Source organism: Shewanella donghaensis (assembly GCF_007567505.1).
Classification (GTDB): Bacteria; Pseudomonadota; Gammaproteobacteria; order Enterobacterales; family Shewanellaceae; genus Shewanella; species Shewanella donghaensis.
Genome location: NZ_CP041783.1, coordinates 1326446 through 1557131, shown reverse-complemented (window position 1 = coordinate 1557131; position 230686 = coordinate 1326446). Strand labels below are relative to the sequence as shown.

General features: G+C 39.8%; 172 protein-coding genes, 11 tRNA genes and 1 pseudogene (1 of these 184 only partly in view). 116 read left to right on the top strand and 68 right to left on the bottom strand.

What is annotated here, in order from left to right; translation table 11 throughout:
* Positions 1-337: 337 nt before the first annotated feature.
* The 3 genes from FPK91_RS06565 to xapA all read right to left on the bottom strand — a co-directional run bounded on the left by FPK91_RS06565 (position 338) and on the right by xapA (position 3390).
* Positions 338-1210, bottom strand: coding sequence for a DMT family transporter (locus tag FPK91_RS06565; RefSeq protein ID WP_144209664.1), 873 nt, complete (start codon positions 1208-1210; stop codon positions 338-340).
* Positions 1211-1282: 72 nt separating this feature from the next.
* Positions 1283-2545: a NupC/NupG family nucleoside CNT transporter gene (locus FPK91_RS06560; RefSeq protein WP_144209661.1), complete on the bottom strand. Its 1263-nt coding sequence runs from the start codon at positions 2543-2545 to the stop codon at positions 1283-1285.
* Between the two features lie 11 nt (positions 2546-2556).
* The gene (xapA, locus tag FPK91_RS06555) at positions 2557-3390 is read right to left on the bottom strand and encodes a xanthosine phosphorylase (protein WP_144209659.1); all 834 of its coding nucleotides are present in this window, start codon (positions 3388-3390) and stop codon (positions 2557-2559) included.
* Positions 3391-3609: 219 nt separating this feature from the next.
* Between xapA and FPK91_RS06550 the strand changes: the two genes are divergently transcribed.
* Complete coding sequence (locus tag FPK91_RS06550) at positions 3610-4590, top strand: LysR family transcriptional regulator (RefSeq protein WP_227006704.1); 981 nt, start codon at positions 3610-3612, stop codon at positions 4588-4590.
* Positions 4591-4662: 72 nt separating this feature from the next.
* Here the strand turns inward: FPK91_RS06550 and FPK91_RS06545 are convergent, their stop codons facing one another.
* From FPK91_RS06545 to FPK91_RS06535, 3 genes are all read right to left on the bottom strand, one after another.
* Positions 4663-6252 carry a methyl-accepting chemotaxis protein gene (locus FPK91_RS06545; protein WP_144209655.1) on the bottom strand — a complete coding sequence of 530 codons (1590 nt, stop codon included), beginning with the start codon at positions 6250-6252 and terminating at the stop codon, positions 4663-4665.
* Positions 6253-6744: 492 nt separating this feature from the next.
* Positions 6745-7137: an ATP-binding protein gene (locus FPK91_RS06540; protein WP_144209652.1), complete on the bottom strand. Its 393-nt coding sequence runs from the start codon at positions 7135-7137 to the stop codon at positions 6745-6747.
* A 141-nt stretch (positions 7138-7278) separates the two neighbouring features.
* A complete protein-coding gene (locus FPK91_RS06535; protein ID WP_144209648.1) occupies positions 7279-8463 on the bottom strand; it encodes a SpoIIE family protein phosphatase in 1185 nt (394 codons plus the stop codon).
* A gap of 277 nt (positions 8464-8740) precedes the next feature.
* Here FPK91_RS06535 and FPK91_RS06530 point away from each other — a divergent pair, with 277 nt between their 5' ends.
* Together FPK91_RS06530 and FPK91_RS06525 are read left to right on the top strand one after the other, a co-directional pair.
* Entirely contained in the window at positions 8741-12292 is a 3552-nt protein-coding gene (locus FPK91_RS06530) for a hybrid sensor histidine kinase/response regulator (protein WP_144209645.1), read from the top strand.
* Positions 12293-12303: 11 nt separating this feature from the next.
* Positions 12304-13779 (top strand): sigma-54-dependent transcriptional regulator, encoded by a 1476-nt coding sequence (locus FPK91_RS06525; protein ID WP_144209642.1) that lies wholly within the window; start codon positions 12304-12306, stop codon positions 13777-13779.
* 127 nt (positions 13780-13906) lie between these two features.
* Here FPK91_RS06525 and FPK91_RS06520 read toward each other — a convergent pair whose 3' ends face one another.
* The 3 genes from FPK91_RS06520 to FPK91_RS06510 all read right to left on the bottom strand — a co-directional run bounded on the left by FPK91_RS06520 (position 13907) and on the right by FPK91_RS06510 (position 17367).
* Positions 13907-15367 carry a capsule assembly Wzi family protein gene (locus tag FPK91_RS06520; RefSeq protein WP_144209639.1) on the bottom strand — a complete coding sequence of 487 codons (1461 nt, stop codon included), beginning with the start codon at positions 15365-15367 and terminating at the stop codon, positions 13907-13909.
* Positions 15368-15544: 177 nt separating this feature from the next.
* On the bottom strand, positions 15545-16081 hold the full coding sequence (locus FPK91_RS06515; RefSeq protein ID WP_144209636.1) for a hypothetical protein: 537 nt from the start codon (positions 16079-16081) through the stop codon (positions 15545-15547).
* A 608-nt stretch (positions 16082-16689) separates the two neighbouring features.
* Positions 16690-17367: a LysE family translocator gene (locus FPK91_RS06510; protein ID WP_144209633.1), complete on the bottom strand. Its 678-nt coding sequence runs from the start codon at positions 17365-17367 to the stop codon at positions 16690-16692.
* 168 nt (positions 17368-17535) lie between these two features.
* Here FPK91_RS06510 and FPK91_RS06505 point away from each other — a divergent pair, with 168 nt between their 5' ends.
* Positions 17536-18108 (top strand): tRNA-uridine aminocarboxypropyltransferase, encoded by a 573-nt coding sequence (locus tag FPK91_RS06505; RefSeq protein ID WP_144209630.1) that lies wholly within the window; start codon positions 17536-17538, stop codon positions 18106-18108.
* A 57-nt stretch (positions 18109-18165) separates the two neighbouring features.
* On the opposite strand, the gene FPK91_RS06500 is transcribed toward FPK91_RS06505, so the two are convergent.
* From FPK91_RS06500 to FPK91_RS06440, 13 genes are all read right to left on the bottom strand, one after another.
* A complete protein-coding gene (locus FPK91_RS06500) occupies positions 18166-19494 on the bottom strand; it encodes an NAD(P)/FAD-dependent oxidoreductase (RefSeq protein ID WP_144209627.1) in 1329 nt (442 codons plus the stop codon).
* Positions 19495-19641: 147 nt separating this feature from the next.
* Entirely contained in the window at positions 19642-19974 is a 333-nt protein-coding gene (locus FPK91_RS06495) for a 2Fe-2S iron-sulfur cluster-binding protein (RefSeq protein ID WP_144209624.1), read from the bottom strand.
* 52 nt (positions 19975-20026) lie between these two features.
* Positions 20027-21184 (bottom strand): cytochrome P450, encoded by a 1158-nt coding sequence (locus FPK91_RS06490; RefSeq protein ID WP_144209621.1) that lies wholly within the window; start codon positions 21182-21184, stop codon positions 20027-20029.
* A gap of 347 nt (positions 21185-21531) precedes the next feature.
* Positions 21532-24165 carry a glycoside hydrolase family 3 C-terminal domain-containing protein gene (locus tag FPK91_RS06485; protein WP_227006703.1) on the bottom strand — a complete coding sequence of 878 codons (2634 nt, stop codon included), beginning with the start codon at positions 24163-24165 and terminating at the stop codon, positions 21532-21534.
* A 188-nt stretch (positions 24166-24353) separates the two neighbouring features.
* Positions 24354-25109, bottom strand: coding sequence for a DUF6445 family protein (locus FPK91_RS06480; protein ID WP_144209618.1), 756 nt, complete (start codon positions 25107-25109; stop codon positions 24354-24356).
* 47 nt (positions 25110-25156) lie between these two features.
* On the bottom strand, positions 25157-26647 hold the full coding sequence (locus FPK91_RS06475; protein ID WP_144214211.1) for a tryptophan halogenase family protein: 1491 nt from the start codon (positions 26645-26647) through the stop codon (positions 25157-25159).
* Positions 26648-26718: 71 nt separating this feature from the next.
* A complete protein-coding gene (locus FPK91_RS06470) occupies positions 26719-27675 on the bottom strand; it encodes a cupin-like domain-containing protein (protein ID WP_405127357.1) in 957 nt (318 codons plus the stop codon).
* A gap of 156 nt (positions 27676-27831) precedes the next feature.
* Positions 27832-28557, bottom strand: a complete 726-nt coding sequence (locus FPK91_RS06465; RefSeq protein WP_144209612.1) for a SapC family protein — start codon at positions 28555-28557, stop codon at positions 27832-27834.
* A 102-nt stretch (positions 28558-28659) separates the two neighbouring features.
* Positions 28660-30258: a tryptophan halogenase family protein gene (locus FPK91_RS06460; RefSeq protein WP_144209609.1), complete on the bottom strand. Its 1599-nt coding sequence runs from the start codon at positions 30256-30258 to the stop codon at positions 28660-28662.
* A gap of 216 nt (positions 30259-30474) precedes the next feature.
* Entirely contained in the window at positions 30475-33474 is a 3000-nt protein-coding gene (locus FPK91_RS06455; RefSeq protein ID WP_144209606.1) for a TonB-dependent receptor, read from the bottom strand.
* Positions 33475-34308: 834 nt separating this feature from the next.
* Positions 34309-35331: a LacI family DNA-binding transcriptional regulator gene (locus FPK91_RS06450; RefSeq protein WP_144209602.1), complete on the bottom strand. Its 1023-nt coding sequence runs from the start codon at positions 35329-35331 to the stop codon at positions 34309-34311.
* Between the two features lie 264 nt (positions 35332-35595).
* The gene (locus tag FPK91_RS06445) at positions 35596-36924 is read right to left on the bottom strand and encodes a glycoside-pentoside-hexuronide (GPH):cation symporter (RefSeq protein WP_144209599.1); all 1329 of its coding nucleotides are present in this window, start codon (positions 36922-36924) and stop codon (positions 35596-35598) included.
* A 69-nt stretch (positions 36925-36993) separates the two neighbouring features.
* Entirely contained in the window at positions 36994-38325 is a 1332-nt protein-coding gene (locus tag FPK91_RS06440; RefSeq protein ID WP_144209596.1) for a GH1 family beta-glucosidase, read from the bottom strand.
* Between the two features lie 284 nt (positions 38326-38609).
* Here FPK91_RS06440 and FPK91_RS06435 point away from each other — a divergent pair, with 284 nt between their 5' ends.
* The 6 genes from FPK91_RS06435 to FPK91_RS06410 all read left to right on the top strand — a co-directional run bounded on the left by FPK91_RS06435 (position 38610) and on the right by FPK91_RS06410 (position 50272).
* Entirely contained in the window at positions 38610-39896 is a 1287-nt protein-coding gene (locus tag FPK91_RS06435; RefSeq protein ID WP_144209593.1) for a sugar MFS transporter, read from the top strand.
* Positions 39897-39947: 51 nt separating this feature from the next.
* On the top strand, positions 39948-42626 hold the full coding sequence (locus FPK91_RS06430; RefSeq protein ID WP_144209590.1) for a glycoside hydrolase family 3 protein: 2679 nt from the start codon (positions 39948-39950) through the stop codon (positions 42624-42626).
* 177 nt (positions 42627-42803) lie between these two features.
* Positions 42804-44921, top strand: a complete 2118-nt coding sequence (locus FPK91_RS06425) for a glycoside hydrolase family 16 protein (RefSeq protein ID WP_227006702.1) — start codon at positions 42804-42806, stop codon at positions 44919-44921.
* Positions 44922-45385: 464 nt separating this feature from the next.
* Complete coding sequence (gene cysQ / locus FPK91_RS06420; RefSeq protein WP_227006751.1) at positions 45386-46144, top strand: 3'(2'),5'-bisphosphate nucleotidase CysQ; 759 nt, start codon at positions 45386-45388, stop codon at positions 46142-46144.
* A 126-nt stretch (positions 46145-46270) separates the two neighbouring features.
* Positions 46271-47176, top strand: a complete 906-nt coding sequence (gene mak / locus FPK91_RS06415; protein WP_144209587.1) for a fructokinase — start codon at positions 46271-46273, stop codon at positions 47174-47176.
* A 351-nt stretch (positions 47177-47527) separates the two neighbouring features.
* Positions 47528-50272, top strand: a complete 2745-nt coding sequence (locus FPK91_RS06410; RefSeq protein WP_227006701.1) for a TonB-dependent receptor — start codon at positions 47528-47530, stop codon at positions 50270-50272.
* A 181-nt stretch (positions 50273-50453) separates the two neighbouring features.
* Here FPK91_RS06410 and FPK91_RS06405 read toward each other — a convergent pair whose 3' ends face one another.
* Together FPK91_RS06405 and FPK91_RS06400 are read right to left on the bottom strand one after the other, a co-directional pair.
* Positions 50454-51842: a magnesium transporter gene (locus FPK91_RS06405; RefSeq protein WP_144209584.1), complete on the bottom strand. Its 1389-nt coding sequence runs from the start codon at positions 51840-51842 to the stop codon at positions 50454-50456.
* Between the two features lie 425 nt (positions 51843-52267).
* Complete coding sequence (locus tag FPK91_RS06400; RefSeq protein WP_144209581.1) at positions 52268-53128, bottom strand: PA4780 family RIO1-like protein kinase; 861 nt, start codon at positions 53126-53128, stop codon at positions 52268-52270.
* Between the two features lie 171 nt (positions 53129-53299).
* Here FPK91_RS06400 and FPK91_RS06395 point away from each other — a divergent pair, with 171 nt between their 5' ends.
* From FPK91_RS06395 to FPK91_RS06385, 3 genes are all read left to right on the top strand, one after another.
* A complete protein-coding gene (locus FPK91_RS06395; protein ID WP_144209578.1) occupies positions 53300-53665 on the top strand; it encodes a cupin domain-containing protein in 366 nt (121 codons plus the stop codon).
* Positions 53666-53854: 189 nt separating this feature from the next.
* The gene (locus FPK91_RS06390; RefSeq protein ID WP_144209575.1) at positions 53855-54679 is read left to right on the top strand and encodes a YdcF family protein; all 825 of its coding nucleotides are present in this window, start codon (positions 53855-53857) and stop codon (positions 54677-54679) included.
* On the top strand, positions 54672-55397 hold the full coding sequence (locus tag FPK91_RS06385) for a DUF2982 domain-containing protein (RefSeq protein WP_144209572.1): 726 nt from the start codon (positions 54672-54674) through the stop codon (positions 55395-55397). Before FPK91_RS06390 ends, FPK91_RS06385 begins: the two co-directional genes overlap by 8 nt.
* Before the next feature lie 124 nt (positions 55398-55521).
* Here FPK91_RS06385 and FPK91_RS06380 read toward each other — a convergent pair whose 3' ends face one another.
* Positions 55522-55962 carry a bactofilin family protein gene (locus tag FPK91_RS06380; RefSeq protein WP_144209569.1) on the bottom strand — a complete coding sequence of 147 codons (441 nt, stop codon included), beginning with the start codon at positions 55960-55962 and terminating at the stop codon, positions 55522-55524.
* Between the two features lie 180 nt (positions 55963-56142).
* A complete protein-coding gene (gene napF / locus FPK91_RS06375) occupies positions 56143-56637 on the bottom strand; it encodes a ferredoxin-type protein NapF (protein ID WP_144209566.1) in 495 nt (164 codons plus the stop codon).
* Between the two features lie 421 nt (positions 56638-57058).
* On the opposite strand from napF, the gene phhA reads away from it, so the two are divergent.
* From phhA to FPK91_RS06345, 6 genes are all read left to right on the top strand, one after another.
* Positions 57059-57856, top strand: a complete 798-nt coding sequence (gene phhA, locus FPK91_RS06370) for a phenylalanine 4-monooxygenase (protein WP_144209564.1) — start codon at positions 57059-57061, stop codon at positions 57854-57856.
* 62 nt (positions 57857-57918) lie between these two features.
* Positions 57919-58260, top strand: a complete 342-nt coding sequence (locus FPK91_RS06365; RefSeq protein WP_144209561.1) for a 4a-hydroxytetrahydrobiopterin dehydratase — start codon at positions 57919-57921, stop codon at positions 58258-58260.
* 203 nt (positions 58261-58463) lie between these two features.
* Positions 58464-60002, top strand: a complete 1539-nt coding sequence (gene tyrR / locus FPK91_RS06360) for a transcriptional regulator TyrR (protein ID WP_144209558.1) — start codon at positions 58464-58466, stop codon at positions 60000-60002.
* A gap of 363 nt (positions 60003-60365) precedes the next feature.
* Entirely contained in the window at positions 60366-61352 is a 987-nt protein-coding gene (locus tag FPK91_RS06355; protein WP_144209555.1) for a fumarylacetoacetate hydrolase family protein, read from the top strand.
* Positions 61353-61447: 95 nt separating this feature from the next.
* The gene (gene maiA, locus FPK91_RS06350) at positions 61448-62098 is read left to right on the top strand and encodes a maleylacetoacetate isomerase (RefSeq protein ID WP_144209552.1); all 651 of its coding nucleotides are present in this window, start codon (positions 61448-61450) and stop codon (positions 62096-62098) included.
* 61 nt (positions 62099-62159) lie between these two features.
* The gene (locus tag FPK91_RS06345) at positions 62160-62711 is read left to right on the top strand and encodes a nucleotidyltransferase family protein (protein ID WP_144209549.1); all 552 of its coding nucleotides are present in this window, start codon (positions 62160-62162) and stop codon (positions 62709-62711) included.
* A gap of 39 nt (positions 62712-62750) precedes the next feature.
* Here FPK91_RS06345 and FPK91_RS06340 read toward each other — a convergent pair whose 3' ends face one another.
* Both FPK91_RS06340 and FPK91_RS06335 read right to left on the bottom strand, forming a co-directional pair.
* The gene (locus FPK91_RS06340; RefSeq protein ID WP_227006700.1) at positions 62751-62996 is read right to left on the bottom strand and encodes a DUF7661 family protein; all 246 of its coding nucleotides are present in this window, start codon (positions 62994-62996) and stop codon (positions 62751-62753) included.
* Between the two features lie 45 nt (positions 62997-63041).
* Positions 63042-64115, bottom strand: a complete 1074-nt coding sequence (locus FPK91_RS06335; RefSeq protein ID WP_227006699.1) for a hypothetical protein — start codon at positions 64113-64115, stop codon at positions 63042-63044.
* Positions 64116-64546: 431 nt separating this feature from the next.
* Here FPK91_RS06335 and ompW point away from each other — a divergent pair, with 431 nt between their 5' ends.
* On the top strand, positions 64547-65194 hold the full coding sequence (gene ompW, locus FPK91_RS06330) for an outer membrane protein OmpW (RefSeq protein WP_144209546.1): 648 nt from the start codon (positions 64547-64549) through the stop codon (positions 65192-65194).
* Positions 65195-65315: 121 nt separating this feature from the next.
* Here the strand turns inward: ompW and FPK91_RS06325 are convergent, their stop codons facing one another.
* A complete protein-coding gene (locus FPK91_RS06325) occupies positions 65316-66056 on the bottom strand; it encodes an SDR family NAD(P)-dependent oxidoreductase (RefSeq protein WP_144209543.1) in 741 nt (246 codons plus the stop codon).
* A 125-nt stretch (positions 66057-66181) separates the two neighbouring features.
* Here FPK91_RS06325 and FPK91_RS06320 point away from each other — a divergent pair, with 125 nt between their 5' ends.
* The 19 genes from FPK91_RS06320 to FPK91_RS06230 all read left to right on the top strand — a co-directional run bounded on the left by FPK91_RS06320 (position 66182) and on the right by FPK91_RS06230 (position 89451).
* On the top strand, positions 66182-66595 hold the full coding sequence (locus FPK91_RS06320; protein ID WP_144209540.1) for a YbaY family lipoprotein: 414 nt from the start codon (positions 66182-66184) through the stop codon (positions 66593-66595).
* A gap of 49 nt (positions 66596-66644) precedes the next feature.
* Positions 66645-67589, top strand: coding sequence for a homoserine O-acetyltransferase MetA (metA, locus tag FPK91_RS06315; RefSeq protein ID WP_144209520.1), 945 nt, complete (start codon positions 66645-66647; stop codon positions 67587-67589).
* A 651-nt stretch (positions 67590-68240) separates the two neighbouring features.
* Complete coding sequence (locus tag FPK91_RS06310; RefSeq protein ID WP_144209517.1) at positions 68241-70238, top strand: tetratricopeptide repeat-containing diguanylate cyclase; 1998 nt, start codon at positions 68241-68243, stop codon at positions 70236-70238.
* A gap of 309 nt (positions 70239-70547) precedes the next feature.
* Positions 70548-71750 carry a thiolase family protein gene (locus FPK91_RS06305; protein ID WP_144209514.1) on the top strand — a complete coding sequence of 401 codons (1203 nt, stop codon included), beginning with the start codon at positions 70548-70550 and terminating at the stop codon, positions 71748-71750.
* A 228-nt stretch (positions 71751-71978) separates the two neighbouring features.
* Positions 71979-73472 carry a CoA-acylating methylmalonate-semialdehyde dehydrogenase gene (locus FPK91_RS06300; protein WP_144209511.1) on the top strand — a complete coding sequence of 498 codons (1494 nt, stop codon included), beginning with the start codon at positions 71979-71981 and terminating at the stop codon, positions 73470-73472.
* 190 nt (positions 73473-73662) lie between these two features.
* Positions 73663-74820, top strand: coding sequence for an acyl-CoA dehydrogenase family protein (locus FPK91_RS06295; protein WP_144209507.1), 1158 nt, complete (start codon positions 73663-73665; stop codon positions 74818-74820).
* A 111-nt stretch (positions 74821-74931) separates the two neighbouring features.
* On the top strand, positions 74932-75705 hold the full coding sequence (locus FPK91_RS06290) for an enoyl-CoA hydratase (RefSeq protein WP_144214197.1): 774 nt from the start codon (positions 74932-74934) through the stop codon (positions 75703-75705).
* Complete coding sequence (locus tag FPK91_RS06285) at positions 75705-76820, top strand: enoyl-CoA hydratase/isomerase family protein (protein WP_144209504.1); 1116 nt, start codon at positions 75705-75707, stop codon at positions 76818-76820. Before FPK91_RS06290 ends, FPK91_RS06285 begins: the two co-directional genes overlap by 1 nt.
* Before the next feature lie 87 nt (positions 76821-76907).
* Positions 76908-77816: a 3-hydroxyisobutyrate dehydrogenase gene (gene mmsB / locus FPK91_RS06280; RefSeq protein ID WP_144209501.1), complete on the top strand. Its 909-nt coding sequence runs from the start codon at positions 76908-76910 to the stop codon at positions 77814-77816.
* Positions 77817-77901: 85 nt separating this feature from the next.
* Positions 77902-78660, top strand: coding sequence for an SDR family oxidoreductase (locus FPK91_RS06275; RefSeq protein ID WP_144209498.1), 759 nt, complete (start codon positions 77902-77904; stop codon positions 78658-78660).
* A 152-nt stretch (positions 78661-78812) separates the two neighbouring features.
* Positions 78813-79043, top strand: coding sequence for a hypothetical protein (locus tag FPK91_RS06270; RefSeq protein ID WP_144209495.1), 231 nt, complete (start codon positions 78813-78815; stop codon positions 79041-79043).
* A gap of 314 nt (positions 79044-79357) precedes the next feature.
* Positions 79358-80950, top strand: a complete 1593-nt coding sequence (locus FPK91_RS06265; protein WP_144209492.1) for an ABC-F family ATPase — start codon at positions 79358-79360, stop codon at positions 80948-80950.
* Between the two features lie 196 nt (positions 80951-81146).
* The gene (locus FPK91_RS06260; RefSeq protein WP_144209489.1) at positions 81147-83138 is read left to right on the top strand and encodes a methyl-accepting chemotaxis protein; all 1992 of its coding nucleotides are present in this window, start codon (positions 81147-81149) and stop codon (positions 83136-83138) included.
* Positions 83139-83378: 240 nt separating this feature from the next.
* Positions 83379-84284, top strand: coding sequence for a class I SAM-dependent methyltransferase (locus tag FPK91_RS06255; protein WP_144209486.1), 906 nt, complete (start codon positions 83379-83381; stop codon positions 84282-84284).
* A complete protein-coding gene (locus FPK91_RS06250; protein ID WP_144209482.1) occupies positions 84285-84686 on the top strand; it encodes a hypothetical protein in 402 nt (133 codons plus the stop codon).
* Positions 84687-85021: 335 nt separating this feature from the next.
* Positions 85022-85882 carry a virulence protein gene (locus FPK91_RS06245; RefSeq protein WP_144209479.1) on the top strand — a complete coding sequence of 287 codons (861 nt, stop codon included), beginning with the start codon at positions 85022-85024 and terminating at the stop codon, positions 85880-85882.
* On the top strand, positions 85882-86799 hold the full coding sequence (locus tag FPK91_RS06240; RefSeq protein WP_227006698.1) for an alpha/beta fold hydrolase: 918 nt from the start codon (positions 85882-85884) through the stop codon (positions 86797-86799). Before FPK91_RS06245 ends, FPK91_RS06240 begins: the two co-directional genes overlap by 1 nt.
* The gene (locus FPK91_RS06235; RefSeq protein WP_227006697.1) at positions 86796-88211 is read left to right on the top strand and encodes a DUF4056 domain-containing protein; all 1416 of its coding nucleotides are present in this window, start codon (positions 86796-86798) and stop codon (positions 88209-88211) included. Before FPK91_RS06240 ends, FPK91_RS06235 begins: the two co-directional genes overlap by 4 nt.
* Entirely contained in the window at positions 88198-89451 is a 1254-nt protein-coding gene (locus FPK91_RS06230) for a BamA/TamA family outer membrane protein (RefSeq protein WP_144209476.1), read from the top strand. The genes FPK91_RS06235 and FPK91_RS06230 overlap by 14 nt, the downstream gene beginning before the upstream one ends.
* 15 nt (positions 89452-89466) lie before the next feature.
* Here FPK91_RS06230 and FPK91_RS06225 read toward each other — a convergent pair whose 3' ends face one another.
* On the bottom strand, positions 89467-90015 hold the full coding sequence (locus tag FPK91_RS06225) for a DUF1415 domain-containing protein (protein ID WP_144209473.1): 549 nt from the start codon (positions 90013-90015) through the stop codon (positions 89467-89469).
* A gap of 18 nt (positions 90016-90033) precedes the next feature.
* Positions 90034-90633, bottom strand: coding sequence for a LysE family translocator (locus FPK91_RS06220; RefSeq protein WP_144209470.1), 600 nt, complete (start codon positions 90631-90633; stop codon positions 90034-90036).
* Between the two features lie 305 nt (positions 90634-90938).
* Between FPK91_RS06220 and FPK91_RS06215 the strand changes: the two genes are divergently transcribed.
* Complete coding sequence (locus tag FPK91_RS06215) at positions 90939-91511, top strand: DUF4136 domain-containing protein (RefSeq protein ID WP_144209467.1); 573 nt, start codon at positions 90939-90941, stop codon at positions 91509-91511.
* 89 nt (positions 91512-91600) lie between these two features.
* Here FPK91_RS06215 and FPK91_RS06210 read toward each other — a convergent pair whose 3' ends face one another.
* Together FPK91_RS06210 and FPK91_RS06205 are read right to left on the bottom strand one after the other, a co-directional pair.
* Positions 91601-92419 carry a DUF2797 domain-containing protein gene (locus FPK91_RS06210; RefSeq protein ID WP_144209464.1) on the bottom strand — a complete coding sequence of 273 codons (819 nt, stop codon included), beginning with the start codon at positions 92417-92419 and terminating at the stop codon, positions 91601-91603.
* Positions 92420-92606: 187 nt separating this feature from the next.
* Positions 92607-93113: a glycine cleavage system protein R gene (locus FPK91_RS06205; protein ID WP_144209461.1), complete on the bottom strand. Its 507-nt coding sequence runs from the start codon at positions 93111-93113 to the stop codon at positions 92607-92609.
* A gap of 266 nt (positions 93114-93379) precedes the next feature.
* Between FPK91_RS06205 and FPK91_RS06200 the strand changes: the two genes are divergently transcribed.
* From FPK91_RS06200 to FPK91_RS06165, 8 genes are all read left to right on the top strand, one after another.
* Positions 93380-95635 (top strand): ABC transporter permease subunit, encoded by a 2256-nt coding sequence (locus FPK91_RS06200; protein WP_144209458.1) that lies wholly within the window; start codon positions 93380-93382, stop codon positions 95633-95635.
* 58 nt (positions 95636-95693) lie between these two features.
* Complete coding sequence (pstA, locus tag FPK91_RS06195) at positions 95694-97352, top strand: phosphate ABC transporter permease PstA (RefSeq protein ID WP_144209454.1); 1659 nt, start codon at positions 95694-95696, stop codon at positions 97350-97352.
* Between the two features lie 28 nt (positions 97353-97380).
* Positions 97381-98199: a phosphate ABC transporter ATP-binding protein PstB gene (pstB, locus tag FPK91_RS06190; protein ID WP_144209451.1), complete on the top strand. Its 819-nt coding sequence runs from the start codon at positions 97381-97383 to the stop codon at positions 98197-98199.
* Between the two features lie 84 nt (positions 98200-98283).
* Positions 98284-98994 (top strand): phosphate signaling complex protein PhoU, encoded by a 711-nt coding sequence (gene phoU, locus FPK91_RS06185; protein ID WP_144209448.1) that lies wholly within the window; start codon positions 98284-98286, stop codon positions 98992-98994.
* Between the two features lie 361 nt (positions 98995-99355).
* A complete protein-coding gene (locus FPK91_RS06180) occupies positions 99356-100501 on the top strand; it encodes a putative sulfate/molybdate transporter (RefSeq protein WP_144209445.1) in 1146 nt (381 codons plus the stop codon).
* A gap of 162 nt (positions 100502-100663) precedes the next feature.
* Positions 100664-101266 carry a DUF502 domain-containing protein gene (locus FPK91_RS06175; protein ID WP_144209443.1) on the top strand — a complete coding sequence of 201 codons (603 nt, stop codon included), beginning with the start codon at positions 100664-100666 and terminating at the stop codon, positions 101264-101266.
* Between the two features lie 124 nt (positions 101267-101390).
* Complete coding sequence (locus tag FPK91_RS06170; RefSeq protein WP_144209440.1) at positions 101391-103370, top strand: BCCT family transporter; 1980 nt, start codon at positions 101391-101393, stop codon at positions 103368-103370.
* 101 nt (positions 103371-103471) lie between these two features.
* Positions 103472-103828: a YajD family HNH nuclease gene (locus FPK91_RS06165; RefSeq protein ID WP_144209436.1), complete on the top strand. Its 357-nt coding sequence runs from the start codon at positions 103472-103474 to the stop codon at positions 103826-103828.
* A gap of 114 nt (positions 103829-103942) precedes the next feature.
* Here the strand turns inward: FPK91_RS06165 and FPK91_RS06160 are convergent, their stop codons facing one another.
* The gene (locus tag FPK91_RS06160; protein WP_144209434.1) at positions 103943-104176 is read right to left on the bottom strand and encodes a DUF1289 domain-containing protein; all 234 of its coding nucleotides are present in this window, start codon (positions 104174-104176) and stop codon (positions 103943-103945) included.
* A gap of 230 nt (positions 104177-104406) precedes the next feature.
* On the opposite strand from FPK91_RS06160, the gene FPK91_RS06155 reads away from it, so the two are divergent.
* The 6 genes from FPK91_RS06155 to oleD all read left to right on the top strand — a co-directional run bounded on the left by FPK91_RS06155 (position 104407) and on the right by oleD (position 112209).
* Positions 104407-105672 (top strand): chemotaxis protein, encoded by a 1266-nt coding sequence (locus FPK91_RS06155; RefSeq protein WP_319593230.1) that lies wholly within the window; start codon positions 104407-104409, stop codon positions 105670-105672.
* An 86-nt stretch (positions 105673-105758) separates the two neighbouring features.
* Positions 105759-107081, top strand: a complete 1323-nt coding sequence (locus FPK91_RS06150; RefSeq protein ID WP_144209431.1) for a methyltransferase — start codon at positions 105759-105761, stop codon at positions 107079-107081.
* A gap of 252 nt (positions 107082-107333) precedes the next feature.
* Positions 107334-108383 (top strand): 3-oxoacyl-ACP synthase III, encoded by a 1050-nt coding sequence (locus FPK91_RS06145; protein WP_144209428.1) that lies wholly within the window; start codon positions 107334-107336, stop codon positions 108381-108383.
* Positions 108384-108431: 48 nt separating this feature from the next.
* Positions 108432-109310 carry an alpha/beta fold hydrolase gene (locus FPK91_RS06140; RefSeq protein ID WP_144209426.1) on the top strand — a complete coding sequence of 293 codons (879 nt, stop codon included), beginning with the start codon at positions 108432-108434 and terminating at the stop codon, positions 109308-109310.
* Between the two features lie 92 nt (positions 109311-109402).
* Positions 109403-111121 (top strand): olefin beta-lactone synthetase, encoded by a 1719-nt coding sequence (gene oleC, locus FPK91_RS06135; RefSeq protein WP_144209424.1) that lies wholly within the window; start codon positions 109403-109405, stop codon positions 111119-111121.
* Positions 111122-111129: 8 nt separating this feature from the next.
* Positions 111130-112209, top strand: a complete 1080-nt coding sequence (gene oleD, locus FPK91_RS06130; RefSeq protein WP_144214189.1) for a 2-alkyl-3-oxoalkanoate reductase — start codon at positions 111130-111132, stop codon at positions 112207-112209.
* Here the strand turns inward: oleD and FPK91_RS06125 are convergent.
* The gene (locus FPK91_RS06125) at positions 112201-112746 is read right to left on the bottom strand and encodes a sugar O-acetyltransferase (protein WP_144209422.1); all 546 of its coding nucleotides are present in this window, start codon (positions 112744-112746) and stop codon (positions 112201-112203) included. The two genes, oleD and FPK91_RS06125, sit on opposite strands and share 9 nt — an antisense overlap.
* Before the next feature lie 110 nt (positions 112747-112856).
* Here FPK91_RS06125 and FPK91_RS06120 point away from each other — a divergent pair, with 110 nt between their 5' ends.
* Positions 112857-113402: a hypothetical protein gene (locus FPK91_RS06120; RefSeq protein WP_144209420.1), complete on the top strand. Its 546-nt coding sequence runs from the start codon at positions 112857-112859 to the stop codon at positions 113400-113402.
* A 159-nt stretch (positions 113403-113561) separates the two neighbouring features.
* Positions 113562-114731 (top strand): trans-sulfuration enzyme family protein, encoded by a 1170-nt coding sequence (locus FPK91_RS06115; RefSeq protein ID WP_144209418.1) that lies wholly within the window; start codon positions 113562-113564, stop codon positions 114729-114731.
* 137 nt (positions 114732-114868) lie between these two features.
* Here the strand turns inward: FPK91_RS06115 and FPK91_RS06110 are convergent.
* The 6 genes from FPK91_RS06110 to FPK91_RS06085 all read right to left on the bottom strand — a co-directional run bounded on the left by FPK91_RS06110 (position 114869) and on the right by FPK91_RS06085 (position 115521).
* Positions 114869-114945, bottom strand: a tRNA-Met gene (locus FPK91_RS06110).
* A gap of 39 nt (positions 114946-114984) precedes the next feature.
* Positions 114985-115061 (bottom strand) — tRNA-Met (locus tag FPK91_RS06105).
* Between the two features lie 46 nt (positions 115062-115107).
* A tRNA-Met gene (locus tag FPK91_RS06100) sits at positions 115108-115184 on the bottom strand.
* Between the two features lie 28 nt (positions 115185-115212).
* Positions 115213-115289: transfer RNA gene (locus FPK91_RS06095), tRNA-Met, on the bottom strand.
* Positions 115290-115317: 28 nt separating this feature from the next.
* Positions 115318-115394, bottom strand: a tRNA-Met gene (locus FPK91_RS06090).
* 50 nt (positions 115395-115444) lie between these two features.
* Positions 115445-115521: transfer RNA gene (locus tag FPK91_RS06085), tRNA-Met, on the bottom strand.
* Between the two features lie 300 nt (positions 115522-115821).
* On the opposite strand from FPK91_RS06085, the gene rlmKL reads away from it, so the two are divergent.
* The 5 genes from rlmKL (at position 115822) to rmf (ending at position 122502) form a co-directional block, all read left to right on the top strand.
* Complete coding sequence (gene rlmKL / locus FPK91_RS06080) at positions 115822-117969, top strand: bifunctional 23S rRNA (guanine(2069)-N(7))-methyltransferase RlmK/23S rRNA (guanine(2445)-N(2))-methyltransferase RlmL (RefSeq protein ID WP_144209416.1); 2148 nt, start codon at positions 115822-115824, stop codon at positions 117967-117969.
* Between the two features lie 16 nt (positions 117970-117985).
* Positions 117986-118237 (top strand): glutaredoxin family protein, encoded by a 252-nt coding sequence (locus tag FPK91_RS06075; protein WP_144209413.1) that lies wholly within the window; start codon positions 117986-117988, stop codon positions 118235-118237.
* Complete coding sequence (locus FPK91_RS06070) at positions 118234-120171, top strand: ABC transporter ATP-binding protein (RefSeq protein WP_144209411.1); 1938 nt, start codon at positions 118234-118236, stop codon at positions 120169-120171. The genes FPK91_RS06075 and FPK91_RS06070 overlap by 4 nt, the downstream gene beginning before the upstream one ends.
* Positions 120172-120196: 25 nt before the next feature.
* Positions 120197-122146, top strand: a complete 1950-nt coding sequence (locus FPK91_RS06065; RefSeq protein WP_144209408.1) for a DUF3466 family protein — start codon at positions 120197-120199, stop codon at positions 122144-122146.
* Between the two features lie 179 nt (positions 122147-122325).
* Positions 122326-122502 carry a ribosome modulation factor gene (gene rmf / locus FPK91_RS06060; protein ID WP_144209405.1) on the top strand — a complete coding sequence of 59 codons (177 nt, stop codon included), beginning with the start codon at positions 122326-122328 and terminating at the stop codon, positions 122500-122502.
* 131 nt (positions 122503-122633) lie between these two features.
* On the opposite strand, the gene fabA is transcribed toward rmf, so the two are convergent.
* Both fabA and FPK91_RS06050 read right to left on the bottom strand, forming a co-directional pair.
* Positions 122634-123149 (bottom strand): bifunctional 3-hydroxydecanoyl-ACP dehydratase/trans-2-decenoyl-ACP isomerase, encoded by a 516-nt coding sequence (fabA, locus tag FPK91_RS06055; RefSeq protein ID WP_144209402.1) that lies wholly within the window; start codon positions 123147-123149, stop codon positions 122634-122636.
* A gap of 73 nt (positions 123150-123222) precedes the next feature.
* On the bottom strand, positions 123223-124962 hold the full coding sequence (locus FPK91_RS06050; protein WP_144209399.1) for a S16 family serine protease: 1740 nt from the start codon (positions 124960-124962) through the stop codon (positions 123223-123225).
* Positions 124963-125309: 347 nt separating this feature from the next.
* Here FPK91_RS06050 and FPK91_RS06045 point away from each other — a divergent pair.
* Positions 125310-125400: transfer RNA gene (locus tag FPK91_RS06045), tRNA-Ser, on the top strand.
* A 282-nt stretch (positions 125401-125682) separates the two neighbouring features.
* Here the strand turns inward: FPK91_RS06045 and FPK91_RS06040 are convergent.
* Positions 125683-126747 carry an NHL repeat-containing protein gene (locus FPK91_RS06040; RefSeq protein ID WP_227006696.1) on the bottom strand — a complete coding sequence of 355 codons (1065 nt, stop codon included), beginning with the start codon at positions 126745-126747 and terminating at the stop codon, positions 125683-125685.
* A 638-nt stretch (positions 126748-127385) separates the two neighbouring features.
* Positions 127386-128810 carry a hypothetical protein gene (locus FPK91_RS06035; RefSeq protein WP_144209393.1) on the bottom strand — a complete coding sequence of 475 codons (1425 nt, stop codon included), beginning with the start codon at positions 128808-128810 and terminating at the stop codon, positions 127386-127388.
* A gap of 263 nt (positions 128811-129073) precedes the next feature.
* Here FPK91_RS06035 and FPK91_RS06030 point away from each other — a divergent pair, with 263 nt between their 5' ends.
* The 19 genes from FPK91_RS06030 (at position 129074) to FPK91_RS05940 (ending at position 149959) form a co-directional block, all read left to right on the top strand.
* Positions 129074-130288 carry a 4Fe-4S binding protein gene (locus FPK91_RS06030; RefSeq protein WP_144209390.1) on the top strand — a complete coding sequence of 405 codons (1215 nt, stop codon included), beginning with the start codon at positions 129074-129076 and terminating at the stop codon, positions 130286-130288.
* Between the two features lie 68 nt (positions 130289-130356).
* Positions 130357-130707, top strand: a complete 351-nt coding sequence (locus FPK91_RS06025; protein ID WP_144209387.1) for a hypothetical protein — start codon at positions 130357-130359, stop codon at positions 130705-130707.
* Between the two features lie 167 nt (positions 130708-130874).
* Positions 130875-131342, top strand: a complete 468-nt coding sequence (locus FPK91_RS06020) for a nuclear transport factor 2-like protein (protein ID WP_144209384.1) — start codon at positions 130875-130877, stop codon at positions 131340-131342.
* Between the two features lie 119 nt (positions 131343-131461).
* Complete coding sequence (locus FPK91_RS06015) at positions 131462-131866, top strand: ACT domain-containing protein (protein WP_144209381.1); 405 nt, start codon at positions 131462-131464, stop codon at positions 131864-131866.
* Between the two features lie 266 nt (positions 131867-132132).
* Positions 132133-133302, top strand: a complete 1170-nt coding sequence (locus FPK91_RS06010; protein WP_144209377.1) for an HlyD family secretion protein — start codon at positions 132133-132135, stop codon at positions 133300-133302.
* Positions 133292-134341 (top strand): DUF2955 domain-containing protein, encoded by a 1050-nt coding sequence (locus FPK91_RS06005; protein WP_144209375.1) that lies wholly within the window; start codon positions 133292-133294, stop codon positions 134339-134341. Before FPK91_RS06010 ends, FPK91_RS06005 begins: the two co-directional genes overlap by 11 nt.
* A gap of 30 nt (positions 134342-134371) precedes the next feature.
* On the top strand, positions 134372-135394 hold the full coding sequence (locus FPK91_RS06000) for a helix-turn-helix domain-containing protein (protein WP_144209372.1): 1023 nt from the start codon (positions 134372-134374) through the stop codon (positions 135392-135394).
* A gap of 315 nt (positions 135395-135709) precedes the next feature.
* A complete protein-coding gene (locus tag FPK91_RS05995) occupies positions 135710-136828 on the top strand; it encodes an AI-2E family transporter (RefSeq protein ID WP_144209369.1) in 1119 nt (372 codons plus the stop codon).
* A 20-nt stretch (positions 136829-136848) separates the two neighbouring features.
* Entirely contained in the window at positions 136849-137496 is a 648-nt protein-coding gene (locus tag FPK91_RS05990; protein ID WP_158638068.1) for an ion channel, read from the top strand.
* Positions 137497-137700: 204 nt separating this feature from the next.
* The gene (locus FPK91_RS05985) at positions 137701-139284 is read left to right on the top strand and encodes an ATP-binding response regulator (protein WP_144209363.1); all 1584 of its coding nucleotides are present in this window, start codon (positions 137701-137703) and stop codon (positions 139282-139284) included.
* 50 nt (positions 139285-139334) lie between these two features.
* Positions 139335-144083, top strand: coding sequence for a response regulator (locus FPK91_RS05980; protein WP_144209360.1), 4749 nt, complete (start codon positions 139335-139337; stop codon positions 144081-144083).
* A gap of 70 nt (positions 144084-144153) precedes the next feature.
* On the top strand, positions 144154-145173 hold the full coding sequence (locus FPK91_RS05975; protein ID WP_144209357.1) for an HD-GYP domain-containing protein: 1020 nt from the start codon (positions 144154-144156) through the stop codon (positions 145171-145173).
* A gap of 285 nt (positions 145174-145458) precedes the next feature.
* Positions 145459-146058: a lipid-binding SYLF domain-containing protein gene (locus FPK91_RS05970; RefSeq protein ID WP_144209354.1), complete on the top strand. Its 600-nt coding sequence runs from the start codon at positions 145459-145461 to the stop codon at positions 146056-146058.
* Between the two features lie 296 nt (positions 146059-146354).
* A complete protein-coding gene (gene uvrY, locus FPK91_RS05965; RefSeq protein ID WP_144209352.1) occupies positions 146355-146999 on the top strand; it encodes a UvrY/SirA/GacA family response regulator transcription factor in 645 nt (214 codons plus the stop codon).
* Between the two features lie 51 nt (positions 147000-147050).
* On the top strand, positions 147051-148883 hold the full coding sequence (gene uvrC / locus FPK91_RS05960; protein ID WP_144209349.1) for an excinuclease ABC subunit UvrC: 1833 nt from the start codon (positions 147051-147053) through the stop codon (positions 148881-148883).
* A gap of 45 nt (positions 148884-148928) precedes the next feature.
* The gene (gene pgsA / locus FPK91_RS05955; RefSeq protein ID WP_144209346.1) at positions 148929-149477 is read left to right on the top strand and encodes a CDP-diacylglycerol--glycerol-3-phosphate 3-phosphatidyltransferase; all 549 of its coding nucleotides are present in this window, start codon (positions 148929-148931) and stop codon (positions 149475-149477) included.
* Between the two features lie 180 nt (positions 149478-149657).
* Positions 149658-149733: transfer RNA gene (locus FPK91_RS05950), tRNA-Gly, on the top strand.
* A 14-nt stretch (positions 149734-149747) separates the two neighbouring features.
* A tRNA-Cys gene (locus FPK91_RS05945) sits at positions 149748-149821 on the top strand.
* A gap of 52 nt (positions 149822-149873) precedes the next feature.
* Positions 149874-149959 (top strand) — tRNA-Leu (locus tag FPK91_RS05940).
* 420 nt (positions 149960-150379) lie between these two features.
* Here the strand turns inward: FPK91_RS05940 and FPK91_RS05935 are convergent.
* Positions 150380-151102 carry an SGNH/GDSL hydrolase family protein gene (locus FPK91_RS05935; RefSeq protein ID WP_158638067.1) on the bottom strand — a complete coding sequence of 241 codons (723 nt, stop codon included), beginning with the start codon at positions 151100-151102 and terminating at the stop codon, positions 150380-150382.
* A 24-nt stretch (positions 151103-151126) separates the two neighbouring features.
* The gene (yqfB, locus tag FPK91_RS05930) at positions 151127-151447 is read right to left on the bottom strand and encodes a N(4)-acetylcytidine aminohydrolase (protein ID WP_144209339.1); all 321 of its coding nucleotides are present in this window, start codon (positions 151445-151447) and stop codon (positions 151127-151129) included.
* Positions 151448-151599: 152 nt separating this feature from the next.
* Here yqfB and FPK91_RS05925 point away from each other — a divergent pair, with 152 nt between their 5' ends.
* The 3 genes from FPK91_RS05925 (at position 151600) to FPK91_RS05915 (ending at position 153912) form a co-directional block, all read left to right on the top strand.
* Entirely contained in the window at positions 151600-152979 is a 1380-nt protein-coding gene (locus FPK91_RS05925) for a leucine-rich repeat-containing protein kinase family protein (RefSeq protein ID WP_144209336.1), read from the top strand.
* A gap of 54 nt (positions 152980-153033) precedes the next feature.
* Complete coding sequence (locus tag FPK91_RS05920; RefSeq protein ID WP_144209333.1) at positions 153034-153621, top strand: uracil-DNA glycosylase family protein; 588 nt, start codon at positions 153034-153036, stop codon at positions 153619-153621.
* Between the two features lie 205 nt (positions 153622-153826).
* Positions 153827-153912 (top strand) — tRNA-Leu (locus FPK91_RS05915).
* 239 nt (positions 153913-154151) lie between these two features.
* Here the strand turns inward: FPK91_RS05915 and FPK91_RS05910 are convergent.
* Entirely contained in the window at positions 154152-154430 is a 279-nt protein-coding gene (locus FPK91_RS05910; protein WP_144209329.1) for an HU family DNA-binding protein, read from the bottom strand.
* A gap of 244 nt (positions 154431-154674) precedes the next feature.
* Between FPK91_RS05910 and FPK91_RS05905 the strand changes: the two genes are divergently transcribed.
* The 3 genes from FPK91_RS05905 to rplY all read left to right on the top strand — a co-directional run bounded on the left by FPK91_RS05905 (position 154675) and on the right by rplY (position 157255).
* Positions 154675-156102 carry a L,D-transpeptidase family protein gene (locus tag FPK91_RS05905; protein WP_144209326.1) on the top strand — a complete coding sequence of 476 codons (1428 nt, stop codon included), beginning with the start codon at positions 154675-154677 and terminating at the stop codon, positions 156100-156102.
* Between the two features lie 151 nt (positions 156103-156253).
* Positions 156254-156802 carry a DUF882 domain-containing protein gene (locus tag FPK91_RS05900; protein WP_144209323.1) on the top strand — a complete coding sequence of 183 codons (549 nt, stop codon included), beginning with the start codon at positions 156254-156256 and terminating at the stop codon, positions 156800-156802.
* 165 nt (positions 156803-156967) lie between these two features.
* Positions 156968-157255 (top strand): 50S ribosomal protein L25, encoded by a 288-nt coding sequence (rplY, locus tag FPK91_RS05895; protein ID WP_144209320.1) that lies wholly within the window; start codon positions 156968-156970, stop codon positions 157253-157255.
* Between the two features lie 126 nt (positions 157256-157381).
* Here rplY and FPK91_RS05890 read toward each other — a convergent pair whose 3' ends face one another.
* Complete coding sequence (locus FPK91_RS05890; RefSeq protein WP_144209317.1) at positions 157382-161311, bottom strand: translocation/assembly module TamB domain-containing protein; 3930 nt, start codon at positions 161309-161311, stop codon at positions 157382-157384.
* Positions 161311-163107, bottom strand: coding sequence for an autotransporter assembly complex protein TamA (locus FPK91_RS05885; RefSeq protein WP_144214187.1), 1797 nt, complete (start codon positions 163105-163107; stop codon positions 161311-161313). The genes FPK91_RS05890 and FPK91_RS05885 overlap by 1 nt, the downstream gene beginning before the upstream one ends.
* A 510-nt stretch (positions 163108-163617) precedes the next feature.
* Between FPK91_RS05885 and FPK91_RS05880 the strand changes: the two genes are divergently transcribed.
* Complete coding sequence (locus FPK91_RS05880) at positions 163618-165075, top strand: lipid-binding SYLF domain-containing protein (RefSeq protein ID WP_144209314.1); 1458 nt, start codon at positions 163618-163620, stop codon at positions 165073-165075.
* Positions 165076-165172: 97 nt separating this feature from the next.
* Here the strand turns inward: FPK91_RS05880 and norW are convergent, their stop codons facing one another.
* A complete protein-coding gene (gene norW / locus FPK91_RS05875; RefSeq protein ID WP_144209311.1) occupies positions 165173-166309 on the bottom strand; it encodes an NADH:flavorubredoxin reductase NorW in 1137 nt (378 codons plus the stop codon).
* Positions 166309-167859, bottom strand: coding sequence for an anaerobic nitric oxide reductase flavorubredoxin (gene norV, locus FPK91_RS05870; protein ID WP_144209308.1), 1551 nt, complete (start codon positions 167857-167859; stop codon positions 166309-166311). Before norV ends, norW begins: the two co-directional genes overlap by 1 nt.
* Before the next feature lie 230 nt (positions 167860-168089).
* On the opposite strand from norV, the gene norR reads away from it, so the two are divergent.
* The 4 genes from norR to FPK91_RS05850 all read left to right on the top strand — a co-directional run bounded on the left by norR (position 168090) and on the right by FPK91_RS05850 (position 172337).
* Positions 168090-169697 (top strand): nitric oxide reductase transcriptional regulator NorR, encoded by a 1608-nt coding sequence (gene norR, locus FPK91_RS05865; protein ID WP_144209304.1) that lies wholly within the window; start codon positions 168090-168092, stop codon positions 169695-169697.
* A 154-nt stretch (positions 169698-169851) separates the two neighbouring features.
* Positions 169852-170538: a YoaK family protein gene (locus tag FPK91_RS05860; RefSeq protein ID WP_144209301.1), complete on the top strand. Its 687-nt coding sequence runs from the start codon at positions 169852-169854 to the stop codon at positions 170536-170538.
* Positions 170539-170627: 89 nt separating this feature from the next.
* Positions 170628-171125 (top strand): HAD family hydrolase, encoded by a 498-nt coding sequence (locus FPK91_RS05855; RefSeq protein ID WP_144209298.1) that lies wholly within the window; start codon positions 170628-170630, stop codon positions 171123-171125.
* 183 nt (positions 171126-171308) lie between these two features.
* The gene (locus FPK91_RS05850) at positions 171309-172337 is read left to right on the top strand and encodes an isoaspartyl peptidase/L-asparaginase family protein (RefSeq protein WP_227006695.1); all 1029 of its coding nucleotides are present in this window, start codon (positions 171309-171311) and stop codon (positions 172335-172337) included.
* Positions 172338-172837: 500 nt separating this feature from the next.
* Here FPK91_RS05850 and FPK91_RS05845 read toward each other — a convergent pair whose 3' ends face one another.
* Complete coding sequence (locus tag FPK91_RS05845) at positions 172838-173689, bottom strand: LytR/AlgR family response regulator transcription factor (RefSeq protein ID WP_144209293.1); 852 nt, start codon at positions 173687-173689, stop codon at positions 172838-172840.
* Between the two features lie 148 nt (positions 173690-173837).
* Between FPK91_RS05845 and FPK91_RS05840 the strand changes: the two genes are divergently transcribed.
* The 5 genes from FPK91_RS05840 to hrpA all read left to right on the top strand — a co-directional run bounded on the left by FPK91_RS05840 (position 173838) and on the right by hrpA (position 183596).
* A complete protein-coding gene (locus FPK91_RS05840; RefSeq protein ID WP_158638066.1) occupies positions 173838-175118 on the top strand; it encodes an acyltransferase family protein in 1281 nt (426 codons plus the stop codon).
* A 405-nt stretch (positions 175119-175523) separates the two neighbouring features.
* Positions 175524-176450: a transporter substrate-binding domain-containing protein gene (locus FPK91_RS05835; protein ID WP_144209287.1), complete on the top strand. Its 927-nt coding sequence runs from the start codon at positions 175524-175526 to the stop codon at positions 176448-176450.
* A 3-nt stretch (positions 176451-176453) separates the two neighbouring features.
* Positions 176454-178784, top strand: coding sequence for a putative bifunctional diguanylate cyclase/phosphodiesterase (locus tag FPK91_RS05830; protein WP_144209284.1), 2331 nt, complete (start codon positions 176454-176456; stop codon positions 178782-178784).
* Positions 178785-179222: 438 nt separating this feature from the next.
* On the top strand, positions 179223-179639 hold the full coding sequence (locus FPK91_RS05825) for a CBS domain-containing protein (RefSeq protein WP_144209281.1): 417 nt from the start codon (positions 179223-179225) through the stop codon (positions 179637-179639).
* An 81-nt stretch (positions 179640-179720) separates the two neighbouring features.
* Positions 179721-183596, top strand: a complete 3876-nt coding sequence (hrpA, locus tag FPK91_RS05820) for an ATP-dependent RNA helicase HrpA (protein WP_144209278.1) — start codon at positions 179721-179723, stop codon at positions 183594-183596.
* A gap of 685 nt (positions 183597-184281) precedes the next feature.
* On the opposite strand, the gene FPK91_RS05810 is transcribed toward hrpA, so the two are convergent.
* From FPK91_RS05810 to ackA, 3 genes are all read right to left on the bottom strand, one after another.
* The gene (locus tag FPK91_RS05810; protein ID WP_144209275.1) at positions 184282-184731 is read right to left on the bottom strand and encodes a nuclear transport factor 2 family protein; all 450 of its coding nucleotides are present in this window, start codon (positions 184729-184731) and stop codon (positions 184282-184284) included.
* Positions 184732-185645: 914 nt separating this feature from the next.
* Positions 185646-187811 carry a phosphate acetyltransferase gene (gene pta / locus FPK91_RS05805; protein WP_144209272.1) on the bottom strand — a complete coding sequence of 722 codons (2166 nt, stop codon included), beginning with the start codon at positions 187809-187811 and terminating at the stop codon, positions 185646-185648.
* Between the two features lie 70 nt (positions 187812-187881).
* On the bottom strand, positions 187882-189081 hold the full coding sequence (ackA, locus tag FPK91_RS05800) for an acetate kinase (RefSeq protein WP_144209269.1): 1200 nt from the start codon (positions 189079-189081) through the stop codon (positions 187882-187884).
* A 177-nt stretch (positions 189082-189258) separates the two neighbouring features.
* On the opposite strand from ackA, the gene yfbV reads away from it, so the two are divergent.
* Entirely contained in the window at positions 189259-189702 is a 444-nt protein-coding gene (yfbV, locus tag FPK91_RS05795; RefSeq protein ID WP_144209266.1) for a terminus macrodomain insulation protein YfbV, read from the top strand.
* Positions 189703-189741: 39 nt separating this feature from the next.
* Here yfbV and pflA read toward each other — a convergent pair whose 3' ends face one another.
* Together pflA and pflB are read right to left on the bottom strand one after the other, a co-directional pair.
* On the bottom strand, positions 189742-190473 hold the full coding sequence (gene pflA, locus FPK91_RS05790; RefSeq protein WP_144209263.1) for a pyruvate formate lyase 1-activating protein: 732 nt from the start codon (positions 190471-190473) through the stop codon (positions 189742-189744).
* Between the two features lie 91 nt (positions 190474-190564).
* Positions 190565-192847, bottom strand: coding sequence for a formate C-acetyltransferase (gene pflB / locus FPK91_RS05785; RefSeq protein WP_144209260.1), 2283 nt, complete (start codon positions 192845-192847; stop codon positions 190565-190567).
* A gap of 541 nt (positions 192848-193388) precedes the next feature.
* Here pflB and focA point away from each other — a divergent pair.
* Positions 193389-194342, top strand: a complete 954-nt coding sequence (focA, locus tag FPK91_RS05780; protein ID WP_144209257.1) for a formate transporter FocA — start codon at positions 193389-193391, stop codon at positions 194340-194342.
* A gap of 323 nt (positions 194343-194665) precedes the next feature.
* Positions 194666-196144: a putative basic amino acid antiporter YfcC gene (yfcC, locus tag FPK91_RS05775; protein ID WP_144214185.1), complete on the top strand. Its 1479-nt coding sequence runs from the start codon at positions 194666-194668 to the stop codon at positions 196142-196144.
* Between the two features lie 193 nt (positions 196145-196337).
* Here the strand turns inward: yfcC and FPK91_RS05770 are convergent, their stop codons facing one another.
* Together FPK91_RS05770 and FPK91_RS05765 are read right to left on the bottom strand one after the other, a co-directional pair.
* The gene (locus tag FPK91_RS05770) at positions 196338-199010 is read right to left on the bottom strand and encodes a TonB-dependent receptor plug domain-containing protein (RefSeq protein ID WP_144209254.1); all 2673 of its coding nucleotides are present in this window, start codon (positions 199008-199010) and stop codon (positions 196338-196340) included.
* A gap of 608 nt (positions 199011-199618) precedes the next feature.
* Positions 199619-200695: a methyltransferase gene (locus tag FPK91_RS05765; RefSeq protein ID WP_144209251.1), complete on the bottom strand. Its 1077-nt coding sequence runs from the start codon at positions 200693-200695 to the stop codon at positions 199619-199621.
* Positions 200696-201394: 699 nt separating this feature from the next.
* Here FPK91_RS05765 and FPK91_RS05760 point away from each other — a divergent pair.
* Positions 201395-201679 carry a hypothetical protein gene (locus FPK91_RS05760; protein WP_144209248.1) on the top strand — a complete coding sequence of 95 codons (285 nt, stop codon included), beginning with the start codon at positions 201395-201397 and terminating at the stop codon, positions 201677-201679.
* A 153-nt stretch (positions 201680-201832) separates the two neighbouring features.
* Here FPK91_RS05760 and cysK read toward each other — a convergent pair whose 3' ends face one another.
* On the bottom strand, positions 201833-202798 hold the full coding sequence (cysK, locus tag FPK91_RS05755; RefSeq protein ID WP_144209246.1) for a cysteine synthase A: 966 nt from the start codon (positions 202796-202798) through the stop codon (positions 201833-201835).
* A gap of 360 nt (positions 202799-203158) precedes the next feature.
* On the opposite strand from cysK, the gene FPK91_RS05750 reads away from it, so the two are divergent.
* Positions 203159-204280 carry a beta-ketoacyl-ACP synthase III gene (locus tag FPK91_RS05750; protein WP_144209243.1) on the top strand — a complete coding sequence of 374 codons (1122 nt, stop codon included), beginning with the start codon at positions 203159-203161 and terminating at the stop codon, positions 204278-204280.
* A gap of 19 nt (positions 204281-204299) precedes the next feature.
* Complete coding sequence (locus FPK91_RS05745) at positions 204300-205535, top strand: response regulator (protein ID WP_144209239.1); 1236 nt, start codon at positions 204300-204302, stop codon at positions 205533-205535.
* 125 nt (positions 205536-205660) lie between these two features.
* Here FPK91_RS05745 and FPK91_RS05740 read toward each other — a convergent pair whose 3' ends face one another.
* A complete protein-coding gene (locus tag FPK91_RS05740) occupies positions 205661-208027 on the bottom strand; it encodes a carbohydrate binding family 9 domain-containing protein (protein WP_405127340.1) in 2367 nt (788 codons plus the stop codon).
* A gap of 1160 nt (positions 208028-209187) precedes the next feature.
* On the opposite strand from FPK91_RS05740, the gene FPK91_RS05735 reads away from it, so the two are divergent.
* Both FPK91_RS05735 and FPK91_RS05730 read left to right on the top strand, forming a co-directional pair.
* On the top strand, positions 209188-209829 hold the full coding sequence (locus FPK91_RS05735) for a hypothetical protein (RefSeq protein WP_144209236.1): 642 nt from the start codon (positions 209188-209190) through the stop codon (positions 209827-209829).
* Between the two features lie 363 nt (positions 209830-210192).
* Positions 210193-211080: a LysR family transcriptional regulator gene (locus tag FPK91_RS05730; RefSeq protein ID WP_144209234.1), complete on the top strand. Its 888-nt coding sequence runs from the start codon at positions 210193-210195 to the stop codon at positions 211078-211080.
* Positions 211081-211105: 25 nt separating this feature from the next.
* On the opposite strand, the gene FPK91_RS05725 is transcribed toward FPK91_RS05730, so the two are convergent.
* The 3 genes from FPK91_RS05725 to FPK91_RS05715 form a co-directional block, all read right to left on the bottom strand.
* Complete coding sequence (locus FPK91_RS05725; RefSeq protein ID WP_144209232.1) at positions 211106-212176, bottom strand: lipocalin-like domain-containing protein; 1071 nt, start codon at positions 212174-212176, stop codon at positions 211106-211108.
* 241 nt (positions 212177-212417) lie between these two features.
* Positions 212418-212942 (bottom strand): prepilin-type N-terminal cleavage/methylation domain-containing protein, encoded by a 525-nt coding sequence (locus FPK91_RS21200; protein WP_144209229.1) that lies wholly within the window; start codon positions 212940-212942, stop codon positions 212418-212420.
* A gap of 421 nt (positions 212943-213363) precedes the next feature.
* Complete coding sequence (locus FPK91_RS05715; protein ID WP_144209226.1) at positions 213364-214224, bottom strand: hypothetical protein; 861 nt, start codon at positions 214222-214224, stop codon at positions 213364-213366.
* Between the two features lie 837 nt (positions 214225-215061).
* Here FPK91_RS05715 and FPK91_RS05710 point away from each other — a divergent pair.
* Entirely contained in the window at positions 215062-215568 is a 507-nt protein-coding gene (locus FPK91_RS05710; RefSeq protein ID WP_144209223.1) for a hypothetical protein, read from the top strand.
* A 151-nt stretch (positions 215569-215719) separates the two neighbouring features.
* On the opposite strand, the gene FPK91_RS05705 is transcribed toward FPK91_RS05710, so the two are convergent.
* The 3 genes from FPK91_RS05705 to cysZ form a co-directional block, all read right to left on the bottom strand.
* Positions 215720-216313 (bottom strand): hypothetical protein, encoded by a 594-nt coding sequence (locus tag FPK91_RS05705; protein ID WP_144209220.1) that lies wholly within the window; start codon positions 216311-216313, stop codon positions 215720-215722.
* 5 nt (positions 216314-216318) lie between these two features.
* The gene (locus FPK91_RS05700) at positions 216319-216501 is read right to left on the bottom strand and encodes a hypothetical protein (protein ID WP_144209218.1); all 183 of its coding nucleotides are present in this window, start codon (positions 216499-216501) and stop codon (positions 216319-216321) included.
* Positions 216502-216867: 366 nt separating this feature from the next.
* The gene (cysZ, locus tag FPK91_RS05695; protein ID WP_144209215.1) at positions 216868-217632 is read right to left on the bottom strand and encodes a sulfate transporter CysZ; all 765 of its coding nucleotides are present in this window, start codon (positions 217630-217632) and stop codon (positions 216868-216870) included.
* A 202-nt stretch (positions 217633-217834) separates the two neighbouring features.
* Between cysZ and smc the strand changes: the two genes are divergently transcribed.
* The 10 genes and pseudogenes from smc to FPK91_RS05645 form a co-directional block, all read left to right on the top strand.
* Positions 217835-221275 (top strand): chromosome segregation protein SMC, encoded by a 3441-nt coding sequence (gene smc / locus FPK91_RS05690; protein WP_144209212.1) that lies wholly within the window; start codon positions 217835-217837, stop codon positions 221273-221275.
* A 20-nt stretch (positions 221276-221295) separates the two neighbouring features.
* A complete protein-coding gene (gene zipA / locus FPK91_RS05685; RefSeq protein WP_144209209.1) occupies positions 221296-222402 on the top strand; it encodes a cell division protein ZipA in 1107 nt (368 codons plus the stop codon).
* Between the two features lie 64 nt (positions 222403-222466).
* Positions 222467-224473, top strand: coding sequence for an NAD-dependent DNA ligase LigA (ligA, locus tag FPK91_RS05680; protein ID WP_144209206.1), 2007 nt, complete (start codon positions 222467-222469; stop codon positions 224471-224473).
* A 135-nt stretch (positions 224474-224608) separates the two neighbouring features.
* A pseudogene (locus FPK91_RS05675) lies at positions 224609-225070 on the top strand (DUF2919 domain-containing protein); the annotation flags it as partial.
* A gap of 297 nt (positions 225071-225367) precedes the next feature.
* Positions 225368-226561, top strand: coding sequence for an HD-GYP domain-containing protein (locus tag FPK91_RS05670; RefSeq protein WP_227006694.1), 1194 nt, complete (start codon positions 225368-225370; stop codon positions 226559-226561).
* A 48-nt stretch (positions 226562-226609) separates the two neighbouring features.
* Positions 226610-227461, top strand: coding sequence for an SDR family oxidoreductase (locus FPK91_RS05665; RefSeq protein WP_144209200.1), 852 nt, complete (start codon positions 226610-226612; stop codon positions 227459-227461).
* 166 nt (positions 227462-227627) lie between these two features.
* A complete protein-coding gene (locus tag FPK91_RS05660) occupies positions 227628-227861 on the top strand; it encodes an RNA-binding S4 domain-containing protein (protein WP_144209197.1) in 234 nt (77 codons plus the stop codon).
* Between the two features lie 10 nt (positions 227862-227871).
* Complete coding sequence (locus FPK91_RS05655) at positions 227872-228264, top strand: ribonuclease E inhibitor RraB (RefSeq protein ID WP_144214179.1); 393 nt, start codon at positions 227872-227874, stop codon at positions 228262-228264.
* Between the two features lie 188 nt (positions 228265-228452).
* Complete coding sequence (locus FPK91_RS05650) at positions 228453-230438, top strand: NERD domain-containing protein kinase family protein (RefSeq protein ID WP_144214177.1); 1986 nt, start codon at positions 228453-228455, stop codon at positions 230436-230438.
* Between the two features lie 74 nt (positions 230439-230512).
* On the top strand, positions 230513-230686 hold the 5' portion of the coding sequence (locus FPK91_RS05645; protein ID WP_144209194.1) for a GNAT family N-acetyltransferase. Its footprint extends 291 nt past the window's final position; 174 of the gene's 465 nt are visible here — the first part of the coding sequence; the start codon lies at positions 230513-230515; the stop codon falls past the right edge of the window.

The window sequence follows — 230686 nt, the reverse complement described above, 5'->3', positions numbered from 1 at the left end:
ATTGATGAAGGTTTAAAAACCACATCAGAAAAAGTCGTTTTAAGGGGGGGGGGGAGATCGAAACCTAAATATGGTGTCTCATATTATCAGGTGGTAGCCAATGAGATTGGAAGACGAATTCTAGTTGCTGTCGTTGTGTCCGCTTCTCATTGGGTGTTTTTTGAAGAATACATTCAAAAATGATAGGTGTGGCAGTCGTACCATTTTCTGACTATGTGACTGAATAAATGTCACATAGTCATTATTGATTATCAGTATCTTTGTCAAATCCCAACTTAAAGTGGCCAAATGGGTGCTGATCACCTCAAAGATCTTCAAAAAGTAGCCTAGAGGTCTTTTATTGTTTCCGCATCAGTAAATACATCGCAGCGCTCAGGAGTAGCAAGGCTATAAATGTATATAACCAGTTAACATCGACTTCATTGCCACCTGTTATTAATACAAATACAGGGATCAGAAATACATAAGCTGAAACTTGCTGCGGCGCTATGTTTACGCTCGCTTTTTGAAACAAAAAAAAGCTTATAGCAGTCGCAAATATAGCAAGGTACAGGCAGGCATACCAAGCATTGCTGGATACTTGTAGCCAATTAAATTCAATAATTTGTGGTGCGAGGCATATTGATAAAATAATGGAGGCAGCGATTAAACTCCAGCCCGTAAATACCATAAAGTTCTCTTGGCGATAACAAGCTTTTATGATTAGAGGGTTAGCAGCCATCCCGATGCAACCAAGCATAAATAGGCTGTAGCCATTATTCCATTCGAAATCCAAGTTATTACCTGATTGCTGCATGACTAAAAAAAGTGATGCGCTAAACCCGACCACGAGTGCGATCCAATGGATTAACTTACCTATTTTTCTATGAATTAATACGACTAACAGTGCCGTCATTAACGGCACAGCGGTATAAAGTGCGCTGGTAGAAAATGCTGAGGTTTGGGTTAGGGCGCTAAACATAGCGGCAAAGTATGCCAGTGAGGGTAAACAGACTAAGGTATAGCGTATTAGGCTTTTACCTGTAGGTAAGTTTAAACGACGGTTAAAGGCTAATATCACTACAAACAGAAGGGCGGCAATAATGTATCTAAGCCATGTGGCTATCATTGGCGGCACTTCTAGCATTAATTGTTTGCCAACAGGAAAGGTCATCGCAATGATGAAGGTAAAAAACAGCATTTGTATATGGGGGAGTGCAGACTTGAACATGGGTAAACCTTAAAGGAAAAAAGGGACGAAAACTCGTCCCTTTAGAAAATGATAGCTAGGTTGATTTTCCAACTAAACAGCCAAAGAAAAGAACAAGCCTGCAATGGTGGCACTCATTAGGTTTGAGCAAGTTGCAGCCACAACAGTGCGTAAACCATACTTGGCAATAAAGTCTTTTCTAGATGGACACAGTGTACCAAGCCCACCAATTAAAATCCCCATCGAAGCAAGGTTAGCAAAGCCACACAAAGCAAAACTGATGATAACTTTACTTTTATCTTGGAGTACATGTAGCCCTGCAGCGGTGACTTCAGCACTGTCTTGTAAATAAGGTGCTAAATCGCTGAATGCTACAAACTCATTTACAATCAGTTTTTTTCCTATCATCGAACCCGCAATGGCAATATCGGCAAGCGGTACACCTAACAAAAACGCCAGTGGAGCAAAAATCCAACCAAGGATACCTTCAAGTGATAACTGCAATCCAACAGCATCACCAGCACTACCTAAAAGTGTATTAACTAAAGTAACTAAGCCAATCATCGCAATCAACATTGCACCGATAGCAGCTGCGAGTTTTATTCCACTGGACGCACCTTCACCGGCTGCTGCAAGTACGTTTACAGGTGGTTTTTCATCAAATTGAACGTTTTTGTCGATGGTGTAAGTGGGCGTTTCGGTTTCTGGTAAAATAATTTTTGCAAATAAAATACCACCTGGAGCTGCCATAAATGACGCCGCGAGCAAATATTCCATATTAACGCCCATCATCGCATAACCAGCCAGAACCGTGCCCGATACTGACGCCATGCCACCACACATCACCGCAAAGAATTCAGAGTCACTCATTTTCGCCATGTATGGCTTAATGACTAGTGGCGCTTCACTTTGACCTACAAAAATATTTGATACAGCGGACATGGATTCTGTTTTAGATGTACCTAAAACTTTAGCCATACCGCCACCGATTAATCGAATAATAAATTGCATGACGCCAAGGTAGTAAAGTACTGCAATCAGCGAGGAGAAAAACACCACTAAAGGTAATACGTTTAAAGCAAAAACAAAGCCAATTCCCTCAACTGAGAAGTTAACTAAATTACCAAATAAGAACTGAATACCGGCTTTACCGCTATCAAGTACCACATGTACGCCATGTGACATTGCCTCTAATACCAGACGGCCTGCGGGGACATACAGTACCAAGGCACCAATGACAATTTGTAGACCTAAAGCAGTCCCTACGGTGCGTAGGTTAATGGCACTACGATTTACTGAGCAGGCATATGCGATACCCAGTAGTACAAGCATTCCAATAAAACCGATAAACATCATGCTATTACCCTCTATGCTTTATTGGTGCTAGCGACAAATGCATTGATTAATTTTAAGAAGTCGCCTTCTGCTAATTTGGCACACTTAAGGGTTTGCTCGTGTGACAGTGTTACATCACCAAGGCCTTCAGCCATGTTGGTAATTGCGCAAATAGCTAATACGGGTAAACCGCAATGGGCCGCCGAAATTACCTCAGGAACCACTGACATTCCCACTACATCACCACCAATGATTTGCATCATGCGGATTTCTGCTGCAGTTTCAAAACAAGGTCCTGGATAAGACACAAAAACGCCTTCATTTAGAACGATATTTTCTTTATTCGCGATATCTAGGGCTTGTTGGCGCAGGTCAAAATCATAAGCATTGGCAATACTGAAAAAGCGTGGCCCATATTTGTCATCATTTGGACCAGTTAGCGGTGTACTTGGCATGGTGTTAATATGGTCTGAAAATACGACTAATGAGCCGACATCAATGCGATCTGGACGTAAAGAACCCGCAGCATTGGTTACCAGTAACATTTCGCAACCTAGGGTTTTAAAGGTTCGTACTGGGGTGGTCATGACTTTCATGGTTTCGTGTTCATAGAAATGGCCACGGCCTTTCATACAGGCAACGGGAACACCATTTAAATAACCAAGTACTAATTCACCACTGTGACCTTCTACAGTACTCACAGGGAAACCATCGAGCTCTTGGTAACTTATACTGACTTTATCTTCAAGTTTATCGGCAAGTACACCTAAACCAGAGCCTAAAATCATGGCTATTTGAGGTTTAAAGCCTGGCTTATAAGTTTCGATGGTTGCGACAGCATTTGGGACTGGATCGTATAGAGACATAATTAATTCCTAAGTGGATTTGCTATTGAACTCACGGTATACCCAAGCCATATTGATTAAAATCACTATAAACAGTGTCTATGTGCTCTTTTTCAGCACTGATTTCTCCATGAGCTAAATATGAAATAATTTTAGCCTTAACTATTTGAAAAATAGTATTTACTTAAATTTGGTTAAGGCTGTAAGGTGTTTTTTATCAATAAAGTGGAAAGTAAAGTTGTGAACTCAGACACGAAAGTCATTCCGACGGCGCAAACGAGTTTAAAAAACTTGTTTTGGGCTGAACGCGTCAGTATGAAAATGCTGCGATATTTTTATGTGGTGAGTCATAGCCAAAACTTGACCCAAGCCGCCGAGCGATTGCATATTTCTAAGTCACCGTTAAGTGCGCAAATACGAGAATTAGAAGCGATTCTCGGGGTTGAATTGTTTAATCGCGAACATCGAAGTGTGCAGTTAACCTCTACGGGGTTATTACTACGCCAAGAGTGTCAAAGCATCTTTGAGGTGATAGACAGTTCAATTAATAAAGTGACCCAATATGCGCGAGAAAAACAAGGCCACTTGCGTTTAGGTATTGTTAGTTCGGTCTTTTTGGCTGGTTTTGGTAACGCCTGCCAACAGTTGAAAAAGCAATATCCTTCGATTCAGTTTGAGTTTATTGAACAATCACCGAAACAGCAGAAAGTGGCATTGATCAATAATGAAATTGATATTGGGTTAGTTCGCTATGCAGATACACTTGATATTGCTCCAATTGAGTCGTGTAATTTGTTTAATGAACCTATGGTAGTTGCTCTGCCAGATAATCATCCACTGAACAAACGTAAGACGTTGTGCTTATCAGAGCTTGCCGAACAAGAATTTGTGATGATGAGTCAGACCAACTCGGCTTCTGCGCATTTAGTGATTAATCATTGCATCAAGAAGGGTTTCTTACCGAAAATCATTCAGGAGGTGATTGAGCCGATGACCCTAATGAACATGATAAACAGTCATCAAGGCATTTCTATTGTACCGCAAAGTTTTAGTCATCAACCTTGGCAACATGTGCGCTTTATTAAACTCAAACAGAATATTTGTGCCAATATCTGTGCTATTTATCATCCTCAAAAAATGACCCTTGAGCGACAATCACTGATCCAGTTTCTGCATTTATCAATGAATTCTGCTCAATCTATATCTGCGCAGTCCTTGTGATATAAAGCCCGCTTGATATTTAGCCCGTTAATTTATTTAAACGGGCTAAATATAATCTTTATATCGTTGAAATTAATACTCTCTTTGCACACTTTGTTGCCAAAACTGTTTCGACAAATGCGCGGTCTTATTGGATAAACGGGTCATTTGCTCACATTTAATGCTTGCTTGATCTGTTTGCGCTAGGCTGGTATTGGATAACTCATTAATCATTAAGATGGATTGACTAATCGCTTCAGCTACTGAAGCTTGTTGGCTCATGGCGGTGGCATTCATTTCAGCCATAGCGTGAATAGTATCCAAAGAGGCGCCTAATTGCTCAAAGGCGCTGTCAGCATCTTCGGCCAGCTTGACTGAAATATCAGCTTGCTTTTGCCCCGCATCCATTGCTTGGGCAGCGTTTTTTGTACTTTGCTGAAAGTTGCTCACAATGCTACCAATTTGAGTGGTGGATTCAGTGGTTCGCATCGACAATTGACGCACTTCATCAGCAACCACTGCAAAGCCTCGGCCAGACTCTCCTGCTCGGGCCGCTTCTATGGCGGCGTTCAACGCCAATAAATTAGTTTGCTCAGCAATACCTTTTATCTCACTAAGTACAGTTGATATAGCATGACTGTCATGTTCAATTGATTCAACAATTGTTGAGAAATGGCTGACTTCTTGTCTTAATTTATTAATGGCTGCAACCACGTTCACCATACGTTCCTGACCTAATGTAGAAGCGTTATGGCTACGGGTAATTTCTTGAGCTGTGTTATGAGTGTTATCACTGACTTCAGTAAAGCTGGTGGTCATTTCCTCCATAGCCGTGGCAACCTGAGTGGTCTGCTGGCACTGGCTTTCAGCACGCTGGCGCGTATCAATAATAGTCTTATTAAGTTGTTCACTCTGTTCAGAGATAGTGGTGGCGGAATCTGCCATACGGCCAACAACGCCACCCGTTTCAGTAACTAAATAATTGAGTGCTAAATCGATTTTGTTGATGTCTGTTTGACTACCACTAAAGATGCCACAAGCAATAGGATCATCGATGATTTTAGTGGCTTTAGTGGCTAATACTTTCAAAGGTTGGCAAAGATGGTTTATGCCAAAGCCTGCGACAAGAGTACCGATTGTAGCCGCAACAAGACTGAGTATAGAGCTTGAAATTAAGCTGGTGGCAGTCACAGTAACTAATAGAATAAACATCGCCCATAAACAAAGTTTGCCGACAAAACTCATTAGCGGGCTAGCTAACTCTTTTGGCGCGATATCAGCATTAAGCTGTCGATAAACGTTTTCAGCCGTTGCAATTTGTGCCCTAGTCGCTTTGCGGCGAATAGACTGAAATTCATGTAATTGACCATTTTCATATACTGGTGAAATATAAGCATTTACCCAATAATACTTGCCTGTTTTAGTGCGGTTTTTAACGATACCAATCCAGGGCTTTCCTGAATTAATACATTGCCACATCGACTCAAAAGCTTGCGGCGGCATATCAGGGTGACGAACTATATTATGGGGCTGACCATGTAGTTCATCAGCGCTAAACTCTGATATGTCGATAAATTCTTGATTGGCGTATTTAATATTTCCTTTGAGGTCAGTGGTCGACAAAAGAATACAGTTACTAGTGAGTGTTTGCTCACTATCAATAATAGGCTGATTTGTACGCATGGTAACCATTGAAAGTATAAAATATGGTTACATTTTGCCTGAGCTTTAATCGTAATAATTTGATAAAGGTCATATATTCACGATCTGTTTAAAGCTTTAAATATTAGCATTTCAACATGTTAGCTTAAAAATGAGCCTGTATCACCGAGTTTTATTATCGTGAGGATTAATCGTATTCAAGTTTAGCTAACTCTGTTTTTAAAGTGCAATCAACAATGCTCAACCAAACATTATGCTGGTCACTAATATTGGAGTGCAAACCTGTTATGACTACTGACCTTGCACTTCTTTTGTTTGTTTTTACCCTTAAAGGGGCGAAACTTCGAGGTTTTAATCTGCAGCTTATTTAAAAACGTAACCACCAATCAAATCCGAGGTATTAAATTTTATAGAAAATCTTTTTAAATCAGTTGTTTAAATGTAATTTGATTATGGTGGATTATTGTAGTTAAAGATTACGTCACCAAATTTATAGAACAGTAAACTGTCGTTTTAACCCAATTGCATACTCAATCTCAAGTGAGTCCCTAATACTGTGGCCTGTTGCTGAACCTGATCCATCCATTGGTGCATGATCCATAAGCCTCTGCCGTTTGCTGTACTATTATCTGGGCATACTTTAGGTGCTGGTAATGAAGTGAACTCTGAGTTATCGAGAATATCGATAATAATATGACTATTTTTGTACTGCAGCATAACAGTGACATCATCAGCGACTTCTGAGCAATGCTGTTTTACATTATTTGTCGCTTCTAAAATACAAGTAATGAGCTTAAAGCGCTGCAGTGAAGATAATCCGTTACGACTGAGAAATTGTTCTAGCTCATCGTAAACTTGATCAGCTGTCATTGAATTTAAGGCTAAGTTCAATTGTAGGTTATTCATAGTAAATCCTTAAAACCCTTAAGGGTGTGTTAATTATTTAATGCCAAATTATTTGGCTCTATTATTAACTGCCATTAATTATTTCCGTCCATTACTCCATCGATTACTTTCACTCAATACTTTTATTCAGTAATAGACCGGCTAGGATTCCGGTGCGGTGAACAGTAACAATGACATGTCATCTTGGGGTTTATATTGCTGCCATAGATTTAATATATAACTTAAATGTCTTAGGAATTTACTTGCTGGCATGGCTTTCGCTGAGAAGCAACGCTGCTTTAAACGATCTAAACCAAACATACCGAATTTAGGGTTATTTACTTCGTATACGCCGTCTGAAAATAACAATAGTTGCTCGCCAGGATAAAGTTGATATTCCCCGCTTTGGTACTGACAATGTTGATCAATACCAATGGGCAACCCTGTAGGTACATCAATGGTTTGTACATCAAGTTTTGAAAGCACTAAAGGCAAAGGGTGTCCTGCATTACATAATTGCAATTGGTGAGTGTTGGTATTTATTTTGCCAATCATAACGGTAGCAAACTGGCCAAGGTTACCGGGATCATCAAACATGACATTCAATAAGTTCATGACTTTTTCTGGTGATTGTTGCCAGTCCATTCTTTGTGGTGACAAGCCTTGAGCGAGGGTAAAACTCAACATGGCAGCACTCGCCCCATGTCCAGATACATCGATGACATAAAAGCCAATCCATTCTTTATCAATTTGAAAGCATTGCAAGATATCACCAGCAAGTTCAGTGGCTGGCTCAAAGTAATGCCGAATGGTCCAATTATCAAATGACAGGTTACGCTTGGGCAGTAATGATTGTTGTAACGTCGCAGCTTGCTTAAGTTCAGACTGAGTTTGCGTGAGTAAACTTTGCAGCTGCTGTTTACTCTCAGTCACAGACTTTTTTGCTTGTATTAGCCTCACCGCCGCTTGGACTTTTACTTTCAGCACTGATGCGAGAAACGGCTTGGTAATGTAGTCATCGGCACCCGATTCCATTGCATAAATCATATCTTGGGTCTGATCATTACCGGTAAGCAATAAGAAGTAAGCGGCATCATTCTTAGCTTTAACTCGTTTACAAAATTCAACCCCATTCATTTTAGGCATACGCCAGTCACTGATAATTAAATCAAATTGATGGGTTCTGCATTTTTCTAAAGCCGCTAAGCCGTCTTCACATTGAATAATGTCAAATTCAACATTTTCAGGCTGAAAGCTACGAATAAGGCTGGCAATGTAATAACGCTCGCTAAAGGTATCTTCCACTAACAGTATGGAGATAGTTGTAGGCGTATTAGCATTTTGCATGGGCTATTCCCTAAAAGAATGGATATCTGCGTAGATAAAGCAAAGCTTGTTCCATAATTTATAAATTGTTTTAAATTAATGCTTTATATTTAAATACAACTTTAAATGGCTTTTTTTAGTAATGGTTTTTATTCCTATTTGCATAATGGTAATAATCTTTTGCAAAATGCGAAAATGTGATTCATAGTGAGTGTAGCTATAGTAAACATCTGCTTTAAAATAAGTTTTATGACAGGATAGTTAATGCTTTTTTGCAAAATGCATCAGGAGAAGGAATTTGTCGTTTAGATTAAAAGCCATCATTGCGATCGGATTAATGCAAATTGCATTATTACTCATGCTTATTTTCAATAGTTTGCATTTAATAAAGTCGGCCAACCATGTTGAAACACAACAACAGGGTCAATTAGCTGCGGTATTATTGGCTAATAGTGTTGATGTTAAAAATCCACACCAATCTATTCTTTTGCTCAAAGACTCCTTAGAAAAACATCAAATTAGTCATATTGATTCGGTGCAGGTATTCAAAGCTGACAGACAACTTTATGCGGCGCAAAGAAATGCTGCGGGGGAATTTGAGCCTACTGAAACCGTTATTCCAAAAGAGCAGTTAGTTGAGCAGTTTGCTGAATCGAATAACGGTTCAGGTGTCCAAATTCGTTTGATGGTGAATACTTATTATTTCGATAATGAAATCGAGTCCGTAACCTTTAAATACAGTGCCTTAATGATCCTGGTAATTATTTTAATCTCGTTTTTGTCTTGGTATCAGGGACTCAAGTTAATCAAGCATGTATTCAATATTCAGCATGCTTCAAAAAGAGTTTTAGAAGGTGAAGCTGGCGTACAGGTTGATGAACCTGGCACTCAAGACATAACCGATACCACGAATGCATTTAATGACATGTTGAAGCATGTCGATGACAAGCGACATGATTTGCAAGGTGCAAATGTCCGCTTGAATACTATTTTAGATTCCGCTGCAGATGGCTTTGTGATTATTGATGTTAATGGCGTAATCAATGAAGTGAATAACGCTGTCAGTAAGCTATTTGGTTATGACAAAACTGAGCTAATAAGTGAGAATGTGTCGATTTTGATGCCAATGGCAGATCGGTTTATGCATGATGGTTATATTAAGCAATATCTCTCTACAGGCGATGCCAAAATAATAGGATCTGGGCGTGAACTTAAAGCGCAACATAAAGATGGCACCTTATTCCCCATCGAGTTATCCATTTCTAAAATGCTTATCGATGGCGAAATTTTATTCTTAGGTTTTATCCGAGATTTAACTGAACTAAAGAAAGAGCAAGAAACTTCTGCAAGAACTCAGTCGATTTTAATCGCGACCATTGAAGCTACCCACGATGCGCTGATTTCAATTGATATTAGTGGCAGGGTGGTTGAGTTTAACGCGGCGGCAGTAAAGCTATTCGGCTATGAGCGCGAAGAAGCATTGGGTGAAATGCTAGAAGATTTAATTATTCCTGACGGTTTTCATAAGGCCCACAAAAACGGCATGGACCACCATCGCCGTACAGGCGAAGGACCAGTATTAAATAATCGAATAGAAGTGCCTGCCCATAATAAAGCCGGTGAAGAATTTCCTGTTGAGCTCAGGGTTATTCCTATTCAACTGGGCGATGAAATGTTCTTTACTGCTTTTTTAAGAAATATTTCAGAGCAGAAATCGAGAGAAGAAGAGTTAAGGCAAGCCAAAGAACAGGCAGAAGCGGGGAGTGAGGCTAAATCACGATTCTTAGCGACCATGAGTCATGAAATTCGCTCTCCACTTAATGCGGTTTTAGGCAGTGTCGATTTACTATTAGACTCGCAACTTGAGAAAGGGCAAAGAATGTATGCCCGCACAGCTAAAGAAGCAGGCTCAGTGCTGCTAAGTACCATTAATGACATTTTAGATTTCTCTAAAATTGAAGCTGGGCAAATGGTACTAGAATCAAAAGAGTTTGAGCCCGATAAGTTGGTGGCTCAAGTGCTGCAGATTTTGGCCCATAAAGCTCATGATAAAGGCGTTCATCTTGCGAGTTTTATTAACCGAAATGTGCCTGAAATCTTGGTTGGTGATGCCCAACGTATAAGACAAATTCTACAAAACTTAGTTGATAATGCGATTAAGTTTTCAACCAGTGGCTGTATTTCTGTCGAAGTTTGGATACCAAGTCGAGAGAACGATAAGGTGCAATTAAGTTGTCGAGTGACTGATCAGGGCATTGGGATCAGCAAAGCATCACAAGAGAAATTATTCAGAGAATTTTCTCAAGTCCATGATACTCATACCACTAGCTATGCTGGTACTGGTTTGGGATTAGCAATTTGTTCTGAGCTTGCCAAAATGATGGGCGGTAATCTCGATGTACAGAGTCAAGTTGGCGAGGGCAGTAAATTCTCGTTAACTGTGGTGCTAGATGAGTCTAGTGAAGCCACAAATCATTATGTGCGTTTACCTGAACATCCAAGAGTATTATTGGTGCATCCTGATATTACGGTGTGCAAATTAATTAAGAAGCAATATAGCCAATATGGCGTTGACACCAAATTTGAACATCAAATAAATGATGTATTTAAACAATCTAGGATCCGTGGCCGCTTTGATTTAATTATGCTTGATGATAGTTGTATATTAACTTGCCAAGAGTCAGACGTTGCCACTTTACGAAGCGACTTTCTATTTGATACGGGTTATATCACAGCATTACTGACAGGGGTTGATACTAAAGCGCAGGCACTCATTAATGATTTAAGCATCGAAGAATCGGTTAGTAAGCCCTTAAATCGCGATATGCTGTTAAGCTTAATAAGCGGCGCGACAGCAGAAAATAATCATGAGCAAGCAATAGAAACAGAAGTCACCCTGCCAGATGGTTGTAAATTATTACTCGCCGAGGATAGCCCGGCCAATCAAATGGTTGCTGGTACTATGCTGACCAATGAAGGCGCTATGATGAGTTATGCTAATAACGGTGTTGAAGCCGTAGACATGGCATTAAAACAAGATTTTGATTTAATCCTGATGGATATTCGTATGCCTGAAATGGATGGGTTAGAAGCCTGTCGTAAAATTTTAGCGGTCAAACCGACACAAATTATTCTCGCCATGACGGCGAATGTATTCAGTGAAGAAATTGCGGCCTGTAAAGAGGCTGGAATGCTAGATTGTATCGGTAAGCCTGTGAATAAGAACGATTTAATTTCAGGCGTAGGCTACTGGCTAACACAAGTTGTCAGTAACACTGGCACCGAATCGAATACTGTTAATAGCCAAACTGAATCTTCTACCCTTGCCGTTACAGATAATGATTCCGAAGCTGCAACTGTAGATGGTAGAGCTAACAGTGAATCGGAATCTGGCATTAAATATATTGAAGAAAGCCCAACTGAAGATACAGAAAGCCTAGAAAATGCAGCACTTCCAGAAAATACAAAAGAAACTCAAACCACTGCGACTGAATCAACCTTATTAAATCAGCAGGTTTTTGATGAACTATTACAAGCTGTTGGTGAAGCGAGTTTGGCAAAAATGATGAAGGTGTTTCATGGTGAAACACAAATGCGTATAGCAACATTGAAAACCATAACGGCTGACGGCAGTCGAGAAAAAATTGAAGATGAAGTTCATACCATCAAAAGCAGTGCAGGTAGTTTTGGCGCTCAGAAATTATCTGAAGTGGCGACACAATTAGAGGCAGCATCTCGAACTGAAGATGAACCATTAGCGCTATTATTTGAACAAATATTTGATGTTGCAGAGCAAAGCTTATTGTTAATTGAACAACGCTTTGACATTGAACATAAAGAGACAAAATAAGGAAATAACAGATGGGATTTAGTGCGGTTCTTGTTGAAGACAGTATGTCATTAGGCGCATTGTACAGCGAATATCTTTGTGCTGAAGGTGCTGAAGTTACCCATGTTAATTTTGGGGAAGATGCCTTAAAAGAGCTTGCCCGAAAACAGCCAGATTTATTGGTACTCGATATTAAATTACCCGACATGTCGGGGATGGATATTTTAACCAGAGTACAGCAAGATTACCCAGGTATCACGGTTATTATGATTACCGCTCACGGTACTATTGATTTAGCAGTCGATGCTATGCGAGCTGGGGCATTTGATTTTCTGGTAAAACCTTTCGACAGTAAAAGACTCGCCATTACGGTTCGTAATGCATTAAAACAACGTGACTTATTGGCATTAGTGACTAATTATGAAAATAGCCTGCCAAAGAGTAATTTTCATGGTTTTATTGGTGATTCATTAGCAATGCAAACGGTATACAACACCATTGATTGCGTTGCTAACAGTAAAGCATCCGTTTTTGTGATGGGGGAAAGTGGCACAGGTAAAGAAGTCTGCGCGCAAGCGATTCATGAAGCTGGCGTTCGTTCAGAAGAGCCCTTTATTGCATTGAACTGTGCTTCGATACCAAAAGATTTAATTGAAAGCGAAATTTTTGGTCACACCAAAGGTGCGTTTACTGGCGCTGTGAGTAATCGCGATGGTGCAGCAACTCGCGCAGATGGCGGCACTTTATTTCTTGATGAACTGTGTGAAATGGACATGGAGTTGCAAAGTAAATTATTGCGCTTTATCCAAACGGGTGTATTCCAGCGAGTGGGTGGCAGCAAGGAAGAAAAAGTCGATGTACGTTTTATCAGTGCGACCAATAGAGATCCTTGGAAAGAAGTTCAGGAAGGGCGTTTTAGGGAAGATTTATATTATCGTTTACACGTGATCCCTATTGAACTTCCACCGCTTAGGCAACGTGGTAAAGATGTCATGTTAATCGCTAAAAAGCTGTTAAAGCAATATAGCAAAGAAGAGGGTAAATCATTTAAGCGATTCTCTACTGAGGTTGAGCGCTGTTTTATTGATTACGCATGGCCGGGAAATGTGCGTCAATTACAAAATGTCATTAGACAAATTGTGGTGCTGAATATTGCAGAAGATGTGAGCTTAACGATGTTACCTGCCCAAGTGACTGCTGCAGTTTCAGCACCTAGCAATAATCTTGCTACAAGCATTCCAGCAGTTAATCCTGCCGAGCTAGACGCTAATCTTGCTGCTCCCATCAATGCAGGGCACTCTGATGGCATTGTGGTTTTAGAACAAAACTCAGCTGTCACTGAAGTCAGTGATGGTGAGATCCAACCATTGTGGTTAACTGAAAAAATTACCATCGAAACTGCTATTGAGCAATGTGACGGTAATATCCCCAAAGCTGCAGCCTTGTTAGATGTGAGTCCATCTACAATTTATCGTAAAAAACAACAATGGGAAGATAAAGGCTTATAAGTTTTAACTCTTGACGCTCAACTGGCACTCGCAAGTCACTATGTTGCCTGAAAAATCTAGTCAAAATAAAGCCCATCATTCGATGGGCTTAGTTTTTTAGCGCTGTTTAGACATCGATTTTAAGAAATTAAAAATCGCGTTCCCAACCCGCGTAAACGGTTGTTTCCCAGTCACTGCTAGTATCAATCTCTGGATATTCGCTATAGCCCAGCGTGCCGCCTAGCTTTAACTTACCTTCAAAGAAAGGACGATGATAGCTGGCATCTAGTTGATATAAGCGTTCATAGCGACCTGGAGAAACAGTGTTGCCACCACTAGACCAATCAATATCAACTCCGTCAAAGTTAAGTTTGGCATAACGGAATTTGGTGCTTAGGCTTTGACCATGTTCTAACTGTGTGATTCCGCCCAATACAACTACGCGGGAATCATTATCATAAGTACTGCCTAAGCTACGGCCATAGTATCGGTAACCGCTCCTATAGAAACTATGTTCATACATGCAGTTATATACATCTGATTCTACGCCACAAGATGCTGCTGTATCAGAATACTCAGCAAAAATTCGAGTATTGATAGCAGCAACAAACATGTCTACCCCCCCCATGTTGGACGCATTAATTAAGCGGTTTTTCCCTTTATGATAGTCTTCGTGTATACGTTCGTAATAAATACCATATGGGACGCCCCAAGCGGTGTCTGACCATTTAAAGTCATAACCGGCGAGCATATTATCTTTACCATCGATTCCACTGACTCCCCCATTAAATAACCCATCCCACCAGTCCGATAGGCTATTGCCGTAACCTTCACCACCCCATTGCATAGTCCAAGAGAAGCCTACTTCTAATTTAGAAATAGGTTTGAACGTACCACGTGCTCCCCAATGTTGGGTTTCAGGTACATGACGCTCAGATTCCATTTGACTAAAGCTGGTGGTAAAAGTCCATGGACCAATCCAGTTTAACCAAGGCGTCTCAAAGGCATTACTGTCATTACGTGATAAGGTTACACCAGGCATTGGTCTCGCGTTGGTTGTTTGGATTAAGCCTGAGTCCCAACCTGGTCCCCAATACTTTTGAACCGCACCACCAGTGACAATCCAGTTACCGAGTTTCACTGCGGCAAAACTGTTATCTAACCGAGATTCGTTGCCATCGATAGCATCATGATGGTAACTGGCAGCAAGGCGGCCACTAAACCAGTCTTGAGTGACTTCAGCAGTGAATTCTACTTCTGCTTTATCGCGATAATCATTACCGTAACCAATAAATCGGGCATTTTCATTTGCGCCACTAAGACTTGCACCTAATGTCACTGCTTGATGATCTTTATTGTAAGCGCGCATGACTCGATGATATGCATCTTTTTGATGCACTGTCATTGGGCTATCAATATTGTTATCTAGGTCTTTTTTGATACCTGACCACATAAGTGGAAACGTGGTAACAGGCTGAATAATTACGCCAGTGTCAGCTAAAAGCTGAATATCTGCTCGAAGTGGTAAATCTGTTGGTTCTACCCACCAAGCTGCATGTGCCGAAAAGCTACTGAGTAGTGCTATCCCTGCTAATATTTTTAACTTCATTGAATGCTCATTAAGGTGAATTTATTCACCAAATCATAAAAAAAATAGGCTGTTATCGTTAATGATAACAGCCTATTGAATAATTCAGATATAGATAGAGCAAATTTTCTATGAGTTGTTACCTATGAAATATAACTATTTATACACTTGTAGTACTAAAGTTATAAGGCTTATTAGTTAAGCACTGGCATTAATACTTTGTGTTGTTTCAACATAACTATTTAATACTGCTTGTTGTTGATTCATACTCGCCGCATTCACGGTTGCAGCTCTTGCTTCATCATTATTTTTAACGATATAGGCAGAAGTTGCACTCATCGAGCCATTACCTGTCGCTGCGCCAGCAAGGTCTGCATAAAACTGATATTGAACTTGGGCTTTTTTGTAATGAATATAGTTTTCCACTTTCTCACCATCATGGGGTAATGAGGGGCTGGTTGGTTCAGCGGGTAAAGTCACCGCTTTTTTCGAGGTGTCAGAATTAATAGGAGCTTGCTGACTCGCTGCAGAAAGTGCTTTTGCTTCAGTGCTCAATGATACTGAATCGGTGTGCTTATTGGCATAGTCATTTTTTGATTCAGTTGAATATGCTTTTGCCTGAGTAGCACTTACGGCTGCAGTGTTAGCCGTTGCATTAATACTTGTACTATCACTTTTACTATAACTGTTTGTAGGATGTGCTTGATAACTGCTAGTAGAAGACGGTATTTGCATCAAAGAACCTTTTGGGCTAACTCAATATGGATTGTACTTTATCAGTTGATTACTGAATCAAAGCTTAATGAAATGTAACTTGATTTTACTTAATGACGTTTACTTAAGTCATGTTGTCAGCGTGAACTCATTGACTTAATAGGCCGCATGACCCGAGTTTTACCCCATGAAAATGGGTTGTACCACTTAGCTAGTGATGTCACTTTATTTACTGTTTGAGTAAATTCACAACGGTTATTACAACTTGGACATAAACAATCAAGTAGGCCATCTGGGTAAAATTGAGTATTGGTCATTAAGTGCTCAGAGCAATGACTACAATGTACTTTCACTTCAAATTTCATCATTCACCTAAACAGATCTAAGTCAGAATAAATAAACACCAGAATGTCATGTTTGAGTTTAAAAAAATCAACTTAAAAACAATTATACAGGTTATATTTTGAGCTGATATTCACCAGGTTGTGAAAGGGATAATTAACACCTAGCTGATTACAATTGAGTTAAGTAATAAAGTGTATTTAAGTTTAAGATTTACTTTTTTAACCATTTGCCAACAAATCTGTTTTTAAACGTAAAAGCGGGTGCGGGTTTAATTTGGATATTAGTTATAAATTTATCGCTATCAAGATACCCGCAGTGAGCATTATGGAACCAGAAAAACGGTTTATATACAGTGTAGCTTTAGGCGAGTTAAATATGGTTCTCGCTTTTATTGCCAGTAAAGCATATAAAAAATTAATACTGCCAAAGGCGATGGTGGCTACTAGCATGACACTAAGTGCATCAAGTATCGTGATGGTTGTGGCAGGAATAAAAGCGGGGAAAAAGCCAACATAGAAGATAATGGCTTTAGGGTTGCTTAAACCAATCATTAATCCAACCAAACAGTTTTTAAGACTTTGAGGAATCGATCTCGTGAGTGAAAAGCCTGCTAGCTTTTGTTCATCTTCTTGTATGTGTTGATTCTCAGTTTGAATTTCTTGCTCGTTTGATTGCGGGGCTTTAGTTCTGAGTAAGCTAATACCCAACCAAGATAAATAGGCGGCGCTAGCATATTGAATCACAATAAAAGCGGGCCCCATAATACCTGCAAGCGCGGTGAGCCCAAATAAAGCAATACAAATAAACAGGTAGTCAGCTAATGTGACCCCAATAATCAGTTGTAGAGCGGCTAATAATCCATTTGAAAAAGAACGAGATATAACGGCAAAGACAACAGGTCCTGGCACGATAGCGAGAATAAATAAACTTAACATTAATGTCAGTAGTTGCTGTAAATCCATTTAAAGTCTCTTGGTGGTTAATCTTCTCGTTAATAATGAGGTTAGTATAAACAATTGAGTGAATGCCTTAATAGAAACTTCTATTGCTTTTATTTTTGTGAAGAAATTTCAATGCTGTAAACTGTCGTCAGAATCAATATTCGTTATAAAAATGTGTGAAAAATCAATATGAAGATAGTGCTATTAACCCACGAAAGAGAGCTAATCAGACCCACTAATACAGGTCAATGGGTCACTCAATCTATGGGGGAACTCGCAGAAGTAATCACTTGGCAGCGGAAGTTACCAAATGAAGCGTTACTTAAGTTGATAGCGACGCAAAGAGTGGGGTTTGTATTTCCTGATGCGGTTGATAGTGACGCTATTGCAGTATCTGAAGTCGATAGTACGCCGTTATCAACGAACGCTGTAACAGTTAGTTCTGAAAAAAACGGCTCTGTAAGAATGAGTTCTGATAAAGAAATGACTCCATTAATAGACTTTGATGCACTCGTTATAATTGACGCAACATGGCAAGAAGCACGTAAAATCTATAATCGTAGTCCTTACATCAAACAGCTTGAAAAGGTGAGCTTAGCGCCAAAAGCTGAGTCTTTATACCAGCTAAGGCGCAATCAAGTTGAAGGAGGTTTATGCACCGCGGAATGCGCGATCGAAATCCTTAACTCTATCGGTGAAACAGAGCAAGCAAAAAGCATCATGTCTTTGCTTATGCTGCAATTGAACAGGCAAGAAAAGTAGTTTAGTTGCGCTACCAGTAAAAGCCGCCGTATAACGAACTGAATATGAAAATAAAAATTAATCGACGAAGCTTTGCTGTGTACACTCAAGCTGGCTATTCAGTAATTTCTGCTTATTTATAATTGCATTACTTTTTAACAACTTTGTACCTATGACATAGGCTTTGGCGTGATTTATGGCATCAACCGCTAATAGTTTATTGCCTTTAAAGTACCAAACTGAAAACTTGTTTTCATCGTCTAGTTCGATACGTTTTAGTACTTCATCATAACCTTGGGCTAACCCTACCATCTGCAACTTAACGTTATATTGATCTGACCAAAACCAGGGGAGAGCATCATAACCTGTCGTTTTGGGGTTATTAATGTCTAACACTTCACATAATGCTGTCGCGGCTATTTTAGCTTGGTCTACCGCATTTTGAACCGATTCTAATCTTATTACTCGATCATAATATGGATTGTGGTGCAAAGTGCAATCGCCTATGGCATAGATGTTATTGTCGCTAGTTTGCAGATTTTTATTGACGACGATACCTTTTAAATTGAGTGCTTGATTATCTGTTTTTAATCCAGATTCAGCGGCCAGTTCAGTATTAACTGTGATGCCAACCCCAACAATAATCACATCGGCGCGATATTGGGTACCATCAGTGCAGGTGACGAATTGAGAAGAGCTGTTTTGTTGTTTATTGAGCTTAATGGCTTCTACATTCTTATTGAGGAATATTCCGACATCGTGTTGTTGATGCAATTGAGCAAAAAAATCCGACATGATTGGTGCGGTAACGCGAGCTAATAGCCTAGGTTCTCGCTCTAAAACGGTGACACTAGCTCCAAGTTTTTTCAATGATGCAGCGGTTTCTAAACCGATGTAACCGCCGCCAATAATCACCACTCTTTTTGTTGGGCTGTTTGATAAGGCCACTTTTATTTGCTCGACATCTTTGGCTGTGCGAAGGGTAAATAATTGTTGGGAACTTTCAATTCCAGCTATTGGTGGTAAAAACGCGCGAGCCCCAGTTGCTAGTATCAATTTGTTATAATGGTGAGTGTTACCAAGATTATCAATAATGGACTTATCGTCTCTATTTATCTGAACAATACTGATCCCCAGCTTTAGCGAGATATTTGCCTTTGCATAACTTTCAGCTGATTTTAAAGGGGCTTGTTGATCATCATTTAGTAGAGCCCCTTTTGATAATGGTGGTCTGTGATAAGGAAGGGAGGGGTCGGTATCAAAAAGACAGATATCACCAAGCCAGCCTTGTTTTCTTAACGTAAAAGCAAGGTTAACCCCAGCATGGCTGGCACCAATCACTAAGCACCTTAGTGTTGAATTGTCATTATGTTTGCTAGGCTGGTTTTCTGCTGGTGTAACTGTCATATCTTACCCTTACAATACTTAACGAGTTTCTATTCATTATCTAACAATTTATTATCTAAACACTTATCTTCTAAGACTCATCTTTTAGCACTAAACATCTAGCACTGATCTTGGCAGTGCTAATGGTGCGTGTATTCGCGCGATAGGCTAAGACGGTGCAACAGTCAGCACTAAACCATCTAATGTCTCAGATAGTGCTATTTGGCAGCAAAGGCGACTCAACTCGTTGGCATTATCATCAAGCTCTAACATGTCGGTCTCAATTTCACTGGCAGTACCTGTTTTATCTATGTGCTCTTTGGCGACATAAACATGACAAGTGGCGCAGGAACATACCCCGCCACAATCTCCATCAATACCATCAATATTATTTTCAACCGCCAGCTCCATTACTGAACGCGAGGCTTGCGCTCCAGAACTAAAGTCAGCTTCAACTGTGATAGGGGTATTTTCTTGAGTAATAAAGGTAATTTGCATCATGTTTTCTCTTTTAAAGTCATTGTTTCGGTGCGATGTAGATAAATCGATTGGGTTACCTAGGGGTAAACTTTACTCGTAGCTGGTTAAAGCCTACTTTGCGCTTAAATTCGCCCCAGTGCTCAACGTTATCTTGCTTTGATAGGATTTCAATTGATTCAACTTTTGTCGCGAGGCTAGATACTAAAATTTTTAAAATTTGTCTCGCGTGAGTAGCGCCTAAGCAGTTGTGAGCCCCAAAGCCAAAACCGACATGTGGGTTAATTTTGCGGTCTAAAATGATTTGGTTGGGGTTTTCGAACACGTTGGCGTCGCGATTTGCAGATGCCCAGCAGAGTGAAATTCGAGTGTCAGCCTTGACGGCGTGTTCACAAACTTGAGTGTCAGTAGTGGCGACGCGCCCCATATGGGTAAGAGGTGAGAAATAGCGAATCAACTCTTCAACGGCTTTAGTGGTTATTTCAGGTTCTTGCTTTAGACGCTCAAGTGACTCTGGATGCTCTGCAAAGTAAGCGACGGTATTGGTGACCGCGTTAATAATCGTATCTCTTCCTCCAGCAAAGGTGAGGATCATGACACCTTTTATCTGCTCTTTAGTGAGCTTGTTACCATCGACTTCAGCGCGTAATAATTCTGAATATAAGTCATTCGATAAGTTAGCTTTTTTAAGATCAATTTGCTTATCAATATAGTCATATAAAATGGCGGCTTTATCAGCATCCAGTTCCGAGTCATTACTTCTAAAGACATGTGTTCCCCAATTAATCCAGGTTTCAGATTCCTTCAATGGGGTATTGAGTAATAAGGTTAATGCCTGCGACTGTAATGTTAGTGAGAACTGCTCAACGACTTCAACAGAATCTGATTGGATAGCTTGTTCAACAACCGATTCAATAATGTCAGTTAACTGCTGTTGGTATTGCGGATCTAATGGTCTTTTGAACCAGGGATCGAGTAAGTCTCGAAAACTTTTATGTTCGGGAGGATCTACTTCAAAAGGGATCTGACGGGTTGTTCTGATGTTGACCTCAGAAGGAACAACGATACGACCAGGCTTGGCACCCGACTGAAATGCTTTCCAATTGTGGGCGCACTTTCTGACTTCTTTAAGGCCTAATACCATAGTGACAGGATCGTTTTGATCTTCAATATGGCCAATTCCGCTATTAACACGAGCTTGCTCAAAAGCATCTGGTAGTTCACTTTTACTCACTTATCACTCCTTGCCATTTACTATTTCGCATTGTTTTATTAATGTTAATAATAGTGATTTTATGAAGTATTGAAGCGAGTAGATACCTTGATATCGATTAAAAGTATTATATATTTGCACTAAAGTTGATTGGGTTATTAAAGTGTGCTCATCGTATTAGGAGCGTTTTTGTAATGGCCACTGATGAACCGCTAGAAAAGGGATATGTCAGTTTTTATAGGGTGCTGCATATAAAAACATCATATGAGCAAAGAATATAAGGTTCTGTATAGAAGGCGTGGAACAAAAAAAGGTGAACTATTTGCTCACCTTTTTACCTATCGGTTCTCGTTATTTAAATCAGCTTTCTACTGCATGTAGGTAAACTTTTTACGTAACTTGATATCAGCGACAGATGAACCAATCATTACTTCAAACTTACCCGTTTCAGCTAACCAATCATTGGTTTTTATATCCCAAAAAGACAGGTCTCGGGTGGTTAAGGTAAAACTCACTTGTTTGCTTTCACCGGCTTTTAACCACACTTTATCAAAACCTTTTAACTCTTTGGCTGGGCGAGGGACACTGGCATCAATATCATGCAAATATAACTGAGTCACTTCAGCGCCATCGGTTTTACTGCTATTGGTTATTGTTGCTGTAACAGTAATAGTGTCATCAGCTTTAATATTATCAGTTGAAAATTGAATGTCTGAGTAGGTGAAGTCGCTATAGGATAGACCGTGGCCAAAAGGAAATTGTGGCGTGATATTTTGTTGTTCGAACCAACGATAGCCAATGAATACACCTTCGCTATAACGTGATTCCTTTTCGTTATAATCATTGAGGGCAATTGGCGCGGTATCAGCGAGTTTTTTCGGTAATGTTATCGGCATCTTTCCACTTGGGTTTTCATCGCCAAATAGGATGTCAGCGTAAGCATGTCCCGCTTCCATACCGCCATACCAGCCCCATAACACAGCATTGGCATCATCTGCCCATGGCATTTCTACCGCTGAGCCACCAATCATAAATACCACGGTATTTGGGTTCGCTGTTAATAGCTTAGCGATGATTTCATCTTGTTGACCTGGCAGCTTCATATCAGGACGGTCAATAGATTCACGATCGTCAGCATGGCTTAAACCACCAAAATATAGTACTGCATCAGCATTCTTCGCTGCTGCTAGATATTCTTTTTCTGTGTTATACAAACTGTTGGGCGTTTCCCAGCCTAAGGTAACCGTTTCATCACCCTGGTAAGTTAAGCTAAAGGCATAGGTTTCACCTGCGGTTAGCTTGATATCTTGGCTTAGCACTTTTGCATCAGTTACCTGAGTACTGCTAACTAAACGGTTATCATTTATGGTTAACGATACTTTGCCGCTACCTTTAATCTTTAAGGTATGGTTACCCGTTTCCATAGGCTTAATGTTAGCTTTAATTTCGATGATTTGCGCTTTGCCCTTGGTATCAAACTGTGGGTCTGCAATCCATGATTCACTGCTGAATTGCTCCATCTTTGCATCAGCAAAGTAATTAATCTGCCATGACGGCGTACCAGTCCAATGTCGTGTGGTGAGGTAGTCATTGGGAATGGGCATAAATTGACTACTGGCAGGGCGCATATGTTCAATCTTTACCTTGCCATTTACTTGCTCAAGCTTAGCCTTAAGACCATCAAGTGGACTTATTTCATATAACGCTTTTACTTCAGATGAACCGCCACCAAAACCATGACGCTTATCTGCATTAGGCCCTAAAACCAGAATGTTTGTTACTTTGCTGCTATCCAGTGGCAATACGCGATTATCATTCTTTAACAGTACAACACCGTTGGTAGCGATAGTTCTTGCATCATCACGATGTGCTTGCGTATTGCGCTCTCCAGATAAACGTTGCTTATCCATCATACCGATACTGAGCTGCACTCTTAGAATACGGCGAACTTTATCGTCTAATTCAGACTCAGGCACTTTACCTGCTTTGATCATCTCTAATAGCGGTTTTGCAAGAAAGTATTCATCGTAACTGGCTATGTCAGTACCCATTTCGATATCAAGGCCATTCATGGCGGCGTCATAGGTATTGATATCAACATTCCAATCGGTGAGAAGCACGCCTTCGTAGCCCCATTCACCTTTTAAAATGGTTTTAATGAGATGCTTACTTTGATTGGCATTAGTACCTCGAAATTCATTATAAGCGCCCATAATCGCGTGCACATTACCTTGCTTTACTGCGGCCTCAAATGCCGGTAAATACACTTCTCGTAAGGTACGCTCATGGGGTATGGCATTAACGCCTGTGCGGTTTAACTCTTGCGTGTTAAGGGCATAATGCTTGGCTGTGGCGCCAACATCATTGGCTTGAATAGCTTTAATTGTCGGTACTACTAGTGCTGCTGCCAAAAAGGGGTCTTCACCCATGTATTCAAAGTTACGACCATACAAAGGTAAACGAGCTAAATTTACCCCAGGGCCGAGGATTAAATCTTTATTGCGATGGCGGGCTTCTGCGCCTAAAACATTACCGTGTAAGCTTGCCATATTTGGATCCCAACTGGCAGCAACAGCGGTTAAAGGTGGCAAGTAAGTGGAGTAATCATTGGTCCAGCCTGCAGGTGCCCATGAGTTTCGGTCAATTTCATAACGGACGCCATGGGGGCCATCAGACATCCACATTTCATGAATATTTAATCTCTCAATTGCTGGGATATGAAATTTACCGCCAGCATGCACTAGAGAGACTTTCTCTTCTAAAGTGAGTTGCGACAATAGGCGCTCAATTTCAGTTTCTACATTAGACAAACGATGTTGTAAGCGCTGTTTTTCGCTATCAGATAACACCGATAAGGCATGTGATTGAGATGATGTGTTATCTGAAGAGGCTACAACATTTGCTGAAATACCTATAGCACTTGCCGCAGCAGCGGTGAGTGCTAATGCGAGCTGGATTCTTTTTGTAAGCGCTTTCATTTTTGTTTGAGATTTTTGTCTCATCACAGGCTCCTTGCTGGATTAGTTTTATGCTTTTAATTGTTATGGTGTAGGTAAGGTGTACTTTATAAAAATTGTTTTTTTGGTACTAATTGACTTGCCACTTGCCACTAGTAATAGAATGAATCTAGCCGTTGACACCGTGGTATTTAAAAACCAAATTTAAGTGCGATAGATAACCACAGTAAATCTTATTCGATATTGATAAACACATTAGCGGTTAAGCGGCCTGTTTCAGGGCTGCTATCAATGTCTGTTAATGGATTGACTAAAGTTGAATGTAATAAGTTCCCTGGGTAAATCACCAATCGATGTTGCTTGTATTCAATTTGATGATGCTGCTGGTAATACTGGTTACTTTCAACAAAATATTTAGCTGGCTCGGGGGCTATTTTTTCTAAATAAGGTTCAGCAGCATTGAAGTACTGCTTCATGTTTTCTTTAGTAATACGCTCATAACCGCTGGGAATATGCTTGAAAAAAGCAGTCGCCCCATGGGGGGCGTCATTTAAATACTGCAAGATGGCAAAGTAATAGGGCGCTGGCGTATCAAAATGTGGGATGCGTTGTAATGTCGTTAAAGTTTCAGGTTGGCGATTAATTAACGAAAAATAAGTCGCTTGAGGCTTAATCCGTAAATTTGTTGGTATTTTATAAACATCATAGATAAGTTGAAACACATAATTAAGCACTTCAACCACGTAATCTCGAGGCAATTTGGCTCTCACGCCTGGGTAATAAGAGCCCATATCGAGATTAAAATCGATTTGACTGGCACAGGCTTGTAGCTCAGATAAATCAGCAGTAAAATCATCAATCACAATGACTGGTGTTTTTAACTCACCAACATAAACAATCTGTGGCTTGAGCGCTTTATTCACCAACACCATTGAGTTTAAGCTCTTAGCGCTAGTTGACGAATCTTTAGCGGGTTTTAAATCGGTCATAGTGTGCGGATCCGTTAGCAACTTATTTATTCAGCGATGAGTCAAACTTAAATGATGTTTGATTTACAATAGTGCTGCACAAACTCATAGTGATCAGGCAAGTTGGCCACTTTTTGCTTAACCTTCATTTTGATGTTTCCTAGAAAATGTTCCAGCTCCTCATCTTCCATCATATCCACAATCGGGTGATATTGTTTCGGCGCTAGACCTTGGCCCATCATTACTTGTATCCAAGAGCTTTCGCCAAATAACTCATTACCGTGTTTGTAGACTTTGCCTGAAGCATCAAACATGTCGATTCGATGTTGCAGTGAAGCTGGTACGTCCATGCTTTTACAATGACGCCAGAAACGAGTATCAACTCTGTCTGTGACTTTATAATGCAAGATAATGAAGTCACGAATATTCTCGGTTTCTGTGCGAGTTTGCTGGTTAAACTCATTGATATCTTCTTCAACAATGCCTTGTGAGGGGAACATTTGCAGTAGGCGAACGATCCCTCGCTGAATCAAATGAATGCTGGTGGATTCTAGAGGCTCTAAAAAACCAGAAGACAGACCAATAGCGACACAGTTTTTATCCCAGGTTTTACGGCGACTACCAGTGCGGAACTTAATCACTCGTGGATCCGTTAACGGCTCACCTTCAATGTTTTCCATTAAAGTGGCTTTGGCATCCTCATCACTCATAAACTTGCTGCAGAAAACAATGCCGTTACCGGTGCGGCTTTGTAGCGGTATGCGCCATTGCCAACCAGAATCACGCGCAATTGAGCGAGTATAAGGTATTGGCTTATTGACGGTTTTAGTTTGTACAGCAATAGCACTATCGCAAGGTAACCAGTGACTCCAATCGTCAAAGCCTGCGTTCAGTGTTTGCTCGATTAATAACGCTTTAAAACCAGTGCAATCAATAAATAAATCGCCTTCAATCACTTCACCTGACATCATTTTAAGTGCACTGATATGGCCGTTTTCATCGTGTTGCTGCACATCAGAAATTTTACCCTCAATGCGTTTAATGCCATGTTGCTCTGCTATTTTTCGCAAGAATTTCGCGTATAGAGTGGCATCCATATGATAGGCGTGGTTGTAATCTTGATTGGGTAACACCGCAAAGCGACCTTCGCGGGCGGCTAAATGCTCAGTACAATAATCGCCAATTTCACTGACTAGTCCACGTTGCTGACCTTTAAGCCAAAAGTGTTGAAAACCACAAGCCCAGCAATCTTTGCCTAAAAAGCCAAATGAATGAATATAATCTTTACCGACGTCATGCCAGTTTTCAAAAGAAATACCGAGTTTAAAGGTGGCATTGGTTGCAGCCATGACATCTTGTTCTTTAATCCCTAATAAGCGATGGAAAATATGCAGGGTAGGGATGGTCGCTTCACCGACACCGACAGTGCCAATTTCATCAGATTCAACGAGCACTACTTCAAGGTTTTTACCTAATAACTTAGTTAATGCCGCTGCTGTCATCCAGCCAGCGGTGCCGCCGCCTGCGATGACGACTTTTTTAATGGGTTTATTTGGCATTTTCATCAGTATTCCTTAATATTTATTCGCATTATTCTTATTAAGATCAAGATTGATTAATCACTTCATTGTTATCGTTTTAATTTATTGATTAAATCAGCTCTCAATTTTCGGGCATTCAGTTCATCAAGCGGTTTAGTCTGCATCCCTTGAGCTTCTCTGGGAATGTGGGCTAAATCGTCGTCATCATGGTCAAATACATAATGCTCAAACATGGCTTTCCAGGCCTGACGCTGCGCTTTTGGCAATGAGCGTAAACTCAGTATCGCTAACGCTAGGGCATTATTGGGTCTACCTAAATAGCCAGGGGTATCACGCCACCAGTGAGTAATGAGTACATTAAATACTTCATTTCCTGCAACATGGTGCCACCACATACTTGGTACATATAAAACGTCACCAGGGGCTAACTCGGCAGTTTGAGAAGCATCTAACGCGTGTTGAAATTTTGGGAAGCGTTCATAGTCAGGGTTATCAAAGTCCACCATGCTAATTTCTTGTCCGCCAGGCGCAAACTCCATTGGGCCAACATATAAGTTAGCCACTTGCTCAGGCGGGAAAAGGGTAAAGGTGCGTTTACCCACGACATTACAGGCAAGGTTTTGCGGAAAATCAAAATGGGCTGCTATGCGAGATTGATTACCAAGCCATACACTAGTGAGTGGACGAACAGGTTCAATATTAAGGCTGTTGTCAGTACTGAGACCTGGAAGAAAGTGATTAATCTCAGTTGAGCCCATATAGATACTCGGCGGCAATTCATCATCTTGATGGGCAAAGAGTTTATCAATCACTTGTCTTAAGTTGAGTTGGCTTGCTTGGTAATTAAAACCATTAACCTGCTCATTATAAAAAACTCTGCCTTTATGTTCAGGCGCTACATAGTAGGCTGTAACCGGGGTTTCTTGATAAAAAGACAGTAAGTAATCCGCTGCCGATTTAACCGAGGTTAACCCAGCTTGTACCAAAGGCCAATCAAGGCAAGCACCTTTAAAAATGACAGGCTGAACGGTGTTTTCAACAGCCATCGCTTCAATGACTGCTTGAATATCGCTTAACGGACAATCATGTATCACTTTTACAGCCTGCTTTGCTGCTTGTTCTACTGCCTGATTTAGTGCCATGGTCATTACCTTACATCTTGTCGAGTTCTTAATTTTGCAATAAACCTAATTCAATTAGATTTAGGTATTCTGTGCATTTTTTAAATTAAGTAACTGTCTGATATTAGATTGCGATGCAAGTGTCATATAGATGGCATTTAGATAGCCTTGCTGATGTAACTCACCTAATACTTCGGCGGATAATGCGGCTAAGGTTTCTTCGTTAATAGTATAGAAACCGATCATTTGATGTTTTTCACCGTTATCCAATTGAACATCAAGGGTGAAGGATTCAAGTAACTCTAATTTAAGTAAAGTGTCGATGAACTGTTTGCTATCACTCAACCCATGATGGATTGCTTCAAGCATATCGCCGACTTCATCTAAATAGGGTGTATTACCGCCATATGGGAAGAATAAAGCTTCACCTTCTGTTTGACTAAGGCGAGGGTGGTTAGGATCAAGGTGAATGACACGTTGTAGTTGTTCAACACCATCTTCTTGGACTTTCTGCTGACCAATTAAGAAAGGCTGACGACGAACGGTTAGTGGGATGTATGATGCATCCCATTTACCTTCTTTTAAGAACAAGTTTTCTTTGTGCTGAAAGCCAAATAAAGCTACTGAATAGAACTGACCCGTTTGGCTATCTTTTTGAAAGAATATTGGATAATTTGCCTGAACACTGCGAAATTCTAGCGGAAAAGTAACGGTATACCATAAGTCATCGCCGTATTGTGCTGAACGCTCAGTGATGATTTTCAAATCTTTGTGATCGACGCTATTAAGTAATTCTGGTTTGTTCATGCTGACATCCTAATCAAGTACAGTCGTAGCTGTTTATGTTGTTATTGTTTATACAGTCGTTATTGTGATTGTTCACTTTGTCTATTTTTGACGTTATAAAGTCTAAATACGGGAAAGTCCGTATTGCTTGATCTTGTTTAACAGTTCTCGGTTACTCGGCAGTAATTGTTTTAAACCTTGAGTACGTTTATTGTTTTCTGCAAATAATTGCTGAGCTCTATTTTGCAAAGAAGGTTTCAATTGGTCTGGCATCTGGGTTTCAAAATCCATTCCGTAAAGCACAAATTGAAAACTAGCCGCAGGAAACAGCACGTCGGTATGCTGAATATCATGACGGCTCGGAGGCTGTGTCTGCCACAGCTGTAATTGCTCTAGCAAGCTATCTGGGATAGTTAATGATTCACGATGATCATGCCAATAGTCACTATCACTGCGTTTACTCAACACGTAATGTAATTTTAAAAACTCAATGATTTGCTGCCAATGTTGCTGGAAACGTTTATTAACTCTACTCGATACAATGTCCATAACTTGGCGATTAGCAGGTAACTGTTGAGCCAGGGTATTAGCACTCCACTCAACTAGCGCTAAAGCTGAAGCTTCTAGTGGCTCAATAAAACCTGACGCCATGCCAATGGCCATACAGTTATTTTTCCAACAAACTTGCCTATGACCTGGCGCAATAGAAAGCGATCTAATATTGAGATTATCAATATCCAACCCAACTGTTGGTTTTAGGTAATCGACGAGTTGTTGCTCAGCTTCAGCTTGAGTTGTATGACCGGAGGAATACACATGGCCAACACCACGGCGGGTAGGTAAGCCGATATCCCAAATCCAACCATTGGTTTGTGCTGTTGAATGAGTGTTGGATGCAATATGGGCATCTTCACTCGCGTAAGGCACTTGAACCGCTAAAGCTGAATCATTAAATAACACTGACTTTTTGCAAACGAATGGCACTTTAAGTTGCTCACCTAAAAGTAATGACTTCACACCAGTACAATCAACAAATAAATCAGCAGCAATATCGCCAGAGATTTTAGTTGCTAAAAATGCGATATCACCATTGTCTTTTTTATGAATAGCAGTCACGTGATCGCGAATATGAATGACACCGAGTTTTTCAGTGCAATGCTTTTGTAATAATTGGCTAAATTTCCCAGCGTTTAGGTGGTAACCATAATTGTTTTGAAATTGATATTCGGCGGTGGTGATCTGTTTAGGTGCCAAAAATAGCTGGCTTAGTTGATTTTGCTGACCTACAGCATCAGCAAAGTTGACGTGTTCTCTGTGGGGTAACCAATACGGACATAAGTCAATTTCGTTGGTGCCCATAGGTAAACTAAAAGGGTGTAGGTAATGATCGCCGATTTTATTAATTGTATTATTTTGGTTATCGGTGTGTGAGCGAGTCCAGTTAATAAATCGTGAACCTTGCTTAAAGCTAGCATCGCAGCTGATTAAAAATTCAGTTTCACTGATACCAATCTTTTGAAGGGTGGTTCGCATTGAAGGCCAAGTGCCTTCTCCGACACCAATGGTTGCAACATCAGGAGATTCTATTAGGGTTATATTCAATTTGGGGCTAGGCGATAGTTTGCCATTATCAGCATTATGTTCAGCAGCAAGAATACCTGCTGTAATCCAACCAGCGGTGCCGCCGCCAACAATGACTATATTTTTTATCGCTTGTTCCATAAGAGGGCCTGTTTTTTTATTGATTTCATTAAGGCTTACTTAACTAGCATTGAATATTTTTCAAACACTTACAAGGGGTAGTTAGTAATAATTTGTATTAATTTGTCTAAAAAAAATGCAACGTCCCTGTTGCAAATGGATGTAGCTTAAGAAAAAAGAGGTGACCATAACGATCACCTCAAACGACCTTAGTTTAAGATAGGGTTTCAATACACATTAGAATGTGTAACGAGCACCTAAGCTGTAACGGGCTCCGGTTTGGGTGTAATTAAGTACTTGAGAGTATGAACGACCATGAGTACGAGTATTTTCGTTGGTAATGTTTAGACCTTCGAAGAACACTGTTAAGCCTTCAACTGCAGCAATGTCATAACCTATATTGAAATCTACTTGAGAGTATTCTTCAGTATAAGTCGGATTTGCACCTGTTCCATCACCCGTAGCGCTTAAGAACTCATCACGCCAGTTCCAAGCTAAACGCGCAGAGAAACCGTAATCTTCATACATAGCAACAACGTTAGCTGTATCACTAATGTTAGTTAATACATTTTGCTCGGCATCACCAGGGCGGTTTAGGTTGTAATTGTCATAAGAATCACCCGCATTCACTAACGTATAGTTAGCTTGCATGCCAAAACCAGATTCGCCAAAGAAGTGTTGTACCGCAAACTCCCAACCATCGATAACTGAGCTTTCAGAACTGTTAGATGGCGTATTAAGGATAAAGTTAATACTTGGGTCACCAGCGTTACCAGTGATTTCAATATTGCCATTATCTGGGTTCATCGTAACGTTTGGATCTGTTGCACCGTAAGTGTCATAAATCCACTGGCGTTGCTCAATAGCTGTTACTTGACCTGCATTAATAGCTTCTTGAACATAGACACCGTTTGATGGATCTGGAATCTCATAAATCGTTGAATCGACAGAGTTGTTATCAATAAAGTTTGAAACATCTTTTCTGAAGTAACCAGCAGAAACATAACTTCCTTCGGCGTAGTACCATTCAGCAGAAAAATCGATATTTTCAGATTCTAGCGGTAATAAGCTTGGGTTACCTGCTGTACCACTACCACCACCACGGTTAGCTAGTGTGCCAACTGATGTACCACCTTGAATTGAGGTGTAATCAGGGCGACCAATAGTTTCACTGTATGCAGCACGTAACATCACATCTTCTACCACTTCAATATTGAAGTTAAAGCTTGGTAAGAAGTAATCGTATTCACCGGTTTGGGTCTGGAATACACGGCTATCAGCGCCAGTACTTTGCAGCGCGACTTCAGTTTCAGCAATCCAAGTTGCTTGATCATAAGCTGTTACTGCAGATTTTGATTCAACATCAGTTTGCTCATAACGTACACCAAAGTGCACATCAAATGGCATGTCACCGATGTCGCCTTCGTAGTTATATTGGATATAAGCTGACTGAGTTTCTTCTTGTGTGTAGCGATCGGTATCACTTGCATAATCTGTAGAAGGGCAGAAGCCATTACCACAATCACCAACAGCGGTAGAACCATATAGACCAGCAGCTGCAGATCTAACGGCTTCAAAGTCCCATAAGAAAATCACATCTTGTGGGTCAACTGATGCAGAACCTTCATAATCTGAGAAGTCACCTTGTGAGCCATCAAATTTGTCTTGTACGCTACCAGCAGGGAACCATTCAGCATCTAAATCTCCTGCACTACCCACGCCGCCCCAGTCATTACGTTGAACGTTTACTGATTGCGAGTGGTTGTTTACGTCAGTTGCCGCAATACCAAAGTCAATGCTACCCGCTTCTTCAAATACGTAAGTACCATTTATTTGTAATTGATCAATTTCAGACTTGTTACGGGCATTACCAAATACAGAACCAGTTATGCGCATATCTTCAGGGCGAACTTGATTACCGCCGCCGACAGCAAGTACAGGTACATCACCAGTAAAGTCAGTTGCCGCACTAGTACGAATAAATGCTGCTGTACTTAAGTTACTGTTACTACCATTTTTATTGTTAGGTGAACGCTCAGCATCAGAGCTATGGTAATCCAGTGATAAGAATAAGTTATCAGTTGCATCCCACTCTAAATTAAACCCGATTGAGTTGCTTTCATCACGCGTACCATAATCGCCAGCTGCCATTGATAAATCAGCGCCGCCATCAGGGTAGGTTTCAGAATAAACTAGAGGTGAAGATACTGGGCCGTCTGACCAAGTACTTTCTTGTGTTGGTACAAAGTTAAACCATGCAGATACATCATGTGATTGAGTATCGATGTCGTTTTGCATGTATGTGTAATCTAACGTTGCACGCAAAGAGTCTATTGGTTCGTACTGCAGGACTAACTGACCATTGGTACGAGCACGTTGTTGCTCTTCAAAACGGTACACAGTTGTTTGTGGTACCGCATAAACATCACCTTCACCAGGACGGTTAATTTGATTGCCATCTTTTGGTACACCACCCCATTCTGCGTTATCGCCGCCCCAATCTTGATCAACGATACCAGGGAAGCTACGCCAACCTGTGCCCACTTGGGCTTGCTGGTTACCACTTTCACGTTCTTGGTAACTTGCTGAAATTGATACACCGAATTTACCATCGGCGAAAGTATTTGAGTAAATACCTGAAAGTTCTGGAGTGATAGAACCTTCATCAGTAGAAGTATCATCAACAGCCTTAACACCGAAACTGGCTTTTAGACCAGGAGAGCTTAAAGGACGATGAGTTAGAACATTAATTGTTGCGCCAATACCACCAGTAGAGTTTTTAGCTTGGCTGGTTTTTTCAACTTCAACTGCGCTAATTGCTTCAGAAGCAATGTTGGCAAAATCAAATGAACGTGAACCTGTTGTCACAGGCATTTGACGGCCATTAAGCATCACTAAGTTTTGGTCTGCACCAAAACCACGAACAGAGACACGACTACCTTCGCCGTTTTGTCTGTCAATTGATACACCGGTAATACGTTGTAAAGATTCTGCTAAGTTACTGTCCGGGAACTTACCAATATCTTCTGCGTTAATTGCATCAACAACACCGTTAGAGCTACGCTTTAAATCCATTGATTTAATTAAGCTTCCGCGGATCCCGGTGACTTGTAGTACTTCGATATTTTCATCTGCTACGGCTTCATCTGCTGCAAATGCTGGCATCATGGTACTTGCGCTCAGTATTACCGACAAGCTAGTGGCAATTCTGGTTTTTGTAAATGTTCTAGGTTTCATCTAAGTCTCCCCTCGACTTGGAATTCAGGCTACTACTCTCTGATTTTTTATTCGGGTTACGATTAATTCGTAACGTATTTTATTCATCATTTTGAAACGCTAATTTAATGCTTTGTGTAAAACGTTATGTAAGCGCTTACATAAAACTAGATTAATTTGTTAACAGCGTCAACATTATTTATCATTAAAGTTACAATTCATTAACCAAGTTATTGAGATGGAAAAATAGAGATTCAACTTAACTTGTTGTAAACAAACGGTTTAACTGGTGGGTGTAAGGTTTTTATCATTGCTTTATTTATCTAAATTTTTATGATAGCGCTTACATTTTAAATTGAATGTTTAAGACCACTAAAGACACTTTGTTGCAAAATATGGAAGGTGATTCTTTTTTGAGTACAGTTGTACATAAAAATCGGGGTGAGAAGAAAGAGTCTGCAGAAGTTTAACTATTGGTGAATAGCATTTATCCACCTTTAAAACCATCAGTTGATAGAAGTGCAAGTGAGTTCAAAATTTAACCCTGACTTGCTCAGTTGGCTAGCTCAGCTTGGGTATGCTTAGTCGAGTCCATGCTAATTTGAGTCCATGCTTAGTCAAAACAAGTTCAGCAGACAACAAGTTCACTAGGGTATTTATGCATCGAAGGGGCTAAATGGGCATACGCAGAAATATTCACATATAAGTATTAGCTAAGCTTAATGATGTTTTGGTGAGATTGCTGGCGTAAGTTAACCTTATGAAAGGCATAAGAAAGCCCTTTGAAAGGGCATTAATATACTAGAGACAAAAACTTTTAATGGCAGTTATAATGCTAGTGACAGTGTCGCAATACTATTGTTTAGAAGGGCTTGTTGCAGACTCTCTAACAATTAACTGTGGGATAAAGGTATTCTCAACACAGGCTTTAGGGTCGCTATAGACGTTTTTAAGCACCCAAAATGCTGCCATCTTACCCATTTCATGAATTGGGTTATTCACTGTGGTGAGCTTAGGGGAGATGTATTGTGGGAACGGAATATTATCGTAACCTACAAAAGATAAATCTTCAGGGATTTTCATGCCTTGATCGAGGCAAACAGCAATAGCCCCTGAGGCCATTTGATCATTAGCACACACTACAGCGGTAAAATTCTTGTTGTTGTCTATTTGCTTTACATCTAACAAGCGAGTCATTGCTTCGCTGCCACTGTTTTCTTTAAAGTCACCTTCAAAACACAGTTGCTCATCAAACTCTAGGCCATATTCTTTTAACGCGCGTTGGTGACCTAATAATCGGTCTTGAGCATCTAATTTGAACTTAGGACCAGAAATATAAGCTATTGCAGTATGGCCATGACTAAGAATATGTTTGGTCGCCAGATAACCACCAAGTTCATTTTCTAAATAGATGCAAAAATCTTTTACTTCTTCGATATAGCGGTTAATTAGTACTATCGGCGTAGTGCCTTGAAGCAGCTTAATTAAATAGGCATCATCAACAGCTTCGACATCAAGAATTAAGGCATCACAGCCTCGGCTCATTAAAAACTCAACGCCTTCTTTTTCTTGGGATTCAACACTATGACCGGCTGCAATAATAACGTGTTTATTTGCAGTTCTAAGTGCGGTTTCAATTTCAGTCATCATAGGGCCGTAATACGGACCGTCTAATTGAGAAACTAATACACCAACACTATTAGAGCGATTGGAAGCTAATGACTGCGCAATGGTATTAGGGCGATAGCCTAATTGCTCCATTGCATTTAATACCTTTTCCTTGGTCTTATCACTGACTTTTGTATTGTTATTCATCACCCTCGACACCGTCGCAAGTGAAACGCCAGCTAAGACTGAAACGTCATATATTGTTGCCATATATCCCTATTTAAGCATTTGTTTGCTTATGATAATCAAAAACGTCGCTAGATTATCATGAACTAATTATTAGAAACATTCTTTAATCGCAGTTTTTGTGACTATGACTTTGCGAAATTACTCAATGAATCTCATAGAAAACAATCTAAAACAGCATTTTATCGGGGGATTACTCCCCCAAAACTGAGCTGTTAACTATTTACAAAATGCTTAAATCAAAAAAAGTAAATGATAAACAGCAACAACATTTGTAATGACAGTAAATTAACTCGCTTTGTTTGAAATGGCTAAATTAATCGTTTCGACTTTTTCATCATCTAGGGTATACCAGCGCATAACCACAGCAACAATGATTGAACCAATAGCAGGGTAGAGTGTAAATGAGGTTAAAATTCCCTGTTTAGTGGTTTCAGTTAACTCAATGTCAGCTTCGTAACCATACAATGCTAATAACCAACCCGCAGCTGCGCCGCCAATGGCGACACCTAATTTGATGAAGAAAATGATTGATGAGTAAATCATTCCGGTAATTCTTACACCGGTTTTAAACTGACCATAATCAACGGCGTCGGCCATTTTTGCCCATAATAATGGTGTACCCATATTAAAGGTAAAGCCCCAAATAATGTATAAAGCAAAAGCGAGTTCGACTTGTTCACTTGATACAAAATAAGCTGCAATACATAGCGCGGCAGAAATGATCTGAATGACAATATAGGCTTTAACTTTACAAACTCTTTTTGCTAACGGCTGAGCTAACATACAGCCAAAAATATTACCGATTACACCAAGGGTAATAAATAAGGTCGTCATATCGGGTAAGTTCAAATAATACTTAACATAGTAAATCGCTAAACTGCTTTTTAATACCATGCCTGATAATAAACAAATTGCCGCTACTGAAAGTACACGCCATTGGTCATTTTTGAGTAAGTTTTTGAAATCTTCTTTAAAACTTGAGTTTTGATCTTGAGGTGGGTGTAAACGTTCTTTAGTACCAAGAAAGCACAATAGAAACATGATGACACCAGCAACACTCATGGCAGCAATGGTGAGTTGGTAACCCTTTGCTTCGTCACCCTGGCCGAAGTATTCAACCAAAGGTAATGTTAATGCCGCTACCATCAAGCCGCCTAACATGGCAAACACAAAACGGTAAGATTGAACTGATACACGCTCTTTCGGGTCTGCAGTTAATACGCCACCCAAAGCACAATAAGGAATGTTAATGGCGGTATAGACCATCATTAACGCAGTGTAAGTGACGAAGGCATAAATCATTTTACCTTCTTCAGCTAAATCAGGTGTTGTAAAAGCCAGCACACTGATTAAACCGAAGGGCAAAGCAAACCATAATAAATAAGGTCTAAATTTTCCCCAACGAGTATTAGTTCTGTCAGTTAACGCCCCCATAAGCGGGTCGGTTACAGCATCGATAACACGAACAGCAAGAAACATGGTGCCGACAAAGGCAGGTGAAATACCAAAAATATCAGTGTAGAAAAATGTTAGAAATAGCATTACCGTTTGAAAAACGATATTACTGGCAGTATCACCTAGTCCATAGGCTATTTTTTCTTTAACGCTTATCATGCGAACCTCTTCCGGGTCATTATTATGGTTATGATGTTTTTATTATTTGAGCAAGTTAATCAGCGTCGATTACTTACGTTGGCTGATAAAGTCACGATAAGCTAAGCCACTTCTTTTGATGGTGCGTTGCTGAGTTTTATAATCAACATACACTATTCCGAAGCGTTTTAAATAACCTTCAGCCCATTCAAAATTGTCCATTAAACTCCATGCAAAATAACCGACAACGTTAACACCTTGCTTAATGGCATCATTTACAGCATTTAAATGAGCTTGATAATATTCAAGGCGATCTAAATCGTTAACTTCGTTGTTAATGATTTTATCGTCCATTGCCGCACCATTTTCAGTAATATAAACAGGCGGTAATGTATAGGTGGCATGCAAAGAGGTCAGTAAGTCGGTAAATGCACTTGGGTAAATTTCCCAGCCGATATCTGTTTTAGGTGCATCTTCCATATCAACTTGTACGAAATCATTGTCTGCACAGGCGGTGTACACAGCGCGGGTATAGAAGTTAATCCCTAAAAAATCTAAAGGCTGTTTAATAATATCCATGTCACCAGCATGTATATCTGGCTTATCGGCATCATCGAAATCGTCAATAATGGCAGGATACTCGCCATCCATAATCGGTTTCATATACCACTGGTTAAAGTAATCATCCGCTATTTGAGCCGCTTTGATATCAGCGTCACTTTGAGTCAGCGGATAACATGGGGTGAAATTAAGCACGATACCGTTTATCGCTTTAGGGCAATTTTTTTGAATGACCTTCATTGCCAGACCATGGGCAAGTAACAAGTGATGGGCTGATTGACGGCCAAATGCTTTTGTTGCGTAGCCTGGAGCGTGAACTCCTATTTCATAACCAAGGTATGAGCTACAAAATGGTTCATTGAGGGTCGCATAAGAATGGACTTTATCACCAAGAGCTTGGGTGATTTTGTCTGCGTAGTCTTCAAATAGATAAGCTGTTTGACGATTTAACCAGCCACCTTGATCTTCAATGTGTTGTGGTAAATCCCAGTGGTATAAAGTGGCATACACCTTTATTCCGCGGCTATTCAAATCATCAATTAAGTTGATGTAAAAGTTGACCCCTTGTTGATTTAGGCTGCCATCTTGTTTTATTACTCGCGGCCAAGAGATAGATAATCGATAGGCATCTACACCTAACGAGTCAATCAATTGCACATCATTTTTCCATAAAGAAACATGTTCACAAGCCTGTTTTCCGTCAGAACCATCGCGGATTTTATCTGGCGTCGCGCAAAAGGTATCCCAAATACAAGGTAGGCGGGTATCTGCTGCGCCTTCAATTTGAAATGAAGCAGTCGCTACGCCAAAAGTAAATTCTTTTGAGTGCATTTTAGAATCTGATGGTAAAGATATTTTCATATTTTTCATTCGCTTAATATGCTTATCGCTTGTTTATGTCAACGTGACTTTAAGGTGCAAGTCTCACTGTGCTTATCACGCTAAATTCCAATTTTTGCTGAGAAAAAGCGTTGACTTTCGTTATCGGTATGTTAAAAATGAAAGCGCTTACATCGAGACTAGTGATTAATTAACAAAAGGTCAATAATTGATTTACAAAAATCTTAGTAGGCCTATCAAGCGCATAGTTGAAGCGACTGATAGTCATTTACCCTAATACAGATAAAAATAAATGAGGAAATGTTATGGCTAGTGCACCTTCAAATACAGTTGCAGAACCAGGTAGTAGCGATACTGGGAGTATTCATCAAACAGGAAATTTTAAGTTCGCGCTGGTGTCATTAACGTCTTTATTTTTCATGTGGGGTTTCTTGACTTGTCTCAATGACATTCTTATTCCGTACTTAAAAAACATGTTTGAACTTAACTACACCCAAGCGATGCTAGTGCAGTTTTGTTTCTTTGGTGCCTACTTTATTGTTTCAATTCCAGCTGGGCATTTGGTTGGTAAAATAGGTTATCAAAAAGGCATTGTAACGGGCTTAGCCATCGCGTGCGTTGGCTGCTTAATGTTTTATCCATCAGCAAGTTATGCCTCTTATTGGATGTTCTTAAGTGCTTTTTTTGTATTAGCATCTGGTATTACAATTTTACAGGTGGCCGCAAACCCTTATGTGAGTGCTCTAGGCCCTGCTGAAACTGCATCGTCACGCTTAACCATGACCCAAGCTTTTAATGCCTTAGGGACAACGGTTGCGCCATTTTTTGGTAGCTGGTTAATCTTAAGTAATTTGCCCCATAGCGAAGACTCATCTATTGCAGCCGTTCATCAAGCAAGTACGGTGCAAGTGCCTTATTTAATGCTCGCAGGTGCGCTATGTGTTTTAGCGATTGTGTTTATGATTTTGAAACTGCCATTGTTGGGCGTTAAGGCGGAAAGTTCATCAGAAAAAACCACTGGCAGTGCGTGGAAATATCCTCATTTAGTATTAGGTGCTGTGGGTATTTTTGTTTATGTGGGTGCAGAAGTGGGTATTGGTAGCTTTTTAATTAACTTCCTTACGCAACCTGAAATCGGCGGCTTTACTGAGGCGCAAGCGGCTAAATATATCGCATACTATTTTGGCGGCGCGATGATAGGGCGTTTTGTTGGTGCTTTGGTCATGCAGAAAATCCCTGCGGGTAAAGTACTGGCATTCAATGCAACTTGTGCGGTTATTCTTGTTGGTGTTGCTATGTTTTCTGCTGGCACCACGGCAATGTGGGCATTGTTACTTGTCGGCTTATGTAACTCGATTATGTTCCCAACCATCTTTAGTTTAGCGCTGCAGGATTTAAAACAACATACCAGCCAAGGTTCAGGCGTACTGTGTTTAGCCATTGTTGGCGGCGCAATCGTGCCTTTATTACAAGGTATTTTAGCGGATAGCTTAGGTATTCAATTAGCATTTGCGCTGCCGTTAATATGTTACGCATTTATTGCTTATTACGGTTTGGTGGGCAGTAAAGCTGCGCGACCACAAACCGTTTAATTATTTGTCCTGTTAATCATACAAAGAATAGTTTTTAAAAAAGGCAACGTTATGAAAAAGGTACACCCATTTAATACGTTTAAGCTGTTAAAACTGCCAGTCTCAGTACTTGCAGTCAGCATAGGTTTAAGCGCTTGCGGTCAAGATGATAATCAAGCATCGGCTGATACAGATATTAAAGCGTCCAAAGCTAAAAAAGAGCTGATGGTTGAAGAAGATACTATTGTTGCTACAACAGATATTAATATCTGGCCTAAACTAGCGATTCCTTTTACTAAAGATGTCGCACTTGAAGCGCGTATTGATAAGGTCATGGTAAGCATGACCTTAGAGCAAAAAATTGCCCAAATGATTCAACCTGAAATTCGTGATATCACCGTTGAAGATATGCGTAAATACGGTTTTGGTTCCTATTTGAATGGCGGCGGTGCTTATCCAAATGATGATAAACATGCTACGCCAGCAGACTGGATTGATCTTGCTGAAAAGATGTATCAAGCCTCTATGGATGACAGTTTAGATGGTATTGCGATACCGACTATGTGGGGAACTGATGCCGTTCATGGACATAACAATGTCATTGGCGCGACCTTATTCCCTCACAACATTGGTTTAGGTGCAGCAAACAATCCTGATTTGATTAAGCAGATTGCAGCCATTACCGCTAAAGAAGTGATGGTGACTGGTATTGATTGGGTATTTGCTCCTACTGTTGCGGTGGTTCGAGATGATCGTTGGGGGCGCACTTATGAAGGTTATTCAGAAGACCCTCAAATAGTAAAATCATATTCTCATTCCGTTGTTCAAGGCTTGCAAGGCGCTGTTGGCGATGACTTTTTATCAGATCAGCATGTGATTTCGACTGTTAAACATTTTCTCGGTGATGGTGGTACTGAAAAAGGTATCGACCAAGGCGATAATTTAGCAACAGAGCAAGAGTTATTTGATATTCATGCCCAAGGGTATGTTGGCGGTTTAACTGCTGGGGCACAATCTGTGATGGCGTCATTTAATAGCTGGCATGGCAGTAAGATTCATGGTGATAAGTACCTATTAAACGATGTACTTAAAGACAAGATGGGTTTCGATGGTTTTGTTGTTGGTGATTGGAATGGCCACGGACAAGTTGATGGCTGTACCAATGAGTCATGTGCTCAAGCTGCCAATGCTGGTTTAGATATTTTTATGGTGCCAACAAGTGCTTGGAAACCATTATATGAAAATACGATTGAGCAAGTGAAGCAAGGTGAAATTAGCCAGGCGCGTATCGATGATGCCGTTCGTCGTATTTTACGGGTAAAAATACGTGCAGGTTTATTTGAAAAGCCAAGCCCTGCTAATCGCGCTATTTCGGGTCGAACTGAGTTAATTGGTGCGAAAGAACATCGTGATGTCGCCAGACAAGCTGTACGTGAGTCATTAGTGTTATTGAAAAATAACAATAACATTTTACCGCTATCCCCAAATACCAAAGTCCTTGTTGCCGGTGATGCTGCTGATAATATCGGTAAGCAATCCGGTGGCTGGAGTATTACATGGCAGGGGACTGACAATTTAAATGAAGATTTTCCAGGTGCGACTTCAATCTATGCGGGTATTGAGCAAACAATTAGTGCAGCAGGTGGTCAAAGCTGGTTAAGTGTTGATGGCTCGTTTGACGCTGCCAATAAACCCGATGTGGCGATAGTGGTCTTTGGTGAAGAGCCTTATGCAGAAGGTAATGGTGACATTGATAACCTAGAGTATCAACGCGGCGAAAAACGTGATTTAGCCTTATTGCAGTCGCTTAAATCTCAAGGGATCCCTGTTGTATCAGTATTTATAAGTGGACGCCCAATGTGGGTTAATGCTGAATTAAATGCCTCTGATGCCTTTGTCGCAGCTTGGTTACCGGGTACTGAAGGTGACGGTGTTGCTCAGGTGTTATTTAGTCAAAGTAATGGTGACGTCAACACCGATTTTGTGGGTAAATTATCTTTCTCATGGCCGACTCGCCCGCAGCAAACAAAAGTGAATGTGTTTGATAAAGATTATGATCCTCTGTTTGCTTATGGCTATGGTTTGCAGTACAAAACTGACGATTCGACTTCTGTAAATAAAACGAGTGAAGCATCGAGTACAGTCCCGAGTGAGGTCGCTGCTAATAGCTTATCGGAAGATAATTTTGCCACCGATGACAAGCTAGAAGTGTTAGCGTTATTCGAAAGAGCCGTTAAAGCGCCGTGGCAATTAGTTATCGGTACTGAAAACTCAATGGATACCATCAATAGCAGTATCCAGAATAACGATGTAGTGACCTTAAGAACCTTTGATAAAGCGGTGCAAGAAGATGCACGTTTAGTAAGCTTTAATGGTTCAGGTTTAGGCTTTGTGGGTTTAATTAGTAATTTCCCTCGTGACTTAAGGGCTTACTCAAACAGCAATGCAGCACTGACTGTAATGATTAAAACAGCCAGTGAATTGCAACAGCCTGTATTACTGGGTATGGCTTGCGATAGAGATTGCCGTGCAGATGTTGATATTACTCAGCAACTTAACGCGGTTCCGGTGAATACTTGGCAGACCATCAGTGTTGACTTGAAGTGTTTCAGTGATAAGAAACTCGATTTTGGCAAAATTAATACCCCATTTTACCTTTCGACTACAGGCAAAGCTGAAGTGAGCTTTAGTGATTTAGTGATTGTGCCAAATGGGGCCGAGCAAGCGACTATTTCTTGTGCCAGCAATTAAGTGAATTGAGACGGCATTTCGTCACATAAGAATATCGCCATATAAGTAATTAAATGCTTTGCCAGCTGAGGTTCACTCAGCTGGCATATTTATCCATCAATGTTGTTGAGCTTACAATTAATCTTGTAAGGCATTTTGCTGGAATTTTTTAGATGTTTTGAGATTGGGGAATCAATAATGTTCAAAAGAATAACACCTTTAAATCGTGCCTTAACGACGATGTCAGCATCAGTCAAAGTGATTAGTTCAGCGAGCTTAATGACGCTAATTCTGGTTGGATGCAACTCTGATAGTGATGCAGAAGTGCAAGATGTTGCAACACCAGTCACCGAGCCTGCAAAAGATACATCAGGGTCTCAATGGTCACTCGTTTGGAGTGATGAATTTGACGGTTCAGAAATTGATGTAAGCAAATGGAATCTTGCACATAATTGTTATGGTGGAGGTAACGAAGAGCTGCAATGTTACACCCAAAGAGATGATAACAGTCAAGTGGTTGATGGTAAGTTAGTGATTACCGCAAAGCGTGAAGATTATAATGGCCCTGCAGTCGCATTAGGCGATCCAAACTATGATGAAACAGATACTTCTAAACAGCAGCCTTATACCTCAGCTCGATTAGATTCAACCAATAAAGGTGATTGGAAATATGGCCGCTTTGAAATCAAAGCAAAAATGCCCCATGGGCAGGGAACATGGCCAGCCATTTGGATGTTGCCTACCGATTGGGCTTATGGACCTTGGGCGGGTTCCGGTGAGATTGACATCATGGAAGCGGTTAATTTAAAAGTGATCACCGATGGGGCAGAGTCACAAGAGCCTGAAGCCCGCGTTCATGGCACATTACATTATGGTAAAGCCTGGCCTGGTAACGTTTATTCGGGAGCTGAATACACATTGCCAGATGGTATTAATCCAGCTGATGATTTTCATGTCTATGCAGTGGAATGGGAAAAAGATGAAATCCGCTGGTACGTTGATGATGTGCATTTTGCGACTCAAGGTTCAGCAGGTTGGTACAGCCAGTACACCGACGCAGATGGAAATTTACAACAAGCGCCTGAAGATGCTCCCTTTAATCAGTCTTTTCATATGATCCTTAATTTTGCTGTTGGTGGAACTTGGGCCGGTAATGTCAATAATACCGGAGTCGATGAATCAGTGTTTCCACAAGTCATGGAAGTCGATTATGTACGGGTTTATGAATGCAGTGTCTCCCCTGAAACGGGTAGTGGATGTGCAACCGTTGGTGAAAATGCACAGGTAGTTGAAGGTAATAGTGCCCCTGAGATTACGACGCCAACAACTGACATTGGAGCTGGGCCTGAATTTATCATGTTTGATGATGAATTAGCTGAGGGTTTGGCGCTTGATAGTTATAACCCTGATGGCAGTGTAGCCTTGCAAATGGTTGTAGTGGAAGGTCGCGGTAACGTTATTCAAATGGATAAAGTCGGCGCGACGGGCAATGCGTATTTTTCTTATCCGCCGACAGCAGATTTGTCTCATTGGGCAAATAACGGTTACTTAATTTTTGATGTCAATTTATTGAGCATCGATGATGGTGTCGATCTCTTAGTCAAAATAGATAGTGGTTGGCCAAATGTCAGTGATATTAATGTCACTCTGCCTGAACTTAATACTTGGACAGAAGTAAAAATATCTATCGCTGAATTAGTCGCCAGTGGCAATCGGTTTTCGCCAGGTAGCGTGGCAGACTTATCTACGGTAGTGAACCCATTTGTGATTGAAGCGCTAGGTAACATCAGCGTGCAAATCGACAATGTTCGTTTTGAATTTCAGGTTGTCGAAGCTGAAGAATTAGTCATTTATGATGATGAAGTTAATTCGCCCTATAGCTTAGGTCATTACGCCGCATCTGGATCTGTCGATATCACTCAGGTTGATGCTGGTGGTGATTACGGCACAGTAACTCAATTTAGTTTCAATACTGATGAGTCGGTCGTGTATTACCAAAGTACGGGCCTCGGACAGGATGTCAGCCAATTCAGTTTTATTGAGTTTGATGTCAATGTTGTCACTGACCCTAGATCTGAACGTGACTTTAATATCAAAGTAGATTGTGGTCATCCATGTAGTTCTGGAGACTTTGGCATTACTACACCAGATATTGCCACTTGGACACATTATAAAATTTCACTTAATGAGTTAGTCACCCATGCTGGTTCAAGCTTAGATCTCACCAAGGTTGATACGCCACTGGTTATTTTTCCTGCTTGGGGAAATCAAAATGGGGTTGTCATGCAGGTCGATAATGTAGTGCTAACTAAGTAAGGGCTCTTGTCTAGAGGTATAGCTTACAGCGCTATTTATAACAGTAATTTATGTATATGAGTGTTTAGATAAGCTAACTGTTAAATAGTGCTAAGGCGGTGAATACGAATGCAGCCGAGTCATTGTGTCTTTTATGCATGATGCACTTGGCTTACTATCAGTTAATTGCCACCTGTTAAAGAATAGGTGCATTAATGTTACAGGGCAGTGGCGAGGAAAAGCTGTTTTTTGAATCAGGTTGAGAAAATTACACCGTTATTGAAATTGTTCTTTCTAAGACAAACTAAATAGTTATAAATCATCTGGCTAGCAAATGGCATAATAACGGCTAATGATTCGAGTTAGCGATATCGTTAACATATTAACAAGGATGAACCTTGAATTTATTTAGTTTTTCTAAACAAGATGATGCGACTAAACAGCAATTTAGCCAGCAACTTTTTACTCAGCAACATCTAAACCAGGTGATTACCATTGCCAAGCAGGCTGGTGACGCGATTATGCAAGTGTATTCTGAAACTGACCTGCAAATCACTCAAAAGCAAGATGATAGCCCGGTTACTGCAGCAGATATAGCAAGCCATAATGTCATCGTTAAGGGCTTAGCAAAAGACTTTGCAGGTATTCATGTCATGAGCGAAGAAGCTGCTGATATAGCCTGGTCAGAACGTAAAGAATGGCAAACCTATTGGTTGATTGACCCATTAGATGGCACCAAAGAATTTATTAAACGTAATGGTGAATTTACTGTCAATATCGCCTTGATTCATCAAGGGCGCGCTGTAGTTGGTGTGGTTTATGCGCCAGTATTGGATAAATGCTATTCAGCCATTGTAGGCGAAGGCGCATGGCTTGAACATCAAGGTCAGCAGCAGTTGTTAGATATTACAACACAAGCTGTTCGAGAGGTGCCTGTCGTTGTAGGAAGTCGCTCCCATGTCAGCCCAGGGCTTGAAGAATACCTTCAACATGTGGGTGAGCACCAAATGCAAAGCGTTGGCAGTTCATTGAAATTTTGTATGGTCGCTGAAGGTAAAGCAGATGTGTATCCAAGACTGGGGTTAACCAGTGAATGGGATACCGCAGCAGCGCAAGCCGTTGTAGAAGGCGCTGGTGGTAAGGTTGTTTGTTTTCCTGAACTAACCCCACTTGATTACAACCAGAAAGAAAATATTTTAAACCCGTATTTTATTGCGGCATCACCATCATGGTTTGCAAGGTAGTTATTTAAGATAGTTATTTAAGCGCGTTATTAAAATACGTATTAACACGCGCTAACTTCAATCATAGCTATTGCGACAAGATCATTCTGGTGAATAACGAATTATAATTAAATGGAGAAAGTAGCTATGATGCGCATGGGTGTTGACCTTGGCGGGACTAAGATTGAAGTAGTAGCAATTGCAGAAGATAGCTCTGAGTTATTTCGTAAGCGTATACCTACACCAAAGAACTACCCTGAAACGCTAGACGCCATAGTGGGCTTAATTAATGATGCTGAAGCTGAAACTCAGCAAAAAGGGTCTGTTGGCGTCGGTATACCTGGCGTGGTTTCACCTTTTACCGGTTTAGTTAAAAACTCCAACTCAACCTGGATTAACGGTCATCCGTTAGATAAAGATTTAAGTGCTCGCCTTGATCGCGAAGTGAGAGTAGCAAATGATGCGAACTGTTTTGCTGTATCAGAAGCCGTTGATGGCGCTGCAGCGGGTAAAGGTGTGGTATTTGGCGTGATTATCGGTACTGGTTGCGGTGGTGGACTCGCGATTAATGGTCGAGTTCACGGCGGCGGAAATGGTATTGCGGGTGAGTGGGGGCATAACCCTTTGCCTTGGATGACTTCTGACGAGTTTAATTCTACCTCTTGTTTTTGCGGCAATAAAGATTGTATTGAAACCTTTATTTCTGGCACTGGCTGGGTGCGAGATTTTCGTCGTGCTGGTGGTGAAGCTGATAGCGGTATACAAATATCGCAAATGATGACCGAAGGGCATCCGTTAGCGACGCAAGCTTTTGTGCGTTACGTTGATCGTTTAGCCCGTTCATTAGCTCACCTAATTAATATGCTCGATCCTGATGTGATTGTATTGGGTGGCGGCGTGTCAAATATTGAAGCCATTTATTCGGAACTACCAAAAGTTTTACCTAAATATGTTGTTGGCCGAGAATGCAACACGTCAGTGGTAAAAAATCAATTTGGTGCTTCATCAGGTGTTCGCGGAGCAGCATGGCTTTGGGGTAAAAACGACCACTAGAGTTAAACTGTTACCCATAGAACAATTCGGCGCTTAGGCGCCGTTTTTATTAGTGTTTTTTCTTGTTGTTACCGAAACAACATAATTATCGCTGTGAAAGTGATTATTGTGGTTAATCATTGACTTAATAACTAATATCTTCCACTGACCAAGTTCACAACTGTTTCAGTTTGTATCCAAGTGGGGCGATACCACATTATATGTTGTTTATTTGTTTTAGATCATTATATTCTCTCGCCTAAATGGTTAACTACTAGTTAATTGCAGCGGTTGGTTATAGCCGTTAGTTATAGCCTTTAGTTATAGCAGTTAGTTATAGCTGTTAATTACAATCATTAGGTGATGATATAAATGAGTAGTCTATTAATGAGCGCAATCCATAACAAAAACGGTCAGCTATCCAAGAGGTTTTTTAATTTAAAACCCATTCCTCTATCCATTAAACTCGCATTTACCACAATACTTAGTCTAGGAGTTACAGCTATTGGAGCGAGTAATGCTAGTGCTCAAACTGATGATATTGAGCATATTCAAATAACCGGTAGCCGTATTTTGCAAGTTGATATGGAAACCGTGTCTCCCGTCTCTGTTATTTCCGCAAAAGACATTGCCATGAGCGGCGAAAGCAATGTGGCTGATGTACTCAATAATGCAGCCATAAACAGCTTTGGTTCTTGGCGTGGAGCAACAGGCTACGCATCGGGAGATAGCGCTTCAAGCAGTGTGAACCTTCGTGGTTTAGGCGCTTCAGCGACACTTGTACTGCTTGATGGCCGCCGCATGCCCGGAACAACGTCAAGTTCTGGGGCGATTGCAGATACCTCTCAAATTCCATTAGCGATTGTCGAACGAATTGAAATTTTACGTGATGGTGCGTCTGCTATTTATGGCTCTGATGCCGTGGCTGGCGTAGTCAATATTATCACTAAGAAAGATTTTGACGGTGTTGAAGTTGATTTCACTACCGAGTATCCACAAATGGGGTCGGGAGATATTCAACAACTCTCAATTGCCGCAGGCTTAAACACTGATAACGGTAATATTACTTTCACCTATGAACGTTACCAGAGTGCTGAAGTATTAGACCGTGATGTGTGGAAAATGGATGATCCTAGTTACGACGATTATAGTTTTTACAGTTCGGTGCCAAATGGCGATTACTATGACTACGATTTAGATGACCTTGTAGGTATTTCAAATTCTGAACTGTGTCAGCAAGCATCGAATACGCTTGATGAAACCGATGGCATGAATAACGGCTATTGCCGTTATAACTATGGTGCAGACTCGACTTTACATGGTGATGTCACCAGAGATGCATTTTTGAGTAATTTTAGCTTCGAGATCAGTGACAATCTTAGCTTCAAAGGCCGTGCATCAGCCACATTGATGGAAACAGGCGGCAGAACTGCAGCGACCCCTGTTTCAACCAATTATATGTATATGGGCTGGGACAATAGCTTCAATCCTGTTGGCGAAGATATTGATCTGTATATGCGATCAGAACAACTTGGCGCAAGGGACGAAAAAGTCGACACGGAAACTTATGATATTTTGGCGGGTTTGGTTGGGTATTGGGATATAACCAATGGAATCGACTGGGAAATTAATGCCCAGTATTCAAATTCTAAAACCGAAGTTATTGGCTACAACCTAATTAACGACTTGATTTTACAACAACAAATCGATGCAGTTGATGACAACGGTCAATCGCTTTACGACATCTTTAATGTCACTGGCATGAGCTTTGAGCAATGGGATGCTCAAATGACAAATATGTACACCGCGGCGCAGCATACCAGTGTTTATCATGGTGAATTTGACAGTACACAAATTGATGGTTTGCTTTCAACGCTGCTGTTTGAAAACGAAATGGTTGCATTGTCAGGCGTAGTGGGTTTTGAATATGAAAAGATTAATTTCACCCAGGATAATGATGCAGAGTCTTCGCTAGGTATTATTTCAGGCGGCGCGGGTGGCGATAATGTTGATGCAAATCGTGACCGTACCGCTGGGTTTATTGAGTTGCAAATGGGCTTGCCGGCCAATATTGAGTTATCAGCGGCAATGCGTTATGAGCGTTATGATCAAGATGGTCTCGTGACCAGAACGGATCAAGACCCCGCAGTTGAATCAGCGACCTTTGACGCTGTCGTGCCTAAGTTTGGCGTGAGTTGGCGCCCCACTGATGATGTATTGCTGCGTGCAAGTTATGGTGAGTCATTTCGAGCCCCTAACATGATTGAAATGTTTGCCTCAGACTCATTTGGATTTGTCGGAGGTTATGACGCTGTTTGGTGTGGCGAGAACGGTGACGAAGCGGATCCTTATTACTGTAGTTACAGTGCTGAGCACCTGACTTGGTTTGGTGGTAATCCTGATCTTGAAGCCGAAGAAGGTGACTCACTGACATTTGGTGGCGTATGGAATGTCACTTCACAATGGAGTGTTGAATTATCTTATTACTCAATTAATTATGACAATAAAATTGAAACCATGGATATCAGCGATATTTTATACAACGAACAAATCAACGGTGGTTCGGATGTCGTTAATCGTGATGAATATGGCCAAGTTATTTCAGTTGAGAGTGAAATGCGCAATCTGGCTTCAGTAGAGACATCAGGGGTTGATTTTATTACCTCTTATGAACTGGTTACAGAGATTGGTGATATTAACTTTAGTGTCGATATGTCACATGTTCTTGAATATACCCAGCAGTCTGAATCAGGTGATATAGCGGTTGATTATGCTGGATCGCAGGATTACCCCGACTGGCGTGGTAATTTTTCTGTGGATTGGCAATACGATGTATTTAGTGCCAGTTGGGCAACAATGTATATCGGTAGTCAGTCAGCGCAAATGTGGCGTGATGAAGGTTATGAAGACATCATAGATACGCCAAGTTACTTCAAACATAATCTTCAGTTTGGTTACCAACATGGGTTTGATGGCAGCATTACCTTGGGCGTGAATAATCTTCCAGATGAACAAGCACCCAGTTGGTATAGCTTTGCAGGCTACCAAGATGTGAATACAGACTTATATGATGTGATTGGTCGGAGTTATTATTTGAGAATTAATCAGCAGTTCTAATCGGTAACTTTAAAAAAGTGCTAATCAAAAGTTCGTAATTGGATAAGAGTCATATTTAAATTTTGAGAGTCAATATGGCCATTATTAAACAGCCGCAGCAATGACTGCGGCTTTTCTTTAATGTTTATTTTAATCATGTATAAAAAACTAAATAACAAAGTCTTACTTAATAATTGTTTATTTAAAGATATAAAACAGTGGCTAAACCCAAAAATGTAAAGAAGCCAACAACATCTGTGACTGTGGTTAAAATAACCGAACCTGATAATGCCGCATCTTGATTAAATTTTTGTAAAATCATCGGCACCATGACCCCTGCAATAGCGGCTACAGCCATATTAATAAGAATAGCGCATCCAATAACAATGCCCATGGTTGCATCGTTAAACCACCAGCCAGCAATGAACCCTATGACAATGGACCAAAGAGTGCCATTTAATGCGCCAATGCCGAGCTCATTTTTAAGTAACGACATGACGTTACCCGCTGATATTTGTCCCATTGCCATACCGCGGATCATCAAGGTTAATGATTGGCTACCGGCAATACCTCCCATTGAAGCCACAATGGGCATAAGCACTGCCAAAGCAACCACTTGCGTAAGTACGTTTTCGAATAAACCTATGGTTGCAGAAGCTAAAAATGCTGTGAGTAAGTTTATTCCTAACCACACCGCTCGACGTCTGGCTCCGACAATAATAGGTGCGAATAAATCATCATCTTCATCCATACCCGCACTTGCCATTAATTGCGCTTCGTAATGCTCGCGGACTAATGCTGTGGCAGTTCGCAGTGTCATACGACCAATTAGAATCCCCTGGTCATCCAATACTGGCATTTCAAGCTCTCGGCTGTGTTCAATGGCTTCTGCGGCTTCAATTAGCGATGAATTAGCAGCGATAGAGCGACTATCAGACCAGAGCAAATCAATTAAGGGTAATTCGGCTTCATGTTTAAATACATCGTGGCGTCTGACGGTTCCAAGGTACTTATCATTCTCATCGACAATGAATATATGATCATTACAGTCTAGATCTATTCGACGTAAATAGCGCTGACCTTGGCTGACCGTTGCATCAGGGGCTAATGCTAAAAATTGGTGATCAGCATAACGGCCAATCTCTTTTTCATCATATTGATCGTATAGGTCAAAGTGCTTTCGCTGACGGTCTCCCATTTGTGCTAATGCACGAACAGTGATGCTATTGGGTAAAGAATCGCTCCAATCAATTAAGACTTCAGGGCTTAATTGTGACAGCAAAGCGTCCAATTCATCACTTGGCATTTTTTGCATAATGTCTAAACGCGGCGCGGCGCGCATTAAATTTAGAACATCGACACGTTCTTCTTGATCGATTTGCTGCCAACGATCATAACGCTCATCTAATGGTAGTGATTCTAAAAGCAGCGCAACAGTACCTGCTTCAGCGTCATTTAGTATGTCGCTAAAGACTTCAGCTTGCTGCTCACCTTCAGCCTCTGTGAGTTGAAGTGCAACTTGACTCACTTCTAGCTGCGGAGTGACATCATTTTCTGTTGTTGATTCGGGCGGTATTGTTAACTCTTCCATAAGCTCGTCATTAATTTTGTGCGGCTATAATAAGGCTGACTACTCTATAAATACCTGAGTAAATAAATAGAATAAATTCATTGTTGGAGTACTTTTAACTGCGCAGTATATACACGAAATGGGTTAAATCAATATCAATTAAAATTAGTCGGCAACTTTTACTTATACAAGATTATAACAAATCTAATTATCACATTTTTAACGGGAAAGGGATGTTTCATAAGGGGGGATCTTCACTGAGTCAGTGAAGATATTGCTGTTTAGCTCATTTTTTGCATGAATAAGTGAACGCAAAATAAACCAGAATAAGCGTTATTAGCGATGTGCTTTCAGCGTTAAAGAAGAAATTGATACATCGCGACTAAGATTGTTATGGTACATATTGGCTACATACCCGCTTATTCTGACTTTGTTGATTTGAGACCTTATAGCTCAGATTCATCTGGCTGATTGATGCGGTCGAGCCGTTCTTGTTCTTCTTCAAAGGCAGCTTGAATTTCTTCTAATACTGAGTCCACATCTGCAGCGCTTGTATCTTCTTCAAAATGACCGGTTAGCTCGGTATCAGGTAATAAATCACCTTTCTCGTATAAGCTCCACATCTCTTTTGCGTATTTAGTTGGCGCAAGCTCTGGTGCAAACTGCGAGTAATAACGAGTCATATTATTTACATCACGCTCAAGCATCACTTTGGCATTGTTGTTTGCTGAGGCATCGACAGCTTGTGGAAGGTCAATAATTACTGGGCCATTTTCGTCCTGTAATACATTAAATTCAGATAAATCTCCGTGAACAATACCTGCACATAACATACGAGTGACGTAGCCCATCATGGTGGCATGATCGGTTGCGGCTTGTTCTGGGGTTAACTCGATATCATTTAATCGTGGAGCCACGTCACCGTCACCGTCAGTGATGAGTTCCATTATCAGTACACCTTCAAAGCAGCCATAAGGGACTGGCACACGAATATTAGCGTCAGCACATTTATACAAGGCATCAACTTCAGCATTTTGCCAAGCATTTTCTTGTTGCTCACGGCCGTAGCTTGAACCTTTTTCCATCGCTCTACTGCGACGGCTATTACGGCTCTTTCTACCTTCTTGGTATTGTGCTGCTTTTTTAAAGCTCCGTTTAATGGCTTCTTTATACACTTTGGCGCAGCGGATTTCATTTCCACAGCGAACCATATAAACGGTGGCTTCTTTACCGCTCATTAATTGGCTTACGACTTCGTCAATAAGGCCATCATCAACCAGTGGTTGTATACGTTTTGGAGTTTTCATGGCGCCGTTATACCTTAGTTAGCGACTGGATGGTACCTATTGGCGGGCTTAATTTAAAATTTTCATTAAAAGTTTATTATAACGTTATATAAATGCAACGATTAAGTTATGGTTAAAAGCCATGCTTGTGCTGATCTTTTAATAAGTATTTATAGGGGCTATAGGAAGCATATGGTTTATTCATCGATAAATTTTCAAGAAAAACTGTCTAAATTTAACGACCTATGGTCACCACGAGTCATCGCTGAAATGAATGATTATCAATTCAAACTTGCCAAAGGAGAGGGCGAGTTTGTTTGGCACTCTCACATCGATACCGATGAAGTGTTTATCGTGATTGATGGCGTGCTAGAGATTGAGTTTAGAGATGGAAAAGTCACCCTGACTAATGGTGAAATGTTTGTTATTCCAAAAGGCGTTGAGCATAAACCGTTTGCGAAAGGGCTATGTCAGGTTTTATTAGTGGAACCTAAAGGGGTGACTAACACAGGTGAAGCAGGAGGTGAATTAACTGCGGTTAATGATATCTGGATATAGCTCTTTTATTAAAGAGCGTAACTTTTTACATAACTTGTTACATGAGATTCTTTACATGAGCTTATTACATACGCTTATGCCTAGTGACTTTAATTTAGAACGATGAGTCATGACGAAAAATGGCTATGGGGTTAGTATTCTTAGCGACGACAAGCTAAAATATCGCTTCGATAAAAAGAGAGTATGTTGATGTTTTGGCTTAAAAAAATTATATCTCAATTGGTTATGCCAATTCCGCTAACGTTATTACTGTTATTAACGGCATTGATAGTGTGGCGAACTCAATCTAAAAAGTTAAAATTCATTGGCCAAAGTGCATTGATTAGCGCTTTTACTATCATACTATTATTGAGTAACTCACAATTTAGCGCGTGGATAGCGGGTACGTTAGAGTCGCAATATCACGTTAATAATTTTCCTTTAATCCAGGTGTCTAAACCGGTAATTGAATCCAAATATGAGTCAATTTCTGACCAAGATACAATACAAACCTGTTATGTCATGGTTCTGGGTTCTGGCCATACTGAGAATGCGGCATTAACTGGTGTACAACAACTATCATCAACAGCATTAGCGAGATTATCTGAAGGTGTTAGACAATTAAAACTTGCTGATAATCGTTGTAAACTGGTAGTCAGTGGCTGGAATGGTGGATTAACGCCAACGCCACACGCCGATATTATGCGACAAGCAGCAATTGAGTTGGGTGTTGCTAAAGCGAGTATTATCACCTTCCCTGAAGCTTTAGATACCATTGAAGAAGCCAAGTCGATGCGAAATTTTATCAATACTAAACCCTTTATATTGGTGACATCAGCCACCCATATGCCTCGTTCTATGATGATTTTTGCTAGCCAAGGTTTGAATCCTATTGCGGCGCCCACTAATTTTATTAGCTCACCTGGTCATTGGTGGCGGTTCAGTGCAGGAAACTTGTTTATTTCTCAACGTTCGATTCATGAATATATTGGTACTTTGTGGCTGAAAATAAAAGGATTAATGACTGATGTCTAAGTTACAACAGGACGAAACTGAATCGATATTAGAAGAACCATTAGGAGAAGCTGAGCCTTTATTGATAGCGCCTCATAGTAAACGTAATGGCATTAGTTTAACTATTGCAGGTTCCATTGCCGTGTTCATCAGCTTGATCATCTTCATTAGCGCTAAAAGCCTTTTTGGTGTTGGTATGGTGATGTTTGGTTTTGGTAGTGTTGGGCTAGTACTTGGCGTAGCCAAAATGAAGCAACCCAAGGCTAGCTTTAAATTATCTACAAAAGGGGTCGATTATTATCATGGGCGCGGCACTGTTCATGTAGCGTGGGATAATATTCAACGTATCGATGTATCAAGAGTGACACAAAATCTACAGTTAATTGAACTACCGTATATTGGTATTAAGCTTCATAAGATTAATCCAATTCTAGACTGTATTTCGCCAAGGTTAGCGACAGGACTATTAACTGAGCAACGCCCTTTGTTGATGACGGCAGCCACACAGGATGAAGACTTACAGAGCTTAGAGATTTATGTTGGAGCTGAGTTTACGCCTCTAGTGGTTAATGATGAGCGTTATCGAGGTGTGTTAGCCATGTTTGGTCATCGATGCCAAACTTTGGAGTCTCAGTTAGGATTTCATTTGTATTTATCGGTTGATAGTTTGGATCGGGAACCCGATGAGTTTGTCGCCTTACTACGAGGCTGGCAGCAAAATCACTTTAAAGGGCTTTAAGCCTAAGATAATTGTATTGGTTTGAGCGATTCGATTGTGGTGGATTAAAAAAGGATTTAGAGCTTACACATATTCATTGAATAGGAGAATTGTAAGCTCTTTAACGCGTTAACTAAAACAATTGTTATGCCGTTACTGTTGATGCTAACTTTGGGTTTTCTTTATTATCTTCAACAATTGAGACCAGCTTTTCATTATTGTTTAATGCATTATTTAACTGTTCTAAGCTATCATCATAGGCTTTACGGAAACCAAGAAATTGGCCGTTATCTAAAATTTCCATACGTTTACTGTAGACTTCGCCATCGAAAGTCCCCGTATTGGTGATAGTAATTTTTTCACAATTAATATGACCCTTCATTAAGCCTGAAACACTAGCATCAACGCATACAACACCACCAGTTACAACGCCTGTTGTTTCAATGGTGACATTACCTGAAGCGCGAATTTCGCCATCGACTTTACCTGCAATTAGTACGTCACCATTTACTTTTAGATTACCTGTAAATTCGCAATCATTGGCAATAAAACTAAGGTTGCTTGTCGGGCTTTTTTTACTAAACATATTAGCTCTCTTTTCGCATTTGAGGCCGCTATCACTATCGTAATTAAGCGGTGTCAGTTGATTTTGTTATTAGTATTTAACATTTAATATAGCGACAATTAATTGCAAAAAAAACAATTAAATTTTGACTGTGAGGACTTTTTTTGACGTTAGTCCCATTTCATTGTCTATAAAACGACATTAACCCACAGACTTGGGTTCAATAATATTGATCGAAGCAGAAGGACATGGGGCGACACAAGCACCGCAACCTGTACAGGCATCAATATCAATAATAGGTTTTGGTATCTGGCCTACAGCCATTTTGAATGTAATCGCACGTGGGTCACAGGCATCTTTACAGCTTTGACACCAAACGCCTTGGTAAGTAAGGCAAGTGTCATTCACCAGGGCTTTTATTGCCCAAGGTTCAGCTTGAGTTAAATCAAATATAGGCTCTTTACAGGCGGTGGCGCATTGTTGGCAAAAAGTGCATTCGTCATTGGTAAATGATATTTCAGGAAAGCCGCCATCACCTTTAATAATCACCTTAGTTTCGCAAGCGTCAATACAAGCATTACAGCGGGTACACTCGTCGGTAAATTCAATATCAGACTTAACCCATGGTGGTCTTTGGGCATCAGATTTACGTCTTCTAAAAAGATTTCTGCGGCTGTGATTAATTGACTGACTCATAAAGGTTCCAAAAAAGACTTAAGACAAAAGCGATAACAATTTGAATTAAAGATTAGCGACAAAAAGGATAGTGTCTTTCATATCAATTTACAAAAACCGACGTTTAGCCGGTAAATTTTTGCAATGTTCTTGTAAACGTTAATATAACATTTATTAAGTTCGCTCAGTTAAACTCTAAGATTAGTTGTTCATATTTTGTCATGTTCGCTGTCGATTTATTCCTTTTTACATCAGCTTGTCAAACAATGAATACAAACTATCTTATTGAATAATTGGGACTTAGCTTGTTCAGCTTTGACAATGTAGTGTTATCTTTACGGTTTTCACTGTCATACCACTCAATAATAAAACCCGAGGTAGTTAACAAAATGTGATCGATAGCACACTATGAAGGGAGTGAAGTTTACGTAAAGTGGCACCTATGAGCAAAGCAACAAATTATACCGCTAAGATCCCTGATAGTGACGGCTACATTCAGTACTCTGATGAAGAGCATGATATCTGGCACCAATTGTATCAGCGTCAAGCGATCAATATGCCTGGTCGAGCTTGTGAAGCCTACATGAAAGGTCTTGATGCGTTAAATATGCCTACAAACCGTGTACCGCAATTAAAAGAAATCGACAAAGTGTTGATGGCGACCACGGGTTGGAAAACAGAAGGCGTGCCAGCATTAATCTCTTTTGGGAAGTTTTTTGAATTATTGGCCAATAAACAGTTTCCAGTGGCCACATTTATTCGCTCAAAAGAAGAGTTTGATTACTTACAAGAACCTGATATTTTTCATGAAATATTTGGCCATTGTCCGTTATTAACGAATCCTTCATTTGCACATTTTTCGCATATTTATGGCCAGTTAGGCCTAGCAGCATCGAAAGAAGAGCGGGTCTTTTTAGCAAGATTATATTGGTTTACTGTTGAGTTTGGTTTAATGAAAGCCAAAGATGATCAACTGAATATTTATGGTGGCGGTATTTTAAGCTCACCGGGTGAAACCTTATATGCCCTTAGCGATGAGCCTGAACGTAAGCCATTTAAGCTATTAGATGTGCTGCGAACACCGTATCGCATTGATATTATGCAACCGATTTATTATGTGATCGACAGTGTTGATTTTCTGGATGAAATTGCACGAATGGATATTATGGCTGAGGTGACTCGTGCAAGACAGTTAGGTATGTTCGAGCCTAAATTTGCCCCTAAATCTATAGCTAGTTAACTTTTTCTTAAACAAACAATATTAATGCTAGGCGAAACTAGCGTGATGATACTGGAGTAGTTATGTCTGAATTATCAGAAATGAAGTGTGAAGCTTGCCAAATTGATGCGCCAAAAGTAACTGGCCAAGAGTTAATTGACCTGAGTAAAATGGTTGCTGATTGGACTGTTGAAAACCGTGACGGCATTAACCAATTAGAGCGTGTCTACAAGTTTAAAAACTTTAAACTTGCGATGGAATTTACCAACAAACTTGCTGAACTTGCTGAAGTTGAGTTCCATCATCCTGGCATCTTAACTGAATGGGGAAAAGTGACTGTAACCTGGTGGTCACATTCAATTAAAGGCTTACATAAGAATGATTTCATTATGGCAGCGAAAACCGACCAGTTGCTTAATTCATAATCTTAATCCGTCATATCAGCAGGTTACGTTAACGTAACCTGCTCAAATACGTCCTCTGTTACAATTCCCCTGTAAACAACACTTGCCACACGCCTCATAACCTTTTAACGTATCGCTCACAAATTAAAGAAGGGCACACTGACAACGTCAGAGTCGAGTCCTCGTATATTCCAGAAACCATAATAGATAGGGAATAGTTGTATATGCGTTTGGAAGTGAGTTGTTTAGATCGTATTGGCCTTGCCAAAGATATTCTCGAAGTATTAGAAACTTACGGTATCAACCTGATTGCTATTGATGCCAGTAACAGAGGTTTTTTGTACCTTCAATTTGCGGAAATCGCTTTTGAAACCCTAAGCGAATTAATGCCGTTAATCAGAAAAGTAGAAAGTGTACATGATGTTCGCACTGTCTCTTTTATGCCTTCAGAGCAAGAGCATTACGCCCTTAAAACGCTATTGCAGACCCTGCCTGACTCAGTTTTTTCTATCAATGCCAAAGGCCGTATTCGAATTGTAAACGAATCAGCGCTTTTAACCCTCAACATGCAAGAACATGAAGTCACTGACGAGTCATTGAATCATTGGGTGCAAGGGTTTAATTTTTCTCGTTGGTTAACTGAAGCGCCAGTATTGGCTCAAGCGACTCGCGTTCAAATCGGCAGTAATGAATATTTAGCTGAAATGCTGCCTATTTACCTACCTGATGAAAACAATGCCAGTATTTTAGCGGGGGCGGTTGTTTCTCTTAAGTCTCCAGCCCGAGTTGGCAAACAATTCAACGCGCTGCAAAATCAAACCACAGGCTTTGATAATGTATTAGCCGTTAGCGATAAAATGAAAGATGTGCTTAAGCAAGCTAAGCGCATGGCGCAACTTGATGCACCATTATTGATTACAGGTGAAACCGGTACCGGCAAAGAATTAATGGCCAAAGCCAGTCATGATGCCAGTATGCGCCGTGAACATGCGTTTATTGCCATTAACTGCGCAGCATTGCCAGACAGTGTTGCAGAAGAAGAATTATTTGGCTTTGTGTCAAATGGGCAAGTGGTTAAGCGCGGCTTATTTGAAGAAGGCAAAGGTGGTACGGTTTTCTTAGACGAAATTGCCGAAATGTCTCGAGCTGCACAAGTTAAGTTACTGCGTTTATTGCAAGATGGTACCTTCAGACGCATTGGCGGTGACGAAGAAGTCAGAGCGGATGTGCGTATTATTTGTTCTACCCAAAAGAACCTTGCTGAACTGTGCCAATCGGGTGAGTTTAGAGAAGATTTATATTACCGAATCCATGTGCTGAGCTATCACATGCCGTCACTGCGTGAACGTAAGGTCGATGTCATCCCGTTAACAGAGATGTTCTTAGAGCATTACAGTCAGCAATTATCGAGTCCTTTAAGACGTATCTCTGCATCATGTCGTGATTACTTATTTACTTATGCGTGGCCGGGTAATGTACGCCAACTTAAGAATGCGGTTTTCAGAGCTGTGTCAATGTGGGATGGCTCTGCGGAGTTGACTGTAGAGCAGCTTAAACTGCCATCTTATGCCGAAGGTTTTGGCTACTTTGATGAAGAGTTTGAGGGCAGTCTCGATCAAGCGATGAAGGAATATGAAGCCAGCTTATTAAGACGTTTGTATCCAGCTTATCCAAGTACCCGTCAATTAGCTAAAAAGCTCGGTGTGTCTCATACCGCGATTGCCAATAAACTGCGCGACTACAAAATTACTAAAAAACGCTAAGCGTATTCAGCAGACGATATAGCGTGTAACGATTTAATGCCACATAAATGCCAGCAAACTGCTGGCATTTTACTCTTTATATGGCTGAAACCAGCGTATTTGCTGATATTTTTTCAGTCGTACTAAAAAGTTTACAAATTTAGCCCCAGCTTCACAAAATGTGATTTATCTCACGCTATATTAATTGCGTTCAGCTTAGGGTATTTCTATCTCTAATAACGCTATTTTGGTTGTTACTACCCTAAAAATACGTTTGTTTGGAATATGCTCAATTAACCTAGCCGTTCCTTATCAAACTAACGGATTTTACATGCCCTTATCGAAGGGGTTAACAACTTTATTTGTACCCATTTAGGAGTCAAGATGAAACTTGCAAGTTATAACAACGGTCGCCGTGATGGCCAACTTATGTTGGTAAGTAAAGATTTATCTAAAGCCGTTGCCGTACCTGCGATAGCTCATACAATGCAGCAATTATTAGATGCTTGGGATTTACTCAACCCGCAACTACAAGAATTATATGAGGCATTAAATGCCGGTATGATGGACAACGCAGTCGATTTTGATGAAGCTAAATGTTTATCTCCACTTCCTCGTGCTTACCAATGGGCTGATGGCAGTGCTTACGTAAACCACGTTGAACTGGTTCGTAAAGCTCGCGGCGCTGAAATGCCTGCAACGTTTTGGACTGATCCTTTAGTTTACCAAGGTGGTTCAGACTGCTTTATAGGACCTAAAGCTGACATCGAAATGGCCAGTGAAGAATATGGTATCGATTTCGAATCAGAAATCGCGATTGTGACTGATGACGTTAAAATGGGTGTAACGACTGAGAATGCCGCCCAGCACATTAAATTATTGATGCTAGTCAACGATGTGTCATTACGTAATCTTATTCCTGGTGAGCTTGCGAAAGGGTTTGGTTTTTTCCAATCTAAGCCTTCTAGTGCGTTTTCTCCTGTGGCAATTACCCCTGATGAATTGGGTGAAAGATGGCAGGACAGTAAAGTTCACCTGCCATTAGTGACTCATTTAAACGGTGATTTATTTGGTCGTCCTAATGCGGGCGTGGATATGACGTTTAACTTTAGCCAGTTAGTTTCACACGTGGCTAAAACACGTCCGTTAGCGGCTGGCGCAGTGATTGGTTCAGGCACTATTTCAAACTATGATCGCAGCGCCGGTTCTAGCTGTTTAGCTGAAAAACGTATGCTTGAAATTATTGCAGACGGTAAAGCAAAAACACCATTTATGCATTTTGGTGACACGGTAAGAATTGAAATGTTCGATGATCAAGATAACTCTATCTTTGGTTCTATCGATCAAAAAGTGGTTGAATACAAAGCTTAATTCAGTTCACTGATTGATAAAGAGCAATAGCGTTTTACGTTATTGCTTTTTTTGTATTTTTCGCTCGAACTTACGATATTTAATAGGGACATAAAATGAAATTATATGGTTATTGGCGTTCAAGTGCTGCGTACCGTGTTCGTATCGCACTTAATCTTAAGCAGTTAGAAGCTGAACAAATATCCATTCATTTAGTGAAAAACGGCGGTGAGCAACATAGCGAAATGTTTGCCCAATTGAACCCACAAAACCTCGTACCCGCCTTGGTGGATAGCGATGATGAAGGGGAGTTTAGCTTAACTCAGTCACTGGCGATTCTTGAGTATCTTGAAGAACAATATCCACAATGTAGCTTATTGCCACAAGGCGCTAAAAATAGAGCGATAGTGCGAGCAATGGCGCAGGCGGTGGCATGTGAGATACACCCTCTTGATAACTTACGGGTATTACAATATCTCGTTAAAGAGATGGCGGTAAGCGAAGAGGATAAAATGAACTGGTATCACCACTGGATCCATTTAGGCTTTGCGGCGTTGGAAACCCAATTAGCGGTTCATTCTGGTCAATATAGCTTTGGCGATAGCCCAAGCTTAGCGGATATTTGTCTTATCCCTCAGGTTTATAATGCTTATCGATTTAATGTCGATTTATCAGCATATCCTAATATTGTACGAATCTGGCAAAGTTGTAATGAGCTAGCCGCATTTGCTGATGCCGCTCCTGAGTTACAAGATGATGCTAGCTAGGCATTGCATTGTGCTAATAGGTTTGTAATATTGTAGGCTCTTTAATTACAGAGTTAGCCAGATGAACTACGAAGCTCAGTTAAAAACTTGGATTTTAGAAGATAAAATGCGTGTTGCTGCACTACAACAAGTAGCAGACCTTTTTGCTGAGCTTAATATTACGGATTGGTACATTGCTGCCGGTTTTGTGCGTAATTTAGTATGGGATAAGCAGCATCAAGCGAGCTTTATTTCTCTCAATGATGTCGATGTTATTTACTATTGCACCGAAGAAATTAGCGTCTATCGAGATAGATTAATTGAGCTAGCTTTATCTGAGAGACTAACACTACCCTGGTCAGTAAAAAACCAAGCGAGAATGCACGAGAAAAATAACCACCCAGCCTATACATCAACCCTTGATGCCATGTCATATTGGCCAGAACAGCAAACCGCAGTAGCGGTAAAACTGAATGCTAAAGGTGAGCTTGAAATAGAGGCACTATTTGGCTTTGAAAGTTTGTTCAGTTTATCGGTAAGTTACAATCCAAAAGCAGATGAGCAAGTGTTTATGGAAAGAGTCGCCAGTAAGCCGTGGTTTAAACAATACCCACAATTATCACTTGCCCTTTAATACTAACGCCAAAATCAAAAAACGACTATTATCTAACCGCTAATTCAGTCTTATGACTTGTGAATGCTTTTCTGTGGCATTTTCGTGAAATATATCATCTAGATAGCGGCCTAAATTTGACTCTTCTATCTCTGCTGGAATGATGACATCGAAGATGCGAGAACGAAGTCCGGTACCTGAATCTCTAAATAACAGCCATTCACCCTGACTATTGTCATACTCTTGCCATGTAATTGACATGGATTTACCAAATACATCGAATTTAATGAATTGCTTCGGAGCCATGATGACCTCATGATTGTTATTCGTCGTTCTATTTAGCTTAGATGATCAAATATTTTTAAATAAAAACTCTACAGTAAACGTGACAGCCATTTGGTTTATTCTTTCGCTATCATCATCTTTAGTCCAAGTATATTCAGGTGTTATAGCAAAGAATAACCAATCTCTGGCAAAGTTTTGTCGATATGTAAAACCAATTTTAGCACTATCAATGTAGTGATATGGCTTATCAACGCCATGGATATGAGCTTGATAACTAATCGCTTGCTTGTCACTGATATATTGGTACAACTGCAAGCCTGAACCTAATTCCCAGCCATTATCTCTAGTTTCATACTGAAATGCAGCACTCCAGCGCAATAGAAACTCTTCGTTAAAGGAATGTTCTATATCAAATTCGGTCGACTCACCAGTGACATTCTTTTCTTGGTATAACTTTTGGGTCAAGCGGGTGATCGTATTTTCTGATATTGGGTAGGTATAGCGATATCGAGCTTCGATCTTTGGTTTGAAACTCGCTTTAATATTAAAGCTACTTCTATTTTTAACTAACCAATCATATCGAAGACTAATGTCTCTATCATTGTTATCGTCAGGACTACGGATGAAGGAAAAGGGATCATCTTCACCGGTGGAATCCAAGATTAATTTTAGCTTCTTACTGACCCCTGGTAAGTTTAAACGTGCATTGATGTTAGCCCGATATTTAAAATCTTCTTTTTCATAAAATGAAAAATCGTTATACCAACGTATGATTGTGCCTGCCCGAGCATCATCCTCAATACGGTCATCTACAAAGAAACTATCGAACCAAATAGCGGGTTGGCAAAATTTAGTGTTTAGGTAGGCAAATGTTTTATCAATGGTGGCATCAGATTGAGAACGGCTGTAGCAAGGCGATGATTCTAGCTCATTCTGAGATATGTCTTCTTTTTGATTTTTTGCATTATCATCTAGATCTACATCTACAGAGATAGGATCAGTAATAGCTTGGTTGCTGTTATCTGACGCAGAAGCCGTTGAGATGAAAGCACTAAGGAGGGCTATTGTGAGTGTTGATGTTATCCATAAACGTATCATTGAGTCGAAAATATAACCTGTAAAACTAACAACATTAATCACTCAAGCGTATCATTTTTGTCATTATGATTGTCACTCCTTTTATCACTCTAGTGACTTATTTGAAATGATTAAGCGGATAATTAATTGGTTGATCAAGTTGGTTACATTTAATACTGCTGAATAGGCGTTAGTGGCTGTTGATTTATTGTTAAGTGGGAAGGTCGCAGACTTTAACAGGTTAATCAATTCCAAGAGGTTTTTGGTTGTTTTTTATCCGACCACACAGATTAAAAGTGCATTTTAAAAGCATCTTAATCATATTGTTAGTATTTTTTGTGATCAAGATCAACCGATTTAAGTACCTCTTTAGGTGTATGGTGTTTTATTGATCTAGATCATGTATGTTATTTTTTATTTCTGGCAGTGTAGCGGCAATTGTTAAATGTGTTTATCAAAAGCACTGATATTGTTGTACATATGGAGTTGTCATAATGAATAAAAAAATAGCCCTTAGCCTCGTTGCTGCAAGTTTATTATCTGCTGGTATTTCATCTGCTGCAGTCGCCCATCAAGCGGGTGATTTTATCGTTCGAGTTGGCGCCGCAGTCGTGAGCCCAAACGAGTCTAGTCCTGTTATTGCAGGCATTTCTGAATTTTCAGTCGACGATAATACCCAAGTTGGTTTGAATTTTACTTACATGTTGACAGACAATTGGGCTGTTGAGTTACTGGCAGCAACCCCTTTTTCGCATGAAATATCGCTTGAAGGCGTAGGTAAAATTGCTGAAACTAAGCAGTTACCACCAACATTAGTCGCACAATATTACTTCGGCGATGCTCAATCAAAACTGCGCCCATATGTTGGTGTTGGTATTAACTTTACTAATTTTTACGATAATGAAATTACTAATGCTACCGCTCTTGAATTAAACAGTTTAAGTTTAAGTAACTCTTGGGGCGCAGCTGCTCAAGTGGGTTTAGATTATCAAGTAAATAGTAACTGGTTAGTAAATGCATCAGTTTGGTACGCAGACATTTCAACAGATGTTAATTTTAATGCAGGTGAAACGCCATACCCAGAAGTGACTGTAGATATTGATCCTTGGGTATATATGGTCAGCGTTGGCTATACATTCTAGCTAGGTAGATAAATTGCCAGGCGTTATCAGATAATAAAACAGGAGCTAATCAAGCTCCTGTTTTTTTATATATTATTGTTAAGTACTCACTGATAAAAACGATAATGGGTCAGCAATGAGCTTACTTCTTAACCTTAGTCTTCCAGTGGCGAGTGTTATAAATAAACTCGGGTAATAAAAGGGTTAACCAAGCAACTAAACGCCAGCGTTTAGTGACATAGACTTTGCGCTTACCTTTTTGCATTGCAACGATAATTTGTTTAGCTACTTTTGGTAGCGGAGGTAACCAGAGTTTGCTTTGCTGCATAGCCGCTTTGTCTAATAATCCCAGTTGAATATCGGTAATCGTTATCGGTAACTTTAATCGCTGCGCATGCATGCTCAAGCCTTCAAGATAATTTTGCGCAAAAGCCTTTGATGCATGGTAAGCCACACTAGGACCACCGCGTAAACCAGCAATAGAATTAATTGCCGCAATTTGACCGTAACCTTGCTCACGCATCAGTCTGAAAGTGGTATTACAAATTGCAGCAAACCCTCGAACATTAACATCAATGATATCTTGTTCAAGTTCCCAAGGTAGTGCTTCGCTGTATCCATTTAGACCGGTGTTAACTAACACTAAGTGTGCACCATCGAGACTTAGCCAAACTTTTTCAAGTTGGCTAATAATGGCTGCAGGATTTTCAATATTGAGTGGCAACACGTCAACTTTAGTCGGTAAGCTTTGTGCAAATTCAGCCATTGAGTCTGGATCTTGCACAAATAGCACCAATGAAACTTTTTGCTCGGCTAATTGACGGGCTATTTCTTTACTAAGATGTGAGCTAGCGCCCACTATTATTGCGTTTGCTTGAGTCATGAGCTTTAAGGCTTCGAAATGATGACCTATGATAAAACAACTGCTAACGATAACAAGCAAGAATATTATTCAACATCAGACGTATAGACTTCTAGAAGTCTTAATGTATTATAAGGATAGAATATATGAAGATTGCAATGACGCGTTTCACTGCAAAAGTACTTTTACCAATCGCAATTGTTTTTGGCTTAATGGCTTGCGCAACAACGCATGATTTGGTGACTATTTCAGGCGATATTATGTATCGAGAACGAATAGCATTACCGGATGATGCGGTACTAACGGTGCAGATAAAAGATGTGTCGTTACAAGACACCAAAGCAATTGTTATTGCTGAACGAGTTTTGGATAACGTGGTCACTCCGCAGGCATTTGAATTTCAAATTGCAGCGGATCAATTTCAGCAAGGTCATAGCTACGCCGTAGGTGCTCGAATAGAAGTAAATGGCAAACTGTGGTTTATCAATACACAAACTTACCGCGTTGATGTAAATGAGACACAGCAGCTAAATATTATTGTTAATAAAGTGGGTGGATAGAGGTTAGTGACCTATGCACTGATTTAATTTGTATTAAAAAGGTGCCCGTATGCCGGTTAGAATTCCAGATGATTTACCTGCAGCAGAAATATTAGAATCAGAAAATATCTTTGTGATGTCTGAAACGCGTGCAGCGAATCAAGATATTCGACCTATGAGAGTGTTAATTCTCAATCTAATGCCTAACAAGATTGAAACAGAAACCCAATTACTGCGCTTATTAGGTAATACGCCATTACAGGTAGGGGTTGATTTGCTGCGGATTCATGACAAAGAATCTAAGCACACCTCCATTGATCACATGAATACTTTTTATCGTGATTTTGAAGCGGTAAAAGAAAATAACTATGATGGTTTAATTATAACGGGTGCGCCTCTCGGTCAAATAGATTTTGAAGATGTGGTTTATTGGGATCACATTAAAGAAATTATTGATTGGTCACAGCAACATGTTACTTCGGTACTATTTTTGTGTTGGGCAGGTCATGCAGGCTTATTTCATCTTTATGATTTACACCGTAAATTATTAGATAAAAAACGTTCAGGGGTGTTTAAGCATAGTCGCTCTTTGACTCCGCATCCGTTATTGCGGGGGTTTGATGATGAATTTTATGCACCGCATTCACGGTTTGCAGAAATGGATATTGAAGCGATAAAACAACATCCTGATTTAGAAGTCTTGGCTGAATCTGATGAAGCTGGTGCCTATATTGTATTAAGCCGAAATAGTCGAAACTTGTTTGTCATGGGCCATCCAGAATATCAAAAGTCGACGTTAAATGATGAATACCAACGAGACTTAGCCCAAGATTGTAATCCTGACATTCCTAAAAATTATTATCGCAATGACGATCCTGAGCAAGATGCGATAGTGCGCTGGCATAGTCATGGCAGCTTATTGGTAAGTAACTGGTTAAATTATTATGTTTATCAGCTAACGCCTTATGATTTATCTGATATGAGCGCTATGACGCCGTGGGAGTCTGATAAATAGGTTTTATGAGGGTAATCTCTAGCGAACCTCTAGCTAATAGCTATTTAGTAACTTGAGCCAATAAAATCTTACTGGTTACTTCCAAAATGTAAATTTAAGATAATTATTTGAATCATACTTTTGAGATCTTTTAAGAGTCATTTAGTATTACTAGGTGGCTCTTTTTGTTTAGTTTTAATTAATAATAATACCCATTGATATTAAGGTTTTTTATTTCATCAAGTATTGAAAGACCGGAAAAATGTTTATTGATTTGTCTGAAGTGTTTGGCTTAACTATTAGACTGGTTAATCAAAGTGATGATCGCAGTGTTGGTGTGGTGATGATTCAAAAGTAATTCAGTTTTACCATTATGATTAACCTTGTATGTTCATAGTAAGGGTATTTATAAGGTCACTCGTTAAAAGCGCTGATTTTTCAGCGCTTTTTCATTAGTAAATTCAGAAGATTAGATTACCACAACGATGACTTAACTAGCTTAGTAAAGTGTCATTATGGATTATTCAATTTTAGCCAAGCCTAAGCGGAAAACCAAGGTAAACGGCTATGCTGTAAGCGAAATTAGCGCCTTTTCTTGATTCTCGTATCTTTGTTTGCATGTTGGTGATATGTTGATTTTATTTCTGTTTTTCACACTTAGGGTAAAAGTTGATGTCAGTAAGTCACTGTTGCAATAATGCTTTTAGATTATTGTTTATTAATTTTCTGATGATATGCACCTTATACTCTATCGTATCTTTTGCCAATGCAGATATGGTTGAACCGCTTCCTAATTTAGTTGTACAAGATGTGGCTATAAATTCAGTGGCTATAAAAAATATGGCTGTAAAAAGTGAGGCTGTAAAAAACACAGACTCATATAAGCCATTAATTGGAAAGATAAAGCTCGATCTCAAACAGTTTGATCACGCACAAGACAAGCTTGATTATTTACAACAGCAGCAGTTATTAGCAAGGTTGAGTAAACTAGAACAAGCTGAGTTATGGAATTTAATTGCCATTGAACAAGAAGCATTAGATCAGCTCAATAAAGCCATTTTATCCTATACCGAAGCAATCAATATTGCTGAAACAGAGCCCATTTCTGACATCTTAGTGATCAGCTATATTGAACGCTCATTTATCAAATATCTACAGTCGAATGATACCAGCCAATACTGTCCTGACAGAGATATCGCGCTTGATTTAGCTCGTCAAATCGACTCGCCCAAAGTGCTAGCAAAAGCGCTGACACAAAGTGCTTTTTGCTACGCGGATACCAATGTGTTTGAAAAAGGGTTACAGCGCTTAGAAGAGGCGCTAATTATTGCAAAACATAATGATTTTACGCCCAATAAGTTAGCCATGATATATAACTCAACAGGCGCTATTTATCGTTCAAATGGTCTACATAAATATGCCTATGAATATTTTAATGAAGCTTATAAGTTATGGGGAACAGTCAACGACATCAAAGACATGTTTAACATGCAGCATAATATGGCCGGTTCATCGGCAAACATGTCCGATTGGGATGCTGCGCAAGTGCATATTTCAATATTATTTGAGTTGGCGAAACAAAATCCTAACTTTAAAGATTTTATGTTTTTTGCGGAGTTTAATGCAGGTAAAGTCAATTTCTTCCAACAGAAATATGATGTAGCAATTGATCATTTAACTGCAGCGACAAGGTTACAAAATACCACCAATGAAAAGTTTTTTGTGGGCACTGCTTATGGCTTTTTAGCGTTAAGCTATATGCAACAACAGCAAACAGAATTGGCATTTGAAGCAGCGAGTCAATTTCTGCATTCAGCAGCGTTTGAATCTAGTTCACCATTTTTGAAAACATCAATATTAGCGTTAGAGAAATTTTCAACACAAGATTATCTTGAAAGCTTTAATGTACTTTTATCGAGTGTTAATCACGAGCGTGAAACCTATGCTTCAGCAATGGATAAAGACGTCATTTACTCTTCACTGGAACATAGCGCAAAAGTGTCTGAATATGAAATTCAAATATTAGAAAACCAATTATCAATCAATATCTTAAATCTTAAATCAGAAACAGATAAGCAACGAATTTCAAAACTGAGTTTAATTGTCACCAGTCTTATCATTGCAGTGCTGTTAGTGATTACCGCCTTTTTGATTCAATCTCGGCGCTTTTTCAAGCGCCGCTCACAAACTGATTACTTAACAGGCATTGCTAATCGACGTTATACCATGGAGCAAGGGGATATTATTTTTGCTGCTGCTAAAAAGAAAAACCAATCATGTGCGGTGATTATTTTTGATATTGATAAATTTAAGCGAATTAATGATACTTATGGCCATAGTATCGGTGATTTAGCGATTAAATATACTGCACGTAAAGCAAAAAACTGGGTCAAGAAAAGTGACATTCTAGGCCGGATTGGGGGCGAGGAGTTTTTAGTCATCTTGCCCAAAACAGATTTAGACACAGCTTTAGACATAGCAGAGCGATTACGAGAAAGCATCGAACAGCAAACATTTCAATTCGATGACGTAAACATCCAATTTACTATCAGCCTTGGCGTTGCTGTTATTGATTCTGATTCATCATCACTCGACCAATTAGTTCAAAAAGCCGATAACGCATTATATAAAGCCAAAAATAACGGTCGTAATCAGGTTGTTTCAATATAACCTAGATTTACTGGTGAATTTTTTTGCATGAATACTTTGTTAAGATCAGAGTAATCATCGCTAAAAGTGTTGAAAAGCTCTACATCCTTCCACAAAATATTAGTTTCTAATTCATTTAATTCAATCTCTTACATTAGATGTAAATCTTCAATGACAGCAGTTAAAAGATCAACGAAGACTATCAGATACAATTCACTTGCTTTACGTTAGCGTAAACGTCAGAGTGTAGATATTATTTTATAGTTGAACTAGATCACATTTTTGTTGATTTTGTCTGCTTACCTATGAACAGTCCATGCTGGAGAAGTTATGAGTACCGACCAATCACCTCAAGATATTGTTATTGTTGCCGCGAAACGTACACCAATGGGTGGATTTCAAGGCGCGTTGTCGGCTGTACCGTCGCCAACACTTGCTGCTAATGCGATTAAGGGTTTAGTTAATCAAACTCAAATCAATACCGACTTAATTGATGAAGTATTCATGGGTTGTGTATTACCAGCGGGTTTGGGTCAAGCGCCAGCAAGACAAGCGACACTCGGTGCTGATTTACCTTTGAGTGTGGGCGCGACAACCGTCAACAAAGTGTGTGGTTCAGGCATGAAAACAGTGATGCTTGCCCATGATGCAATCAAAGCCGGTAGCAGTGACATTGTGGTCGCTGGTGGTATGGAAAGTATGAGCCAAGCGCCTTACTTATTGGATAAAGCACGCGGCGGCATGAGAATGGGCCACGGTAAAGTATTAGATCATATGTTCCTTGATGGATTAGAAGATGCCTACACTGGCGGCGCAATGGGGACTTTCGCGCAGAAAACCGCTGATGATTACGGCTTAACTCGTGAACAGATGGATAATTTTGCCTTAAGCTCACTTGAAAAAGCCAACAAGGCCATTGATTCGGGTGCTTTTAAAGCTGAAATTGTGCCTGTGACCATTGCTAACCGCCGTGGGGATGTCACCGTTGATACCGATGAGCAGCCTGGTAATGCCCGTCCCGAGAAAATTCCTACATTACGTCCAGCCTTTACTAAAGATGGCACCATCACCGCAGCTAACTCAAGCTCTATTTCTGATGGCGCTGCAGCACTCATGCTAATGACACGCGAAAAGGCTGAGTCACTTGGATTAGAGGTTATGGCGACAATTAAGGGGCATACCACTCATGCTCAAGAACCTTCAATGTTTACCACTGCGCCAGTGGGCGCGATGAACAAGTTATTTGATAAAGTGAATTGGGCCAAGTCTGATGTTGATTTGTTCGAAATCAATGAAGCGTTTGCCATGGTAACTATGTTAGCGATTCAAGTGCTTCAACTTGATGCCAATAAAGTAAACATCTATGGCGGCGCATGTGCTTTAGGTCATCCAATAGGTTGTTCTGGTGCACGAGTTCTCGTTACGCTTATTCACGCTTTAAAAGCGAAAGGCTTGGCTAAAGGTACTGCAAAAGGTGTGGCGTCATTATGTATTGGTGGCGGTGAAGCGACTGCGATGGCGATTGAAGTTTAACACTGCTGTAATTTATTAAGATTTAACAAGACGTGTTCTTTAATAGCTGATTTCAGAGTAGAAAATTCTAACAATGAAACCGCTTTTAAAGAACACATAAGCACGCACAAAGGCGTCGGCGAATAATCACTTTAAAGTGAGGCCAATAATAACAATGTCTGCGCGTGTTTATATAACTCAAGAGCTTTGGGGCTCAACATTAATCTGTAAAAGGATTTAGGAAATAAAATGACCATACAAGTTAAACATTATATCGCCGGTGAATTCACCGAAGGCACAGGTACACAAAATATCGACGTGACTAACCCTGCTAATAACAGTGTTATTGCTAATATTAATGCTGCGACTGTTGATGAAGTTAATCAAGCTATTTACAGTGCTAAAGAAGCATTTAAAACGTGGAAAGAAGTCCCTGTTTCTGAACGTGCCCGCGTTATGTTGCGTTACCAGCATCTTCTAAAAGAACATCATGATGAAATCGCCACTATTCTTGCTCAAGAAACGGGTAAAACCTTTGAAGATGCAAAAGGCGATGTTTGGCGTGGTATCGAAGTTGCTGAACATGCTTGTAACATCGCATCAATGTTAATGGGTGAGACCGTTGAGAATGTTGCCCGTAATATTGATACCTGTAGCTTCACGCAACCATTAGGTGTGTGTGCGGGTATTACGCCGTTTAACTTCCCTGCAATGATCCCGTTATGGATGTTCCCATTATCAATTGCTTGCGGTAATACTTTTATTTTAAAGCCTTCAGAACAAGATCCAATGACGCCACAGCGTTTGGTCGAGTTGTTTGTAGAAGCAGGTGCACCAAAAGGTGTATTACAATTGGTTCATGGCGATAAAACCGCTGTAGATGTGTTATTGACAGACCCAGCGATTAAAGCAATTTCATTTGTAGGTTCAGTGGGAGTTGGGCAATACATTTACAAAACAGGTACTGATAACTTAAAGCGTGTGCAAGCTTTCGCTGGCGCAAAAAACCATTGCGTGATCATGCCTGATGCGAATAAGCAGCAGGTTATCAACAATATGGTTGGTGCATCAGTTGGCGCAGCAGGACAACGTTGTATGGCGATTTCAGTCGCAGTATTTGTTGGTGCAGCTAAAGAATGGATCCCAGAGCTTAAAGAAGCGCTTGCAAAAGTGCGCCCTGGTTTGTGGAATGATGAAAATGCCGCATACGGCCCTGTTATAAGTCCTGCAGCAAAAGAGCGGGTACTCAAGCTTATTGCCCAAGGTAAAGAAGAAGGCGCTGAATGTTTATTAGATGGTAGCGACTGCACTGTTGAAGGTTACGAGTCAGGTAACTGGATTGGCCCAACCATGTTTAACAAAGTCACCACTGATATGAGCATTTACCAAGAAGAAATTTTTGGGCCAGTATTATGTTGTATGGAAGCTGAAAACCTTGATGAAGCTATCGAGTTAGTTAACAACAGCCCATACGGCAATGGTACCTCAATCTTTACTGCTTCTGGCGGCGCAGCGCGTAAATACCAACACCACATAGAAGTCGGCCAAGTAGGTATTAACGTGCCAATTCCTGTGCCATTACCATTCTTCTCATTCACAGGTTGGAAAGGCAGTTTCTATGGTGATCAACACGCTTACGGTAAGCAAGCTGTGCGTTTTTACACTGAAACTAAAACGGTTACTTCGCGCTGGTTTGCTGATGAAGTGGTTAGCGGTCCAAACATGAGTATTGATCTTAAGTAATTCAAATGGCCTTCTTATGGGAGAAGGCCATTTATTTAGCTGATACATCTAGCTAGTACATAAATAAAGCAAACAACAAGCCTCGCCAAATAGCCACTATCTACTGAGCAAAATAGCTCTTATAAAAAATGATAGGGTTGTTTAGGTATCAAAAATGACCCTAGAGTCATAGTAACAAAGGACTTAAATCATGGACTTTAATTTAAATGAAGATCAACGCCAATTTGCAGAGTTAGCACGCCAATTTGCCGCTGATGAGCTAGCACCATTTGCAGCTAAGTGGGATGAAGAACACCATTTCCCAAAAGACGTGTTACACAAAGCTGGCGAGCTGGGATTTTGCTCTTTGTATTCTCCAGAATCAGAAGGTGGTTTAGGGCTAAGCCGGTTAGATTCTTCGATTATTTTTGAAGAATTGTCACAAGGCTGTACCGCGACGACTGCGATGTTGACCATTCATAATATGGCCACATGGATGGTAACGACATGGGGAAGTGAATCATTACGTCAGCAATGGTCTGAAGGGTTAACAACAGGGCAATTATTAGCTTCATATTGCTTAACTGAACCTGGCTCAGGCAGTGATGCGGCATCACTTTCTACCAAAGCGGTTCGTGATGGTGATGATTACGTTATAAATGGTTCAAAAGTCTTTATCTCTGGCGCTGGCGAAACAGAACTGTTAGTGGTGATGTGTCGCACTGGTGAAGCCGGGGCTAAGGGAATATCAGCTATTGCTATTCCAGCAGATGCAGTTGGCGTGAGTTACGGAAAAGCGGAAGATAAAATGGGCTGGAATGCTCAGCCAACACGTTCAATTGCGTTTGAAAATGTACGTGTTCCAGTGGCTAATTTGCTCGGCGAAGAAGGTCAAGGTTTCACCTTTGCCATGAAAGGTCTAGATGGTGGTCGTATTAATATCGCCACGTGTTCTATCGGTACTGCGCAAGCTGCGTTAACCCGCGCCACTGAATACATGAATGAGCGCAAGCAATTTGGTAAGCCCATTGCTGCATTTCAAGGCTTACAATTTAAGTTAGCTGATATGGCAACTGAGCTAGTCGCTGCAAGGCAACTAGTGCGCTTGGCTGCATTTAAATTAGATTCAAAAGATCCTGAAGCCACAGCTTATTGCGCGATGGCAAAACGTTTTGCTACTGATATTGGTTTTCAAGTTTGTGATAACGCCCTGCAAATTCATGGCGGTTATGGCTATATTCGCGAGTATCCCTTAGAGCGTCATTTCAGAGACGTGCGTGTTCATCAAATTCTTGAAGGCACCAATGAAATTATGCGATTAATTATTGCTCGTCGTTTACTGGATGAGAATTCTCACGCCATTTTGTAATGATAAAGCCAGTTATAAGAGCCTGTTAATTGTCGTGAATTTATTTAGGAAAGAATGATGTCAAAACCATCTACATCGAAAACAGAAGCACATTCAAATAATACCAGTGTTATGCCAGCGATTATTGAAACGATAACGGGCAATACTGCAATTCTTACGTTGAATAATCCACCTGCAAATACATGGACTGCAGATAGTTTACAACTGCTTAAGCACATAGTATTACGTTTAAGCGATGATAAAAATATTTATGCGCTAGTGATAACCGGCCAAGGTGAGAAGTTTTTTTCAGCAGGAGCTGATTTAAAATTGTTTGCTGATGGCGATAAAGGTAATGCCAGTAACATGGCCAAGTATTTTGGTGAAGCATTTGAAGCGTTAAGTCAGTTTCGCGGTGTATCAATAGCCGCTATCAATGGTTATGCCATGGGTGGTGGGTTAGAAGTGGCACTAGCCTGCGACCTTCGTATTGCAGAAGAGCAAGCTCAAATGGCGTTGCCTGAAGCAACAGTCGGTTTATTACCTTGTGCTGGTGGTACTCAAAATTTAACCGCATTAGTCGGTGAAGGCTGGGCTAAGCGAATGATTTTATGTGGCGAGCGCTTAACTGCGGCTAAAGCTGAGCAAATAGGCTTAGTTGAAGAAGTGGTTGAGCAAGGTCAGTCCTTGGATGCTGCAGTGGTATTAGCAGCTAAAGTGGCTCGTCAATCACCTAGTAGTATTGCGGTTTGTAAAACGTTAATACAAGCGGGGCGAACCATGCCGCGCAGCCAAGCACTGCCATTAGAGCGCGAATTATTTGTGGGATTATTTGATACAGAAGATCAAGCTGAAGGCGTCAATGCCTTTTTGGGTAAACGTACTGCTACTTGGAAGAATTGCTAATGAGTCAAGATGTCATATTTCAAACATTAGGCACACTGTCTGGTAAATCAATCGGCGTTATCACGCTCAACATTGAAAAAGCATTAAATGCGCTAAATATTGGCATGGTGCAAGCCATGACTAAACAGCTCATCGCTTGGCAACGTAATGATGATATTGCTTTTGTTGTACTCGATGGTGCAGGTGAAAAAGCGTTTTGTGCCGGTGGTGATGTAAGGGCTATTTATGAAGCATCAATTGCTAACCCGCAAACGATGACCTCAGAAGCCTGTGATTTTTTCAGTCAAGAATATCAACTCGATTACTTGTTACATGAATACATAAAACCCGTGCTTGTTTGGGGCGATGGTATTGTTATGGGCGGTGGTTTAGGTCTTATGGCGGGTGGAAGCCATAGAGTGTTGACTGAAAGAAGTTGTATTGCGATGCCAGAAATCACCATTGGCTTGTATCCTGATGTTGGCGGCAGTTACTTCTTAAATCGTATGCCGGGTAAATTAGGCTTATTCCTGGGATTAACCGCATATAACATGAATGCTGCAGACGCTTTTCATGTTGGCGTGGGTAATCACTTTTTAGCAAGCGAAGACAAAGAACCTTTATTTGATGCACTTGCAGAAGTGAGTTGGAGCGATGATGCGGCATTAAATCATCAGCAGTTGAGTGTGGTATTAAATACCATGCAAGAAAATACCACAGCGACGTTCGGTGAAAGCCCATTGGCGCAATATCAGCCGCAAATAGACCAATTAATGTCAGGTGAAATAGAAGAAGTACATCATCAATTAACCAGTTTAGATACCGAACTCGAATGGCTCAAACGCGCTCAAAAAACGGCGTTAAAAGGCAGTACTCTCAGTTGGTTCTTAATCTTTGCTCAAGCCAATCTGGGCACCAGTAAAACACTGGCTGAATGTTTTAAGTGGGAATTGGGTGTGAGCGTCAATTGTTGCTCGTACGGTGATTTCTGTGAAGGGGTTCGTGCGCTGCTAATTGATAAAGACCGAAATCCACAATGGCGCTTTAATCATGCTAGCGATGTTACAGCAGAAGCCGTTACTCAGTTATTAACATCACCTTGGCAAGCTGATGACCATCCGTTAAAAGGCATCTAAATAAAAGATATCTAGTTAAACGGCATCTAGTTAAACGGCATCGAGTTAAAAGCCATCTAATTAAAAGACATCTAAAAGGAACTTATCATGGCAACTGTAGCATTTATTGGTTTAGGTAATATGGGCGGCCCAATGGCGGTCAATTTAATTAAAGCAGGCATGACAGTCACGGTATTTGATTTAGTACCAACAGCGGTTGAAGCATTAACTAAACAAGGTGCATTAAGCGCCAAAACAGCTTGCGGCGCAGCCGCAGCTGCTGATTATGTGATTACCATGCTACCAGCGGGTAAACATGTACACAGTTTGTATATTGGTGATGGCGACAACAAAGGCTTGCTTGATGTCGTGTCAAAAGATGCGATATTAATAGATTGTTCAACCATTGATGCTGGAACGGCTCAGACTGTTGGTGCGCATGCTGCATCGAAAGGGATTGAGTTTATGGATGCCCCAGTTTCTGGTGGCACAGCAGGCGCAGCCGCTGGCACACTCACATTTATTTGTGGTGGTAGTGATAATGCTTATGATAAAGCGCAAACCGTTTTGACCGTAATGGGGGCTAATATATTCCATGCTGGCGCAGCAGGGGCAGGCCAAATCGCGAAGATTTGTAATAATATGCTGTTATCTGTATTAATGGTCGGCACGAGTGAGTCTTTGCAGTTAGGTATTGATAATGGTTTAGACCCTAAAGTGTTATCTGATATCATGAAAGTCAGCAGCGGTGGTAACTGGACGCTTGAAAAATATAACCCATGTCCTGATGTAATGGACAATGTGCCTTCTTCAAATGATTATCAGGGTGGGTTTATGGTTGATTTGATGGTGAAGGACTTAGGTTTGTCTCAACAAGCCTCAGTGGCTTCTAACTCAAGTACGCCAATGGGCGCATTAGCCCGCAGCATGTATGTTAATCATGCAAGGCAAGGCAATGGCCGCCGAGATTTTTCAAGTATTTTTGAGCAATTTGCCAAAGCAAACGAAAATAAATAGTGTGTGTTTGAAAGCTGATTAAATTTAATCAGCTTTTTCTATTCAACACTGCTTAACAATAACGAATATAGAAAGGATCCAGTAAATGGAAATTAAAGATAAAGTGGTAGTCATTACTGGCGGTGCAGGCGGTTTAGGTTTAGCTATGGCGCAAAGTTTTGCTGAGCAAGGTGCAAAATTAGCGCTTATCGATGTTGACCAAGAAAAATTAGAACGTGCTTGCGCTGATTTAGGCGCAACCACTGAAGTGCAAGGTTATGCCCTAGATATCACCGATGAAGAAGACGTGGTTGCTGGTTTTAATTTTATTCGCGAAGATTTTGGTCATGTTAATGTGTTAATTAACAATGCTGGTATTTTACGTGACGGCCTGATGGTTAAAGCCAAAGAAGGCAAGGTCACTGACCGTATGTCACTGGATCAATTCCAATCTGTTATTAACGTCAATCTTACTGGTACCTTCTTATGTGGCCGTGAAGCGGCAGCGGTAATGATAGAAACGGCGCAACCAGGGGTGATTATTAATATCTCGAGTATCGCCAAAGCCGGTAACATGGGTCAGTCTAACTATTCAGCTTCTAAAGCCGGTGTTGCTGCTATGAGTGTTGGCTGGGCAAAAGAGTTAGCACGTTACAATATTCGCAGTGCTGCAGTTGCACCTGGCGTTATTGCGACGGACATGACCGCAGCAATGAAACCTGAAGCGTTAGAGCGTCTTGAGAAAATGGTGCCTGTTGGCCGTTTAGGCCAAGCTGAAGAAATTGCATCAACCGTTAAATTTATCGTTGAGAATGACTATGTTAATGGTCGTGTTATTGAAATCGATGGCGGCTTGAGTATGTAATAGTCATTCAATATGACAGAATTAGTGAGCTCAGTCATTGAGTTCGCTAATATCAGCCAGCTTAACGCTGGCTTTTTTTATAGTGAAAAAATGGTTAAAATACCACTTTATAGCCCCAATAAATAACAATAAGAGAAACAGGCATGTTTACGATGGAACGGTTAGAAAAAGCAATGAGAATGACCATGCTAGCGGTGGGTGTCATTGGCATCGCCGTGATCTACTTTGGCTTTGTCTACCTTCAAGTAAATGATGATATGGGTATAACTATGCCATGGTACTTCCTAATATCCCCTTGGATATGCGTATATTTTGGGCTAACCCAAACACAACAGATTGCCACCATAAATTGGTTTGTAAATAAATTTAAGTGGAAAAAATAACGCTATTTTAACGCTCAAGTTAACCTAAAAGTTGCCACATTATTTTTGCCCCAGACTCTTTTCTGAATTTGGCGTAAAACCTTCATCCAGTATTCGAGCATTTATCTGTTATTTCAATTGATCTTAAGTTGAAAAAATAAGCTGAAATGCTATAGTATCGCGCCTAATTATGATGATCATGCTTACCTGTTTGAGCGTGATCTAAAACCAGTGCATTTTGCGAACAGCCACTATACTGAAGACTCAGTATCTTGTGCCATGACAATCAGCACTGGTTTTTTGCTTTTATATTACTTAAATTTTGGAATCTCACTTTGATTACTACAGCTAACATCACCATGCAGTTTGGCGCTAAGCCACTGTTTGAAAATATCTCAGTTAAATTCGGTGGCGGCAACGTCTACGGTCTTATTGGTGCCAATGGCTGTGGTAAATCCACTTTCATGAAAATCCTTGCTGGTGATTTAGAGCCATCAGGCGGTAACGTGTCATTAGATCCTAATGAACGTATGGGTAAATTGAATCAGGATCAATTTGCTTATGAAGCTTTCTCAGTGATTGATACCGTGATCATGGGTCATAGAGAATTATGGGAAGTGAAACAAGAGCGTGAACGCATATATTCTTTGCCAGAAATGAGCGAAGAAGATGGTATTAAAGTCTCAGAGCTTGAAATGGAATTTGCTGAGATGGACGGTTATACCGCTGAATCTCGTGCTGGCGACTTATTAATGGGTGTGGGTATTGGTGTTGACCAGCATTTCGGTTTAATGAGCGAAATTGCCCCAGGTTTCAAGCTACGTGTACTACTTGCACAAGCGTTATTCTCAGACCCTGATCTATTGTTACTCGACGAACCAACCAACAACTTGGACATCGATACCATTCGCTGGTTACAAGAAATGTTGAACCAACGTAACAGCACTATGATCATCATTTCTCATGATAGATATTTCCTAAACTCAGTATGTACTCACATGGCTGATTTGGATTACGGTGAACTGAAAATCTTCCCTGGTAACTATGATGAATACATGACGGCAGCGCAGCAATCTCGTGAACGCATGCAAATAGATAATGCCAAGAAAAAAGCACAAATTGTAGAGCTTCAAGGTTTCGTTGCGCGTTTCTCAGCAAACGCATCAAAAGCAAAGCAAGCAACTTCTCGTGCTAAACGTATTGAAAAAATTAAATTAGATGACATCAAGCCTTCTAGTCGTGTTAATCCGTTTATTCGTTTTGAGCAAGAAAAGAAATTATTCCGTAACGCGTTAGTCACTGAAAATTTAGCCAAAGGCTTTGATCAGCCGCTATTTAGCAAATTGAACTTGATGGTTGAAGTGGGCGAACGCATTGCTATTTTGGGCCAAAATGGCGTGGGTAAAACCACATTGTTACGTACTTTAGTTCATGATTTACCGCAAGATGAAGGTACGATTCAATGGTCTGAAAACCATAACATTGGTTATTACGCTCAGGATCACGAATCTGATTTCTCTAATGATATGACATTGTTTGAATGGATGAGTCAATGGCGTAAACCTGAAGATGATGATCAATCAGTACGTGGTATTTTAGGCCGTATGTTGTTTGGTTCTGACGATATTAAGAAGTCAGTTACTGTTCTATCTGGTGGTGAAAAAGGTCGTATGTACTTTGGTAAGCTTATTATGCAAAAGCCTAATATCTTGCTACTGGATGAGCCAACTAACCACATGGATATGGAATCAATCGAATCATTAAATAATGCCTTAGAAATGTACGAAGGTACGTTATTATTCGTTTCTCATGACCGTGCATTTGTATCATCACTGGCAAACAGAATTCTTGAAGTTACCAGTGAAGGCATTAATGACTTTAAAGGCACTTACGATGAATTCCTTGCTAGTAAGGGTGTTGAAGCATAAATAACTAAAGTTATTATCTGATTAGCCGAAAACCTGTAAAGTGATTTACAGGTTTTTTTTGTCTTAGTAGAATAATTCTACTATTTTGAATTAGTAATATGTAATAAATTGAAACAGGTCGCTATAGTTGAATACAGTATCGTTAATTACTGTGTTAAATTGCATGGAGCATTTACTCTAAAAGGTAACAGATATAATGAAATGGATTACCGATCTTAAAACCAAGCACAAACTTCTTTTACTCATTATCCCACCACTGATTATTTGTATTATATATGGTGGCATGTTTGTTCATAATAAATACGAAACAAAATCTGAACTTGAAACCGTTTTGTCATTAAGCGAGCTGGCAGTTATTAATAGTGCACTAGTTCATGAACTACAAAAAGAGCGGGGCATGAGTGCTGGATTTTTAGGTTCTCAAGGTCAGTCTTTTGCTTCACTTCTTCCTCAGCAAAGACTGATGACAGACAGACAGATTTCAACGTTTTCAAACATTCCTGATATCGGTGAATTTCCAATACAAATTAGTTCAACCCTAAGAAATATTAATAACCAGCTGCAGCAATTACAAAGCATGCGTCGATCTGTCGATAGCTTGAGTGTTTCAGTTGCAGAAGAAGTTAAATTTTATACAGGATTAAATACTGCATTACTTTCGGTGGTGGATGAAACTGCCATGCAAAGTACCAGCAGTGAATTGTCGTTAAAATTGGCTGCGTTTGGGGCCTTTCTGCAGTTAAAAGAACGTGCAGGTATAGAACGTGCGGTTTTAAGTACTACTTTTGGTCAGCAAGGTTTTAAAGCAGGAGCTTTTACAAAATTTGTGACCTTAGTTGCTGAACAAAATACTTATGGAGAGCGCTTCACTGCTTTAGCAATACCGGATGCTGCTGCACGCTTTGAACAAGACAGTCGTTCTCGTGAAGTTAATGCAGTTGAGACATTAAGGCAAGTGGCTTTCAGCCAAGTGGTTAATGATATCAGCAATCAAAATCCTGAAGAGTGGTTTCAAATTTCCACAAACAGAATCAATGTATTAACCCATTTTGAGAAGTATCTAGCTGAAGAGTTAATCCAATTAACCCAAGTTAAACTGGATGAAGCTACTCAATATATGTGGAGTTCATTAATCGCTTTATCGAGCGCATTAGTATTATTGATTTGGTTGAGTCTATCTGTTTCTAAATACTTGAATCAGAGTTTGCATCATTTGTTTAACCGAGTTAATCATGCTGGTAAGAACTTTGATTTGAGTACGCGTATTAATCATGATTCAACGGATGAATTTGGTGAACTTGCTATCGCTTTTAACTCGATGATGTCGGACTTTGAGAGTGTGATTATACAAGTCAGGAAAAATGCCTCTCAGCTGGTTAGTGTCGTTGAGCAGGTAAATGGCCATGCCAGCAGTATGAAACATGATGTTGAAAAAGGGCACTCTGAAGCTGAGCAAGTTGCATCTGCAATGACTGAGATGAGTGCCACTGTAACGCAGATCGCTGCGAATGCAGTGCAAGCATCAGATGCATCATCTTCAGCGAATAAAGAAGCCAATATTGGTAATGCTGGGGTGTCTAAAACAGCTGATTCAATTAAATTACTGGCTAAAGAAATTGGTGAAGCCTCGACAGCGTTAGAAACCTTAGATCAAGATGTACATTCTATCGCTACGATCCTAGAAGTCATTAGTGCTATTTCTGAGCAAACAAATTTACTGGCATTAAACGCAGCCATTGAAGCGGCAAGGGCTGGTGAACAAGGTCGTGGTTTTGCTGTTGTAGCAGATGAAGTCAGAACCTTGGCACAAAGAACTCAATCATCAACCGATGATATTAAACGCATGACAGAGCGCTTAAAAACGGGAGCTCACCTTGCGGTTAAGACAATGCAGCGTGGCATGGTCAGTGCTGAAGAAAGTGTTAACGAGGTTGAACTTGCAGGGCAAGAATTAAATCAAATCGTTGAGCATATTGATATTATTGATAGCATGAATCAACAAATTGCTTCAGCAACACATGAGCAAGCTGCAGTAGCTGAAGAGGTTAATCGAAACGCCATGCAAATTAGTGAGATTTATAGCCAAACTCACGATATTGCGACTTCTCTTAGTCAACTGAATGAAACGCTTTTAGAAGATGCAGGTTCTATGTCTGAGCAGGTACAAAAGTTCACTTTAAGCCAATAAGCTTTTTCAAGCCTTATTATTTAATTAAGAGCTTTAAAATGTAATCAAACAAGCCGACTATTGATAGTCGGTTTTTTTACATTAGCAAACTATGATTATCTAGTTTACCATTAGACCTTAACTCATCTAATTTCGATCTAGTCTTGATTTGATGAGTAAAAATTTTATTAATAACATCGCTTAAAACGATGTTACTGCAAGATAACTTGTCGCTTACTGCCACTGTAATTAGGTGAAATTATGGATTACCTCTCGATAAATAAACAGGCTTGGAATGAAAGAGCAAAAGTGCATTTTGATTCATCATTCTATGATGTAGATAGTTTTTTAGCTGGTAAGTCTTCACTAACAGAAATCGAATCCGCGGAGCTAACTGAGGTGAGTGGTAAATCCTTACTACATTTGCAATGCCATTTCGGTCTCGATACGTTATCTTGGGCCCGTAAAGGTGCCATTGTTACCGGTGTTGATTTATCCAATGTAGCCATTACTAAAGCCAAAGAATTGGCCATTCAATGTGATTTAGCGGCTGAGTTTATTTGTGCGGATATTTATGAGTTTGGTACTCAATCATTACCGTCACTCGAGCAAAAGAATACTCACTTATTTGATATTGTATTCACTTCTTATGGCGCTATTTGTTGGTTACCGGATCTCAATCGCTGGGCTGAGATCATTGCGCAGAATTTAAAGCCTGGTGGCTGCTTTTATATGGCAGAATTTCACCCGGTACAAGATGTACTTGATGGCTACTCTTATTTTCACAAAGAAGAGCCGGATGTAGTTGTTGAAGGCAGTTACACTGAGCCAACAATTACAACTGGCTCAGATAGTACTGGTTCAAATAGTACGGGCTCAAATCTTAGTGATGTGAATACAAGTGATGCGTCTATCACAGAGGAGTCTAAACAGAAGCCTCAAGAAGCTGCTAATGAACAAACAATGGTGACTTGGCCTCATGCGTTAAGTGATGTCATAAATGCCTTGATTAAAGCTGGAATTCGCATTGACCGTGTTAATGAGTATCCTTTCAGTCCGTATAATTGCTTCGAAAATTTACAAGAAAAAGCACCAAACCAGTTTCATTCAATAGTGAAAGGGCAGTCTATTCCAATGGTTTTTACAATTACAGGGACTAAGGCATAAATGTTTTTTTCTAAGAGTAATCAATTTGAAATAGGCACACGTTGGGGACAACTCGTTGCCAAAGTGACTCTGTTACTTTGTAGCATCATATTGCTTTTGTATTACTGTTATTTTTTTATCAGCCCCAGTTTAACGATCAGTAACCAATCTAGTCATATCATTGAGTCTTCCTATATAGCACTCCCCCATAGCCGTTTGGATTTTGGTGTAATAACTGAGGGAGCGACTAATACTATTCATTATGATTTGGCGCAGTTTGATGGCCAATATCTATATGAAATATCACTTGATAGTGGCGCAGTAATTAAAGGGGCTTGCGGTTATATCACTAACTTTGAGTTCAATAAAAGAGTGACTCTGACTCTTTCTGAAAACACTATATTAAGCTGTACTTTTGGGTAGTTAAAACATAGCTGTTACATCTGTTGTTTTTATTCTTTGACCAAGTTGATAACTCATTGATTTGTTGTTTAAATGCTATCTTGTGTTATTTAGGCAACAATATGTGTTAATCGTCAAGATAATAAACAATTAAATTAATTGCATGTTAAAGTATTCTTGCTGTTAATCAACGGTTAGGCGACTTTTTTAATACTATCTTCAGCTTTCCTCTCTATGATTCGCCGCTTACAAAATTTTGCTGTTCGTTTTACATTCAAATTATATATTTAAGACTATGATTAAATTATGATGTTAAATATATGATTTGAAGAGTATCTATTGAGGTTCCTGATTTTATGTTACGTATTTCTTTCGTTGTATTACTGCTTTCTAGCGGTTTTTTAAGTGCATTTGCTGTTGCAGAAGAAACAATAGAAGTCACCCCAAAATATGAGCGTGCATTTCCTATATGGGCACAAGAAGCCATTGATTTGGGGCATGAACTGCCTAAACCTTACGGTTTCACAATCAATTACATGTCGATGGAACAACCCTTAATCGTTGATAGTGTGAGTTTTTCCGGTTTAGGAGATATCATTGACGATAATGTTTCAATTAAAGGTAGTGAAGCTTTTCAAGACTCAGAAACGATAACTTTACGTGCAGATATGTGGGTACTACCTTTTTTAAATTTATATGGCGTTATCGGTCAAACAAAAGGAAGCAGTATCGCCAATGTACAAATTGAATTTGATAGGCCTTTTCAGCCTCCACTGGTATCTGACCCATTCGATTTTGAGTTAAATTTTAAAGGCACCACTTATGGCGCTGGCGGCACAATTGTGGGTGGTATCGGCAACTGGTTCGCATTACTTGACGTAAATTATACCAATACCGACCTTGATATTCTTGATGGCGAAATTAGTTCAATTGTGGTCTCACCAAGGGTCGGTTATCGCACAAAGTTTTATGGTCATGATACCCAAATATGGGTTGGTGCTATGTACCAAAACGTAGAGCAAACCTTTAGTGGCTATTTATCTGATATTGGTATCCCTTTAGGTGATGGCAAGTTTGAAGTAAACCAGCATTTAGAAGATAAGTGGAATGGTTTGTTTGGCGGTCAGATTGCGCTAGGAAAAGGCTTTGATTTACTGATTGAAGGCGGTTTTGGCACGCGATCAAGCTTTATGGCTGGGATAGGATATAGATTCTAATGATGAAAACTGTCGCTGTAATTTTTCTTATATTGCTTTTAACAGGTTGTGGCACTGTTAATATGATTGATCAATATCAACAATCTAGCTTAACGAATACAGGTTTTGAGCGTCATACATTAGCGTTAGAAGAAGGCGGCGAACTGCATTATTGGCAGGGTGGTGATACTAGGGCTCCAGTGATTTTTCTTTTGCATGGCTTTGGTGGCACAGGCATGACAAGTTGGTACGAAATCATGAAAGATTTGAGTGCAGATTATCATGTTATCGTGCCTGATTTATTATGGTTTGGTGATTCATTTAATGATGCTCCAGCAACTATTAGCTCCGAGACTCAAGCCATACAGCAGCTGATTAGTTCTTTAGAGCTCAATAGCGTGAATGTCGTCGGTATCTCTTTTGGGGGCTTTGTTACCTTCGATTTAATGATCAATGAACCCAAGGTGAATAAAGCGGTTATGCTGGCGAGCCCAGGAATTATTTTCTCTGATGAGGATATGCTGGCGATGAGTCGACGCTTCGGCGCCGATGAAGCAAAAGATGTGTTTGTCCCTAAAAATGGTTCCGAAGTGAGATTGTTATTGGAAAATACCTTTGTGAGCTTTCCTTGGATGCCATCTTTTATTGATACACAGGTTTACCATCAATACTTCGACAGTTATCACCCTGAAAAAGAATCACTCATTACCACATTACCGGCATACCGAGATCAACTTATTGCTGCAGGTTTTGAACATCCGCTTCCGCCTTCATTGCTTATTTGGGGAGCTAACGATCAGGTTTTTTTGCTAGATAATGGCCAACGCTTTGCTGAGTTTTTGAATGCACCTATCATCGTTATTCCTGATGGTGCCCATGGGTTAAGTAATGACTTTCCTGAGAAAATAACTAATGAAATAAGGACATTTATTCAATGAAGATCGTCAATATATTGGTAGGACTATTATTTTTAGGTTTAACCATGACTTTGGGTGGGTGCTCTAGTAATGAATGGCAAGTACGCGCATTACCCTCTGATATTGCTGTGAGTGCCGCATTAGATGATATTCCTGATAATGCTTTAATCAGAGATATTATCTTGCCTGATGCTGCTTTATCGATGCCTGCGAGTGTTCGACCTTGTTGTGCTTTTGGTTTTGACCAAAAAGTGGCCATGGGGTTATTGCCCATTCCTTTTTATCGTCACGCTAATACTGTCGAACTTGAAGATATTGGTGCCCATGCTTTTGACGCTGGAACATTTAGTTATGAGAAATCATCACCAGATAGTGGTAAAAGCATGGAAAACAATGGCATGCTCTATACCCGTAAAGGCGGATTTATTGATTTAGCCCATGTGCGAGATACTGCAGATAATGCCATTGCCTTATTTTATCAAATTCTACCCAAATTGGGTCAGGCACATTCTATCAAGTTACCACTTGAAATTGGTCAAAGAAGCATTGAAATGACGGCATTTGATGTAAGCGAATTATCAGCAGATGATCGTTGGGAGTTAGCCGCGGCCATGGCTGCGCGATTAGCATTCTCAATGGCAGAAGCCCATGAGATATCTCAGTGGCATGGCTATCGTAGTTTTGCTTTGTGGACCGAAGCGGTATCGGCTTACTCGGTAGAAGATTTATATTCCAATATGTTAGGGGCAAAAATAGCCCTAGCAATATTGACCAATAATTTAGCCATGACTAAGAAGCAATATGACTATCATATGACTGGCTGGTTAGCCGCCACATTGACCTGGCTAGAGCCTTTATCTAAAGAGCAAACCAATGCACTCTTTAGAGCGATAGATGCTGATTGGTGGGATTCAAATGAACCGCTGCCGAATAAATTTGTATTACTTAAACGTCATTATAAGTTAGGAAATAAGCAATCGCCTCATTTAGTCAGTAAAGAACAAGCTCAAGCGAGTTCAGAGTGGGATAAGCTTGCATCGATTTACGAAGAGCCTACATCACCACAAAACTTATCATTAGCAGTTGAGCTTTTTGGCATTAATTTTGATGAAGTTGCAGTGCAGCACATTAGCGTGGATAAAAAGTTTGCTGGCTCATTTAGTCACGTACCAGAGGAGTTGTGGCTTGATGGCATTACTCATTTACAGTTTGTCGACATTGCCAAATACGATGAACGTGAGGATTACGTGTTACTGGAACAACATTTAGCTGATAATCCTCATCTAACCCATCAACAAGTACTACTTGCAGATTTACCAGACAACAGTGAAGACGATGAACTGCAAACTGCTGAGTTATTGGGTGAGTCTGCAATGTTGGATTCAGGAATGAAACAACCTGCAATAGGTGCGCTGCTTAATGAAAATAACTAACCACTCTGTTTCAAGTCTGCTAATTGCTATTAGTGTTAGCTTATTTAGCATCAACTATGCAGTTGCTGATGTTCTTTCTGAATCTAATTTCGATAATAACGCACCAATAACGGCAAACCAAGATGAGCATGAATCGGTTGCACCGGATCAAATCGAAACCATAGCTGATGATCAAGGATCTGAAGGATGGTTTGAAGATTTTTTAAAGAAAATTGGTGCAGATGGTGAGTTTGACCCAGATAAATTAATCGATTTTAGTATTCTTCCTGGCCCTTTTTATAATCCTGAAATGAGTTTGGGCGTCGGCGTGTCTGCCGTAGGTTTATATCAGGTGGACCCTGAAGACAAAGTGAGTCAATTATCATCATTGGTGATTAATGGACTCGCATCAATCAATGGTGCGCTAGGCGCTGCAGTTGAAAGTAAAACATTTTTTAATGACGATAATCAGCGGTTATTTATTTCAGCTGAGTTTTTTGACGTTCCAGATGTTTATTATGGCATTGGATATGACAATAATCATAATGACAACAATCGTGTTGAATTGAGCAGCCGAACTTATGGAATAAACCCCATGTTTCACCAACGGATATCGACAAACAGTTTTGTCGGAGTTGGTTTTGATGCTCATTATGCAGAAGCCAGTGATGTCGATATATTAGATGCCGCCGTTTCAGTAGATCCTTTATTCGATAGCTCACACAGTGTAGGCATTAATTTACTATTAAATTTTGATACCCGTGACAACGTATTAAACCCGCAAACTGGCAGAATTGCCCAGATAGAAGTAGGCGTATATCGAAAAGACTTAGGCAGTAAAACCGATTTTGAGGCCTATAACGCCTTATATAGCACCTACTATAAAGTCTCTGAAGATGATATTTTTGCCTGGCAAATCAGGGGACGCTTTACCCATGGAGATGTACCATGGGATCAACTATCAAAAATAGGTGGTGGTGATTCATTAAGAGGTTATACCACTGGCCGATACCGTGATAAGCAGATGTTACTGGCTCAGGCTGAATATCGTCAACATATAAGCGGTAGGCATGGCATGGTATACTGGGTCGGTGCAGGGGTAATATCTGAAGATTTTAATGATTTAATATCATCCAATTTACTGCCCAATGTTGGTGTCGGTTATCGTTTCGAAGTAAAGCCTAAAGTGAACCTTCGTCTCGATTTCGCTTTGGGTGATGGAGACTCAGGCTTTTACTTTAATGTTAATGAGGCCTTTTAGGTATACATAGCAGTGCTAACCCTGTTTGCACTGCTTTAATAAGGCTTCAAAAAAGGCAGTGCCTTTCTTTTCTGCGAAGGCTATATTACGCTCTGGTATCGATTCTGGCTCATTATATTCAGCTAAAGCGGCTTCCATGCTGGCTTCACGGATAATATGCACCGTTGGGTAGGGAGCTCTATTGGTATAGTTTGCAGCGCTATCTTGCGACTCTCCATCGAAACAGTAATCAGGGTGAAAACTGGCTAGTTGATAAATCCCTTCATAATCATTCTCAAGCAGTTTGTCATTGGCCAAATCGACAAAATCAAGATAACTATAAAACCCTTCAAAACCGCGTGGCAATATAAACAGGGTAGTTTCAGCTTGCGGATTATCATCTAAAAAACGGCATTCGTTCAAAAAGTCTTTGATGACCAGTTTCATTTTAGTTTGCTCACAGGTGAAATAACGAATGCTATTCTTTTCTATTTCACGGCGTGCAAACGGACAGATATTGTATTTCATGATCACTTTAGACACCCAGTTAGCAGTCTCTAATTCAACTTCATTTATATCAGACATATAAAACCTATGATGTTATTAATTATTGGGAATGACCATTGGAATAATCGACAGGACTAATAATACTGCCATTGAAATATTAAATATTCTCTGTTGTCGCTGATTTTTAAGCACTCTTTTAAGTGCAATCCCAAAGCTAAGCCATACCGAGCCACAAGGCAGTGCAATACATAAAAACACCATTGCGATGGTCAGAATTTGCGGCGTTAATGGTTGCTCAATATTGGTGAACGTCGCGATAGTACCAATAGCGATAATCCAGCCTTTAGGGTTCACCCATTGAAAAGCCGCTGCTTGTAGAAAGCTAAAAGGCTTACTGGTTTTCTTACCTTCAAGGTTACTATTACTATTGGCGATTATCCAAGATAGATAAAGCAGGTAAGCAATACCGACAATTTTAATGATTTGATGGGCAATTGGAAAGGCTTGAAATAAGCCGCTTAACCCAAGTCCTATCGCTAAAATCATTGTCGGAAAGCCTAAGGATATGCCGAGTAAATGAGGAAGGGTTCGCTTGACGCCAAAATTCACTCCTGAAGTCATCAGCATAATATTATTCGGGCCAGGTGTAATACCTGCAGAGAAAGCAAATAAGGCTATTGTTAAAATTAATTCCATATTTCGTCAGGTATTTTGATGCAATAGTGATGATTTTGAAGTGGCATTTTAGCCTTAATATTCATAGTAACCTAGTAAAATTGATGTTTGATATATTGGCCAAGATACGATTGTTTGTCAGTTGTTTCGGTCATATTACATATTAAGGTGGTTGTTGTTTGTGGTTGGTTGTGCGTTTATTATGTTGTTATTGAATTTGAGTCAGGTTAGGTTAGGCTTCATATGATACCTTAATCAATATGAAGAGCTCATAACATGATCTCTAGTATGTTTGAGAGTTTGTTAAATAGAGGATTAACGCTTAAATGATAAAGAAACAGCTGTGTTTATGGATGAGTTTATTCATCGTTTTGTTAGCGGGTTGCACTACTTATGAGACCGTTAATTCACCAGCACCGAGTCGAATGACTATGGTGACTACCGGTGATTTAGGTTTTATCCCGCCAGCGGCCAAAACCTTTGGTTGGCATCCTACAATGTTTAGCGTTCATACTGCGAATAAACTTAATGATGAAGAGTTGGTTCGCCACATGCGTCAGTCAATTACTAAAATCATGCAGCAAAAAGGCTATGCCTATGTCAGCGAGTCGCCGAGTATTCTGGTGGGATTTGGTATGGCGTTAGAATCTGAAATGAGCGATAAAGAAATTATGGAAAAAGCCGGCTTAGTTGCGGGTTTATCGACAAATGGTGTTGATGATGAATATGAAAAGGGCTCTGTTCTCGTTGCGCTGTTTACGCCTCTTCGCCAAGATCCCATATGGCGTGTGTTAGCTCAGGGGTTTACTGATACGGGTAAAAAGATTGACGATCGTGAACAACGTTTTGATATTTTAACCACCAGAATGTTACATGCTGTGCCTAATCACAGCATGTAAAATATAGAATGATAAAAAGCCGTTAACAGTGATGTTAACGGCTTTTTTAATGGTATTTTTTATGGGTTTACAATTAATTAATTGTTTGCTTATTCAGCTACTTCCACTTCGTAAGATGAAAATTTTCTGATGTTAATCACACCAGTGTCAAAGATTAAGTATTGGCCTTTGATACCTTGTAAAACCCCAGTGACTTCAGGTGTTTTATCAAAGTTATGCGACTTAACTTTTTTAGGAAACTCAGTCATTGGGAAGTGTATGCTTTGAATAGCACTATCTAACCTCTCGATAACAAAGTCTGGGTTATCTTTTTGTAGTTCTAGCAGTTTTTGCTCTACTTCTGGGATGAGTTGTTGTGCCATCTCGACTAAATCAACATCTTCAGCATTACCTTTTAGCATAGCTTGCCAGTTAGTTTTATCATTGATGAGTTTAGCAAATTCAACTTCAACTAAACCTGAAAGTTGACGTGTTGATACTTTAAAAATGGGTAAGCCTTGAGTTGCACCTTGGTCAATCCACCGTGTCGGGATTTGGGTGTAACGGGTAATACCGACTTTAATGCCTGAAGTATTTGAAAGGTAAACATAGTGGGGTACGAAGCAATGAGTTTGTGCCCATTCTGGTTCACGGCATGTGCCTTGATCAAAATGGCAAATTTCTGGTTTCATTATGCATAAATCGCAGCTGGCGAGTTTTTGCATACAAGGAAAGCAATGGCCTTGAGAGTAACTTTTCTTGGTCTTTTTACCGCAGTTACTGCAGAAGATATTACCTGTATGGGTCATCGTCAGAGTTTTGCCAATTAACGAATTGAGCGCAACGCTTTTATCACCAACAGGCATTTCGTACTGCACTTCATCTTGTTCATTAAGGTGTGTGCGCATTTTTGATAGGGTGCCAAGCATCGAATTACTCTTATGTTTAGTATTATTCTTTAATATGTAAACAAGTCTAACAGATGAGTGCTATTAATTTTAACCGCTTTTTTAGATTGGCTTTAGCATGACTTGTTATTAATATGAAAGAGGTTACCGGGGATTGAAGGTAAGCCGATAGGATAGATTGGCTTACCTAATGTTGAAAAGTAGGGACTTAAGCGCTTTTACTGAGCTTATCCAATACCACGTCGTCACCTAACTCATATAAAGATTCGGTAAGTTGCTCTTCTTGGGAAGGATCAGTTAAGCCTAATCCCATAGTTGCTCTAAATAGTGCGATACCCGTATGGCTTGCAGTTTCTTGTTGGCTACTAAAGTGCTCGATATTAATACCAAGAGCATTAATTTTGTTTGAAATTTCGAGCACTAAACCTTCGCGGTCATAAGCGACTAAATTGAAGCTCAAACGTTTTATAGGTCTAGCGGTATGACTGGTCTTATTGTAGGTACAGGCAAGTCCATCAATACACTCTAGTGCATCGAGTAACTCTTCCCATTTCAAGGCTGAAATTTCCAGTTGTAATATTGCAGCAAATACACCGTCGATATGACGCATTTCTGAATCTAACCAGTTGCCATTGTGACGACTTATAACATTTGCAATCTGTTCAACTAATCCTTTTCTATCAGGGGCTTGAAGGGTTATAAGATAACGAAGCATAATGGTAACTCCCAAATGTTTAACAAATAAATCTGCTGTAACACTACTGTCATATTTACGTCATATAATTCAGCTCAATAAAATATGGCATCTACATGTCATAAACACCCGCTAAACTGCTGTTTTATCGATTAGCTTTAACATAAAAAGTAGTAGTAACTAATTTTAGTCACTATTTCTAGTAACACAGTGTTGTTTAGTTAGTAACACAGCGAATAAAACAATCATAGCGAAATTTCGCTGACGATTAATTATAGAGGTTCTAAATGGAAAGTCAGGTAAGTCAGCCTGGTTCTGAGGCAAAGAGTTTGCTAGCAAGCAAAAGGACGCGCCGCAGAGCAATTATGGATAAAGTAGCAGAAGTCTCAGTGACTGTGGGTGGAACCATGGTTTTTGTCGCTTTGCTATTGATTTTCTTCTATTTATTATACGTCATCAAACCTATTTTTGACGGTGCCGATGTTGAGCCTGTTGCCGCTATTAGTTATCAAAATACTGATATCGCAACCTTGATGGTCGGCGCTGACGAGCAAAACGAAATTGCTTATCGGGTATTGGTTGATGGGCAAGTTGATTTTTATTCAATTGCCGGCCGTCAGTTAATTAGTAGTTTTAAACCTGAGCTTCCTCATGGAGCAACCGTTGTTAGCAGCGCTAGATCTAAACCCAATGAACAACGTTTTGCTTTGGGCTTAAGCACAGGTGAAGCCCTGATTGTGGGTGTTGATTTTGGGGTGACTTATCCGGATAACAAACGCACCATTACGCCTAGGTTACGCTACCCATTAGGTGAAACTCCGATAATGGTCGACGAAGGCCAAGCGCTTAATAATCTTGTTTTTGACTATATCGATAATCGTGTTGGTTTTGCTTTTCAAAATGACAATGGCTTGTGGAAACTTAGTCGCCTTGAAGGCGAAGAAAACATGATGACGGAAGAGATTGAATGGTATTCAGACTTAACGGTTATTAACGATGCGCCAGATAATGCCTTTACCGCGTTAATGACTCCCGATCATCGTCAATTAATTTTACCCACATCAGATAAAGTCTTTGTTTACAATATTCGAGACACTGACGAACCTGAATTACTACAAGTTATTGATGTTAAAAATGGTAAGTCAGAAGTGGCTAAAGTGACCTTACTTGCAGGCGCTAGTTCAATCTTAATTAGTTACGACAATGGTTTGATTGACCAATACTTCCAAGTAAGTAGCCGCAGCGGTCGCTTGTATCAAAAGATCAGACATTTTGAGAATGATTCATCTGTTAGCTCAATTGCTACTGAATTTTACCGTAAAAGCTTTGCGGTAGTCAGTCCAGAAGGTGAACTGTCGCTGCTTTACACTACCAGCCAACGTAATTTATTTACTGACACATTTGATATTGCAAACCCAGGTGCACTGGCTTTTAGCCCTCGTTCAAATGCACTCATTGTCGAAGCCAATAATAAACTCAATATATTCGCGGTTGATAATTCTCATCCAGAAGTATCTTGGAGCGCAATGTGGGAAAAGGTTTGGTATGAAGGCTACCCTGAGCCGCAGTATGTTTGGCAATCAACATCGGGTTCGGATGATTTTGAAGCTAAATTAAGCTTAATGCCGCTGGCCTTTGGCACCATGAAAGCAGCTTTCTATGCGATGTTATTTGCTGTGCCACTCGCTATAGCAGGAGCGATATATACCGCTTACTTTATGGCACCCAAAGTGCGTAATGTCGTTAAACCGACCATTGAAATAATGGAAGCGTTGCCTACCGTTATTTTGGGCTTCCTAGCAGGTTTATGGTTAGCGCCGCTCATTGAAGAGCACTTACCGGGCATTCTAGTATTATTAATGTTACTGCCTACCAGTATCTTAGTAAGCGCATTCAGTTGGAGTAAATTACCGGCTAAATGGAAACAGCGTTTACCTGAAACCTATCAAGAAATCATGCTAATCCCAGTGATTCTATTTGTTGGTTGGTTCTCATTTGCTGTCAGTCCTGCTATTGAAGTGGCGTTATTTGATGGTAATACCCGTCAATTTATTACCAATGACCTAGGGATAACCTTTGACCAACGAAATGCCTTTGTTGTAGGTATTGCGATGGGTTTTGCCGTTATTCCAACGATTTTCTCTATTGCTGAAGATGCGATTTTCTCTGTGCCGCGTCACCTATCAAACGGTTCATTGGCACTGGGTGCAACGAACTGGCAGACATTGACTCGAGTCGTACTACTTACTGCAAGTCCAGGTATTTTCTCTGCCATCATGATGGGTTTAGGCCGCGCGGTGGGTGAAACCATGATTGTATTAATGGCAACAGGTAACACTGCAATCCTTGAGTGGAGCGTCTTCGAAGGTATGCGTACTCTTGCTGCAAACATTGCCGTCGAGATGCCTGAATCTGCCATTGGTAGTTCACATTACCGAGTGCTATTCCTAGCGGCATTCGTACTGTTTGTATTTACCTTTATCTTTAACACCATTGCTGAAGTGGTACGTCAACGTCTACGTGAACGTTACAGCTCACTTTAAGGAATGAAGATGATAACAATAATTAATATTTCGCCAATCGCCTTGAGAGGTTTGTGCAATGGGTAAGTGGTTTAAATCAGGTTCTCCATGGATTTGGATGACTGGTGGTGCTGTCAGTATATGTTTGATTGCAGTACTGGGTTTGTTGCTATTGATAGCATGGCGTGGCCTGAGCTACTTTTGGCCTGCTGATATTTATCAATGGCAACTAGAAGACAATAACGGGGTTAAATCTACCCTTATCGGTGAAATCTATGACCGTGAAGAAGTGCCAACAGAGCGTTTGATTTCAGCAGGTCATGAGTTCAAGGAGCATCCCGGTGAATTTATAACGCGTTACTTAGTGAAAACAGGTAACCGCGAGTTTGTCGGTTTAGATTTTCGTTGGATACTTGGGACTGATATTGTTAGTCGTGAAAAACCAACAGACATAGCCATGTTAGAGCGAACTAAAAATGGTAACTTTTATGGGTACCCTGTCACCGTTATTGAAGATGGTGAGCGCTTAAACATCGAAGGTGCTGCAATTGAAACATCACTTGAAGATCATATTCAACGTGCGGTTGATATTGCTGACGAAGCGTTAGCATTGCAAAAGTCTGAGATTGGTTCAGTTAACTATGCATTAGAACGCCTAAGACTAAAAGAGCGTAAGTTTGAGCTTGATGGAAAACTGACTCCGGCCATTAAAGCTGATTTAGATGCTCAAGCTGAGCAGTTAAATCAAGACTACTTAGTGATGGAAAAAGATTTATTTGCCTTACGTGATAAAGCGGCACGTGATTCCGTTATCGTAAGAGACATGCGCGGCAAAGATGTGACATTAAAACTGGATACAGTATTAGATGTTAGCTACGTAAATCGCATGAATACACTAGATAAAGTCGCACATTGGTTTGTGGGTATAGGCCGTTTTGTCAGTAATGACCCAAGGGAAGCCAATACCGAAGGTGGTGTATTCCCTGCTATATTCGGTACTGTTTTTATGGTGATGTTAATGGCGGTTATCGTGACACCATTTGGTGTTATTGCAGCGATATACCTACATGAATATGCGAAAAAAGGCCCGATTACTAAGATGATCCGTATCGCGGTAATTAACTTAGCGGGTGTACCATCAATTGTTTATGGTGTGTTCGGCTTAGGCTTCTTTGTTTATATGTTAGGTGGCTCGTTAGATCAGCTATTTTATCCTGAAGCATTACCGGCCCCGACATTTGGTTCACCAGGTGTTATTTGGTCTGCACTGACATTGGCTATCTTAACGTTACCCGTAGTCATAGTATCCACTGAAGAAGGCTTGAGCCGTATTCCAAGTACTGTGCGTCAAGGCAGCTTAGCCTTAGGGGCAACCAAATTCGAAACCTTATGGCGTATTGTTATCCCAATGGCGAGCCCTGCAATTATGACGGGACTTATTCTTGCGGTGGCACGAGCGGCAGGTGAAGTTGCACCCTTGATGCTAGTGGGTGTGGTAAAATTAGCCCCTACATTGCCGATTGATATGAACTTCCCGTTTGTGCATTTAGAGCGTAAATTCATGCATCTTGGGTTCCATATATATGATGTAGGCTTTCAAAGCCCTAACGTAGAAGCTGCGAGACCCTTGGTTTACGCCACTTCATTCTTATTAGTATCAGTGATTGTGACACTTAACTTAACGGCTATCAGTGTGCGTAATCACTTACGTGAAAAATTCCGTTCGCTAGAACATTAATTAGCGATATCTTAAGGAAAATAGAAAAATGATTTCAATTGATCAACGCGCAACTAAGTCTGACATTATTGATTTGGAAAACTTATCACCACAAGATACCGCGCTGGAAATTCGTAACCTCGATTTACGTTATGGTGACAAGCAGGCATTATTTAATGTCGGGATGAAAATTCCAAAGAAACAAGTTACAGCATTTATTGGACCCAGTGGTTGTGGTAAGTCTACCTTGTTGCGCTGTATTAATCGTATGAACGACCTAGTTGAAACCTGTAAAATTGAAGGTGAGATTTTACTGAATGGTCAAAATATTTATGACAAAAAAGTCGATGTAGCGCAATTACGTCGTAATGTCGGTATGGTGTTCCAACGCCCAAATCCATTCCCAAAATCAATTTATGAGAATGTGGTTTATGGCCTTCGCCTTCAAGGGATTAGTAACCGCCGTGAACTCGATGAAGCAGCAGAGCAATCGTTACGCGGCGCTGCAATTTGGGATGAGGTGAAAGATCGTTTACATGATAATGCTTTTGGCTTATCTGGTGGCCAGCAGCAACGTTTGGTTATTGCCCGTGCGATTGCCATTGAGCCTGAAGTATTATTACTTGATGAACCAACATCAGCGTTGGATCCGATTTCAACGTTAACAATTGAAGAGCTCATCACTGATCTGAAATCGAAATATACCGTGGTTATTGTTACCCATAACATGCAACAAGCTGCGCGGGTTTCAGATCAAACCGCCTTTATGTATATGGGCGAATTAATAGAATATGCTGATACCAATACCATCTTTACTACGCCTAAAAAGCGTAAAACTGAAGATTACATCACTGGACGCTATGGTTAACCCTCGGGTTAATTCATTATCAATAGTGAAATGTTAGCGAACAGTATTAGATGGTTTTGTCTTAGATAATTAAGGTAACAAGTAATGGAAAATAAAACGTTAAGTAAGCATATTTCTGGTCAGTTTAATGCTGAGTTAGAAGATATCCGTAACCGTGTATTGGCAATGGGTGGGTTAGTTGAGCGTCAACTTGAACAATCACTGGATGCATTGGCTTCTTTAGATGCCGAACTTGCTCAAAAAGTGATTGATGGCGATCACCGTGTTAATGGCATGGAAGTGTCAATTGATGAAGAATGTACTCGAATCATTGCTAAGCGCCAACCTGCGGCAAGTGACTTACGTTTAATCATTACGATTACTAAAACCATTACTGATTTAGAACGTATTGGTGATGCCTGTGTGCGTATCGCTAAAGCAGCGTTGGATAAGCGTGTAAACAACCAGCAACCCTTATTAGTAAGCATTGAAAACATGGGGCGTCACGCCACTCGTACTCTGCATGCCACATTGGATGCATTAGCACGTATGGATGCGGATAATGCCCTTGCGCTTCATAAAGAGGATGCCAAATTAGATAAAGAGTATGAAGGTATTATTCGTCAGTTAATGACCTATATGATGGAAGACCCTCGCTCAATTCCTGGTGTGCTAGATGTACTTTGGGCCGCTCGTGCTGTTGAACGTGTAGGCGACCGTTGTAAAAATATTTGTGAATACATTATCTACTTCGTTAAAGGCAAAGATGTACGTCATACTTCATATGAAGATATGGAAAAAGATCTGAATATGTAAGCGTTATTGCAGTGTTCAACGAGTGAGATTATTTATCGTTTTTTGCTACTAGAATCTTATTTAGGCGCAATTCGAATCTTATTCCAGGTGCGACTTAAACCTTAATAGAGAATCTGTTTAAGCTCTCTTATGTAAAGCCTCATTGTTGAGGCTTTTTTATTGCGTTTAATAAAGCTTTTAAAAAGCATTAATTACATTTTTTATGGATAAAATGACCACTTGGGTCAAAATGTACCAGACAATCTGTCTTGATTTAAACCTAAATTGATTAAAACCCCTATCCTAGTTTGAACTCGCTCACAGAAATCGCGTTGGCACTTTAATTGCTTGATATGAATACTGATTCCTCGCGGCAAGATATATGAGATGTAAGACAAACGGACTTAACAGTATTAATAAATTTTCAGGTGAGTTCAGCGGTGCGTTTGCTGACCTCGGTACTTTTCTTCCTTTAGTTCTAGGGCTCATCGCATTAAACCAATTTTCCCCTCAGGGCATATTTTTAGGTTTTGGCTTTTTTTCACTTTTCACTGCCTTTTATTATCGACGCCCCATACCAGTTCAGCCAATGAAGGTCATTAGCGCATTAGTTATTGCTGAAGGGCTGACCCCTGGGATGTTGCAAGCATCTGCGATGTTAATGGGGCTTACCTTATTGATATTGGCGTATTCAGGTATTATTCAATGGATGGCAAAACAACTATCGCCTGCTATCAGTATTGGTATTCAATTGGCTATCGGTATTCAGCTAATGTGGCTCGGTGGGCAAATGATGAGCGAAACGTGGCTATTAGGTTTATTAGCTTTTACTGCACTGTTAGTAAGCCGATTCTTTCCGATGCAATACCTCATCATGCCAATCGTTATTGGTGTTGGTATTGCTTGGCAATTAATCAGTAATAGTGCGCCGAGTTTTGATTTTAGTGCGGCATCAACTTGGCAATTAAATTGGCCTCGTTATGATGAATGGACTTCTGCAGCGGTATTATTAGTGTTACCACAGTTAGCGCTGACGTTAACCAATGCGGTTATTGCTATATCTGCGATGGCTAAAGATAAGTTCCCTAAGGATAACGCGCGTTTTGAACCGAAGAACTTTGCTATTAGTTCTGGTTGGGCAAACTTGCTGCTTGCTCCTTTTGGCGGGGCTGCAATGTGCCATGGGGCTGGTGGTTTAGCAGTGCAACATCACTTTGGCGCGAGAACCTGGTTAGCTCCAACAATATTTGGGGTGACTTGCTTATTGATTGCTGCGTTTTGGGGGCAGGGAATAGCGACAGTGCTTTCGTTAATACCGTTAGCAGTTTTGGGCAGTTTATTGGCCATAGCGGGGACTCAGCTTGCTTGGTCAAAACGCTTTCTTGATGGTAAACCCTTTTGTATTTTCGTGATTGTTACGACGGCTTTTACCTGCTTAGTGATCAATACTGCCGCTGGATTAGCTATTGGCGTTATTCTCGAGTTTGGTCGGCAGCAATTGAGTCGCTACAACCGAGTGGTAAAATAATGCTGACATTATTTAAAGCTTTATTCTGTTGAAACACTCATATCGAATGTGAGCTTGTTCACAAATGTTATTTAGCGACTACTGATTTATGGTAAAGGCTAATAAGTATCTTTATTAAACTGTGTTAACATTTGCCGCTTACTCAAATTCTGTGATTGCTGAATGAAAAATACCTTGTCTCGTGGTCTAACTAACTTACTCCCTATGGTGCTAAGTCTCTGGTTATTTTGGTCATTATTTATATCGTTAGATGGTTTAGGTCATCTACTATTGGATATCGCTAGTTTAGATAATGCGTTTGTTGGCGCAGGATTTATATTAGTGGCGGTATTGGTATTTATCTCTGGATTATTGTTCTCATTTAGCCCTTTTGCGTGGTTTTATGGTTGGGTAGAAAGCCAACTTATGAAATTCCCGCTGTTTAAATCAGTTTATGGCAGTATTCGAGATATTGCCGGTTTAATGAAGCGGGATGGCAAACCTAAAAATCAAAAAACAGTATTAATTAAGCAAGCTAATGGCGGCTATGTCGTTGGCTTTATTATGAATCAACATGCGCCACAACCTCTCGCTGATGCACTGCCTGAAGGTGATTGGGTGCCAGTGTTGTTTCAGTTGAGTTATCAAATGGCGGGTGTAACAAGTTTAGTTAAGCGCGAAGATCTCATTGAAGTCGATTGGTCATTTGAAGATGCTATGCGATTTAATTTGACTGCGGGCATCTCGATTTCTAATTCGAAAGCCGTTACAACAGAAGCTAAGTAATAATTTACCCCCTAAAGTACACACTTAAATATTTGTTGTATGCTTTAAAACAATAGGCAAAAGAGGGTTACTGAGTCATTAACTCATGTAACCAATGTCATTATCACTTTTACAGGTCTCAATCATGTCAAAGAAATCGAGTATTAATCCTCCGGTTTTCTTCCCTTCAGTGCTGTTAATTTTCCTTATGGTGTTTATCTGTGCTGTATGGCCAGGTGAAGCCAGTCAATTTTTTAAATCGATTCAAAGCTGGCTAGAGGTCAAAGCTGGCTGGTTGTATATTCTTGGTGTCGCAGTCTTTTTAATCTTTATTATATTTGTGATGGTCAGCCGCTTTGGCGATATCAAATTAGGCCCTGATCACTCAGTGCCTGATTACAGTTATAAAAGCTGGATTGCTATGTTGTTCTCGGCAGGGATGGGCATAGGGTTGATGTTCTTCGGGGTTGCAGAGCCAGTGATGCATTATTTGGCTCCGCCAGATGCTACACCTGAGACGATTCAAGCAGCAAAAGATGCTATGAATATTACCTTTTATCATTATGGAATTCACATCTGGGCTATCTATGCTGTTGTAGCATTAAGCTTAGCGTATTTCTCATATCGTCATAAATTACCATTGTTGCCGCGTTCTGCTTTGTATCCATTAATTGGCGAACGTATTTATGGCCCTATCGGCCATGCAGTAGATACATTTGCTGTGCTTGGCACCATGTTTGGGGTTGCCACGTCATTAGGTTTTGGGGTGCTGCAAGTTAACTCGGGCTTGAGTTACTTATTCGAAGATTTACCTAATAACATAACCGTTCAAATTGTCATTATTATGGTGATAACGGGGATTGCGACTATCTCGGTTTTTGCAGGTTTAGATAGGGGGGTTAAACGTTTAAGTGAGCTGAACCTTGCTTTAGCATTACTTCTGTTACTGGCAGTATTGTTTTTAGGACCAACGGTGCTTTTACTGCAAGCATTCGTTCAAAATACTGGTGGTTACTTAAGTGATATTGTGGGTATGACATTTAACTTATATGCCTATGAACAAAAAGATGATTGGCTTGGCGGTTGGACATTGCTTTACTGGGGCTGGTGGATCTCATGGTCCCCATTTGTCGGCACCTTTATTGCGCGCGTTAGTCGCGGTCGTACGATTCGTGAGTTCTTAGTTGGGGTATTATTTTTCCCAACGGGGATCACCTTCTTATGGATGACAGTTTTTGGTAATAGCGCTATTGATATGATCAGAAATCATGGGGCGACTTATCTGTCTGAGGCGGTATCTAACGATGTTTCGGTGGCGCTGTTTAAGTTCTTCGAACACTTGCCTTTTTCTACCGTGTTATCAATCATTGCTATTTTTCTAGTGGTTACATTTTTTGTTACCTCATCAGATTCTGGTTCGTTAGTTATTGATAATTTGACCTCTGGTGGCGATGAACAAGCACCAGTATGGCAACGTATTTTCTGGGCTGTGTTGCAAGGTATTGTAGCGAGCGTTTTACTGTTAGCGGGTGGATTACAAGCCCTTCAAACCGCTGCAATTGCTAGCGCGATGCCGATTATGATTGTTATGTTGTTAATGTGTTTAGGCTTATATAAGGCATTACAAGATGACCGTTTGAAGCTAGAAAGCGTTCAGCAACATAATACTAGTGTGCAATTTGCTCAAGCGAACATGAGCTGGAAAGACCGCATTGATGTATTGGTGTCACAACCGAGCCAAGAAGATGCACAAAAGTTCCTAGATATGATTGCAAAGCCAGGTTTAGAAGAGGTCAGGCAATTATTTCTCGGCAAGGATACGCCGGCTGTGATTACTCAAGATGATGAACGGGTCCGTTTGCTTATTGGTAATAATGAGACGCTACAGTTTGCTTATGGTCTACGTATTCGTGCATTTACCATGAATGGTGTTGATGTTGAAGGTTATGAACCTGAACAAGACTACTATCGTGTTGAGGTATTCTTGGAGCATGGTGGTCAGCATTATGATGTGATGGGTTACACTCAAGAGCAAATTATTGCGGATATTGTCAATCAATATGAGCGTTACTTACATTATCAGCATTTATCTAATTCTGAGCTGGTGACGGATTTCAACGACTAACTCAGTAATTAGTGTTGATAATATGATAGAAAACATTGCCCCAAGTGATAACTGAGATTATCCTTGGGGTAATATTTTAATGAAAATTAAATGGAAAAACGATGTCAGGTACGCAAAGTAAGTTAGATAAAGTGTTAGCCGAAGCGAGAGACTATAAAGCGACTCGTGAAAAGGGCTATCGTGAACAAGCACTAAAGCTATACCCTTGGATTTGTGGCCGTTGTACACGTGAATTCACGCATAAAAACTTGTCTGAATTGACGGTGCATCATGTGAATCATAACCATGATCATAACCCATCAGACGGCTCTAATTGGGAGTTATTATGCTTGTACTGCCATGACAATGAGCATTCTCGATTTGAAGAGTTAATTCAATATGGCAATACTACTGAAAACAAGCAAGAAACGGCGACTTACAATCCTTTTGCTGATTTGAAATCGATGATGAAAAAGTAATTTTTCGAAACGTTATCGTTACTCCCTCGGAAGATAACCGAATCGAAAAACAAAACGAAAACAACAAAGCTCATTTATGGGCTTTTTTTATTACCGCCTATCTCGCTTAAGTTATTATTCTGCAGCTTTAATTTCTGCCTCAGCTTTGAGCCATTTATCACGGCTTATTATTTGATTGTTATCACCGCCGGCCATACTTTGCTTACGTTCAGGAAGTTGCTGCCAAATACTTTGTTTTCTTTCTTCGCTTGCTTGACCCCAGCCAACAATTTCGTTGATGTGCCTAAAACATCCCATGCAGTAATCATCTTCATTTAGTCCGCATTTTGCTACGCAAGGAGAGTGCATTGTTAATCCTTTTTCTGTAAATATTGTCAGCTAATTTCTATTGACCCATATAGACAAGTTAACCAATAAAATCTAGTCTGAATTCAAGTGTACCTAACTGAATTAATTAGGTTATTTGTTTGTTTTTGACGTGATTATTTTGAGTGTGCTGTCGTTTTTTAGTTGGCGTTTTGCTACGAGTAAGTAGTGTGAATGCTGCTTTATTGTGTCGTTATGGCGTGGAGATTACCATGAAATCATGGTTTGTTTTAGTTACTAAAAGTATTATTAATTTTATTGATTTGAGTCGTGAAATCAAATCTTTGAATAAAAGAGTCGTTTTCAGCAAAGTCGTGAGTGCTTTGTGCATCGGTATTATGGGACTGAGTTTAACCGCTTGCTCATTGTTGGAGGTTAAACTCGAAAGTGGTGTCGAACCTTTGCCAAAAGAGCAAATAAACATGCGAATGTTTAGCCGCGAATTTAGTTACAGCTTTTATGCTCAAGTTGAAGCAAGCGCCGATCAAATCGCTGCAAATTCTGACGATGTAAACGTCAAAGCTAATAGTATTATGTGGAAAATATACGCGGAACAGAATTTACAGCGGTCGATATTTCAAGCATCACCGGTTGCTGCAATGCTAGATACTTGGGTGTTTACCGAGCAAATGAAACAGTTTTATGAGCAAGGTTCAGGGGCTGAGTTATTTTCTGACCAGCAACATCTTGCTATTGAAGCAAGTTCAACACTCGCGCTTCAATTTGAGACGACTGTAAAAGGTTTTGTTGATGCTAATAGCTTTAAGCATAACCAAGCGTTTGTGGCGCAATATGTCGCTAAAAATCCGATTAAAGATATTACTTTTACCCGTGTATCAGCTTTTAATGCATGGCTTACTTTCAGTAAAATATCAGAATTTGAAGCTATTACTACATTTGGTTCTATGCCAGAAGTGATGAGCGACATATCTGATAGAATGGCGATGACCACAGAACAAATGCCAAAAATTCTGGGTTGGAAAGCACAACTTTATACGTTACATGCCGATGTCAGTGCTGCAGATGTGCAGTCAGCACTCAACAATATCAGCGAAACTACCATTAAGTTCCAAGAATTAATGCAACAAACACCGGAAATGATGACCGTGTTAGCCAGTGATATGACACAAGAACTTAGCCCGCTATTAGATCAGCTCAGTGATATGACTGATGATAAGCTAATGCAATTATCAAAAGAGCGTGAGTCCTTAGCATTAATTATCGTCAGTGAACGAAAAGCGTTAGCAAAAATGGTGGCAACTGAGCGTGCTGCAGCGATACAAGATTTAGATGCTTTGACTGAAAAAACAGTCGAACTGGTGTTTGCTCAAATTATTGAATTAATTAAAAGTGTCATTGTGTATTTCATTTTGTTCTTAATCGCGGTATTTTTCGCGCCGTTAGCCATTGGTGTATGGCTAGGAAGACGCATGAACGTGACTAAACAAGTTAAAGCTCAAGCAAATGATATTCGTTAATATTGAACGCTAAGGTTTTAAGTGAATCTTGTCAGTCATGTAGTGAGTAAATATTATCAGTTAACGTTATGAGTAAAAGGGACATAATGCGTTCAGATATCGCTATTCATCACAATGCTAATAGCCTGCAACTGACACAAATTAGTGAGTGTTTACTCAGGCTAAAATGTCTGTGGCAGGTTAAAGCTTTTGATTGTCAAACTTTGCCTTGGATTGAACAGTTTCCAATTTTAGCGGACAAAGTCTGGGCAATAAATGATAGCGACATTGACAACATTGATGTTGAACAACAATTGCTGATTGTTACTTTACTGCCTGCTTTGATTGAGGATTTGGCGCAATCAGGCATTGTCATTGATAACCTTGAACTCATACTCGCACAGACATCAAATACGGTCACTCAGTCTGTCTTTGATGATAAATTACAGTGTCAGCCAATTGATTCTCAGACGGGTTTGCTACATGAGGGCCTATCAGAGTCAGAACTTGCGCATTTCAGTGCCCATATTAAAGGGCGTAAGTGGCAACAAATTACGGCTTTTGCAGCCAATATTTCCACAGGAAAGCCGATTGTTGAGTGGTGTGCAGGCAAAGGGCACCTTGGACGCTATATAGCTAAAAGTCACCAAGCAGATGTTATTAGCTTAGAGTGGCAACAAAACTTGTGTGAGCAAGGTCAAAGCTTTGCTGATAAATGGCAGCTTTCACAACAATTTTATTGTGTCGATGTGTTCAATTTATCTGTAAGTAGGCTCGGTTCAAATCCGCTTAATGCAGAGCAACATGCTATAGCACTACATGCTTGCGGTGACCTGCATATCAAGTTACTTGAATTAGCGACAGAGGCTAAAACCCAAGCTATTTCTTTTTCGCCGTGTTGTTATCACCTTATACAAGCAGAGTTTTATCAGCCCTTATCTGCAGCGGCATTAGCTAGCGGGCTGAAATTGTCGCGACACGACTTGCAACTTCCTTTGCAGCAAAGTGTTATTGCTAGTGAAAAACTACAGACTTTAAGACATCAGGAAATTGCTTGGCGTTTAGGTTTTGATAGCATGCAACGTGATATCACTGGAAATGATCAATATTTGCCTATTCCCAGTATCAAACGCAGTCAGTTGTCGGGATCATTTACTGATTTTTGTCATTGGGCGGGGAAACAAAAGCAGGTTGATACATCAACAATGACGGATTTTGAAACATATCGCGTCAAAGGCGCTGCAAGACAGAGACTGACACAACGAATTGATCTTGTCGCACATCTTTTTAGACGTGCAATCGAACAATGGTTATTGCTGGATAGAGTATGCTTTTTAGAACAACAAGGTTACCAAGTTTCGATGATTGAATTTTGTGCAAACGATATCACACCGAGAAATAGGCTAATTCAAGCTAAAAAAATCACTTAGAAATTTATTCTGTTCGAACAGCTCTCTAAGGTACTGTTAAATGGTTTTTATTTTAAAGCACTGTGATTAGCCTGCTGCATGATACAGTAAACAAAAATGAAGTAATCTGTGGCTGGCGTAGATTTATATACTACTTATCGTGGTTTTATATTGAATATTTGGGCTTTTCTTGTTCAAATGGCGGGTTATTAGCAAATACCAATAAATTCGGCTGCGTTGAGCGGCATTAAAGTGAGCGATTGATACGGTTTCATGAAATATTCCCGCGTTTTTATTAATAGTATGGCCTATGAATTAGCACCCCAAGTGGTGTCTAGTCTAGACCTAGAATCTCGCCTTGCGCCACTTTACCAAAAGTTTCGTATTCCAATGGGGCAATTAGCCGCTTTAACCGGTATCAAAGAGCGTCGTTGGTGGCCAAAAGGTTATCGCTTATCTGACGGTGCAATATGTGCAGCTCGTAAAGCCGTTGCTGAAACTGGCATTAGTGTCAGTGATTTAGGCGCAGTTGTTTACACAGGCGTTTGCCGTGACCAACATGAGCCTGCAACAGCTTGTCGCGTTGCTGCTGAGTTAGGTGTCTCGAAAGACACTGCTATATACGATATCAGTAACGCCTGCTTAGGTGTGCTTTCTGGTATTTTAGATATTGCTAACCGTATTGAGCTTGGTCAAATTAAAGCTGGGATGGTGGTGTCTTGCGAATCGGCTCGCGACATTGTTGAAGTGACTATCGACAATATGCTTTCTGATCCAACCATGCAGAATTTTGCTCAATCATTGGCAACGTTAACGGGCGGCTCTGGTGCTGTTGCGGTTATCTTAACTGATGGTAGTTTACCGCTGAAGAATACTCGTAATCATCAGCTTTTAGGTGCGAGTCACTTATCAGCTCCTGAGCATCACGAGTTATGTCAGTGGGGCTTGCAAGAAACCAGTCAGAAATTGTATCGTGAGTTCATGAGAACGGATGCAGTCACCTTGCTTAAAGAAGGTGTCGACCTTGCTAAGCATACTTGGGAGCACTTTCTTACACAGCGTGAGTGGGTAGTGGATCAAGTTGATAAAGTGATTTGTCACCAAGTGGGCGCGTCAAACCGCAAACAAGTGTTAAATGCGCTTAATATCCCCCATGAAAAAGAATTTCCAACCTATGAAACCTTGGGCAACATGGGCACTGTTTCATTGCCAGTTACTGCCGCTATGGCACATGACCAAGGCTTTTTGAAATTAGGCGATCAAGTGAGCTTTCTAGGAATAGGCAGCGGATTGAACTGTATGATGCTCGGCATCAAGTGGTAGTCGCGTCGTTGGTTATTTAATAAGTATTATAAAATTATGGGAAGCATCATGTTAGAGAATCTGTTGCCTTTTGACAGCCATTATTTAGACCGTAACGGTAATAAACTTCACTATATTAATGAAGGTAAGGGTGAACCAGTTGTTATGGTTCACGGCAATCCTAGTTGGAGTTATTATTATCGTAACTTGGTCGGCGCATTAAGTTCGACGAATCAGTGTATTGTTCCTGATCATATCGGTTGTGGTTTATCAGATAAGCCGGATGATCCTCAGTATGATTACACTTTAGAAAACCGCATCGATGATCTCGAAGCGTTACTCGAACATTTAGATGTAAAAGAAAACATTACCCTGGTTGTGCATGATTGGGGCGGAATGATTGGTATGGGCTTTGCGGCTCGTTACCCTGAGCGTATTAAGCGCTTAGTGTTTTTAAATACTGCGGCTTTTCATCTACCAGAGTCTAAACCATTCCCGTGGGCATTATGGGTTTGTCGTGAAACGATTTTAGGGACTTTTTTGGTGAGAGGTTTTAATGCATTCTCATCAATCGCTTCTTATGTGGGTGTTAAACGTAAACCTATGTCTAAAGAAGTACGCGAAGCGTATGTCGCACCGTTTAATAACTGGAAAAATCGTATCTCAACGTTACGTTTTGTTCAGGATATCCCTTTAAAGCCTGAAGATCGTAACTATGAGCTGGTATCAGATATAGCTGATAGCTTGTCGAAGTTCTCTGAAGTACCGACGCTGATTTGTTGGGGACTTCAAGATTTCGTGTTCGATAAACACTTTTTAGCAAAGTGGCGACAATATATGCCCCATGCGCAAGTAACCGAATTTGAAGACTGTGGTCATTATATTCTTGAAGATGCTAGCGAAGATGTCATCGGGTTGATTCAGAATTTTATGGCTGACGAGCTTTAGGCATAACGCTAAAGACTAACAAAGCTAGTTTTTATACCTTGGGCGCTAAACATCTGTTTCGCGCCCAAATTATAACCAATGACATCGGGCTTATGACATTAAAAACCGCTAATCTCTGTCGGCACTTACAAGATGCTGCAATTCACTTCCCATCTCAATTAGCTGTTGCTGTCCAAACTGCAACATCAGCGAATCAATCGACCAATACCTTAAAATATCAAGAGCTTGATTTTGGTACCTTGAACCAACAATCTGATGATATCGCATTTCGCTTAAATGCTTTTGGCCTCAAAGCGGGCATGAAAGCGGTATTAATGGTAACGCCAAGTATCGATTTTTTTGTGCTGACCTTTGCGTTGTTTAAAGCGGGAGTCATTCCTATTCTGGTTGATCCAGGAATGGGTGTTAAGAATTTAAAACAGTGCTTTGAAGAATCGCAACCTGATGTGTTTATTGGTATACCTAAAGCGCATATCGCTCGAAGAATCTTAGGCTGGGGTAAATCTTCAGTTAAGCAATGTTTGAATGTGGGTGGTAACAAGGTTCAGCGTTGGTTATCTGGCGCAATCAGTGTTGATGAATTACCTCAAAGCAATTTAACTCATACTCAATCAAAAGCGTACCCAATGGTCACGCTTGACGATGATCAAATGGCGGCTATTTTATTTACCAGTGGCAGCACGGGTACACCCAAAGGGGTGGTGTATTCTCATGCTATGTTTGAAGCTCAAATTAGCGCATTAAAACATGATTATGGTATTAAACCGGGTGAAAGAGATTTAGCGACATTCCCGTTATTTTCGCTATTTGGTCCTGCATTAGGTATGGCATCCATAGTGCCAGCAATGGATGCAAGTAAACCAATAACTGCAAACCCTGATTATTTATTTGCCGCTATTGAGAAATACCAGTGCACCAATATGTTTGTCAATCCAGCGCTCTTAGAGCGTTTAGGGCAAGCGGCTGATGCCGCAAGTGAAGGTCGTCAACAATTTAAGCTATCTAGTGTACAGCGGGTTATTTCTGCAGGCGCTCCAGCGACTATCTCATCGATTAAACGCTTCAGTAAAATGTTAGTTGATGGCGTGGAAGTGCTTAACTCATACGGCGCAACAGAGTCTCTGCCCATCAGTAAGATACCTAGCAGTGCGCTATTTAATACCACTGTAGCAACAGATGAAGGTAAAGGCATTTGCGTGGGTCATGCCATCAATGGTGTAGATATCAGTATTATTGAGATTACTGAGTCAGTTATTACCGATTGGACTGATGTGAATATTTTACCTGTTGGTCAAATAGGTGAAATCGTTGTAAAAGGCCCAATGGTTAGCCGCGAATATTACCAACGAGATAGTGCGACAAAAATCGCTAAAATTGATGATGGTGGGGATACAAGACACCGAATGGGCGATGTAGGCTATGTTGATGACATTGGCCAATTATGGATGTGCGGTCGTAAAGCACATCGTGTTGATCAGACTTTAAAAGGTAAGCTTGCTAAAAGGTATTTCTCGATTCCATGTGAGCGAGTTTTTAATACTCATAAGCAAGTAAAGCGCTCTGCGCTGGTTAATATTGAAATTAATGGCAACATTGAACCACTGTTATGCGTTGAGTTAGATAAGAGCATTGTTTGTTCAACCAGTAAGACTTTGTATCATGAATTATTGGCTATGGCAGAAGGGTATGAGCATACGACAGGGATCTCTCGTTTTCTTATTCATCCCGATTTCCCTGTGGATGTACGCCATAATGCCAAGATTTTTAGAGAAAAATTAGCCGTTTGGGCTCAAAAGCAGTGGAAGGAATAGTTGTGACTATGGGTCAAGCACCAGTAAATAAAATTGTTAATATTGATTTGGCATCATTGTTATCTCCTGAGCAATCAGCATTACTAGCCTTGAAAAGTACGGTAAATAAAGTATTTATCACCGGCGCAGGCGGTTTTCTAGGCAAGGCTATTTGCACACGTTTACGCGCCGCAGGAATAGAAGTTAATGGTTTTGCTCGTGGAGAGTACCCAGCGTTAACCGCAATGGGTGTGTCCATGTATCAAGGTGATATTAGCGACTATGATGTTTTGTTTGCTGCTATGCAGGATTGCGATCTTGTATTTCATGTAGCCTCAAAAGCTGGCGTTTGGGGGGATAGAGACAGCTACTTTTCCCCCAATGTGAACGGCACCGCTAATATCGTTAGAGCTTGTAAGGCAATAGGCATCAAACGATTAGTTTATACCAGTACACCCAGTGTCACGTTTGCTGGCGAAGACGAAGCAGGTATTGATGAATCTGCACCTTATGCCGCTAAGTTTTTAAACTTTTATGGTCATTCAAAAGCCATAGCTGAAAAAATGGTGCTAGAAAGTAATAGCGATCAATTAAAGACTACAGCATTAAGGCCTCATTTGATTTGGGGGCCTGAAGATCCACATTTGGTTCCACGAGTGATTGAACGGGCTAAGGTTGGCAAGTTAAAGCTCGTTGGCAAAGAAGATAAACTGGTTGATACCATCTATGTGGATAATGCGGCTTATGCTCATATTCTAGCCGCCCTCGATTTATCGAAACAGAAAAATTGCGCTGGTAAAGCGTATTTTTTAAGTAATGATGAACCCATTACGATGGCAGCTATGCTCAATAACATTTTAGCCTGTGTTGATATTAAACCTGTGTCGAAGCGAGTTCCTGCAGGTATTGCCTATACTGCTGGCGTTGTATTAGAAACGCTATACTTCATCTTAGGTAAGCAACAAGAACCTATTATGACAAGGTTTGTGGCAAGGCAATTGTCAACTTGCCATTACTTTGATATTAGCGCTGCGAAAAATGACTTTGGTTACGAAGCTTTGGTGAGTATTGAAGAAGGCATGAAACGATTAAAAGCCTCCCTAAATTGATTTGATGAATTTGCAAGGATTACCGGCGTAAACACCATTGCCGGTAATATCTTTTGTTACCACACTACCTGCGCCAATGACGCTATTATCTCCGATAGAAACCCCTGCCAACACAGAGACATTTCCGCCAATCCAAACATCGTTGCCTATTGAGATAGGTTTACCAAATTCAGTGGCCCTTCGCGCTACAGGATCCAGTGGGTGAGAGGCGGTGGCAATCATGACGTTTGGGCCTAACATAACGTTATTGCCAAAACTGACTTGGCAAACATCTAGAATGACTAGGTTATGGTTTGAATAGAAATTATCTCCGACATAGATATTCTCACCATAATCGCAAAAAAAGTTAGCTTCTATGTGAAACTGACCTTTAATATTGAGCAAATTAGACAAGATAGTATGACGCTTGGCTGTTTCATTTGGCGCGAGATGATTAAATTGATGACAAAGTAACTTGGCATTTTCTCTAAGTATTACAAGTTCATCATCCCATGCCTGATAAGGCAGACCAGCAAGCATTTTTTCTTTTTCAGTCATCTTTACTTCACTTATAAATAACGTACGAAACATTCATATACCAAAGTCGGCTATACCCCACTAAATATATCACTATGATGGTACCTTGGTATGCCTAAAGAAGATTTTTAATGAGACAGAGCTATTTAACAACAAGTCACTATTTCAACATTCCTTTAATACTGTACTTCACATTATTGATAAGTGTCTGTGTATTAAGTGCCAATACTGAAGCGGCTGATTTAGCGCACAAAGAAGTGCCAACTCTAAACGTGGACAATGTTCTTTTAACTTCGGTGGAATTGAATGAGGCTGGTGACAGTAGTGAGCTAATGGGCAGCTGGGAATTAATTGCAGGGCGTTATTTGAACGAGCAAGAGCAGTGGGTAGATTATAAGGATCTTAATTTAGTGGCGATAAAAGTCATTTCAAAATCTCACTTTAGCTTCACGACCATGCAAATAAAAGATGGTGTTAAGTCATTTTGGGCTGCTGCAAGCGGTACTTATATTATTGAGTCAAAACAATATATTGAATATCCACACCTAAACTCTTTTAATGTTGGCTCTGAAGAGTCCTTTCGTTTTAATTTTGAAATAATTGAAGAGCACTGGCACAGTAAAAGGTTTGATTTAGGAAAATTGAAAGAAGTTGAAGTATGGAAAAGAATAGAGTAATTACGAGTTACAGTTTGACTTGTAACAGTAGCGTTACAAGTTGTACTTAAACAAATATCGTTTTGACTATTGGCTAAATACATCATCTCTGTATCTTAAATCCTTACCCACAAGCAATGAAAATAACATTCTAATTAATATTGTGGGCACGGGAGCAGGATGCATGAACAATGGAAATCGGCCACTTTAGCCATACATGGTGGTCATATAAAGGAAGCCTATGGTGCGTTAGTTACACCACTATATCAAAGCGCAACGTTTGTTTTTGATAATGCAGAGCAGGGGGGAGCTCGCTTTGCTGGAGATGAAAAAGGTTATATCTATACACGACTTGGTAACCCAACTACCGATGAGTTAGAACGAAAAATGGCGCTGTTAGAAGGTTCTGAAGCTGCTGCAGCTTGTGCTTCTGGAATGGCTGCTGTTTCATCTGCTTTAATGACACATCTAAAAATGGGTGATCACTTGATCGCATCAAATGCGGTATATGGATGTACATATGCATTGTTAAGTACCCAACTAAAACGCTTTGGTGTGGATTCGACATTTGTCGATTTTTCAGACCCCTTAGCCATTGAAGCTGCAATTCAACCTAATACCAAATTAGTTTTCTGTGAGACTCCTGTGAACCCACATCTACAGGTTTATGATTTAACTGCATTAGCTGAAATAGCAAAAAGAAATAATCTCATCAGCATTGTTGATAACACCTTCATGACGCCTTTATTACAACAGCCATTGTCATTAGGTATCGATATGGTTATTCACAGTGCGACTAAATATTTGAATGGTCATGGTGATGTTATTGCAGGTATCGTTTGTGGGAGCGAAGAGCATATACATCAATTAAAATATGAAATTCTTAAAGACTTTGGCGGGGTAATTTCGCCCCATGATGCTTGGTTAATACTCAGAGGACTCAAGACCTTAGATGTTAGGCTAACGAGGCATTGCGATAATGCTGAAAAAATTGCGGACTACCTCAATTTACACAAGCGTGTTAATAACGTTTTTTATCCTGGCCTTGAGAGCCATCAAGGTTTTTCATTTATCGGCAAACAAATGCAACGAGCAGGTGGGGTTATCGCATTTGAATTAGTGGGTTCTAAACAAGATGCCATTAATTTTGTGAACAAATTAAAGCTGTTTACTATTGCGGTGAGCTTAGGTGATGCAGAATCGTTGATTCAACACCCGGCATCAATGACGCATTCACCATATACACCAGAAGCGAGAGCTGAAGCTGGGATAACGGATAATTTACTGCGAATTTCTGTTGGTTTAGAGAACGTAGAAGATTTGATAATAGACATCGAACAAGCAATGTAATCGAAATGCAGTTGCTAGAGTCGATTATATTGTTATAGCTACTTTATAAAACTTTCTAGGGTTGAATTTGTATAAATTTAAGGTTTTAAGTGTATTTATAAGAGAGGTAAAACTTAGAGGGTAATGATATTTTAAATTGGTTGCGGGAGCTGGATTTGAACCAACGACCTTCGGGTTATGAGCCCGACGAGCTACCAAACTGCTCCATCCCGCGTCCGATTTAAATATTTTAGTTACTCATCATTGTAAGAATTGGTTGCGGGAGCTGGATTTGAACCAACGACCTTCGGGTTATGAGCCCGACGAGCTACCAAACTGCTCCATCCCGCGTCCGATTTTATGACTTTTACTGTGGCACATTTACTATAACTATAATTGGTTGCGGGAGCTGGATTTGAACCAACGACCTTCGGGTTATGAGCCCGACGAGCTACCAAACTGCTCCATCCCGCGTCCGATTATATAGTTCTATTAAGTTAAGTGGTTGCGGGAGCTGGATTTGAACCAACGACCTTCGGGTTATGAGCCCGACGAGCTACCAAACTGCTCCATCCCGCGTCCGTACTTAATAGTTTGTTATTTTTATTGGTTGCGGGAGCTGGATTTGAACCAACGACCTTCGGGTTATGAGCCCGACGAGCTACCAAACTGCTCCATCCCGCGTCCGAATAAAAACTAACTGCTTAAACTTCTCTTTAGAAACCATGGTTAAATGGTTGCGGGAGCTGGATTTGAACCAACGACCTTCGGGTTATGAGCCCGACGAGCTACCAAACTGCTCCATCCCGCGTCCGTTTAAGCGGGGCAGACTATAACGGCCAATCTTGTTCTTGGCAAGTCATAATGACAACTTTATTACTGCTTGCTGACTTACTGAGCATCAATGTCCTTAAATCGCGTATTTATGCGGCAAACCGTGTATTTACAGCTGTTGTATTAAAACAAAAATGAAAATTTATTAGCTGAACAGGTCTTATAAAAGCTAACTATTGTATAAAATGTGGCATTTAGCAGACAATTTCACACCTAATATCGGTTTAGGTATATAATGCTGCCTTAATTATATCTGTGAGTTGATGACTGTCTATCCATGTTAAATTTTTTTGCTGCTGCCCCTAAGGGGTTTGAATATAGCTTATCCAATGAGCTAAAAGAGTTTGGTGCTACTGATGTTAAGGAAAGCGTCGCTGGTGTGTATTTTTCTGCGCCTTTAGAGCTTGCCTATCGAATTACATTGTGGACCCGACTTGCTAGCCGCATTGTTGTGGTTATCTATAAAGGGGCTTGTGAATCTGCCGAGCAACTTTATAACGCAGCTTATAGTATTGATTGGCCGTCTCACTTCTCAAATAATAGTACATTTAGTATCGATTTCCATGGTACTGGTGGCTTTATCAATAATACCCAGTTCGGTGCATTGAAAACAAAAGATGCTGTCGTGGATCGTTTCCGTGATGATGGTCTGGATAGACCTGATGTTGGACGCGTCAATGCTGAATTTAGAATTGATGCGCATTACCGTAATAATCAGTTAACACTTTCAATCAATTTCTCTGGTGCTTCTTTACATCAACGTGGCTACCGTTCCACTACGGGTGAAGCGCCACTTAAAGAAAACTTAGCGGCAAACATGCTGGTAAGAAGTGGTTGGCAAGCAAACCCTATTACGTTATTAGATCCATTTTGTGGTAGTGGTACCGTTGTTATTGAAGCGGCATTAATGGCTGCTGATATTGCGCCAGGTCTTAAACGTGCTCGTTTTGGTTTTGAATCTTGGCATCAGCATGACCACAATATGTGGCAAGATGTTTTAAATGAAGCTAAAGCGCGTGCAAGTCTCGGTAAAACTCGCTGCGGGATTAAGTTTTATGGATCTGACATTGACGGACATTTAGTTGCGTTAGCAAAACGTAATGCTGAAAATGCCGGTGTCGCTGATTTAATCGAATTTACCGTCTCTGATGCCTTAGATGTAACTCCTCCAGTAACTGATGGCTTTTTAGTGTCAAACCCGCCTTATGGTGAGCGTTTAGGCAGTATTACCGAATTACTAAAACTGTATTATCAGTTGGGCGATAAATTCAAAAAAGACTTTGGCGGTTGGAAAATTGCCATGTTGTGTAGTGATATTGAATTATTGTCTGCATTAAAGCTAAAAGCCGATAAACAAATGAAGATGTTTAATGGTGCTTTAGAGTGTGGATTTAACCTTTATACCCTACATGCTAAAAGCACTCGCCGTGAAATGCCTGTGCTGCCTGAAGGCGTCGATATTGCTGATATCTCTCCAGCCTTTGCTAATCGTATTAAAAAGAATATGAAGCAATTAACAAAGTGGGCTAAAAAAGAAGGTGTTGATAGTTACCGAATTTATGATGCGGATTTACCTGAATACAATGTCGCAGTCGATAAGTACGTTGATTATGTTGTTATTCAAGAGTACTCCGCGCCAGCGACCATTCCTGAAGCAGTAACTAAACGCCGTTTAAGTGATGTATTACTATCATTACCTGCTGCATTAAATATGGACCCTGATCGCGTGACGTTGAAAACACGTGAAAAGCAAAAGGGTGCCAGTCAGTATCAAAAAATTGATCAACAGAAGCTAGAAGTTATCACTCAAGAATATGGTGCTAAGTTTAAGTTAAACTTAACGGGCTATCTTGATACTGGTTTATTCTTGGATCATCGTTTGACGCGTAAACTAGTTGGTGAAAAATCATCAGGTAAGCGCGTACTTAACTTATTTTCATATACTGGCTCTGCTTCTGTTCATGCTGCGTTAGGTGGGGCTAAATCAGTCACTACCGTCGATATGTCAAAAACCTATATTACATGGGCAAAAGAGAATTTTGAGTTGAATAACTTATCTGGTAATCAGTATGAGTTCATACAAGCAAACTGTATTCAGTGGGTAAAAGATTGTGAAGAGAAGTTTGACCTTATCTTTATTGATCCTCCTACTTTCTCAAATTCAAAAAGAATGGAAGACAGCTGGGATGTTCAACGCGATCATGCCGCAATGCTAGTCGATTTGATTAAAATACTTAGCCCAAGTGGAGAAATTATTTTCTCTAACAATAAGCGTAAATTTAAAATGGATATCGACTTGTTAAGTCAATATAAAATGGATATTACCAATATCGATAGCCAAACCCTTCCATTGGATTATAAACGTAATCCACACATCCATAACACGTGGTTATTGACTCATGCTAAGTCGCCTTATGCGAAATAAAGCGTAGCTAAGACATATGCACGTTAATACAGATATAACAAACCCGGGTATTATTCTTTATCACACAGATGGTTGTCATCTGTGTGATATTGCTCAATCGTTAGTTGAGCAATTAGGTATTGATTACCAACATATTGATATTTGTGATGATGAAAGTCTCGCTGAGCGTTATGGTGTTTCAATCCCGGTGTTAGTTATGGGTGAAAAAGAACTGTTTTGGCCTTTTAATGAGCCACAGTTAAATGATTTTATTAGGAGCGTCGTTTGAGTTTAGTTCGTATTAATAATGGCTCTTTAGCCTATGGCTATACCCCATTATTGAAAAATTCTGATTTTACTATTTTGCCTGGTGAACGAGTTTGTATCGTTGGCCGAAATGGTGCAGGTAAATCAAGTTTAATGAAAGTGCTTTCAGGTGATGTTTTACTTGATGATGGCGAATTTAATATCGCATCTGATGTCACCGTGAGTCGTTTACAACAAGATCCACCAAAAGCTGAAACGGGCACTGTTTATAAATATATCTCTTTAGCCTTAAAAGAGATTGGTGAAATGTTAGAGCGTTATCATAAACTTTCACATGACGTTGCTACTGCTGAACCTGATGAAATGAACAAGATGCTCAATCAAATGCAGAATTTACAAGAGTCGTTAGATCATAATAACGGCTGGCATTTGGATTCAAGAATCATTCAAAACTGTGAGTTATTAGGGCTTGATCCTGATAAACCTCTTAATGAGTTATCTGGCGGTTGGCAGCGTAAAGTTGCACTAGCGAGAGCACTTGTCAGTCAACCTGATTTATTACTGCTTGATGAACCCACTAACCACCTCGATATTGATACCATTGAATGGCTTGAAGAGTTTTTATTAAACTTTAAAGGCGCCATTGTGTTTGTCAGTCATGACCGTGGCTTTATTCATCGTATGGCAACACGAATTGTTGATTTAGACCGTGGTGTAGTGACATCTTGGCCTGGCAACTACCATGCTTATTTAGAAGGTAAGCAAGAATGGCTTCGTGTGGAAGCTGAACAGAATGCTCACTTTGATAAAAAGCTTGCTGAAGAAGAAACTTGGATTCGCCAAGGTGTAAAAGCACGACGTACCCGTAATGAAGGCCGGGTTAGAGCCCTTAAGGCGTTAAGAAGTGAACGTAGCGATCGACTAAATCGTCAAGGCAATGCCAAGATGAATGTTAGCGATACCGATCGTTCTGGCAAGTTAGTATTCGATATTAATAACCTTAATTACAATCTACCTGATAAAGACTTGGTTAAAAACTTCAGCTCTACGGTAATACGTGGTGACAGAATTGCGTTAATTGGTCCAAATGGTTGTGGTAAATCAACACTTATTAAGTTACTGATTGAAAAACTGACACCTCAATCAGGTGAAGTTAAAGTTGGTACCAAACTTGAAGTTGCATACTTTGACCAATATCGCGAAGCGTTAGATCCAGAAAAAACAGTAGAAGAAAACGTAGGTGACGGTAAAAAAACAGTCACGATTAACGGACAAGACCGTCATATTCTCAGTTATTTACAAGACTTCTTATTTTCACCAATGCGCGCGCGTACACCTGTTAAGGCGTTATCAGGTGGTGAAAAGAACCGATTGTTATTAGCTCGTTTACTTTTGCGACCTGCAAACTTAATTATTCTCGATGAACCTACCAATGACCTTGATATTGAGACCTTAGAATTGTTAGAGTCATTATTAACTGATTTTAAGGGTACATTGTTAATTGTCAGTCATGACAGAGAATTTATTGATAATACCGTGACAAGTAGCTGGTGGTTTGCTGGTAATGGTAATTGGCATGAATATGTCGGGGGTTACAATGATGCCGTAGCTCAGGGAGCTAAATTTTATTCTGAGGAACAAGCAGCAACATCTGTTGTCCAACCAACTGAGTTAATTGAAACAAAGCCTGTAAAGCAAAATAAATCAGCTACAACAGCACAAAAAGCTGCACCTAAAAAATTGTCGTTCAAACTGCAACATGAACTCGAGCAATTACCGAGTAAAATGGAAAAGTTAGAACAAGAAGTTGAAGCATTACAAAACCAAGTGGGCAGTGCTGATTTTTATAGCCAACCACAAGATAGTGTCAATTCAGTGCTTAAAACACTGGCGACAAAAGAACAGGAATTAGACACTTGCTTTGAACGTTGGGAAGAACTCGAGTCGTTGAAGTAAGTCTATAATAATAATAGGAATTAGAATGAAGTCGAAGTTTGATAAGGCATTATCTGTCGTTGCCTTGAGTGTGATTGGCGCTTTAGGAAGTGTTCATGCAGCTCCAGTATATGAAATTGTAAACCTTGAAAGTACCCTAAATGAGAACTGTGTTCCCTCTGCTGAAATCAGTTGTGTTGAAATTGACCTAAAAGGCACAGTTGATGGTACTCGAAGTGGTTATGCTTTGGCGGTTAACGCGACTGATGAAATGGTCGGTGTTTCTAAGGGGAAAAAGAAACTCTCTGTCGATGGTGAAGACGATGAAGATGATGGCGTTATTGATGTTGAAGATGGTATAGCACCTGAAGAACAAATTATTTATTCAGTATTTTTGCCAATTATAGCGAACAATTTTAGTTTTACTGCTGAAGAGAACGATCCTGTTTCTGCATGGGAGCCAAACTTTTTTAGTATGAATGGCACTACCGCACCAACAGATGTCGATGATGAAGGCGAGTTAATTGTTAATTCAGTCGAAACCTTCTTCTATGGTATCAATTCTAGTAACTACAAAGTGGGGTCATATACAGCGCCTGAAAAAACCATCGATTATGCTGGTAGCGATGAAGAGCAAGAGTTCTGGTACTACCGTGATTTTGAATTACGTGGTGTAGCTGTGACGCCTGATGGTGCAGAAATTGAACTTGCCCCATCCTACGAAACATATATTCGCGAAGATGATGGTTTTGAAGTTGAGCTAGGTGGCTGGTCAGCAGCGGCTGCAATTAATGATAATAACCTTGTTGTAGGTTATGCCAGTACCGAAATTCTTGAGTTCAGCTCAGATCGTGTTGATAACTGCATAGATGCTGATTTAGAAGCTGATGAGGATGCGCCTGCACCAGTTGAAATTTGTGTACAAGCAGATCAATACCCGTCAAACGGTCGACGTAATATTCAATATCAGACCCGCGCGCATGTTTGGCAGATTGACAATGACAATACCATTCCTTCAGAGAATGTTACCGAGCTTGAACTTGGATTAACGCCGGACGAAGATTCTACTTTATTGTTTACTGCTCAAGGTTTAGGTATTAACAATAATGATGTTGTAGTAGGTCGTTCACATGTTTACCGTAATGGAAAGACAGATGATTTGTATCAAGATGCGGCTTATTGGGTAAAAAATGCCAGTGGCGAGTATGAATATCAGTGGATTGATACTGATATATTTAGCGACACGGTTTATAGTTCTATTGCCCGCGATATAAATGATAACGGTATTGTCATTGGTAGCTTGTATAAATATGTCAGCGGTTATTTAAGAACCAAACTATTCCTTTACGATATTAATAATCCCAGTGCTGAAATCGTAGTGCCAAGTGATTTTCAAGGTGAGGGTCTTTCTGAGCTAAGTAGCTACCCAAAAGCCATTAATAATGCAGGCCAAGTCGTTGGCAACATTGAAGTGACTTTCGATAAAGATAAACCAAGACCTAAAGCGGGTTTCCTCTATAACATCAATGATGATGACTTTGTGAATATTAATAACACTTTAACGTGTGCTTCTAAAGGTTACGAGGAAGACGATGAAGGTAAATTGCGAAGAAGTAAGGTGACCATCATTGATGGTACCGGTGAGTCGTTAACTTACGATAGTGAAATATATGTCGTTGAAGCTAATGGCATTAACGAAGAAGGCACCATCGTTGGAACAGCTTTTATTCGTAAGCCATTATATCAATTTGATAGTTCAGGAAACTTAATTTTAGGCGAAAATGGTCTGCCTTTATTTGAGCTTAATGGTAATGGCGAGCCTGTCACATCGTATTTACCGCGCATGGTGGCAATGAAGCCTGTTTCAGGTAACGAAGAAGCTTGTACAGAAAGCGATGAAGTTGAAGATGAGCCTTATGTTCGACAGGGTGCTGCCAGCTTAGCTTGGATGTTTGCTTTGCCGCTACTTTGGTTACGTCGTCGAAGAATGAAATAAACAGCATTTTTTGAATAAAAAGTCGAGGATTATTCCTCGATTTTTTTTTGCTTTCAATCTCAATATCTTAATGGGAAACGCATAATTTTGTCATATTTCAAGGTTGATCTTGTATAAAAGATCGCCTATTCCTTATGTTGAGGCGAGAGCTTCTTGATTAACAAAATGAGGATGTGTTAATGAAAAGACAAAAAAGAGATAGATTAGATAGAGCATTTTCTAAAGGATTTCAGGCAGGTATTGCGGGGCGATCGAAAGAGCTTTGCCCTTATGGGACTTTGGATTCTAAATCTCAGTGGTTAGGTGGTTGGCGAGAAGGCGTAGACGGGCGTTTAACTGGTTTATTTAATAAATAAATGAAAGGATCTTATAAATATAATAATTGCCCTCAGAATGCTGTTGAGGGCAAATAAAGCAAATAATGGTATATGGGAAACCTATTAAGCTAAGTGTTAATAGGCATTGAACCATAGGTGTGATTATTAACTTAAAAAGTTGAAGTATCTTTAAATATACCCACTTTTAAATCTGTAGCAGAATATATTTCTCTGCCATCAACTTCCATCGTTGCGTCAGCAATACCCATAACAAGTTTACGATGTATTTTACGCTTCAAGGTCAGTTTATAAGTGACTTTTTTCGCTTCTGGTAATACTTGACCCGTGAATTTCACTTCACCAACGCCCAAAGCTCGCCCTTTGCCTTCAGCTCCTTCCCAACCAAGATAGAAACCGACTAACTGCCACATTGCATCTAAGCCTAAACAACCTGGCATGACAGGGTCACCGTTAAAGTGACAGTCAAAAAACCATAAGTCAGGTGTGATATCCAGTTCTGCTACGATTTCACCTTTACCGAATGCTCCGCCATCAGAATTGATTTCTGTAATACGATCAATCATCAACATATTATCGACAGGCAAGCGAGGAGAATTAGGCTCAAAAAGGTTGCCATTACCACATGCGATCAGTTCTTCTTTAGTGAAACTGTTAGCTCTTTTCATTTAAATCATTACCACTTATTTACGGATAGGCTGACAAGATAGCGAACACGTGTAAGCTAAACAACTCCGATCACTAAATTATTTTCAATTTCATCAATAATTTTTGTAAAAAGTTTAACTCGATCTCATCATCGTCATGTCCAGCCATTTTTTCAAGACGACGTTGTACCTTGCCATAGATGGATTCTTCAGGGAAATCGTTGTCTGTATCGCGTTCACCCGCATTATCGTTCATCAGTAGCTCAATAGCTTGATCCATATGATCGATAGCATGTATATGAAATAGTCCTTTATCAACGGCTTCAATCACTTCTGGCTCAAGATTTAGTTGTAATACATTTGCCTTTGGAATGATGACGGTATGTTCACCAGTTAGGCCTCGTCTTTTACAAAGATTAAAAAAGCCTTCAATTTTCTCATTAACGCCACCAATAGCTTGAACTGCCCCGAATTGATCTAGAGCGCCTGTAATCGCAAATGCTTGATTAATAGGTTGCTCTGCAATAGCAGACATCAGGCAACAATATTCAGCTAAAGATGCACTATCACCATCAATCTCTTGATAGGATTGTTCAAATACGATATTGGCATTTAAATGTAGCGGGACATCACGACCAAATATGCGATATAAGGATGCAGAAAGAATCATCATTCCTTTGGTATGGATGTTACCGCCTAATTCAGATTTTCTTTCTATATCGATGACTTCACCATCACCATAATGGACTGATGTAGTAATTCTGGCCGGTTCGCCATAGCTTGCATCATCGGTATCGATCACAGTTAAGCCATTTATCTGACCAATAACCTTACCGCTAGTTTGCAAATTAATGAAGTTATCATCGAAATTTTGGGCTGAATAAATTTCAGAACTATTATGGCGAATTTTGGCTTGATTAATTGACTTTGCAATAGCGCTTGCACTTAATGAAGTACTGTCTGAATAAGCACTCGCTTGAGTCAGCACTTGTGATATCTGCACCATAGATAGGCTTAAACGCTGTTGATGCTCAGTGAGCTTAGCGCTGTACCAAAATAGCGGCATTAAGCTTGAAAGCTCTAATGTAATATCATGAGCATCAGCTAAGCTAACTAACCACTGTAGATACTGCTTCTCACTATATTTTGTTAAATCTATTTCTGAATTTAGTTCAGCAAGTAAAGGGAAACATTTATAGAAAACTCTGTCTTCAGATCTGAGGTGAGTAAACGAGTTGGCAGATCCAATAAGTACAATCTTGCAGTTAAGTGGTATCGGGGCAATATCGTTATTAATTCTGTATTGCTTATCTTCAAGAATTTGCATGACAAATTCCCAAAGGCCTTCACGTTTCCACAAAGAGCTCACATCGATAAACACAAAATGATTTGATGCCAAAATACCGGCTTTATATTGACTTGTTTTGTCAGTTTTGTGCATCTTGCCAATTAAATCAGCACGACGAATAGAACCGCTTAAATAGGTATAAAGCTTCTTTTGATGCGCGATGGTGCCGACATTTTCTGATGGCAGTTCTGTTTGCCAGCGGAAATTAAAATTGTGGTTCTCATCTTGGCTTTTTGTCGCGACTAAAAATGTATCTGAGGGCGTTTCAGCTTGACTCACTAGCGCTTTAATAAACAGCTCACGGTCGATACCTGCAAAGTCAGCAACAAATAAGTGTTGATGCGACAATTTGGTCATTAAATTAAATGCATCAACACAGCGTTCCTGGCCTAATAATAAATGGCTTGAGTAAGCTAAAGAAGGCAATGATTGCGGTAACGTAAACTGAGGTGCAAGTTTTGGTGTTGAAATTAAAGTTGTGGTCATAGCTACAATTATCAGAAATAGTTAACGCGATTTTAGCATATATTGTTGTCATATCATTGAAATGTTCTTGGTTGCACAGTATAAACTCACGATTTTATTCTATATATTTGTACAATATTGAAACTTTTGAGACTTCACCATCAAGGTTGTACAAAATATCATCTTTTGTAAGCAAGCTTTAAACGCCCGATTCAGTATTTTATTTGGTGAGTTCTTAATGTTTGAACTCATTTTTATGATTAAAAGACGAAAAATAATAATAAAAGACTAATTGGTGACCATTTGAATAAGTTTTTATAAATTCAGGTTTACAATCAGTCCTGATACTTATATTATTTGCGGCGTTCGGAGAGATGGCAGAGTGGTCGAATGCACCGGTCTTGAAAACCGGCACGGGTTTATAGCCCGTCTAGGGTTCAAATCCCTATCTCTCCGCCATATTTAAGACGAAAGGCTCATCAGAAATGATGAGCCTTTTTTCGTTTAGTTATTTGATTCAAGTGCATTTGAACCCAAGGGCTCCTATTTCCGATGTACGCGATCTCACCGCCATATTTGAAAAGCTGGTGACTGAAACTAACGGGCTTTTTGCTCTTTATAATTTCATGATGTTGAATAACAGGTTTTTAGCACCTTAATGTAGGGTTCCAATCTTTACCCCTCAGCCATGTTAAAGACAAAAGTCTCATGTTTGCAATGCAACTAACATTCTATTCCAAGCTATATTTTCTCAAGTTTGAAAGGGTAACTTTGGTTAGCATTCCATTGACCTAAATAAATATTGCCATCGTCATCAATACATAAGCCGTGACAATGGTTAAACACATTCCAAGTGGTCGTCATGGTTTGTAATTGTCCTTCGATATAAATCGGTGCTTCGCCACCCAAATTTGCAACCACATTGTCATGCTTATCAAACACACTGATGAATCCAGAATCATCGGCGTTATTGCCTTCAATATGCGACCAACAAACAGGGGCGAAGTAATGCTGGCCATGAAAGATAGGGCCGCCAATATATGCTCCGGGTGTCTCTATGCTTGATAGGAATTGTCCATCTAATGAATAGCGTTTAAGGGCGTTATCAGCACGAGAACTAATAATGAGTTGGGGAGTGTCATTAAGATAATCAATGCCGATCCCATGGGTATTAGCCAGATTAAGATGTGGATTAGCATTGTCATGCCCGCCCCAGTGACGAATGTAACGTCCTTGTCTGTCATACTGCAATACAAAATCAGAGCCATAACCATCGGTAATATATAGGTCACCATTTTTAGCTATCGCAATGTCTGTTGGCCTAAATGGTTGACTAGTTTGATAAGCATCAACGACTTGAGGATGGCCAATAGTAAATAGTAAACGCCCATCTATCGTGAGCTTAGCGATGAAACCTGAATGAGCGGCAAGCATTTTATTATCACGACTTATTCCATCCCAATGTCTATCGACTATCCATCCGCAATCAACAAGGTAAATAAAATCTTCACCATTCTCGTTAATGATTTTAATGGCATGGCCGCCAGGAAATTGTCCGCCCCAAATATCGATTAGCTTACCGTCAGGGTTGTACACAATAATATTATTACTGCCATGATCGCTTATCATATAAATATTGCCTTTGGAGTCGATATCAAGTCCGTGACAGTTCTCTATAGGGTATTGTTCTGCATCTAGTCGCCCCCAATGACTGTTGACACGATATTGAAAATCTCCTTGTCCAATAATTAATCCATGTGGGTCGATATTAGTTTTAGGGCTTGGTGTAATACTGTTGAACGTCAATGTGATTCCTTAGACATCTGATTTTGTCATTGCTTCCATACTTTGTAGACACTATAACGCACAACGCTAGAAATTGTATATTGTTAACAATTTGCGTTTTGAGTAATTGTTAAATCGGTAGGTAATAACTTATTGAAAGTTTTTTCGCAAGAGCAAGTAATCATAGAAGTTTTTTATAATTACAATACTATTGATAGTGTAGAAGAACTCGAAAAAATAGTTACATTTGGTATCTAACTAGAGCATTCATACATTGAGTTTACTAAGTTTAAGTTTGAAATAACGTTAATTATAGTTACTAAGTTAATGCTTTCAGATGGCCTTTATTTTGTATCACTAACTCTATCTACTAATGAATTACGTCCGTGGGATAACGTTAGCGAGTACTGTGATGATATTTTTTATTAAAAAGTTAAAGATGATATCTAACAGAGAAACAAATAGTGAGATATTCAGAGGTAAGATCTAAAATTAATCAACTGAATAAAAGTTAAAGCTTTGATAGAGAAAAATGTATAGCTACGGATAATATTTAACAATATGGGAGTTAAAAATTGGTTGAGGATTACTTTAGATAGCTTGTTTTTTATAATGATATTAGGCCGAGACCCTATAAAGGCTAACGGCCGTGTGCTTGATTAATAGTCTATGGTTAATTCGATTAACTGTGCGTCATCATCGTAAGAAGCAAAGTTTGCTTCCATTGAGTAATCTGAACTATTTAAGACCAATGTTTCAAAATTATCTTCAATATTGGGATAACGCTTAATGAAATCAGCCTTGTTGGTGGGGATGTTATATTTATTTAAAATAGCTAAAAATTGTTGTTCTGACTGTTCTTCAAGTAATGACTCTGTCAGTCTTATTTTAGTTATATTGTTACCTTCAATATTAAAGAGTAAATTATTACTTGCTATAGCCCACTCTCCGTCATCATTTAATAAAATTTTATTAAATATTTGGTCATTAACTACAGAATATTGGCTAGATTTATTAGGATTGAACATACTTTTTAAATCAAATTTATCAAGTTGAGAAAATGCGATATTTGTATTTGGTTTAAGGTTATTATCTGATGTGACAACAAATCCATTTAATAAATCTTCTGGTTCTTCTTGGTACGAACTATTATATGTCTCAAACTTTAAATACAAATTAGACTCGTTATTAACTTTATAATAGTCACCATGTTTTTCTTTTTCAGGAAAAATAAGACTTACTCTTGTTAGATTTTCTCGATATCTAATATCTTCTTGAATCACCCAACTGTTACTATCAAAGTTCTCACTATAAACGATCATGTTTTTACCATGACTATTCAACATATTGACATTATGAGTAATCTTATCAATCTTGCCTTTTTTGACAAAAAACCATAAATTTCTTCCATATGCGAAAGCTTTAGAACCATCAGATAACAATAGTTGTGCGCTCGCTGGACCTAAACTATCTAATGATGACTCTGAGTCTTGTATGCTAATTCCATAAGCACTAGATGGAGTAATGATGGGAGAAGGTATTTCATAATTATCAGCTTCAATAAGTATATTTTCGTTTGTTTGCATATCAACTGATATTACAACGTCGCTTTGGACAATTTGTGCGCCTTTATTATTATACGGAGTTCGATTTGAACTTAAGGTTTTATCATTGTCACAAAGCTTTATGTAATCTACAGATGTACGAATATGAACCTGATTTACTTCTCTCACAAAAGGTCGTACAACTTCATCATATACTCTTACATATCTATCTATATGAGATGTATGTAAATTATTGATGATAACCGCATCAGCATTGAGTGTTTTTGCATTTTCAGTGAGCCTCAGCAAACCTCTGCTTAAAGCTTTATTTTGTATAACTTGAGCTGATAACGTTTCTATTTCTTTTTCAGAAAATATTTGATTTGCCTCAATAACATCATTGTTATCTACTTTTTTAATTATAGTAGGAGGACAATTAGGTATATAGCTAAGTATTTGTGGTAGGTCTTCAGATGCTGAAGCTGTTAAAGGTAATACCAGTGCCATTGATAATGCCACTTTTAATCTATTAATTTCCATCTATCCTCCATGATAAATTTAATGGTAAATAAACCGTCTTTCATCGACAGCTAATATAATATTATTAACTGCTCTATGGGTATTAGTACAGATTTTTTTACTTTTAATCTTTGTTTGTATCTTTGGGTTAGTGATGTTTGGCAGTTTTTGTAAGTAAAAATGTAGCCGTTAAGTGCTTTTGATCACATTTCATTTCTGTGCTCAGAACTTCAATTAAAACATACACTCAGAATGTCACTATCCATTCAGATTAAGAACCTAGTATGACTTTAATTGAATCACTGACTATCATGCTTGCACTGGCATATAGCATAAGTTTGCTTTTTTATAGTGGCAAAAAAATTGGAGCCGGATTAACCGTAATTGTTGCCGTTGGTGCTGCTTGTATTACTCTCTATTGGCCACTTTTTGTGGCAATTGGCGTAGCTGCAATTGTTATGGCTATTTTCCATAAAGTACGACCAGAAGCGGCGAAAGGGGATGTGCGACCTAATGTTATTCGGCAAGCAATCCATCATTTATTGACCTTATCGATGCTATTGGTTGGCTTACAATTTGCGATAAATTCAATCATGTTGCATCAAGGTGTTACTCCTTGGCTAATGCGCCCCGATGTGGGTGATGCGTTTTTACCTATTGCTGGAGGTATTGAATTAAAAGCCATTGTTATGCTAGGTATTTGGGATCCAAGTCATCCCGCTGCCGCAGTGATGCTTGCAGCTGTTTTACTTACGGGTGTTTTTTGTAAAAGGGCTTTCTGTGGTTGGGCATGCCCAATTGGCTTAGGCTGTGAATACTTGTATAAGATTAGAAAGCATTTTATTAAGGGTGAGTTTATGCCACCTGCTTGGTTAGATTGGATACTACGGTCTTTAAAATACCTTATCCTCGCTGCGCTGCTTTATATTGTTCTTGGTATGTCAGCTTTAGGTATTCCGGGCTACCTAAATGGCAATTACCACAAAGTTGCTGATTTTAAAATGGCCTATTTTTTCCTTTCACCTTCAATGATTACCATGATGGTGTTTGGCGTGTTAATTTTTATAACGGCATGGCGCAGACAGGGTTTTTGTCGATATGTATGTCCATATGGTGCAGGACTAGGGTTACTTAGTTTTCTAAGTCCTTTTAAAATTCGTCGCGATAAACAACATTGTTTAATCGAATCAAAAGGTATGAGTTGCGATAAGTGCACTCGTGCTTGTCCTGCCAATATTGAAGTACATGTTCAAAAAGATATTCGTTCTGATGAATGCCAAGCGTGTATGCGATGCGTATCGGCTTGTCCGAAGAAAGAGGCTTTAGGATTTAAAATGCGTAATGGCTGGTCGCTATCGACTCGTGGCATTGTAGTTGTTTTGTTTGCCTTACTGTTTATGTTGCCTTTAATTGCCTATGTAGCAGGTTTTTGGCATAGCGAAGTCACTGATGAATTAAAAATGCAATTGATTCATCATCTCAATCAAATTGGTCATTAATGATCGCTATTGTTAGCGTATATACCCACTAAATCGTTAATGTCGTTTACTCATTTAAGGAGTTGAAAATGGATTTTCAAGTACTGTCAGAACAAGAGATTTTAGAGATTGCCACGCCCATAATGGATAATTTGATGCAAGGTTCGACAGAGATTGACCATGCTAAACATGTTCAAGACTTCACTGACAGAGCTAAAGCTATTGTTACCAAAGAGCATCTAGAGTGGGTGTGTGCAAAGTATCAAGCTGAAAAAGGCCATTGGGAAAAGCGCGAACCTATTGCAGTGCTAAGGCGACCAGACTCAGCAGCCGTGATCTGGAAACAATATTGCTCGAACGTTGAAGGTGAATATGTTGCTGAAATTGTTTTAGTTTACCTTGATGGCCGGTTTTTAGTTGATCATGCAATGGTGTTTTAACAGCTTTATTAAGTTTGATGGTAAGTGGGAAATAATAAAAGCCTCAGATACTCTGAGGCTTTTTTGTTTGTCATTTCTTGTAATGAGCCAAAATCTATTTGCACAGTCAAATTTTGTTGAGTATGTTGTGAAGATAACTTAGCCAAAAATAACTAATGGTAAGCAATATGAAAGGATTCATGGCTGTTGTATTTTTAACAGTTTTTATGTCATTTAACACTACAGCGACAGAGGTAGAGTTTGATTATAATCAATTTATTAAAACCTATTTTAATGCATGGAAAGGAACGCAAAAGCCTAATGCCACAAAAGAAGACTTGGAACGTTATCTGTCACTATTAACTGATGACGTGGGCTACCAACATCTGCCATATAGTAATGACGACAGCCGTACCCCTGATGGTAAAACTGGTTTAAGAAAAGGCATGAGTTATTACTTAGGGATGCATGATGAATATCAAGTAAAGTTAACAAATAAGTCATTTGGGCATAATGTCATTATGATTGAGTTTCATACAAAATCTAAAGGGATTCATCCTGATAATAATCAAATGATTGTTAATGACTCAAGCTCGTTTGAAGTTCTAGAGTTAGATAACGGCAAAGTATCAGTGATTCGCCACTATAGTAAGTAGCAAGTAGCAAGTAGCAAGTAGCAAGTAGCAAGTAGCAAGTAGCAAGTAGAGAATAGATAGCAGTAAAGGAAACGCTGTCAGGAAAGCATAGAAATAACATAATTAAACAGAGGTATTATATGGCTGGAATCGTTGATTTATCAGAACTGTTGCAATCAATGTCGCCGGAGCTCCAAAAAGGTGAGTTTGTTTTTTGTCATGTAAATGGCCGGATAGCAGATTATATACACCTAGACCCTTTAAGTTTTTTTAATGAAAGTGAAGGGCTTACATTAGTGTTACCTGCAGATGTAGCTGTGCAAGCTTACTTACCCTTTGAATCTAGGTTTAACCAAATTACCTTGACGGTGCACTCAAGTCTTAATGCTGTGGGGCTCACAGCTGCGATATCGGCTAAATTAACCGAATATGATATTAGTGCTAATGTCATTGCAGCTTACTATCATGACCATATTTTTGTGCCGATAGAAAAAGCGGCTCAAGCGATGAGTGCTTTAAACGAATTCAAACAAATACCTCAATAGCCATTTCCTTTTCTACACCTTTGTTATTGAGTCACTTATATAAACCGCTCATATTAGTGACTCTCCATATGAGTCACTTTTTGCAAACCTCCCTTGCAATGTCTATTAAACATGCCGCTAATTTAATGATTATATTTGAATTTTTACCTGTAATAACTTTATACTGAAGCCAGAGTAACAACTTGGTAATTTACCGTTAACAGACTTGTTTAAAACAAACTATTAATGGTGAAGTGAAACGATCGATATTAATGCAAGGGAAGGTTATGGCTGATAAGAATAACGATAAAACATCAACAGAGCTTGTTGCCGAAACAATGGAACAACCTGCGGCGCAAACTGAACCTTCAGTAGATACTATGGCTGACAAAGCCAAGAATCAAAAAATAAGAAAAATCACCAATGTCATTTTAATCGTGGTGAGCTTTTTATTCCTCTTTCACCTTATTGCTGACCGCTATATTCCTTCAACCGACTTAGGACGTATCCGTGGCTTTGTAGTACCCATAACGCCGCAAGTGTCTGGTGAAGTCATCGAAATTCTCACAACACCAAATACCTTAATTAATAAAGGTGATGTGCTGGCCATAATTAATCCAAGAGATTATGAAATTGCCTTATTTACCGCTGAGCAGAATGTGACTCAAGCAGGTCAAAATATGGGGGCGCTAACAGCCAATGTGACCGCTGCAAAAGCAAAAGTGGCTAATGCTGAAGCAAACTTTACCAATGCTAAAGTGCAATCAAAGCGTATTTTTACCATGGTTGAGCAGCAAGTAATGTCTGAAGCAGATGCTGATAATGCTAGAGCAGAGCTCGCCAGTGCTGAAGCTGGCGTTGCCAGTGCTAATGCTGATCTTGCGAAAGCGGAGGAAAGACTCGGTTCAGAAGGTGAGAATAATACTGCGGTTAAGTCAGCATTATTGGCGTTAGAACAAGCAGAGCTAAATCTCGCACGAACTCAAATTAAAGCCCCAACGGATGGTGTGGCATCTAACTTTCGTTTAAAAGAAGGTTTTTATGCCAATGCAGGGCAACCTATCATGACCTTTATCTCATCTGAAGATGTTTGGATTGAAGCGAACTTTAGAGAAAACAGTCTTGGTAATGTTAAAGCCGGCGATAAAGTTGAGTTTGCACTAGATTATGCACCAGGTGAGATCTTTACCGGTAGCGTTGCTTATATCGATTACGGGGTTGATTGGGGGCAAAGTGAGCAAACAGGCAAGCTTGCTCAAACAACAGGTCAAACAGGTTGGTTAAGACAATCGCAGCGTTTCCCGGTGACGATTCACTTTGACCGAGAAGAAGCGAAAGGCTTACGTCGAGTAGGCGGGCAAGCGGATGTGATGATTTATACCAGAGAGAGTTCAATCATGAACTTGTTTGGTAAATTCTGGATCCGTGTGGTTAGCTGGTTCTCTTATGTCAGATAACGGATCTGTTAGTAAAGCGTCTGATGCTGATTTTGCTGAAGCGATTTTTACTCGTCGAGTACTTCGCTTCACATTAGGGATCGGTGTTGCTGTTGCAATTGCGGCTGTTTTTGATTGGCAACTTGCCTTTATTTTGCCAGTTCTGGTTGCGAAGTTTTTGGTTGATCGTGTAGCACCTACAATGCAAACCGTTTATGAGTTACTTATCTCAATGGTGGTGACTATTGGAATAGCATGGCTTGTGAGCTTTGGCCCGGTGCAATATCCGATGGTGTTATTGCCATTGCTGGCCTTGATGATGCTATGGGCTTATTACCTATTTTCAGATCCTAAATGGAATTTCTTTGCGACAATATTTATTGTTTCAACCTTGGTATTGCCATACCTCGGGATTTTGCATCCAGGAGCAGCCATTTTCTTTGGTGTTGGTTTAAGTTTTTCAGGTGTGGTTGCGGTGCTTATTTTCACACTACTGCATATTTTATTGCCTGATTTAGCCCCTGAGAAAGATCTGCACTCAGAATCTGAGCTGACAAAAGATGAACGTTTATATGAGTCGGTTAGGGCGCTTATTATTTCGTTTCCTGTTATTACCTTCTTTTATTTATTTGAAATTACTGGTGCATTATTGACGATGATTTTTATTGCCATTTTATCGCTACAAGCAGCGGGCAGTAAAAGTGTCAAAGTCAGTTTGTTTTTGTTAATTACCAATGGCATTGGTGGTGTGTTAGCGATTGTGTTTTATAACATGCTGGTTATCGTACCTGAGTTGGCTTTTTATATTGGTCTAGCAATGATTGCGGCTTTAGTGTTTGCACAAAAAATTTATTCAGACCCTGCTAAAGCTCCGATATTTGCCGGAATATTTTCCGCATTATTAGTCGTGGTCGGCTCTACAGCGTCATCGACTGATGCCGATGTTGCTGCCAACTTCTATATTCGAATTGCGCAGTTATTTCTTGTGGGGGTTTATATGGTTGTGGCTTCCTTTTTCTTAGAAACACGAAATTGGAAGTTCTTACAGCAGAAAAACTAATTCGAGTCTTTTCATTATTGGTGGAGCAATATGCAAGAAGTTGAAGCGGTTGATAAAGTAACAAAAATAGATTCAATCCCTTTGTTTCGTGCGGAATATATGGTGCCATTTATTGAGCGCTTAAAAGACTTTGAAAACAACATTTATCCCATCATTGAACAAGCCAAACTACCTGAAAGCATATTGACTGCTGAGCATGAATTTGTAACTGAACAGTCTGTGCTTAATTTACTCAAAATTGTCTCAAACCGATTAGGTGGGAAGCGCTACGCTGAATGGCTACTGCAAATAACCAGAACCATCTTCATCCCACAGTATCTCGCAAAATTCTCCCTAAACTGTAGTGTTAAAAAAGCAATAAAAGAGCTGGTTAAAGTCGTTAATTTTGAATCTAAACACACAGATATTCAATTAAAAACGGCCTTGGGAAAAGTCTGGTTTGCACGATATCGACATAAAGAAGACCCTGAAGAGCATGATTTAGCTGAACAGTTTGCTATGACTGTCATGGTAGCGTTTATTCGCGCCATAACTCACAGTAAGTGGTGCCCTGTTGATATCGCGTTGCAATCACAAAACGTTAATAGCTACCTGTCAGTGTTAGGGAGTGATAATGCTCAAATATTTACTGGAAGGCGTGTTACTGCTATCAGCATTTCTGATGAGGTGTTACGGCAAACGATTAAAGTGAAACAAGGTTGGCAGTCGATGAAAAAAGCGGTCGGTAAAAGCCCTGACAGTTTTGCTGAAAGCCTACGTTATGCCTTGTCTCCATACCTTTCAATGGGACGTTTACCTATTACCACTGCTGCTGATTTGCTCGGGCTTAGCGTTAGGACTTTACAACGTCGTTTGGCTGAAGAAAATGTGAGTTATACCAATATGGTCGAAGATATTTGGTTTAAGCAGGCAATAGGGTTATTAGTTGACGAAAACCTGGCCGTTACACAAGTATCAGCGACTTTGGGCTATGCTGATGTCGCTCATTTTTCGAGGGCTTTTAAACGTAAAGCTGGTTTATCGCCCAGAGCGTATAAGAATTCGCTTAGTTAAACAGGTATAAAGCCTGTGTAAGTTTAAAGAATATAGAAGAAAACTTCAAAAATCCTGCTTTAAACAAGTAGATGTTATTAAAGTTTGGTTAAATTATTGTTTTTTACTTGCCACTACTGTTTTGTTTTACTATTTACGCTATATTTTATTTCAGAAACTATCGTTGATTTAATAGTTTAAAGTTATTTTACTCATTTCATTAACGCTACTATCCCGTCAAATAAACGTAATTTTTGAGACTGGGATTTAGATGTTATCAAGCCTACTAGACCGTTATTTTTTAGCGGTATGCCATTAAACAGGGATAGACAATTTATGAGCGATAAAAAGATATCGACAGCCGGTGAGTTTACCAATGCGACTGTAGATGCTGCGATAAAAATTGCGTTGATTTTTATTATGGTTATATGGTGTTTTAAGATTATCCAACCATTTATTATGCCCATTCTTTGGGGCGGAATTATTGCCATTGCACTTTACCCTGTGGTGACATTTATAAGTAACCGTCTTAAATTGTCTTTAGGCAAGTCAAGCTTACTGATTACCTTGCTTGCATTAGCTGTTTTATTAGTGCCAACTTTCTTATTTTCTGGAACAATAGTCTCAAGTACGCAAGACTTTATTGCTGAAATTCATGATGGCACTTTAGTTATCCCACCACCTAAAGAAGCGGTAAATAAGCTGCCTTTAGTGGGGGATAATCTTTATGAACTATGGTCAGACGCATCATCAGATTTAGAAGATGTCGTTAAAAAGTATTCTGAAGAAATTAAAGCGTTTTCAACCAAGGCTGCTGGTGCAATGGGCAGTTTTGGCATGACAGTATTGCAGTTTTTGATTTCAATCATCATTGCTGGTGTGTTTATGGGTAGAGCATCAGGCTCTAGTCAGATGTTCCATAAAGTCTCCGTAAGGCTTGCGGGTAGTCATGGTGAACAGTTCTCTGAACTCGCAGTAGCAACAGTAAGAAGTGTGGTTCAAGGGGTTATTGGTGTTGCCTTTATTCAATCGATATTGGCTGGAGTTGGCTTAGCATTAGTAGGGGTTCCTGGAACAGGGATTTGGATGTTACTGGTATTAATTCTAGCGATTATTCAGTTGCCGCCAATCTTAATTTTAGGCCCTATTATCGCGTATGTTTTCTCGGTTGAATCGTCGACAACTGCAATTATCTTTATGATTTGGAGCATTTTAGTCAGTGCAAGTGATGCATTCTTAAAGCCAATGTTAATGGGCCGAGGGGTCGATATCCCTATGTTGGTGATTTTATTAGGTGCTATTGGTGGGATGATTTTATCCGGCATCGTAGGGTTATTTGTCGGCGCGGTGATTTTAGCATTGAGCTACAAACTCTTTAGCGCATGGTTAGTGGTTGAAACTGCTGATATGGATAATGAAGATATTTTAGATAAACCAGAAGCGCCACAAGGATAAATCGCAATATGGTTAAGCCCATGTCTCAAGAGGATAATTTTAGCTACCTATTAGGCTCGCTAGTGTTAGTCCTCTTAAGTGCAGCATTTGTAGAGCAATTTTTTGAGCAAGGACAAATGATTGTTGTTGCGACTACCGTTATGAGTCTGTCCATATCGGTTATTGGGCTTGGAACTAATAAAAAATGGTTCCGTTCAATATTTGGTTTAATGATAACCACACTGGTGATAGCCAGTGTTGGTTCAGTATTTGAATTGCTTAATCTGGATATTGTCGCGTTACTCACCGTGCTCGCTTTTTTGATAATGGCAACATGGCGAGCAGCTAAACAAGTATTATTCAGTGGCGTTATTTCTTCGAACCAAATTATAGGTTCAATTTGTATTTTTTTATTACTGGGGCTTATTTGGGCATTTATCTACCTGTTGTTAATTGAATTTTTTGGTAGTGCTTTTAATGGTATAGAAGCCCGTAATTGGACTCATAACCTTTCAACTGCCATTTACTATAGCTATATCACTTTAACTACAGTGGGTTACGGCGAGATTTCCCCTGCGCTTCCGATGGCGCGTTTCTTTGCTTTTGCTGAAGCTATTTGCGGTCAGTTTTATATGGCTATTGTTGTAGCAAGTTTAGTGGGCGCTAAAATGTCACAAAGTGATTCGTAGTATCATCATAACTGTAATGACAGTTCAAGACTGAACTATGATAGTTATAAGATTAATAGAGTGGATATACAATTAATGAGTTATATGAACTGTTTTATTCAGAGAGTATAAGGTGTTATGTATTGAGGGAATACAGACTGATGTTAGTCGATAGGCTTTACTTTTAAGCTTGGTAAAGTGATTTATTCTTAATGAAGAGGTCGCATGGAACTATCTAAAAAAAGTGTACTGATTGTTGATGACATGGATGCTATTCGTAAGATTAGTTCTGACCAACTTCGCCGTTTCGGTCTTGGTCATGTTTACCAAGCTGATAATGGCGCTAAAGCGCTCAAAATCCTTGAAAATCACCCCATAGATTTGATTGTTTCAGATTGGAATATGCCTGTAATGACGGGTATAGAGCTCCTTCAAGCAGTTCGAGAGTCATCGCAATGGCAGCATATTCCCTTTCTAATGATGACCGCAGAAGCGGCAAGAGAAAGGGTTAGCCAAGCGATTGCTGCTAATGTGACTGATCTCGTTATAAAACCATTTAATACTATTACTTTACAGCAGCGAGTGGTGAAATGTTTGCAAGGCAAAGTGAGTAATACTAGTGCTAAAATTCCATCATCAGAAAATTTATCTGCTCAGGAAAATGAAGTTGATCAGTTAACCCTCCAAGTTTCATCAGATAAGTCGCTTAAAGCCTCAGTGTTGATCGTTGATGATACCACTGATAATTTGACCTTAATTGGTGGACTCTTAAAGGATGAATATCAAGTTAAATTAGCTAAGAGTGGAGCTAAGGCATTAGAGATTGCGCAGTCATCATCAGCCCCAGATCTTATTTTACTCGATATCATGATGCCCGAAATGGACGGGTTTGAGGTTTTAAAGCAGCTTCGTGCACATGCCCTCACAGAATCTATCCCGGTTATTTTTGTTACCGCGCTTTCAGAAGATAAGTACCAGATCCAAGGGCTAAATTACGGCGCAGTTGATTATATTAGTAAGCCAATACAGCCTGAATTGTTGAAATTAAGAGTTAGAAATCTAATGGCCTATGTGCAAATGCATAAACGTCTGCAGTCTGATTTTGACAATATGATAGCGACAGAGAAACTCAAAATTGAAGTGCAGCAAGTCTTTCAGCATGATTTGAAAGGACCTATATCTGGCTTAATGTCATTAATAGAACAGTTAAAACATGATTCTCATATTTCAAAAGCCAGTACTGAAAATTTATTATTAGCAGAAGACTTGTCAGTGCAATTGCTGAATATGGTAAATATGTCGAGTGAATTGTTTAAAATTGAAACGGGTCGTTTCAATCTAAGCGCTAAGCCTTTTTCTATTGTTGATTTATTGCAAAAAATCATCTCCGTATTAAAGAAAACTTTTCAAGTTAAGCACCTATTGATTTACCTTGATTGTGAAGACAACGGTGATGAGGATTACCAAGTGTTAGGTGACGAAGCGCTTAGTTATTCAATGCTATTTAATTTAATAAAAAATGCCTGCGAAGCTGCGCCTAACAAAACACGCATATCTTTATCATTGCATGCTATTAAAGCGAAAGACAAGTCGATGATGGGGGTTTCTATTCAAAATTTGGGCATAGTCAATGCCGATATTCGTGATGTTTTTTGGGATAAATATACTTCTTCCGGTAAAGAAGGTGGCACTGGAATCGGTACTTACTCCGCTAAGTTATTAGCAGAGGCGCAGCTTGGTCATGTGGCATTGGTTGTCGATGAACAAACTAATACCACGACCGTTTCGGTATTTTTGCCACAAGCGTAAGCCATTATTATTCGCCTCGATGACAGAGATTATTTGCCAAAGGAAATTGAATGGAATTAAACACAATACTCATCATCATCACGGTCGTTTTTTTAATTCTAGCGGGTTGGTGTTTTTGGCGACTGCGCTCTGAAGCTAATGAAGATATTGCCCGTTATTTTGAAGGGAGTAAAAATCGCGTTTATTTCGGTCTCATTATTGTTTCATTTTTGTGTTCCATTTCTAGTATTTCCGCTATTGGTTTGAATGTTGCTTATAAACACGATCTAGAAAAGAGCGGTTTAGCATTAGAGTCGGTTTCTAAAACTACCGATGCCGCATTAGCTTCCTGGGTAGCAGGCTGGAAAGATCGCGTTGGTGCAGTTGCGACTAATCCACTATTAATTGAACGTACAAAGTTATTAATTGAGCTGGGAGATAAAAAGGAGCAATTAGTTAATAATGAACATGTGCTTTGGTCGAGAGAGGCTTACGGCCGTTATAGCGAATCATTTGGCTCGTTAGGTTTTTTTATAACGTCATTAGATGGTTTAAACCTTTCTTCTAATAGGGATACCAATATAGGGGAAATGAATATCGTAAAACGTATTTACCCCGAAATTTTTGATGCTGCGATACAGGGACAAACCGTAATAACCCCACCTATGCGATCTGATGTTCCTTTATCAAACCCTTTTGGTATTAAGCGTTCAGAAACACCTACTATGTTCGTTTTAAGTCCAGTTACCAAAGAAGATGGCACTGTATTAGCGATATTGTCGTTAAGAATTGATCCCTACATTGAGTTTGCAAGTTTAACAAAAAGTGGCGCAGTGGGTGATACTGGTGAATCATATTTCGTTGATCCAAAAGGGCGGATGCTTTCCCATAGCCGATATGAAGGTGAGTTGGTTTCTCTGGGGTTATTAAATGAAGGGCAAATGTCTGTTCTTAATCTAATTTTGACGGATCCTAAACGAGAGTTAACGGCAGAAAATCCTGCTAATGCGAATCATAATGAAGGCGAACTTACGCTTTCGGCTAAAGCAATTAATCTAAAGAAAGATGGTTATAGCAATAAGAGTTACCGAAATTATTTAGGTATTGATGTTATTGGCGCGTGGAAGTGGGATCAGCGTTATGGCTTTGGCATTGTGACTGAAATGTCTTTAAAAGAAGCCAGTAATAATTATTACTTCTTCAAAAATATTATCGTGATGTTAATCAGCCTCATTTCGGTGTCTTGCATATTGCTGACGCTTGCGAGTTTGTGGCTTAGTCGCCATGTGCATCGACGATTTCAAGTGAGTAATGAACGCTTGGAAAAGACCATTACGATTCGCACTAAAGATATACAAGATCGCGAAAGCCGTTTGTGGGATTTATACGAAAACTCAGCAGTAGCGTACGCAACGTTAGATTCTCTAGGGCAGTTTACCAAGCATAATAAACAGTTTGCTCAAATAACAGGTCATGATAGGACAGAGTTTTCAGATCTTTTATGGATGGATGTCCTGTCTACTGACGATGGTAAATCTGAAGAGATATTTAATGAAGCATTAGCCGGTGTGAACACGTCAGATGCGCGTTTAGAGTTGACGACGAATTCTGGGTCTAGGTTAATTGTTTCATTATCAACAAGGGTAGAATTTGATACAAAAGGGCAAGTCACTGAAATTCGTCTATCGCTACTGGATATTGATGATCAAGAAACGATCCGTGCAGAGATGCTTAACAACCAACAGCAATATCAAACCTTGGTAGAAAACATTCAAGGCGCAGTATTCCGATGTCATTATGTTGATTTATTGAACAATGATTTTACAGTGTTTTATATCAGTCCTAATTTTGAACACATCACCGGCTACCCAGTAAGTGACTTTATCGGTCTCGATCCCAGAAGACGTTTTATTCAGCTTGCCGTTGGCTCAGATGGAGAAATTTTCTTTGATATGGTGCGTAAAGCGGCATCATGTAATGAAAAAGTTTTAGTCGATATGAGGATCATAAACCGTGCAGGCGAACTTCGCTATGTTCAGGTTATGGGCAAGTTTGAAGTTACCGAAAATGATGAAAGAGGATTTTTCGATGGTACCGTATTTGATATTACGGAACAAAAATTAGCTGAAAACTTATTACTGGATTCAGAAGAAAAACTCGAAGTCGCCGCAAAAAGTGCCCAAATGGGAATGTGGGATTTTTACCCAAATGAAGAACGGGTCGTGGTCAATCGGATGTATGCCAAAATGCTGGGTTATAAACCAATGGACTTGTGTTGTGAGGATGATAAATGGGCTAATTTAATCAATGGTTCTAATACCTTTATGGAAATAGTCCACCCTGATGATAGATTACAGATTTCTAATCCACAGGGTGACCTAGCTAGTACAGGTAATACAATTTTACGCCAAGAATTTAGAATGCTCAGAAAAGATGGTGCTTATGACTGGATATTAAGTATTGGGCAACCTTACTCATTTGATAACAACGGTATACCAGATCGCATTAGTGGCGTTCATATTAATATTAATGAAGCCAAAGAATTACAAACTGAGCTTGCTACTGCAATTTCTGCTGCTGATACGGCTAACCAAGCTAAAAGTGATTTTTTAGCAAACATGAGCCATGAAATTCGCACGCCAATGAATGCCATTATTGGAATGTCTCATTTAGCGTTAGAAACTGATCTATCCAGACAACAACGTAACTTCATCGAGAAAACCAACCGCTCGGCGCAATCCTTGTTGGGGATTATTAATGATATTCTTGATTTTTCTAAAATTGAAGCAGGTAAGTTGGATTTAGAAAATATTCACTTGAGCATTGATGAAGTGCTTAATAATGTGAATAACCTTATCGGTATTAAGGTGGCTGATAAAGGTTTAGAACTGCTATTTGATATTGATACTAACATCCCAAATAACTTACTGGGTGATCCACTTCGTTTAGGCCAAGTGCTATTAAATCTTGCAAATAATGCAGTTAAGTTTACCGATAAAGGTAATATTATTATTGCAGTCAGATTAGACAATCAAACAACGGACAAGGCCTTTCTTACTTTCTCAGTAACAGACTCTGGGATTGGAATGACTCATGAGCAACAGTCAAGATTGTTTAATGCATTCTCACAAGCAGATGCCTCTACAACACGAAAATACGGCGGTACAGGACTTGGTTTAGCCATTTGTAAAAATTTAGCTGAATTGATGAGTGGTGAGTTATTTGTATCGAGCGAACTTGATCAAGGTAGTACTTTTAAATTAAGTTGTTCATTCGACCTCAGTCTATTAATACCCAGTGAGAAAACGACAGATTTGAATAAGAGTTTTGAGGGAAAAACCGTGTTGTTAGCTGATGATAATTTGGCTGCCCGAGAAATTATTTCAAATCTATTAACCTCACTGGGAATGAAAGTTAAGGCGGTTAATAATGGTCAAGATGCGATCGATTATCTGGCTGGAGGGCATAATCCAGCAATTGCTATTGTGGATTGGCAAATGCCTGACGTTGATGGAGTAGAAGTTGCTCGGTTTATCGGTGAACTTACTTCAGATGATAAGCCTAAACTCATTATGATTACTGCTTTCGGGAAAGAGGAGCTACTGATGAGTGCGACCGACGTGCACTTTGACAGTATTTTAACTAAGCCTATTACTCCTTCGCATTTGGTCAACACCCTATCAGCGGTGCTTACCGATAAAAAGTTGCCAGACTTCAACAGTAGTAAACATACCAAGTTGTCCCAAGCGCTATCAATACTCGCTGGTGCTAATGTGCTTGTTGTTGAGGATAATGATTTAAATCAAGAGCTTATTCAAGAGATATTAAATAACAAACAGATTGCAACAGTAATTGCAGAAAATGGTCAGCATGCGATTGATTTAATGATGGAGCATGAGTTTGATGGTGTATTAATGGATTGCCAAATGCCAGTGATGGATGGTTACACGGCAACGTCTTTGTTACGAGAAATGCCGCAATTTGCCACTATTCCAATTATTGCCATGACAGCAAATGCCATGTCTGGCGATCGAGAAAAAGCGATAGATTCAGGTATGAATGACCACATACCTAAACCCATTGATGTTGAGTCTATGTTTATCACTATGGCGCAATGGATTATTCCTGCAAACCCAATCAATGCAGAAGAGGTGTTAATGACACCTTCTGAAGATATGGCTTTAATGAGTCATGCAAGTGCTGTTATTGATGGAGGGAATACAAGTGCAGTTAATGCATCTAGTCACATCAACTCAGAATTAGGATTACAACGCACTCAAGGTGATGTCGCGCTATACAATAAATTATTATCCAAATTTGTCATTGGTCAAAAGTCATTCACTGATAACGTTAAACAAGCACAGAAAGACAATGACATAGCGTTGCTTCACCGCTTAGTTCACACCCTAAAAGGCGTTGCTGGCAGTATTGGCGCTGAATATTTAGCTCAAGTAACTTTAAAGCTTGAAAATGAATTAGCGACGCCATTAGCTCATCAGTTCATGGCTGCACTCGATGAAGTTTCGAAATCCTTAGCAAATGTATGTAATGACATTGAGACTTTACTACCACAGCAAACTAACAAAGTGCAGTTAAGCTTGAATAAAGAAGAGGCCATTAATACGTTAGAAGCACTAATGAGTATGTTGGCTAGCTTTGATATGGAAGCGACAGATTATTTAATTAACCAAGGTGAATGTTTGAATGTCGAACCCTTTATAAAAGAGTTTAAACAGCTGGAGAAACAATTAAATGAGTATGAATTAGATGCCGCACTTTCAATTGCTACAAGTATGCTTGAACAATTAAGAACGATGTAATTATAAGATGATTTATTAAGTAAATAATAGCTATGTAATACCGCCGTTATAGCTAATAGCAGGAGATAAGATGGATAAGCAGACAATTTTAGTTGTTGATGATACCCCTGAAAATATCGATGTTTTAGCTGGTGTATTAAAAGCTGATTATCACATTAAAATTGCCAAAAATGGTGAGTTAGCAATAAAAATTGCTAACAGTATCCCATTGGATTTGATTTTACTCGACATCATGATGCCGGGTATTGATGGCTATGAAGTTTGCCGGCAACTAAAACAGGATGAACGCACACGTCATATTCCGGTGATATTTGTCACTGCAAAAATATCTGCGGATGATGAATTAAGAGGTTTAGAATTAGGTGCTGCAGACTATATTACAAAACCATTTAACCCCCCAATTGTGCAACGACGAGTTCAAACTCAGTTGGCGCTAGCAAATCAAAGTCGTGTGCTGGAAAGTCAGGTTAAGCAAAAAACCGCTGAAATAGCTCAAAACCAACTCAATGTTATCCGCAGGCTTGGCCGGGCTGCAGAGTATAAAGATAATGAAACTGGGATGCATGTTATTCGCATGAGTTATTACACCCATATACTTGCATTAGCTGCAGGGTTAACTGATGCGGATGCGCAATTATTGATGAATGCGGCGCCAATGCATGATGTCGGTAAAATTGGTATATCCGATGCTATTTTAAAAAAGCCTGGAAAGCTCGATTTTGAAGAATTTGAAGAGATGAAAAAGCACTGTGAAATTGGGGCAGAGATCTTAGGTGATAAAGACTCCGTATTACTTGATGTAGCCCAGATGGTTGCCTTAACGCATCACGAAAAATGGAATGGTTCCGGCTACCCTAAAGGCTTAAGAGGTGAGGATATACCACTTTATGGACGTATTGTCGCTATTGCAGATGTATTTGATGCTCTAACCAGTGAGCGCCCCTATAAGCAAGCTTGGACGGTGGAAGATGCAATTGCATTAATACAAAAAGAGGCTGGTTCTCATTTTGATCCGAAACTCGTGCCACTTTTTGTTGATAATTTAGATCAAATTCTTGAAATTAAGGCTAAATTTAAAGATAAGCCTTAAACGAGAATTAACGTTGAATTTTTATTGGCGCTTAATGGTAAGTAATAGTGAATGCGATAGATATAATAGCTTCATATCGAGTTCAGCAGTGTTAATTAAGAGTCATTTTCTAAAGGTGATTTAGGAGTGGTTAAGCAACTAACAAGTATTTTGTTGCTTATTTCTGAAAATGATAGGTTGTTCGAGTAAGTTAAATCAGTCGAGCAACGACTTAATAATATGCAGTTCAGTACCATTAAAACTCATTTACGTAATCATAATCTTACTGTTTAAAAGGATATACCAATGTCTAAGTCGCTTCTTAATAAAAAAATGCTTTTAGCCGCCGTTATGGTTCCTGTACTACTTACTGGCTGTGCGACAGGTGATACCCCAGAAGCTAAAAAAGCCAATGCACGTAAAGAAACTCAGTCAGCTCTTCAAGAAATACATAAAGAACATAGCGGCGCTAAGGCTGCAATGGCAGAGTCGGTTGGCTATGTAGTGTGTACTGGTAGTAACAGTTACTTGTTTGCTTTATCAACAGGTGGTGGCGTGTGTGTACTGACAGCTAATGGACAAAATTCTTATTACCGTTTTGCAACAGGTGGTGTCGGTGCTGGTATTGGCTGGAAGCAAATGGCTTTTATTCAAGTATTTATGGATAACGATGCTATGACGCGCTTTAAGGAATCGGGTTATGAAGGCCAAGCACAAGCGGAAGCAAGTGCAAAATATGAAGACAGCGGTGACCAAGCATCTGCTAACCAATCAGCTGATGTTTCCGGTGTTAAAACTTATCAAGTCAACTTAATGGGCGCAGCAGCTCAAGCTACAGTGCAAGGTTATAAATACTGGCCAACAGATTTTTCTGATGATTTCATGGAAAATGAAGAGGATAAATAAACCTACTTAGCAAGATTGCTTCAATTGAGTAATAATTAGTTTAATTAAACCGCAATAGTTAACGCTATTGCGTTTTTTTTATATTCAAGAAAGTGAGTTAACTTATTGACTGTTGTTGGAAAATTGACCGTAATCAGCTTTTGTTACTGAGGTTTTGACATCGGAGTCATCGCTTTCGTTTAATCATTGACCTTTTATCATTAATATTGCTTTGCGTAACTCGCCCAATGAGCTAAATTACTCATGTAAGGATAAGAATAAGATTCAGGATGAATGTGTTTTAAGGTGGGTTGAAGTTGATTTCAGTATATTTAGTGGATGATCATGAGTTAGTGAGAACCGGTATTCGTCGTTTATTAGAAGATGAACGAAGTCTCAAAGTTGTCGGTGAAGCGCCTGATGGTGAAACCGCTGTGCAATGGTCTCGCCAAAATGAAGCCGATGTTATTCTTATGGATATGAATATGCCTGGTATGGGTGGCTTAGAAGCCACACGTAAAATTTTACGTTACCAACCAGAAGCGAAAATCATCGTATTAACTGTGCAAACTGAAGATCCTTTTCCGACTAAAGTCATGCAAGCTGGCGCATCGGGTTATTTAACCAAAGGCTCAACTTCACCAGAAGTTTTACGTGCTATACAGCAAGTTTCGCGTGGACAACGTTATCTTTCACCTGAAATCGCTCAGCAAATGGCATTAAGCCAGTTTAATCATTCTGATGAAAATCCGTTTAGCAGTCTTTCTGAGCGTGAATTGCAAATCATGCTGATGATCACTAATGGTGAGAAGGTCAACGATATCTCTGAAAAACTCAACCTAAGCCCTAAAACTGTCAACAGTTATCGCTATCGTTTGTTTGCAAAATTAAATATTGGTGGTGATGTTGAGTTGACCCGTTTGGCTATTCGTTACAAAATGCTTGATGCCAGTTCTTTTTAATTTATAGGTGCAGAACCAAACTGGTATTTCTCACCTATCCTAGGATAGTTAATGCCATCTCGCTTTAATTCAACATCATTTTTAAAAACAGTTTCTTCTTCGCCTGGTGTTTATCGCATGTACGATGACAAAGGCGATGTGATTTATGTGGGCAAAGCAAAAGATCTAAAAAAACGCTTATCGTCTTATTTCAGAGCTAATATTCCCCACGTAAAAACCCAAGCTTTAGTCGCTAGAATTGCCAATATTGATGTCACGATAACTCACAGTGAAACCGATGCGTTATTACTCGAGAATGATTACATCAAACAATACATGCCGAAGTACAATGTATTGTTGCGTGATGACAAATCCTATCCCTACATTTTATTAAGTGGACATAAGCATCCACGTCTAGCTTATCACCGTGGCCCCAAGCGTGAAAAAGGCCATTACTTTGGACCGTACCCTAATGGCGGCGCGGTCAGAGAAAGCTTACATCTAATGCAAAAGTTGTTTCCTATTCGTCAATGTGATGATTTGTACTATAAATCTCGCTCACGTCCATGTTTACAATATCAACTTGAACGTTGCAGCGCGCCATGTGTTGGGCGAGTGAGTGATGATGAGTATTCAGAGCAAGTAAAACTCGCGAGTTTATTTTTAAAAGGCAAAGATCAACAAGTCATCAGTGAGCTGGTGGTCAAGATGGACGACGCGGCGACAGAGCTTGAATACGAATTAGCCGCGCAGTTTCGAGATCAAATTACCGCCTTAAGACGAGTCGCTGAGCAGCAAGAGGTGTCTAATCACAAAGGTGATATGGACGTTATCGGGGTTCATTACGCGTCAGGCATAGTCTGCTTCCATTTATTATTTATTCGAAACGGGAAAATATTTGGCAGTCGCAGCTATTATCCAACGGTACCAGCGCAAACTGATCTAGAAGAAGTACTCGCTTCGTTCATGGGGCAGTTTTATTTAAATGCCGATATTCAAAGAACCATTCCTAAAGAAGTACTATTAAGTCACTCCTTTGAAGAGATTGCGACTTTACAACAGACTATTTCAGTAGCCTTAGATCGTAAGTTTGAAATTAAAACTCACGTCAGAGGTGAGCGAGCCAGTTTCTTACGCTTGGCATTAACTAATGCAACCAATGCGGTGAATACGCGACTTTCGCATAAGAACACAGTTGAGCAACGTTTACAATTGTTAGAGGAGGCATTAGAGCTTGGTCATCAAATTCAGCGAATGGAATGTTTCGATATCAGTCATACCATGGGAGAAAGCACGGTAGCCTCATGTGTGGTGTTTAACCGTGAAGGGCCACATAAGTCTGATTATCGCCGCTACAATATTAATGGCATTACGGGTGGCGATGACTACGCCGCCATGGAGCAAGCGCTAAGTCGCCGATTCGATAAAATTGATAATAACGGCAAAGTACCGGATATCGTATTTATTGATGGTGGGTTAGGGCAATTACGTATTGCCCAGCAAATAGTAGATGAAAAATGTGTGCATCTAGATAATGCCCCATTACTTATCGGAGTCACAAAAGGTGAAGGGCGCAAAGCTGGACTTGAAACATTTGTATTCGGTGGATCTGAAGATACCTTTGAATTACCAAGTGACTCGCCCGCTTTTCATTTAATATTGCATATTCGCGATGAGTCCCATCGTTTTGCTATTACGGGCCATAGAAACAAACGCCAGAAAACCCGTAATACTTCAACACTAGAATCTATTGCTGGAGTCGGCCCTAAACGCCGTAAATTATTGTTGCAACATTTGGGCGGTATTCAGGAAGTTAAGGGGGCAAGTGTGGCGGAATTAACAAAAGTACCGGGAATTAGCTTAGAAATGGCACAAACAATCCACGATGCATTGCGAGGGGGATAAAATTAAGGCAAAATTGGCGCTGCTTTCGACTTTGTGGTTTCTTTCATGCCTTTTAATTTACCTATTGCATTAACCTTATTTCGGCTTTTATTATTGCCGGTATTTGTTGTTGTTTTTTATCTTCCTTATTCATGGGCACCTTTTGCGTCTGCATTGATCTTTTTTCTTGCTGCAGTGACGGATGCTTTAGACGGTTATGCCGCGAGAAAATTAAAGCAGTCAACTCGCTTTGGTGCTTTCTTAGATCCTGTAGCAGATAAAATTATGGTGACTACAGCATTAGTATTGCTGGTTCAGCAAAATGATAATATTTATCTTACGTTAGCTGCATTGTTTATGATTGGCCGAGAAATTGTGATTTCAGCGCTTCGTGAATGGATGGCTGAAATCGGTAAACGTGGTGTTGTTGCTGTCTCATGGATTGGAAAATACAAAACGGCAGCACAAATGGCGGCAATTGTGGGTTTAATTTGGCAACCTAATGAGTTGTTAACTAATTTAGCTTATGTTTTGTTCTATGTCGCTGCTGTGCTGACTTTCTGGTCGATGATGAGCTATATTTCAGCGGCTTGGAAAGACTTAACCGCTGAGTAGTGCAATTAAACTTCAATCAGTTTATTTAGTGTTCATTCAGTCGATTTTGTTGAAAACAGCAATTGACACCGACACTTAAATCGGTAGAATGCACCCCCGTAGACAGAGATGCTTCAGCTTACAACCACAAGGTTTTAAATTGATGTATCAAGCTTATTACGATGATAAGCAATTGATTACGCGACATTAGCTCAGTTGGTAGAGCGATACCTTGCCAAGGTATAGGTCATCAGTTCGAACCTGATATGTCGCTCCAAATCAAGTTTATATGGCGCGATGGCAGAATGGCTATGCTGCGGATTGCAAATCCGTCGACCTCGGTTCGACTCCGGGTCGCGCCTCCACAATATTTGTTTGATTGTTATGTTTATTGTAATGATTAAAACGACACTTTATGCCCGAGTGGTGGAATCGGTAGACACAAGGGATTTAAAATCCCTCGCTTAATAGGCGTGCCGGTTCAAGTCCGGCCTCGGGTACCATCATTTACATACGACTTTTAGTATTAAAGAGTATGGTACAAAAAAGCCTCAACGAAAGTTGGGGCTTTTTTGTATCTATAATTTGAGTAACCGAAGAAAGGTAACATCCCTCGTCGTTTTAAAGTAGGGAGTGCCAGTTCAAGTCTGGCCTCGGGTACCATTATTCTTCTATGAAGAGCTTACATACGACTTTTAGTATTAAAGAGTATGGTACGAAAAAGCCTCAACATTAGTTTGGGCTTTTTTGTGTCTGAAATTTGATGGCCTTAAAAATATAATTGGATTAATTCTATTATGAGGTTGTTCGATTCTAGTCTCTGTAACATTATTTGTTATTGCTACTATGCGTAAGCAAGGTACAAAACAGCCTCAACATTAGTTGGTTTTTTTATCTTAAGACTGGATTCTTGATGTTAATAATTAGTTTGTACAATTTTTCGCTTTAATCATTTTCCCTGCTTGATTTCCCCAATGCGCATAAACATCTTCACTTGGATGAAACCCATCTAATGCCATAGGAGCATTAGGCAGTGTTTGTTCCATATTGAGCTGCTCACAAGGCAATGAACTGGTATTAACCCAGTCGGTGAGTGACAGATTGAATTCTCTACTTCTAGCGCCTAGAAACCACCTGAATGGTTGAGGTAGAGCAGGAAAGCGCCCCATTGGAGGCACGCTGGTGATGATTATTTGTTTACAATCCAGTTCAGCCGTCAATAAGGTACATAATTCCTGTACCTGTAACACCCAGGTTGTTGCCGTTATAGGACTCAGCACGTCATTGACTCCAAGCGAAATTACAACGACATCTGCTGTGAGTAGTTTCTTTTGGTTAATGAGGTGTCTGGTTTTATTGATACAATTTTGAGTGCTGTAACCACTGCGGGCAACTACTTGCCAATTGAGTTTGTAGTCTTGGGTAAGCATGCTAACCATTTGACCTGATAGCGCCTCATGCTGGTGTTGAACCCCTACACCAGCAGCTGCAGAATCTCCGAGTATTAATAGTGTTAGCTCTGGATTGGTATGGAGTTGGTTGATTCTGTCACCACTAGGTTCAGCGAGTTTAATGGTGCTCTTTTTGACCCAAATGGCTTGGGCTAGATAAATTGGCCATAATAGTAGTAGTGTTAAATAGTGCAATTTACAATCCTTTGCTATTAGAGATTATGAGTTTACAACCTCGAATTTAATCTCATAAAGTAATTCGATGCCAGGATAGACTTCCTGAATTAATGACTTCAGCATTTCTAAAGGCATATTCTCTTGAAGTGCATGGTGCTCCGTTAATCGCTCAAACGGTACGGTATCAACCGAAATAACCTTAATATCACAAAACCATTTATCTTCTTCAAAGGTCGCCACAGATAAGGTTTCGCCAGCAATAAAGTGAGACTCACTTTCATCTCGCAAAGTAATCGTTTTAGCCCCAGATATAATATCAGTTTCAAAACGGCTGAAAAAAGTAATGTTATTAAGTGATGGCATAATGAATCTTATATAGCAGTTATTTAAGGATTATTGTGCGCTATAACAGCCTGTGCTGGCAATAGATTGCAGAGGTTTGCCTTAACTTGTGTTTCTGTTTGGCTTATTATGAGCGCAATTTTAGCTAGCAGCTTATTTCTAGGATCATTCCATTGCATACTTTGGCTCAATTACAATCAGGTGAATTACACCAAAACAAGATTACTCGATTACAAATAGCTGAAGGCTTGACCACTTTTCCTATGGAAATTATTGATCTAGCTGAGTCACTTGAAGTGCTCGATTTATCTAATAACAAGCTATCTTCATTACCTGAGCAGTTTGAACAATTACAAAACTTAAAAATTCTGTTTCTGTCGTTTAATTGCTTTACTGAAATACCTTCTATCATTGCTAAATGTCCTAAACTTGAGATGATTGGTTTTAAAGCCAATCAAATCGTGACAGTTGCTGAGAATTGTTTTCCGGTCGATACTCGTTGGTTAATCCTAACTGACAATAAGATAAAGCAATTACCGCAATCGGTGGGCTTACTGCATCGTCTTAAGAAGTTTGCTTTGGCAGGTAACGAGCTCACTTCATTACCTGAAACAATGAGCAATTGCTTATCACTGGAGTTGTTTCGAGTATCAGCAAATAAATTGACTGAGATACCACAATGGCTATTTGATATGCCTAAACTTGCATGGCTCGCTTTTAGTGGAAACCCTGCGACTGAAACCCGTTTATCTAATACCAAGTTATCTAATGCAAAGTTATCCGAGGCTAATTTTTCACAGACAACAATGGCGCAGTTGCAGCTCGGAGATCAACTAGGTCAAGGCGCTTCTGGGGTAATCTATCAAGCATTGTGGCAGCAACCGTCTGAAAAAGAGTTAACACAAGCTGTCGCAGTTAAAGTGTTCAGAGGGGCGGTTACGTCAGATGGTTACCCTAAAGATGAGCTTCATTGTTGTCTACAAGCGGGTTTTCACCCAAACTTAATCAGAGTGCTATCGCATATTGCAGAGACTGACAAACTTGCTTTAGTGATGGAGTTAATACCGGCGCATTTTTATAACTTGGGTCTACCGCCATCACTTGAGACATGCACTCGTGATACTTTCGCTGAAGGCATGGATGTTTCATTAACGCAGGTTGTTAAAGTGATGACCAGTATGGCAGGTGCATTAGTGCATTTACATCAACACCAGGTGAGCCATGGTGATATTTATGCGCACAATACCATGATTGATCGTGATGCAAATATGCTATTTGGTGATTTTGGTGCAGCGACAGACTTAAGTTGTCTTTCTGCTGAGCAAGCGAAAGCGATGGAAGGCATCGAAGTTAGAGCGATAGGTAATATGCTTGATGATTTATTAATGCATTTACGTGAACTAAACTCAGCCTCTAATAGCGAAGAACCAGACGTCAGTATCTTGGGGCAATTATCCGATTTAGTTAATGACTGCTTGCAAACAAATGTCTCAATGCGACCTAGGTTTATTGTAATAGAGCAAAAACTTGCAGCTATTCAAATACAGCTATAACTTTTAGAGATATTTACTGATACATAATGCATAACATCAATTTAAGGGAGAATTATGGAACAGCTTTCTTTAACGTCTTTGGTTGAAGGTGTCGGTAAATGTCAGCTCTGTGCTAATGAGTTAGCTCATGGCGTTAATCCAGTGGTACAGATTAACGAAAAAGCACGCATCTTAATCGCAGGACAAGCGCCCGGGCTTGCAGTACATAAGTCAGGTATCCCTTTTGATGATAAAAGTGGTGACAGGTTGCGTGAGTGGTTAGGGGTTGATAAAGACATATTTTATGATTCTAGACAAGTTGCTATTTTACCTATGGGGTTTTGTTATCCAGGTAAAGGTAAAAGTGGCGATCTCCCGCCAATGACAATTTGTGCCCAAACTTGGCGTCAACCTTTGCTTCATCATTTAACTGACCTTAAGTTAACATTACTCATTGGTAAGTATGCGCAAGATTATCATTTAGCCAATTCTAAACAATCGCTGACGGAAACGGTTAAACATTGGCGTGATTTGCCTTCAGGCATTATGGCTTTACCACACCCTAGTCCGCGAAATAATATTTGGTTAGCCAAGAATCCGTGGTTTGCAGAGGATTTATTACCAGAGTTAAAAGTGATTGTACAAGCCGCTTTAAACCATTAGTGCTCTATAGCGGTTGAAATATGTCTGTTTTTGCTATGTTTACCAGCTATTTGGTTGCAAAATCAGCACTTGAACAATAAGTTTAAAATTTATATTGATCCATTCTCAAAAACCAGTAAAGTATGCACCACATTCAGCGGCAGCAAGCAATTGCGGCAATTGAAAATAGATTCCGTAACTTGTCTCGACGAGTTACAACAAGTTTGCCCGAGTGGTGGAATCGGTAGACACAAGGGATTTAAAATCCCTCGCTTAATAGGCGTGCCGGTTCAAGTCCGGCCTCGGGTACCATCATTTACATACGACTTTTAGTATTAAAGAGTATGGTGCGAAAAAGCCTCAACATTAGTTGGGGCTTTTTTGTGTCTGAAATTTGATTTAGTGGTTTAAAACTTCTTGTCCTTTTTGAAATAAGATATAACTGCTCAATTTTGGCCTCAGCAACCATCCTAATTATACTCCGCCCATAAAAAAGCCCTACATATTGAGTAAGGCTCATTAGCTTTTGCTTTAATTAAGCTGGTAACAAATCAGTTTTCGTTGATTGCTTTTTTTAGCGCGGGTGCAGCTTTAAAACTAGGTTGGTTAAAACCTGCTATTTCTATTACTTCACCCGTTTGCGGGTTACGTCCATTCTTTGCTAAATGATAGCGCAGCTCAAATGTACCAAATTGTGGTACATAAACTTTCTCACCTTCGGTCAGTGCTTTATGGATCTGTAATAGGATTTGATCAATCTGAATTTTAACTTGGGCTTGCGAAATACCGATGTCTGAAGCCATCACTTGTATGAGTTGTTTTTTATTCATATAAACTGCTGTGAAATTAACTAAAAGAGTAATGCGGAGCATATTTATAGCAGTTATCACTTTGCTTGAACAGTTTGCTTTAGCCATACAGCATGCCAGTGCTGGTTCGTTGCCCATATTGGTCCAAATTCTTCCAACTTTCGTATTATCTTTTAACAGAGTGCTAGCTTGTGTAACACAAGGTTGGTATTTCTTTGCCATACTAATATGATTGAAATAGGCGTAACACGGGAGAGTATAATTTATGGGAGCAAATTGTTTTCATCGAATTGCAGTATCTTCGGTACTTATAACGGTATTATGGATGATACCTTCACAGACTGTCATCGCATCAAACTCCGCATATCAGACCTTAGCTCAGCATGTTCAGTTAATTTCATTAGCTGAGTCCAGCGTGCTGTGGGACGAGTATTTAGCGATTCTGCAATATGGTAGTGAGGCAGAAAAGCTTGAATATATTGATTCGATAGAAACTGCCGTTGATCAATTCTGGCGACAAAAGCAGGTTCAATTACCTTTCTCCACCTTATCTGCAGATGCTTCAGTTCAGAGTCAGATTTTTGCGTTAGAGCCCCAAGTGGATGACTACTTAAGCGTATTAAACCACCTTAGACGTTTAATGTGGCTTGATAAACGCCATGATTGGGATGCGATTCAACCTGGTGGTTTTTTACGTCCAGGAGATAGCCATAAGACTATCAGTGCAATTTCGCAGCGTTTATGGCTGCTAGGGGATTTATCATCTCGTTCAGAAACACAACACGTATATGATGAATCTATCGCAGCAGCAGTCATGGTTTTTCAACAACGTCATGGTTTGAAAGCTGATGCGGTCATCGGGCCACATACACTGCATTGGTTAAATCAAACACCTAAACAGCGAGCGACTTTACTTGCTGGCAATTTTGTATCAAAAACTAGTTTCAAAAGTCAGCTGCCTGAGCGTTATTTGCTCGTCAATATTCCTGCATTTGAAATGGTATTAGTGAATGACAACCAAGTCGCAATGACATCAAGAGTGATCGTGGGAAAATCCTATAGAAGAACCCCCGTTATGTCGGGGGAAATTTCTAATGTTGTTATAAACCCCACCTGGACAGTGCCTAAAAAACTGATGAGGCGAGACATATTGCCTAAAGTAGCAAAGGATGGTCATTACTTTAATGACAGGCAATTTGATGTATTTGATAAGCAGGGAATTATTGTCAATAAAACAGCTGTTGAATGGCAAACGGTTGCAGTTGGGCAGTTTCCATATCGTATTGTGCAGCGCCCTGGTGACATTAATGCTTTAGGCCGTTATAAGTTTCATTTTCAAAATGATTTGAATATTTACCTTCATGACACGCCAGATAAGTCACTATTCGATGAAGCTAATCGAGCTTTATCTTCTGGCTGTGTCCGGATTGAAAAAATCCAGCAGTTGGCTGAGTGGTTTGCAAATAATGTGGTTATTGATAAGCGAACTTGGCAAAGAATGCAGTCTAATGCAGAAAAAACCCAATGGTTTTCGCTTTCTCAAACGGTACCCATTCATCTTGTGTATTGGAACGCGTGGGTTGATGAGTCAAATTTAGCCCAGTATCGCAATGACATTTATCATCTTAATAACAAGGTGGAAACAATTGTGGCGAATAATGCTGCAAAATCTCTACATACTACTTCTCGATAAGTCCCTGAGCTTAATAGAAGTTGCCATTTAGCGGGTTAATTAAGCTGAATTTCTATTCACTTCCTGTTGCTATTATTCATTTTTCAGTTTAACTTCTCACTCTGTTGTGTGAAAAACAAACAGTTAAGTATAATTAGTCAGTGGTGAGTTAATGTCGTTAGTATGTCCCGCACGTAGGCAGTTAATCCTTGGAATAAGTGGTGTAGCTGTTGCTTCAATGTTTACGACCCCAGCTCAAGCAAGTCGTTCTACCTTTGGTAATAAAGAGCTTAGTTTTTTTAACCGTCATACAGGTGAACGCCAGCAAGGTAGTTATTGGTCAGATGGAGAGTATCGACAAGATACCCTAGAATTATTCAGTATTGTCTTACGTGATCATCGTCAAAATGAAGCCGCACCTATGGATAACCGTTTGTTTGAGTTACTTCATAATTTGCAGCAAACATTAGGCAACTCAGATGAAATACATGTCATTTCTGGTTATCGTTCGCCTAAAACCAATAATATGCTTGCCACTAAAAGTAATGGCGTAGCTAAAAAAAGTTATCATATGAAAGGCATGGCAATGGATATTGCGATTCCAGGTATTGAGCTTAAAACGCTACGAGAAGCGGCTATTTCTTTAAAATTGGGTGGGGTTGGTTATTATCCTCGATCTGGTTTTATTCACGTTGATAGTGGCCCTGTGAGAAGTTGGTAACATCTTCAGCGAGTTAAATTAGCAGTAGTGTTAAGGCATTTGGATGAAATAATAGCTTTGTGCTTGTTGCAGTACCGTTGCTGTGTTAATATCCGCGCGCTTTATTACGAGTTGTTGCTGGTCGAAAGTAACAACAAAAAAACTTTTTTTATAAGTGAGAAATACATGTCTTATACAATCAATGCTGAAATCCGTACTGAAATCGGGAAAGGTTCGAGCCGCCGCCTACGTCATGCGAATTTAGTTCCTGCTGTAATCTACGGACCAGGAAAAGAGCCTATTTCTATTAAATTTGCTCAAAAAGATATCATCAATCAACAACTGAATGCTGATTTCTACACTAGCGAATTAACTATCGTAATCGATGGTCAAGAAGTTAAAGTTCGTGCTCAAGCTGTACAGCGTCACGCGTACAAAATGCTTATCGAACACATCGATTTCAAATTTGCTTAATCGCTAATTTGAATGAAAAAAGCGCCTTAAGGCGCTTTTTTTGTGTCTGAATTTTATCATTTTATCATTTTATCATTTTATCATTTTATCGATTGTCATTACTGAGGTGATGATTAAGGTATCAGGCTAGTCAACATCAAAACTATAGTAAATATCCAATGACTGATTCAATGTGCCTGACACTGTTTCGAGGTAAAGCTGGGATAAAATATAATATCGTACAGTCATCTCATAACCGGGATTAAAGACCCCAATACCGTATTTGACCATTAAGTCTTCGCCAATATAGCCGCTGATAGCAAAACGTCCATCATCATTGGCATCCAGTTGTACGTTAGAAAATCCGAATTTTTCAATAAGCCCAGTCGCAGTCGATCCAATATTATTTATGGCGCTGCCACCCAATTGTGAGCCTAAGCTTAATGCTGCTCCCATCATTAAGGCATTATTTTGCTCCGATGAAGAACTGCCAAACCCAGCGCCTGTGAGAATGTAGGATAAAATTTCAGCTTGTTCCTTTGATGGCGATGAAAATAACGTTACAACAGGGCTCATAGCGGTACCAGTCACTCTGACACCAGCAGTGAGGTCTTCATCTTTAATTTCTCTTATTGCTTCAATATTTAAATTAGGCACTTCAGTAGGGCCAACAAACTGTACTTCACCGGTACTAATGGTGAGAGTTTGTCCCATGAATTTATAACTGCCGTTATTCACTTTTATATCACCAAATAATAATGGCGGCTTAAAGGCTTGTTGTTGCAGTTTTAAGGTACCTTCTAGCTTTCCGTTTAAGCCCATACCGTCAATACTTAGTTCTTTACCAACATTAATATTGAGATCTGCAACAATAGCGTAAGGGCTAGTTTTCTCGGCCTGTTCAGAAATAGAGTCTTTAAATATTACATCACTTGATAGTGCCACGCCGCCTTCAGCAAGTTGTACCAAGGTAATCTCACCAGTAGGGATATCGACAATGCCTTTAATGGCAAATTGCTCTTTATTGAAGGTGAGATTGATATCAGGAGTGATATCTAATATGGCTAATGGCGGTTGAATAAAGGCCAGTTTTTCACCTTTTATATTGACGTCACCACTGACATTGCCTAGAGGCCAAGAAAGTGAACCGTCGATTTCTGCGCTACCTTTACCCATTTTAAAGCTGCCATCAATACCGCCTTCTTGTCCAGCTAGCGACATGGATAAATTAATATCCTCTATCAAGGTTGGGTTTCCGGTGGAGGCAATTGCTGCTTTTGTTAAAGTAATATCCCCCTTTACTTGAGGATCAGTTAAGTTACCTATAAGCATTAAATCAGATGAGAATAACCCATCTAAAGTCGATAGGTTTGGGAAGAAACCCTGTATTGCAGTTAAATCAAGTTGATCAATTTTGATATGTCCAGACAAGTCTCGGCTTGGCTCTGTGCTGATAATAATTCGGCTATCGATATCTGTGATGCTATCTGCTTTGACAGATAAATTACTGATTAACTGTTTCTCATCGAGCGCCATGTTTAAGGTTATTTGATCATAGATAACGTTAATTCTGTCATTTTCAGAACGTTTTAATTCAAATTTACCTTCAGATAGAGAGAAATCGACATTTGCGGTGATTTTTTCTGATTCAGACCAATTTACCTTGCCATTAAGCTCTGACTCGCCGGTCCATATCAACCGATTGGGTAATAATGGCTGTAACAATAGCCCAGGAGTTCCTTGAGCGGAGAAGCGGACATTACCTTGCTCACCAAAGCTAGTTTGTTCTAAAAAACATAAGTGGCTGTGGGGATTATTAATACAAAATGGGTTGAAGCTACCGGTTAGATTAAGTTGATCCCAAGTAATATTGACCACCTTATCAGTGCTCCAGTTACCTAGTATATTTGAAATCGAAAACTTATTGATGTCAGTATTGAATACTTCAGTTTCAGGGGTGTATTGGTTAGTAATTAATGTATCAATCACCATCTCTCCACCGGTGGACAGTTGCAGTGTCTGCTGGTGTAAGTTACCTGAAAGTGCGATTAAAATTTGGCTTAAATCAACTTGGTTCCAGCTTAGTTTATTATTGGCAATATTAACCGTAAACTGATGGTCATCAAGGGGTAAGTAATGGCCAGAGAGCACCAGTTTATCAACCTTAGTACCTGCATAGTTGAAGTCAATAACTTCAGCTCTTGCGTCCACAATAGGTTTTAGTTCGTTACCTGTGACGTCAATTTTAGCTGAAATAGAACCTCTGCTATCTGGTAACCACTGACTTATATCGGGTACCTCTAGAAAGGCGTCTACATCCCATATTTCATCAGCTTGACCATTAACTAGCAGTGTAGTGCCTAATGCTTCTGCTTTAAGGTTATCAGCATTAATGGCTAACTTATCATTGAACTGTACGTTACCTTTAACGGTTAACGGAAACTCATTTAAGTTACCCTCGAGATCGGCATCTTCGATAGTTATTTGCCAGCTATCTTCGTTAATCTGGCCTTTAGAGGTTAAATAGCCTGTAATATTACTATTGAGTTCGGTTAACTCGTATAGATAGTGAATCTTCTCTAACTGCAGATCTGCAGCGGTTAATTGTGTTTGCCAACTAAAGTCATTTTCCCAATCAATCGTGCCTTGTCCTTCAACATCACCCGCTTCAGAAGAAATAGTTATTTTTGAAATCGCAATATCATTTTCGCTCACCTCTAAATTGGCGTTCACCGCTAATAAAGGATGAAAAGGGCTCAGAAATTCGCCATCAACAATAACCTGATGTTGATTAATATCCCCTTTACTGGTCAGCGCTGTGATTTCGGCAAAATATTCGGCTTGTTTAAATGGCCATTGTAACTTTGCTTTACCGATTTCTAATTGATAAGGCATGTTGCGTTTGCTTAATGCGATAATCGCTTCAAAATCAATAGTAGCATCACCTTGCGCTGAAACTTTTATTGATAAATCATCGAAGCCATTTTCAGCTTGAATTGATATTTTTTGCTGAGTAAGTTCAGGTATTTCACTGACATGAGTAAAATTAAAAGAGGAGTCGATAGCCATTGGATAATCATCAATAAGGCTAATATCGCCAATGAGTTTCGCTTCACCATAATCGTGACGGACTTCTAATCGTTGAATATCAATTAGATATTCAACATAACTGCCTGTAAGCGTGATAGATTCAAATTTATCTTGTCTTTTTCCCAGCAACATTGTGCTTTGCGTTGCAATGAGTTCATTAACATAAACAGGAAAGGTCATATAAACAGTGGGGAGTGCTGCCATTGCCCATTCACTAACTTCAGTTGATTCAGTGATTTTTGTGTCGACTTCAGATGATAGTGGTATATCGACCAGTAAATCTTGGCTATGCAGGTAATCAACGCGCAGACCTTGCTCATTCCACAGTGCCTTGGCTTTAAGCGCACTTGCGTTGTAACGCATATCATTGACACTGACTTCAACTAATTTAAGGTCTAAGTCGTTAAGTCCAATTGTGACAGGCAATATCAGTGGGGACGGTTCTGTGTCCTCAACGTCTTCAAAAGCTAGATCGGTATCGACATTTACTTCACTATTAGTTCTAGTATCACTATCAGTATTACTAATATCATCATCTTCAAATTCATCCGTAGCGACATGAACCCGCACAGCGCTGGCGTGGAGTTTATCGACACATATTTGTTTATTGAATAAACAGGTTGGTAGCCAAGATAAGCTCAAGTCTTCTACTTCAACCGATACCCCGTCCATAGACCAACGAGCATAATCAAATTCCAGCTGTTTATTAATGGTGCCGGAACGAAACTCAAGATCAAGGTCGGGCACAAACTGATCTGCTAACATTACGCTGATTCTGGCGCCTATTGGTGTACCGAGGAGCACCGCGACAATAATAAGTAATAACAGAGGAATATAAATAAGAATGCGAGTGGATAGTTTGAAGAGTTTCCACAGTTTTGCACCAAAAGATAATGGTCGCTGCGGCGGGACTGCATCTAATGGTATTTGTTCTGATGGCGTTTTGTTATGTGTTGATGGCTCTGAAGGCTGATCTGTTGTCTTCATTACAAATCAGTCCCCATTGTTAAATGAATACGCCAAGAACGATCAACGGTTTCAGTTTCTTTTAAACCAACACCTAAATCAAACTTAATGGGTCCGATAGGGGAGATCCAGTGAATACCACCACCAACAGAAACGACAGGTTCAAATTGGTCGGTATCAAAGGCATTACCCGCATCAACAAACGTTCCTACACGCCATGTGTCATTTAGGTAGTATTGATATTCAATGCTGCCAACAACCAAATAGCGCCCACCAACCACTTGCCTAGATGTGCTGCCATCGTCGTTGGTATATTCAATAAAAGGGCCGAGCTCCTGATAACCATAACCACGGATACTTTGATCGCCACCAGTAAAATAACGGAGAGAAGGCGATATTTGGGCTAATTCATCACTGTCAGCAATATTGGCGCCTAAATCAAGTCGGCTCACAATACGGTGATTCTCAAAAAAGGTATCAATCCATTTAAATTTAGCCTCAAGTTTTGTCAATCTAACCTCAGAACCTAGATTAGGGTCACCATATTCAATACTGTATATCTGACGGAAACCCGACTTAGGATCTAAAGTATTATCACCACGTTTAGTTTTGCCAATGCCTACACCCGCTAAAAGGAACTTAGGATCATAATCGATATTAGATTGGGTATAATATTCTTGGTTAAATTCAACTGAATAACCAAATAGCCATTGGTTATCTAAGGTTTGTTGCCTGATGACACCAATTAAGCGTTTTTCAGACTCTAACTGCCCAGTATAATCGTAGCTTTTATCATCAGGATTATAGTCTTGGGTTACACCATATTTATCGCGTAATAAACCCACTCTTAATTTTAGTTGATCATCTAATGGATGTGACAAAGGAATGGTATAAGTGGTTAAAAATTTAGGCCTATCAGGTGACCATTCCATGGTGGTTTCTTGTGTGTGACCATAGCTGTTAATTTGTGGCATCCGCCAAGTTAACCGCACTCTTGGATCAATGGTTTTTTCGGCATTAGTGCCGATGTCGGCACCTAAACCAATTTCAAATGAATGGGTAGGTCGTGGGCTTAAATCAACTTTAATAGGTACATCAACATCAGTCATAGCATCGATTTGCGGCAACACTTTAATATTACTGAAATAGCCAGTATCAATGAGATTACGATTTAAGCGATTTAAGCGTTGCGTAGAATATTTAGATTCTGGTTCAAATGGAATAAGTCGCTCCATAATATCGTCATTGAGGGTGTGGCCGGTAAACTCAACATTGCCAATAAGGTATCGCTGACCAGATTCAAAATGGAGACTAATTTTTGCGGTATTTAAATCGCGGTTAACGACAACGTCTGCCCGAGTAAACTTACCGTCAAAATAACCTCGAGCCAAAGCCAAGGTCACCAGCTGAGTTTTTAAATTCTGATAAACACCATGATCCAGTACATCGCCAGGTTTAACAGTTAACTGGTTAAGCCAGCGATTAAAGCTGTTATCTTCGAGCATTTCATCGTTGTATTTGATATCAATCCATTGAATAACGGTGGGTTCACCTGCTTCAATATTAATATTTAACTTCCAAGGCCCTTTGTCTGTTTCAATAATATCGGTTGTAACTTCACTATGGTATCTGCCCATGGATTCTAATGCGGCATTGATATTATCTTCTACAGTAAATAAATAGGCGCGGCGCTGAACTTCAGATTCTGGATTGCTGCCTAAATGCGCTTTGACGTTTCTAGACAGTTTTCCTGTTACACCAGTAATATTGATGTCTAACCAGTCATCTTTTGCCCATGCAAAATTGGGTGCCATCATAAAAATGGCAACACAGGCTAAAATACAATACTGAAAAGGTTTAAATAACAATTATTAGATGCTTTTAAAAGGCGATAAACTTATAACCTATTGTCGCTAGAATAAGGGAAACAGGCAAGTTTAGGAGTGAAATTAACCCTTTAAAAAGTGACAAAAATTAGTAGAAGTTAATGTGCAGCCTAAAAACAGTACAATTTATTTTGATAAGGTTGAAAACAAAGACTTGAAGCTTACAAATCATGAAAGTTTAGTTATCAATTAGTGTCTAAGCTGAGGGGCTTTATTAAGTGCTATTTATGAGTCTTGGATATGCGATCTGGTATTAAACAGTGATACTTCAATTATTTCATCTTAATTTTTATTTTTGCTTAATCATATTAAGCTCGTTACCCAAATTGGTGATAATAATATCAGTTGAAACCGTTTCGTGTGTGACAGTGTTATTTAAGACAATTTTTCGCTAAAAATGAATTATAATATACGGCTATAAGTGGTGTCCGTGGACGGAATATGTGCGTTAAAAAATTATTTACTTTATCTATTGTCATAATGTTACTGCAAGGCTGCAGTAGCACTATCCCAATAGAAAAACGCGAAAGCGTTAGACAAGATATTACGGCTAGTTCTGAGCAGCTCGTGATGGAATTAACCACATTTTATCCGCAATTGAAAAGTAAAATAGCGCAGTCAGAAGGCTATGCCGTCGTGGATATGTCTAATATCAATCTGTCTATTATTGGCGGTGGTACTGGCATTGGTGCCATGTATGATAATCACACTGATTCAGTAACGTATTTTGACGTTGATCGTTATAACCTTGCCATTGGACTAGGCTACAACCAGTATCAAGCCTTGGTTATTTTTGATGACCGCGCTGATATGGAACGATTTTTATCGGGTGAGTTTGAACCTATCGTGTCAGCGAGCTGGGATTTTGGTGTTGATACCACGATGAGTTCAATTGCTCAAGCTTCCATTAATGAAAACACGCCTATCTATGTCATGTCTCGTAAAGGCGCCATTGCCATTGGCGGCGCAACCGTTTTTAAAACAACCATTAATCATGATTTAACTGATACAGGCTTAGGGGAAGGTCTTGTTGCGAATAAGTCATTGATAGAACCTGATACTGATGCCAGAGAATGGAGCCGAGCTTTACCTTTTTTTGCACAAGACGTTATTGATAAAGGCTTCGATTTACCAAAACCTTATGGGATCAGCATTGTCTATACCGATACTTTTCAAGGGATGAACATTGATGAGCTTGAAGTGGGTTTTAATGGTTCAGACCGATTACCAATCGATTTTGTGACTTTCCATGACAACTCAAATAGCACTAAATCCCCGCAACTTAAAGTTGATGCATGGATTTTCCCGTTTATGAATGTTTTTGCCAGTGTAGGCAAAATTAAAGGTGAAGCTGATATTGCTTTTACCATTGATGGTAATGGTTTTTTAGAACAATCAGGTGTTGATTGCTCCAAGATAGCTAACTTTCCTATATGTAAGGCGCTAGCAGATAAAGCATTAACCGTACCTGTTGTCGCAAACCTTCGAGGTACAAGTTACACCGTTGGAACGATATTGGCTGCTGGTTGGGAGGACTACTTCTTTGTGCTGCCATTATCATTTACTTATGCGGATATGAAAAAAACCAATGCAGAAGGGCATATTTTTAGCGCGTCGCCACGAATAGGAAAACGTTTTGCGTTATCTGGCTTGCAGTCTATTTCAGTATTTGCCGGCGCTGCTTATTTTGATAGTGATTTAATCTTAACAGGTGAGCAAGCCATTCCTGGAACTGACTCATTCATTAACTATGAAGTGCATCAAAGCAACGCTGATAAGTGGTCGGGAGTAGTTGGCGCCAATTATATTTTCAATCATGAGTGGTCTGTTGCGATGGAGTACAACTGGAAAAGTGATGATAAACGGCAGTTTATATCGAGTGTCACCATGCGATTCTAATGAGGTTTATTGTGGTTAAATATGCTCATATATGAACCAATAAAAAAGAGCGATAATTCGCTCTTTTTTATGCTTGCGCATTAATAAACTTAAGACGTTAGAGCTGTCTTAACAATGAAAACGCTTGTTGAGTGCAGTCTTGAGTCACCACAAATCCCACCATGTTGTCGTCAATGTCATAGCCTTTAGCCACAATGCCTTGTGATTGAATATCAAGGTTCCAACGTGATACAGAAGATGAGTCAGTTTTACCGCCAATTTGAATCGGGTAATTAGGCGTTTTGACTTTTACCATCATGTTGGGCAGTTTAACGCTAGTCACTTCGCCCAACAATGTTTTCGCTAATGCAGACGCACTGATTAAGGTTGGCTGTAAATAAGCTTTAACTTGGCCTTCAAATTCTGCGCAATCACCCAAAGCATAAATATTCGCATCGGATGTTTGCATAAACTCGTTAACACATATACCGCGGCTCACCAGCAGGTTTGCAGCCGCAGCAAGGGCTATATTGGGTTTTAAACCAGCACAAACTAAGATTTGTTGAGCCTCTATTTTCCTGCCATTCGTTAACGTTACGATAAGCCCATCATCAGATTGAGTCATTGAGCTAACCCCTGTGGCGGTATAAACCTCTATCTCTTGCTGTTCTAAAGCTTGAGTGAGTTTATGGGCAACATACTCAGGTAATTGAATTTGCATGAGCTGGGCATTAGGCTCAACCAAAGTGACTTTTTTATCAGCGTTTGCAAGATCTAAAGCCACCTCAACCCCAATTAACCCGCCGCCTATCACCAATACCGATTTAGCATTGTTTATATGTTGCTGGTTTTTTTCAAAATCATTCAAGCTATTAAGCGTTAATGCTACACCATCAGGCATGCCCGTAATTGGGGGCACGAAAGGGCTGGCGCCAGTGGCAAATACTAACTTTTCATATTCAAAGCTTTGGTTATTTGCTGTGATAATTCGATTATCAGTATCGATATTCGTCACGCGATATTCTGCAAACAGCTCAACATTAAATTGCTGTTTAAAGTCATCTGCTTGAATGGTAATAACATCAGCAATAGACTGCTTTTTAGAGAACACATGGCTTAAATCAGGCTTGTTATAATCATGGCCTTTATCAGCTGTAATCACCGTGATAGAAACGGTTAAATCCATTCTGCGTATTGTTTTAACTAACTGGTAAGCGGCAAAGCCGCTTCCAATAATAGTAATGGGTTTAATCATTACGCAACCTCAACCTTGCTATGTACTGCAAATACATCCTTACCGAGATTACATTCTGGACATAAGAAGTAATCAGGGACTTCAGCCCATGTTGTGCCGGGTAAAACACCTTGATTAGGTTCGCCAATTTTAGGGTCGTATACCCAATTACACACAGTACAAATCATGCATTGGCAATCGCTGTCATGGGCTTCACTGTTAACCGTTGAGCTTGAACTTGCGACATTTTCAGCTGCTGATATTTGCGATACCGTATTAGTCACATCTACAGCAGTTACAGCTAGAGGTTCTGCTGCTTTATACAGTACCGGCTCAGCAACGGGCTCTGGTACAAAAGGGGTAATATTCAGTTCATGCAATGCCCATTGCTTGGCAATTTGTTGGCCGTGTGCACGACAAATTCGCATCGCTTTACCATCTGGACGCCACTTGGTTTTTAAGCCTACAGTGGTTTCAAAACCAGCGTCAGTTAAGCGTGAATGAATACGGTCAACAGCGCCACCATTCCAACCATAGCTACCAAATGCGCCTGCTTTTTTCTGCTTGAATCGTAAACCGGTGATTTCTTCTAGCATGCCCGCAATTTTAGGCATCATCACGTTGTTCATGGTTGAAGAACCCACTAAAACGCCCTTTGAACGAAATACGTTGGTGAGGATTTCATTTTTATCATGGCGTGAAACATTAAAGACTTTGACTGCAACACCAGGGTCAACATCATGAATACCTTGGGCGATAGCGTCGGCCATCATACGGGTGTTGTTAGACATAGAATCGTAAAAAATGGTGATACGATCTTCTTGATAGCTATCAGCCCATTCAAGATATTGTTCAATGATTTGGATGGGATTATCGCGCCACACAATACCGTGTGAAGTGGCAATCATATCAACAGGTAAATTAAAGCTTAATACCTCTTTGATTTTAGCAATAACAAGGCTGCTAAACGGCGTTAAAATGTTAGCGTAATAGCGCATACATTGATCCATTAATTCAACTTGATCCACTTCATCATTGAATAAATGTTCATCACAATAATGTTGTCCAAAGGCATCATTACTAAACAGCACAGCATCACCCGTGATGTAAGTCATCATACTGTCTGGCCAATGCAGCATTGGCGCTTCAATAAAGACTAATTGCTTGCCATTACCAATATCTAAACTGTCGCCGGTTTTAACGGTTTTAAAATTCCACTCAGGGTGATGGTGATGACCAACAATTGAATCGATAGCCGCTTCAGTACAGTAAATCGGCGTGTTAGGAATACGTTCCATTAGCGCCGCTAAGGCACCTGAATGATCTTCTTCAGCATGGTTGATGACAATGTAATCGATGCTATTAAGATCGATTTCCATTTCAAGATTTTGCAAAAACTGTAGGCTAAAATGATGATCAACGGTGTCGATAAGCACTGTTTTTTCTTCACGAATTAAATAACTGTTATAGCTAGTGCCTTTCGTCATTTTGTATTCAGTACCATGGAAATCTTGAACTTCCCAATCGCGTTGACCTACCCAATGAATGTTGTTCTTTACATGAATTGTCATAATACAGCCTTTATATAAAACATAATTTAATAAGAATCTTGTCCAGCACATTGCACGTAGTAGGCCAACTTTTTAACATGCTGTTTTTGTTAGATATCTAAAAAATTATCGGAAACAATTATCTTTTTGATAATAAATTTTAATTATCAATTGGATAAAAAATTATCGATTTGACAATTAAATGCTATGCTGAAATCAGGTAATGATGAGTTTGAACAAGTGGCGGTAAAATGGATCAATATAAGAATGATTGGATACAAGTTGCGTTAGATATCTCCTCCAGTATTTCTGAGCAAGATCGGTTTGAGCGCTTACTGGCGACCATTCAAAGTCAGCTTAAATGCGATGCTGCTGCATTATTGCTATTCAAAGGGCAGCAGTTTATTCCACTTGCGATCAATGGCTTGACTGAAGATGTGTTAGGTAGACGCTTTGAAATTGAACAACATCCTCGCTTAGAAGCCATAGCTCGCGCAGGTGATATAGTCAGGTTCCCGCCTGACAGTGATTTACCTGATCCCTATGATGGTTTAATCCCTAATCATGATGAAATGCTCCATGTTCACTCTTGTATTGGCTTACCACTTATTCAGCAAGGTCGCTTAATTGGTGCGATAACCATTGATGCTTTTGACCCTAGTCAATTTGATAACTTTCAAGATAGTGATTTACGCTTAATCAGTGCGTTAGCGGCTAACAGTTTGAATACCGCATTATTAGTTGAAAAATTAGAAACCCATATCGATGTGAACAGTGCAGGTAAATCGCAAAGTTTAAAATCAACCCAGAACGACATGATAGGAAAATCTAAAGGCATGCAAGCGCTCAAGTCGCATATTGAGGCGGTGGCACAAACTGATTTATCAGTATTGGTCATGGGTGAAACGGGTGTGGGCAAAGAGCTGGTGGCTCACTCTATTTATTCTAAATCAAGCAGAAGTACTCAGCCGTTTATTTACCTCAATTGCGCAGCATTACCAGAGTCAGTGGCTGAAAGTGAGCTATTTGGCCACGTTAAAGGCGCCTTTACAGGGGCGATAAGCCATCGAAAAGGTAAATTTGAGCTAGCCAATAATGGCACTTTATTTTTAGATGAAATTGGTGAACTGTCATTAGGGTTACAAGCTAAGTTATTGCGGGCATTGCAGTATGGCGATATTCAACGAGTCGGTGATGACAATAATATTAAAGTTGATGTGCGCATTATTGCAGCAACCAATCGCGTTATGCATGAAGAGGTGAAAGTAGGACGATTTAGATCGGATCTCTATCATCGTTTGAGTGTCTTTCCCCTGTTTGTGCCACCGCTACGAGAGCGTGGTAAAGACATCATCTTACTAGCTGGATTTTTTGCTGAACGTTGCCAGCATAAATTGAATGTCGCCAGTATTAAACTCGATGGGCAAGTGCTTGCGTTGTTGCAACAAAGCCAGTGGGAAGGTAACGTACGTGAATTAGAACATGCTCTAAATCGCGCCGCAGTGTTAGCTAAAGCAGAGACGCATTCATCTCATCTCATATTAAAGCCACAACATTTTAGTTTATTAAGCTCAATTGAGGGCCATTCAGCAAAAGGCGTTTTGTCAGAGTCAGAGTTAAAGTCAGCGTCATCCGCTATTTCATTTCAAAACCCATTAGCTCAATCATCTGAAACCCCAAATGCTTTATTGGAGCCGTTTGCACAGATGGATTTAAAGGCTGCGACAGCGTTATTTCAAACACAGCTTATTGAGCAAACCTATATGGCTAATAATGAAAAACTGTCTAATACCGCACTGCAACTGGGATTAAGCCCTGGCAATCTGCATCGATTGATGAAGCGACTGAACTTAAAGTAAAACAATGTATATAAAATGAAGGTATTAATGGCAGATGGCGTTATTTAAATGTTCTTTCCATAACGTTTAACTGTCACATTTTCTTGCAAACGCTTAGGTATAATTGCACTGAGAGTGTTTATTCATAAGATAACGTGTTGTTGAAAGGATTATTGTGATTTCAAGATTACCTCGTTGGGTCGAATATGGTGCTTTTATTCTTGCACTGGTTGCTGGGTTTATTAACTCGGTTGGTTTGCTGGGGTTTAGCCATCAGTCAGTTTCACATCTATCTGGCACGGCCACCATTATCGGTACATCTATTGCCAACACTTCATTTATGAATGCTTTGCACTTATTTGGTGTACTAATGAGTTTCTTAGTGGGATCAACCATATCTGGGTTCTTTCTACGTGGTGGTGCATTAAGATTAGGCCGAAATTACAGTCGACTACTTTCACTAGAAGCACTATTTCTGCTGGGCTCTGTCTATTTTTTAACAAGAGATTCTTTGTTTGGACATTATTTAGCCTCTGCTGCCTGCGGATTGCAAAATGCCTTAGTCACCACTTTCAGTGGCGCAGTGGTTCGTACGACTCATGTCACTGGAATATTCACTGATTTGGGGATCATGATTGGTGCGAGATTAAGAGGTGAGCTATTCGATAAACGCAAAGCGTTACTGTTTATGCTAATCATATCGGGCTTTATTATAGGCGGGGTTTTGGGGACATATTCGTTTATGTCATTCAACTTCGAAGCCTTATTCATTCCCGCTACAATTTGCTTGTTATTGGCTTTGTCATATTCTGTCTTTAATGCAAAATCTGATAATAAAATGAGTGATAAACACGAACAATAAAATAGAGAATTAAAATAGAGCAAATAGTAAGTCAATAAATGAAATAAACAGTGCGTTAATTTACGTGCTATTTCACTCTGGGAATGTAAATGAAAGCTATCTATTTGTTTGATTGGGGCGATACATTAATGGTCGACTTTGCTGATGAACACGGAAAAATGTGTCATTGGGAAAAGGTTAAAGCGGTTGACGGAGCAATCGAAACCTTGACTCAATTGTCACACACTGCTGATATTTATATTGCTACAGGCGCCGCTGATTCTACTGAAAATGACATTAAGACAGCGTTTAAGCGTGTAGGGCTAGATCCATTTATAAAAGGCTATTTCTGTAAAGCAAACCTTGGTTTCTCAAAAGGAGAAGTTGAGTTTTTGCCTACTATCATGAGTAAGCTTGGTGCTGAAAAGTTTCAAGTAACCATGGTGGGTGATAGTTTGCTTAAAGATATACAGCCAGCGCTAGCAGCGGGTATTAATGCTATATGGTTGACCGAACAGCATAGGAAAAATGTTCCTCATGGCGCGAGTGCTATTCAACATTTAAATGAGCTTTGCCTTTTACATGGCAAGTTAGTCTCCAAAGTCTAATGTGATTGGTAATCTACTTTGAGTCAGTGTTAACTTATCTCAGGACACAAGGCTTTTCATAAAAGCCTGCCACAATGTCTTTCTCGATAATCATAATTCACTCGATAAGTTGCTTAATGCCATTTTTGCAATAGAATCTATAAAATTAATCGTTTAACCCCCTTGATAAATATGAGAATAACAATGAATAAATTAACCATGTTGTCATGTATCACCTTGCTGGTTTCATCTTTTGGCAGTGTTGCCAATGACAAGCCGTTTGCCATTGCGATTCATGGCGGAGCAGGGACGATAACACCCAGTAGTTTTACCCCTGAGCAAGAGCAAGCCTATCGCGCTAAGTTAAAGGAAGCAGTTGATACCGGTTATTTGGTATTAGAAAAAGGCGGTTCAAGCCTTGAAGCAGTCACTAAAGCGATAAATGTGTTAGAAAATTCACCATACTTTAATGCTGGCAAAGGGGCGGTTTATACCCACAATGAACAGCACGAAATGGACGCCTCTATTATGGATGGAAAAACCATGAATGCAGGCGCTGTATCGGGTGTTAAGCACGTTAAAAACCCCATTGATTTAGCGCGTTTAGTGATGGATAAGTCAGTACATGTGATGCTTTATGGTGAAGGCGCTGAAGAGTTTGCCTTAACCCAAGGTGTGTCGTTAGTTGCCAATGAAACTTTTAATACCCAACATCGCTATGAATCATTGCAACGTGCAAAAGCGAAAATGGAGCAAGCTAAGGCTGGTAATAAAGACTATATCGCTTCTCATAACGCGCTTGATGTCGAATTTAAAGTAGGCACTGTTGGCGCCGTAGCACTGGATAAAAGTGGCAATATTAGCGCGGGGACTTCAACAGGTGGCATGACTAATAAGCGTTATGGCCGTATTGGTGATGCACCCATTATCGGCGCGGGCACTTATGCTGAAAATGGCGTATGTGCAGTCTCAGCAACCGGGCATGGTGAATACTTTATTCGCTACCACGTGGCAGGGGATATTTGTGCCAAAGTGAAATATCAAAATAAATCAATTATTCAAGCTGCTGATGAAGTCATTAATCAGCGTCTTATCACCGCTGGTGGCACAGGCGGTGTAATCGCTATCGATCATCGCGGCAATATTGCGACACCATTTAATACTGAAGGTATGTACCGTGCGACCCGCAAAAAGGGCGAAGAAGCCCAAGTAATGATTTGGCGTGATAAATAGTCGTTTATTATTACTTATTCATGAATAACAAGTTATTTTAAATAGGTATTAAAGCATCAAGCGTTCGCTTGGTGCTTTTTAAGTTCATACCACCAAATATTGAGGACATAACAGAATTGACTTCCTGCTGCTGGACTCATTGCTACAGCTATAGCCTTGATCACATTTCAACTAAAACAGCATTCTAGTCAGCTGCTAATACCTCATATCTATTTCATGATGACCACTGCTTATAGTGATATTGAATTTTTTTGGTTTGATATGAGTTACGACTATGGCCTGAGGATCAACAAGCAGATTATATTATAGAGCGCAGTCAAACAGGTTACTTAGCTGGCTATATGTCACTGCTTTATTCTGAGTTCAATATACACCTTGTGATATTGAAGAGCATCTCATTAGACCTAAATGACCTTTAGCGAGTCTTATGTCTAATGATCGTTGAGACTCTTTAAAGGCTGGATTTTTCTAAAGCCTTTAAAGAACCACGATTTAACACGTTATCCCAGTTGAGTTTTAAAGCTTTCTTTGTACCGTCTTGAAAGGTTTAATGCTTTTCCTGAGTTAAGTTTAACTTCGCTATCACCGCTACTCAGTGGGGTAATCGACTCGATTTTTTCCAAGTTTACAGCATGTGAGCGGTGAATTCGGCAAAAGCCTTTAGTTGATATTTTCTCGATAAGCTTACTAAGTGTGGTTCTGGTTGGGTAAATGCGGCCATTGATATGCAAGTTGACATAGTTACCGTTCGCTTCCAACCACTCTACTTCTTCTACTTTAACAATGAATTCTTTACCTAGCTTTTTAATTAGTAGTCTATCAAAGCTTTGACTGATGTTATCGTCTTCGCTTTGTGCCACAGGGTTAGCCTCACCTTGCAAACGACTAAGAATAAATTGGTATGCATTAATGAATATGATGAAAAATATAAAGCTCCATAAATCCTTTCTATATTCATAAAACAACTCAAATCCAATATTGCCAAAGTCATAATTACTGTTCATAACAAAATATATCGACTCTCTTATGCCGACCATAATAGCCACATGGCAAAGTGAAAAGACCACGGATATCAGAAAGTAATACAGTACCGAACGTTTTATTGATGTCCATTCAAACGGTATGCGTTGCAAGCTATAAATAAGTAATGGAAATAATACTAATACGCCAATTGCACTAGAGTATTCCCACACGAAAGGTTCCCATACTTGAAAGGGAAGAGGCGTACCTTTTCGATCAGCTTCCATAATGATAGAAGTCGCTAGTAGGGTATTATTGATTAAGAAATAACAACACAATATTGCCATCTCATATCGAAGTTTGTACTTTTGAAAGTGTGCTAATTTAGTCATCTTGTTTTATTTCCAATGAGTAAATTATTTTCATCCCTGCATACCACCGCTTGTCCCTAACCATTGTTGTTGCAGCCTTTTAGACATTTAATTAACTAGTCTATCAGTGATGATATGGCTATCACAAGATACTAGGATGTAGATGATAATGAGTAAGAATAGAATCAGTTGGATGGGGATAGCGAGATTATTTGTGCCCAACCAAGACGATATGCCAAGCCGTCGTTACGATTTAGATTGGTTAAGAATATTAGTCTTCGGTTTATTGATATTATTTCATAGCGGCATGTTCTACGTTGAAAATTGGGGATATCACGCAAAAAGTCAGTATCAATCTCAGTTCCTTGAAAATATCATGTTGATTGTAGAGCCTTGGAGGATGGCTGTGTTATGGGTTATTTCTGGCATTGCTATTCGGTTTGTCCTCGCTAAAGTATCGATGTGGCGATTTATTTCGATGCGCTCGTTTAGATTATTACTACCATTATTGTTTGGTGTTTTGGTTGTGGTACCGCCACAGCTTTATGTTGAAATGAGCTATAACGGCGATTTGAATTTGAGTTATTGGCAGTTTCTAAGCGAGTTTTACTCCCCAAACTCTGCAGTTTTTGAGCAATATCAATCTGGTATTTGGCCACATATTGATGTTAATCATTTATGGTTCATTCGTTCACTTTGGCAATTTTCTCTAATATTACTTTGTTTGTTACCGTTGTTAAATTCTCAATGGGTTAGCCTTGCAACGACATGGCTATTCACACGTCATGGTGTGTTGGCCGTTATTTTGGCTGTACTGCCATTATTTATCATTCAAATTAATTGGGACATGGATACTGTGAGGTACCCATTAGGTTTCACTTTCATGGTTTATGGTTACCTTATTGGCTGGAATTCGATATTTTGGCAGAGAGTGAGTGAGCTGATTCAACCTTTATTTTTTGCATCTGTTTGCTGTTACATTGCGTCGATAGCCTTTTATAATCTTGTTTGGCTAAAGCTATCTGAAGGTGGGCAATCTGAAAACCCCGTCATTTTATTACTTGGTATGTTCAATTACAGCTTAATGCGGGTATTAGGTGCGCTTACGGTGTTTAGTCTTGCTTATAAATATTTAAATAAACCATCTGCCAATTTGAGATACTTTAATGATGCTGTTTATCCGTTCTATATTCTTCATCAAACGTTCATTTTGGTCATTGGGTATCAACTTAGCTCAATGAATTTAGGGTCCATTATTGAACCCATTTTATTAATTATTTTTACTGTATTAGCGTGTTTTTTTGCATATGAATTAATAAGACGCGTTGATTTATTCAGGCCATTATTTGGCTTGAAAATGAAGGGCGATTATCAGATAGTAAGTCAAAGAATCGGTTATATCATGGCTATTTTGCTTATCATTCCTATAGGTTTACAGATCACGTTATAAGCGAGGATAAAAGAGCGCTTTAAAGATATATGAAAAGGCTATTAAAAGAGGTAAAGTAATCTATTATTAGAGTGTATTCATCTGTTTAGCTTACTGTTATGTTGGTATTTTAGTGCTCTGTGTTTGCTAAATCATACTTTGATACTCTACCTATCCACCCATCTGCATTAGGGGTAAGTAATTTATTAAAAAGGCTTTAGTTATTTAGGGAAATGTCTTTATTACGATCGGTTTTCAAGAGTTTCACCTAAAAATTAGCTTATGTTACATAAGGAACGGAAAGTGATTAATTGATGAACCATAATTCACTTTAAGTGATGTTTTGTTAAAAGCTTACTATTCTTTACGGTGATGTTTTAGGCACCTGTTTTATTCGTAGGGTGGTTTGAATTGGTTGGAGGAAGAATGTTAAATAATAGAGGCAGTAAAAATTTATTAAATAAATTATTGTTGTTTTGTATTGTTTTTTTAAGCTCTCATACGCTTGCATATGATCTCAAAGAGGTTAAAAAGTCTGGGGTACTCAGGCATATTGGCGTTCCCTATGCGAATTTTGTTATTCAATATCCACAAGACGAGAAAATAGTTCAAGATGGTTTAGATGTGGAACTTATGCGAGGTTTTGCAAAATATTTAGGTGTTGAATATCAATTTGTTGAGGCATCTTGGGGTAATCTTATTGGTAAAATTAATGGCCAAAATGCAAGCTATGTAAATCAGAGTATTCAATTAGGAACAAAAGTACCAATACAAGGGGATGTGATTTCTAATGGATATACAATTCTTGATTGGAGATCTCAACTTCTAGATTTTTCCGATGTGTATTTCCCTTCAGCAGTTTGGTTAGTCGCTCGAACAGATTCTACGTTACAACCCATTAAATCTAGTGGTTCAGTTATTACCGATATACAAGCCGTAAAATCAAAGCTTTCAGGCCGCACTGTTTTGGCTATGAAGCAATCCTGCTTAGATCCCGATTTATATAATATGTCACAAACAGAGGCAAAAATTATCTTGCCAGTAAAAGCGCGAAAACTGAATGAAATGGTACCCGCTATTATAAATCACGATGCCGAAAGCACGCTGCTTGATGTTCCTGACACACTAATAGCACTTCAAAAGTGGTCGGATGAAATAAAAGTTATTGGTCCAATATCTGAAGAGCAGCGAATGGCTGTAGCATTTCGTAAAAATTCACCTGAATTACGTACAGCATTTAATACTTATTTAGAAATAAAAATAGGTGATGGCAGCTATTTAAAATTAGTAAAAAAATATTATCCTGATGTTTTTTATTTTTATCCTAAATTTTTTATGGAGTTAGAATACTAGCTGATGATAGGTACTAAATTTTTTAGTAATAGAATTATCATATTATTTGGTGCTGTTTTACTCATTTCGTATCTTGCGTTAATCCTTACAGTAACTCATTTTGGGCAAAGTAAACTGCAACAGTCTCAGACAAACGTATTACAACTTGAGGCGAGTCAATATGTGAAAACTATTGAGTTTATCTTTTCTGTGAGTCAGCAATATGTTGATGATTTAGGAGGCGATAAAGCGGTTAGTACTTTTTTTGGGAATCTTCAATCTGGTATGTCTATGGCATATGGGCTTGGTTCAAGTTTAGCTAATTTACAGAGAGTGTTGGATTCTTTTGTTTTAAATAGCAAGCTAGATGAGGATGAAATATTTAATCGTGTTGTTTTAATTAATTCCTCTGGAAATGTTATTGCAGATACCCATGCTGATTTATTTTTTGACATGGCGAATATTTCAACAGCAAAGATCCAAGAACAACATAATGAAATATTTTTAAAAGAGAGTTCAGATGGATTAACAATACAGCTACATACAACTGTTTTTCATCAAAGAAAAGCAGTAGGGCTATTTGTTGCTGATCTCAATATGCTATTAATCAGCAATCAACTTAAGTTACAGGAGGTTGCAGATCGTCCTAGCCGCTTACAATTAAAAACCTTGCATGATAAATCATTAGTCATCTGGGATTCAATTACTTCAGACAATAAAAACAATCTCACATTAAAGACAAAATTAGCCGATAGTATTTCTATTAATAATAAAATAAAAGGTATCGATCTATATTTAGAAAGCTGGTTTGAACCGATTTTTGATCAAGACCTTCTTACCTCTTCTAATTTCATTCTTACCATTTCTATCCTTGCTATCCCTCTGCTATTTGGCCTTTTCTATTTATTTAAAATAGATAAAAGTAATACCATATTAAGAACTCAAATTGATGCAACTTTTGAAGAAAAACATAAATTAAGCCAACACAACATATTGTTAGAAAGTGAAATAAAAAGGCGTAAAAATTCAGAAAGCCAACTTGCTTATCAAGCGACCCATGACGAACTTACTGGGCTGGTCAATAGGAATGTTAGCCATAGATACTTAGCCAAATCTATTCAGGAATCACAAATAAACAATACTGAAATATTAGTCATGTTTATTGATTTAGATAACTTTAAGGAAATTAATGACTCATTAGGTCATGCTGCTGGAGATGACATCCTGAAAATGGTAAGTCGTCGCTTACTGGATAGCGTTTATGAAACAGATGTGATTGCTCGATTGGGTGGTGATGAATTTTTACTTATTGCTCAGTCTCAGATGAATATTGGTAAGGCAACAGATTTGGCTACTAAAATTCATCATGTTTTTGAAGAACCATTTATCGTTAATGATTACGAGCTTTTTATTACGGCTAGCATTGGCATGTCGATGTATCCAATGGATGGATATGACCCTGAAACATTACTCAAAAATGCCGATATGGCTTTGTATCGAGTGAAAGATTCTGGTCGAAATGACTTTAGTTTTTATGACTCAAGTTTGAATGATTCTTTACAGCTTAGTGTGTTACTAGATAAACGTTTACGCTTGGCTATTAGCAATAATGATCTCGAGATGTACTATCAACCAATTATTGATCTACAAAGTAGAAGAATAGTCGCTGCAGAAGCACTTATGCGATGGCATGATAAAGAGTTAGGTTTTGTCGCCCCTGATAAATTTATACCACTTGCAGAAAAAAATGGATTAATCCATCAACTTGGCGAATTTGCTCTCTCTCAAGCTTGCTGTAATGCGGCTGGATGGCAAGACATTACTCCAATAAATATAGCGGTTAATTTTTCTAGTGTGCAATTTAGATATTGTGATGCCCTCCTAGTAACAATAGAAAGGGCGTTAAAAGAGAGTAAGCTCCCTGCGGAGAAATTGACAGTTGAAATTACGGAAAGTCTCTTGGTTGATCATAATGATGATTTACTTAATATGCTTAATAAGGTCGATAAACTGGGCATAGATCTATCTATTGATGATTTTGGTATGGGTTATTCAGCATTGAGTTACTTACAAAAATTTCCATTTTCAAAACTTAAAATCGATAAAGCATTTATGGATAGTTTGCAAACGAATGCAGCCAATCGGTCATTGGTTACAGCAATATTGGCAATGGCAAATGCACTAAATTTAAAAGTGATAGCTGAGGGTATAGAAGAGCCATACCAAGCTAAATATTTAGCAGATATGAATTGTGAATTTGCTCAAGGGTACCTGTTTAGTAAAGCTGTCACCGCTGATGAATTTGAGCAATTATTACTTAAAGATAAAGAACATCCTTTAGGGCTTGAAATCTAATGTGTATTTAATATCTTATACTTATCATTTAGTGGAGGAAGGTTAAATTAGTTACTTGATTAGCGAGTACAGGGGGGGAAATACCCGATAGATTTAGGTTACTCATATATAAGTTACTCATATATAAGTTACTCATATATTGACATGAGCAGCCTTAACAGATCTTTTTATCTAAAAGACGTTTCAAATTCACCCGCGACGTCTCAATATCGAGACTGATTTATTTTCATATTTTCTTAAACTTAAATTCCTGTTACCGCAATCGACTTATTCAATCAGCTTATGTTGTTAAATTTGACTACACTAATATTAGTAGCATAACTAAACCAAAGAATAGCGGTCATAAACACAGCAAGGTTAGTTTGTTGATTTTAATAAACTAAACATAAGCCGTTCGGTAAATCACACGCGCGTTATGAATGATTTAAGGGGTAATATATGGATTCAATCAAAATATCTGATTATATGGACCGTCAACCTGTACTGCTTAAAGCGAATATGTCGCTGGCAACAGCTGTTGAACATTTACTCACCAATAAAAAAGCGGGTGCGGCAGTCATTGGCGACAATGGCGAACTGGTGGGGTTTCTTTCTCAACAGGACTGTTTATCCGTGATGCTCAAAAGCAGTTACCACTGTGATATGACTGAAACAGTCAAAGACTGCATGATAACTGAAGTGTTAACAGCATCGCCCGAGGGCAGTATTTTGCAGCTTGCAGAACAAATGCTAGGGGCGAAACCCAAAATCTATCCTGTGGTGGAGTCGGGCAAAGTCATTGGCACCATTAACCGAACTAATGTACTGAGTGCGATGAATGTTTATATGCAGCAGTGTTATTTAACCCCAGCATAAAGGGAATGTCGTAAACTAATACCATTCAGTCTAGTTCCTTGCTAGGATCGCAGTTTTTGAAATACTTGCTAGGAATTAGACTTGAATTCAGATCAACACCCGCTCTCTAAAGCATACCTAAACTCATGTTATCAAACCGATGCGGCTAAAATTCGTCGTAGGTTGTTTCAGTTAAAAAAAGAGCCGCAATCTGAAAAGAAAGATCAAGTCCTTGCTAAGTTATCAGAACAAGCGGTTAAAGCTTTTGATAAAGCCCAATACCGACTGAATAACATTCCTAAAGTGAGCTACCCTGACTCGCTACCTGTATCGCAAAAGCGTAATGATATCGCCTCTGCCATTGCCAATAACCAAGTGGTAATTGTTGCAGGTGAGACCGGTTCAGGTAAAACCACCCAGTTACCGAAAATTTGTTTAGAGTTAGGACTAGGTACACGTGGTTTAATCGGCCATACACAGCCAAGACGACTTGCAGCAAGAAGTGTGGCAAATCGTGTCGCTGAAGAGATAAACAGCCCGCTTGGCGAGGTTGTCGGCTTTAAAGTACGTTTTGCAGATGCGATTAGTCCAGACAGTTACATCAAGCTGATGACTGACGGTATTTTATTAGCGGAATTAACCTCTGATAAGTTCTTAAATCAATATGATGCCATCATCATTGATGAAGCCCATGAACGTAGCCTCAATATCGATTTCATTTTAGGCTATTTGAAACAAGTTCTTAAAAAACGTCCTGATTTAAAAGTCATTATTACCTCGGCAACCATTGATGTTGATCGCTTCTCGAAGCATTTCAATAATGCCCCTGTCATTGAAGTTTCAGGACGTACATTCCCGGTTGAAACTCGCTATAGACCTTTAGTGCGTGATACCGATGCAGATGTTGATGTCAGTGATGCCATTTTTGGCGCTGTTGATGAGTTAATGGCGGAAGGCCCAGGCGATATCTTGATTTTCATGAACGGTGAGCGCGAAATCCGCGATACCACTGAAATGTTGCGTAAGCAAAATTATCGCGATACTGAAATCCTGCCGCTTTATGCTCGATTGTCATATGGTGAGCAGTCAAAAGTCTTTAAAAGTCATATTGGCCGTAGAATTGTACTGGCTACTAACGTGGCAGAAACCTCATTAACCGTGCCTGGGATTCGCTATGTTATTGATCCCGGTACTGCGCGTATAAGCCGCTACAGTTACCGCACTAAGGTGCAACGTTTACCGATTGAACCTATATCCCAAGCCAGTGCTAATCAGCGCCAAGGTCGTTGTGGTCGTGTTGCTGCGGGTATTTGCATTCGTTTATATGACGAAATGGATTTTATTCAGCGTCCGGAATTTACCGACCCTGAAATTCTGCGTACTAACCTTGCATCGGTTATTTTGCAGATGCTAGCCATTGGTTTAGGTGATATCGCTGGTTTTCCGTTTATTCAGCCGCCAGAAGAGAAACACATTCGTGATGGTTTCTTATTGCTTGAAGAGTTACAGGCGGTTAAAAAGCAGCGCAAAGATCTGGTGCTGACTAACTTAGGTCGAAATCTTGCTAAGATCCCGTTAGACCCTCGTTTAGCGCGTATGGTACTTGAAGCTAAAGATATGGGCTGTCTGCATGAAGTCATGGTCATTGCTGCTGGATTGTCGATTCAAGATCCACGAGAAAGACCCATCGAAAAGAAGCAAGCGGCGGACGAGTGTCACAAACGTTATACCGATAAAGACTCAGACTTTGCCAGTTGGGTTAACTTGTGGAATTACATTAAAGATCAAAAAAGCGAGTTATCGGCAAGCCAATTTAGAAAGCAGTGCCGTGAAGAATACTTAGCGTATTTACGGGTGCGTGAATGGCAAGATCTATACACCCAACTAAAACAAGCGGTGCATGACTTAAAATGGCGTTTAAATGATACGGCGCCAAGTTATGACAACCTGCATAAAGCCATATTGTCAGGCTTACTCAGTCACATCGGTTTTAAAGATGCTAATAACGAATATTTAGGCGCCCGCAATCGTAAGTTCTTTGTGTTCCCTGGTTCGCCACTGGCTAAAAAAGGCCCTAAATGGATCATGGCGGCAGAGTTAACAGAAACCTCGCGTTTATTTGCCCGTTGCTGCGCCAAAATTCAGCCTGAATGGTTAGAGCCTCTTGCTGCGCATTTGATTAAGAAAAATCATATCGAGCCGCACTTTGAAGCCAAACCCGCGAGTGTTATCGCTTTTGAAAACCAGGTTCTTTATGGGTTAATGGTGGTTAATCGCCGCCGTGTGCAATATGGCCCGATTGAACCCGTTGAAGCACGTGAGATATTTATCCGCAGCGCCTTAGCAGAAGGGCAGTTACAAACTAAAGAACCGTTTTTTGTTAAAAATCAGCAGCTGCTTAATGATATTGAGTCGCTAGAGCATAAGTCGCGTCGCCGTGACATTTTAGTTGATGAAGAAGTGCTGGTGGCTTTTTACGAGCCGATAATTCCTCAAGGTATTTACAACGCGCCACTATTTTTTAAATGGTGGAAAGAAGAACGTAAAGCCACACCTGAGTTATTAGATTTTAATCAAGAGCTGTTAATGCAGCGCAGTGCTGACCATGTTTCAGCATTGGATTTTCCTGAGATTTGGCATAAAGCCAACTTGGGCTTAAAAGTGAGTTATCACTTTGAGCCCGCGGCTGTTGATGATGGTGTGTCTATTCATATTCCTGTGGCGTTAATCAACCAAATCGATACCGATGACTTTGATTGGTTAGTCCCCGGCTTACGTGAAGAAAAAGTGATTGCACTGATTAAATCACTACCAAAAGCGCTGCGCCGTAACTTTGTGCCCGCCCCCGATTATGGCCGCGCTTGTGTACAGGCAATGGAACCATTTTCAATGCCGATGCTTGATTCGATGTGTAAACAGTTACTCAGAATGACTGGGACACGCATCAGTCCTGAAGACTTTGATTTAAGCCAGTTAAGCGCGCATCTGACAATGAATTTTAAAATTGAAGATGATAAGCATCGCCTTGTTGATCAAGGTAATGATTTAGATGCCTTAAAAGACAAGCTGCAAGGTGTGGTGGCCAAAGCCATACGTAATGTGGCAGAAGATGGCATTGAAAAGAAAGAAATTACTACATGGTCATTTGGCGATTTACCTAAGCAATATCAAAAACGCAGAGGTAATTATGAAGTTAAAGCTTACCCAGCGTTAATCGATGACAAAACCCAAGTATCGATTAAGCTATTTGACGATGAGTTTGAAGCAGAGCGTTATCATCGTGCAGGTTTAAGACGTTTATTACTGATTAATATTCCGTCTCCGGTTAAGCACTTACAAAAAGCATTGCCTAACAAAGCCAAGCTTGCGATGTACTTTAATCCGTTTGGACAAGTACAAATATTAATTGATGACATTATTTCGGCATCGGTGCAGCAATTACTGGATGAAAAGCAATTGGATGTGCGTAATGAACAGCAATTTGAGCAAGCTAAAGATTGGGTAAGGCAAGAACTTAACGGTTACGCTGAGCAAATCTCATTGCAAGTTGAGCAAGTCTTGACGATTTATCAACGCATCAAAAAACGCTTAAAAGGTAAGATAAGCTTAAATATCGCTTTTGCGATGAGTGACATTAATAACCAGCTTGATAAGTTGGTATTTAAAGGCTTTGTTGAACATTGCGGTTGGAAACGACTTGCTGATGTTGGGCGTTATCTTAAAGCGATTGAAAACCGCCTTGAAAAGCTGCCTGTTGACCCGACTCGTGATCGTTTGCATATGGTGAGCATTGCTAAAGTTCAGGACTTACTTACAGCGCAACTGGCTAAAGTGCCTAAAACCCAACCTGTACCAGAGTCGTTAGTTGAAGCACGCTGGATGATAGAAGAATACCGAGTATCGTGTTTCGCACAGGTGCTGGGTACTGCTTATCCTATCTCAGAAAAGCGGATAGTCATGCATATTAAACAGGTTTAATTCAATCTGTTTTTGTGATTTAACAATGAGCCGTTAATATTTGAACTATAGGCACGTATTTAATACGTGCCTTTTTTATGGGATCTTTATGATAGGAGCGGGTGTATTTATACAGGTTAAAAAATATAAAAAGCATGATGTATAAGTGCTTAAAATGGAGATGTTAGCTTAATGTTTCGCTGAAGGTATTGTTTTGACAACTTGTTGCTATACCCGTGATCTTTTATGTAAGACTTTCAGTTTTAGGTACTGTAAAACTTCTTTAAAGTGAGTTAATTGCCATATACACATACTATTTCGTAAGTTTTTCGTAAGTTTTGGTGTTATTGAAAGTATTAGCTTGCTATAATCAGCCTCAAGAAGACTGCTGGCTACGCTTCTCTGTAATGGTAAATGTCACCCCTAAATTATAGACATGCCATACCCCCTACAAACGGCCTAAGATTGATAGGAGTTATTATGGAAGTTCATGAATATGAGAATGCTTATTATCAAGTAAAAGACGATGTATTAGAGTCGTTACCTACTGAAGAAGAATAAGCTGATCGAACTAATAGAATTAGCTCTTTCGCAAGCATAAAAAAAGCAGCCTTGGCTGCTTTTTTTATGCTTGTTAGTTTATGCTGAGTTAACTTAACTATTGCGCTCACTATAAGTTATCAGTTGTATAAGTTAGTCGACTTGGTTAGCCCTCAATACGGCCCTTTTCTGTTAACACTTCAACAATCGTCCAACTTTTACCTTTTTTAACCAACTTTATGGTTCGGTCATCGACCCAAGGGCTGCCACCTCTAAGGCCTTCAATTTTCACTTTCACATCGACTTCATCGGTAAATTTACGGAAAAAATCAATATCAATATCATCAATGCTCATTCTGACATCACTCATGGATAAACCTAAAACATGACGTTGAACCGCTGAGGCAATATGGTAATGAGACATGACATCCTTCAAATCTTGATTCACATAAATTTTAGCCTGACTAACATCTCTATCAACGTAGATAGCTTTGAAGAACCCTAATGAAACTTCTTCAGGAGTCAGTGCTTTTTCTAGACGACCTTGAGGATTTTTTTCGGAAGGACCACAAGCGGTGAGCATTAATAAGCTGACCAAAACAAAGATTTTATGCATGATGACTTTTTGAGTTTCAAAGTGTTAATCAAGTATCGCTATTTACGTGTGAGGACACAAGAGAAACACATAAATATCCTATAGAACCCAATTAATTGTTGACTGAATTACGGCTGCGTGTCATACCTTAGTAAGCTAATACATTATTTAAAATGTATAACTTAATGTTATCCACAGAATCTGTGGACAACTATGTTGAATACTCTTAACCACTTCGATAAGGTTATGATATTTAACAATTAATAGTGCTGGTTAAAAAATGACACCTTAATTTTACTGTTAATACTTTCTGTTTTATTCCTGCTTTTTTTATCATTTTCCACTTGCTTTTCTCTGTTAAAAACTTTAAGCCGCCTTAAATTGTTCACTGCTTATAAACGATTCATGTTTTCAGAAAACTTCAAGCTAAATTGTTCGATTTAATTCTTTAAAACATGATTTTCATAGACGTTAACCGAGTGTTCTTAACCTTGTCTTTGTTTGAATTTACTTTCAAAATCGCTTTGGAATGATTCACATCACTGTTAATTGACGCGGTTTCATATTTTGCCCGCAATTTCATTAAAGATCGCAAATTTAAAAATCGTGCTAAGTATTAAATCGACACTCATTTATTAACATAGCACTTGTTTATTAAAGTGACGTTTATCTATTCGATACTACTCCAAGAAGGCTTTAATTTTTGTATCAACAAGCCTGAACAATATGATTTGTGGTTTTTGGTGTTTTCTAGTTAGGGTACGTTTATGCGTCTGGTATTTTCGTGGCGGCATATAGCTATTGGCTCAACTATTATCTTCGTTATTTATTGAGTTATTCAATTGAGCTGCATTTAGCTCAAGGCAAGAAAAAAGCACTATCGCTATTAAATAGGGATAGTGCTTTTTAAAGAATGTGATTAATTACAACTAATGCTATTTCTTAGCGTCAGATTGTGCCTGTTCATTTTGCGCCGCTTGAATGGCAGTCAGTGCGATGGTGTAAACAATATCATCGACTAACGCACCGCGTGATAAATCATTCACAGGTTTACGCATACCTTGCAGCATAGGGCCGATACTAATCAGGTCAGCACTTCGCTGAACCGCTTTGTACGTAGTATTACCCGTATTTAAATCTGGGAATACGAATACCGTTGCTTTACCTGCTACAGGGCTATCAGGCGCTTTAGAACGTGCCACATTTTCCATAACTGCAGCATCGTACTGTAATGGACCATCAATGATTAAGTCAGGACGTTTTTCTTTGGCGATTCGAGTCGCTTCACGTACTTTATCAACATCAGAACCCGTACCAGAAGTCCCTGTTGAGTAACTGATCATGGCAACGCGTGGCTCAATACCAAATGCTGCTGCAGATTCTGCTGATTGAATAGCAATGTCTGCTAGTTGATCAGGGTTCGGATCTGGGTTAATGGCACAGTCACCATAAACAAGGACTTGATCAGGCATCAGCATAAAGAAGATAGAGGATACTAAGCTTGAACCCGGCGCTGTTTTAATCAGCTGCAGGGGAGGGCGAATAGTATTGGCGGTAGTGTTTATTGCGCCAGATACGATACCGTCAACTTCATCTTGAGCCAGCATCATAGTGCCTAACACCATGTTGTCTTCTAACTGCTCTTTAGCGACAACTTCAGTCAGGCCTTTATGGCGACGTAAATCAAGCATACCTTCAACATAGCGTCCACGAGCTTGTATAGGATCGATGATTTGTACACCTTCACCCAGTACCACATCTTGTGATGCCGCAATACGTAGAATTTCTTCGGCATTACCTAAAAGTACACAACGCGCTATTCCACGTTCAGCACAAATAGCAGCGGCTTTAATGGTTCTTGGCTCTTCACCCTCAGGCAAGACTATGGTTTTCTTCGCCGCACGAGCAAGTTCAGTTAGCTTGTATCTGAATGCTGGTGGCGATAAGCGATGCTCCCTTGGTAAGTTCTGGGTGACGCTTTCAATCCAGCTTTGGTCGATATGACTGGCTACGTACTCTTGAACTCGGTCAATACGTACAGCATCGTCAACCGGTACTTCATGGTCAAAACGCTGAATGTTTAACGAGGTTTGCCATGTATTAGAATCAATTAAAAATACAGGTAAGCCGGTTTCAAATGCACGGTCACATAATGCCATGATTTCAGGTTCTGGCTCATAGCCACCTGTCAATAAAAGTGCACCAATCTTAACGCCGTTCATTGCCGCAAGACAGGCTGATACGATAACATCAGAGCGATCGCCTGAAGTCACCAGTAAAGAGTTTGTGCGAATATGGGTAACCATATTTGGAATACTGCGGGCACAGAAAGTCACTTTACGTAGACGACGAGTATGCATTTCACCGGCATTGATGATTTTGGCGTTTAAATGCTTGGCTAAATCAGATGCTCGAGGTGATACCAAGTCTAGGTTATACGGCACACTACCTAAAATTCGTAATGGGCTTTTGCCTGGAAGTTGGAACATCGCTGATGTATCCACCTTATGGATATCAGCATGATCGAAAACTTCTGATAGATCAGGACGAGCTCGACCTTCATCATCAACTGGTGCACCAATTTTATTGATAATTGAACCAATAAGGCGTTTGTTTTTAACGCCGCCCCATGAGTTATACGCAATCTCTAAACGACTCATTAACCCATTTGGACTGTCATTACCTGGCGTCGCGATGAAAATCACGTCAGCATCTAATGCTTTGGCAATTTCAAAATTAATGTCATCAGAGAAAGGGTGGTTTCGTGTAGGCACTAACCCTTCAATAACAATCGTTTCTGTATTTGAAGCACATTCACTGGCGCGAGCAATAATTTGCTCCATCAACACATCAATTTGTTCAGAACGGATTAGATTCTCTGCATGTTCCATTGTAAATGGCTCAAGCGGGTTAACCGTAGGAGAATGACTTAAAATGGTGGTTGAACGTTCAGGGCCATTATCACCGGTTCTGATCTGGGCGATTGGCTTGAAGAATTGAACTTTAACGCCTTTGCGCTCTAGCGCACGAACCATCCCAAGACTTAATGAGGTCAGACCTACACCAGTTCCAATTGGGATTAACATGATATTTCGAGACATAAATACCTCTAATGTAAAATTAAAAAAGCCCGTTAAGTAACAGGCTTAAAATAAACTATTCAGAAACAAATTAAGCAGTAATCAACTTAATTGAATCTTCAGCGATTACCCACTCTTCGTTGGTTGGGATAACCATTGCGACAGTGCTGCCTTCTTCGGTAATGATGCCTTGGCTACCAAAACGTGCTGCTAAGTTCTTTTCTTCATTCACTTGGAAGTTGAATATTTCTAGCATACCAAGCACTTTTGCGCGGATGATGTCAGAGTTCTCACCAATACCACCAGTGAAGATAACAGCGTCTAAACGGCCTAATGGCACAGTGTAAGAAGCAATGTACTTGGCTAAACGGTAGCAGAATATCTCCAATGCTAATGTCGCGCCTTTATGGCCATCTTTATAACCGTCTTCAATGCCACGGCAATCATTAGTTAGCTCAGATATACCTAACAAGCCACTTTGCTTGTTTAGTAAGTTATTCACTTCATCGAGGGTGTAACCAAGTTGGTTTACGAGATGATAGATGATTGAAGGATCCATATCACCACAACGTGTACCCATAACTAAACCTTCTAACGGGGTTAACCCCATTGAAGTGTCAACACTCTTACCGCCTTTAATCGCAGTAACCGAAGCACCGTTACCAAGATGTGCCACGATAACGTTAGTGTCCGTAATGTCTTTGTTGAGTACTTTTGCTGCTTCACGGCTAACAAATAAGTGACTTGTACCGTGCATGCCGTAACGACGTATACCATGTTCACGATATAGCTTGTACGGAAGTGCGTAAACGTAAGCTCGTTCAGGCATTGTTTGGTGAAAAGCAGTATCAAAAACAGCAACCTGTGGAAGCGCTGGGAATGATGCCATTGCCGCTCTAATACCAATTAGGTGAGCTGGGTTATGAAGGGGTGCAAGTGAAGCACAGTCTTCGATGCCTTTGATCACATCTTCATTGATGATCACTGAACGAGAGTATTTCTCACCGCCATGAACTATACGATGGCCAACAGCTTGAATTTGGGCAGCAAGCTCTGGTTGATCGGCAAGAATATTATTAACTATGTATTCAACAGCTTCACGATGAGCAGTAAATGCACCAAGTTTGGCTTCATTTTTAGCACCGTTTACTTTCCATTTAATGCGAGAATCTTCTAAGCCGAAGCATTCAGCAAGTCCTGATATGTGATCATCACCAGATATGGCATCAATTACAGCAAATTTTAAAGAAGAGCTACCGCAGTTGAGTACCAGTACGAGTTTTTCTGACATGTTGAGACCTTTTTGTCTAATCGTGCAAAATTTAAAATTGATGTGAAACTGTGTTATTTCAACTATCAATCATAGTTAATGATTTACAAAACAGCCGATATATTTGCCTTTAATTTGGGGCTAAATATAGCTGTGTGCTATTGTGCATATATCTGATAAATCTTATAGGGCATACCGTTGAGCGTAAATGTGTTCAAAATCATAGGAGATGGTCGACGTTATATGAAGACGTGGCCTATGGTTCGACAACTTGGGTTTTATTTCCCTGAATACCGTGTAGTTAGGGCAACCCATCTTGGCATTATGTTTATGCCTTTTTTCGCTATCTTGGCTGCAATTAGCCAAGTGTATGTCAATGGTTGGGCGTTTTTACCTCAAGCCATTGCTATATTGCTATTTTTTGTCAGTTTACCCATCCAGGGCTTGCTCTGGTTAGGTTGCCGAGCAAGGCACCCATTACCATTAACACTGTTTGATTGGGGTAACGAACTCAGTGCCAAATTAAATTCAATGGGCGTTCGTAACCAGCCGTTAGGTGCTAAAGCCTGTTATTTGGATATGGCACAAATATTAAAATTAGCTTTTGATCGTTTAGATCGAAGCTATTGGGAAGAGCTTTAACTCTTACCAATAATAAGTCGCTACTATTGCAGCGATGTATTAGTAATCTGCGCTAATACCACGTTCAGTAAATACCGCTTTAATCGCATCCATTGTTGCTTTACTTGGCGGTTTTACACCTTCTAAAGCATACTTCTCACCGAAGACTTCCCATTTGTGGGTACCGAGTTCGTGATAAGGCAGTAATTCTACTTTTTCAACGTTCTTCATCGGTTTAATAAAATCCGCTAATGCGATAGCTGATTCAATATCTTCGGTAAATCCGCCAACAACTACATATCTCACCCAGGTCTTTTGCTGACGCTTAGCGAGGTATTCTGCAAATTGTAAAGTACGGTGATTACTGACTTTAGTTAATTCGATGTGTTTTGTATCATCCATTTGCTTTATATCAAGCAATACTAAGTTAGTGTTATCGAGTAATTCATCAATAACAGGTGTGTATTTGCGGACAAAGCCATTGGTGTCGAGACAGGTATGGAGCTGATTATCTTTACATGCTTTAAAGAGTTCACTGACAAATTCAGCTTGAAGAATTGCTTCCCCGCCTGTTGCAGTAACCCCACCAGATGTTAAGAAAGGTTTGTAACTGATGATTTGACTCATGAGTTCATCAACAGTGACTTCTTTACCACCATCTAAATCCCAAGTATCACGGTTATGACAATATTGGCATTTCATCAAGCAGCCTTGCATAAAGGCGACATAACGAATACCAGGGCCATCAACAGTGCCAAAAGATTCGATTGAGTGAATACGACCTGTGGTCATGACATCTCCGAACAAGCAAAAAAAAAAGGTTGTACTAACTTAGTAAGATAAAATCATCACTGTATATTAGTACAACCAATTTTAGCTGATGTTACAAGCCTTTAGTGAAAGTACGAGTAATTACATCTTGTTGCTGTTCAGGGGTTAGTGCGTTGAAACGGACTGCATAACCAGAGACACGAATGGTCAGTTGTGGGTACTTTTCAGGATGAACAATCGCATCTTCAAGCATTTCACGGTTCATTACGTTCACGTTTAAGTGTTGACCACCTTCACTGCTAGCGTTACTCATGAAGTAACCATCCATTAGTGATGCAAGGTTCGCGCGGCGACCGACTTCATCTTTACCTAATGCATTTGGCACAATAGAGAACGTATAAGAAATACCATCCTGTGCGTGAGCAAATGGCAGTTTAGCCACAGACGTTAATGATGCAATTGCGCCGTTTTCATCACGACCGTGCATTGGGTTAGCACCAGGAGCGAAAGGTGCGCCAGCTGGACGACCATCAGGTGTAGTCCCTGTTTTCTTACCGTATACAACATTAGAGGTAATAGTAAGAATTGACTGAGTTGGTATCGCATTACGGTACATTTTCATGTTACGGATTTTAGCCATGAAACGTTCGACTAAATCACAAGCGATGTCATCTACACGTGGGTCATTATTACCAAATTTTGGATAATCACCTGAGATATCAAAATCAACCGCAATACCGTTTTCATCACGGATTGGCTTAACAGTACCAAACTTAATTGCAGATAATGAATCGGCTGCAATTGAAAGGCCCGCAATACCACATGCCATTGTACGTCTAACGTCACGGTCATGAAGTGCCATTAATGCTGACTCATATGAATACTTGTCGTGCATGTAATGGATAGAGTTAAGTGCTGTCACATATTGTGTTGCTAACCAATCCATTAAGCCGTCTAAACGACCCATAACATCATCAAATTCTAAAACTTCAGATGTAATTGGATCCGCTTTAGGAGCAACTTGGATTTTTAGCTTTTCGTCAACGCCGCCATTGATTGCATAAAGCATTGTTTTAGCTAAGTTGGCACGGGCACCGAAAAACTGCATGTGTTTACCTATAATCATAGGGCTCACACAACAAGCAATTGCGTAATCGTCTGATTCGAAATCAGGACGCATTAAATCATCATTTTCGTACTGGATTGAACTGGTATCGATAGAGACTTTTGCACAATAGTTTTTAAAACCTTGTGGCAGCTCATTTGACCATAACACGGTAATGTTTGGCTCAGGGCTTGGGCCCATGTTGTATAAAGTGTGTAAGAAACGGAAGCTTGATTTCGTAACAAGAGTACGACCGTCTAAACCCATACCAGCAATTGATTCTGTTGCCCAGATTGGGTCGCCAGAGAACAATTCATCGTATTCAGGAGTACGTAAGAAACGCACCATACGAAGTTTCATCACGAAATGGTCAACCATTTCTTGTGCTTGTTCTTCAGTGATTACCCCATTTTTGATATCGCGCTCAACGAAGATATCTAAGAATGAAGAAGTACGGCCTAATGACATTGCCGCGCCATTTTGGCTTTTAACTGCAGCAAGGTAACCAAAGTAAGTCCATTGGATAGCTTCTTTTGCATTGGTCGCAGGTAAAGAAATATCACAGCCGTATTTAGCTGCCATTTTCTTCATTTGACCAAGAGCACGATGCTGCTCTGCAATTTCTTCACGTAGTTGCATTGTGTATGATAAGTCTTCGCCAGCTTCAAAACCTGCTTGAAGTGAAGAGAACTGGGCGAACTTATCTTGCATTAGGTAATCGATACCATAAAGTGCAATACGACGGTAATCACCAATGATACGACCACGGCCGTACGCATCAGGTAACCCTGTTAAAATACCAGACTTACGACATGCCATAATTTCAGGGGTATAAATATCGAATACACCTTGGTTATGGGTTTTACGTAATTCAGAATAAGTGTACTTAACGTCTTGGTTTAATTCGCGGCCATAAGCTTTACAAGAACCTTCAACCATACGAATACCGCCATTTGGCAGCATTGCGCGTTTAAGCGGCGCATCAGTTTGCAAACCTACAATGGTTTCCAAATCTTGATTGATATAACCAGCATCATGAGAGGTAATGGTTGAAACCATTTCAGTATCGAAATCAACAGGGGCGTGAGTGCTGTTTTCTTGCTTAATCCCTTCCATCACTTTATTCCAAAGTGAATCAGTAGCGGCAGTTGCACCAGCTAAAAAAGACTCATCACCTTCATAAGGTGTGTAGTTTTTCTGGATAAAGTCGCGAACGTTGACTTCAGTTTTCCAATCACCAGCTTCAAAATTCTGCCAAGCGTTTGCAAATAACTCTGTTGTATCGGTCATGGTAATTTACCTTCTCGTAATTAACTGCTGCTGAACTGCCACTTGATGTTACGGGTTAAATGTTACAAACAAGTCGACGGTTCAAAAATTGAGACCCCTATAAATGGATGATCGCAAGGGCATCTAATCTGTTAGTTCAATCATTTTAATTCAACAATTGAACAAAATTTTCACTCAAAATAAATTGGTAAGACCAATTTACCTAAAGAATTTTAGCATAGCTTTTATACGACTTCACTTAATTAAAGCTAAATCGCTTAAGATATGGACAAAACTGTTAGCTAGGTAACAGTTTTTAAGCATAAGGTTTTTTAAATGACCAATAGTGTCTACTCTTGCAGCGTACAACAAGGCTACTTTTGGTAACATTCTTATCATGATGTCGCTTTGCTATACTGATTTATAGCATTTTTTAGTAAAGCTGATAGTTTATTAGCACTTATTAAAGTAGGTTGCCTATAATATCAGTATCATTTTTGTGTGCTTATTTTGGTATTACCAATTTATTGTTGATGTTTTTATAATTCATATTGGGGTTTTTATGAAGAATTTAACCGGTGACGAACGCCAATCTACGGCGGACTCAACAACCGAGTTAACAGCTAAGTCTATAACGACTTCGCCTACCACCTTTCAACAGGCTGAAAATTTCGGTTTAGCTAAAGTGGCTAAAAGTCCTTGGCAATCTTTTATCCTATCCATTTTTGCTGGTGCTTTCATTGCCATTGCGTTTGTATTTTATATCACAGTGACGAACGGCAGCACGATGGGCTGGGGGATAACACGTCTCATTGGTGGTGTTGCATTTAGTTTAGGGCTTATTTTAGTGGTGGTATGTGGTACTGAATTATTTACCAGTACGGTATTAACTTCCATTCCGTGGGCACAGAAAAAAATAAAAACCTCGGTACAGTTACAATGCTGGGCACGAGTTTATGCGGGTAATTTGATTGGAGCACTGCTAATGGTGTTTTTAATCATGTCTGCACGTATGTTTGAGTTAAACAGTGGCCAATGGGGATTAAGTGCGCTGAATATTGCGCAACATAAGATTCATCACACTTGGTCGCAGGCATTAACCTTGGGGGTTTTGTGTAACATGCTGGTGTGCTTGGCTGTGTGGATGACCTTTGCGACTAAAGATTTACTGACTAAATCATGTTTAATGATTTTGCCGGTTGCCATGTTTGTCAGCAGTGGTTTTGAACACAGTATTGCCAATATGTTCATGGTGCCTTTAGGTGTAGCTATTCATTCTTTTGCGCCAGAAAGCTTTTATGTCGCGCTTAATATTAATCCTGCTCAATATGATGATTTAACCCTAGTTAACTTTGTATTTAATAACCTTATCCCAGTTACCCTAGGTAACATCATTGGTGGTGGGGTGTTTGTTGGCTTGGGTTTTTGGCTAGTTGAACAAGGTAAGCTCACTATCGGGACTCAGGGTGCTAGCAATGCATCGATAGTCACTAAAATTGAACAAAAAAGTGATTAACAGATTGAGTATAAAGACGGTGTTTACATAGACCTGTCTTATACTTAATTAGTTGATTGACTAGACGCCTAGCTTTGCTGGGCGTTTTTGTGTCTATGGCCTAAGCGTATTTATCACTACATATGTCGTCATCGGTTTAAACAAGCCTATAATATTATTGGTAATTAACCTCACGACAATAGTAGAATCTTAATCACTTGATAACCCATCATTAAAATAACAATAAGCATGGTCATCACATGATAGAACCCCAAAAAACACTAGCGACAGAATTAACACCTGATCTGCAATCCCTTACTAAAAGCACGCAGCCTCCGAAATCAATGCCAGATACTTTGGTGATTATTTTCTTTGTTGCTTTGGCTGCTGCACTGCTCACCTATGTCGTTCCAATTGGCTCATTCACTACCCAAGAAGCACATTATGTTGTCGATGGTGTTGAGAAAACCCGCAGCGTCGTAGACCCCAACTCATTTGTTTATGCTACTGACGAACAGGGTGAACCCAAGCTCAATCCCATTTCATTTTTTAAAGGTGATGGCGGAGTAGGTTTTTTTAATTTTGCCTTTGAAGGTATGGTTTCTGGCTCTAAATGGGGCAGTGCTATTGGCGTTATCATGTTTATGTTGGTGATTGGTGGATCATTTGGCGTCGTGATGGCCACGGGGACTATCGATAACGGCATTTTGCGATTAATTGATAAAACCAAGGGTAACGAGCAAATCTTTATCCCAGTGATTTTCAGTTTGTTTTCTCTGGGCGGGGCGGTATTTGGCATGGGAGAAGAGGCCATTGCTTTCGCTATTATTATTTGCCCGTTAATGATCCGCCTTGGCTATGATGGCATATGTACCGTGATGGTGACGTATGTCGCCACACAAATCGGTTTTGCCAGCTCATGGATGAACCCGTTTAGTGTTGCGATTGCTCAAGGTATTTCTGGAGTGCCAGTACTATCTGGGGCTGGAGTGCGCTTCGGGCTTTGGGTTGGTTTTACCTTGATAGGTATTGCTTTTACCATGCGCTATGCAGCGAAAGTTCAAAAACAACCTAGTGCGTCTTTTAGTTTTCATAGCGACCAATATTTTAGAGATAACCAGCAAGGCACTGTAAAAGATAGCCGATTTAATGTTGGTGACATACTTGTATTACTGACCATTATCGCGACGATTGCTTGGGTTATCTGGGGCGTTATCGCTCATGCGTGGTTTATACCTGAAATTGCCAGTCAATTTTTTACCATGGGAATTGTGGTCGGCATTATTGGCATTATATTTAAGCTTAATGCCTTAACGATGAATAAAGTGGCGCAAAGTTTTAAGCAAGGTGCTGAAACCATGCTTGAACCTGCGTTATTAGTGGGTTGTGCATCAGGTATTCTATTACTCATTGGCGGCGGTGGGCCGACTGAACCTACAGTGTTAAATAGCATATTACACAGTGCGGGTAATGTTATTGGACAATTACCTAATGCTTTATCTGCTTGGTTTATGTTGTTGTTTCAATCGGTATTTAATTTCTTTGTCACGTCAGGCTCAGGTCAAGCGGCGTTAACTATGCCATTAATGGCCCCACTGGCAGATATTGTTGGGGTGACAAGGCAAGTCGCAGTATTGGCTTTTCAGTTGGGTGATGGCTTTACCAATGTATTAGTGCCGACCTCAGCGTCGTTAATGGCCACTCTAGGTGTTTGCCGTGTTGATTGGGGTGATTGGCTTAAGTTTATTTGGCGCTTTATGGTGTCACTGTTTGTGCTATCGAGTATTGCTGTGATTGCCGCGCATTATTTAGGCTTTAGCTAGCTCATCTCTATTTGAGCTGACGTCGGAGATAAGCATAGCTATAATCATAAGTGCAGGCGGGATTTTAAAAAGTGAAAAAAAACGGCATCATTTGATGCCGTTTTGCTGGGAAGAACTATTGGGAATAGTCTTTTTAAACTAGCTCGTTCGATTTAATTCGTTGAGCTTGACTCTTTTTTAACTTATGACTTCGTTAAAACTTAATTTCACCTTCAACAAACCACTCACGTCCACGAGCGTTATACACGCCGCGAGGGTAGTGAGGCCATGACGTATTGGTTGGGTCAAAATTAGGGCCCACGTCAAATAGGTTCACAATACCAGCAGTTAGTTTGAAATCATCGGTGAAGTTATAGGCACCGGTTAAATTCCACTTAGTTTGTGATGCCACTTCTAAGTCATCTTCAGTAAAGCCTTCTTCATCAATGAATGAACTATACGAAGAACCGTGCATACGTGCTGTATGATAGGCACCTAAAGTGGTTTCAAAATCTTCTATAAAGTAGCTAAAGATCATGTTAGCGCGGTACTGTGGTAAACCGCCATCTTCAATGTCATCATCCACATCTGAGGTTGGGTTTAACTGACCTTCAGATAATAGTATGTAAGTACCATTAAAGTTAACGCGCAGTTCACCCATATCATTGAAATCCCAGCTGTAACCAGCGGTTAAATCAAGACCACGTACTTTTTGGTACGCTAAGTTCTGCGCTACAGTGTTGATATGAGTAATCGTGCCACTATCATCACGGGTAATCATATTTTCATAGGTGTCGTATTCTTGAGCGGCAGTTGAGGCGCTAATATCGCTTACCATGTCATCAAGTTTCCATTCCCACAAATCAATAGAGGCTTCTAAACTGTCGCCGCCCCAAACTGCACCAATGTTAGCTGTGTAGCCTGTTTCAGCTTCAAGTTCTTTGTTGGCACCTGTTGTCGTATCAATGTGCAGTTCGTTACAAATCTCATCAAGAGATTCGTTACCGGTTTTAACTCCCGGTTGACCACCCATTGCCTGACATTGCTTATAATCGATAACCTGAGTAAAGCCGTTTGTTGCGTCTCCGTATACGCGGTGCATGTCTGGAGCACGGAATACACTAGACCAAGAACCACGAACCAATAACTCATCAACAGGACGGTATTCAACAGTGACTTGTGGTGATAAGTTACCGCCAAAGTCGCTGTAGTGATCGTAACGAAGCGCCGCTGCAATAGTTAGATCTTCAAGCACAGGAACACTGATTTCAGCGTATGTTGCCCAGAAGTCACGTTCGCCCGCACCCGATGAGCCACCTGTCGTCAGTACAGAACCATTTTGGGTTTCTGAATCAGATTCTGTTTCGTAATCTTGCTCAGTATATTCAGCACCGAATGCGAACATCGCATCGCCTTCAGGCATTTCAAACGCCATACCGGTGATGTTAGCCTGAATATTCTTTTGGGTTGATTGCGCACGTTCAAATGGTGAGTAAGACGCGGCTTCAACATTTTCATCTGCCATGTTTTCAAGTAGTGAATTACCGTTTTCACCAGCAGTGATGTAATCGAACATGCCACCAACGGTTGCAAAACCGCTGCGATAAACGTTGACGTTAGTACGGCCGTAGTTAGCTGACATATCCCAATCATATTCGTCAGCTAAAACGCCTTGAAGACCTGCTGAGAAGAAGTAGTTACTGGTGTTCGTTTCACCGCTACGGTTATCGAATTCGTGTAAGCGACGAGCGTAGTAGTAATCACCGTCAGTTGCGTTAGCAAAATCACCGCCAAGACCCGTTGATTTGTTGAACGTCTTACTCATCAAATCGCCATAACTTACGGTTAAGTCATTACCATCAACGTTGATATCGTAATCATTAATGGCCATTGGCTCAAAATTAGTGGTTGATTTTGCATTAGCAAAATCAAGACGACCTAAGAAAGTGATATCGTCAGACAATTCATAGTTGAAGTTTGTTGTGCTGATAAAGCGGTAGCTTTCTGGCTCTAAGTCACGCCATTCTGAGCGGTCAAAACCACATGTACTTCCTGTCCATAGAAACCCTCGAGCTTCACATTGTTCAGGTGTTAACTCACGAGCACCAGTTCCCGTACCAGCAATACGAGCACCATATGAGCTATACGAAGAGTAGTCACTGTGTGGCACTTTATCTGTGTGTAGACCGAAGTTTTCACGATCTGTAGCTTGTAATGCTTCATTGCTGCTAAATTCAATGAAAGTTGATACGTTGCCTTTCTCGCTTGAAGAACCTAATGAAAGTGCGATACGGTCATTCATCCCGCCGCCTTCAGTGGTATCGCCATGACGATATTTTAACGCAACGCCATCAAAATCTTTTTTCAAAATGATGTTAATGACACCACCAACAGCATCAGCACCATAAATAGCTGAACCACCAGATTGAAGTATTTCAATACGTTCAACGGCTTCCATTGGTAAGTTTGCTGTATCAACGAAGTTATCGGTTCCGCCAGCAGGTTTTGGGTACTGGTTTAAACGCTTACCATCGATAAGCGTAAGTGTACGACTCGCGCCAGCATTACGTAAACTGATTGAAGAAGCTGCAGGGGTAAAACCGTGTACTTCTTGTGTTGTCATTGCACCGGTTGTTGAGGTGAGGTTTTGAAGCGCATCTTGGATAGTGGTAAAGCCTTGCTTTGCCATATCATCAGCACTTAACACTGTTACTGGTGTTGCTGTTTCTAAGTCGGTACGTTTAATACGTGAACCCGTGACTTGAATACGTTCAACGTCGGCTCCTTCTTCTGCCGCAAGAACTACTGGCGCACTAAGTGCTGCGGTAACCGCACCACTTACCAAAGCAAAACGAATTGCATTGGCCAATCTTGAATTAAACTGCATTGTTTTCTCTTCCTCATCATCTTTGATTGTTATTCGCAATTTTATTGGGTTAATACCTTTAACTGTTTGTGACAGTCGTTAAGATATCTTTGCGATTTTCGGATAAAAACATACTTAAGCAACATTGGCAACGAGCCTGTTACACTCTGAATTTGTTAAGTTTGTATGCTCAATTGTTGCCACTTTGACTACCAGCATTAACATGGTGGTCTGGTGTGGTATTTTGTTTTTTTAACAAGGTGACCTGGTTCGAATGAATGGTTAAATATCAGTACTTTTTTGATGTTGAATGTGTATTTTTGTGGGGGTTTGTGTTGGTTTTTTGTGTTTTTGGCGGGATGTTGAAAAATCGCCTTGATACAGATTGTTACACTGCTAGTGGTGTAATGAGTGGTTCAATGTTTGTTGTATGTTTGAGTTTGTGAGGTTAATCACTTTTTAGTGTTGTTGCGATTTAAACAATAAATTAACGGAAGGTTCGAATGAACTAGAAGGTTTGATGAAAACTGTGGTTGTTTGGTGGGCTTTATATTAAGAAAGTGGTGCTAGAAATTTTGTATTTATGGAAATAGCCAATGGTGAGTCGGCTATTTCGTTAATAATTTAGCCTAATTAGGCTTCTTTTTACAGCGAAGAAGCGTGTGCCCTAAACCAATATTATCGACATCTTCATCGACATAGAGCCCTGCTTCACTAATCATCTTTAGCATATCTTTACTGTGATACATACGGCTATTACCATTGGCAATAGCCGTAAAATATAATGACGTTGCATTGACGCAATATGCCCCAGCCTCATAAGGCTGTCTGTCCCAGTATGTTTCTAGGATGCATAATTCACTATCAAGACGCATCGCTGCTGAAGCTCTTTTTAGTATCGTTACGATCTGTGCTTTTGAAAAGCAATCTAGAAACTGGCTCATCCAATATAAATCAGCTTGTTGATAGAAAGGTTTGTTACTATCAAGTAAATCAGTTTCCAGTGGGTGAACACGGTCAGACACATTATGAAGTTTAGCATTTTTCATCGCGACATTAAGCTGCCCCGGTAAGTCCATTATGGTGACATTCACACTGTCGTTATAGCTTGTACAGGCAAATGCCCATTTACCGGTATTACCGCCGACATCGACGATATGTTTTGGATTTGAACGAAAAATTAATGGCAATAAGCTTTCAAAAGCATGATCTGAATAGTAATGATCGAATTCAAACCAACTTTTCTTAACTTGTTCGGGTAATTGACTTAACCCTGGGTAGATAGTCTCCCAGTCGCCAAGATGTTTTAACCCTTCAGCTTTCCCATTCTTTAATGACGCTTCAAGTTCGAACAACCCTTGATAGCATACATCATGGATAAAGTTTAAATTCTTAGAGGCCATGTCATCGTGCAATAGGAAGTGGCCAGTTTTATCTAAATGATAATGTTCATCTTTACACCAAAGTAAGCCCATACTTAGTCCCATATCAAGCAGAACATGAATCGCATACTCCGATAAATCATTCAATTGAGTTAACTGTTCTAGATGTATGCCTTGTTCACCCGCCTTATCTATCTGTAATAAAAGGCCAAATTGACTTAAGCATCGAGCCACCTGAAAACTCACGGGGGCAAAAGCAATTTTTTGAGCTTCGAATTTTGCTTCGTAAGCCGAGATTTTCTTTGGTGATTGATAGAATGACATAGAATAAGTGTTGCTCTAGCAGCATGGAAAAAAGTGTTGGGATACTAACAAAGTTGCATGAATAAGAGTTTGATCTAGTTCTATATGTTGGCGTAATTAGTGGATATAAACATAACTCTAATTTTGTAATGATTTTATTTTATAAATCTTTACATCAATAGCTTATAGTAAATATGACGCGCTAACTTACTGTTAACATCTAGTTAGTATACGGTTCTATCCTGAGTATCAAGTGGTCGGCTTTAACTATGATAGTTTAGCCGTTTTTTTAGAGCATCGATTCGGCAACAGCAGTGTGTTTCTTAATTATGGCCTGGACTTATATAAAGTAGTTGTCATCGCAACTACAAAGAATGAAGGTTTCGTTCCGCTTATTGAGGTTGAGAAAGTAAGGCATAATTCTACAACGAGAATGGGTCATAGTTTGACATATTTAAAAGAAGGCTTTTTATACAGTTTCTAATCGATTGTTACGGCTTAGACGAGTACCTTAGAATTTATCAAGGGGCTGGTATTAAATCAGTTACGGGTAAATCATTTACTGGATTAGAAACTGCATGGATTGAACTCATTAACCTGCTATAGTGCGAATTCAGTGTGTTATTTGTTTTGTGCAACGTTAATCGTCATTGGATTTACTCCTGAAACGTAGTGCGCAAAGCCGTCATTTTAAGTTTTATTAACCACAAGGATTCTTTTATGAATGTGGATAAAGCCAAAAAACGTATCGCCAAGTTAGTTAAGAAAGGTTTTAAAGGATATCCGTTAGTCGCGCTCGAATATTTTGGTCAAACTGCTGACAGTGCCAATGAAGTGGTTATTACTTTTACCTTGGAAGAGGGTGCTGAACCACAAGAACAAAAATTTGCTTGTGAAACTGATGCGCGCAAAGATGAAACAATTCAGTCAATTTTAGTTAAAATTATTGAGCGTGCAGATGCGATGACAGTGACAGAACAAGAGACTGTGACTGTAAAAGCGTAATCAAGCATCATGTAACGACATGGTACGATTTTGACAAAACAGTATTGATAAAATACAAAGATAAAAATGCCCAGCAAATGCTGGGCATTTTTGCATCTATTTTAAGGCTAGGCAGTTAAAGCTAATACAAACCCAATAGACCTGTTTTAAACCTTACTGTACGTTTTCGCTTTCGCTAAATTCGCCAGCAAATAGCGCTGATGATAAATAACGCTCTGCTGCAGAAGGTAGGATGACGACAATGTTCTTGCCTTCAAATTCTGGTAATTCAGCAATACGGTTAGCAGCAACAACTGCAGCGCCTGAAGAAATACCCACTAAGATACCTTCTTCTTTCATTAAGCGACGAGACATTTCAATCGCATCTTCATTGCTAACAGCTTGAACAAGATCGACAACATCTAAATCTAGGTTACCAGGGATGAAACCAGCACCAATACCTTGGATCTTATGTGGTCCAGGCTGAAGTGGTTGACCTGATTTTGCTTGCGCAATCACTTGAGAATCAACTGGCTCAACAGCGACAGATACCACATCTTTGTTCATACTTTTTAAGTAACGGCTAACACCTGTAATAGTACCACCAGTACCTACACCCGCTACGAACACATCAACTTCACCGTCTGTATCATTCCAAATTTCAGGACCGGTAGTTTTTTCATGGATTTCTGGGTTAGCAGGGTTACTGAATTGGCCTAATACCAAATATTTTTCAGTATCTGATAAGCGAATTTCTTCAGCTTTATCAATTGCACCTTTCATGCCTTTAGCGCCTTCAGTTAACACCAGGTTTGCACCTAATGCTTTTAGAAGTTTACGACGCTCAAGGCTCATTGTATTTGGCATAGTCAGGGTTAGTTTGTAACCGCGAGCTGCAGCAACATAAGCAAGTGCAATACCTGTGTTACCAGATGTTGGCTCAACTAATTCTACGCCAGCTTTCAGAGTGCCTTTCTTTTCAGCATCCCAAATCATGTTAGCGCCAATACGACACTTAACACTGAAACTTGGGTTACGTGCTTCTATTTTAGCTAGCACTCGACCATTGCTTACTCGGTTAAGGCGCACTAGTGGGGTATTACCTAGCGTGTATGAATTGTCTTCGTAAATGTTGCTCATGGTTTAGCTCCTTGTTTGCATACTCTAATGATAATCTGTTTAGGGGGCTTTAACAGTGACAGTTTGTTATTCGTTATTCCTTTTAGTTATTAAAGCAAACTCTACTATAATAATAAAGCATCTTCTTAATTAACAATCATTTACTAAAGAGCATTAGTTAAGCACACTCTTATGTATTTAGATGGTCAGACCTTTAACAAATTGACAATTATTGCTTAGCGAAAGGATCATAAGGTAATAGACTGGTTTATCAGTGCGATTTCTTCTACGTGAAAACATGACCTATCTAAATAATATCCTTAATAAATTAGGTTAAAGAAGACGTTGTTACTCCCAAATTCTCTAGATGGCAGAAATAACATGAATAAAGTAGTTATCTCAGGAAGTGGGCTTTACACCCCACCTCATAGCATTAGTAATGAAGAGTTGGTTGAAAGCTTTAATGCTTATGTCGATCTATATAATAAAGAACATAAAGCCTCAATTGACCAAGGTGAACTTGAAGCCTTGTCTCATTCATCTGCTGAGTTTATAGAAAAAGCATCAGGGATTAAAAGTCGTTATGTGATGGTAAAAGAAGGCATTCTAGACCCCACTATCATGATGCCACTTATTAAGGATACGCCGTCTGATTCACTATCTATGCAGGCTGACATAGGTATCAAAGCCGCAGAACAAGCCCTAAATCAAGCTAAGTTATCTGCTGAAGATATCGACTTAGTGATTGTTGCTTGTGCCTATACTCAACGTTCATACCCAGCCATAGCCATTGAAATTCAACAAGCCATGGGCACAAAGGGCTTTGCCTACGACATGCTGGTAGCCTGTTCATCGGCAACATTTGCTATTGTTAATGCGATTAATGCCGTGCAGGCAGGTACCGCGTCACGGGTATTAGTCATTAATCCTGAAATTTGTTCGCCTCAAGTTAACTATCGTGATCGAGACAGCCACTTTATTTTCGGAGATGTAGCGACAGCGGTCGTCGTAGAAAAAGCCGCTAATGCGCATTCAGAATACGCATTTAATGTGTTATCAAGTCAATGCTTTACGGATTATTCTAATAACATTCGCAGTAACTTTGGTCATATTAATCGCTGCGACCCAGATAATTCAGATAACAGCGATAAGTTATTCCACCAACAAGGCCGCAAAGTCTTTAAAGAATTACTGCCGATGATTTATCAACATTTAGACAAACAATTGATTAAAGAACAAATTCAACCCGATGAATTTAAGCGCTTATGGCTTCACCAAGCGAATATAAATATGAATATGTTTGTAGTTCGTAAACTTCTCGGTGATAATGTTATAGATATGAAGGCACCTATAGTATTAGATGAATATGCTAATACCGCTTCAGCGGGTTCAATTATCGCTTTTCATAAATATAACAACGACTTTAAAAGCGGTGATTTAGGCTTACTTTGCTCATTTGGTGCTGGCTACTCCGTAGGGAGCATTATTTTAGAGAAAACATGATTTTGGAAGGTGACACAATTTGCGTATTTTGATCGTTGAAGATAACGAAGCTGTATCAAAGGTTTTGCGCCATTTACTGATACAAGAATTACATTGTGAAGTAGAAATCGCGCTTGATTTAGCTTCGGCGAACACGTTACTTGAGAATAACCGCTACTTTGTTGTGGTAGCGGATTTAAATCTTCCTGATGCACCAGATGGCGAAATTGCCCAGTTGGTGATGAAGTCATATCAAACCCCCTGTATTTTATTATCCGAAAGCCTTGATTCTCATCAGCGCAAAAAATTACTCAAATTGGGTATTGTTGATTATGTACTCAAAGAGAATCGCTTTAGCTACGAGTATGTCGCTAAATTAATTGGCCGATTACAAAAAAATCAGAATGTAAAAGTGCTAGTGGCTGATGATTCCGTTGTCAGCCGTAAGTTCGTTCGTTTATTACTCGAACAGCAGTTATTTCAGGTGCTTGAAGCCAATGATGGCGCCGAAGCCATCACTATTTTAAATGCCACACCCGATATCCAGTTATTAATCACTGATTACAACATGCCTAATGTTGACGGGTTTGAGCTTATTCTGAAAGTCAGAGAAAGCTTTAGCCGTGAAGATTTAGCGATTATTGGTCTGTCTAATGATACTGATGAAAGCCTATCTGCTCGCTTTATTAAGAATGGGGCAAATGACTTTTTACAAAAACCATTTGTGCATGAAGAGTTTCATTGTCGGGTGCTCAACACGCTTGATTCGTTAGATATGATCCGCAAATTATGGGAAAAAGCCAATCGAGATTACCTCACTAAAACCTATACTAGACGTTACTTCTTTAACAAGCACAGTTCAGATGTCCCTGACTCAGGTCAATTTTCAGTGGGACTGATTGATATCGATTTTTTCAAAAACGTTAACGACACTTATGGTCATGATGTGGGTGACGAAGTGTTATTTGAGTTCGCGAGTCGGTTAAAAGCTGCTTTTGATCAGCATTTTACTGTGGCAAGATTTGGCGGTGAAGAGTTTGTCGTGGCCTTTAAAGGGCTCGATGGCCATAAAGCCTATACCATGATGGACAAATTCAGACAGCAAGTTGAAATGACTCCCTTTAAAACACAAGCTGGTGAGCTCAATGTGCAATTTAGCTGTGGTATCGCACATGTTGAAAGCACAGATTTGAATGTTGACAACTTATTGCACCGTGCTGATTTAGGCTTATATCAAGCCAAAGAGCAGGGCAGAAATAAAGTCATTTTTGATTAGCTACGATGTTATTTAAATAACTGCCTCATGTAAGTGACTCATGTAGTGACACAACTAAAAAGCCTGCAATTGCAGGCTTTTTTGTTTGTGGTGGTAGGGTTTACGCCATTTGTAAACTCAATAGCTTACAGTAACCAGGCATAGCTAACTTTCATAAAGTAGGTCTTATCTTTTTGGGTTAGCGAGTCAATTTCATCAGTTGAAATCAAGCCATCAGAATAACCAAGATAAAATACGCTTTGTGGGTTTAACTTGTAGCCATATAAAATTTCGTTACCCAAGTTCTGACTTTGCTCGTTAGGAGACTGATACTTGTATAGGCTAGGATCGCGTTCAATATCCGTGTAAACACTGGTTAAGCGAAGAAAACTGTTTAGGGTTATCTGCCAGTTTAGACGTAAATCGGTTAAGTTGGCGGTAAACAGTGTGCCTTCATTGATATCCAGTGTTTGATATTTATGGTTTACATCTAAGATGATTGACTCGGTAACCTTCCACTCCACCGCAGGATTAAACATGGTTACTGTGCCAGGTCGGTCATTGGCATAATCAATGTCGTCACCGTAGTTAACATCCAATTCCAGTTTAAGATTCTGTAGCGGGGTGAAGTTGGTATAGAACCAGCCTAAATCAATCTGGTACATAGTGGTATTGCCATCAATGGCCAAAGATGAACCATCAAGTCTGCGGCCTACTCGGTCTTTATGGACGAAGCCGGTGGCAATATAACTTTGTAAGCCACCATCCAATCCAATGGACATTTCAGCTTCTTGTTCAATTTTTTCATTATTTTGGTTATGGGTAATATCCCAATCACCACCTAATTTTATTTTATTAAAAAAGCTATCTGTTGGGTACCAAACATAGCTACCACCAACCACAAACTTACTGGCATCAACTCTGTCGATAAAACCTAAGTCAGCTCTAAAGTCTTCACCAACTGACTCGTAACGACTAAATGCGCGCCAGTTGCGGCGTTCATGGTCGTAGCTCAAGCGATACATAGTGTCAGAAAAGCTATCATCTTTGTTAGTACGAATAACCCTTTCGTTATAATCACAGTTGCCTAATTCACAGCTTTCAGGTGGTGTACTGCAATCATCACCGCGACAAAATTGCTGATATAAGTCATCAGGGTATTCAGTATCAGAAAACACATACTGAGCAGTAAAAGTATCTTGCTCTGTTGGTTGATATTTAACGTCTGCACTAGCGACATAGTTATGATAATTCTCAGCCGTCTTTGCCGTAATCAAGCCACCAAAAGAGAGGTCTTTATTGGGATCAAAACGATATCTTGCTGCAAAGTTATAGCTTTCTTCATCAATAGTGGCAATATCTGAGCTTAAATTACCAGGGGTTAAAAATTGAGTGCTCTCATCATTTGCCGCTAAAATAGCAAGGGTGTGATCATCGGTTTTACTGGTCAGTTTGACGCCATAATCTGGCGAACCAATATTGCGGGTGTGCAGCAAGCTTAATTGGGTATCAAAGTAATCTTTGTTATCTAAAAAGAATGCACGTTTTTCAGGATAAAAAAGCGCAAAGGTATTGTTCACATCTAATTGACCAGAATCTGCTTCAACTTGGGAAAAGTCTGGATTGATAGTGGCATTCAATAGTGTTGTTGGGGTTATCCCCCAGCGTAAATCTAACCCCGCTTCAACATTGTCATCATCTTCCCAAGGTTGGTTTGGGTTAAGATCTCGCTGACTACTTCTAGCAGCAACAACGGAAGGGGTTATTTGTATATCTTGACCTTGTTTGGCATTCGCAAGACCCGTAGCGGTCCCTAGCTGACAAAGTTGACAGGCTACGTTACGGTCAATCTTATGCGTTGAAATACGATGAGTTTCGTTGCGTGGGTAGAAGCGGATGAGCTCAATACCCCAGGTTTGAATATCTTTGTTGTCATCAAAATTGAATAACCTTAACGGTAACTCCATTTCAACTTGGTAGCCTTGCTCGGTGATTTTACCGCTGCCATACCAAATACCATCCCAAGCATCGCTTTCTTCACCGGTGAGCTCATTCTCAATTGAGTCATTTTGAACGCCATAAGGGTTAATAAAGAATTGGTACGCTAAGCGGGCATTATTAAAGGTATCAAGCTTAATACCCACTTGGTCATCGCCCCATGAATTATCTCGGTCGCGTAAATTACTGCGGATTTTTTCAGGATTTGGGTCATTAGCAATAAAAGCAACAAAAAGACTGGTTTCGGTGGCAAAAATCTTAGCGTCAGTCGTTACCGGGGCGGCAATATTCTCACCGGGGGAGGTCTCATATTTAAGTTGCATGGTTGCAGCTTGTTGCCATTGTGGGTCATTTAAATTGCCATCAATTTCAGCAGGCGCTGCAAGTGTTGGAATCGACACATTAAATTGTGCAGCTTCTCCAGCAACAGCAAAGTGAGTGATTACTGCGCCTAATAAGGCTGAACAGCAGGCTATTGCACGAGCAAAAGATAAGGGCTTTGAAGATTTAATCACGATGTCATCAGTAACTCATTGTTAGTTTGAGTAATTGTGTCAGAAAGCCACTTTGATGTCGTTAATTATTTGTAGTGATTTAGTTTCAAATTGTTACTGAGTTTTTTGAGGAGAATAGGTGATTTACTTAAGCGTGTAGTGAAGGGTCATTTTGTGTTCTATTCGTTATGTATCTTTGTTTTAACTGGTTCTGTCTAGGAATGGATTAGGGGCCTAAATCATTTTTGCCCCAAATCTGGTTTGCGTTATTGAACAAGTCAAAGTTGTGGCGATTAGTTTGCGTCAGATTTAGAACTCAGGATTTCACACAGCATTTCCAAACTTCGTTTGGATTAACGTCGTGGCGCTTCACCCACACCAGAGCCAAGGGGGAAACTGCTTGTCCCCCTTAACAATCCCTCAGCCCCCCAACGAAAAATGCTGAAAAACGCATGATTTTCGATGGGGATTGATCCCGCTTTTAACTACGTTTATTGCTAACTTCAGACTTATTCAAAAATGCTAACGCTTCCGATGGGGCATCCATGCACCGCGAAAGCTATGCTCACATCCATGTAAGCATCACGCTATTTTCTTTAACGTCCTCAATTCAAATTGCGCACGCACGCTTATAAATTTTGTTACTGATGAAGTTAAATCGAAGATATGAAATCCCCAGTGTAAGCGCGGCTGTGACCGTCCATGACATGGCGAAGTTTCACAGTGTGAAACGTTCTGAGCGAGAGGCATGGATGCTGAACTGGCCGTTTAACATGGATGTTATTTGTCATGGCCGAGCTTTCAGGGACCTTTTGATTTATATAAAGAGTCCTGCGTGTCACAGTCGTGCTTGCACAAAAGGTCGCTCTTTCACATCTGACCCATAGGGATGTGGAAAATGTCATTATGATGTCGGGAACATCATTGACCATGTGATCGCGACATTCGTATATCCTCTACAGCACCTGCGGCAGGCAATGGGTTAGATTGAAGTGATGGACTACTAAAAAAGACCCAATATAACTGAAGTATAAAGTTGGTGGTCGTAACACGTTTTTGCCCCATTGTGTGTTTCGACCGATTGAACACACATTTCACCAAAGCATCATTTGACTTACTTTTCGTAATACTAGTAATGTGGATATACATACGGATTAACATCATTATGCGTAAGGGTACTAATGAGCATTGAAAGTGCAATTGAAGCAATTAATAAATTCCAAGGAGATTCTCTCACTGAAAGTCTTTCTCGCTTGGAAGAAGACATTATCGGCTCTAGCGCTGTCGACTCATTAGAGTATTGCTCTGAAAAAAAAATTGATGATGACTTTGTTGCTTCAGCCTTGGCTGTAAAAAAAGTCGCGGGAGAGATCAATGTTATTATTCATGCCTCAGGAATATTGCACTCACTTAAAGATATTCTGCAAAAAGGGGAAGTTGTTCAAAGTGTTTCTTTAGGAGCAGGTAATACTGGTCGAAAATTTGATCTCGAAACTAACTATCAAGTAGCTGAATTCAAGTTTATCGATTGGAAAGGTGGAGCTGAGTCAATACGGCAGAATGGGTTATTCAAAGATTTTTATGAACTCGCGGAATATGACACTGAAAAGGTTAAAAACCTCTACGTAGTAGGCACTCATTATCCACTGAAATTCTTGAATGGAGGAAGATCCTTAACTAGCGTGCTATCAAAGCAACCAGCAATATACAAAGGTATATCAGATAAGTATGGGTCAGCGATTAAAGTAACAAGAGATTACTATGAGATTCATAAAGGGTCTGTGGATATCATTGATATTTCTCCGTATATTGGCCGCGTATGACAAGGAAGCTAAGTTAAGTGGACTTAATAACTGTTGACTTGGTTCCGCTTCGTTAAAAGTTAATTCATGCTTTACTCAATTAGCAAAGACAACTCGAAATTGCCTCAAAACGTGTTAAAAATGGATATATCTCGAGGTAAAGCCTGTGACATTTACCTTCAAAAATGTAATTTCACCTCTAATAGAATTGTCAGACTCGCTCTACCACAAAAATTGAGATTTGAATGAAAAATTATTTTCGACAACTAATGCTTTCTATGCAATTATTTCTTTGCACTATTACTTAATTTTTACGCGTAGCCTCAAGTGATAATTAGTATGTTTTAGATCAACTTATCACGGTTCAATTCAGAGGGTTCCATATTGAATATTAATGATTTTCAGATTTTTCATAGTGTTGTTGAGAGCGGGGGATTTACTGCGGCTGCAAAAAGTTTAGATCTACCGACGGCGACCGTTAGCCGAAAAATAATCCTACTTGAAAAAGAGTTATCCCTCACGCTATTAACACGTTCTACTCGTTCTGTAACGCCTTCGAAAGCAGGGCTCATCTTTTACCGACGTACTAAATTGATATGTGCAGACTTGGATAATACATTAGAAGAAATGCATTATAATCAAACTGCATTAGAGGGGGAGATTAGAGTACAACTTCTTCCGGCTGCGAAGCCTCTTATTCCTTATTTCCATCAGTTTCAGTTAATGCATCCAGATATTCTATTGGATTTAGTGATTGAAAGTCAGAACATTTGCTTAATCAAACATGGTATTGATTTGGCCATAAAAGTGGGCGAACAACAGGACTCAAACTTAAAGTGTCGAAAGGCTAGAACGATAGTGACAGAACTTGTTGCATCACCAGAGTATTTACAGAGTTATGGTACACCTAGCTGTCTAGAAGATCTTAATGAGCACAACTGTTTGCGCTTTCGAGACTCAAATAATGTTGTTGAATCAACCTGGACATTTAGTAAAGATGAGAAGTTAAATGGTATCAAAGGTAATTTTATTTCTAATGATATCAGCTTGATTCATCAAGCGTCGTTATTGGGGCAAGGCGTTGCTTTGTTACCTAGGGTGCTTTGTAAAGATGATATTATTTCTGGCAACCTTATTAGTCTTTTAAGTACTAATAAGAAAATGCATTATGATATTTGGTTAATTTATCCAACGGTTAAATACCAATCAAATGCTGTAAAAGCATTAATCGACTTTCTTGCAGACTCAGCCCAAAAAGCAACAACCAGCTAAACTAGCTGGTTGTTTCGTTTCCTAACTAAAGCTGACGACTGCCTCCTGGTCCATTATCAAGCTCTTGCACGTCCATCGATTCGGTTGTTGCCCAACCTACTTGATTTCCCTCTTCATCAAATAATTTACCGATAGTCTCAAGCATGCCACCAGGTTTGCCCATTGCTGGCATTAGATTAGGACAGCATGGTTCAACACGGTATTTTTTGCCTTTAACCGGAATTTCAAAATCCCAGCCATAAGACACCCAAATACCCGATTCTAGTTTTGTATAACCGTTTTGTTTTTGAACAAAACCTACATCTGTTTGTTCTCTTGTACCATCGGCTTTAAACCAAGTACACATCTGTAAGTCATCGTGGAAGAAGTTATATAGGTTTATCCTGTCGCCATCGGCAAACAATAATCCGGTCCATTCCCATTTGATTGAACTCGGGTCAACCAGATCACAAACCTGATTATCTAACCATCCACGCCCATCTAATTCAACTATGGTTTGTTTTGTGTCACTATTTTTAACATAGCGTCCGTGAGAAGGCATGTTAGGACAAGAGTAATATAAAGTATAACCTGCACCCTCACGCATGAATCCTTCTTGGTCGAGAGCAGGATCGTTGTACCAACGAGCCTCACCAGTAGCGCTCAGCTCGATAAGCCCTGTTTCATCTTGTGCTGATAATTCCATTTTGTCACCATCCCAACTCAGAGATGCGGAGAATTTTTCGCCTTGATATCGCCATGTTTTAGTGTCGATATCGTATAACTCTTCGTATGATGCATCCGTGTACTCTTGGTGGTAGAAAACGGTTTCGCCTGAATCTACGTTGGTTAAACGATAAAAGACTGAAGTGAGCGGTTTGTCTTTACTATAGTTCTTGCCAGTTTCAGCATTGATTGGATCATAAAAACCATGGCCACCAGGTTGGAATATGAGGTATAGGAAGTAACGCGAACCATCTGCACCTACGAGGTTACCAGTGTACCATCTCCACTCTAAGAACCAAGGGTCTTGAGGTTTGTGTGGACCCCACTCTTCAACTGCATCTCCGCGTGACCAGTTTTTAAAGTCGTAAGGCATTGGATTTTGAATTTTCATGGGGTTACCTTTAGTTAGTTGTTAGTTGTTAGTGTGTTTAAGTGACTTAAGTATTACTAACTAAGGCGTGGAGATAAATAGGATAAAATAGGAATGACTTTCTCATTTATTGATAAGATAGTGAAACTGATCTTCCCCTTATTTAGTAGGCGTTATTAACTCGCTTTTGTCCAAATTCACCATAACGCTAAAATATAAGTTTAATGTGACAGCCTTTTTTTATGTGAAATTAATTGCCGGATTAGCATTCATTGGTTAGCACGCGAACAGATGGGCCTTCATCCAGAAGGTTTTGATAACGCACCTGACAACCGTACTCAGTACGATTGCCAGTAGTAGGGGCGCCGCTAAAGAAAATGTAAATTTGGTTGAGACCAGACGCCTTATCGATGAAGAAGGGAGCTGCACTAGGATTTGCCACAATGACGTTTTTACCGACGGACTCGATATTGAACCACACTTGCACTTGAGCATTAATTTGCTCAAAGGAATCACCACCGTCCACCGATGGATAACCCGCTAAAAGAGGTACTTGTACTCCGCTGATGGTGATTTCGTCTTCGCCGATATTTTGTCCTTCGATTACCGCCTTACTGTGCAGAAGGGCTAATGCTGACTCCATTGCTGCCCCTACACTGAGCATGGTATTGGCTTTGGCATCCTTACTAAGATTGACAAATCGTGGTGCAGCAATAACTGCAATCACGCCAAGTATGACGATAACGACTACAAGTTCTATCAGTGAGAATCCTTGATTTCTTCGCATGCTATGTCTTACTCCTTTTCATAACTACCGAGTTAGTTATAACACATTGTTATTAGGGGGGAGCAACATAGAATAATTACCTTAAGGCATTTTTGTCCATTTTCAAGTTAGCTTGGCCAACACATTTCTGCCCCAAAACGAGTTTCAATCTATTGTTATAAGCATAATTAGATCTAATACATGCCACAGTTTGTTTACTTGAAAACATACAAAGCACAGGCCAGAATAACTATGCCACTTCAATCTGCTGATAAAGAGGGTTTTATAGATGGGGGGGGGCTTTCATTCCTTGAAGTGAAGCGGCCAAATTTATTGGTCACTACACTTCAGGGAACTACTTATGCCGTGTAAGTCATAATTTGATGGAATAAATATTCTTCCATCATTTAAAAAACTGAGCTGACATTACTCGCTTCATAAGTTATTTACTGCATGGTCTCGGTATTTCATCCTCATCAACTATTGATGGGCAATCGTTTATCGTTACTACCCCCATCATATGAGGAATTGCCAAGTTAAAGTTGTTTAGAAAAGAGTCAATATTACTAGCTCTATTAACTGAAGAAATTTGAATAATTAAGTTCCTAAGTTTATCTGCACTGAAAGGAACTGTATTATTATCTTGATCTACAGCCTTGGTTACTACTACTTTCAGTGTTGCAGGTTCATTATTTATTGTGATTAACAGTTCTAAAAAACCTCCAGCTTCGAGTTCTATTCTAAAGGTGTCTGGAATACCTGTTTCAATTAACCCAAAAGTTTTTGCAATTGCAGTAATAGTCAATTGAACAGTTAAAATTTCTCCTGAAAGACTACTGTTTAGAAAGCTATCGACATTATTTTCACAGAAAGCGCAATTAGTAAATTGCCAAGCATCAGATACTACTGAAGTCGGCACAGTTAAGTTACGACCAGCATTTAAAAGTTGACTCCTTGCACTTTCTAAATCGACTAATAATCTAGAAACCTCGATTGGTGTATATATTTTCTCACCAAAAGGAAGCATAGTGCTAGATAAAGGTGGGGGAACTTGAACAAGCTGTAAATGGACTTGATAACTTTCAACATTGTTATCGAGTATATTGATTAAATGTACGTCCTTTCGAACGTTATTTCTTGCTTCTGAATCAGAGATATTATTTTTTGCCCAAGTTAACGCAACAGATTTCATTTCCTCTGAAGAACAATCGTAACATTCAACATAATTATTAGCATAGATATTTGCACTAAAAATCATACAAGCTATAAAACAAACTTTCATTAATAATCGATTAAAATTCATAAACCTCTCCTTGTGTAATAATAATCATTTGCATTATAAGGTTGTATTAGATCAAGTTAAATACCTTACAATGTAAATTTATCTGAACTTCAAACATAGACTACTCCCTTCTATTGGCTTTATACCCCATGCTGAGTCATTTATATTGATATGTGTGTTATTTAGGCGTCGCTATGTGATTTTTAAGCCCATGTTGGTGGTCTATAAATAAGAACATCTACAAATCAACTTAATAGTTAAAATTAAAACAATTATTTAAGTAGGTATTATCTAACAATATACATTGAATTGATTTTAAGTTTATATACGATATGTAGTGACTTAGTTAAATTAACCATTTATTTGAAGGCTAACCTTAGCTAGCCTTTCCTATTTTAGTCAAAATTATCGTGATGTGAATTAGAGCGTTTTTAACATTAACTCTAAGAAGCTTTTGCCCCATTACGTGATAGCTACCGTTAAATCTTTAAATAAAATCAATTTCAGGTATACCTCCTACAGATACCAATTCAACTGTATCAACACACAGTTATAATGATTTTCTAGTTGTTCACCATTATTATCGAAGCAAAAATCAGCGAAATTCACATCGATAAATTTAAGGTTTAAAATTTAATTTTTACATCTCAGTTGTTTAAATTTCCCCTGTAAAGTAACAATGGACCCGATAAATGTTCTTGCTCAACTTTGCGGAGTGGTGAAATAGAGGACGACAAGTTTTAGGTATTAGTTGCTTTACATCAATAAGTTACGTTGATATGTTGGATGTAAATTAATTTATGGCAGGGATGTATCCAAGACGCAGGATAATAAGCTGTTATGTATTAAGGAGTGCACATGAAAATTACGACATATGATAGAGTCTTTTCACAGCAAGATATTCATCGGTTTTTTCTCAAAACAAGTGTGGTAATAGCGGCATTTCTTGTTACTTCAATTATCTCACAGCTATTCAATTTGGCTGTTCTTGAAAATAAAACGCATGAAACCCTGTCTATTGCAAAGGCTGAAGTTAGTTATTACAAAAATCAAAAAATACTTAGTCCTGGCGAACAACTTAAATGGGATATTGCTAGCGCAAAATTAGAGTCTGTTAAAAAAGCTATTAAGACTAATAATACAATGCTCGAATTAAATACAACTATTACTGATATATGTATGTTTTTGGCACCAATGTTCTTTTTCTTTGGTGCTTTTTCATGGTTACTTCATTTACCTTATGTGCAGGTAACCCTTGATGGTGAAAATCCAGTGTCGAGTTCAGGAGAGAATATTCAAAAACAAGCAATAATATTAGAGGACAATAAGCCAGTTAAACCTCCTCAAGCTCAAGTTAGTTCATAACAGTGTAATCACTAATGAAAACTGGCCACTATTTTAGAATTTACCTAGCTTGTTTTTGTCCAGAAATGAGTTAGAGTATCTCTAAACCTGTGGCCACTACAGTATTAGTTCTGTGTCTGGTAAACATGTAATTGGCAGTCAGCTCTAGCAACTAATCGGTCAGCTCAACTTCTTCAAAATACAGCCCTTGCCATCCATTTTCTTTGGATAGTGAATATAAGCTATTCTTAGCATCCGTAGTGAAATACCGTATACCGACATTTTTGGCCCTAAAAAGGGTAGTGTTGGTGATTGATTCTTTATTAAATACCATTCTTTTGAAGCGATTTGTTCTACTTGGCTTACCATTTCTCATGTTAATGATGGTTAACTCATTATCTAATACGTCATCGTAGCCAATGATATTTAAGGCAAACCAACTTTCACCTTCAAGCTTACATTCTAAAAGTTCAATATGTTTATCAAGGAAAGGTTTAAGAATTGAAGCAATTGATAATGGAACCACAAACGTTGATGCACCTAAAGCTGCTATGTCAGGTTTAGCCACACCGCTATGTGCTTCATAAAGTTCAATGAGCCACTCCAAACCAAGTGTTGTCCAGTTTTCGCTCATACTTGCTCGTCCATCAAACAGCATCATTTGACCTTCAGTAAGCTGCATTGTTTGCTCAAACCCTGTTTCATTAAGTATTAGGAATTCATCTGGGTTAAACAAAACGCGATAGACTTTAGCAAATGTAGTCACAACTATTAACCTCTTAAGCTCTTATTAATTTCAAACGTACCATCTTTTAAATCTTCACCAACTTCTTGAAGCACATCAATAATCCCTATGCGGCCTAAGCCTTCTACAATGGTATCAACTAATAAATGTTCAACGTTAATATAATAATAATTAGAATGAATTGTTGAGTGAGGATAAGCTTTTGGCATATTAGTATGAGGCGCATTCTTGACAAATCTAGGTAAAAAACGCCATTGTCAGCAGCGTCTATATCAATACCAAAAGCTGCTAAACGTAATCTAGACCTGGCAGCTCTCATATCATTCCAAGATACTATATGTAGTGGCTTAGTGAATTTGGCCACTAACATTTAGTTGAACACACTCTTGATATAGAAAAAGTTATTTGAAAGTTTTTAGTATTACACGCATTCCTGGCTTGGAAATGTCCAGGAATAAGCTACTCAAGTTCAAATATGTAAAACAAAAAAGCCCCAACAGTTTCGTTGAGGCTTTAGCATTGATAACTTAACTTAACTTAACTTAACTCAACTCATTGAGTTTAATATCAAACGATTACTCTGGTGCTATTTCAGGGTGTTTATAAGCGTCGCGGTATTTATCAACCCACATTGCAGTAGCGCCACAAATAGCCACAGGCATTACAATAAAGTTAACGATAGGGATCATTGAAAATAATGTCACTGTGGCGCCAAAAGTATAGCTGGTGCCTTTGGTTTGGTTCAAAGCAAACTTCATATCTTCAAATGGTACTTTGTGGTTATCAAAGGGAAAATCACAGTATTGAATCGCCATCATCCAGGCGCTGAATAAAAACCAAAGAATGGGCGCTGCAGTTTGGCCAACAACAGGGACGATGAAGAGGGCTAAAAATATCAAGGCTCTTGGTAAGTAGTATTTCAACTTAATCCATTCTCTGCCCATAATTCGGGGTAGGTCTTTAATTAAATCAATTGTAGTGCCAGAGTTAAGTGACTTACCGGTTAAATGCATTTCAACTTTTTCGGCAAGTAAGCCATTAAAGGGGGCTGCAATCCAGTTCATTACCGAACTAAAAATAAAAGACATCACCACTAATAAACTGACAACAGCAAGTGGCCATAGAAAGAAGTTTAACCAAGTTAAGTAGTCAGGGATCTGCCCGTTCATCCAGCCAAATAATTCGTCTAGCTTACCTACAGCAAAATAGATAACAGTAGAAAAAAGCACTAAGTTGACCATGAGTGGTATAAATACAAACGTCCTTAGCCCTGGTTGTTTAATGAGCTTAAAACCATCCATAAAATAATTAACACCACTTTTCATTGGTTTAATTGCCATCGATTACATCCTTGAAAAAACGAGTTATTACAATTGTGATGATGCATTGAACGGAAAACAAGCCTTAAAGTGTGTTTAGACCATAAAAATCGTTACAAAATGCAGCGTGATTGGTAAAGTTGTACCTTACTGTGTCATATCAGACAATTGGTTAATCATTAATTACCTTTAATAAACCCCACTGGAACCACTTAAAAGCACAATGCGATTAAAACAAATAAAACTTGCTGGCTTTAAGTCGTTCGTTGACTCCACCAAAATCCCATTCAATCAACCATTAACGGCCGTTATTGGTCCCAATGGCTGTGGAAAGTCTAATATCATTGATGCTGTTCGTTGGGTGTTAGGCGAAAGCTCTGCCAAGCATTTGCGTGGCGACTCGATGATGGACGTTATTTTTAACGGTTCAAGTGCCAGAAAACCGGTTTCTGTTGCCAGTATTGAACTGAGCTTTGAAAACTTGGACGGCCGACTTGCCGGTCAATATGCCAGTTATCAAGAAATCTCGGTTAAAAGACAAGTCAGTCGTGATGGTGATTCGAATTATTTTCTAAATGGTCAGAAATGTCGTCGTAAAGATATTACCGACCTATTTATGGGTACCGGCCTTGGTCCACGCAGTTATGCGATTATCGAGCAAGGCACCATTTCAAGGCTCATCGAATCTAAACCGCAAGAGTTACGGGTGTTTATTGAAGAAGCTGCGGGTATTTCACGTTATAAAGAACGCCGCCGCGAAACTGAGAATCGTATTCGTCATACCCGTGAAAACCTTGAACGCCTTAACGATATTCGCTTAGAACTTGGCAGCCAAATTGAAAAGCTTGAGCAACAAGCACAGGCGGCAAAGCAATATCGAGAGTTTAAGCAACAAGAAAGAGACTTTCATGCCCAGTTACTGGTTATGCGTTATCAGGAACTTACCGGTCAGAGCGACAAGATTGCCAAAGAAATCCAGCAACTTGACGTTAATATGGCTGCAGCCAATGCTGAAGGCGAGTCGACTGAACTCACATTGACCCAGCTTAAAGGTCAATTAGCTGAGTTATCTGAATCTGAACAAAAGCTGGTTGCCGAGTTTTATCAAGCGGGCACCGAAATCGCTAAGTTGGAGCAACAACTTAAACATCAGCAGCAGCAAGATAATCAGCTTGAATTACAATTAAAAGAGTTGGTAAGTAAACAGAAAATTTCCAGTGATGCATTACAAGATTTAACAGTGCAAGAACAACAGTTGTCGCTAGCGTTAGAACAAGGTAAACCTGAGCTTGCAGATGCAGAACAAGAGCTCAGCATTATTGATGAGCAACTTCAAGATGTAGAAGAAAAGGCTGCTGATTTACAACAACATCTGTCGGTACTGTCGGACGGTGCAGCTAATGCAAAAATGGAAGCGGCGCTAACCCAGAATAAGTTGCAGCATCAACAACAAATGCTGTCTCAGCAGCAAAAGCAGTTAATTGGACTTAGTGCTGAACAACAGCGAAATACCGAGTCAGATCCTAATGCAGAACTCACGGCACTGGATAGCCAGCTAAACGATCTACAAGAGCAACTAGAACTTGAAGATGAAGTAAAACACCAGTTGGCTGATGACTTAGAAGACAAACAACAAACGCTGGCTTATTCCGGTGAGCATTATCAACAACAAAAGCAATTGCTCTCATCTTTAACGGCAAGAAGCGAGTTGATTGAACAATGGCTGACTACGGATGATTCCGAGCATCAAGCATTATGGCAAAGCATTGAAGTCACACCCGGCTGGGAAAAAGCGGTAGATGTATTACTACAGGGCATTTTAGCCACTAATGTTATTGATGCCTCAATCAAGCTTGATGCGAACGGCTCTGATGACTTAGCAGAAGGTTTTTTTGCGTCAGGTGATATAAAACCGATTAATCAACAAGTGTCTGCTGCGGTGAACTTATTGCCTTGGCTTAATAATGTCACTTGGAGCTCTAGTCTTGATAGCGCGAAGAAACAGCTCGAGCAGGTTAACGCTGATGGTTTAATTGCCACTCAAGATGGTTATCTTGTTGGTCATGGTTTTGTCTTCAAAAAAGCCGAAGGTAAACAGTCTGAGTTAGCGCTTAAGAATGAATACCAGCAATTACTCAATCAAATTGAACAGTTAAATGAACAGTTAATTAAGCTACAGCAGCAAGTAAGCACAGCGACTCAAGCCGTGGCGGATGCTCATGGGCAAACTAGTCAATCTCAAATTAAACATCATCAACTGCAGTTAGATTGCAGTAAGCTTGATGCGCAAATTAAGAGTTTAGTGCAACAAAAACAAGATAGACTGCGTCGTCAAAATACCTTAAATGAGCAAGTGCAACAGGTGCAGGTACAAATCACGTCGGGTCAAAAATTGATTGAGCGCTTAACTGCAGATGTTGAATTGTCTCAGCAAACTCATCAGCAACAACTGGCGAAGCAACAGCAAGTTAATCAAGATTGGCAAACCGCTAGCCATCAGCTGCGAGAATATAAAACCAAGCGCAGTCAGCAAGAACGAAACAGTAATACCTGCAGGCAACAATTACAAAAATTGCAAACGCAAGCAGCCGTGTTGCAAGCTAATATCAGTCAGCAGAAATTGCAATCTGAAACCACCACTGAACAAATTAAACAGCTGCGTCGAACTCAGTTACAAAGTAGTGAAGACTTGGGCGATAAGCAGTTACAGCAACTGCAAAGCCAGTTAGCGACACAGTTAGACATTCAGCAATCTAAACAGCAATTGCTCAATTCAAATAGAACTCAGCAAGCAGAACTGCAATCTCGGCTTGATAGTGCGCTATTGATTCAAAAACAACAACTTGGTGGGCTTCAAGACTTGACTCAAATGCTCAGCGGGTTAAAGTTACGTCGTGAAGGTTTAAAAGGTCAGGCCAATGGTCAGTACCAGTTACTTGAAGAACAACAGATAAATATTCAAGATGTAATATCAAAAATACCTGAAGCGGCTAAAGTCGTGGTATGGCAAAAAAATCTTGATAAAGTCAGAGCGCAAATTAGCCATCTTGGCGCCATAAACCTTGCAGCGATAGAAGAATTTGAACAACAAAGTGAACGAAAGGCTTATTTAGATAACCAAGATAGTGATTTAAATAAAGGTTTGGGTACACTTGAAGAAGCGATTCGTAAAATTGATAAAGAAACACGTATTCGGTTTAAAACCACATACGATGCGGTTAATGCTGATTTATCAAAACTATTCCCAAAAGTTTTTGGCGGCGGTAAAGCCTATTTAGCCTTAACGGATGATGATTTACTTGAAACGGGTGTGACCATAATGGCGCAACCACCGGGTAAAAAGAATAGTACGATTCACCTTCTTAGTGGTGGAGAAAAAGCGTTAACCGCTTTATCATTAGTATTTGCCATATTTAGACTTAATCCAGCTCCTTTTTGTATGCTAGATGAAGTCGATGCACCTTTAGATGACGCCAACGTTGAACGATTTTGTCGTTTACTGAAAGAGATGTCGCAGAGTGTGCAGTTTGTATATATAAGTCATAATAAAATCACCATGGAAATGGCTGATCAATTAATTGGTGTCACTATGCATGAACCGGGAGTTTCACGTATAGTCGCAGTAGATATCGAAGAAGCGGTGGCATTAGCCGACGCTGAATAAATAGGATTACAGGGTTACCAATGGAAGATTTTCAACTGGTTTTGTCCATACTTGGCGCAATAGCTATTATCGCAGTATTGGTACATGGTTTTTGGTCTATTCGTAAGCAACAACCTAAAACATTAAAAGATAATCCGATGACGGGTTTCTATAAAGGACAAGCTAATCAGCGTGATTCGCAAGGTTTTGACGCTGATGGCATCGGTGAAGTGAGAAGAGTAAATGCTGATGACGATAGTCAAGATGACTCTGGCACGCCTTCATCAACACCTAATATGTATCGACCAAAAGCTGCTGTGAATTCGACTATTTCTGATGATGTTGAAATTAATGAAGCGGGTTCTAAAAAAGGCATTGGTTTACAAAATCCTTCGGCAATTAATGCCAAGGCGCCAAGTTATCACCCTGGTAGAAAAGAGCCTGTTATGGCCGCAGCTGCGATCAAAGCAGAAGCTGAACATATGCCGACGCAACAAGCTTTATTTACTGAAGATTTTACCGACGAATATAATCAAGAACCTGTTGAGACAGCCCATGTGGATACGTCGGTAAATACAGTAGATGCTTCAGCAAGCGACACCACATATCAGCAAGCCGATTATCAACATCACAAAGACACTCATAACCAAGAACCAGTGATTGCAGCTGAAGCTACTTTTGCTGCAACGTCAGTGACTGAAACACCTGAGCCAGTAGTGAAAGATGAGCCACTTGGCGATCCGCAAGATGTATTGGTTTTGCATGTTGTTGCCCGTGATGGCGAACAAATGCATGGCGCTGAATTATTACCTTGTTTGTTATCGCTTAACTTTAAGTTCGGTGATATGGATATTTTCCATCGTCATCAAGATAATGCCGGCAATGGTAAAGTCTTATTTTCGATGGCAAATATGTTAAAACCTGGTGTGTTTGACCCAGATAGCATGGAGCAGTTTGTTACCCAGGGCGTAGTGTTATTTATGACGCTGCCTTGTCACGGTGATGCTTTAATGAATTTTTCAATAATGCTTAATTCAGCACAACAGCTTGCTGATGATTTAGGCGCAGAAGTGCTAGATGACAAACGATTAGCATGGACTGATGTCAACAAACAGGCATATTTAAGCCGAATTAAAGCAGTTTCTTAACCATTTTCGATTGTTAAAATAAGGCCGCGCTTGCGGCCTTATTTGTATTTAGATGAGTGATTTTATGCAAGACGTTAAAACAGAAATACAGCAAATAACCAGTGAGCTTCACCGTCATAATATTCTTTATTATGTTGATGATGCCCCAAGTATTCCTGATGCCGAATATGACCGTTTAATGCAGCGTCTTATCGCGCTTGAAACTGCTCATCCAGAATTCATTACTGTTGAGTCTCCAACTCAACGTGTTGGCGGCGCGCCGTTAGCAAAATTTAATCAAATTACTCATTTAAAACCCATGCTCAGCTTAGATAACGCCTTTGAAGAAGCTGATTTCGAAGCATTCAATAAGCGTATTACTGACAAGGTTGATGTTGTTAGCTATTGCTGTGAGCCAAAGCTTGATGGATTAGCGGTGAGCATTCTGTACCGAAATGGCGTGCTGGAACGTGCGGCAACTCGGGGCGACGGTAATATCGGTGAAGATATTACTGATAACGTGCGTACCATTAACGCTATCCCACTTAAATTGCGTGGAGATGATTTTCCGGAGCTGATGGAAGTTCGTGGTGAAGTCATTATGCCTAAAGCCGCCTTTGAGGCGCTAAATCAACGCCAACAAGCCAAAGGTGAAAAAGCCTTCGTTAATCCACGTAATGCCGCTGCGGGTAGTATTCGTCAATTAGACAGTAAAATTACTGCGACTCGCGCATTAGGTTTTTATGCTTATGCGTTAGGCGTGGTTGAAGGTGAAAGCTCGCCAATGGCAGATTCACATTTTGGTCAACTTACCCAGTTAAGACAATGGGGTTTACCTGTTAGCCAAGAGGTCAAAGTCTGCGATAGTTTGCCTGAGGTATTTGCTTATTACGCCGACATTATGACTCGCCGTAGCAGTTTGTCTTATGAAATAGACGGGGTCGTTATCAAGGTCAATGATATTGCCAAACAAACGACCTTAGGATTTGTTGCCCGTGCACCGCGCTGGGCCATTGCTTATAAGTTCCCCGCTCAAGAAGAAATGACCTTGCTTGAAGAAGTCGACTTTCAAGTTGGCCGCACGGGGGCGGTAACCCCTGTAGCTCGTTTAAAGCCTGTTTTTGTTGGCGGCGTAACGGTATCAAATGCCACGCTTCACAATGCTGATGAGATTGCGCGATTAGGCGTAAAAGTCGGGGATACGGTCATTATTCGCCGTGCTGGTGACGTCATTCCGCAAATTGTCGCTATCGTAATGGAAAAGCGTCCAGACGATGCCAAAGACATTACTTTTCCAACAGAGTGCCCAGTGTGTCAAAGTTTAGTTGAACGCTTAGAAGGCGAGGCCGTTGCGCGTTGCAGTGGTGGTTTATTTTGTGAAGCACAGCGTAAAGAAGCTATTAAGCACTTTGCGTCTCGTAAAGCACTTAATATTGATGGCATGGGCGACAAAGTCGTTGAACAATTAATTGATAAAGAGCTCGTACAAAGCCCTGCTGAATTGTTTACTTTGACGGCATCGATGATCACTATGCTTGAACGTATGGCAATGAAGTCTGCAACAAAACTGGTTGCTGCCATTGATGATGCTAAGACCACCACTTTATCAAGATTCATATATGGTTTAGGTATTCGTGAAGTGGGCGAAGCAACAGCAGCTAACCTTGCCAGTCATTATAAAACCCTTGATGCGATTAAAGCGGCGAATGTTGATGAGTTAATCGAAGTTGATGATGTCGGCGCAATTGTTGCCAAGCATATCGCCCACTTTTTTGCTCAGCCACATAATGTTGAGGTGATTGATAAGTTAGTCGCCGCTGGCGTTAACTGGCCTGATTTAGAAGCTGTGGATGAGTCAGAATTAAGCTTAAAAGGGCAAACTTGGGTATTAACTGGCACACTCACGCAGTTAAACCGAAATGATGCTAAAGCGAGGCTACAAGCTCTTGGTGCTAAAGTTGCCGGCAGTGTGTCTAAAAATACCGATTGTTTAGTTGCGGGTGAAGCTGCAGGCTCAAAATTAACCAAAGCACAAGATTTAGGTGTGAAGGTCATTGATGAGCAAGGTTTATTAGATTTGCTTAACGGTTAAGATAGTTATTGGCAATTTTTAGACGGAATATTAAGGCTTGATTCTCAATTAAGGCTTTGTTACTCAGTTAAGCTTTGTTAGTTAATTAAGCTTTTTATTAAGAATAGAGCCTTAATACAATAGATTGGATACCCTGTGAATTTTAGTAATATCACTTGGCTTGATGAAAAAGGCCACATAAAACCACCGATATTTCTTTATCTTATACTCATTTTCCTTGCGCGTGGTTGGTGTGTATTTATTGCGTCCTTGACTCAGTTTAGTGATCGGTCAGGACTCGTTAGGCTATTTTACCCTGAGAAAACTGACTTCTTAATGGCGCTAACGGCCGGAGTCGGTGCGGTGATTATTTATGGGTTGGTGATTGCTGAACGAAAGCGTGGGCCACAATTATTAAGACCTGTATTCAATCAAGTTAAATATGCCCTGTGGTTGTTACTTATTGTAGATGCATTACTATTAAGTCAAAGACTGGTTCACGACCACTTTGTTTTTAAAGCGAGTTTTGCACTCGATGCGTTATTTATATTTTGGTCATGCATCTATCTCTTTAAATCAAAGCGCTTGCATCATTATTTTAAAGATTGGCAAAATGAAGCCGATTACTTAGCTGTTGAAACTGAAAATAGCGCAGATGATGTTGAACTTGTGCACGACATCTATGAGCCTGATGAATCATCAGAAGTCGCAAAACATACACAAAAAATTGTAGATTCTGCCAAGCATAATCGGGCAGTATCAAAAAAAGTTATTCAAACTGAACTAAACAAAACGATAAACTCTGATATTAAAAAGTAAAGTTAGGCATATAGCACAAATCTAAAACCATAATTAGGTTAACTTTATCTATCATTACTAATACCAGTATTCATGGACGTTTAAAGGTAAGTAACAGTGGCAAAAACTGCACCTATCAATATACCGCTTTCACAACTTGTTGTGGGAATGACCGTTAAACTGCCTTTGTCGTGGTTCAGTAACCCGTTTTTTCGAAATAAAGTGCCTGTTACCTCAAGAGCTGAACTTGAACTCATACATAGCCTTGATATTACTTATGTTACCGTTCTTGAAGGTCATCACTTATTAGCTGATGAACCAGAACCCATTGTGATACCTGTTGCAGAAGTGGTTGCTGAATTTGATATTGTTGGTGCGATTAAAAAATCAGTCAATTCCAGTCAAACGAAATTCAATAAAGCCGCCAGTGATTTACGTCCAGCATTCAGTAAAGTGATTAGCGACCCAGAAGTCTCACAACGTGAAGCCGTTACTGTGGTGGAATTACTGATGACAGAGTTAACTGAGTCAAAGCATCCCCAATTTACTTTAGTGAGTTGTGCGGATAAAGAACCCAATATAACCCAACATAGTTTATCTGTTGCTGTGTTGTCGATGATGATGGCGCACAGTCTAGAGATAGCAATTTCAGAAATAAGAGATTTAGGGTTAGGTTGTATTTTTCATGATATTGGCAAATTAAAAATCCCTGATGCTATTCGTCGCAAACGTACTGATTTAACGACTCATGAGGCTAATTACCTCAAAACTCATCCTAATATTGGCTATGAAATGCTAGACCGGAGTGGTTTATTTACTAAATCGGTACTGGATATTGTGTTGCATCACCATGAATTTATCGATGGTAGTGGTTATCCAAGTCAATTCACCAAAAAACAGCTAGCCAAGTTAATACAGATTGCCGCGTTAGCGAATGATTATACTCATTTATTAGATCGTACCAGTTCACCGCAAGTGGCTTTAGGCACTTTATTTAAAACTAGAGAAGGCAAACACGACAAAGGACTGATTGAGGTTCTCGTTAAAGTGTTAGGCATTTTCCCTCCGGGTTCAATCGTTAAGCTTTCTGATGGTTCCGTTGCAAAAGTGATGATGACCTCTAGAGAATCGAAGCAACCTCATGTGTTTAGTTGTTCGATGCATGGCGCTCAAGCGGGGTTTAGATGTTTAACAGACGAAGATGTTACCGTCGTTGAAACGATTAAAATTGACCAACTATCAGAAAAGATCGCCAGTACACTCAAAGTCAATAATCCGGTGTGTTTCTTTATCAGTCATATCAGCGATTAGCCTAGCGTACGAGCAATACTCTCATTATTTTTAACCATGGAACTCTTCATGAAAAGCATTTCAATTATTGGTTGCGGTTGGTTTGGTTTGCCTTTGGCAAAGCAATTGCTTAATGGTGGCTATAAAGTAAGTGGTACCAAGCGTAGTGAAGCAGGATGTGAGCAATTAACTGAATTAGGAGTAGAAAGTTATTTACTCGATTTAAGTCTATTACCATCTAATTCACCCGTCCAGGATAGCGCCAGTACTGCGGTAACTGCGTATAATGAATTACTGGATGTCGATGCGTTAGTGATAAACATCCCTCCAGGACTTCGTCGTGGTGAAAGCCAATACCTTGTGCATATACAGCGCTTAATGGGCTTAATTGGTCAGCGACAATACCAACGGATTATCTTTATCAGCACGACAGGTGTTTATCCTGCTGAAGACAAAGTGATGTATGAGACTGATGCCAATGCATACGATGCAAAAAGTGACATACTGTTAGCTGCAGAGTCATTAGTGGCTGAAAAAGACAATGCTTGTATTGTTCGTTTTTCAGGGCTTATTGGGCCTAAACGTCATCCAGGTAAGTTTTTTGCAGGCAAGGCAGATGTTAGCGGAGCTAATGTGGCTGTTAACTTGGTTCACCTTGACGATTGCATTCAGGCTATCGACGCTATTTTATTTTCGACCTTTGCTGGGCAGGCTGTTGCAAATTATTATAATCTGAGTGCGCCGAGTCACCCTAGTCGAGCAGATTTTTATCAAGCTGCGACTCGCCAGCTTGGGTTAGCTGCGCCGCAATTTAATGATGTCATCATGCCAAGTAAAATAATTAATGGCGATTTGATTTGCCAGCAGCTAAATTTCAACTATATTCATCCCGATCCCTTAACCATGCTAGAGCATTGCTAATGCTCGGTTAATTGATTGCTGAGTTTAACTGACTTTATTTAGATATTTGATAGCGACAATAGTTAATAAGCACCTGCGATAAGTTTACTCATGTGTTTTAACCATTGGTATTCACTTGTGTTCAGGTATAATGCAGCCCATATTTACGATCAAAGGCCAATATTGAATGAGCACCCCAGTAACTGATTTCCCACTATTAAGTGGCGCTGAATTTGTCGAGTTATACAAAGTACTAAAAGTACAAGGTTTAGTTGATGGTGGCGGTGCAGCTAAGCATGTCATCACTGAAGGTCTCGTTAAAGTGAATAACGAAGTTGACACACGCAAGCGTAAAAAATGTGTTGTTGGCGATGTCATTGAGTTCAATGGCGAGCAAATTAAAATTGTTGCCACAGCGTAAGGATAAAATGATGCAATTCCCTGATGATGATAACGGTAAAATGTTAGCGGCTATGGCCGAGTCTGGTATTGATTTAACTGTTGCTTTAGATGTTGATTTCTTTTTGATTTTTGACGATCAACGCGATGCAGAATCAGCACTAGAAGCACTCACTGAAACAGCTCTTCAAGGTGAACTTGAACTTAACTTTAGCGAAGAAATCGAAAAGTGGGAGCTGATTGTTTGTTTAAACATGGTGCCTTCATATGATGACTTAGTGGCTAAAGAAGTTGAGTTAAATACTTTTGCACAAGAATTTGATGGCATGACTGACGGATGGGGCGTAATGCAACATCAAGAAGGTGATGACGAATTTGCAGATGATGAACATAAATGTGACGACAACTGCTCACATACTCACTAGTTAATCTCGCTTTAATATGAAGTTGAGACAGTCAGATTATCTCACTGATTGTTAACGGTTGTGAAAATGAAAACAAAAACCACCAATTAGGTGGTTTTTTTGTGACTTTTTATTATAGGATGGTGCCATATGCAGTAGCGCAAATGATTACAATAACAGCGCAGAGTACCTACGGAGTCGCATTTTCAATGGCAAGACATATTAGTTTTGGTACCCCAGTCAACGATGCTGAACGTTGGGCATTTTCTTTATTATCAGACGAGCTTCCCGAAGATTACCTCCTATTAACCAATGTTGAAATTCCTACTCACACAGGCCAGGCAATGGAAGTTGATGCTTTAGTTGTGGGTGAGTTTGGCGTGTATGTGGTCGACGTCAAAGGCTACATTGGTCGTTTGAATGCTGGTTTACATGCCTGGTCGCTTGATGGCCGTCATGTGGATAATAGTTTATCAAAAGCCAACTATGTGGCACGTGTCTTAGCAGGCAAACTAAAGAACAAAATTCCAGTCGGTGTTTATGCTCCTTGGTGTCAAGGCATGGTGTTTGTCACTGGCCGTAAAGGTGAAGAAATTCTGGTTGAAAAAGACACCGGTAAATTAAGCATTTATACACCAGCCAAAATCATTGCGGCATTGACGAAAGAGTGGGGCTTAACTGCACCGCATATTCATCCAGTGACAGAAACCCAAAAAGAGATGGTACTAGATACCATTGGCCAAGTTGCATTAGTTGAACAACGTAATAATAAGATCCAAGATTTCATCAAGCTTAAGTGTTTATTCCTGCAGCAAGGGTTAGAGGTTTGGCAGTCAGAATATAACCCTGGTGGTTGGACTGCGCCTTGGCTATTAAAGATTTTAGTGATCAGCCAGTTCGAAGATAGTGTCGATGCAAATCACCATGAACAAAAACTCCGTGATGAATTTAGACGTATTCAATCACTCTCGGGTTGTAGCTGTGTGCCATTTTGTGCGCCGTTAATTCAAGATGGCGAGCAAGTTGTATTACCAATTAGAATGCCACGCGGTGTGCCACTAAATATATTCGAAATTGAAAAACAAACGACTTACCAATTACTCGAAATTCTACGTCGCAGCGTTACTGGTTTGCAGCAAATTCATCGCCGCGGCTATACCATTGGTGGCTGGGCTGATAATTGTATCTTTGTTTCAGATGACGCTGATGTTGAGTTTATCGATATTAAAGATTCACTGAGTACCAATGATGATATTAAATCCTACGCTCAAGCTTTTTTAGACTTGGCAGAAAAAACGCTGCAGCCGCGTATATATCAATGGTACCGCTCGGCGGCAGCTGGAAATACCATTGATCTTGACGCTATTCGTTGTGACTTATCTGCTGTTATCGATTTAGGCGTATGCGATGCATTACCGCACCAAATAGAAATAGAACAAGGCGCGGTAATTGATCATCATTACCGTTTAGATAGTTTTATTTCGGCGACCTCAAGAAGCCAACTTTGGCGCGCATTGCATTTACAAGGCAATTTCCCGTGTTGTGTCAGTATCTATCAAGATGTTGATCACCAGTGGAACTCATTAAGTAACATGTACCGTAGTCTGGCTAAAATCTATCATCCACATGTTGAGCGAGTGCTAGCATTTGGCCAATTGCCACAATCTGAAGACTTGTTCATCGCCAGAGACTGGGTACAAGGCGTCGGGCTTGATGAAGTGACGACAGTGCAAGTGGGTCAGCCGCGATTGTGGTTCACTCAACTGCTCACCGCACTGCAGTATTTACATAGTTTAGATATTTTTCATGGGGCTATTTGTCCTAAAAATATTATCTGCCGTGATGAGAAAGCCATCCTAGTCAACTTTGGCATAGGTTCTGATATTGCTGCCAGCCATTATGCTGCTCAATATGCAGATCCAACGATGTGGTCAGTTGAAGGCGATGCTGAAAAAGATCTCTATGGCCTGGTAGCAAGTTTTGTTGATGCTATGGCGCCAGAATCGATTAAACAAGGCACTGGCGCTGATGCCATTGTTAGAGCATTGATGACATTCGATAAAGAATGGCTAGGTGAAGACTTTTTTAATGCCTGTTTAAGTATCTTGAAATTTGAATTTCGCATCGTACCAAACTGCAGTTATGCAGCGCAGTTAGGTCTAGATGAACTTGAGTACCAAAATTCAGGTTTATAGTTTTACGATTTCAATGGCGTTATTTAGTATCGATAATGCCATGATAAATACTATTAACAATCAAAGAGGGAACTATGATTATTAACCGTGTAACAGCCGAGCAGCTAAATGATATTCTGCCGCTATTTTGTCAATATATGCATTTTTATGGTGTTGAGTTGCCGCAAGATGAATATACCGCTTACTTAACGGAACGACTGAATAATCAAGAAGCGTTTATTTTTGGGGCGTACACGGAAGACAACAAA

Coding starts and splice junctions, on each gene's coding strand:
- yqfB (WP_144209339.1), bottom strand. CDS start 151,447: ATGCCATCACTTAATAACATTACTTTTTTCAGCCGTTTTGAAACTGAT.
- FPK91_RS05995 (WP_144209369.1), top strand. CDS start 135,710: ATGAGCGATAAAAAGATATCGACAGCCGGTGAGTTTACCAATGCGACT.
- FPK91_RS05760 (WP_144209248.1), top strand. CDS start 201,395: ATGAATGTGGATAAAGCCAAAAAACGTATCGCCAAGTTAGTTAAGAAA.
- FPK91_RS06035 (WP_144209393.1), bottom strand. CDS start 128,810: ATGGAAATTAATAGATTAAAAGTGGCATTATCAATGGCACTGGTATTA.
- smc (WP_144209212.1), top strand. CDS start 217,835: ATGCGATTAAAACAAATAAAACTTGCTGGCTTTAAGTCGTTCGTTGAC.
- FPK91_RS06250 (WP_144209482.1), top strand. CDS start 84,285: ATGTTTTTTTCTAAGAGTAATCAATTTGAAATAGGCACACGTTGGGGA.
- FPK91_RS06065 (WP_144209408.1), top strand. CDS start 120,197: ATGAAGTCGAAGTTTGATAAGGCATTATCTGTCGTTGCCTTGAGTGTG.
- FPK91_RS06425 (WP_227006702.1), top strand. CDS start 42,804: ATGTTCAAAAGAATAACACCTTTAAATCGTGCCTTAACGACGATGTCA.
- FPK91_RS06020 (WP_144209384.1), top strand. CDS start 130,875: ATGAAAGGATTCATGGCTGTTGTATTTTTAACAGTTTTTATGTCATTT.
- FPK91_RS05920 (WP_144209333.1), top strand. CDS start 153,034: ATGGAACAGCTTTCTTTAACGTCTTTGGTTGAAGGTGTCGGTAAATGT.
- FPK91_RS06540 (WP_144209652.1), bottom strand. CDS start 7,137: ATGAATAACCTACAATTGAACTTAGCCTTAAATTCAATGACAGCTGAT.
- FPK91_RS06325 (WP_144209543.1), bottom strand. CDS start 66,056: ATGACTCAAGCAAACGCAATAATAGTGGGCGCTAGCTCACATCTTAGT.
- FPK91_RS06525 (WP_144209642.1), top strand. CDS start 12,304: ATGGGATTTAGTGCGGTTCTTGTTGAAGACAGTATGTCATTAGGCGCA.
- FPK91_RS05665 (WP_144209200.1), top strand. CDS start 226,610: ATGAAAAGCATTTCAATTATTGGTTGCGGTTGGTTTGGTTTGCCTTTG.
- FPK91_RS05715 (WP_144209226.1), bottom strand. CDS start 214,224: ATGAATTTTAATCGATTATTAATGAAAGTTTGTTTTATAGCTTGTATG.
- FPK91_RS05810 (WP_144209275.1), bottom strand. CDS start 184,731: ATGCATAAAATCTTTGTTTTGGTCAGCTTATTAATGCTCACCGCTTGT.
- FPK91_RS06075 (WP_144209413.1), top strand. CDS start 117,986: ATGCACGTTAATACAGATATAACAAACCCGGGTATTATTCTTTATCAC.
- FPK91_RS06150 (WP_144209431.1), top strand. CDS start 105,759: ATGCGTTCAGATATCGCTATTCATCACAATGCTAATAGCCTGCAACTG.
- FPK91_RS06475 (WP_144214211.1), bottom strand. CDS start 26,647: ATGCCAAATAAACCCATTAAAAAAGTCGTCATCGCAGGCGGCGGCACC.
- yfcC (WP_144214185.1), top strand. CDS start 194,666: ATGCCAGATACTTTGGTGATTATTTTCTTTGTTGCTTTGGCTGCTGCA.
- FPK91_RS06215 (WP_144209467.1), top strand. CDS start 90,939: ATGATAAAGAAACAGCTGTGTTTATGGATGAGTTTATTCATCGTTTTG.
- metA (WP_144209520.1), top strand. CDS start 66,645: ATGCCGGTTAGAATTCCAGATGATTTACCTGCAGCAGAAATATTAGAA.
- FPK91_RS05985 (WP_144209363.1), top strand. CDS start 137,701: ATGGAACTATCTAAAAAAAGTGTACTGATTGTTGATGACATGGATGCT.
- FPK91_RS06125 (WP_144209422.1), bottom strand. CDS start 112,746: ATGACTGAAAAAGAAAAAATGCTTGCTGGTCTGCCTTATCAGGCATGG.
- ompW (WP_144209546.1), top strand. CDS start 64,547: ATGAATAAAAAAATAGCCCTTAGCCTCGTTGCTGCAAGTTTATTATCT.
- FPK91_RS06305 (WP_144209514.1), top strand. CDS start 70,548: ATGAGTACCGACCAATCACCTCAAGATATTGTTATTGTTGCCGCGAAA.
- FPK91_RS05880 (WP_144209314.1), top strand. CDS start 163,618: ATGTGCGTTAAAAAATTATTTACTTTATCTATTGTCATAATGTTACTG.
- norW (WP_144209311.1), bottom strand. CDS start 166,309: ATGATTAAACCCATTACTATTATTGGAAGCGGCTTTGCCGCTTACCAG.
- FPK91_RS06400 (WP_144209581.1), bottom strand. CDS start 53,128: ATGAAAACTCCAAAACGTATACAACCACTGGTTGATGATGGCCTTATT.
- FPK91_RS05855 (WP_144209298.1), top strand. CDS start 170,628: ATGAAAGCTATCTATTTGTTTGATTGGGGCGATACATTAATGGTCGAC.
- FPK91_RS05840 (WP_158638066.1), top strand. CDS start 173,838: ATGAGTAAGAATAGAATCAGTTGGATGGGGATAGCGAGATTATTTGTG.
- FPK91_RS05990 (WP_158638068.1), top strand. CDS start 136,849: ATGTCTCAAGAGGATAATTTTAGCTACCTATTAGGCTCGCTAGTGTTA.
- FPK91_RS06010 (WP_144209377.1), top strand. CDS start 132,133: ATGGCTGATAAGAATAACGATAAAACATCAACAGAGCTTGTTGCCGAA.
- FPK91_RS06495 (WP_144209624.1), bottom strand. CDS start 19,974: ATGATGCAAATTACCTTTATTACTCAAGAAAATACCCCTATCACAGTT.
- FPK91_RS06230 (WP_144209476.1), top strand. CDS start 88,198: ATGAAAATAACTAACCACTCTGTTTCAAGTCTGCTAATTGCTATTAGT.
- FPK91_RS06505 (WP_144209630.1), top strand. CDS start 17,536: ATGAAGATAGTGCTATTAACCCACGAAAGAGAGCTAATCAGACCCACT.
- FPK91_RS06405 (WP_144209584.1), bottom strand. CDS start 51,842: ATGGAAGAGTTAACAATACCGCCCGAATCAACAACAGAAAATGATGTC.
- oleD (WP_144214189.1), top strand. CDS start 111,130: ATGGGTCAAGCACCAGTAAATAAAATTGTTAATATTGATTTGGCATCA.
- FPK91_RS05905 (WP_144209326.1), top strand. CDS start 154,675: ATGGGAGCAAATTGTTTTCATCGAATTGCAGTATCTTCGGTACTTATA.
- FPK91_RS05725 (WP_144209232.1), bottom strand. CDS start 212,176: ATGAAAATTCAAAATCCAATGCCTTACGACTTTAAAAACTGGTCACGC.
- FPK91_RS06310 (WP_144209517.1), top strand. CDS start 68,241: ATGTCAGTAAGTCACTGTTGCAATAATGCTTTTAGATTATTGTTTATT.
- FPK91_RS06340 (WP_227006700.1), bottom strand. CDS start 62,996: ATGGCTCCGAAGCAATTCATTAAATTCGATGTATTTGGTAAATCCATG.
- FPK91_RS05900 (WP_144209323.1), top strand. CDS start 156,254: ATGTCGTTAGTATGTCCCGCACGTAGGCAGTTAATCCTTGGAATAAGT.
- FPK91_RS05655 (WP_144214179.1), top strand. CDS start 227,872: ATGCAATTCCCTGATGATGATAACGGTAAAATGTTAGCGGCTATGGCC.
- FPK91_RS05750 (WP_144209243.1), top strand. CDS start 203,159: ATGAATAAAGTAGTTATCTCAGGAAGTGGGCTTTACACCCCACCTCAT.
- FPK91_RS06450 (WP_144209602.1), bottom strand. CDS start 35,331: ATGGCAACAATATATGACGTTTCAGTCTTAGCTGGCGTTTCACTTGCG.
- FPK91_RS06285 (WP_144209504.1), top strand. CDS start 75,705: ATGAGTCAAGATGTCATATTTCAAACATTAGGCACACTGTCTGGTAAA.
- FPK91_RS06050 (WP_144209399.1), bottom strand. CDS start 124,962: ATGACCACAACTTTAATTTCAACACCAAAACTTGCACCTCAGTTTACG.
- phhA (WP_144209564.1), top strand. CDS start 57,059: ATGAGCAAAGCAACAAATTATACCGCTAAGATCCCTGATAGTGACGGC.
- FPK91_RS06410 (WP_227006701.1), top strand. CDS start 47,528: ATGAGTAGTCTATTAATGAGCGCAATCCATAACAAAAACGGTCAGCTA.
- FPK91_RS06115 (WP_144209418.1), top strand. CDS start 113,562: ATGCATGAACAATGGAAATCGGCCACTTTAGCCATACATGGTGGTCAT.
- FPK91_RS06515 (WP_144209636.1), bottom strand. CDS start 16,081: ATGCAAATACCGTCTTCTACTAGCAGTTATCAAGCACATCCTACAAAC.
- FPK91_RS06300 (WP_144209511.1), top strand. CDS start 71,979: ATGACCATACAAGTTAAACATTATATCGCCGGTGAATTCACCGAAGGC.
- oleC (WP_144209424.1), top strand. CDS start 109,403: ATGACATTAAAAACCGCTAATCTCTGTCGGCACTTACAAGATGCTGCA.
- FPK91_RS05970 (WP_144209354.1), top strand. CDS start 145,459: ATGTCTAAGTCGCTTCTTAATAAAAAAATGCTTTTAGCCGCCGTTATG.
- rmf (WP_144209405.1), top strand. CDS start 122,326: ATGAAAAGACAAAAAAGAGATAGATTAGATAGAGCATTTTCTAAAGGA.
- FPK91_RS06205 (WP_144209461.1), bottom strand. CDS start 93,113: ATGCTTCGTTATCTTATAACCCTTCAAGCCCCTGATAGAAAAGGATTA.
- zipA (WP_144209209.1), top strand. CDS start 221,296: ATGGAAGATTTTCAACTGGTTTTGTCCATACTTGGCGCAATAGCTATT.
- FPK91_RS06260 (WP_144209489.1), top strand. CDS start 81,147: ATGAAATGGATTACCGATCTTAAAACCAAGCACAAACTTCTTTTACTC.
- FPK91_RS06240 (WP_227006698.1), top strand. CDS start 85,882: ATGATGAAAACTGTCGCTGTAATTTTTCTTATATTGCTTTTAACAGGT.
- FPK91_RS05830 (WP_144209284.1), top strand. CDS start 176,454: ATGATAGGTACTAAATTTTTTAGTAATAGAATTATCATATTATTTGGT.
- FPK91_RS05765 (WP_144209251.1), bottom strand. CDS start 200,695: ATGTCATTCTATCAATCACCAAAGAAAATCTCGGCTTACGAAGCAAAA.
- pflA (WP_144209263.1), bottom strand. CDS start 190,473: ATGACCACAGGTCGTATTCACTCAATCGAATCTTTTGGCACTGTTGAT.
- FPK91_RS05890 (WP_144209317.1), bottom strand. CDS start 161,311: ATGAAGACAACAGATCAGCCTTCAGAGCCATCAACACATAACAAAACG.
- napF (WP_144209566.1), bottom strand. CDS start 56,637: ATGAGTCAGTCAATTAATCACAGCCGCAGAAATCTTTTTAGAAGACGT.
- norV (WP_144209308.1), bottom strand. CDS start 167,859: ATGACAATTCATGTAAAGAACAACATTCATTGGGTAGGTCAACGCGAT.
- ackA (WP_144209269.1), bottom strand. CDS start 189,081: ATGTCAGAAAAACTCGTACTGGTACTCAACTGCGGTAGCTCTTCTTTA.
- FPK91_RS06500 (WP_144209627.1), bottom strand. CDS start 19,494: ATGACAGTTACACCAGCAGAAAACCAGCCTAGCAAACATAATGACAAT.
- FPK91_RS06015 (WP_144209381.1), top strand. CDS start 131,462: ATGGCTGGAATCGTTGATTTATCAGAACTGTTGCAATCAATGTCGCCG.
- FPK91_RS05735 (WP_144209236.1), top strand. CDS start 209,188: ATGAGCATTGAAAGTGCAATTGAAGCAATTAATAAATTCCAAGGAGAT.
- FPK91_RS05845 (WP_144209293.1), bottom strand. CDS start 173,689: ATGACTAAATTAGCACACTTTCAAAAGTACAAACTTCGATATGAGATG.
- FPK91_RS05650 (WP_144214177.1), top strand. CDS start 228,453: ATGGCAAGACATATTAGTTTTGGTACCCCAGTCAACGATGCTGAACGT.
- FPK91_RS06255 (WP_144209486.1), top strand. CDS start 83,379: ATGGATTACCTCTCGATAAATAAACAGGCTTGGAATGAAAGAGCAAAA.
- FPK91_RS06320 (WP_144209540.1), top strand. CDS start 66,182: ATGAAGATTGCAATGACGCGTTTCACTGCAAAAGTACTTTTACCAATC.
- tyrR (WP_144209558.1), top strand. CDS start 58,464: ATGCGTTTGGAAGTGAGTTGTTTAGATCGTATTGGCCTTGCCAAAGAT.
- FPK91_RS06535 (WP_144209648.1), bottom strand. CDS start 8,463: ATGCAAAATGCTAATACGCCTACAACTATCTCCATACTGTTAGTGGAA.
- mak (WP_144209587.1), top strand. CDS start 46,271: ATGATGCGCATGGGTGTTGACCTTGGCGGGACTAAGATTGAAGTAGTA.
- FPK91_RS06170 (WP_144209440.1), top strand. CDS start 101,391: ATGTCAAAGAAATCGAGTATTAATCCTCCGGTTTTCTTCCCTTCAGTG.
- FPK91_RS06465 (WP_144209612.1), bottom strand. CDS start 28,557: ATGAACAAACCAGAATTACTTAATAGCGTCGATCACAAAGATTTGAAA.
- pstA (WP_144209454.1), top strand. CDS start 95,694: ATGGGTAAGTGGTTTAAATCAGGTTCTCCATGGATTTGGATGACTGGT.
- norR (WP_144209304.1), top strand. CDS start 168,090: ATGGATCAATATAAGAATGATTGGATACAAGTTGCGTTAGATATCTCC.
- FPK91_RS21200 (WP_144209229.1), bottom strand. CDS start 212,942: ATGCGAAGAAATCAAGGATTCTCACTGATAGAACTTGTAGTCGTTATC.
- FPK91_RS06160 (WP_144209434.1), bottom strand. CDS start 104,176: ATGCACTCTCCTTGCGTAGCAAAATGCGGACTAAATGAAGATGATTAC.
- FPK91_RS06140 (WP_144209426.1), top strand. CDS start 108,432: ATGTTAGAGAATCTGTTGCCTTTTGACAGCCATTATTTAGACCGTAAC.
- focA (WP_144209257.1), top strand. CDS start 193,389: ATGAAGAATTTAACCGGTGACGAACGCCAATCTACGGCGGACTCAACA.
- FPK91_RS05975 (WP_144209357.1), top strand. CDS start 144,154: ATGGATAAGCAGACAATTTTAGTTGTTGATGATACCCCTGAAAATATC.
- FPK91_RS06545 (WP_144209655.1), bottom strand. CDS start 6,252: ATGCGTACAAATCAGCCTATTATTGATAGTGAGCAAACACTCACTAGT.
- FPK91_RS06225 (WP_144209473.1), bottom strand. CDS start 90,015: ATGTCTGATATAAATGAAGTTGAATTAGAGACTGCTAACTGGGTGTCT.
- FPK91_RS06275 (WP_144209498.1), top strand. CDS start 77,902: ATGGAAATTAAAGATAAAGTGGTAGTCATTACTGGCGGTGCAGGCGGT.
- mmsB (WP_144209501.1), top strand. CDS start 76,908: ATGGCAACTGTAGCATTTATTGGTTTAGGTAATATGGGCGGCCCAATG.
- FPK91_RS05770 (WP_144209254.1), bottom strand. CDS start 199,010: ATGCAGTTTAATTCAAGATTGGCCAATGCAATTCGTTTTGCTTTGGTA.
- FPK91_RS06440 (WP_144209596.1), bottom strand. CDS start 38,325: ATGAAAATATCTTTACCATCAGATTCTAAAATGCACTCAAAAGAATTT.
- cysZ (WP_144209215.1), bottom strand. CDS start 217,632: ATGGCAATTAAACCAATGAAAAGTGGTGTTAATTATTTTATGGATGGT.
- FPK91_RS06395 (WP_144209578.1), top strand. CDS start 53,300: ATGGTTTATTCATCGATAAATTTTCAAGAAAAACTGTCTAAATTTAAC.
- FPK91_RS06295 (WP_144209507.1), top strand. CDS start 73,663: ATGGACTTTAATTTAAATGAAGATCAACGCCAATTTGCAGAGTTAGCA.
- FPK91_RS06290 (WP_144214197.1), top strand. CDS start 74,932: ATGCCAGCGATTATTGAAACGATAACGGGCAATACTGCAATTCTTACG.
- pstB (WP_144209451.1), top strand. CDS start 97,381: ATGATTTCAATTGATCAACGCGCAACTAAGTCTGACATTATTGATTTG.
- FPK91_RS06385 (WP_144209572.1), top strand. CDS start 54,672: ATGTCTAAGTTACAACAGGACGAAACTGAATCGATATTAGAAGAACCA.
- FPK91_RS06005 (WP_144209375.1), top strand. CDS start 133,292: ATGTCAGATAACGGATCTGTTAGTAAAGCGTCTGATGCTGATTTTGCT.
- FPK91_RS05885 (WP_144214187.1), bottom strand. CDS start 163,107: ATGATGGCACCCAATTTTGCATGGGCAAAAGATGACTGGTTAGACATC.
- FPK91_RS06470 (WP_405127357.1), bottom strand. CDS start 27,675: ATGGCTGTTGAAAACACCGTTCAGCCTGTCATTTTTAAAGGTGCTTGC.
- FPK91_RS06200 (WP_144209458.1), top strand. CDS start 93,380: ATGGAAAGTCAGGTAAGTCAGCCTGGTTCTGAGGCAAAGAGTTTGCTA.
- FPK91_RS06245 (WP_144209479.1), top strand. CDS start 85,022: ATGTTACGTATTTCTTTCGTTGTATTACTGCTTTCTAGCGGTTTTTTA.
- FPK91_RS05850 (WP_227006695.1), top strand. CDS start 171,309: ATGAATAAATTAACCATGTTGTCATGTATCACCTTGCTGGTTTCATCT.
- FPK91_RS06270 (WP_144209495.1), top strand. CDS start 78,813: ATGGAACGGTTAGAAAAAGCAATGAGAATGACCATGCTAGCGGTGGGT.
- FPK91_RS06390 (WP_144209575.1), top strand. CDS start 53,855: ATGTTTTGGCTTAAAAAAATTATATCTCAATTGGTTATGCCAATTCCG.
- FPK91_RS06220 (WP_144209470.1), bottom strand. CDS start 90,633: ATGGAATTAATTTTAACAATAGCCTTATTTGCTTTCTCTGCAGGTATT.
- maiA (WP_144209552.1), top strand. CDS start 61,448: ATGAAATTATATGGTTATTGGCGTTCAAGTGCTGCGTACCGTGTTCGT.
- uvrC (WP_144209349.1), top strand. CDS start 147,051: ATGCCATCTCGCTTTAATTCAACATCATTTTTAAAAACAGTTTCTTCT.
- FPK91_RS06235 (WP_227006697.1), top strand. CDS start 86,796: ATGAAGATCGTCAATATATTGGTAGGACTATTATTTTTAGGTTTAACC.
- FPK91_RS06560 (WP_144209661.1), bottom strand. CDS start 2,545: ATGATGTTTATCGGTTTTATTGGAATGCTTGTACTACTGGGTATCGCA.
- rlmKL (WP_144209416.1), top strand. CDS start 115,822: ATGTTAAATTTTTTTGCTGCTGCCCCTAAGGGGTTTGAATATAGCTTA.
- FPK91_RS05980 (WP_144209360.1), top strand. CDS start 139,335: ATGGAATTAAACACAATACTCATCATCATCACGGTCGTTTTTTTAATT.
- FPK91_RS06345 (WP_144209549.1), top strand. CDS start 62,160: ATGAACTACGAAGCTCAGTTAAAAACTTGGATTTTAGAAGATAAAATG.
- FPK91_RS06485 (WP_227006703.1), bottom strand. CDS start 24,165: ATGAGACAAAAATCTCAAACAAAAATGAAAGCGCTTACAAAAAGAATC.
- FPK91_RS06430 (WP_144209590.1), top strand. CDS start 39,948: ATGAAAAAGGTACACCCATTTAATACGTTTAAGCTGTTAAAACTGCCA.
- FPK91_RS06210 (WP_144209464.1), bottom strand. CDS start 92,419: ATGCTTGGCACCCTATCAAAAATGCGCACACACCTTAATGAACAAGAT.
- FPK91_RS06510 (WP_144209633.1), bottom strand. CDS start 17,367: ATGGATTTACAGCAACTACTGACATTAATGTTAAGTTTATTTATTCTC.
- FPK91_RS06380 (WP_144209569.1), bottom strand. CDS start 55,962: ATGTTTAGTAAAAAAAGCCCGACAAGCAACCTTAGTTTTATTGCCAAT.
- FPK91_RS06145 (WP_144209428.1), top strand. CDS start 107,334: ATGAAATATTCCCGCGTTTTTATTAATAGTATGGCCTATGAATTAGCA.
- FPK91_RS06565 (WP_144209664.1), bottom strand. CDS start 1,210: ATGTTCAAGTCTGCACTCCCCCATATACAAATGCTGTTTTTTACCTTC.
- FPK91_RS06025 (WP_144209387.1), top strand. CDS start 130,357: ATGGATTTTCAAGTACTGTCAGAACAAGAGATTTTAGAGATTGCCACG.
- FPK91_RS05835 (WP_144209287.1), top strand. CDS start 175,524: ATGTTAAATAATAGAGGCAGTAAAAATTTATTAAATAAATTATTGTTG.
- FPK91_RS06165 (WP_144209436.1), top strand. CDS start 103,472: ATGTCAGGTACGCAAAGTAAGTTAGATAAAGTGTTAGCCGAAGCGAGA.
- FPK91_RS06155 (WP_319593230.1), top strand. CDS start 104,407: ATGAAATCATGGTTTGTTTTAGTTACTAAAAGTATTATTAATTTTATT.
- pflB (WP_144209260.1), bottom strand. CDS start 192,847: ATGACCGATACAACAGAGTTATTTGCAAACGCTTGGCAGAATTTTGAA.
- pgsA (WP_144209346.1), top strand. CDS start 148,929: ATGCCTTTTAATTTACCTATTGCATTAACCTTATTTCGGCTTTTATTA.
- cysK (WP_144209246.1), bottom strand. CDS start 202,798: ATGAGCAACATTTACGAAGACAATTCATACACGCTAGGTAATACCCCA.
- FPK91_RS06030 (WP_144209390.1), top strand. CDS start 129,074: ATGACTTTAATTGAATCACTGACTATCATGCTTGCACTGGCATATAGC.
- FPK91_RS06120 (WP_144209420.1), top strand. CDS start 112,857: ATGAGACAGAGCTATTTAACAACAAGTCACTATTTCAACATTCCTTTA.
- xapA (WP_144209659.1), bottom strand. CDS start 3,390: ATGTCTCTATACGATCCAGTCCCAAATGCTGTCGCAACCATCGAAACT.
- FPK91_RS06355 (WP_144209555.1), top strand. CDS start 60,366: ATGAAACTTGCAAGTTATAACAACGGTCGCCGTGATGGCCAACTTATG.
- fabA (WP_144209402.1), bottom strand. CDS start 123,149: ATGAAAAGAGCTAACAGTTTCACTAAAGAAGAACTGATCGCATGTGGT.
- FPK91_RS05825 (WP_144209281.1), top strand. CDS start 179,223: ATGGATTCAATCAAAATATCTGATTATATGGACCGTCAACCTGTACTG.
- ligA (WP_144209206.1), top strand. CDS start 222,467: ATGCAAGACGTTAAAACAGAAATACAGCAAATAACCAGTGAGCTTCAC.
- pta (WP_144209272.1), bottom strand. CDS start 187,811: ATGTCTCGAAATATCATGTTAATCCCAATTGGAACTGGTGTAGGTCTG.
- FPK91_RS05910 (WP_144209329.1), bottom strand. CDS start 154,430: ATGAATAAAAAACAACTCATACAAGTGATGGCTTCAGACATCGGTATT.
- FPK91_RS06460 (WP_144209609.1), bottom strand. CDS start 30,258: ATGGAACAAGCGATAAAAAATATAGTCATTGTTGGCGGCGGCACCGCT.
- FPK91_RS05710 (WP_144209223.1), top strand. CDS start 215,062: ATGAAAATTACGACATATGATAGAGTCTTTTCACAGCAAGATATTCAT.
- FPK91_RS06480 (WP_144209618.1), bottom strand. CDS start 25,109: ATGACCGATTTAAAACCCGCTAAAGATTCGTCAACTAGCGCTAAGAGC.
- FPK91_RS05700 (WP_144209218.1), bottom strand. CDS start 216,501: ATGCCAAAAGCTTATCCTCACTCAACAATTCATTCTAATTATTATTAT.
- FPK91_RS06455 (WP_144209606.1), bottom strand. CDS start 33,474: ATGAAACCTAGAACATTTACAAAAACCAGAATTGCCACTAGCTTGTCG.
- FPK91_RS06000 (WP_144209372.1), top strand. CDS start 134,372: ATGCAAGAAGTTGAAGCGGTTGATAAAGTAACAAAAATAGATTCAATC.
- FPK91_RS06520 (WP_144209639.1), bottom strand. CDS start 15,367: ATGAAGTTAAAAATATTAGCAGGGATAGCACTACTCAGTAGCTTTTCG.
- FPK91_RS06445 (WP_144209599.1), bottom strand. CDS start 36,924: ATGATAAGCGTTAAAGAAAAAATAGCCTATGGACTAGGTGATACTGCC.
- FPK91_RS06435 (WP_144209593.1), top strand. CDS start 38,610: ATGGCTAGTGCACCTTCAAATACAGTTGCAGAACCAGGTAGTAGCGAT.
- FPK91_RS05660 (WP_144209197.1), top strand. CDS start 227,628: ATGAGCACCCCAGTAACTGATTTCCCACTATTAAGTGGCGCTGAATTT.
- rplY (WP_144209320.1), top strand. CDS start 156,968: ATGTCTTATACAATCAATGCTGAAATCCGTACTGAAATCGGGAAAGGT.
- FPK91_RS06180 (WP_144209445.1), top strand. CDS start 99,356: ATGAGATGTAAGACAAACGGACTTAACAGTATTAATAAATTTTCAGGT.
- FPK91_RS06175 (WP_144209443.1), top strand. CDS start 100,664: ATGAAAAATACCTTGTCTCGTGGTCTAACTAACTTACTCCCTATGGTG.
- phoU (WP_144209448.1), top strand. CDS start 98,284: ATGGAAAATAAAACGTTAAGTAAGCATATTTCTGGTCAGTTTAATGCT.
- FPK91_RS06365 (WP_144209561.1), top strand. CDS start 57,919: ATGTCTGAATTATCAGAAATGAAGTGTGAAGCTTGCCAAATTGATGCG.